The organism is Enterobacter sp. QK-SA4 (assembly GCF_056856775.1).
Genome location: NZ_JBXFXH010000007.1, coordinates 2,679,111 through 2,902,055, shown reverse-complemented (window position 1 = coordinate 2,902,055; position 222,945 = coordinate 2,679,111). Strand labels below are relative to the sequence as shown.

Here is a 222,945-nt window from a genome sequence, read left to right as displayed (position 1 = left end):
AGGCGCGCAAGAGCAAGATGATGGAGATCGCGAAGAAGGTCGGTAAAGGATTACACCCAGATTGCTATATTGAGCTGATCATTGAAGACAGCTATTACAACATGCGCGAGAAGGTGATGGCGCATCCGCATATTCTCGATATTGCCCAGCAGGCGATGCGCGACTGCGATATTGAACCGCAGCTGAAGCCGATTCGCGGCGGCACCGACGGTTCTCAGCTGTCGTTTATGGGGCTGCCGTGCCCGAACCTGTTTACCGGTGGCTACAACTACCATGGCAAGCATGAGTTTGTGACGCTGGAAGGGATGGAAAAAGCGGTGAAGGTGATAGTGCGGATAGCGGAGTTAACCGCGAAGCGGTAAGAAAAAGCCCGGTGGCGCTACGCTTACCGAGCCTACGATCGGAATGTAGGCCGGGTAAGGCGAAGCCGCCACCCGGCAAATATCACGACTCAGTCCTCAAAGAACCAGTACCCGCTGTTGACCAGCGCGGCCAGCATCGCGAGGAAGGAAGGATCTTCCAGCGCATCGCCAAAGGTGTCGGCAGTGAGCACCAGATGGCTGGCAATGGCTTCCAGCGCCGGGCGGTGCGGAGAGTCCAGCTTCTCGCCGTTGACGAACACCTCTTCACCAATGCGCAGCACGCGCAACCCGCCCAGACGCGTCAGCTTATCGCCCTGCTGAAGCGCATCATAAATCTCGTCAGCCTGATACGGCGGCTCCGGCGGCGCAACGTCCAGCTCATGACGAGACTGGCTGATAAACTCACCAAACCACTGTTTGAAGTGCTCCGGCTCGTTGATCAAATCCAGCATCATGCCGCGCAGCTTATCGAGTTCTTCTGGCAGAATATCCGCCGGATGCTCGCGCGCAGGCACATCAGGGTCGCTGTAACGATAGCTGCCCAGCTCGCGCTGCAGAACATAGTCGGCAAATCCGCTGATCATCTCGCGGCCGCTCGGCGCGCGGAACCCCACGGAATAGTTGAGTGAGTTTTCCAGGGAGTAGCCTTCGTGAGGGAATCCCGGCGGGATGTAGAGAATATCACCCGGCTCCAGCTCTTCGTCGATAATCCCTTCAAACGGGTCAACCTGAAGCAGGTCAGGATGCGGGCAGTGCTGCTTCATCGGCACTTTTTCGCCCACGCGCCAGCGGCGGCGGCCCGTACCCTGAATGATGAACACGTCGTACTGGTCAAGATGTGGACCTACGCCGCCGCCCGGCACGGAGAAAGAGATCATCAGATCGTCCATGCGCCAGTCGGGCAGGGCGCGGAACGGACGCATTAGCGCGGCAGTCGGCTCGTGCCAGTGGTTGACCGCCTGCACCAGCAGCGACCAGTTGTTTTCACCGAGGTGATCGTAGCTTTCGAAAGGACCGTGGCTAACCTGCCATTTCCCGTCCTGGTGGCTGACCAGACGGCTGTCGACTTCGTTTTCCATGGCCAGACCTGCCAGCTCGTCAGGCGAGATAGGGTCGACAAAATTGCTGAATCCGCGTTTCAGAACCACCGGGCGTTTTTGCCAGTAACGTTCAATAAACTCGGGCCAGTTAAGCGTTAAGTGATAATCCATAATTTTTTTATTCCGCAGGCTCTTACTGACTCGGATTATAACGGAAGCTCAGTCCCCCGGCTGCGAGATCCTCGCATTTTTCACATAACGGGTTAACTATCGTTCAATGTGGGCTGCTGGCGACCAAAAATAACCTCCATTCTGGCGCCGCCCAGCAGGCTTTCACTGGTTTCTATTTTCCCGTCGTACTGGTCGACAATCTCACGGGCGACGGCCAATCCTACGCCTTGGCCAGGACGTAGCGTATCGGCGCGCTGACCGCGATCGAACACCACGTCACGCTTATTGCGCGGGATGCCCGGACCATCATCCTCAACGATAATATGCAGTTCGGTTTCCGTCTGACGCGCAGACACTTCCACGAACTCCAGGCAGTATTTGCAGGCGTTATCCAGCAGGTTACCCATCACTTCCATGAAATCATTTTTTTCACCCACAAAGCTTATCTCTGGCGAGATATCGAGGCTGATGTTCACCCCTTTACGCTGATACACCTTGTTGAGGGCGGACGTGAGGTTATCCAGAAGCGGGGCTACCGGGTGCAGCTCGCGGCTCAGAAGCGCGCTGCCGGAACGCATGCTGGCGCGGTGCAGGTAATAGCCAATTTGCTGGGAAATACGGCTGATCTGCTCCAGCATCACCGGCTCGGCATCATCGACGCTCAGCTTCGAACTGCGCATTGAACGCAGGGTACTTTGCATGACGGCCAGCGGAGTTTTCAGGCTGTGGGTCAGGTCGGTAAGGGTGGTACGGTATTTATCGTAGCGTTCGCGTTCACTTTTCAGCAAGCGGTTGAGGTTACGCACCAGGCTGGTGAGCTCACGGGTGGTTTCCGGGTTCAGCTTCTCGCGATGATGTTCTTCCAGCTCACGAACCTCTTTCGCCAGTGATTCAATGGGGCGCAAGCTCCACCACGCCGCCACCCACAGCAGCGGGATCACCAGCAGGAGATTCGCAGCCAGAACGTAGATGAACCAGCTCCAGACCATATAAGAACGCTTCAGCTCGACCGGAATGGTGTCGATCACCACGATGGTCAGCTGCGGCATGTTCAGCGTCGCTGGATAGAGGTTGATCGCGACGGAGTGCGTCATCTCCGTCTCGGCGTTGTCGGCGCGGATCTCGTTCAGCTTTTGCTGCAGGGAGCGATCTTCATGGATCAGCGAGCTGGTGGTGTTGAGATCGGCTTCAATTTCGTGAAATCCGTTGGTTTTGAGCCATTCCGGACGAATGCTTTTGACCAGCCAGGGAATATCACGCTGCGCCCACAGTAATTTCCCCTTTTCGTTATAAATCAGGGCCAGCGTTGGACTCTGCTGGTTGAGGTTTTCCGGCATTTCGACGGTGATTTGGTTGTTTTCCCACTTCGCCAGGGTATAAAACAGATTGCTTTCGCCACGCAACAGCCGAAAGGTGGTTTTATCAAAGCTGACGCTGTAGCCCACCAGGGCGACCATGCCGTAGGAGAGCGACAGCACCAGCACGACGGCAGCCGTGGCCAGTAAGAAACGAACCCGCAGCGAGAGGGGCAGTATGTGGCGTAAAATCCCTCTCATTTAGCGTAATTCGAACAGGTAGCCCTGGCCACGGACGGTGGTAATCACATCCTGCGGATACTGCGCCTGAATTTTCTTACGCAAACGCCCCATCAGCACGTCAATGGTATGGCTCTCGCGCAGTTCAGCATCAGGGTAAAGCTGGAGCATTAAGGAATCTTTGCTCACCACTTTGCCATTGTTACGGATCAGCGTTTCCATGATGGTGTATTCGAAGGCGGTGAGCTTAATCACTTCATCATTGATCGCTAATTCCCGGCGGGAGAGATCGACCTGGAATGGCGGGATGGAAATAACCTGTGAAGCCAGCCCGCTGTTGCGGCGTAACAGCGCCTGCATGCGCGCCGCCACCTCTTCAATATGAAACGGCTTGGTGACGTAATCGTCTGCACCCGCGCTGAGCACTTCAACCTTATCCTGCCAGCCTTCACGGGCGGTCAGAACCAGAACCGGCAGGGAGACATCGTGGCTGCGCCAGCGGCGAATTAGCGACAGACCGTCTTCGTCAGGCAACCCTAAATCGACAATGGCGATATCCGGCAGGTGTTCATTGAGATAATAATCGGCTTCTTTTGCATCTTCAGCATCGTCCACCTGATGTCCCATCTCCTGAAGCTGAACCTTCAGGTGATGGCGTAGTAATGCGTTATCCTCAACAACCAGTACGCGCATCATCTCTTCTCCCTAAAAAATTGGTATGAATAGTTTAACGCTGATTATGTTGTTGTGGGGATAAACATTGAGTAAACCGGGGAAAAGCATCCCCCTTTTCGGGCGAAAAGGGGGAGAGGGGCGTTACTTCAGCTCGTCGACCATAGTGATGGCGCGGCCAATGTAGTTCGCCGGTGTCATCGCCTTCAGGCGCGTTTTCTCTTCTTCCGGCAGCGCCAGACCGTCGATAAACTGCTTCATGCCTTCGGCGTCAACGCGTTTTCCGCGGGTTAGCTCTTTCAGCTTCTCGTACGGTTTTTCGATACCGTAACGGCGCATCACGGTCTGGATTGGCTCCGCCAGCACTTCCCAGTTGTGGTCCAGCTCGTCCAGCAGACGGTCACGGTTCACTTCCAGTTTGCTCACGCCTTTCAGGGTGGACTGGTACGCGATCAGCGCGTAGCCAATGCCCACGCCCAGGTTACGCAGTACGGTGGAGTCGGTCAGGTCGCGCTGCCAGCGGGATACCGGCAGTTTGCTCGCCATATGCTGCAGCACGGCGTTCGCCAGTCCCAGGTTGCCTTCGGAGTTTTCGAAGTCGATTGGGTTTACCTTGTGCGGCATGGTGGAAGAGCCGATTTCACCGGCGATAGTTTTCTGCTTGAAGTGGTTCAGGGCGATGTAGCCCCACACGTCACGATCGAAGTCGATCAGGATGGTGTTGAAGCGGGCGATGCAGTCAAACAGTTCCGCGATGTAGTCATGCGGCTCGATCTGGGTGGTGTATGGGTTCCACTGAATGCCCAGAGATGTCACGAACTCTTCGCTGAACTGGTGCCAGTCCACTTCCGGATAGGCGGCGATGTGGGCGTTATAGTTGCCAACGGCACCGTTGATTTTGCCGAGGATCTCAACCTGCTCCAGCTGACGGTACTGGCGCTCCATGCGGTACGCGACGTTCGCCATCTCTTTACCCATCGTGGATGGGGTGGCTGGCTGGCCGTGGGTACGGGAGAGCAGCGGAATGTCGCGGTATTCCACGGACAGCGCTTTTACCGCGTCGATGATTTTACGCCAGTAAGGCAGCACCACCTCTTTACGCGCGGTGGAGAGCATCAGCGCGTGAGAGAGGTTGTTGATGTCTTCAGAGGTACAGGCGAAGTGAATGAACTCAGACACGGCGTGCAGCGCAGGGACGCTTTCCACTTTCTCTTTCAGGAAGTACTCAACCGCTTTCACGTCGTGGTTGGTGGTGCGTTCGATGGTTTTAATGCGCGCGGCGTCTTGTTCGCTAAACTCGGCAACGATTTTATCAAGGTAATCGTTTGCCTTTTCGTCAAAAGCAGGAACTTCCTTGATTGCTGCCTGGGCGGCCAGCTTTTGCAGCCAGCGTACTTCAACCTGAACACGGAACTTCAGCAAACCATATTCGCTGAAGATCCCGCGCAGCGCGCTGACTTTATCGCCGTAGCGTCCATCGACAGGGGATACGGCGGTCAGTGAGGATAATTCCATAATTCGCAACTCCGGGAGGTTAACAATGAGCAAGAATTTGTTTTGCCTGAGTGGTCAGGCGATTACGAGAAAACATTAACTGCAGGCGGCCACCGCCCACCTGGTGCCACAGCACGGCGGCGCGGATACCTGCCAGCAGGGACGCGCGCACTTTCGCCTGTACCTGCGGACTTTGCAGCACGGCAGGGGATCCGGTGACCTGAATACGCGGGCCCAGCGGGCTGATGACGTCAACATAAATGCCGGCCATAGCGCTCAGCAGCGTTTCCGACTGCAGGTCAAAATGGTCGAGCTGACGCTGCAGCCCGGCAATGCGATCGCCCAGCGTATTCATTGCGCCTTTTGCGGCGTTCAGCTTACGTTCCAGCACCATCAGGCTTAACGTGTAGCGGGTCAGCTCCGCGTTTAATCCCTGACGGCTGCTGGCGTTAAGCACGCCCAGCAGAGTTTCAAGACCGAGACGAAGATTGGTTTCACTGCCGCCGAACACGCCCAGGGTCGAGCCGGGGTTGAGATCGATAACGCTGTTCAGCGAAACGTGCAGGGCGTCAGCGTCGCAATGACCCTGATGCGCCAGCTGTTGCACCAGACGGGCTGACTGGCAAATTCCCGCCAGCGCCAGGGTGATGTCATAGTAGTTCTTCGCCACACGGTCTCCTTTATGTGTGAATCGTATTAAACAGCAGGCAGCGGCAGGCGCTGTTCAATGATCCCGCCGCCCAGACAGATTTCGCCGCTGTAGAAGACAGCAGACTGACCCGGGGTAACGGCGGCGACCGGCTCGTCGAAACGCACGTCAATACGATCGTCATCGAGCGCGGTAATGGTGCATGGAATATCGGTCTGACGGTAGCGTGTTTTCACCGTGCAGCGCAGCGTGCCTTTCAGCGGCTCACGATCGACCCAGTGCAGCTGCTGCGCAATAAGTCCAACGGACATCAGACGCGGATGATCGTGTCCCTGGGCAACAACCAGAATATTGTTTTCGACGTCTTTGTCGACAACATACCATGGATCTTCGCTACCTTCTTTGGTCCCGCCAATACCCAGGCCTTTACGCTGGCCGAGCGTGTGGTACATCAGCCCCTGATGCTGGCCAATCTCTTCCCCGTCGACGGTGACAATTTTACCCGGCTGAGCAGGCAGGTAACGTCCCAGGAAATCGCGGAATTTGCGCTCGCCGATGAAGCAGATGCCGGTAGAGTCTTTTTTCTTCGCGGTGATCAGATCCAGCTCTTCGGCGATTTTACGTACCTGCGGCTTTTCCAGCTCGCCGACCGGGAACAGGCTCTGGGCGATTTGCTCGTGGCTCAGCGTATAGAGGAAATAGCTTTGATCTTTGTTGCCGTCCAGACCGCGCAGCAGCTGGCTTTTGCCATTCACGTCTGCACGGCGCACGTAGTGACCGGTCGCAATATAGTCTGCACCCAAATCTTCTGCGGCGAATTCCAGGAAGGCCTTAAATTTGATCTCTTTGTTGCACAGAATATCCGGGTTCGGCGTGCGGCCCGCTTTGTACTCTTCGAGGAAGAGTTCAAAAACGTTATCCCAGTATTCTGCGGCAAAGTTAACGGTGTGCAGCTCAATGCCGAGCTTATCGCATACGGCCTGCGCGTCGGCGAGATCCGCTGCGGCGGTGCAGTATTCCTCGCCATCATCTTCCTCCCAGTTCTTCATGAACAGGCCCTCCACCTTATAGCCCTGTTGCTGTAACAGGTAGGCGGAAACGGAGGAATCGACACCGCCGGACATGCCGACGATCACTTTTTTCTGGCTGTTATCTGACATGGAATACTCACGACATTGAACTTCAAGGCGGCGTATTCTATCACGCCCCCCCACCATTGGCACCCTCTGTAAACGGCCAGTTAAATGCGCCGATAACATCCAGCGGCAGGCGTGCGCCTGACTGCCAGCAGCGAATGCTTTCCGCAACCAGCGGCGAGCGCAGGTTTGGCGCGTTCAGGATCTCGTCGGCAGTGACCCACAGACAGCGGTCGATATCGTCGTCCTGCGGCTCTGTGGCGCACGTTTCGCTAAGCTCAACGGCGAATAAAAAGCGCAGGAAGGGCGTGTGGTCAGGTGCGATCCACTGATGCATGCGGATGAGGTGCTGAGGCTCAGCGTGAATGCCGGTCTCTTCCCACAGCTCGCGTTTCGCTGCCTGCAGCAGGGTCTCATTGGCTTCAAGGTGTCCGGCAGGCTGGTTCCACAGCGCTTTGCCGTTAATGCTCTCTTCGACAACAAGGAATTTACCCCGGGCGTGGACCACGCAGGCAACCGTGACATGAGGTTTAAACATAGTGACTCCTTAAGGGGTAACGTCGCGCCATTCGCCGTTTGCCAGCGTTTCCAGGGTGTAGCTGCCCATGGCGTAGCGAATCAGACGCAGGGTAGGGAAGCCGACGTGTGCGGTCATGCGCCGAACCTGGCGGTTGCGGCCTTCATAAAGGGTTATTTTGAGCCAGCTTGTTGGAATGGATTTGCGTTCGCGAATCGGCGGGTTGCGCGGCCAAAGCCACTCCGGTTCATTCACGCGTTCAATACCCGCCGGCAGGGTTGGGCCGTCGTTCAACGTCACGCCGCTGCGTAGCGCTGCCAGCGTCGCGTCATCCGGCTCGCCTTCCACCTGGACGAAGTAAATTTTGCCGGTGCGTTTGCCCGGCTGCGTGAGCTTCGCCTGCAATGCGCCGTCGTTGGTTAAGACCAGAAGGCCTTCGCTGTCGCGGTCCAGGCGCCCGGCCGCGTAGACGCCCTGAACAGGGATATAATCCTTCAGCGTGCTGCGTCCGGCTTCATCGGTAAACTGAGGCAAAACATCGTAGGGTTTATTGAACAAAATAACCCGCTTCGGCTGGGTTTCCTGCGGTCTTCTGGCGGCTTGTCGCGAGCTGAATCGCTCAACCCGGTGTTTTGTAAAAGAAGTTTTCTTCATGGTATTTTCAGGCGTTATCAATTGCCGCATTATAGCCTAATAACGAAGACCTTTCATGGCGCAGGACAATCAGGTACTATCGAAGGGCTCATTACAATTTATTAACATAAGATCAGTAACAACCAGAAGCGCTCGAAGGAGAGGTTAATGGAAAGCAAAGTAGTTGTTCCGGCGGAAGGTAAAAAGATCACCCTGCAAAACGGCAAGATTAACGTTCCTCACAATCCGATTATCCCGTTCATCGAAGGTGACGGTATCGGTGTAGACGTTACCCCGGCGATGCTGAAAGTGGTTGATGCCGCTGTTGAGAAAGCCTACAAAGGCGAGCGTAAAATTTCCTGGATGGAAATTTACACCGGTGAGAAATCTACTCAAGTTTATGGCCAGGACGTCTGGCTGCCAGCAGAAACGCTGGATCTGATCCGCGACTACCGCGTTGCTATTAAAGGCCCACTGACGACGCCAGTTGGCGGCGGTATCCGTTCCCTGAACGTGGCACTGCGTCAGGAGCTGGACCTGTACGTGTGTCTGCGTCCGGTTCGTTACTATCAGGGCACCCCAAGCCCGGTTAAGCACCCTGAACTGACCGATATGGTTATCTTCCGCGAAAACTCAGAAGACATCTACGCGGGTATCGAATGGAAAGCGGACTCTGCTGACGCAGAAAAAGTGATTAAATTCCTGCGCGAAGAGATGGGCGTGAAGAAAATTCGCTTCCCTGAGCATTGCGGTATCGGCATCAAGCCATGCTCTGAAGAGGGTACTAAACGTCTGGTGCGTGCGGCTATCGAATACGCGATCACCAACGACCGTGACTCTGTGACCCTGGTTCACAAAGGCAACATCATGAAGTTCACCGAAGGCGCGTTCAAAGACTGGGGCTACCAGTTGGCGAAAGAAGAGTTCGGTGGTGAGCTGATCGACGGTGGCCCATGGCAGAAAATTAAGAACCCGAACACTGGCAAAGAGATCATCATTAAAGATGTGATCGCCGATGCGTTCCTGCAGCAGATCCTGCTGCGTCCTGCAGAATACGACGTAATTGCCTGTATGAACCTGAACGGTGACTACATCTCTGACGCCCTGGCTGCTCAGGTTGGCGGTATCGGTATCGCCCCTGGCGCGAACATCGGTGACGAGTGCGCTCTGTTCGAAGCGACCCACGGCACTGCACCAAAATACGCGGGTCAGGACAAAGTGAACCCAGGCTCTATCATCCTGTCCGCAGAGATGATGCTGCGTCATATGGAATGGTTCGAAGCCGCAGACCTGATCGTTAAAGGTATGGAAGGCGCGATCAACGCGAAAACCGTAACCTATGACTTCGAACGTCTGATGGAAGGCGCTAAGCTGCTGAAATGCTCAGAGTTTGGCGACGCGATTATCGCGAACATGTAATCCAGATTCTGGGTTAAACAAGAGCGGGGGCCTGAGGGTTCCCGTTTTTTTTGCCTCTGCCTGAGGGAGACAATACGATGTTAGCCACCGTCCTTATCGCTGTCGTTGCATTCATCCATCTCTACATTCTTGTGCTGGAAATGTTCCTGTGGAATACCAAAACAGGGCACAAGGCCTTTAATCTGCGTCCTGATTTTGCGCGCGAGACCCGCGTGCTGGCCGCAAACCAAGGGTTGTATAACGGTTTTCTGGCGGCCGGTCTGCTCTGGAGCCTCTGGCTCGGCGAAAAGGGTATTCAGGTGGCCATCTTCTTCCTGACCTGCGTATTAATCGCCGGGCTCTTTGGCGCAGCCACCGCCAGCCGAAAAATTTTGTATGTCCAGGCCGCGCCCGCTCTCGCAGCGCTGCTTGCGTTACTCATCTGAAGCAATGCTTTGGTTGAGATTAGGCGTCCGATATACTGATGGCTTTACCCGTAAAGATTAGCGACGAGACAGTTATGAACAACGATATCCCACTGAAATATTATGACATTGCCGATGAGTACGCGACGGAAGCCGCAGAGCCCGTCGCTGACTCAGAGCGCGACGCGCTGGCACATTATTTCCAGCTGCTGCTCACCCGTTTATCGAATAATGAGGAGATTAGCGAGGAAGCCCAGCAGGAGATGGCCGCTGAGGCCGGGATCCGTGCGGGTCGCATCGATGATATTGCGAACTTCCTCAATCAGTGGGGAAATGAATAGTCTGCTTCAAAAGCCGTTATGCTGATGCTTTGCGATACAGCTTAGCATCACGCTATCGGACCACATGCATTTTTTCCGCAGAATATGCGACGCGGGGGCGTCTATAAACAGCGCGAAAATAACGGTCAGACAAAAGAGTACCACTGGGAATAGTAAGGATAATTTCACGTTTTTAACCAAAATATGAGTGTGCTTCAGGGTAATCTACCGTCTGAATGTGACGACTATATGTTTTTGCGTAAAAAATAGAAATGCCCGACTGGAAAAAAACGGACGCGCAAGGCTTCGGATTACGGTGCGACCCCGGTGAGTCGCTTCGCCAGCTCGCTTCGGGTGAGCGCTTTTGAAAAATACCATCCCTGAATCAGCGCATCGGGATATCTGCTTGCTATAAAGCGATATTGAATTTCATTTTCCACGCCCTCGAAAACAAGCGTTTTATTCAATCTTGCAAGGGCATCGCTGAAGATTACAAAGATGTTTTGCTTATAATGCTCGCTGATGCCGTCCACCAGCGACTTATCGATTTTGATTTCATCATATTCAAGCAGCGAAAGGCGGGCGAGGTTCGAGTTCTGCACGCCAAAATCATCTATTGATATTTTAACGCCGAGTGATTTCAGCTCCTGACAGAATCCCTCGAGGATATCTGCCGTGGAAACGGCTTTCTCAGAGAGTTCGACCTTCATCAGGGAAAGGGGAAGGTGATTGGCAAAACACGCACGGCGCAAAATGGTAATGAACTGTCCATCTTCAATTTCCTTGTGCCCAACGTTTATTGAGACTATCAGCTGGTGTTTTATCGCCAGAGGGGCAATTTCGGAAAGGGATTTTTCGATAATATTACTGTAATATTTTTTATACAGGCCGATCTTCTTAATTAATGGGATAAACAGCTCCGGAGAGACGTCCCCGTGCTTTTGATCGCGCCATCTCGACAGAACTTCGACGCCCACGATTTTTTGATCGTGAATGCGAATAATGGGCTGATAGTTAACGCTGATGGTATTCGTGATGACGGCTTTTATCAGCGTACGTTCCAGAGAAAAACGGTCTTCATAGATACGGAAGATAAATAACGTTATCGCAATCCAGATAAAACAGAGAATGACTGCGAGATGCGCAAAGATAAACGGAGGCAACGAGGCCAGCCCGGCGTCGTGATGCTTCACGATGACGCACAGGTCCCAGAAGGTGCTGCACTGTGTCAGAGTCAGGGTAAACAACGTCGAATGCAGCCAGCTCTGCTGATTTAGCTCCGTGGCGGCCGAAAAAAAGACTCTGCCGAAGTCTTTGGTGGTAGCACTGAGCGAATAGCTTGCGGTAACCGGGGTGAATTTATCGTAAGCATAGCGGGAGGTGAAGATAATAATATTATTATAAATTGCCGCATTGCCCGTGAAAAAGTCTTTTCTCGAAAACTGGGCCAGGAGAAAGCCCCTCGGCGTTTTATGCAGTTCTGCAGGAAGTGCAACGGGCGTCGCGAGTTTTCCCCAAAAAGCGGTACAGACAATTTTTCCCTTCTCAATATAGCCGATATCGGCAAAATAAAGATTATTAAGCTTAATTTGTCTGTAGCGATCGAGGCTGGTTTTATCACATCCCTGCGTCGTGATGCTTTTGAGACCCAGCGCCACGCTTTGGGACACGTCTTCTGAATAATGTAAAAGGGTACGGGATATTTCACGCTGTTTGCTCTTCTGCTGACCGATGATTACAACATTGACCGCATAAAGAGACAGGAAGACCAGAAGCGTTGAAGCAATAGCAACGGCAATGAGCTTTTTCATTTTCCAGTTATCCAGTCCGCTCCCTGATTTCACAAATCTTAACACAGCCAGGGCAAGGAACAAGCCTGATAGTCACGTCATGTGAGTAAATGCCGGCAGGTGAACTCATACGAAAGTATCAGTTTTTTAAGACAATTCTCATCTAAGCTATTTTCATTGTTATAAGCAATACCGGGTTAGCACAGGCTCTTCAACCAGAACATCCATGCTTGATTTTTCTATTAAGGAAAACATCGTGCGCAACGTGATGATCCCTATTCTTAGCGCTCTGTTTCTTTTTCTGAGCGGCATTTTGATTATTAACTGGCAGCTATGGCAGATGGCGAAGCTGAGTAATAGTCATACCGCCACGGCCAGCACCCAAAAAATAGAAAACATTCTGGCTGAAGCAGTCAGTGCGGCCAGCACGGCGAAGCGCGTTGCGGCCCAAGGGTGTACCAGTAGCGGACAGCTGGCGCTGGGGACAGAGGCAGCGCTAAAACCGCATCTGCGCGCCATCATGATCGAGCAGCAGGGTAAGATCATCTGTACTTCCCTTCCCGGGAATGGCGTGTTGATTATTCATCCTGAGACGTTACCTGCCGAAAAATTGGTGCTGTTACCGGGCAGTCGACTGGTGAACGGCATTCCGGTGCTAGTCTTTCAGATGCCCATCGTGGGAGGGCGCGTCATCGTCAGCATCAGTGACGCGCATTTACAGGACGTCATTGCAAACGCATCGAACAGCATGGATCTGGGGCTGGTTGTCGGCGAAAGCATGCTTGTTCGCAACGGTGCAGTGAGGGGCTGGAAAGCGGCCTCCTGGGCGGGGGCGCTTACGGCATCAACGCAATTTCCCTTCAGCCTCGCCTGGCAACCTCCTGCCTTTTTCAGCCTGACGCGGCTTTTGCAACAGGGATGGAGCCTGATACTGCTTATTCTTGCGCTATCGGTGGCGGTGGGTATTTTGATCCGCCGATACAAGGGGAAAAGTACCTCATTTGAAGACGACTTACGTAAGGCCATTTTGCAGGGGGAGATCGTGCCTTATTACCAGCCGATCGTGAACGGCGATACCGGCGGGTTATACGGCGTTGAGGTCCTGGCAAGATGGAAGCATCCAAAGTCAGGCTTTATCCCGCCGGATGTCTTTATTCCGATTGCCGAACGTAGCGGGTTGATTATACCGCTGACCAAAGGGTTAATGGCAAAAGTGGTGACCCAGCTTAAGCCGCTTTTGCCTAAGCTACCGGACGGGTTTCATATCGGGGTAAACATCAGCGCCAGACATATTAATGCGCCTTCATTTATCGGTGACTGCCGCGTCTTCGGGAAGGGGTTTCAGGGTAAAGAGGTCAAACTGGTTCTCGAGGTGACCGAGCGTGAACCGCTAATCGATAATCCCCACCTCGTGGAAAACCTCAACATGCTGCATAACGCCGGCTTTGTTATTGCCCTGGATGATTTTGGTACGGGTTATTCCGGGCTGTCATGCCTTAATGCGCTGGCCATTGATTATATTAAAATTGATAAAAGCTTTGTGAACCGGGTTTCAGAGGAAAAGGACTCAACGATCCTGCTGGACTGCGTCATTGACCTGGCGAAAAAACTCTCTTTACGCATTGTTGCTGAAGGCGTAGAAACAAAAGAGCAACTGGAGTATCTCAACCGTAATGAGATAACCCTGTTACAGGGATATTATTTTGGTAAGCCCGTCTCCTATATCGATTTTATTAAAGTCATTTTATCTAAACCCAGGGAGACAGTTAGTTTGTAACACGAAATAAAGACGAGCTTCAGTTGCATGCTTAAGTGCAATTCATTTTCCTCTTATCCCGAGCTTTGTTACAGTGACAAGAGTTGTCAGCCAGGGATGTCAGGCGTGATAAGGTGGAAAAGCTCGTGCATGTGAAAAATACTTTTTACACAACAACCATTACCGTCATCATTGTCTCATTGATCATCTCGCTGTCGCTTGCCGTCCAAATTGCCACGTCCAGACAGCAGTCAATTCAGCAAATTAATACCAGCGTTGCTAACCTGAGCCATACCCTTGATGTCTACACCGAGGGGATCATGCGCCAAAGCGAAATGTTAATTACTACCGTTTCCGACATAATCGAAATTTATGGCATGACGCCGCAACAGGCGACCAATATTCAGCGGATGATAAATGATCAGGATAATCTTCTTACCCAGATTAATAATGTGGTTGTTTACGACGCTCAGGGCGATATCTTTACCGCCTTGCACGAAACTTTTACAGGCCCACGCAAAGGATCGGACAGGTCATTTTTTATCTATCACAAGGAAAATAAAAATCAGCAGATTTTTATTGGTGAGCCCGTGGTAAGCAGAACCAATGGCAAATGGGTCATTACCATTAGTCGTCGCCTTGAAACCCACACCGGGGCATTTAACGGTGTTGTGGTGGTGACGCTGGGTATCGAGAATTTCCTCGCGCTTTACGGGCAGATTAATATTGGTCACCTGGGCGTCATCGGCTTAACGACGCAATCCGGCGTGCTGCTGGTCCGTCACCCCTTTAAAAATACCTACGTCGGCACGATTTTTTCTGATTCACCCCTCTTCAGGAAATACCTAAAGGTACAAAATACCGGGATAGCCAGTTCCGTTTCCCGGTTTGATAAAATCGAACGCATTTACGCCTATGAAAAAAACCGACGCTACGGGCTGGTGACCACCGTGGCCGTCAGCATTGATGAAGCCCTCGCTCCGTGGCGCAAGCAGGCTATTCAGCTGGCGCTGCTCATTTTCGTTTTCACTGCGATACTTATCGTCGCGTCGTACTTCCTGTATTCCGACTTATCCAGAAAAACCAGAGATAATAAGGCGCTGAAGATTATCGCTTCCGAGGATGCGTTGACCGGGCTGTATAACCGTCGCATTTTTGATGAAAGAATCCTCTCGGAAATCGCGACGTGTGCCGCACATGACGCAGCGATTTCGATACTGATTGTGGACGTGGACTACTTCAAAAAATACAACGATAACTACGGCCATCCGGAAGGGGACCGTTGTCTGGCGCTGCTGGGAAACAGTCTCAGGGAGAGCCTTACCCGTGATAATCAGATTGTGGCGCGCTACGGCGGAGAGGAGTTTGCGCTGATATTACCTGATACGGATATCCAGGAGGCGCTTCGACTGGCGCAGACGATCATTCGCAACGTGTTTTCCCTGCAAATCGCGCATGCTTTTAGCCCCTTCCGACGGGTGACGGTAAGCGTCGGGATTTCCACCGCGCGTGCAGTCGACATCGCGGGCAGCCAGCAGAATATCATTATTGCCGCTGACCAGGCGCTCTATCAGGCGAAACGCGCGGGACGTAACCGGTACGCGTTTGTTGGGGTTTGAACAGAAAAAAAAAGCCCACTCAGGAGTGGGCAAAAAATACTGGAAGCAATGTGAGCAATGTCGTACTGAATACCTGAGTGTTACGCTCAACTATTCAGTGTTGAGAAAGATAATCTTTCTCAACAAAAGATGCAACCCCACAGTTTATGCGGCAGGTTCTTTTTGTTGGTGAATAATTGCGCACTCTCTCATTGTGATGCCTATCACAAATTTCCTTTCTGAAATCCTGTGCTATTCTTTTTTGTGTCGTTGATTTAATGACAAAAACCATACAGAGAGGAAAGTTATGGGAATTTTATCCTGGATTATCTTTGGGCTTATTGCGGGTATTCTGGCGAAGTGGATTATGCCGGGCAAAGATGGCGGTGGTTTTATCGTCACCGTAATACTGGGTATTATCGGCGCGGTAGTCGGCGGCTGGATCAGTACGCTGTTCGGTTTTGGCAAAGTCGATGGCTTTAACTTCGGCAGCTTTGCCGTCGCGGTCATCGGTGCGCTGGTTGTTCTGTTTATCTACAGAAAAATCAAAAGCTAAGGCTTAAAAGCGTTAAAAAAGGCTGCCAGATGGCGGCCTTTTTTACGTGGCGGGTTTACCACCAGCCAAGCTGCGTGCCGGCAAACGCCGCGATGGCTACGATCAGCATAATGAGAGTCGTTTTTCTCATTTATGCCCCAGGCGCCGCGTAACCACCGACAAAAAACCATGCTAAAAAAATCACCGCCGTTATAAAAATAACGACCGGGAAGAGGATCCCTATTCTCATATCATCACCTGTTTCGGTTCTTGTAACGCCGTAGAGTGTACGGGGTTAATCCATAGTGAGAAAGCGTGTTTTGCTTTTTCCTTTCTTATCCTGATACATCGCGACATCCGCGTCGCGTAATGCGCTGTCCGGATCGGTTACCCGAGGGTCCACTTCGATAACGCCGACGCTGGCTCCGGGGTATATGAGGTTGACGCTACCCAGCCAGTATTCACCGGCAATACAGGCGCTGAGGCGCGTTTTGAGCAGCGTGACCTGCGCGTTATCTCCTTCACTGTGGGATGTGCTCAACGACGCCACCAGAAACTCATCGCCGCCCAGCCGGCCAATGATATCGTCCTGCTGTTTTTCTTCCGTCAGACGCTTGCCCACTTCAATCAGGAACTGGTCGCCAGCCTCGTGGCCGTAGCGATCGTTAATCAGCTTGAAATCATCCAGATCGATGAACGCGATGACGGTGTTACGCTTAAGGTGCCGCGCCAGGGAAAACAGCGTGGTCAGATCTTCAAAAATGGCGCGACGGTTGGGTAAACCGGTAAGGGCATCCGTGTAAGAGTGCGCGATGAGGGCCGCATTGGCTTCGCGAAGCTGGGTTACCAGCGACTCTTTCTGAATGGACTGGGCAATCAGCCCGGCGAATAACTTCAGAACCTGTTCACCGCGCTCGCTAAGGGGCTTTCTGGCCGTACTGGTGGCACAAAGCGTTCCGTAGAGTGAACCATCCGCAAGATGGACAGGAATACTCATGTAGGTCGTAATGCCGAGCGCTTTCGCCGCCTCGCACTCCGGCCAGCGTTCGGGAACGTCGTTGCTGAATACGGTGTCGCTATCCAGCGCGCGCTTACACAGCGTTTCATCCCACGGGACGCTCAGCCCCTCAGGGATTGTCATCTGCTTGCTGTTGCGGGCGTAGAGGATATGCTGCAGTCGGGCTTCGATATCTACCTTGGTGAGGTAAGTCGACTCCATGTCAGTCACGATCTCCAGCATCTCCAGCAGCTGACGAACGAGACCTTCAAGGGATTGTTCAGTGGCGAGGGTTTCTGAAACACGGGCAAGGATAATATCCGACATGACGTAGAATGACTCCCAGGCAGAAGACGTCTGCATCTGCATGTTATGCTGAGTTTTTAGACTTCAGGCATAGTAAAACATGAATATAAAAAATTTAATATATGCAGGGAGTGGGCCGCAGGATAGAAAAAAGGCCCCGTTGTTGAGACCGGGGCAAAGACATCTTGATTACGGAATGATGTTCTCTGGTCATATCGAGAACATGCAACACTATAGTGTTGAAAAGTGCAGTTAAAATGGAGAAATCATGGAGAAAGCGGCGATGACCCGTTACCCTTAGACTGTCATGATGTCACAAGGATCAATGAGATGAGATTTCTGCTTCTGGCGCTGGCGCTTCCCCTGGCTGCCTGCACCGCGAAAACAACCCCACCCGATGCGCCGAAACCGCCTCACGCTATCGGTATGGCGAACCCGGCCTCCGTGTACTGCCTGGAGAAAGGCGGGGAACAGATCCCGGTTCAAAGCCCGCAGGGCGTACGCACGGAGTGCAAACTACCGGGCGGCGAAGTGATTGATGAATGGACGCTCTACCGTCGCGATCGTCCGCAACCCACCAGGTGACAGACGTATATTGCCTGCGATACACTTCTCTTTAGGATTATTCTTAGCCAGCTCCTGGCTACCGTTACCGTGAGAGAAGTATGTTTCAGCTTAAACCGGGCAGCATGGCGATGATCATCGGTGCCCGCACGGCGTCAGGCCGTCGCAATATTGGTAAATCTGTTGAGCTGTTTGGCCTGTGTCAGCCCGGCCTGCGTTTCGTTAACCCGGTCAACGGCGTGATGACGCAATTACCCGCTACCGCCGATCGCGCGCTTTGGCTGGTGACTGGCGATGTTTATGCCTTTGACAATCAGCACGGCTTTGCCTTTGTCCGCGCCGAACATCTGATGCCGCTCACCCCCGATGAAGCGCCGCAAATGCTTGACGAGCTGGCGATCGGCTGATCAGAGATGGCGCAGCCAGTCGGCTAATACCAGGGCGTGATTTTGCTTCGTGTCTTTGGCAGCGTAGAGCAGGGTGACGGTTTGCCTGTTCGCCAGCGTCGCAAGACGCATTCCCTCGTCAGCATGCTGCGCCAGCTCTTCCCTATAGGCCTTACTGAAGGCGGCGAAATCAATGGTTTCGCTATGAAAGGCCTTGCGTAATTCATTCGAGGGCGTGAGCGCTTTACACCATTCATCATACGCGAGGTCCGTCTTTTTAACCCCGCGCGGCCACAGTTTGTCCACCAGCACCCGATAGCCGTCGTCCGGGCCAGCCTGCTCGTATACGCGTTTGCATTGAATCATAATTCCACCCTCCCAATTTAAGGTATTGTGATAATTGCAGAAGATCGGTAGTCTGAGGTTCCTTATGTTATCTGATAATACTCTGGCATAAGGAACCTTTCATGGAACACCTCCCGGTTAAAACGACGCTGCGCATTGCGCTGGTTGGCGATTACAATCCCAGTGTTATTGCGCATCAGGCGATCCCGCTAGCCATTGACGACGCCGCCGCAGTCCTTGACCTCACCGCCGATTACGACTGGCTTGCCACCACGGAGCTGACAAGCCCTGAAGATCTGGTGGGCTACGATGCCATCTGGCTGGTGCCTGCCAGCCCCTATAAAAACACCGAGGCGGCTTTTATCGCCGCGCGCTATGCGCGTGAATACGGCATTCCATTCCTTGGCACCTGCGGCGGATTCCAGCACGCGCTGATTGAGTATGCCCGCAATGTGTTGGGCTGGGCCGATGCGGCACATGCCGAGACGGATACCGAAGGCACCATGGTGATTGCGCCGCTGGCCTGTTCGCTGGTGGAAAAAACCGATGCCATTGAGCTGCGCAAAAATACGCTGATCGCGAAAGCGTACGGCAAGCCGGAAATTGAAGAGGGCTATCACTGTAACTATGGCGTGTCGCCGGCGTTTTCCCAGGCGCTGGAAAGCGGTGATATGCACGTTACGGGCTGGGACGAACAGGGGGAAATTCGCGCCGCAGAGCTGGTTACGCATCCGTTCTTCGTGATTACCTTATTCCAGCACGAGCGTGCCGCGCTGGAAGGCCGTCCGGTCGTGCTGGTGCAGGCGATGCTGCGCGCCGCTCGTGGGTAAAAAAGGCAGACCCGAGGGTCTGCCGCACTGTTTAACGGGGGGCGATCTCCCGGTCTCGCCCGGCCAGAACGCCGCAAATAGCCATTATCACGGCGGCCAGGGCGCAGCCCAGAAGCGGGATCCGCCAGTCTCCCGCGCTATCGTGAATTTTCCCCATCAGCGGAGGGCCGCAGGCGGCGAGCAGATAGCCAATCGACTGCGCCATGCCGGAGAGCGCCGCAGACTGGTGCGCAGAGCTGGCGCGCAGGCCGATGAACGTCAGGCCGAGGATCATCGTTGCTCCGGAGCCAAAGCCAAACACCAGCGTCCACATCACCGCCATGTCAGGCATAAACCATAGCCCCGCCGCGCTTACCGCGCACATCAGCGCCACCGCACCTGCGATCCCCCGCTGATCTTTCAGACGGTGGAGTACCAGAGGAACGGCAAGCCCCGGCACGGCCGTGGCCAGCTGCAACAGCCCGTGCACCGAGCCGGCCTGCGCTTCGCTGTAGCCGTGGCTGAGCAATATCGCCGGCAGCCAGCCGATGATGACGTAGTAAATCAGCGAGTTAATCCCCAAAAAGAGCGTCACCTGCCAGGCGAGGGCCGAGCGCCAGATGGCGTGATTATGCAGCGCGCCAGCGCCCGTTACCGTCGCAACGTGTTTCTGACGCCACTGCGGCAGCCAGAGCAGCAGCGCGACCAGCGGAAACGCCATCAGCATCAGCAGCGCGCCATGCCAGCCCGCGCTACCCTGCGCCAGGGGAACTATCATCGCTGAGCCAAAGGCCGCCGAGACGCCCATCGTCAGGGAATAGGCCCCGGTGAGCCGGGCTACCTGGCCCGGGAAGTCACGCTTAATTAATCCGGGTAACAGCACGTTACCGAGCGCAATCCCGCAGCCGATGACCGCCGTTCCGATGAAAAGCAGCGCGGCGGAAGGCAGCGAGCGAAGTGCAATTCCGGCGCAAATCAGCAGCAGGGCGACAAACAGGCTGCGCTCCATGCCGATACGTCGGGCAACGCCTGCGGCAAGCGGTGAGACAAGGGCGAAAGCCAGCAGGGGCAGGGTGGTCAGCAGACCGGTTTGCGCCGTGCTTAAGCCATAATCAAGACGAATAGTGTCGAGCAGCGGAGCTGCGCCGGTAAAGGTGACGCGAAGCGTAGTGGCAATCATCAGGATGCCTGCAATTAACAGCGCGCCGTGTTTTCCTGAGGTGCGAATAGCAGTAGTCATTATGTTCTCATACGTTCAAGCGAGCGCACACAATACCGATTTTCCCGGCGGTTGAAATCAGGCTAAAATGACAGTTTATCGCTAAAATCGGACAAACTGATGATTGGTCTGGGACTGGACGGCTATGATCCCGATAGCCAGCACGATGCGGCCGTCGCATTTCGCATCCGCGTGGTGGCGGAGGAGCAGTATATTCCCCGGCATCATCACCGTAAGGGGCAGTTGATTCTGGCCCTCGGCGGCGCGATCACCTGCGAAGTGGAAAATGCCATGCTGATGGTTCCGCCCCAGTACGCCGTCTGGATCCCCGGCCAAATGCCGCACAGCAACAGGGCTACCCCGGGGGCGCAGCTCTGCTTTTTGTTCATTGAACCGGGGGCGGCAAGCTTGCCCGACCGCTGCTGCACCCTGAAAATCTCCCCTCTGGTGCGGGAACTGATTTTATCCCTGGCGGAAAAATCGCGTGAACAGCTCTCTCTTGCGGCCACGTCGCGCCTAGTGGACGTTCTGTTTGACGAGCTGCCGCTCCAGCGTCAGGAGCATCTGCAGCTGCCCGTCTCGCCCCATCCTAAAATTCGGCTGATGAGCGAGAAAATGGCGGAAGAGCCCGCCGCCTGGCAGACGCTGACGCAGTGGGCGAGCCACTTTGCCATGAGCGAACGCAGCCTGGCGCGGCTGGTGGTGAAAGAGACCGGTTTAAGCTTTCGCCGCTGGCGCCACCAGCTGCAGCTGATTGTGGCCTTACAGCATTTGATTGGTGGGAAATCGGTACAGCAGGTGGCACAGTCACTCGGCTATGACTCTACCACAGCGTTTATCACCATGTTCAGGAAGGGACTCGGCCAGACGCCGGCGCGTTATATGGCCAGCCTGACTACGACTTCCCAATAAACAGAGAGACCAGGCCCGCCGCAATCAGCGGGCCGACCGGCACGCCGCGAAAGAGCGCCACGCCCAGCACGGTGCCCACCAGCAGACCCGCCACCAGCGAGGGCTGGCTGCTCATCAGCGTAACGCCGCGCCCGCCCAGCCACGAAACAAAAACCCCCACCGCGATCGCCACCAGCGATTTCCAGTTTACAAACGAATGCAGCAGCGTTGAGGCGGGAAGCGTGCCGCTGGCGATGGGCGCCATTACCCCGATGGTTAAGATGATGATCCCGATGGTGAGGCCTTGTTTTTCTATCCACGGGAAAAAGCTATTTAACGGGGTCACGCGAACAATAATCAGCACCAGAATCGAGATGGCGACGGTGGTGTTATGGCTGACAAAGCCGAGCGCGGCGAGTGCCAGAAGAATGAGAAGAGTAGGGTCAAACATAGGGAATCCTTGCCAAAATAATTAACCTGCTTACTGTACGCGCAAACGCGGCGGAGGACAGTTTTAAAAAGATTTTATTGCTGTCATAACCTTGTCATTTACGCGGATTAAAACGAAGGCAGATATCGCAAAAGGGGTCGCCATCATGAACGATCACATGTTTGTGGAAACGCTGATTATCTCCTCATCGTTTTTCGCTATTGCCGTTATTCTCATCGCCTCCGTGCTGTTTCTGGAAAGAAAAGGCTGACAGGTCGTCAGCCATCACGGTTACGCTTTGTGGAAGGTCACCAGCTCAGGACGGGCGATGCGCAGGTAATCCTGGGTATCCATAATCACGGATTTCTCCAGCAGGCCGGCGTTAAAGGCGATTTCATCAAAACGCTCGAACAGCAGCGGGTCGGCAACCAGCGCCAAATCAGGATGGAAGCTAAAGGGCGGGATCGCGCCGAAAACGCAGGCGGTCAGGGTATCGACCTCAGCCGGGCTGGCGAGGGAGGCCTTCAGCCCGCCAAAATGGCGGGCAAGCTGGCTCAGGTCGGCCTGCAGATCGGCGGCGAGGATAGCCAGAACGTGTTTTTTTACGCCGTTTCCCTTCACCTTGCAGACGAGGGCCTTTGCGCCTTGTCGCAGATCGGTCCCGCGAATTTCACTTACCGCTTCACATTTCCCGACCGCCTCGTGCTCCATGACGCGAAACCGCGCGCCCTGCTCGGTGAGTAAGGTAATCAGCTGCTGGTGGGTTCCTGCCCCAATAACGTCGTCAGTCATAACGATTTCCCGGTGATAATCCTGTATGCAGGGTTCTACATTAGCACGGGATGGGCGGGGTCGAAAGAAAACAGCCAGCGCGTTCGCTGGCTGTTGGGTTATGCGTTGCTGGTAGCAGATTGCTTGTGGAACAGCTCCCTGAACACCGGATAAATATCATCCTGGTCACGGATATGCTGCATGGCAAAATTATCGAACATTGCTTGCAGATGTTCATACTCCCGCCACAGGGTCTGGTGCGCGCGACGGGTAATTTCGATATAGCTGTAGTAACGCACCACCGGCAGAATTTTCTTCGCCAGAATCTCGTGACACAGCGGTGAGTCATCGGCCCAGTTGTCGCCATCGGACGCCTGCGCGGCATAAATGTTCCACTGCGCCGGGTCGTAACGCTCTTTGACCACTTCATCCATCAGCTTCAGAGCGCTTGATACGATGGTCCCGCCGGTCTCCTGCGAGTAGAAAAACTCATGTTCATCTACTTCTTTCGCCTGAGTATGGTGACGAATATAAACCACCTCCACGTTCTTATAGGTTCTGCTCAGGAACAGATAGAGCAGAATATAAAAACGCTTCGCCATATCCTTCGTGGCCTGGTCCATCGAGCCGGACACGTCCATCAGGCAGAACATTACCGCCTGGCTGGAGGGCTCGGGGCGTTTTTCGTAATTCTTGTAGCGCAGGTCGAAGGTGTCGATAAACGGTACCCGTTCGATCTTCGCTCTTAGTTCCGCAATCTCTTTACGCAGACGCTCCTCTTCCAGCAGTTGCGCCGGTTCCGTGTTCTCCACGACCTTCAGGCTGCTCTCCAGCTCGCGCAGCTCGCGCCGTTTGCCCGCCGTCATGGCCGTTCGTCGCGCCAGCGAATTCTGCAACGAACGCACAACGCTGATATTGGCGGGCACGCCGTTGGCGGTATAGCCCGCACGATGGGTTTTATATTCATTAAGCTGACGATGCTGATTCTTTTTTAGATTCGGCAGCGCCAGGTCTTCAAACAGCAGGTCGAGATATTCGTCTTTCGAAATCTGGAAGACAAATTCGTCCTGACCTTCACCGTCCTGGCTGGCCTGTCCCTGACCGCTTCCTGAACCACCGCCGCCGCCCTGAGGACGCTCAATTCTGTCGTTCTGAACGAAGTGGTCATTACCTGGGTGTACGCGATGGCGCAGGCCGCCTCGCCCCTGATGAAACATCGGTTCGCTGATGTCATCGGTGGGGATGGAGACAGACTCGCCGCTGTCGACGTCGGTCACCGAGCGTTTATTGATGGCCTCGGAGATAGACTGTTTAATTTGCGCTTTATAACGACGCAAGAAGCGCTGGCGGTTCACCGTGCTCTTGTTTTTGCCGTTAAGACGCCGGTCAATAAACCAGGTCATATACCCCCCGTACTGCATTTGCCAACTTGCATTTTGTAGGCCCGGTCAGCGCTAACCGCCACCGGGCACTTGTTTTTTAAGACGATTTACGCACGCGCAGATACCATTCGCAGAGCAGGCGGACCTGCTTGCGGGTGTAGCCTTTTTCCATCATACGGTCGACAAAGTCGTCGTGCTTTTTCTGCTCATCGGTTGAGGTTTTGGCGTTAAACGAGATCACCGGCAGCAGCTCTTCGGTATTGGAGAACATTTTCTTCTCAATGACCGTGCGCAGCTTCTCGTAGCTGGTCCAGTTCGGATTGCGCCCGTTGTTATGCGCTCTGGCGCGCAGGACGAAGTTCACAATCTCGTTACGGAAGTCTTTCGGGTTGCTGATCCCGGCAGGCTTCTCGATTTTTTCCAGCTCCGCGTTCAGGGATTCACGGTCAAACAACTGGCCGGTATCCGGGTCGCGGTACTCCTGATCCTGGATCCAGAAGTCAGCATAGGTGACGTAACGGTCGAAAATGTTCTGCCCGTATTCTGAATAGGATTCCAGGTAGGCCGTCTGGATCTCTTTGCCAATGAACTCGGCGTATTTCGGGATCAGGTAACCTTTGAGGAACTCAAGGTAGCGTTCAGCCTGCTCCTGCGGGAACTGCTCGCGTTCGATTTGCTGCTCCAGCACGTAGAACAGATGAACCGGGTTGGCCGCCACTTCCGCATGGTCGAAGTTAAAGACGCGGGAGAGGATCTTAAACGCGAAACGCGTGGACAGACCGTTCATCCCCTCGTCGACGCCAGCGTAATCGCGGTACTCCTGATACGACTTCGCTTTCGGGTCGGTATCTTTCAGGCTTTCACCGTCATAGACGCGCATTTTCGAATAGATGCTGGAGTTTTCCGGCTCTTTCAGACGCGAAAGGATGGAGAAGCGCGACAGCGTTTCCAGCGTTCCCGGTGCGCAAGGAGCGTGCACCAGCTCGCTGTGGTTAAGCAGTTTCTCGTAAATTTTGATCTCTTCGGAGATCCGCAGGCAATAAGGCACCTTGACGATGTACACGCGGTCAAGGAAGGCCTCATTGTTTTTGTTATTACGGAAGGTCACCCATTCAGATTCGTTCGAGTGGGCGAGAATAATCCCGTTAAACGGCAGGGCGGAGATACCTTCCGTCCCGTTGTAGTTGCCTTCCTGGGTAGCCGTCAGCAGGGGATGCAGCACTTTAATCGGTGCTTTAAACATCTCGACGAATTCCATAATCCCCTGGTTCGCACGGCACAGCGCGCCTGAGTAACCGTAGGCGTCCGGATCGTTTTGCGCGAAGTTTTCCAGCTTACGGATATCGACTTTACCTACCAGAGCCGAGATATCCTGGTTGTTCTCATCACCCGGTTCTGTTTTGGCGATGGCGATCTGCTCAAGGATAGACGGCCAGACCTTCACCACGCGGAATTTGGTGATGTCGCCACCAAACTCATGCAGGCGTTTTGCCGCCCACGGCGACATGATGGTCCCGAGATAGCGACGCGGGATGCCATACTCTTTATCCAGAATCTGCGCGTCTTCCTGCGGGTTGAACAGGCACAGCGGATGGTCGTTCACCGGGCTGCGTTCACCGTTGGCGCTCAGCACATAGATAGGGACGCGCTGCATCAGCGACTTCAGGCGTTCAGCCAGCGAGGATTTACCGCCACCCACCGGGCCGAGTAAATAGAGGATCTGTTTCTTCTCTTCCAGACCCTGAGCGGCATGCTTCAGATAGGAGACAATCTGTTCGATGGCATCTTCCATACCATAGAACTCTTCAAACGCCGGGTATCGGGCGACCACCCGATTCGAAAAGAGACGGGAAAGCCGAGGCTCCAGGGCAGTGTCAACCATGTTTGGCTCACCAATAGCCATCAATAGCCGTTCTGCCGCATTGGCATAGGCACTGCGATCTTGCCGACAGATGGTAAGAAACTCCTGCAGTGTGAACTCTTCGTCCTTGGCAGCTTCATAGCGCTGGCGATAGTGATCGAATATATTCATGGCATGCCGTCCTTTCGTTTTTTAGCACAGGATAAGAGCCGTTCGTATGAGTAGTGGAGGCTCCCGGAAGAGAATCTCTCGCACCTCACTGCCAGAGCAGCAACCTGTGTGCCAGGTCAGACGCTAAGAACCGCAGGGTGTTCAGGAAAACTCTTCTTAAATTAAAGCGTAGATGGCATTTGCAAAACTTGCATGCCCAGAAAATCTACTTTCAATGACATATCAATAACTCATCCAAAAATTTCCACTGTCGTTATAAGACAAATGCACGTTTTTCATTCAGTGGTCATATAAATGAAAGCGGGTTGTCATCTGAAAAGTTAAAAATAACGGGTTAATCAGACTGATTAGCAGGCAAAAAATTTTGGGATGTACGGGAATGGCGGTTACACTTCATCCGCTGATTATTTGACTACAGGAAAGAATGGATTGTGACCAAACTCAAACTTCTGGCATTAGGCATCTTTGCCGCGACCGCAGTGAACACCGCACAGGCGGAAAGTCAGTGGACGGTTGGCGCGGGTGTTGGCGTCATTAACAGCCCGTATAAACAGTATGACCGTGATGTTTATCCTGTTCCCGTTATCACCTATGAAGGCGACAACGTCTGGTTCCGCGGGCTCGGCGGCGGCTACTATCTCTGGAACGATAAGGCCGATAAGCTCTCCATCATGGCCTACTACGACCCAACGCACTTCAAGCCGGGTGACAGCGACAGCCATGCGCTTCGCCAGCTCGACAAGCGTAAAAGCACCATGATGGCCGGGCTCTCTTATGTACATAACACCGAGTATGGCTTCCTGCGTACGGCCCTGGCGGGTGATACGCTGGATAACAGCAACGGCTTTATCTGGGATCTGGCGTGGTTGTACCGCTACACCAACGGCGGGCTCACCCTGACGCCGGGTATCGGTGTGCAGTACAACAGCGAGAACTACAACGACTACTATTACGGCGTCTCTAAAAACGAGTCACGCCGAAGTGGTCTGAAAAGCTACAGTGCAGATGACGGCTGGGATCCTTACCTGGAGCTGACCGCGAGCTACAACTTCCTTGGCGACTGGAGCGTGTACGGTACCGGCCGCTATGAGCGTCTGAGCGACGAAGTGAAGGATAGCCCGATGGTCGATAAGTCCTGGGCAGGCATCTTCTCTGTGGGTGTGAGCTACAAGTTCTGATTGCGCACTAATATCGTGCAATTGATGCATTAAAACGGGGCGCTTGCGCCCCGTTTGCTTTAGCGTGGTGCAGAGAATTTATCGCTTAACAATGCGAATCGTCTGCCCTAAACGAGACGGTTTTTCTTCACTCGCTTTCTGCGGGTTGGTCACGCGAGCCGTTTCCACGCAGACAAACGTTTTATACCCATCATCCGTCATGTCGGCCATGCTGACGGACAGCGCCGGACCCGGGTTCCAGCCCACCACGTCGCTGTGATGATGATGGACCACTTCAATGCCGCGGTTCAGGGCGCCGTCGTGGATCACGCTGCACGCTTCCGGGTGCAGGTAAACGCGGTCGGTACGGTCAGGGAATGCCTGAACGCCGTCGCTCAGTTTGCCTTCTTTCGCGTTATCGACTTTATCAATATAGGTATCACCCAGGCCGCTCACCTTCACGACGCTGATATCACCCACGTTGAAATAGGTGTGCAGGGCAGAGGTGGTTTCGAACTCGCCGTGAGCTTCCAGTTCGATTTCACAGGTTTTACCCAGTTTGAAGCGGGCATACAGGGTGAAATCGTGCGGCCAGAGGGCGCGGGTTTCATCATTAGCCTGCAGCTCAAAGGTCAGCGCTGCGCCGTTGTCATCTTCGTTATGCGCTTTCAGCGTCCACTGCTGGTTGCGGGCAAAACCGTGAGACGGCAAACCCGGCTGTGCGGACGGGCCGAACCACGGCCAGCAGATCGGCACGCCGCCGCGAATAGCCGCCCCTTTTTTGAAGGAGGTCGCATCGCTCAGCCACAAACCTTCGGCTTCACCTTCCGGTTTCCAGGAGAGCAGGTGCGCGCCGTTCAGCGCCACGGAAGCTTTAACGCGTGGGTGGTCAACGACGATAACGTCGGCACCGTCAATCAGACGGCGGGAGAGCACAGGGGTAAGTTGTTCGACTACCGGAAGTGCAAAAATTTTATTAATCATTAAGCAATCCTCTGTCTTATAAATAAAAAAAGGCGACCGAAGTCGCCTTTTTGGATCAAGCACTCATCTCAACTTATTTAGAGATGTGAGCGATCAGGTCCAGTACTTTGTTAGAGTAGCCAGTTTCGTTGTCGTACCAGGAAACCAGTTTAACGAAGTTGTCGTTCAGTGCGATACCTGCTTTAGCATCGAACACGGAAGTGCAGATTTCGCCGTTGAAGTCGGTAGAAACAACGTCGTCTTCGGTGTAGCCCAGAACGCCTTTCATTGCGCCTTCGGAAGCAGCTTTGATTGCTTTCTTAATTTCTTCATAAGAAGCAGCTTTTTCCAGACGAACGGTCAGGTCAACAACGGATACGTTAGGAGTTGGAACGCGGAACGCCATACCAGTCAGTTTGCCATTCAGTTCTGGCAGTACTTTACCTACAGCTTTAGCAGCACCGGTAGAGGATGGGATGATGTTCTGAGCCGCGCCACGGCCGCCGCGCCAGTCTTTGTGAGACGGGCCATCAACGGTTTTCTGAGTAGCGGTGGTTGCGTGAACGGTAGTCATCAGACCTTCGATGATGCCGAAGTTGTCGTTGATAACTTTAGCCAGCGGTGCCAGGCAGTTGGTGGTGCAGGATGCGTTAGACACGATATCCTGGCCAGCGTAAGTTTCGAAGTTTGCACCACGAACGAACATTGGGGTGTTGTCTTTGGAAGGACCAGTCAGAACAACTTTCTTCGCACCCGCAGTGATGTGTTTACGTGCAGTTTCGTCGGTCAGGAAGATACCGGTTGCTTCAGCAACAACGTCAACACCGATTTCGTTCCATTTCAGGTTAGCTGGGTCTTTTTCAGCAGTAACGCGGATGGTTTTGCCATTAACAACCAGGTGGCCGTCTTTCACTTCAACGGTGCCGTCGAAACGACCGTGAGTTGAGTCGTACTTCAGCATGTACGCCATGTATTCAGCGTCCAGGAGATCGTTGATACCAACGATTTCGATGTCAGAACGTTTCTGAGCAGCACGGAAAACAATACGGCCGATACGGCCAAAACCGTTGATACCTACTTTGATAGTCATATATTCCACCAGCTATTTGTTAGTGAATAAAAGGTTGCCTGTAAAATTACAAAAACCTTACGCAGCGTCAAGCGGAATCGTGTCAATCATTGCGACAAATCAATCCTGTGACTAACGTTTGTGCGACTGACTCGCCTCACTTTCCCTTTGAGCTTGCACCCATATGGGGGCTGAGCCGGGATTTTAAAGTCCTCGCAGGATAAAAATGTGAACATGATCACAATTGCCTGACCGCTTATTCGCGACACATAAGTTTAGATCAAAAGTGCACGCAAGGGTGTTAATGTTTTGTTAGAATCCGGGTTGAAAGATGTCTGTTTCTACAGCGAGATGTAAGCATATGTCGAACCAACGTAACCCTGACGATTTGAAAAAAAACCTCACAGAAATGCAGTTTTATGTGACGCAGAATCACGGAACGGAACCGCCGTTCACCGGGCGTTTACTGCACAACAAGCGAGACGGCGTCTACCACTGTCTGGTCTGTGATGCCCCGTTGTTCAATTCACAAACGAAATTTGATTCTGGCTGCGGCTGGCCGAGTTTTTACGAGCCGGTGAGCGATGAGGCCATCCGCTACCTGACCGACTCGTCGCACGGCATGGTGCGCACGGAAATTCGCTGCGGCAACTGCGATGCGCACCTTGGGCACGTCTTCCCGGATGGCCCACAGCCTACGGGCGAGCGTTTCTGCGTAAACTCGGCCTCAATGAGCTTCACCGATGATGAGAACGGTGACCAGATTAAGGGTTGAAAAAACGATTCAGCAAATTATTCCTTTGAAAGGGCGCGAGTGTGAATATTGATGACATGATTAGCGGCATGACGCCGGAAATTTATCAGCGTCTGGTGACCGCCGTAGAACTGGGAAAATGGCCCGACGGCGTCGCGCTGACGCCGGAGCAAAAAGAGAACAGTTTACAGCTGGTGATGCTGTGGCAGGCGCGCAATAACACCGACGCGCAGCACATGACGATCGACACCAAAGGCCAGATGGTGATGAAGAGCAAGCGCGAGCTGAAAGAAGACTTCGGCATCACGCCGAAGCCGATTGCGACGATGAAAATGCAATAACGGTGCGGGTTGATACCCTCTCCCACAGGGAGAGGGCGTAAAAGACTACGCCTGCGTTTCCAGCCAGTCTTCGAGCGTATACAGCGTTGCGCCTTCCGCAGCCATATCCATAAACGCCTGAGCGCTGTCCTGCGGATGAATGTTTACCCCGCGGCAGCCGTCGGTGATGACGCTGATGGTATAACCTAACTGGAGCGCGTCCAGCACGGTAAACTTCACGCAGTAATCCGTCGCCAGGCCCAGCACGATCAGCTCCGTGATTTCGTGATGACGTAACCACGCGTCCAGCGCCGTTTTCTGGCGATGCCCGTTATCAAAAAACGCGCTATAGCTGTCGATAGCCGGGTTTTCACCTTTATGGAACACCGCATCGACGGCTTTCTGATTCAGGAGCGGATGCAGCTCCGCGCCTTCCGTCTGCTGTACGCAGTGATCCGGCCAGAAGGTTTGCGCCAGCCCGTCGAGTTCACCCTGAGTGAAAGGCTCGACGTTGTGCTGGCTGGCAAAGCTGCCGTGGTTCGCCGGATGCCAGTCCTGGCTTGCGACAACCGCTTCACCGCGGGCTTTGCACCAGTCAATCAGCGTGTTTGCCACGTCAACGGTGCTGTCACCTTCGGCGACGGCCAGCGCACCACCCGCGCAGAAATCATTTTGCAAATCGACCAGTAGCAGGGCGCGTTGCTTCATGAGCACTCCTTATTCGTCCGGGGTCAGCTCGCCGCGCAGGTTTTGCATCATCGCGCTGCGAATGGACTGAATGTCCAGATCCTGACTCAGTAAATAGTGAAGTTTAGTCAGCGTTGCCTCAACGGTCATATCGAAGCCGCTGATGACTCCCGCATGCGCCAGCGCGTTGCCGGTGGCATAGCCGCCCATATTGACCTTTCCGGACATGCACTGGGTCAGGTTCACGACCACAATTCCGCGCTCGCTGGCTTCCTGGAGCTCTTTCAGGAATTCGCCGTTCTGCGGGGCATTACCTACGCCATAGGAGCGCAGAATCAGCGCTTTCACCGGCTGGCGAAGGAAGTTACGCACCACGTCGGCAGAGATACCCGGGTAGATAGTGACCACGCCAATCGGTTGCGGAGTGATCGGATGCACGATCAGCTCGCCGGCGGTGTTCGGCGCAGGCGGCGTGCCCAGACGACGGATATGAATTCCGGCCTCCAGCAGCGGCTGCAGGTTAGGGGAGGCGAAGGCGTCAAAACCGTCAGCATGGGCTTTGGTGGTGCGGTTGCCGCGATACAGACGGTTATTAAAGAATAGCGACACTTCGTTGATCGGGTAATTCGCCGCCACGTACAGAGAGTTCAGCAGGTTGATCTGCCCGTCCGAGCGCAGCTCCGCCAGGGGGATTTGCGACCCGGTGACGATAACCGGCTTGCTCAGGTTCTCCAGCATGAAGGAGAGCGCCGAGGCGGTAAACGCCATGGTGTCGGTGCCGTGCAGGATCACGAAGCCGTCGTACTGGTCGTAATGGGCTTTAATGTCATCCGCGATGTGCTGCCAGTCTTCCGGCGTCATGTCGGAGGAGTCCATCAGCGGCTCGTATTCGTGGATGGTGAAGTCAGGCATTTCCGGACGGTGGAATTCCGGCATCAGCGCAAGCTGACGCTGAAGGTGGCCGGAGACAGGGATATAGCCGTTTTCAGAGCGCTGCATACCGATGGTACCGCCAGTGTAGGCTACATAAATCGATTTCTTCTGCATGGTAGTGAGTTCTTGTTCTTCAAAAGAAAAAAATCCCCTCTTCGCGGGAAGAGGGGACGGTTTTTAACGGACGTTAGCGCAGGTCAGGCAAAACGCGTAACGACTCTGTGGATCGTTAAAGGCCGCGAGCTTATCGCTTTCCGCCTTCATCGCTTTCGCCGCTGTGGCGACTGGCGCAGGCAGGTAAGCCTGCATCGCCTCCGGCAGCATGGCGCGTACCGAGCCGGACATGCTGTCCATGACCATATCGAAGAACGAAGGCTCGTCCTGGTAATACTCGATATGCCATTGCTTGAGCTTCGCCAGCTCGGCGGCTTTTTTCACCGCGTCATCGAAGTCGCCCAGGCTGTCCACCAGACCGTTGCTCTTCGCATCCTGGCCGGTCCAGACGTGTCCCTGTGCGATCTGGTCGATCTGCTCAGGCGTCTTTTTACGCGAGTCCGCCACCAGGGTGATAAAGCGCTTATAGCCGTTCTCAATGCTGAGCTGCATCATCTCAGAGACTTCTGGCGGCAGGGATTTGGTCACCGACACATCCGCCAGCGGAGAGGTGGCCACGCCATCGGTATGCACGCCCAGAGAATCCAGGCTGTTTTCCACGGTGTTGATCACCCCGAAGATGCCAATCGAACCGGTCAGCGTGCTTGGGTTGGCCACGATGTAGTTGGCTGGCGTTGAGATCCAGTAACCCCCGGAGGCGGCCATTCCGCCCATGGATACGACGACCGGCTTGCCGGCGGCACGCGCCGCAGCCAGTTCAGCGCGGATCACCTCGGAGGCGCTGACGCTGCCGCCAGGGCTGTTCACCCGCAGGACGATCGCTTTCACTTTTGGATCCAGACGAGCATCGCGGATTTGTGACGCGGTAGTATCGCCGCCCACGTTCCCCGGAGTCTCCTGGCCGTCCATGATGGCGCCGTTGGCAAACACCACCGCGACGCTGTTACCGCTGTCATCAGGCTTTTTCGCCGAGTAATCATACATGCTGATGGCGCTGTAATTTTTATCCTCTTTGCTCCAGCCAAACTGCTTGCTCAGGGATTTTTCAATCTCGGCGCTGGTGCCCAGGGCATCAACCAGTTTGTTATCCAGCGCATATTTTGCGGTATCACCGTCAACCTTACGCAGGCCATCCAGCACGCCCTGTGCGCCCGGGAACGCCTGCTCAGGCGTAATCTGGCGGTTGGCGGCAACGGTGCCGAGATAGTTCTGCCACAGCTCGCCAATCCAGCGGCTGTCCGCTTCACGGGCGGCTGGAGACATGTCGTCGCGGATAAACGGCTCGACGGCTGATTTATACGTGCCGACGCGGAAGACGTGGGTGGTAACCTTAAGCTTGTCGAGCAGGGATTTATAGTACAGGCCGTTGGTGGCAAACCCGTGCAGATCCACCGTACCCTGCGGGGAGAGCCAGATTTTATTGGCGAAGCTCGCCAGATAATATTGCCCCTGGCCGTAGCTGTCGCCCACGGCAATCACCGGCTTGCCGCTGTCGCGGAATTCGCGCAGCGCTTTACCGATGTACTGCATTGAAGGCTGATCGCCGCCGGCAAAATCTTTCAGATCCAGCACGATCCCAGTGATGTTCCGGTCGTCTTTGGCCTGGCGGATGGTATCGACGATATCGAACAGGGAGTTTTCCTGCAGACGGTCTGACGTCGCGCCAAACAGCTGGCGGCTGATTGCCCCCAGACGGTTGCTGGCGGACGGTTTATCAACGATAACGCCGGTGATATCGAGTAACAGGGCCCCGCGAGTCGAATGCTGCGCCTGATTCGCGTTGCTGATATGCATCCAGATGCCCGCGCAAACCAGAACCAGCAGGATGAAGAAGATGTTCATCACCAGGTTGCGGACGAAGTTGAGCAGTCTCCACGTCCATTTAAAGAAACCGGCAATGATTCGCCAAAGGGTTCGCATGTATTCTCCCTAACCAGAAAATGACTGTTTCCGTCGCCACTGGACGGTAATGTTGGGTTATCGTAATGACCCAACCGCCACTTGTCAGCAGGAATCGCCTGCCAGGCTGTAACAAAATCTGCGGTCGTGTTAATTTTGTGAGTAAATTTCAAGAAAGGAGTTAACCAATGGACGCACTCGAACTGCTTGTTAACCGCCGTAGCGCTTCCCGTCTGGCCGAACCTGCCCCGGCAGGCGAGCAGCTGGAGAATATTCTGCGTGCCGGCATGCGTGCCCCCGATCACGGCACGCTGCAGCCGTGGCACTTCTTTGTGATTGAAGGCGAAGGCCGCGATCGTTTCAGCCAACTGCTGGAGCAGGGCGCGATTGCCGCCGGGCAGGATGAGAAAGGTATCGACAAGGCGCGCAATGCCCCGTTCCGCGCCCCGATGATTATCGCCGTCGTGGCGAAATGCCAGGCTGACCATAAGGTGCCGGTCTGGGAACAAGAAATGTCCGCAGGCTGTGCGGTGATGGCGATGCAAATGGCCGCCGTCGCGCAGGGCTTTAACGGCATCTGGCGTACCGGTGCGCTGACCGAAAGCCCGGCGGTCCGTGACGGTTTTGGCTGCGGTGAGCATGACAAAATTGTCGGTTTCCTCTATCTCGGCACCCCGCAGCTTAAAGCCTCCAGCACCATCAGCATTCCGGACACCACGCCTTTCGTCAGCCATTTCTGATAACGCACCTAAACTGTCTGGATTCTGAGCATCTGCCGCAGAATTCAGACAGTCATACTTACCTCTTGATGGAATGAGCGCTACCATAGCGCGATTGAGATGACAGGAGACGTCCATGAGCGAGCAAACCATTCGTTTAACGCAGTACAGCCACGGAGCCGGTTGCGGTTGTAAAATTTCCCCGAAAGTGCTGGAGACCATCCTGCACAGCGAACAGGCGAAGTTTGTCGACCCGAACCTGCTTGTCGGCAATGAAACGCGTGACGATGCTGCAGTTTATGACTTAGGTAACGGCACCAGCATTATCAGTACTACCGACTTCTTTATGCCGATTGTCGACAACCCGTTCGACTTCGGGCGCATTGCGGCCACCAACGCCATCAGCGATATCTTCGCGATGGGCGGTAAGCCGATCATGGCGATTGCCATTCTGGGCTGGCCGATCAACACCCTCCCGCCGGAAGTGGCCCGTGAAGTGATTGATGGCGGTCGTTTTGCCTGCCAGCAGGCGGGGATTGCCCTGGCCGGCGGTCACTCTATTGATGCGCCCGAACCGATCTTCGGCCTGGCCGTCACCGGCGTAGTGCTGACCGAACGCGTAAAGCGCAACAGCACCGCGCAGGCGGGCTGTAAATTGTTCCTTACCAAGCCGCTGGGTATTGGCGTGCTGACCACCGCCGAGAAAAAATCCCTGCTGAAACCGGAGCACAAAGGTCTGGCAACCGAAGTCATGTGCCAGATGAACCTCGCCGGTGCGGCGTTTGCCAATATCGACGGCGTGAAGGCGATGACCGACGTCACCGGTTTTGGCCTGCTGGGACACCTCTCCGAAGTGTGTCAGGGCGCGGGCGTGCAGGCGCAGGTCTGGTATCAGGACGTGCCGAAGCTGCCGGGCGTGGAGGAGTATATTGCTCAGGGCGCGGTCCCGGGCGGTACCCAGCGCAACTTCGCCAGCTACGGTCACCTGATGGGCGAAATGCCCGAGGAGTGGCGCAACCTGCTGTGCGATCCGCAAACTTCCGGCGGCCTGCTTCTGGCGGTCACTCCGGAATCCGAAGCCGAGGTTCAGGCCACTGCCGCCGAGTTCGGCATCACCCTGACGGCCATCGGCGAGCTGGTGACCGCGCGCGGCGGTCGTCCGATGATTGAGATCCGTTAATTCGATGCGGTTGTTTATTGCCGAAAAGCCGAGCCTGGCCCGTGCCATTGCCGATGTGCTGCCTAAGCCGCATCGCAAAGGTGACGGCTTTATCGAATGCGGTAACGGGCAGGTGGTCACCTGGTGTATCGGTCACCTGCTTGAGCAGGCGCAGCCGGATGTCTATGACAGCCGCTACGCCCGCTGGAATTTAAACGATCTGCCCATCGTGCCGGAAAAATGGCGCCTGCAGCCCCGACCTTCGGTCACCAAACAGCTCAACGTGATCAAGCGCTTCCTGCATGAAGCCGATGAAATCGTGCACGCGGGTGACCCGGACAGGGAAGGACAGCTGCTGGTGGATGAGGTGCTGGACTATCTTGAACTGGCGCCGGAAAAGCGTCAGCAGGTGCAGCGCTGCCTGATCAACGACCTCAACCCGCAGGCGGTGGAGCGTGCGATCTCGCGCCTGCGCGCCAACAGCGAGTTTATTCCGCTGTGCGTCTCGGCGCTCGCCCGCGCGCGCGCCGACTGGCTGTACGGCATCAACATGACCCGCGCCTACACCATACTTGGGCGCAACGCGGGCTATCAGGGCGTGCTCTCCGTGGGGCGCGTGCAGACGCCGGTGCTGGGGCTGGTCGTGCGTCGTGATGAAGAGATTGAGAACTTCGTCGCCAAAGATTTCTTTGAAGTGAAAGCGCATATCGTCACGCCTAAAGACGAACGCTTTACCGCCGCCTGGCAGCCGAGCGATGCCTGCGAGTCATATCAGGATGAAGAGGGGCGTTTGCTGCACCGTCCGCTGGCGGATCATGTGGTTAACCGCATTACCGGCCAGCCGGCTATTGTTACCAGCTATAACGATAAACGGGAATCAGAACCCGCGCCGCTGCCGTTCTCGCTGTCGGCCCTGCAGATTGAGGCCGCGAAGCGCTTTGGCCTCAGCGCGCAGAACGTGCTGGATATCTGCCAGAAGCTCTATGAAACCCATAAGCTCATCACCTACCCGCGTTCGGACAGCCGCTATCTGCCGGAAGAGCACTTTGCCGGTCGCCACTCGGTGATGAACGCCATTAGCGCGCACGCGCCGGATCTGCTCCCGCAGCCGGCGGTAAACCCGGACACCCATAACCGCTGCTGGGACGACAAAAAGGTCGATGCCCACCACGCGATTATCCCGACGGCCCGCGCCAGCAGCGTCAACCTGACCGAGAACGAAGCGAAGGTCTATAACCTGATCGCCCGTCAGTATCTGATGCAGTTCTGCCCGGACGCGGTATTCCGCAAGTGCGTGATTGAGCTTGAGATTGCCAAAGGCAAGTTTATCGCCAAAGCGCGTTTCCTCGCGGAAGCCGGCTGGCGCACGCTGCTCGGCAACAAAGAGCGTGACGAAGAGAACGACGGCACGCCGCTGCCGGTGGTCGCCAAAGATGACGAACTGCTGTGCGAGAAGGGCGAAGTGGTTGAACGTCAGACCCAGCCTCCGCGCCATTTCACCGATGCAACGCTGCTGTCGGCGATGACCGGGATCGCCCGGTTCGTTCAGGATAAAGATCTGAAGAAGATCCTGCGCGCCACCGACGGTCTGGGAACGGAAGCGACGCGAGCGGGGATCATCGAGCTGCTCTTTAAGCGCGGCTTCCTGGAGAAAAAGGGACGCTATATCCACTCAACGGAGCCGGGCCGGGCGCTAATCCACTCTCTGCCGGAGCTGGCCGCCAGGCCGGACATGACCGCACACTGGGAATCTGTGCTGACGCAGATCAGCGAGAAGCAGTGCCGCTATCAGGACTTTATGCAGCCGCTGGTCGGGACGCTTTATCAGCTGATCGATCAGGCGCGCAGCACGCCGGTGAAAACGTTCAGAGGGATGGTTGCGCCCGGTGGCGGCGCGAAGAAACCGTTCAAGAAGAAAAAGAGCGCGGCCTGACACAAGTTTTTCTCCCTCTCCCAGTGGGAGAGGGCCGGGGTGAGGGCACCCGGCCGCACGCGATAAACCTTAAATCACGCCCTGACCAATCATCGCATCCGCCACCTTCACGAACCCGGCGATATTCGCCCCGCGCACGTAGTTGGTTTGCGACGCCTCGCCGCCGTACTCCACGCAGGCATGGTGAATATCCAGCATGATGTGGTGCAGGCGCGCATCCACTTTCTCCGCCTTCCAGCCGAGACGCGCGGCGTTTTGCGCCATCTCGAGGCCGGAGGTCGCCACGCCGCCCGCGTTAGCGGCCTTGCCCGGCGCAAACAGCACGCCCGCCTCAAGGAACAGATCTGTCGCATCGATGGTGGTAGGCATATTCGCCCCTTCGGCCACCGCTTTTACGCCGTTGCTAATCAGGGTACGCGCGGCGTCTGCATCCAGCTCGTTCTGCGTGGCGCACGGCAGGGCGATATCCACCGGCACGCCCCACGGCTGTTTCCCTTCCAGGTAGGTCAGGCCAAGCTCCCGGGCATAATCCGCCACGCGGCCGTCGCGGCTGGCTTTGATTTCACACAGGCGCGCCAGCTTCTCTGCCGTGAAGCCGGCTTCATCCACCACCGTGCCGCTGGAGTCAGAGGCGGTGACCACGCGGGCGCCAAGCTGCATTGCTTTCTCAATCGCGTACTGCGCCACGTTACCGGAGCCGGAGACCGCCACGCGCATACCTTCGAAGCCCAAACCGTGACGCTTGAGCATGGCTTCGGTGAAGTAAACCAGGCCGTATCCTGTCGCTTCCGGGCGGATCAGGCTCCCGCCAAACGACAGCCCCTTGCCGGTAAAGACGCAGGCGCTGTTGTTGGAGAGCTTTTTCATCATCCCGGCCATAAAGCCCACTTCACGTCCGCCCACGCCGATATCACCGGCAGGAACGTCGGTATCCGGGCCGAGGTGACGGTAGAGTTCGGTCATCAGCGCCTGGCAGAAGCGCATCACTTCGCCTTCGCTTTTGCCTTTCGGGTCGAAATCGCTGCCGCCTTTCCCGCCGCCCATCGGTAGCGTGGTGAGGGCGTTTTTAAAGGTCTGCTCGAAGCCGAGGAATTTCAGAATCGACAGGTTCACGGACGGATGAAAACGCATGCCGCCCTTAAACGGGCCAATGGCCGAGTTAAACTGAACGCGCCACGCGCGGTTAACCTGTACCTGGTTGCGATCGTCAACCCACGTCACGCGGAACTGGATCACGCGCTCTGGCTCGATCAGGCGTTCAAGCAGAGACATCTGGCGATAACGCGGGTTTTGTTCAAGGAAGGGCCACAGGGTGGTCATAACTTCACGCACGGCCTGAGCGAACTCGCTTTGGTGCGGGTCGCGCTGCTGAACATGGGCAAGGAAACTTTCCAGAGAGCGTGTCTGATCCATAGATATAAGAACCTCTTATCGTATTTTATGTTTATTACTTATGCGATTTGTGTTGTTTTTTTGACTATACCACCCGTACCGCTTTGTGAGGCAAGCAGAAATTTATAACGAAAGGGAAATTAATGAGAGGGCGGGCGTCATAACGAAAAGCGATGAAGAGATAAATTAAAGGTTCCGCTCTGGTTTACCGTTATAGTCAATATCAGGACACAACAGGAAGACAAGTCGATGAACCGTTATGTGATGACCGCGTTATGTTTGATGTTTACCGCTGGCGCTCAGGCTGACCGCATTCGTCCGGATGTGGAAGTGAATGTGCCGCCGGAAGTGTTTAGCTCCAGCGGCCAGAATCAAACGGTGCAGCCCTGCAATCAGTGCTGTATCTATCAGAATCAGAACTACTCGGAAGGGGCCGTTGTGAAAGCGGACGGCATTCTGCTGCAGTGCCAGCGCGACGAGCGCGCCATCAGCACGAACCCGCTGGTCTGGCGTCGCGTAAAACAATAAACGCTTCCAGCAGCGGAATATCCGCGGGGGCTAAGGGGTAGCCAAACGCCTCTTCCGGCTTACACCACGCCAGCGCGCTGTGGTAGTGCGCCGTGATATCGCCGCGGAAAGCAGGAACGTGCCAGGCATGCAGGTTAATCAACCGCTGGGAGACTTCCCGCTGGTGGCTTGCCACGTATTGTCCCGGCAGGGCGTCAATGCCCAACTCTTCACGCAGCTCGCGGATAAGCGCTTCTGGCTGGGTTTCTCCGGCCTCGACTTTACCGCCTGCAAATTCCCACATTCCCGGCTGGTCGGCGTGGGCAGGGCGCTGCGCCAGTAAAATGTTGCCGTCTTTTTCGATGATGGCAGCAACGACATCGAGTGTTTTCAGCATGGTCGTCAATAATTAATAGCGAAAAAAGACATATTATCGTGCCCTTTCTCAGAGTCCAGTAAACAGGAGAATCAGGTGAAAGAGTCCCCCGCCTGGGTTGCCCCCCTCGAATCCCTTCCCGCCAGCCTAAAACCGATAGCCGCCATGCAGAAAAAGCATTTTGGCGCGGTGCTGAATCCCACCCGCTGGTGGGGGCGAATGCCGCGTCTGTTCTGGCTGGTGGCGCTGTTTGTCGGCTTTCTGGAGCGTCGTCACGCGCGCCTGACGCCCGCGCTGCGTTCGCTGCTCATGACGCGGGTATCCCAGCTCTGTCACTGCGCTTTCTGCATTGATGCCAACAGCCTGCGTCTGGCCGAGCGCTGCGGCGCGCTGGATAAGGTTCAGGCCGTGAGCGACTGGCAGGATTCCTCCTTGTTCACCGAGCAGGAGCGCGCGGCGCTGGCCTACGCCGAGGCGATGACCGCCACGCCGCCCCGGGCGGATGAGGCAGTCAGAACGGCGCTGAAACGCCACTTCACGGACGATGCCATTACCGAGATGACGGCGCTGATTGCGTTTCAGAATCTCTCCGCCCGTTTTAATGCCGCGCTGGATATTCCGGCGCAGGGGCTGTGCGCCACGTTTAGCGAGACTCCCCATGCTTGACCGTCACCTGCACCCGCGGGTTAAGCCCGCTCTGAATCGTCTGGTTTCCGTGCTGGATAAGCCGGGCATCACGCCCGACGGATTGACCCTGACCGGGTTTGCCATCGGCGTGCTGGCGCTGCCGTTTCTGGCCCTCGGCTGGTATCCGGCTGCGCTGGCTGCCATCGTGCTTAACCGCCTGCTGGATGGTCTGGACGGCGCGCTGGCGCGCCGGAGAGGGCTGACCGATGCGGGGGGATTTCTCGACATCGCGCTCGATTTTCTGTTCTACGCCCTGGTGCCGTTTGGCTTTGCGCTCGCGGCACCCGCTGAGAATGCGCTGGCGGCCGCCTGGCTGCTGTTTGCGTTTATCGGGACCGGCAGCAGCTTTCTGGCGTTTGCGGCGCTGGCGGCGAAGCACGACATCGACAACCCCGGCTATGCGCACAAGTCGTTTTATTACATCGGTGGGTTAACGGAAGGGACGGAGACCATCGCCCTGTTCGTGCTGTGCTGCCTGTTCCCGGCGCACTTTACGCTGTTCGCGTGGGTATTCGGCGCGCTGTGCTGGCTGACCACCACAACGCGCGTCTGGAGCGGCTATGTGACGCTGAAGTCACTCAGCCCTTAGAGAGCGCTTTCTGGCCCACGCTCTCCGGTGGTGACCGGGTTCTGCGGGTGACTGCTCCATTCGTACCAGCCGCCGTCATAGACGGCGACATTCTTCCAGCCCATCGCCCGGGCGTACATAAAGGTTTCTGACGCCCGCCACCCGGTGCCGCAGTAAAACGCGACGTGCTGTTCCGGCAGAATATTCCAGCGCTTCCACTGGGCGGCGATATCGTCCGCGCTGCGCATGGTGCCATCCGGGTTATGGAAATCTTCCATATGGGTCGCGTCGCTGCCCGCATGACCCCAGCGGGCACCGGCAATTTCACCTTTTGGCTTGATGTAGCTGTAGCCGCTGGTTTCGCCGATGAACTCCGGCCAGGAACGAATGCTGACCAGGGAGGCATCCTGACGGTGCAGCATCCCGCGCGCCTGTTCCATATCAACCATCAGCTGCGGCTGGCCGGGGATCGGCGCGCCAAAATCGAGGGCTGGCTTCACTTTCGCGGGCGTGCCGCGTTCAACCGGCAGGCCTGCATCGGACCACGCCTTCCAGCCGCCGTCGAGAATACGCACATCCTTCACGCCTGCATACAGCATGATCTGCGCCACGCGCGCGGCGGCGTAAACGTCACGGCCATACAGAATGACGGTGGTGTCGTGACGGATCCCGTGCTTCGCCAGCATCGCTTTCAGCGTGTCGTCGGAGACTTTATTCCACAGCGGCTCGCTTTCCACCTCGTTGGTGTCGATGTAGCCCGCGCCGGGAATGTGGTTTAGCAGGTAAAACTTCGGTGCGCCCCAGGCGGCTTCAATCACTTTCCAGTCCCCCGCCGGCGCGGCGGTCACGGGTTTACCCTGCTGGAGACGGTGGATCCACTGCGGATAAACCAGCTGTTCAAAGTGAGGCAGGCGCTGAAGGCGGTCGGGCGTCTGCAGAGCGTCGCTGAGCAGCGAGACGTTGCGGTATCCGGCTTTCTCCAGGCGGGATTTCACCGCCAGGTTATCGTTCTCGTCGCCGTAGAGGGCGATGGCCGTCGCGGGCGTAAGCTGATGCTGTTTTGCCCAGCTCGCAATCTGCTCGTCGCTCATTGCGCCCAGCCAGGCGGCAGCCAGGTTGAGTGCGGCGGGTTCATGCCCGGAGGGGCCGCTGAGGGTCTGCGGCCAGCCGTTATAGAACGCGCTGGGGCGGGTGTCGACAGGCGTGCCGTGCTGTGCCTGAAGCTGGGAGAGCGTCATCGCGTTGGCCAAATCAGCCGCCAGAGAGGAAAAGGATGCGAGGCCGCAGAGCAGGGCCAGCGCGGTCAGTTGAGAAACACGTTTCATCGAATAACCTGACGTCAGTAAAAGAGGGGGGCATTGTCGTCTCTCCCGAAACGGAAAACATTGCGTTAGCACATTATTGCCAGCGAGAAATCTCAATCAGCTCGCCGCCGGGCGGAATATCGTCCTCATCGTGCGTGACCAGCACCACCGGGATATTGCGCGCGCGGGCGGCGTCAAAAACCCATGTCCGAAACGTCTTGCGCAGCGTTTTATCGAGGCGGCTGAACGGTTCGTCCAGCAGCAGCGCCTGCGGCTCTGCGAGCAGGGCCCGCAGCAGGCTGACCCGGGCACGCTCCCCGCCGGAGAGGGTGGCCGGATCGCTGGCGTAATGACCGCTCAGCCCGGCGGAATCCAGCGCCTGCTCGACCGCTTCCCGACGCGCTCTCCCGACGATCCGCTCAGGCAAGGCCAGCAGCAAATTTTGCCCGACGCTGAACTGTTCAAACAGCAGCGCATCCTGAAAGAGAATGCCCAGCCCGCGGGCTTCAACAGGGAGGCTATCGCAGCGACGCGCGTCGAGCCACAGTTCGCCCCGCGCCTGGAAATCGTCTGACAGCGCGCCGACCATCCACGCAAAAAGGGTCGATTTGCCGCTGCCGGACGGCCCCATCAGGGTAACGATCTCCCCGCGAGGAACGCAAAAATTGACCTCGCGGAAAAGCGGTTCGATGGTGAGACCTTTAACCTTCAGCATTAACGTAATCCTTGACGGTAGCGGCCCGCGAGCCGGGATATCAGGGCAGCAAGACCGAACACCGTGCCCGTGACCAGCAGTAATCCCAGCGCCCTGCTGGCGAGAACAGGGATGCTGCCCCCGCTGCTGAGCGCGACGGTTTCGGTGGTCAGCGTGGCGAAGCGCCCCGCGCCCAGCCAGAGCGTCGGCATGTATTGCGCCATGCTGACGGAAAAACCAATAGCAAAGGCCAGCAGCGCCGGGCGCACCAGCAGGGTGCATTTCAGCAGTAAGAATATTTTTGCCCGTCGCCAGCCGAGCGTTCTGGCGGTAAGGATAAGCCGGGGGTCGATCCGCCGCCAGGCGGGCTGCAGAACCAGCAGCATCCACGGCAACACCCACAGCAGATGGCTCCAGAGCACGGCGGCATAGCGCCCGTCGAGCCCCAGACGCAAAGCAATAAAATATTGCCCGGTGACGAGCGGCAGCGCCGGAAGGGCGAGCGGTGACCACACCCACGCTGCGCCGCGCTGCGGTCCCCATTCCAGCCAGAGAAAAATGACGATGAGGGCGATCAGGCTCGACAGCAGGCCGAAGGAGAGGCTGGTCCCCACGGAACCCACGTCACCCCCTTGCGCCAGCATCAGCAGTACCGCAGCGCACAGGATGCCGCACGCGGGCAGTAACCCGCTGAGTGCCCGCTCAGGCAGGACGCGCTGAGACCTTCGGCGCGTCCCCGCGAGGTCCGGAATTGTGCGACGCCATACCCTCCAGAGGCCGTATCCGAGGGCGGCAAGCGCGGCCAGCAGCATGAGGAGAAGCAGGCACAACAGCATTCCTTTTGCCTGCTGCTGCGCGTCGCCCTGGCTTAGCCACTGCCAGGCCAGCACGGCCAGGGTGGGCGGGTTGCCGGGCCCGAGAACGATCGCTACGTCCACGACCGAGAGCGACCATGCCAGCACCGCCAGCATCACCGCGCCGAGGACAGGCGCGATCGCCGGGAGAATCAGCCAGCTGAGCGTCTGATAACGCCCGTAGCCAAAGGTCTGCAGGACGATCTTCTGCTGCGCGAGCCGTTGTTCCGGCAGTAGGGCGTAAATAGCCCACAGCACGAACGCGCTCTCTTTGACCGCGAGCGTCAGGCCCAGCCCGACGCCGTAGCGGTCAAACGGAGCCGTACAGACGGTACAGAGCTGATAAAACAGACCGCCCTCGGCAAACAGCAGTAACGCGCTGGTGGCGAACGCCACATGGGGGATCGCCAATAGCCAGGGCAGCCGGGTCGTGAGGCGTCGCCAGCGTTGACCTGGCCACAAAAGGCAGACGAAGAAAAGGGCAATCAGCAACGCCCCCAGCGTGGCGATAAGCGTTGAGATCAGCGTGGCGACGGTCGCCTGCGGCAGCTGCGTATCGTTCAGCAGCCGCTGCCAGTTTGTCGCAGAAAGCGCCGGTGCGAAAAGCATCACGCCGGCGGGCAGGATCGGCAGATAAATCACCGCCATCGCCAGCCAGACAAGCCCGCTCAGCGGGTGCCGTAACGACGCAGCCATTCCTGCTCCAGCGCGTTCACCCAGGCGGACTGCGGCTCTGCAAGCACCTGCGGCAGCCCCTGAGGCGTATGGGTCAGCAGCTGTTTCGCTTCCTCTTCGGGCAGCGTTTTCGCATCCAGGACGCTCGGGTCTCCCCAGATGGCCGGGTCGGCCTTGCGGATTTGCGCCTGCGGTGACAGCAGGAAATTAGCGACTACCTTTGCGCCCGCGCTCGCGCTGGCATTGGCCGGGATAGCCACAAAATGGACGTTGCCGAGCATCCCGCTCTGGAAACCAAAGCTGTAGCTGTCGGCAGGCAGTTCGCCGCTCGCCACTTTCTGCTGCGCATGCGCCGGGTTAAAGGTCAGCGACAGGTTCAGACTGCCGCTGGCAAGCAGGGCATCCATTCGTGCTGGCGAGGGAGGGAAATCTTTTCCTTCGCGCCACAGCAGCGGGTGCAGCTTATCGAGGTAGGCCCAGAGCGGCGCCGTAACCTCAGCAAACGTTGCATCGGGCGCTTTTTGTAAAGCCTCAGGGCGATCGGTGAGCGTCAGCAGCAGCTGCTCAAGAAATGCCGTGCCGGTAAAATCGGGTGGGCGGGGATAGCTGATCTTACCCGGGTGCTGCTGCGCGTAGGCCTGCAGCGCCTGCGGATCCACCGGCGGCGTCGGCATGCTGGCTTTGCGGGCGATAAAGGTTAGCTGCGCGCCGCCCCACGGGGATTCCGCCCCGTCGGTTGGAATCGCAAAATCTTCCGTGACGGGTTTACGGGTATCGACATAGCGCCAGTTTGGCAGCGTCTGCGCCCATCCGGTTTGCAGCAGGTTCGCCTCTTTTAACGTGCGGAAGTTTTCGCCGTTGACCCACAGCAGGTCAACCGAGCCGTTGGCCTTACGCCCCGCGGCGGCTTCCGTCTGGATCCGTTTTACCGCATCGGCGGCGTCCGCCAGCGGGACAATTTTTAGGGTAATGGCGTAGTGCGTTTGCATCTCACCGCTGACCCACTCAAGGTAGCGGTTGACCGCCGGATCGCCTCCCCAGGCGTTAAACCAGACGGTCTGGCCTTTGGCCTGCTGTTGGATAGCGTGCCAGCTTTCGGCGGCACAGAGGGGGGCTGCCAGCAGCAGACCGGTCAGGAACGCGCAAAAACGCACACGGCGCATAATGCCTCACTTTTTAACAGACGGAAGATAACGGGAAAACAGCCGGCGTGTCGCCAGCGGCAATAACCCCAGTAGTGTAAAGGCGATTAGCATGCCCGGCGACAAAATATCGCGCAGCGACGCCACTTTCCCCAGCTCGCGTCCGGCGTTCAGAAAGACCACCGTCGCGGGCAGCATGGCGACCTGGCTGACCCACCAGTAGCGATATACGCCAATGCGGGTCAGCCCCATCAGCAAATTCACCAGGAAAAACGGGAACAGCGGCATCAGGCGCAGGGCAAAAAGATAGCCCGCGCCGTCATGCGCCATACCGGCGTTCACCGTTTTCATCTGCTGAGCAAACCGCCGCTGGACCCATTCGCGCAGCAGATAACGGCTGGCGATCATCGCAAGCGTCGCCCCGAGCGTGGAGGCAAACGAGACCAGAAGGGTGCCTTCCCACAGGGGAAATAACGCTCCGCCCAGCAGGGTGAGGATAGCCGCACCGGGGATCGACAGGGCGGAGACCGCCACGTAGAGGGCAAAAAAGATCAGCGCGCTTCGCAGCGGCGCGTGGTCACCATGGGAGATGAGTGCCTGCTGGTGGGTTTTAATCCCGTCCAGGGAGAGTGTGCCTGGGGGAAGTATGACAAACGTCAGAATAAATGCGCCCAGAAGGGCGCACAGGAAAGCGAGTTTTCGAATGTTCACGCGTCATTACAGCTTGAATTTAGCCCATACCGGCGCGTGGTCAGACGGTTTTTCCATGCTGCGGATCTCGTAGTCGATCCCGGTTTCGATGCAGCGCTCTGCCAGCGGCGAACTGGCGAGCAGCAGGTCGATACGCAGGCCGCGGTTGTCGTCAAAGCCTTTTGAGCGGTAGTCAAACCACGAGAAGCGATCCTGCGTGTCCGGGTTGGCGGTACGGAAGGTATCCACCAGCCCCCAGTCCAGCAGGCGCTGCATCCACTCGCGCTCTTCCGGCAGGAAGGAGCATTTGCCGGTACGCAGCCAGCGTTTGCGGCTGTCTTCACCGATGCCAATATCCAGATCGGTCGGGCTGATATTCACATCACCCATGATCAGCACCGGATTATCTTTGTTCAGTTCGGTGGTCAGGTAGTTCTGCAGATCCTGATAAAACTTGGCTTTGGCCGGGAATTTGGTCGGATGGTCGCGGCTCTCGCCCTGGGGAAAGTAACCATTAATCACTGTGATGTTACCCAGCGGGGAAGGCAGTTCCGCCATGATGATGCGGCGCTGTGCTTCTTCGTCATCGCCGGGAAACCCGCGGCGGACTGAAACTGGCGTCTCTTTGGTCAACAGCGCAACGCCGTAATGGCCTTTCTGCCCATGATAGAAGACGTTGTAGCCGAGCTTAGCCACCTCTTCGAGGGGGAACATGTCGTCGTGAACCTTGGTCTCCTGCAGACCGATCACATCTGGCTGATGTTGTTCAACGATAGCTTCAAGCTGATGAGGGCGGGCGCGCAGGCCGTTGATATTAAAAGAGACAAATTTCATAGTCGCTGCCAGTGCAAGGTGAATAGTGCATGGATGGTAGCAGAATTTGCGTCAACTGTTACCGGGTTCGGCCAATAACTGCGACAGATAATGCCGGTGGTGCAATATTTGCACCATTCTGACGCGCATCGCCCTCAAACAGGGCGTAAATGACCGATAAATTTCGCGAGCGATCACAATTCCAGAATTATATTTGGCCTGTGCATACTCTTTCTGATTTTCATGCGGCAAAGCGCCGCTTGTCGTAAAAATATTCACTTTTTATGCACTAACAGTGAATAACTCCATATTGTAACTTATTGATATTGTGTTACCTCAACCCTTTTATGCAATTTTATCGCTGGCTGGCACGAAGGCTGCAATCTACATTCACAGTGCAAACACTCAATTATTTAACATTCAAATAACTTTTTATTTACCGGATGAGGTCGCTATGTCTCTGTCAATTACGCGTGAAAATTTCGATGAATGGATGATGCCGGTTTACGCTCCGGCGGCTTTTATTCCGGTTCGTGGGGAAGGCTCGCGCCTGTGGGATCAGCAGGGTAAAGAGTATATCGACTTTGCAGGTGGGATTGCGGTCAACGCGCTGGGGCATGCGCACCCTGCGCTGCGTCAGGCGCTGAATGACCAGGCGGCGAAGTTCTGGCATACCGGCAACGGCTTTACTAACGAGCCCGCGCTGCGCCTGGCCAAAAAACTGATCGACGCGACGTTTGCCGAAAAGGTCTTTTTCTGTAACTCGGGGGCGGAAGCCAACGAAGCGGCGCTGAAGCTGGCGCGCAAATATGCGCACGATAAATTTGGTACCCACAAGAGCGGCATCGTGGCGTTTAAAAATGCCTTCCACGGGCGCACGCTGTTTACCGTCAGCGCGGGCGGCCAGCCTTCCTACTCGCAGGATTTTGCCCCGCTGCCGCCGGATATTCGCCACGGTATCTATAACGATCTGCAGTCCGCCAGCGAGCTGATTAACGACACCACCTGCGCGGTGATCGTCGAGCCGATGCAGGGCGAGGGCGGTGTGCTTCCGGCGCAAAAAGCCTTCCTGCAGGGGCTGCGCGAGCTGTGCGATCGCCACAACGCGGTCCTGATTTTCGACGAAGTCCAGACCGGCGTGGGCCGCACCGGCGAGCTGTATGCCTATATGCACTACGGCGTGACGCCGGACGTGCTTTCGACCGCCAAAGCGCTGGGCGGCGGCTTCCCGATTGGCGCGACGCTGACCACCGATAAATTCGCCAGCGTAATGACCGTCGGCACCCACGGCACCACCTACGGCGGCAACCCGCTGGCCACCGCCGTCGCCGGGCAGGTTCTCGACATCATTAACACGCCTGAGGTGCTGAAAGGCGTTAAGCAGCGTCATGACTGGTTTGTTGAACGTCTGAACGCCATCAACAGCAAAACGGGGCTGTTTAAAGAAATTCGCGGTCTGGGGCTGTTAATCGGCTGCGAGCTCACCGCCGAGTTTGCCGGAAAAGCTAAACTTATTTCACAGGAAGCGGCAAAAGTGGGCGTGATGGTGCTGATTGCCGGTGCCAACGTGGTGCGTTTTGCGCCCGCGCTGATCGTCAGCGAGGAAGAGGTGCAAACCGGTCTGGACCGTTTTGCGCTGGCGTGTGAAAAAGTGAAATCCGGGGTGTCATCATGATGGTCATCCGTCCCGTTGAGCGAGGCGATCTCGCCGGGCTCATGCAGCTTGCCGGTAAGACGGGAGGCGGGCTGACCTCGCTTCCTGCCGATGAAAAAACGCTGTCGGCGCGCATTGAGCGCGCCCTGCAAACCTGGCAGGGGACGTTGCCAAAAAGCGAACAGGGGTATGTGTTCGTGCTGGAAGACACCGACACGGGGACCGTGGCCGGGATCTGCGCCATTGAAGTGGCCGTCGGGCTTAACGACCCGTGGTACAACTATCGCGTCGGCACCATGGTTCACGCCTCGAAAGAGCTGAACGTTTATAACGCGCTGCCCACGCTGTTTCTCTGCAATGACCACACGGGCGCCAGCGAGCTATGCACGCTGTTCCTCGACCCGGCGTGGCGCAAAGAGGGCAACGGCTATCTGCTCTCCAAATCGCGCTTTATGTTTATGGCCGCCTTCCGCGATCGCTTTAACGAAAAAGTGGTCGCGGAGATGCGCGGCGTGATCGACGACACCGGCTACTCGCCGTTCTGGGAGAGCCTGGGCGAGCGCTTCTTCTCGATGGAGTTCAGCCGGGCGGACTATCTCTGCGGCACCGGCCAGAAAGCCTTTATCGCCGAACTGATGCCGAAGCATCCTATCTATACCCATTTCCTCAGCCCGGAAGCGCAGGCGGTGATTGGCGAAGTCCATCCGCAGACCGCGCCTGCCCGCGCGGTGCTGGAGAAAGAGGGGTTCCGCTACCGGAACTATGTCGACATCTTTGACGGCGGCCCAACGCTTGAGTGCGATATCGATCGCGTGCGCGCGATCCGTAAAAGCCGTCTGGTTGAGGTCTCTGAAGGTCAGCCCGCGCCGGGTGACTGGCCCGCCTGTCTGGTATCGAACGAAAATTACGCCAATTTCCGCGCCATGCTGGTGCGTACCAACCCGAAATGTGAACGTCTGGTGCTGACGGCTGCAGAACTGGATGCCCTGAAATGTAACGCCGGCGATACGGTTCGCCTGGTGCGTCTCTGCCCTGAGGAGAAAACAGCATGACATTATGGATTAACGGTGACTGGGTCACGGGCGAAGGCGAAGAGCGCGTAAAGACCAATCCGGTTGGAAAAGAGGTGCTCTGGAAGGGGCATGACGCCAGCGCCGCGCAGGTAGAACAAGCCTGCCAGGCCGCGCGCCGCGCCTTTCCGGCGTGGGCAAAACAGCCTTTCGCCGTGCGCCAGGAAATTGTTGAAAAGTTTGCCGGGCTGCTGGAGGCAAACAAGGCCGAACTGACGCGCATCATCGCGTCTGAAACCAGTAAACCTCGCTGGGAAGCGACAACCGAAGTGACGGCGATGATCAACAAAATCGCCATTTCGGTGAAGGCGTACCACACCCGCACCGGCGAACAGCATACCGAGATGCCGGACGGCGCGGCCACGCTGCGCCACCGTCCGCACGGCGTGCTGGCGGTGTTTGGCCCGTATAACTTCCCGGGACACCTGCCGAATGGCCATATTGTGCCTGCGCTGCTGGCGGGCAATACCGTCATCTTCAAACCGAGCGAGCTCACGCCACTCACCGGCGAGGCGGTGGTCAAACTCTGGGAACAGGCCGGCCTGCCGCCGGGCGTGCTGAACCTGGTGCAGGGCGGGCGGGAAACCGGTCAGGCGCTGAGCGCGCTGAGCGATATCGACGGTCTGCTGTTTACCGGCAGCGCCGGTACGGGCTATCAGCTGCACCGCCAGCTGGCAGGGCAGCCGGAGAAAATCCTGGCGCTGGAGATGGGCGGCAACAACCCGCTGATTGTGGAAGACCCTGATGATATCGACGCCGCGGTGCACCTGACGATTCAGTCCGCCTTTATTACCGCCGGACAGCGCTGTACCTGCTCCCGCCGCCTGCTTGTGAAACGGGGCGCACAGGGGGATGCCTTCCTGAAGCGTCTGGTTGAAGTGAGCGCGCGTCTGGTGCCTGCCGCATGGGATGCCGACCCGCAGCCGTTTATCGGCGGGCTGATTTCCGAACAGGCCGCGCTGAACGTGCTTAAGGCCTGGCAGGACCACGTCGCGCGCGGCGCGAAAACGCTGCTGGAGCCGAAGCAGGTTCAGCAGGGTGCTTCGCTGCTGACGCCGGGCATTGTAGAGATGAGCGGCGCGAGCAACGTGCCGGATGAAGAGGTCTTTGGCCCGCTGCTGTGCGTCTGGCGTTACGACGATTTCGATGCGGCCATTGCGATGGCGAACAACACCCGCTATGGCCTGTCGAGCGGGCTGATTTCGCCGCATCGCGAGAAGTTTGAACAACTGCTGCTGGAAGCGCGCGCCGGGATTGTGAACTGGAATAAACCGCTGACCGGGGCCGCGAGCACCGCGCCGTTCGGTGGTGTGGGCGCGTCGGGCAACCATCGCGCCAGCGCGTGGTATGCCGCCGATTACTGCGCGTGGCCGATGGCGAGCCTGGAAACCCCGGCGCTGACGCTGCCGGAGACGCTTAATCCGGGGCTGGATTTTACCGGAGGGGATCGTCATGAAAGCGCGTGAGGTTAACTTTGACGGGCTGGTGGGGCTGACGCACCACTATGCCGGTCTCTCTTTTGGTAATGAAGCCTCGACGAAGCACCGCTTTCAGGTGTCGAACCCGAAGCTGGCGGCGAAGCAGGGGCTGCTGAAGATGAAGGCGCTGGCGGATGCCGGTTTCCCGCAGGCGGTGATCCCGCCGCAGGAACGCCCGAACGTGGCTGTCCTACGTCAGCTCGGCTTTAGCGGTACCGATGAGCAGGTCGTCGAAAAAGCGGGTACGCAGACGCCGCACCTGCTCTCCGCGGCAAGCTCCGCCTCCTCTATGTGGGTGGCAAACGCCGCGACCGTCGCGCCGTCAGCCGACACGCTGGATGGCAAAGTTCATCTGACGGTGGCGAACCTGAACAATAAATTCCACCGCGCCACAGAAGCGGAAACCACCGAGCGCGTGCTGCGCGCCATTTTCAACCATGACGCCCATTTTGAGGTGCATCAGGCTCTGCCGCAGGTGGCGATGTTTGGCGACGAAGGCGCGGCCAACCATAACCGCCTGGGAGGCGACTATGGCGACCCGGGCCTGCAGCTGTTTATCTACGGGCGAGAAGAGGGGGGCCACGCCGCGCCAACCCGTTATCCTGCTCGTCAGACGCTGGCAGCCAGCCAGGCGGTTGCTCGCCTGAACCAGGTCAATCCTTCCCAGGTGGTTATTGCCCAGCAAAACCCGCATGTGATTGACCAGGGCGTGTTCCATAACGACGTGATTGCCGTTTCTAACCGCCAGGTGCTGTTCTGCCACGAGCAGGCGTTTGCCCATCAGGAGAAGCTGCTCGCCACGCTGCATGAGCGCGTGCGCGGCTTCACGCCAATCCAGGTGCCAACGGAGGCGGTGAGCGTGCAGGACGCGGTAGAAACCTATCTGTTCAACAGCCAGCTGCTGAGCCGTGACGATGGCAGCATGATGCTGGTCCTGCCGCAGGAATCACGGGATCACAAAGGCGTGTGGCGCTACCTGACGGAGCTGGTGAAGGCCGATAACCCGATTGACGAACTGCGCGTGTTTGACCTGCGCGAAAGCATGGCCAACGGCGGTGGGCCAGCCTGTTTACGTCTGCGCGTGGTCTTGACTCAGGACGAAATGCAGGCGGTGAACCCCGCGGTCATGATGAACGATACGCTCTTTACGCGGCTGAATGACTGGGTCGATCGCTACTATCGCGATCGTCTGACGCAGGCGGATCTGGTTGACCCGCAGCTTCTGCGTGAAGGACGCGAGGCGCTGGACGCGTTATCGACAATCCTGCAGCTGGGATCGGTTTACCCGTTCCAGCGCTAAAGGAGTGGATATGGAAAATTTACTGGCGCTGACCCTGGCCGATGAGACGCCGGAACAGAAAGAGGGGGACGGCCCCTCATTTCGCTGGCGGTGGCTGGGGCGCGGGGTGCTTGAGCTGACGCCGACCGTAAAAAGCGATCTCTCGCTGCTGCTTTCAACGGGTATCCACGGGAATGAAACCGCGCCCGTTGAGATTGTTGATCTGCTGCTGCGTGCGCTGTATCGCAATGAGATCGAACTAAAGTGCCGCGTGCTGGTGGTGCTCGGCAATCCCCCTGCGCTGGCGCAAAACAAACGGTATCTGGTGAGCGACATTAACCGCATGTTCGGCGGCCGCTGGTCGCAGTTTCCGCAGAGCGATGAAACGGCGCGGGCAGAGTGGCTGGAGAACGTCGTGACCGCGTTTTTTGCCGTCGCGGGGCCGGGGCGCTGGCATCTGGATCTGCATACGGCAATCCGCGCGTCTTACCACGTTCGCTTCGGCGTTCTGCCGCAGCGCAGTCAGCCGTGGGATGAAGCGTTCCTGAGCTGGCTAGGTGACGCCGGGCTGGAGGCGCTGGTATTTCATCAGTCGCCGGGCGGAACCTTTACCCATTTCACCTGTGAACGTTTCGCTGCGCTGGCCTGCACGCTGGAGCTGGGAAAAGCGCTACCGTTCGGCCAGAACGATCTGACCCGCTTTGCGCCTACGCATCTCGCCCTTCGGGCGCTGCTGGGAGGAACGGCTCCCGAGCACGCGCATCAGCCCGTTGAGCGGTATCGGGTCGTGCAGCAGATCACGCGCCGCAGCGATGCTTTCCAGCTCCACATGGCCGCGCACACCCTGAACTTCACCCCGTTCCGCAAAGGGGCGCTGCTGGCTGAGGATGGCGAGGAACGTTACGAGGTGCAGAACACCACCGAGTATGTCTTGTTCCCTAACCCCACCGTCGCGTTTGGCCTGCGGGCCGGGCTGATGCTGGAAAAAATATCCTGAACCTTTCCCCTCTCATCATCCGGGAGGGGGGTAAAAAACTTTTCTTAACGATTAAAGCGCTTGCGATTATTTTGCAGAATATTCCTGGTGAATTGCTTTATTATTGATCTGCACTTCGCTATACTTTTGCTAAATCTCTTTAAAATCATTGAATTGAATATTTTTTGTTGCAACTCTCCACGCTTTATCCTTATTTCCTCCACATTTGGCGAAAATTTGTTTTTTACATTTTCATTGTTTTACCGTTGCTCTGACTAATTGACGATAAACCCCGTAAAGTTAATCTCGTCAACACGGCATAGCGCCGAAGAATAACTGAAAGAAAGGAAATAAATTATGCGTAAGTTTACTGCACTGTTTGTTGCTTCTACCCTGGCTCTGGGCGCTACCAGCATGGCGTTCGCCGCAGATACTGCGACCACTACGACTGCCGCGCCTGCTGAAGGCAAAATGATGATGCATCATAAAGGTCCGGGTATGCACAACGAGATGATGATGTTTAAGGATCTCAACCTGACGGATGCGCAGAAGCAGCAGATCCGCGACATCAGAAAAGGTGAACGCGACCAGATGAAACGTCCTCCGCTTGAAGAGCGCCGTGCGATGCATGACATCATCGCCAGCGACAGCTTCGATAAGGCGAAAGCCGAAGCGCAGATCGACAAAATGGCCGAGCAGCACAAAGCCCGCATGCTGGCTCACATGGAAACCCAGAACAAGATCTACAACATTCTGACCCCGGAACAGAAAAAACAATTTAATGCGAATTTTGAGAAGCGTCTGACAGAACGTCCGGCGATGGAAGGTAAAATGCCAGCACCAACCGAATAATCGGTTCACACTCTTAAGACCGCCGGGATCCTGTCCACAAAAGCGCAACCGCTGTGGACAGGACCGGCGGTTTTTCTTTCCTGCCCTCTTGCCTGCCGCCGCCAGCGCGGTATCCTCCTGTAGTCGCTTCAGAGAATGTTTGCAGAGTCATGGCGTTAGAATTTTTATTAACGTTCCGCTAAGGCCTGCCCGCTCTGCTGCCGATACTGTTTCTGTGAATACCCAACGATAACAAACAAGACAGCAACGATAGCGATATCCTTGCCCTGGCACGGGTTGTGCCATTCAGGAGTGGTGATGGAGTTCTTTGATATCCGTAAGATGCCGGTCAGCCTCTGGCGCAATGGTGCTGGCGAAACGCGTGAGATTTGCTGCTTCCCTCCCGCGACGCGCGATTTTCAGTGGCGCGCCAGTATCGCGACGATTGCCAGCAACGGCGAATTCTCCTCGTTTCCCGGTGTTGACCGGGTGATTACCTTGCTGGAAGGGGGAGAGGTGACGCTGGACGCGGGTCAGGCGTTCTCCCATACCCTCAAGCATCATCAGCCCTACAGTTTTGCCGGCGATTTGCCGGTGAAAGCGCTGCTTTCAGATGGGCGGATGGCGATGGACTTTAATATCATGACCCGGCGCGACTGCTGCCGGGCGAAGGTGCGCGTTGCTGACCGAACCTTTACCACCTTTGGCTCACGCGGGGGCGTGGTGTTCGTGCTAAGCGGGGCGTGGCAGCTGGGCGATAAATTGCTGACGGCCGATCAGGGTGCCAGCTGGGAGGAGGGTACCCATACGCTGCGTCTGCTGGAGGCTCAGGGTACCTTATTGTTCAGCGAAATCACGTGGCTGCCGGGTCATTGAGCACAATGATCTCAAACTTTCCTGCCAGGACCGGTTTACAGAGAATTTTGTAGCCATCGTGGTCAAATCCGGCGGGCGTGCGCAGCAGGGTTGCCGCGTCGTTGAGGTCGTCGACAGCGCCCAGCCAGAGCCAGTTATTGACGATGTGATACTGGGTCATGGCCTCGCCCACTTCTTTTAGCGCAACGGCGCTTTCCCAGGGCCAGCAGTTTACGCTGATGGCCGCCAGACCGGTGAGAAGCCGGGCGTGATGCGCCTCAACGCTCTCTTTCCCGCAGCAGGCACCGGCGCAGCGCTTCAGCGCGGATCGAAAACAGGCGCGTCCGCGGGTAGTTGCCTCCAGACCTAAAAGGCTGTAGCAAAGCTGTAAATCGTCCGCCAGCGTCTGCAGCGCCTGGAGCGCGGCGCGTTTATTGGCAAAAAGCCCATAGAGATTCGGGGCATGAGAAAAATCGACGTCGCGCGCGTAGACGACCTGCGGCTTGCCATCGTTTATCTGCAGCGAGCAGAGCTGACGGTTGCGGCGCAGGCGCTTATTGAACAGCGGCTGTTGTTCTTTGATCAACCGCGCCTCCAGCAGCAGCGCGCCCATTTCTCCCGCCGTCTGGAACCAGGTAATGCGTCGCGACTGGCGCAGCATGGCGGCCTCGTCCGGCGTACGCAGATGGGATAACACCCGGCTGCGAATGTTAACGCTCTTGCCGATATAGAGCGGCAGGGTGTCGCTTTCACCGTGAAAGATGTACACGCCCGGCTGTTTAGGCAGCGCCTCAAGCCAGGGGCGAAGGTGTTCGGGATATTCGTAGATAGCCGCCGCTTCAAACTCAAGACGCGGGGCGGATTGACGCCTGCTCACATACTGCTCCATATACTGTTCAGGCATACAGTGTAGCAGGAGTGTGGTGGTTAAAAAAGAGCCGGGTGGCGGCTACGCCTTACTCGGCCAGGACGTGCGGCCTGATGCCCTCACCCCAACCCTCTCCCACGGGAGAGGGCGCAAACATTAAAAGCGGTAACCTGGTTACCGCTTTGCTTTATTTTTTCCAGAAGTCGTCAAACACCGTAATTGGCGTATGGCGCTTGTGCTCGGTTTTCAGATACCAGCCTTCGATGATTTTCGCGGTACCTTCATCCAGCTTTTTGCCTTCCAGATAATCATCAATGTTGTCATAGGTGACGCCAAGGGCCGCTTCATCCGGCAGGGAAGGGCGATCGTCTTCAAGGTCCGCTGTCGGCGCTTTCTTATACAGATGCTCAGGACAGCCCAGCGCGGCCAGCAGCTGCTTACCCTGACGCTTGTTAAGACGGAAGATAGGGTTAATATCGGTGCCGCCGTCGCCGTATTTGGTGAAGAAACCGGTGATCGCTTCTGCCGCGTGGTCGGTGCCGACGACAACGCCTTTGGTCATCCCGGCGATGCTGTACTGCGCTTTCATGCGCTCGCGGGCTTTCTCGTTGCCGCGAACAAAATCGCTCAGCTCAATGCCCGCTTCGCGAAGCGCCTGCTCGCTTGCCAGCACCGAGCCCTTAATATTAACGGTCAGCACGCGGTCAGGCTGAATGAAGGCAATGGCATCCTGGCAATCCTGCTCGTCCGCCTGTACGCCATAAGGAAGACGCACCGCGATAAACTGCAGTTTCTCATCGCCCGTCTCTTCGCGAAGCTCTGAAATCGCCATCTGGCAGAGTTTACCGGTCAGGGTAGAGTCCTGGCCGCCGCTGATGCCCAGCACCAGGGATTTCAGGAACGCGTTCTTTTTTAAGTACGATTTTAAAAAATCCACGCTGCGGCGGATCTCTTCATGTGCATCTACCGTAGGCTTCGCGCCCAGTGCCTGAATAATCTCTTGTTGCAGAGCCATCACGCCCTCCATATGCAGTACATAAACAGAATGTGTTAGCTGTTAAAACTAACCCTTTGGGCGAGAAACGACAAGGATCACAGTTTCGAGTGCGCTAATTTGCGCCGATTTAGCAGGTTATCGTTGTTTTATTAGAATTTTCCGAAATTCGTCTGGCGTAATCCACAAAGTTGAACAATAGTACTTTTTATCCCATGCTTAGATAACACGCTGATAAACAAGAGGACGGAATATGAACAAGAACGTAGCAGGAATTCTTAGCGCAGCGGCGGTACTGACTATGCTGGCAGGGTGTACGGCTTACGATCGCACCAAGGATCAGTTTACGCAGCCCGTAGTAAAAGACGTTAAAAAAGGCATGACCCGTTCGCAGGTAGCTGCGATTGCCGGTAAACCTTCTTCTGAAGTGACCATGATTCATGCGAAAGGGACCTGCCAGACCTATATCCTGGGTCAACGTGATGGTAAGGCAGAAACCTACTTCGTCGCCCTGGATGATACCGGTCATGTGATCAACTCCGGCTATCAGACCTGTGCTGAATACGACACCGATCCGCAGGCGCCTAAGGCGCAGTAACCCTCCTTGCCTGAGGATGTTAACAAACCGGCCCATGGGCCGGTTTTTTTATGCATCAGAAAATCTTATTTCTTTGCGCGAATTATTTGCCCGAAATGTGAAGGGAGTCAACAAGCCAGGTCAATGAGAGACAATTTGAGTCTATCCAGAATTATCCCCTGTCTGTACCATTGCGTATACTCACTCCAACGATAAACAACAGTACGCAAGCTACCTGTCTGCCGGGACAGCGAGTCGAGTGATAGCGCGATGGCAGGTAGTTATATAAGAGGGAAATCACGATGGAAAAGAAACATATCTACCTGTTCTGCTCAGCGGGCATGTCAACGTCGCTTCTGGTGTCAAAGATGCGTGCGCAGGCTGAAAAGTACGAAGTCCCTGTGGTGATTGAAGCGTTTCCAGAGACGCTGGCGGGCGAAAAAGGCCAGACAGCCGATGTTGTTTTACTGGGGCCGCAAATTGCCTATATGTTGCCCGAAATTCAACGACTGTTACCCAATAAACCGGTCGAAGTGATCGATTCGGGGCTGTACGGCAAAATTGATGGTTTAGGTGTTCTTAAAGCTGCTGTGGCAGCCATTAAAAAAGCTGCTAATTAATTTTTATTTTTCCCGTCAAAGAGTTATTTCACACACAATACGCCGTAACATGTGTTACGGCATTTAAGGGTATTTTCCTATGAGTAAAGTCATCGCTTCACTTGAAAAGGTACTCCTTCCTTTTGCTGTTAAAATAGGAAAGCAGCCTCACGTTAATGCCATCAAAAACGGCTTTATTAAATTAATGCCGTTAACGTTGGCTGGGGCCATGTTCGTTTTAATTAACAACGTTTTTCTGAGCTTTGGTGAAGGTTCCTTCTTTTATTCATTAGGAATTCGGTTAGACGCATCCACTATTGAAACCCTTAATGGTTTTAAAGCCATTGGCGGCAACGTCTATAACGGTACGTTAGGGATTATGTCGCTGATGGCGCCTTTCTTTATTGGGATGGCACTGGCAGAAGAGCGTAAAGTGGATCCGCTGGCTGCCGGGTTATTATCCGTCGCCGCCTTTATGACCGTAACGCCTTACAGCGTGGGTGAAGCCTATGCCGTTGGCGCCAACTGGCTGGGCGGGGCCAACATCATCTCCAGTATTGTTATCGGCCTGGTGGTGGCAGAAATGTTCACCTTTATTATCCGTCGCAACTGGGTTATCCGCCTGCCGGATAGCGTACCGGCTTCCGTTTCTCGTTCATTTTCCGCGTTGATTCCAGGCTTCATTATTCTCTCCATCATGGGGATTATCGCCTGGGCGCTCTCCCACTGGGGCACTAACTTCCACCAGATCATCATGGACTCTATCTCTACGCCGCTGGCGTCGATGGGTGGCGTGGTCGGTTGGGCGTATGTGATTTTCACTTCTCTGCTGTGGTTCTTTGGCGTGCATGGTTCACTGGCACTGGCCGCGCTGGACAGCGGGATTATGACCCCCTGGGCACTGGAAAACGTTGCGCTTTACCAGCAGTACGGCTCCGTTGACGCGGCGCTGGCAGCGGGTAAAACCTTCCATGTGTGGGCAAAGCCGATGCTTGACTCCTATATCTTCCTGGGCGGTACCGGGGCGACCTTGGGTCTGATCATCGCGGTCTTTATTGTCTCTCGTCGTGCTGACTACCGTCAGGTCGCGAAGCTGGCGCTGCCATCAGGCATTTTCCAGATTAACGAACCGATTCTGTTCGGTCTGCCAATCATCATGAACCCGGTAATGTTCATTCCGTTCATTCTGATTCAGCCGCTGCTGGCCGCGATCACCCTGACGGCGTATTACATGGGCATCATTCCACCGGTCACCAACATTGCACCGTGGACCATGCCGGCGGGCCTGGGCGCCTTCTTCAACACCAACGGCAGCGTCGCAGCCTTCCTGCTGGCGATATTCAACCTCGGGATTGCCACCCTGCTGTACATGCCGTTCGTGGCGATTGCCAACAAAGCCGCCACCATTATTGATGAAGAAGAGAGCGAAGAGGATATTGCCCTCTCACTGAAATTCTAAGATTGACCGGCGCGGGGAAGCCCGCGCCAGCCACAAGGAGCTTAAACATGTTAGATTTGGATAGTATTGTCGCAGACGAAGCCGTCGAGAACGATCTCGAAGAAGTGGTGATGGGGCTTATCATCAACTCCGGACAGGCCCGCAGCCTGGCCTATGCCGCACTGAAGCAGGCCAAGCAGGGGGATTTCGCCGCGGCGAAAACCATGATGGACCAGTCCCGCACGGCGCTGAACGAAGCGCACCTGGTGCAGACAAAGCTGATTGAAGGCGATCAGGGCGAAGGGAAGATGAAGGTCAGCCTGGTGCTGGTCCACGCGCAGGATCACCTGATGACCTCGATGCTGGCGCGTGAGCTGGTGGCGGAGCTCATCGAGCTTCACGAGAAAATGCACTGAGTCGGATTTCGCAGCAGGAGGTCAGCACGATGGAAATTAAAACCGCACTTGAACAGCAGCTGTTTAATGGCAAAAATTTTCACGTGGTTATCTACAACAAGACGGAGAGCGCCAGCGGTCTGCACCAGCATGACTACTACGAGTTCACGATTGTTCTGACCGGCCGCTACTACCAGGAGATCAACGGTAAGCGCGTCCTGCTTGAGCGAGGGGATTTTGTCTTCCTGCCGATGGGGTCTTATCACCAGAGCTTTTACGAATTTGGTGCCACCCGTATTCTGAACGTGGGCGTCAGCAGACGCTTCTTTGAGAAGCACTATCTGCCGCTGGTGCCGTTCTGCTTTGTGGCATCCCAGGTCTATCGGGTCAAAAACGAGTTCATGACCTGGATTGAAACGGTTATCGCCTCGCTTAACTTCCGCGACAATGAATTTGATGAGTTTATTGAAACGGTGACCTTCTACGTGATGAACAGGCTGCGCCATCATCGTGAGGAGCAGCAGGTGACGGATGATATTCCACAGTGGCTGCGCAGCACCGTTGAGCTGATGCACGATAAAGGCCAGTTCAGCGAAAATGCGCTGGAAAATATGGTGTCACTGTCGGGGAAATCCCAGGAATATCTGACCCGCGCGACGCAGCGCTATTATCGTAAAACACCCGTGCAAATTATTAATGAAATCCGCATTAATTTTGCAAAGAAACAGCTGGAAATTACCAACTACTCTGTCACCGATATTGCTTACGAGTCAGGATACAGTAGTCCAAGCCTGTTTATTAAGACCTTTAAAAAATTGACTTCATTCACACCGAACAGTTACCGGAAGAATTTAACGGTAATTAATTAACTTTCGGCGGATTACCCGCCACAAATATTGCTTTAATGGCTTGCCCAAATAGCGGGAAGAGTACGCTATACCTTGCAGGCGATTAACCTGATACGCTAAGGGAGATATTATGCAGAAGAAATTAAAAGTCGTAACCATTGGTGGCGGCAGCAGCTATACCCCGGAATTACTTGAAGGTTTTCTGAAACGTTATCATGAATTACCGGTCAGCGAATTATGGCTGGTTGACGTTGAGGAAGGTCAGGAAAAGCTGAATATTATTTTCGACCTGTGCCAGCGCATGGTGGAGAAAGCGGGCGTGCCTCTGACCGTGCATAAAACCCTCGATCGCCGTCTGGCGCTGAAAGATGCGGATTTCGTCACCACCCAGCTGCGCGTGGGCCAGCTGAAGGCGCGCGAGCTGGACGAACGTATCCCGCTGAGCCACGGCTATCTCGGGCAGGAGACCAACGGCGCGGGCGGTCTGTTCAAAGGCCTGCGTACCATCCCGGTGATTTTCGACATCGTCAAAGACGTGCAGGAGATCTGCCCGAACGCGTGGGTGATTAACTTCACCAACCCGGCCGGGATGGTGACCGAGGCGGTCTATCGTCATACCGGTTTCAAACGCTTTATCGGCGTCTGTAACATTCCGATCGGCATGAAGATGTTTATCCGCGACGTGCTGGCGCTGACCGACAGCGACGATCTCTCCATCGACCTGTTCGGCCTGAACCACATGGTATTCATTAAAGACGTGATCGTGAACGGTAAATCACGGTTTGCCGAACTGCTCGACGGCGTGGCTTCCGGTCGCCTGACGGCGGCATCGGTGAAAAACATCTTTGACCTGCCGTTCAGCGAAGGGTTGATCCGCTCGCTGAACCTGCTGCCGTGCTCGTACCTGCTTTACTACTTCAAGCAGAAAGAGATGCTGGCCATCGAAATGGGAGAGTACTATAAGGGCGGCGCGCGTGCGCAGATCGTTCAGAAAGTCGAGAAGCAGCTGTTCGATTTGTATAAAGATCCGAACCTGAACGTCAAACCGAAAGAGCTGGAGCAGCGCGGCGGGGCCTACTACTCCGATGCGGCGTGCGAGGTGATTAACGCCATCTACAACGACAAGCAGGCGGAGCACTATGTTAACGTGCCGCACCACGGCCATATCGACAATATCCCGGCGGACTGGGCGGTTGAGATGACCTGCATCCTGGGACGCGATGGCGCTAAACCGCATCCACGCATCACCCACTTCGATGATAAGGTCATGGGCCTGATCCACACCATCAAAGGCTTTGAAGTGGCGGCAAGCAACGCGGCGCTGAGCGGCGAGCTCAATGACGTGCTGCTGGCACTGAACCTCAGCCCGCTGGTACATTCCGACCGCGATGCGGAGCAGCTGGCCGGCGAGATGATCCTGGCGCATGAAAAATGGTTGCCGAACTTTGCCGCCACGATCGAGAAGCTGAAGTTCAAACACCACTGAGAGGACGCACAATGGAAAACCTGCTGATCGTTAATGCTGATGATTTTGGCCTCTCTAAAGGCCAGAACTACGGCATTATTGAAGCCTGTCGCCGGGGGGTTGTGACCTCTACCACGGCACTGGTGAATGGTGAGGCGGTTGAACACGCGGCGCAGCTGAGCCGCGAGGTGCCGGATCTGGGCGTCGGCATGCATTTTGTGCTGACGCTCGGGATGCCGCTTTCGCCAATGCCGGGCCTGACGCGCGACGGCCAGCTGGGCAAATGGATTTGGGAACTGGCGGAGCAGGGCGCTCTGCCGCTCGAAGAGATTGCCCGCGAGCTGGAGCGTCAGTTCAACCGCTTTATTGACGCGTTTGGTAAGGCGCCGACGCACATCGACAGCCATCACCACGTGCATATGATCCCGGCGATTTTCCCGATTGTCGCGGAGTTTGCGCAGCGTAAAGGCGTGGCGATGCGCGTGGACAGGGAGGCGCACGGCGTGCCCGACTGCGCCGTGACCACCACTGAGGGATTCAGCAGCGCATTTTACGGCGACGAGATCGACGAAGCGCTGTTCCTGAAGGTGCTGGATGATTCCGCCGCGCGGGGGGAGCGATCGCTGGAGGTCATGGCGCATCCTGCTTTTGTCGATAACACCGTACGTAAGAGCGCCTACTGCTGGCCGCGCCTGGCGGAGCTGGACGTGCTGACGTCGGCGTCGCTGAAGTATGCTATTGCCGAGCGTGGGTATCGGTTGGGGACGTTCGGGGATCTTTAAGACAAAGCCCGGTGGCGAGGTAAAAGCAAAACGGTAACCAGGGTTACCGTTTTTATTGTTTTCTCCCTCTCCCGTGGGAGAGGGGCGGAGTGAGGGCATCAGGCCGCACGACCGGGAATGATTTTTACGCCGGAATCTGATCGATCTTACTGCTGCGCGACCAGACGCGGTGCGCGGCGAGCAAATCAAACAGCTTCGTCATAAAGGCATCGTCAACGTTGTCTCCCTCGACAATGCCGTCCTCACCCTGATCGGCCACCTTCAGCTGCGCCTTAAACCGTCGCGCGTCGCGGGACAGCGCGATCGGTTTCAGGTGCTTATAGGCTTCGAGCAGATAATACACCGCGTCACCGTTGGTCAGCAGGCTGTCAATATCCCCGCCCGGCACAATCACCGCATCAACGGTCAGCGATGGCGCCCCGGCAAAGGTTGCCGCCACCGGCAGCACGGAGCCGTCATCGGCGGTCACTTCCCCCATGCGGGAATAAAGCAGTTTCGCATGCACGCCCTGGGTCTTCAGCGCCTGCATAATCCCCAGCACGTCGCTGGCGCGGGTTTTGTCGTTCAGCAGGATGGCGACCACGCGGCCTTTAATTGACCCACCCGGCACGGCATACAGGCTCAGCGACGGATCTTTCTTCACGCCGTTAACCTCTTTCGGCGGGGCAATGTTGCGCTGCTCATCGGTCAGCGTAATGCCCAGGTTATCCGCAACGCTCTGGGCGAGCTGAATATCAATGCGCGCCAGCTGATCGACCACGCGCTCGCGGATGTAGGTACGCACCACTTTGCTCAGCTCAAAGCTGAAGCCGCCGATAATGTGCTGCTGCTCAATCGGCGTCTGGCTGTTCCAGAACAGGCGAGGGTGGGCGTAATACTCGCCGAACGACGGGCTGCGCTCGCGAATTTTATTGCCATCGATACGCTCCTGGTACGATTCGAATCCACCGCGTTTCGGCCCCGGCGGCGTTTCGCGCGGCCAGTTATCGTTGATAGAGTTCGGCTCATAGTTCGCCGGGTTGGTATCAATATCCTGACGGTGCATCCCGTCGCGCTGGAAGTTGTGGTACGGGCAGGTTGGGCGGTTAATCGGGATTTCGTGGAAGTTCGGCCCGCCAAGACGGCTGATCTGCGTATCGGTGTATGAGAACAGGCGTCCCTGCAGGAGCGGATCGTTGGTGAAGTCCAGCCCCGGCACGATATGGCCCGGGTGAAACGCGGCCTGCTCGTTTTCGGCGAAGAAGTTATCCGGGTTGCGGTTGAGCACCATTTTGCCCACCAGCTGTACCGGCACCAGCTCTTCCGGAATCAGCTTCGTCGGGTCAAGCAGGTCGAAATCGAACTTAAATTCGTCCTCTTCCGGTATGAGCTGCAGGCCCAGTTCGTATTCCGGGAAATCGCCCGCTTCAATGGACTCCCACAGCTCGCGGCGATGGAAGTCCGGGTCGCGCCCGGTCAGCTTCTGCGCCTCGTCCCACACCAGCGAGGCTTTGCCCGCCACCGGCTTCCAGTGGAAGCGCACAAACGTGGCTTTGCCCTCGGCATTGATCAGACGGAAGGTATGGATACCAAACCCTTCCATCGTGCGATAGCTGCGCGGAATGCCGCGGTCTGACATCGCCCACATCACGTTGTGTAAGGTTTCAGGCTGCAGTGAGACGTAGTCCCAGAAGGTGTCGTGCGCACTTTGTCCCTGCGGTATGGCCCAGTGGGGCTCCGGTTTTACCGCATGGACAAAGTCAGGAAATTTATGCGCATCCTGAATGAAGAACACCGGGGTGTTATTGCCCACCAGATCGAAAATACCCTCTTCGGTATAAAACTTGGTGGCAAAGCCGCGGATATCCCGAACCGTATCTGCCGAACCGGCGCCGCCCTGCACGGTGGAGAAGCGCACAAACACCGGGGTAATTTTATCCGGGTCAGAGAGGAAGTCCGCTTTGGTGATGTCTTTCAGACTCTTGTAGGGCTGGAAGTAGCCGTGCGCAGCGGAACCTCGCGCGTGGACGATGCGTTCCGGAATTCGCTCATGGTCGAAATGGGTGATTTTTTCCCGCAGGATAAAGTCTTCCAGTAGGGTTGGCCCGCGCGCGCCTGCGCGAAGGGAGTTCTGATCGTCAGCAATGCGCACGCCCTGATTGGTGGTGAGCGCAAAACCTTCGCCGCCTTTACGGTGCGGCTCAAGCGATTTCAGCTTCTCGTTTCCCGTGTCCGGCAATTTCATGCTTCCCGGTGCGGTAGGCTGTTCGCCCGGTGCGGAGGGGCCAGGGGAGGGGCGATGAGAGCCGTCAGCAGGGGCGAGAGAGTCCATACCCGGTTGAGATTCTTCAGTGCCATGAATCGGTGATTGATGTGTTTTATCTTTGTTCGACATTGCACGCTGCTCCTTTATCCATTGCTAAAAACCCTATTAAGGATAGAACAATGTCGCGAGATGGCTCGCGAACTAAGAGTTTTCACATGCCGTCATTGACGAAAGGAGCCTTTAGGCCCACTTGGGGCGCGACGGAAGGCAGCAGGATCGGCTATCATAGAATTTTCCTGCTTCAAGAATTTGCTTTAGTGAACCAGTCGCTTATGAAACCTCTTCGTCAACAAAACCGCCAGGTTATTAGCTATGTGCCCCGCGTTGAGCCCGCGCCGCCAGACCATGCCCTGAAAGTGGAGGGTTTTCGCGATGTCTGGCAGCTTCGGGGGAAATACGTGGCCTTCGTGCTAATCGGCGAACATTTCCGCCGCTCGCCCACGTTTACGGTGCCGGAGTCAGCGCAGCGGTGGGCGATGCAGATCCGCCAGGATGAAGAGGTCGAAGAATAACAGCCATAAAAAAACCGCCATCAGGCGGTTTTTTTATTTCTACCGAGATTAACGATGCGCCAGCTCGGCGTCGTCTTCACTTTCCAGAATCGCTTTGTCGGTCTGCTTCAGCCACTGGCTGGTCAGCGTACCGGCGGTCATGGAGCCGCTTACGTTCAGCGCGGTACGGCCCATGTCGATCAGCGGCTCAACGGAGATCAGCAGCGCGACCAGCGTCACGGGCAGACCCAGCGCGGGCAGCACAATCAGCGCGGCGAAGGTTGCGCCACCGCCAACGCCCGCAACGCCTGCGGAGCTTACGGTAACAATCCCGACCAGCGTGGCGATCCAGACCGGATCCAGCGGGTTAATCCCAACGGTAGGGGCAACCATCACCGCCAGCATCGCCGGGTACAGACCCGCACAGCCGTTCTGACCAATGGTGGCACCAAAGGAGGCAGAGAAGCTGGCGATGGATTCAGGCACGCCCAGACGACGGGTTTGCGCTTCAACGTTCAGCGGAATAGACGCGGCGCTGGAACGGCTGGTGAAGGCAAAGGTCAGTACCGGCCAGACTTTACGGAAGTATTTAAGCGGGCTGACGCCGTTTACGCCCAGCAGGATGCCGTGCACCACGAACATAATGCCCAGGCCCAGATAAGAGGCGACAACGAAGCTGCCCAGCTTGATGATGTCCTGCAGGTTAGAGCCGGCAACCACTTTGGTCATCAGCGCCAGCACGCCGTAAGGCGTCAGCTGCATAACCAGACGCACCAGCTTCATCACCCAGCTTTGCAGGGTGTCGATCGCGGTCAGCACGCGTTCGCCTTTAGGCGCGTCGTCCTTCAGCAGCTTCAGCGCCGCTACGCCCAGGAACGCGGCGAAAATAACCACGCTGATGATCGAGGTTGGGCTCGCACCGGTCAGGTCAGCAAACGGGTTCTTCGGAATGAAGGAGAGCACCATCTGCGGCACGGTCAGGTCAGCCACTTTACCAACGTAGTTGGTTTGAATCGCGGTAAGACGCGCCGTTTCAGCGGTACCCTGAACCAGGCCTTCTGCGGTCAGGCCAAACAGGTTGGTGACCAGCACACCCACCAGCGCGGCAATCAGCGTGGTGAACAGCAGCGTACCAATGGTCAGGAAGCTGATTTTTCCCAGCTGAGTCGCGTTATGCAGGCGAGCAACGGCGCTCAGAATAGAGGCGAACACCAGCGGCATAACGATCATCTGCAGCAGCTGAACATAGCCGTTACCGACGATGTTGAACCACTGAATGGAATCTTTCAGAACTGGATTATCGGAGCCATAAATTGCCTGTAATGCCAGACCAAATACGACACCCATGGCCAGACCAACCAGCACTTTTTTCGCCAGGCTCCACTGTTTGTGGCGCGCCTGCGCAAGAAGCAATAGCAATACAGCGAACACAACGACGTTCGCGATGAGTGGAAAATTCATCCCCGTTCTCCTGATTTATTATTGGGTCGGTTTTTACCGATCCTGTTGGCGGAAGGTTAGCAGAAGTGTGATGTAGCGCTTATATCCAAATGGAATGGGTTATGACAAATGGGATAATTTTGTCGGTTTACTGTTCAATCTGGTGATGAATAAAGCGATTGAACTGAAATTGCAGCGAATTAATCATCTGGGATGACCAGCGAACTGCACTGTTTTCGGGCAATGTTTGCGGCATCCAGACGGCGTAAGCAAACAGCGCCATGCACAATACGCGCTCAAGCTGGTTGCCTTTCTGCGGTGCGAGGATCGGAAAACGGAAACGCCAGCGGCAGGGCCAAAGCAGCGGTACGCCCGCAGGCGTCAGCATATCGGCGAGAATATGGCTTAAATAGCCCAGCACCATCCCCTGGATGGCATCGGCGGGGACTATCCAGCTTTCGGGCACCTTCAAATAGAAAAGCGTCAGCAGGCCAAACACGGCCAGCAGGCTGTGCGTGAAACCCCGGTGGCCGAACGCGCGGGCGATGGGTTTCGATACCCACTTCAGGCGTTGTCCGAGGAAAGATTTGGGATGGTCAATGTCGGGCAGCAGGCAGGTCAATACGGCGGAAGGGACAATATGCCACCAGTCCCCCTGTGCCAGCACGGGGGTGAGTTCAGCGTTTTTGGCAAATACCGCGCACGCAATAGAAAAAAGCAGGTGGCCTTCCGCCGTCATGATAAAACCCACAAAACTGTCAATTCATACAGTATAGGGTTTTTATACAGTAGGCGGAAGAGGTGACGGTGTAACTGTTTGTCACAAACCAGAGAAGGGCGTTAACCGCCCTGCAGGTGATGCGCCGTGAGTTCTGCCAGTGAGTTAAGCTTCACGTCGGCAAGGGCAAACCGGGGGTCGTGACGGCCTTCTTCTGCGGGCACCACAATGGAGCGCATCCGTGCAGCCTTCGACGCCACCATACCGTTAACGGAATCTTCCAGCGCAACGCAGTTGAGGGGATCCAGGCCGAGCCTAGCGGCGCAGTCCAGATAGACCTGCGGGTGCGGCTTGCTGTAAGGCAATTTTTCAGCGGACGCCAGCGCGTCGAAACTGTCGCGCAGTTCAAACATCGTCAGCACTTTTTCCAGCATGTGCAGCGGTGAAGCCGAGGCCAGGCCAACCTTCAGCCCCTGGGCTTTACACAGCGCGACGGCCTCACGTACGCCGGGCAGCAGCGGCCGGTTCTCTTCCACCAGAGAAATGGCGCGGCTGATAATGCGTGCGGTCACCTCATCGCGACTGGGACCTACCCACGGCTGTTGGGCAAACCACAGATCCACCACCATATCGATGCGCAGGCCCAGGGTATCGGGAAGTTCATTACGGCGGCTGATATCCACGCCGAGGCTGGCCATAACGTCCAGTTCGGCGCGATCCCACAGCGGTTCTGAATCGATCAGTAATCCATCCATGTCAAAAATTGCGGCAAGAATTTGGCGCGGTGTCGACATCACAACGTCTCCTTATCCAGGGTGTTCGACAGACGATACGTGCTAAGCACAATCTGCAATTTAGCATATTGCTTTTAAAGAGCGGGCGAAATTGATGACCAGCAGGTAGACTTAGGCACAAATAACGCGTCTTTATGAAGAGGAACTGATGACGTATCAACAAGCTGGACGCATTGCGGTCTTAAAACGTATTGCTGGCTGGGTGATTTTTATTCCTGCCGTCATTTCTACGCTGATTTCTGTACTCAAATTTATGTACGATCACAGCGAAAAACAGCCGGGTATCAATGCGGTAATGCTTGATTTCGCTCATGTCATGATTGAGATGATGCGTTTTAATACGCCATTTTTGAATGTCTTCTGGTTTAACTCACCCACTCCGGATTTTCATCAACAGCTGAATATCGGCTTTTGGGTGATATATGCTCTGATCTTTGTCGCGCTGGCACTGCAGGCCTCTGGTGCGAGAATGAGTCGCCAGACGCGCTTTTTACGCGAAGGCGTTGAGGATCAGTTGATTCTGGAGCAGGCCAAAGGCCCGGAAGGAATGAGTCGGGAGCAGATTGAATCCCGCATCGTTGTGCCGCGTCACACCATTTTCCTGCAAATTTTCCCGCTCTATATCCTTCCCGTCATCATCATTGTGGCGGGATACTTCTTCTTCTCACTGCTCGGTTTTCTGTAAGCGATAAGGGTGGCGGCAAGGCCACCCGTTCTCTACTCAGGCGGCAAGCATACGCTCAAGCGCCCGCTGCGCGTTAACCAGATGTTCCCCGCCAAAAAGAATGGCACGGTTCATCAGCGTATAAAGCTGATACACCGGCTGGCGGTCGAGGAAACCGGGCGGCAGGGGGGAAACAGACTGGTATCCGTCGTATATTTGCGGCGGCTGCTCAGGATGAAGCGGCAACATGGCAAGATCGCACTCTCTGTCACCCCAGTAGCAGGCCGGGTCAAAGATGTACGGGCCGTTGGGACCCAGCGCGCAGTTATTGGACCACAAATCGCCGTGAAGCAGCGACGCCTGAGGCTGGTGGGATGCCAGACGCTGTTGAACGTGCTCGACGATGGCGTCGATATTGCCAAATTCCAGTCCTTTTTCGGCGGCCAGCTCAAGCTGCCAGCCAATGCGCTGCTCGGCAAAAAATGTCGACCAGCGACGCTGCCAGGCATTGGGCTGTGGCGTGGTGGAGAGATCGTTGTCAAAATCGAGACCAAACTGCGGCTGGTCGCTCCATTGATGCAGGCGCGCTAGCTGTTGGCCGAGGATGAACGCATTATGGGCATCCAGCGGCCGGGCGGGGAGATACTCCATCACCAGGAAGCTGTAATCGCGGTCGCTCCCCACGGCCAGAACCTGCGGGACCGTCACCGTTTTACTGCGCGACAACAGCTCCAGCTGGTCGGCTTCGGCGGTAAATATCGGAAGCAGCTCTCGCTCATCGCACTTAACGAAAAGATCGCGCCCTGCGTAGCGTAAATGCCACGCGGCGTGGATTTCACCGCCTGGCAGTTCGTTACGCAGTTCAATTTCACCTTCACCCAGCTGCTCACGTAAAAGATGACTGATAGCCTGCCACATGTTGTCTCTCCCATGTTGTCTGCCAGATCATAAAGTTAGCGCATAATGGCGGTAAAAAAAAACGAACTAACGCACACCTGAGCGGTTTAAATTCATACAGCGCACTTATTGTTCTTTTTTCCGCCAGCTTTCCCAGGTATCCACGTCAATCTCGGCAGGCTTATCGGTCACGCTCTCCACCAGACTGGCGGCCAGCGCATGAACCTCTTCCTGGCTCAGGGCGCCGATCTGACCAAATGTCAGGGTGCCTAAATCATGAATATTACCCTCGTCATCCGTCAGGGTGAGGAGAAAATTAGCCCGGGTGAAAGCATTGTTGAGCTCATTTAGCTCGGTCAGCGATGCTTCATGAAGGTTGATGGTCACGACGTAGCGTGTGATGTCACCACTGCTCATAATTCACCTCATTGTTATCATGGAAGTTTTCTTAGCATAGTCGATAGTTTGCGTTTGGCGACTCAGCGAGGACATTCCCCTCCGTAAAGACGAAGGGGAAAAGGCGTTAATTTCGGGACAGGTAATCGACGATTTTTTGCGTATCGGCAAGCGAACAGAGACGCGTGCCCTGGTTGATGGTGGCGGCGCTACCCGCCGCCACGCCGTAGCGTGTCATTTCGAGCAGAGACGCACCCTGCGCCAGTTTTAGCGTCATCGCGCCCACCATGCTATCGCCCGCGCCAACCGTGCTCTGGCTCTTCATCGGCGGTGGGACAACCTGAACGGACGACGATTCATCGACTGCCAGCGCCCCCTGAGGGCCAAGGGAGACGACTACGCGCCGCGCTTTGCCGCTTCGCACCAGCTCCTGCGCGGCGGTGCGCACATCATCAGGCTGCGTCAGTTCACGGTTGACCAGCGCGCTTAACTCTTTCTGGTTGGGTTTGACCAGCTCCAGATTGCCCGGCACCAGCGCCGCCTGCAGAGCCTCGCCACTGCTGTCAACAATGCAGCGGATGCCGCGTTGCTGTGCCGCCTGAATCAGCGCCGTTAATTTTTCCGTGCTTACGCCGGGCGGCAGGCTGCCGCTTATCACCAGCAGCGCGCCGCTCTCTATTGTCAGCACTTTCTCTTCAAGCTGACGAAACTCGTCATCGCTGAGTTTCGCGCCCGGCATGACAAAACGGTACTGCTCGCCGCTGGATCCCACGTGGACATGCAGGTTTTGCCGCGTCCAGTCTTTGGCCTCAACGGTTTCAACGGCCACCTGTTCATCGGCCAGCAGAGAGACCAGGTGTTCACCGGTGGCACCGCCTGCGGGAAAAATTGCCGTGGCTTTGCCGCCGAGATGTGTAATGGCGCGCGCCACGTTGATCCCGCCGCCGCCGGGCTCAAAGACCGGGGCGCTACAGCGCAATTTACCTTCCGGGTAAATCTGCGGCGTCAGGGTGGCGGAATCCAGGGAAGGGGAGAGCGTCAGAGTATAAATAGAAACCATCATTACCTCCTTTTAGCATGGGCTCTTATTAGCCTGGCACCTTTTGTCAGGAAGGCAATGTAAATAACAGTATGATTTTAAATATGAATACTGACAAAAAGTGAGGCGGGGGATATATAAACTAAAACGCTTTTTGAGATCGTTCTTATTCAAAAAATGAAATAAGAAAACATTGCTATGTTATTTGCGGCTTTTTATAATTTGTTACCTTTCTCTGGACGCCTTGTCATTGATCCTCAAGAAAGATTCCGGGACCGTGTGGTCTCTTTTTTTGTTGTACGGACTCCTTAATAAAATGAAGCTTTTAAAGACAGTGCCCGCTGCACTGATGCTGGCGGGTGGCGTGTTTGCGGCTATGAACGCGACCGCTGATGATACCGTTTTTACTGTCATGGACGATCCTTCCACCGCGAAAAAACCGTTTGAAGGTAACCTGAACGCCGGGTACCTGGCACAATCCGGTAACACGAAAAGCTCTTCTCTGACGGCGGACAGTACGCTTACCTGGTACGGCAACACCACCGCCTGGTCTCTGTGGGGTAATGCCAGCAACACTTCCGCTAATGACGAACGTTCTTCCGAGAAATATGCGGTAGGCGGACGTAGCCGTTACAACATGACCGACTATGACTACCTGTTTGGACAGGCAAGCTGGTTAACTGACCGTTACAACGGTTATCGCCAGCGCGATGTGTTCACCGCCGGTTATGGTCGCCAGTTCCTGAACGGTCCGGTACACAGCCTCCGTTTTGAATTCGGTCCTGGTGTGCGTTATGACGAGTACACCAATGGCGATACCAAAACCCAACCGCTCGGTTACGCTTCCGGTACCTATGCCTGGCAGATGACTGACAACACCAAATTTACCCAGGGTGTTTCTGTATTTGGTGCCGACGACACGACGCTGAACTCTGAGACGGCGCTGAACGTGGCTATCAACGAACACTTTGGCCTGAAAGTCGCCTACAACGTGACCTGGAACTCTTCACCACCAGAATCTGCGCCGGATCATACCGACCGCAGAACCACGGTTTCACTGGGTTATAGAATGTAATAAAAGCGGGCCGATGATAATGTCGGCCCGTTTATTGTCTGCGGTTTTTTGACGTCCCTTCTGATGACCTGTCTTCGCCCCTAGCCCCAAATCATTGCCGCCCAACGGAGTAGCAGCATTGCGCCGCAGATGGCAATCAGCACCAGCACCATTTTCCAGTGTTTTACGGCAAATCGTTTAGTTGGCATAACCTAATCCTTATTGGTTGATACCCACAGTCTACCAAACAGGGCCGAAATATGCCCCTTATCAGGTTCGATTGGGTTATGCCAGCGCAGGGTTCGGCTCAGAACCAGTGGAATCGTTCGGCGAGAATCAACAATAAACCTGTGGCGGAAAGGATGTTCAATATCACAACCGTTCTACTGGATACGTTCATGGTATGCACCTTTGGGTTTAAAGACCTGTTCAAGAGTAGCCCAGCATCTTCGAAATGCGAGCGCAGGGGAGAAGCAACCTGCAAATTCGTGCGAAAGCGCCAGCCCATCAATCTGGCCGCAGAGGGTGCAATCTCCTTTCCGTTAGTGCTAACATTACGTCGCTTGCCGTAAATCCACATTAATCTGAATTCGGCTGGTGAATGATGACGAACCAATTTGACGATTGTTGGTCAGATGGTGTCGTAATCTATTGTCAAATCACGATTATTTTCTTTGTATATGCTCTTATGTGTGGGGCATCACTGCAAATAAGGATATAAAATGCCTGTAATTACTCTTCCTGATGGCAGCCAACGCCATTTCGACCGTGCTGTTAGCCCAATGGATGTAGCCCTGGACATTGGTCCTGGTCTCGCGAAAGCGACTATCGCTGGCCGCGTTAACGGTGAGCTGGTGGATGCTTCCGATCTGATCGAAAACGATGCGACGCTTGCAATCATCACTGCGAAAGACGAAGAAGGTCTGGAGATCATTCGTCACTCCTGCGCGCACCTGTTAGGCCATGCCATCAAACAGCTGTGGCCAAACACCAAAATGGCGATCGGTCCGGTTATCGACAACGGTTTCTACTATGACGTTGACCTTGACCACACCCTGACTCAGGAAGATATCGACGCGCTCGAAAAACGCATGCACGAGCTCGCCGAAACGAACTATGACGTCATCAAGAAGAAAGTCAGCTGGCACGAAGCGCGTGAAACCTTCGTGAAGCGCGGCGAGAGCTATAAAGTCTCTATTCTTGACGAAAACATTTCGCATGATGACAAGCCTGGCTTGTACCATCACGAAGAATACGTCGACATGTGCCGTGGACCGCACGTGCCGAACATGCGCTTCTGTCATCACTTTAAGCTGATGAAGATCGCGGGCGCCTACTGGCGTGGCGACAGCAACAACAAGATGTTGCAGCGTATTTATGGTACCGCGTGGGCTGATAAAAAAGCCCTGAACGCATACCTGCTGCGCCTGGAAGAGGCGGCGAAGCGTGACCACCGTAAAATCGGTAAGCAGCTTGACCTGTACCACATGCAGGAAGAAGCGCCGGGTATGGTGTTCTGGCATAACGACGGCTGGACTATCTTCCGTGAACTGGAAACTTTCGTACGCTCCAAGCTGAAAGAGTACCAGTATCAGGAAGTGAAAGGCCCGTTCATGATGGACCGTGTGCTGTGGGAAAAAACCGGCCACTGGGACAACTACAAAGATGCGATGTTCACCACCTCGTCTGAGAACCGTGAATACTGCATCAAGCCAATGAACTGCCCGGGCCACGTTCAGATCTTCAACCAGGGTCTGAAATCCTACCGTGACCTGCCGCTGCGTATGGCGGAGTTCGGTAGCTGCCACCGTAACGAGCCATCAGGTGCGCTGCACGGTCTGATGCGTGTTCGTGGCTTTACTCAGGATGATGCGCATATCTTCTGTACTGAAGATCAGGTTCGTGACGAAGTTAACGCCTGTATTCGTATGGTCTACGATATGTACAGCACCTTTGGCTTCGAGAAGATCGTCGTCAAACTCTCAACGCGTCCGGAAAAACGTATCGGTAGCGATGAGACATGGGATCGCGCAGAAGCGGATCTCGCCGTGGCGCTGGAAGAGAACGGCATTCCGTTCGAATACCAGCTGGGCGAGGGCGCATTCTACGGTCCGAAAATTGAATTTACCCTGTATGACTGCCTCGATCGCGCATGGCAGTGCGGTACTGTACAGCTGGACTTCTCCCTGCCGCAGCGTTTAAGCGCCTCTTATGTTGGCGAAGACAACGAGCGTCAGGTACCGGTAATGATTCACCGTGCAATTCTCGGTTCTCTGGAGCGCTTCATCGGCATCCTGACCGAAGAGTTTGCTGGCTTCTTCCCAACCTGGCTTGCGCCAGTGCAGGTCGTGGTGATGAACATTACCGATTCTCAGGCGGATTACGTTAAAGAATTGACGCAGAAACTACAAAATGCGGGCATTCGCGTAAAAGCAGACTTGAGAAATGAGAAGATTGGCTTTAAAATCCGCGAGCACACTTTACGTCGTGTCCCGTATATGTTGGTCTGTGGTGATAAAGAGGTGGAAGCAGGCAAAGTTGCCGTTCGCACCCGCCGTGGTAAAGACCTGGGCAGCCTGGACGTAAGTGAAGTGATTGAGAAGCTGCAACAAGAGATTCGCAGCCGCAGTCTTCAACAACTGGAGGAATAAGGTATTAAAGGCGGAAAACGAGTTCAAACGGCACGTCCGAATCGTATCAATGGCGAGATTCGCGCCCAGGAAGTTCGCTTAACAGATCTTGAAGGTGAACCACTGGGGATTGTGAGTCTGAGAGAAGCGATCGAAAAAGCTGAAGAAGCTGGAGTAGATTTAGTTGAAATCAGCCCTAACGCCGAACCGCCAGTTTGTCGTATCATGGACTACGGCAAGTTCCTTTATGAAAAGAGTAAGTCTTCTAAGGAACAGAAGAAGAAGCAAAAAGTTATCCAGGTTAAGGAAATCAAATTCCGTCCTGGTACCGACGATGGCGATTATCAGGTAAAACTCCGCAGCCTGATTCGCTTTCTGGAAGATGGCGATAAGGCCAAGATCACACTGCGTTTCCGCGGTCGTGAGATGGCCCACCAACAGATTGGTATGGAAGTGCTTAACCGCGTCCGTGACGATCTGAGTGAACTGGCAGTAGTCGAATCCTTCCCTACGAAGATCGAAGGCCGCCAGATGATCATGGTGCTCGCTCCTAAGAAGAAACAGTAAGGCCTTCAAGCAGCAAAATCTGTGGAGCCTTCGGGTTTCATAGGTTTTGTTCGCCTATGTTTCGTTTATTTAACAATGCGAAGTGGAAGTTATTAAGATGCCAAAAATTAAGACCGTACGCGGTGCTGCTAAGCGCTTCAAAAAAACCGGTGGTGGTGGATTTAAGCGTAAGCACGCAAACCTGCGTCATATTCTGACCAAAAAATCTACTAAGCGTAAACGTCACCTGCGTCCAAAAGGCCTCGTTTCTAAAGGCGATCTGGGTCTGGTTATCGCGTGCCTGCCGTACGCATAAGCCGTTAACGTTTAATTTTTTTACTAAGAATATAGATACAGGAGAGCACATATGGCTCGCGTAAAACGTGGTGTAATTGCACGTGCACGTCACAAGAAAATTTTGAAACAAGCTAAAGGCTACTACGGTGCGCGTTCACGCGTTTACCGCGTTGCCTTCCAGGCTGTTATCAAAGCAGGTCAGTACGCTTACCGTGACCGTCGTCAGCGTAAGCGTCAGTTCCGTCAACTGTGGATTGCGCGTATCAACGCAGCAGCACGTCAGAACGGTATTTCTTACAGCAAATTCATCAACGGCCTGAAAAAAGCTTCTGTTGAAATCGACCGTAAGATCCTGGCTGACATCGCAGTATTCGACAAAGTAGCGTTCACCGCTCTGGTCGAAAAAGCGAAAGCAGCACTGGCATAAGCCAGTTGAAAGAGGGGGCTTTGCTCCCTCTTTTCATTTAACACCATCAGAAGATTGACATTTATCCGTCCAGGCTTTTCAATAAGGTCTTAACGGTTTTTACCAGACAAGGTAACGCAAGCATGAAAGCTGCTATTTTCCGCTTCTTCTTTTACTTTAGCACCTGATTTCAGGAGGCTAGCGCGTGAAAGATGAAACGAAAAACAGCGCCAGATAAGCCTCCCGATGGAGGCTTTTTTTGTGCCTGAATTTGAGAGAATAACTCCACCAAATCGGTGTCTGCACCGACATAATGAGGAAAATCATGTCACATCTCGCAGAGCTGGTTGCCAGTGCAACAGCCGCCATTAATCAGGCCTCAGATGTTGCCGCGTTAGACAATGTCCGCGTCGAATATCTTGGGAAGAAAGGGCACCTGACCCTTCAGATGACAACCCTGCGTGAGCTGCCGGCAGAAGAACGCCCGGCAGCGGGTGCGGTGATTAACGAAGCCAAAGAGCAGGTACAGCAGGCGCTGAACGCGCGCAAGGCCGAGCTGGAAAGCGCGGTGCTGAATGCGCGTCTGGCCGCAGAGACGATCGACGTTTCTCTGCCGGGTCGCCGTATCGAAAACGGTGGTCTGCATCCGGTTACCCGCACCATCGATCGCATTGAAAGTTTCTTCGGTGAGCTCGGCTTTACCGTGGCGACTGGCCCGGAAATCGAAGATGATTACCATAACTTCGACGCCCTGAACATTCCTGGCCATCATCCGGCACGCGCTGACCACGACACTTTCTGGTTCGACGCTACGCGTCTGCTGCGTACTCAGACCTCCGGCGTTCAGATCCGTACCATGAAGGATCAGGAGCCGCCAATCCGCATTATCGCGCCGGGCCGCGTCTATCGTAATGACTACGATCAGACCCACACCCCAATGTTCCACCAGATGGAAGGTCTGATTGTTGATAAAAATATCAGCTTCACCAACCTGAAGGGCACGCTGCACGATTTCCTGAACAACTTCTTTGAGGAAGATCTGCAGGTTCGTTTCCGCCCGTCCTACTTCCCGTTTACCGAACCGTCTGCGGAAGTTGACGTGATGGGTAAAAACGGCAAATGGCTGGAAGTGCTGGGCTGCGGCATGGTGCATCCAAACGTGCTGCGCAACGTGGGTATCGATCCGGAAGTTTACTCCGGCTTTGCCTTCGGCATGGGCATGGAGCGCCTGACTATGCTGCGCTACGGCGTGACCGACTTACGTGCATTCTTCGAAAACGATCTGCGTTTCCTCAAACAGTTTAAATAAGGGCAGGACAGAACAATGAAATTCAGTGAACTGTGGTTACGCGAGTGGGTGAACACCACGCTGGACAGCGACGCGCTTTCTAACCAGATCACCATGGCGGGTCTGGAAGTGGACGGTGTTGAGCCGGTTTCCGGAGCCTTCAACGGCGTGGTCGTCGGCGAAGTAGTCGAGTGCGGTCAGCACCCTAACGCTGACAAACTGCGCGTAACAAAAGTAAACGTGGGCGGTGACCGTCTGCTGGATATCGTCTGCGGTGCGCCAAACTGCCGTCAGGGCCTGAAGGTGGCCGTGGCGACCGTCGGCGCAGTGCTGCCGGGCGATTTCAAAATTAAAGCGGCTAAGCTGCGCGGCGAGCCGTCTGAAGGCATGCTGTGCTCCTTCTCCGAGCTGGGTATTTCCGACGATCATAACGGCATCATTGAGCTGCCGCTGGATGCGCCAATCGGCACCGATATCCGTGAATACCTGAAGCTTGATGACAACACCATTGAAATCAGCGTCACGCCAAACCGTGCCGACTGCTTAGGTATCATCGGCGTGGCGCGCGACGTGGCCGTGTTGAACCAGACCGAACTGAACGCGCCGGAAATCGCGCCGGTTGAAGCGACCATCAGTGACGTGCTGCCTATTCAGGTTGACGCTGCGGATGCTTGCCCGCGCTACCTCGGTCGCGTGGTGAAAGGCATCAACGTGAAAGCGCCAACCCCGCTGTGGATGAAAGAGAAGCTGCGCCGCTGCGGTATTCGCTCTATCGACGCAGTGGTCGACGTGACCAACTACGTTCTGCTGGAGCTGGGCCAGCCAATGCACGCGTTCGATAAAGACCGTATCGACGGCGGCATCGTTGTGCGCATGGCGAAAGAGGGCGAAACCCTGGTTCTGCTGGACGGCAGCGAAGCCAAACTGAACGCCGACACCCTGGTGATTGCGGACCACAGCAAAGCGCTGGCAATGGGCGGTATCTTCGGTGGCGAGCACTCAGGCGTCAACGACGAGACGCAAAACGTCCTGCTGGAATGCGCGTTCTTCAGCCCGCTCTCCATCACCGGTCGCGCACGCCGTCACGGCCTGCATACCGATGCCTCTCACCGCTACGAGCGCGGCGTTGACCCGGCTCTGCAGTATAAAGCGATGGAACGCGCGACCCGCCTGCTGATCGACATCTGCGGCGGCGAAGCGGGCCCGGTTATTGACGTCACCAACGAAGCAACGCTGCCGAAGCGTGCGACCATCACCCTGCGCCGCAGCAAGCTGGATCGCCTGATTGGCCATCACGTTGCCGATGCGCAGGTAACCGACATCCTGAAACGTCTGGGCTGTGAAGTAACCGAAGGGCAGGACGAGTGGAAAGCAGTTGCGCCATCATGGCGTTTCGACATGGAAATTGAAGAAGATCTGGTGGAAGAAGTGGCCCGCGTTTACGGCTACAACAACATCCCTGACGAGCCTGTCCAGGCGGGTCTGGTAATGGGCACCCACCGTGAAGCCGACCTGTCTCTGAAGCGTGTGAAAACCATGCTGAACGACAAAGGCTACCAGGAAGTGATCACCTACAGCTTCGTTGATCCAAAGCTGCAGCAGCTGATCCACCTGGGTCAGGAGGCGCTGATCCTGCCAAGCCCAATCTCCAGCGAAATGTCCGCGATGCGTCTGTCTCTGTGGACGGGCCTGCTGGGCACTGTCGTTTATAACCAGAATCGCCAGCAAAACCGCGTGCGAATTTTCGAAAGCGGTTTGCGCTTTGTACCGGATAATCAGGCAAATTTAGGCATCCGTCAGGATCTCATGCTGGCTGGTGCCATCAGCGGCAACCGCTATGAAGAGCACTGGGACCTGGCAAAAGGCACGGTTGATTTCTACGATATGAAGGGCGATCTGGAAGCGATTCTGGATCTGACCGGTAAATTATCTGAAATTGAATTCCGCGCAGAAGCCATTCCGGCCCTGCATCCGGGCCAGAGCGCAGCTATCTATTTAGACGGTAAACGCGTTGGTTTTATTGGGGTTGTTCACCCCGAGCTGGAGCGTAAGCTTGACCTGAACGGCCGTACCATCGTGTTCGAGCTGGAATGGAACCCGGTGGCTGACCGCGTTATTCCTCAGGCTCAGGACGTCTCCCGCTTCCCGGCAAACCGCCGTGATATCGCGGTTGTGGTCGCGGAAAATGTGCCTGCAGCAGATATTTTGGCCGAATGTAAGAAAGTTGGCGTAAATCAGGTAGTTGGCGTAAACTTATTTGACGTGTACCGCGGCAAGGGCGTAGCAGAAGGTTTCAAGAGCCTCGCTATTAGCCTTATCCTTCAGGATACCAGCCGTACACTCGAAGAAGAGGAGATTGCCGCTACCGTCGCCAAATGTGTAGAGGCATTAAAAGAGCGATTCCAGGCATCATTGAGGGATTGAACCTATGGCGCTTACAAAAGCTGAAATGTCAGAATATCTGTTTGATAAGCTTGGGCTTAGCAAACGGGATGCCAAAGAGCTGGTAGAGCTGTTTTTCGAAGAGATCCGTCGTGCTCTGGAAAATGGTGAGCAGGTAAAACTCTCCGGTTTTGGCAATTTTGATTTGCGAGACAAAAACCAACGTCCGGGCCGCAACCCGAAGACGGGGGAAGATATTCCCATTACAGCCCGCCGCGTGGTGACCTTCAGACCCGGCCAGAAGTTAAAAAGCCGTGTCGAAAACGCAACGCCCAAAGCAGAGTAATATGAACTAACTAAAAAGGCCGCCCACGCGGCCTTTTTTCTTTGCGCTCTCCGGCAAACCCGCCGTAAAATCAATTACATCTCACGCTACTAAAACCGTACACATGCTTGATTATGCCCATCGCCAGCACCGTTCCGATAAGCGTCGCCTGTTTTTGCTGGTGCTGTTGCTCATTGTCGCCGCAGGTGTGAGCCTCTGCGCGGGCGACAGATGGATCGGGCCTGAAAGCTGGTGGGGGCCGGACGGGCAGCTCTTCGTCTGGCAAATTCGCCTGCCGCGCACCGTCGCGGTGGTTCTGGTCGGCGCCGCGCTGGCGCTGTGCGGTACCATAATGCAGGCGTTGTTTGATAACCCTCTGGCGGAGCCCGGGCTGCTCGGCGTGTCAAACGGCGCAGGCGTAGGCCTGATTGCGGCGGTAATGCTCGGCGGAGGAGAACTCTCCGGATGGAGTATTAGCCTGAGCGCTATCCTCGGCGCGCTGCTAATCACCGCGATCCTTCTTCGTTTCGCCAGACGGCACTTATCGACCAGCCGTCTGCTGCTTGCCGGCGTGGCGCTGGGGATAATCTGCAGCGCGCTGATGACCTGGGCGGTCTACTTCTCAACATCCTTTGACTTGCGTCAGCTGATGTACTGGATGATGGGCGGCTTTGGAGGCGTTGACTGGCACCAGGGCTGGCTGATGGTGCTGCTGGTACCGGTAATCGTGTGGGCTGCCCTGCAGGCGCAGCCGCTGAATATGCTCGCGCTGGGTGAAACCTCTGCCCGTCAGCTCGGCATGCCGATTGGGTTATGGCGTAATGTGCTGGTAATAGCCATTGGCTGGCTGGTCGGCGTCAGCGTGGCTCTGGCGGGCGCGATCGGCTTCATCGGGCTGGTTATTCCGCATATGCTGCGCCTGTGTGGCCTCACGGACCATCGGACCCTGCTTCCGGGCGCGGCGATTGCCGGTGCCGTCACGCTGCTGGTGGCCGATATCATCGCCCGGCTTGCCCTGACGGCCGCAGAGCTGCCGATTGGCGTGGTGACCGCTACGCTGGGCGCGCCGGTATTTATCTGGCTACTATTAAAAGCTGGACGTTAAATCAACAAGCCGTAAGACAACCTGAGGGAATGCTATGCAGTCAGACATCCTGAATACTGAAGTGACCACCATTGATGGCGATAACACCACGCTGGAAGGCTACAAAGGCAACGTGCTGCTCATCGTCAACGTGGCATCGAAATGTGGCCTGACGCCGCAGTATGAGCAGCTGGAAAACATTCAGAAGGCCTGGGAGAAAGACGGTTTCACCGTGCTGGGCTTCCCGTGCAATCAGTTCCTGGGGCAGGAGCCGGGCAGCGAAGAGGAGATTAAAACCTTCTGCAGCACCACCTACGGCGTGACGTTCCCGATGTTCAGCAAAATCGATGTCAACGGCGAAGACCGCCATCCGCTGTATGCGAAGCTGATCGCTGCCGCGCCGAAGGCCGTTGCGCCTGAAGGAAGCGGTTTTTATGAACGCATGGCCAGCAAAGGCCGCGCGCCGCTTTACCCGGACGATATCCTGTGGAATTTTGAAAAATTCCTGATTGGCCGCGACGGCCGGGTCGTTCAGCGTTTTTCGCCGGATATGACCCCTGAGGATCCGATCGTTATGGAATCGATCAAGCTGGCGCTGGCGAAATAATGTCGTTGCTGATGCAGCTCACGGACGTTGCCGAGAGGGGACGTCTGGAGCCGATAACCGGTACCATCAATGTGGGAGAAATTCTGCATCTTGTCGGGCCAAACGGAGCAGGGAAGAGCACGCTGCTGGCACGGATGGCAGGCATGACCGACGGAGAAGGGCAGATAACGCTGCTGGAGCATACGCTCGCCGACTGGTCACCGGTCTCGCTGGCGCATCGGCGCAGTTACCTCGTGCAGCAGCAGGTGCCACCCTTTGCGATGCCGGTCTGGCACTATCTGATGCTGCATTTGCACGACAAACAACAGACGGCACTGCTGACGGACGTTGCCGCGGCCCTGGGGCTGGAAGATAAACTGTCCCGGCATGCCAGCCAGCTTTCCGGCGGAGAGTGGCAGCGGGTACGTCTGGCGGCGGTCATTCTTCAGATCCACCCGGCAGGTAATCCTCACGGGCGAATGCTGCTTCTCGATGAACCCATGAGCGGTCTGGACGTGGCGCAGCAGGCGGCACTGGATACGCTGTTAAGCACCCTGAGCCGAAAAGGTATCGCCGTGGTGATGAGCAGTCATGACCTCAACCACACCCTGCGTCATGCCCACCGGGTGTGGCTGCTGTCGCAGGGAAAGATGATCGCCAGCGGCGCGCGGGATCGGGTGCTTACGCCGCCCCATCTTGCCCGCGCGTACAACATGTCGTTCCGCAGGCTGGATATTGAGGGACATAAGATGCTGATTTTTACCGGGCAGACGTAACCGTTTCTTGCCTCTTCGCACAATTGCACGCTAAATTACGAAAAGAACAAAAAAAGCAGAGGATTCGTCTGAAAATGCGATTCTGGTTTCTCCTGATGGCCGCACTTTTTCTTGCGGGATGCAGTAGCCATCGTGCGCCGCCGCCTAACCCACGGCTTTCAGATTCGATCACCGTCATTGCCAGCCTCAACGATCAGCTGAGCAACTGGCGCGGCACGCCTTATCGCTACGGCGGAATGAGCCGCGGCGGCGTGGATTGCTCCGGCTTCGTGCTGATGACGTTTCGCGATAAGTTTGATTTACAGCTTCCGCGCGAAACGCGCAAACAGGCAGAAATAGGCACTGAAATTGATAAAGACGATCTTCTGCCCGGGGACCTGGTTTTCTTCAAAACCGGATCGGGTGAAAGCGGTCTTCATGTGGGGATATATGATACAGACAATCAGTTCATTCACGCCTCGACAAGCCGCGGCGTGATGCGCTCTTCTCTTGATAATGTTTACTGGCGTAAAAATTTCTGGCAGGCTCGACGTATATAGTCTTTGTCAGACACTTCTCTTATGACGGCATGGTATCTAATAAATCATGCCGTTTTTTCTCAAATAAGATGCTTAAAGTTAAATTTATCTAAAATTAGCGAATCCTGCATGTGTCTGTTTTATCTAAAACTGGCTATTATTCGACAACCAGGATAAAATTAATTTAGATTCAGGGATAAATCTGAAAATAAATACGGAACTAATGAAATTAATCTTATTAAAATCAAGACAGTGGAATTGTGTCGGCAATTGCTCCAGGATGTCCTCTCTCATCTTTAATGTGGAGCGAGTGCAATGATTATTACGCTAGATAATGCTTACCAGTCTGAACTGCTGCTTCTGCCTGCTCGTAATAGCGCAGGGGAGCTTAAAGGTTTAGAGGTTCTGGTTAACTTTACTGGCGTCGGCAGCGATGTGCGGATCCCCACTGAGCTTGTTATCCCTCGGCTTTCAGCAGCTGAAGAGTTAGTGCTGTTTAACGAAAAATTGCAATTGCTTGATACCTGTAAACTGTTTTTTATTCAGCATCAGTTAATTGCATGGATCAATATTACACCTGCAATAGTTGAATTTTTATTAAGTAATGGAAACGCTGTTTCAATCCTTGAGCGTTACCCGTTTCTTGAGTTTACTGTTAATGAGAATTATCCAGGTTTAAATAACGGAAAGGACGATCTGCAGCTGGCGAGAATGGCAATCCATTTCCCGTTGGTCCTGGCAAACTTTGGCGCAGGCGCCGCATCGCTCAAAGCGGTCTATGATGGATTATTTAAACGGGTTATTCTCGACAAAGGCTTCATTCAGCAGCGTGCCCCGGAGCTCTCTTTTGAGCCTTTTATGCGCGCCATCCTCTGGCAAATCACACCGCACTGCCAGTCAGTGATTGTCTCAGGCATTGACGACCACGGCCTGTTGCAACGCGTTTTGTCCTTCAATGTTGGCGCCATGCAGGGCGCACTCTGGCCAGCCGTCTCTGCGGAGCACGTTACATCTCTGGTTCAGCAGCGATAACCCTTGCTTTCGCCCGTGTTTAAGTCCGGGTAAACCCTCTACACTAAAAGCAGGAGGACTTATGACCCTGTCTTTTACTGCTCACTGGCATGACGAGTTGCCTGGCTTTTACACCGCACTCAAACCAACACCGTTACAACATTCACGCCTTATCTGGCATAACGATTTGCTGGCAGAAGAGCTGGCCATTCCGCCTGAGCTGTTTCAGCGTTCAGAAGGCGCAGGCGTCTGGGGCGGGGAAACGCTTCTCGCCGGTATGCAACCTCTGGCTCAGGTCTATAGCGGCCACCAGTTTGGCGTCTGGGCGGGACAGCTGGGCGACGGCAGGGGGATCCTGCTCGGCGAACAACGGCTTCCTAACGGGGGAACGGTTGACTGGCACCTGAAAGGCGCAGGCCTTACTCCCTATTCGCGAATGGGCGACGGGCGCGCGGTACTGCGTTCAACGATTCGCGAGTGCCTGGCGTCCGAAGCGATGCATGCCCTGGGGATTCCCACTACGCGCGCGCTGTCGATTATCACCAGCGATACGCCGGTAGCGCGCGAAACGGTGGAAAAAGGGGCAATGCTGATGCGTATTGCGCAAAGTCATTTGCGCTTCGGCCATTTTGAGCACTTTTACTATCGCCGCGAGCCGGACAAGGTTCGCCAGCTGGCTGACTTTGCCATTCGTCACCACTGGACGCATTTGCAGGACGAAGCGGACAAATACGTTCTCTGGTTCAGGGATGTGGTTGCCCGTACCGCAAGCCTGATTGCCCGCTGGCAAACGGTGGGCTTTGCGCATGGCGTCATGAATACGGACAACATGTCGATCCTCGGTCTGACCTTTGATTACGGTCCGTTTGGTTTCCTGGACGATTATCAGCCTGGCTATATCTGCAACCACTCCGACTATCAGGGACGTTACAGCTTTGATAATCAGCCAGCGGTTGGCCTGTGGAACCTGCAGCGGCTTGCGCAAACCCTGTCGCCGTTCATCGACGTAGATGCCCTCAATGATGCGCTCGACAGCTATCAGGACATATTGCTGCGAGAATATGGCACGCTGATGCGCAACAAGCTGGGGCTGATGACGCAGGAGAGGGGCGATAACGATATCCTCAACGGTCTGTTTGCCCTCATGGCGCGCGAGGGCAGCGATTATACCCGTACCTTCCGGATGCTGAGCCAGACGGAGCAGCACAGTGCGGCCTCGCCGCTGCGCGACGAGTTTATTGACAGACAGGCGTTTGACGACTGGTTTGCCACTTACCGCGCGCGGCTGCAGCAGGAGCAGGTGGATGACGCCACTCGCCAGACGCAGATGAATGCGACAAATCCCGCAATGGTGTTGCGCAACTGGCTGGCGCAGCGGGCGATTGAACAGGCAGAGCAGGGTGAATACGACGAGCTACACCGCCTGCATGTGGCGCTGCGCACGCCGTTTGCCGACCGGGATGATGACTACGTCAGCCGCCCGCCTGACTGGGGCAAGCGGCTGGAGGTCAGCTGCTCAAGTTAGAGATTTTGCCGGGTGGCGGCGTCGCCTTACCCGGCAAAAATTACTGCGCAACCCAGCCGCCATCCATATTCCACGCGGCGCCACGAACGTTCACGGCGCCCTCGCTGCACAAAAACAGCGCCAGTTCACCCAGCTGCTCCGGGGTGACAAACTCGCCCGAAGGCTGTTTCTCTGCCAGAAGCCTATCGCGAGCCTGCTCCGGCGGGACGCCCTCAGCGATACGTTTGTCGATTTGCTGCTGCACCAGCGGGGTCAGCACCCAGCCGGGACAAATCGTATTGGCGGTAATGCCGGTGCGCGCGGTTTCCAGCGCCAGCGATTTCGTAAAGCCCACTACGCCATGCTTGGCGGCCACGTAGGCTGACTTCTCTTTTGACGCGACCAGCCCGTGAACGGAGGCGATATTAATGATGCGCCCCCAGTTTTTCTCGCGCATGGAAGGCAGCGCCAGCCGGCTGGTGTGAAACACCGACGAGAGATTAATGGCGATAATGTCGTTCCATTTCTCCACCGGAAACGCATCAACCGGGGCGACATGCTGTATCCCGGCGTTGTTGACAAGAATGTCCACGCCGCCAAACTGCGATTCGGCGTAGCGCATCATGGCTTCAATTTGCAGCACGTCACGCAGGTCCGCATCGTGATAGCCCGGCTTTTTGCCCAGCTGCGCAATCTCTTCTCTTGCTGATTCGCTGTCGCCGAAACCGTTGAGGATCAGCTGCGCCCCGGCCTTCGCCAGCACGCGGGCGATCCCAAGTCCAATGCCGCTGGTCGAGCCCGTCACCAGCGCGGTCTTACCGTTCAGATTCATCTTTCTCTCCTTACACAATGCCGGTCAGATAGAACACGGCAATGACAAAAAGCACTGCCAGACTTTTAATGAGGGTGATAGCGAAAATGCCGCCGTAGGCCTGACGATGGCTCAGGCCGGTAATCGCCAGCAGAGTAATCACCGCGCCGTTATGGGGCAGCGTATCCATCCCGCCGCTCGCCATCGAGGCCACGCGGTGCAGCACCTCAAGAGGGATATTGGCGGCGTGGGCGGCGGCGACAAACGAGTCGGACATGGCGGCGAGGGCAATACTCATCCCGCCGGACGCAGAGCCGGTGATCCCCGCAAGCACCGTCACGCTGATGGCCTCATTCAGCAGCGGATTGGGGATGGCCGCCAGCGCTTTGGATAACACCAGGAACCCGGGCAGGGCGGCGATCACCGCGCCGAAACCGTATTCCGAGGCGGTATTCATCGCCGCCAGAATGGCACCGCTCACCGCGGTCCGGCTGCCTTCAGCCAGACGCCCCCGGATATTGCGAAAGCCAAAAATCAGCACCAGCACGATACCGGAGATCAGCGCCGCCTCGACGGCCCAGATGGCGGTGATCTTGCCCACCTCGGTCACAATAGGTTTCGCCAGGCCTGGCAGAGTCAGCTCGTGGGTCGTGCCGTACCAGCCGGGGATCCAGCGGGTAAACAGCAGGTTCAGTATGCCCACGACAAGCAGCGGGGAGATAGCAATCAGCGGATGCGGGAGGTTAATGTTATCCGGCGTCTCGGGTTCATTTTTCAGATCCGTGCCGTAGCCTTCGTTGTTATTGAACGCCTTACGACGCTGGCGTTCCAGCCAGAGCAGGCCAAAGATGATAATAAACAGAGAGCCGATAAGCCCCAGCCACGGCGCTGCCCAGGCGTTCGTGCCAAAGAAGCTGGTGGGGATGATATTCTGGATCTGCGGCGTGCCGGGCAGGGCGTCCATGGTAAACGAAAACGCCCCCAGCGCCACGGTGGCCGGGATCAGCCGCTTAGGGATGCCGCTCTGGCGGAACAGCTCCGCGGCAAAAGGGTAAACCGCAAACGCCACCACGAACAGCGACACGCCGCCGTAGGTTAACAGCGCGCACACCAGGACGATCACCGGAATAGCGTGGCGACGACCGAGGATCTGAATCGCGGCGGCGACGATGGAGCGTGAGAAACCGGAAAGCTCAATCAGCTTGCCGAAAACGGCTCCCAGCAGGAACACCGGGAAGTAGAGCTTAACAAAGCCGACCATCTTTTCCATAAACAGACCGGTAAACGTCGGGCCGACGGCACCCGGATCGGTCAGCAGCACGGCGCCGAGCGCCGCAATCGGCGCAAACAAAATAACGCTGTATCCGCGATAGGCCGCCAGCATCAGCAGCGCCAGCGCCGCCAGGGCAATTAACACACTCATTACGACTCCTCACTTTAATTATTATTCGGGTATCAACGAGATGCTTAACGCTCGACGGTCAGAGCAATGCCTTGCCCGCCGCCCACGCACAGGGTGACGAGCCCTTTTTTGACGTCACGGCGCTGCATTTCGTACAGCAGCGTCACGAGGATGCGGCAGCCGGAGGCGCCAATCGGATGACCCAGGGCGATAGCGCCGCCGTTAACGTTCACCCTACGCTCATCCCAGCCGAGCTGCTTGCCCACCGCCAGCGCCTGGGCGGCAAAGGCTTCATTGGCTTCAATGAGGTCCACGTCATCGAGCGTCCAGCCCGCCCGCGCCAGCGCCGTCCGGCAGGCGCTGACCGGTCCGATGCCCATCACCGACGGGTCAACGCCCGTCACGGCGTAGCTCACGATGCGACCGAGGATCGGCAAACCGCTCTCCCGCGCCTTTTCGCCGCTCATCAGCAGCACCGCGGCGGCACCGTCGTTGAGCGTTGACGCATTTCCGGCCGTAACCGTGCCTTCCGCCTGCAGAAAGGCGGGGCGCAGCTGCGCCAGCTGCTCAGCGGTGGTGCCAGGCCGGGGCTGTTCGTCACGGCTGACGATAAGCGGCGGTTTTTTGCCCTGTTTTACCGTCACCGGCGCTATCTCGGCGTCAAACCGACCCGCTTCGATGGCAAAGGCCGCTTTGTGCTGCGACCGGGCGGCGAAGGCGTCCTGCTGCTCGCGGGAAATGGCATTCTCCCGGGCGACGTTTTCAGCGGTGATCCCCATGTGGTAATCGTTGAACGCGTCCCACAGGCCGTCAGTAATCATGCTGTCCTGCAGGCCCGTATGGCCAAAACGCAGCCCTGAACGCGCGCCGTCCAGCAGATAGGGGGCGTTGCTCATGCTCTCCTGACCGCCAGCGATAGCCACGTCCGCGTCGCCGCAGCGGATCGCCTGCGCGGCGAGCTGCACCGCTTTTAGGCCCGCGCCGCACACCAGGTTGACCGTTGTCGCCGGCGTGCTGACGGGTAATCCGGCGGCGATGGCCGTCTGACGCGCCGGGTTTTGCCCGCATCCCGCCGTCAGCACCTGTCCGAAAATCAGTTCATCTACCTGTTCTTCGCGAAGATCGCTGTTCTCCAGCAGGTGCCGCACCGCTACGGCCCCCAGCTCAACCGCTGAAAGGGACGATAGCGATCCGCGAAAACTGCCAATGGGGGTTCGCGTTGCCCCGACAATCATGACCTCTTTCATCGTGAGTCCTCAGTTGAAGCGCATCTCGCGAACGTCGTCCGCCACAATCATTTTCCCGGCCGTCTTAGCCGCAATTTCGTCGATACTGACGCCGGGGGCGTATTCCCGCAGGATGAACGCGCCGTCCTCGATCTCCAGCAGTGCGAGGTCGGTTAAGACCCGACGGATACAGCCCGCGCCCGTGAGCGGCAGCGTGCAGCGCGGCAGCAGCTTTGATTCACCGCTTTTAGACGCGTGGGTCATCACCACAATGATGTTCCGCGCCCCGGCCACGAGATCCATCGCGCCGCCCATGCCCTTCACCATCTTTCCGGGGATCATCCACGAGGCGATATTGCCCTCGACGTCCACTTCAAACGCGCCCAGCACGGTCAGATCCACATGACCGCCGCGGATCATGGCAAACGACTGGGCCGAGTCGAAAATGGCCGCGCCGGTGCGCGCGGTCACGGTCTGTTTACCGGCGTTGATCATGTCGGCGTCAAGGCTCCGCTCGTCAGGAAAAGCCCCCATCCCCAGCAGCCCGTTTTCCGACTGAAGCATCACGTCCATCCCGTCCGGAATGTAGTTCGCCACCAGGGTGGGGATGCCGATCCCCAGGTTGACGTAATACCCGTCGCGCAGCTCGCGGGCGACGCGCATGGCCATCTGTTCACGGGTTAACATCGTCAGACTCCTTCCGCGCGCAGGGTGCGCTGTTCAATGCGTTTTTCAAACTGGCCGACAATCAGCCTGTCGACGTAAATTCCCGGGGTATGAATGGCTGACGGGGGCAGCTCGCCCGGGGGAACTATCTCTTCCACCTCGACGACCGTTATCCGGCCCGCCGTTGCCATCAGCGGATTGAAATTTTGCGCGGTATGGCGATAGACAACGTTGCCGTACCAGTCCGCTTTCCAGCCCTTAATGAGCGCGAAATCTCCCACAATCGCCTCCTCAAGGATGTAGTGCTTACCGGCAAACAGGCGTACGTCTTTGCCGGTAGCCACGGGCGTGCCGTAGCCGGTGGCCGTGTAAAATGCCGGAATGCCCGCGCCGCCCGCGCGCACTTTTTCCGCCAGCGTGCCCTGAGGCGTGAGTTCAATCTCCAGTTCGCCGCTCAGCACCTGCCGCTCGAACAGGGCGTTCTCGCCGACGTAAGAGGCCACCACTTTGCGAACCTGCCGCGTTTCGAGCAGTATCCCGAGACCGAAACCGTCCACGCCGCAGTTGTTTGATACCACCGTCAGATCTTTCACTCGACGGCGTCTGACCTCTGCAATCAGGTTCTCTGGAATCCCGCACAGGCCGAAGCCGCCCGCCAGCAAGGTCATTCCATCCGTCAGCCCTTCCAGCGCCTGCGCATAGCTGCCGACGCGCTTATCCAGTCCCGCCATCCTCATTCCTCCTCTTAACCGTGGCGGTATCATTAGGGGCGGCGACTCATTTGTTAATTTTGAATTTGTGACCCACTCATTTGGTTTTTTTATTAATTTCCTGTTAACTAAATTTTTTCAACTAGTTAACAGGATGAAAAATGAGAATGAGTGTCAAACAGTTACGCGCGTTTTTAGCGGTAGCTCACACTCTCAATTTCGCGCACGCCAGCGAACGGCTGAATCTTTCCCAGCCGGCCCTGAGCCTGACGATTAAAGCGCTGGAGGATGCGCTCGGCGGGCCGCTGCTGCAGCGGAGCACGCGTAAGGTCGCGCTGACGCAGGAGGGCGAGACGTTTTTGCCGATGGCGCGTCAGCTGCTTGCCGACTGGGATAACGTCGAAGAGGCGATGCACCAGTGCTTTACCCTGCAGCGCGGTAAAATCTCGGTCGCGGCCATGCCGTCGTTTGCCGCGAATGTCCTGCCCGAGGTGCTAAAAGCGTTTCGCGATCGCCACGCCGGGATCAACGTCACCGTGCATGATGTCATTAACGAGCAGGTGATAGAGATGGTGCGGGAAGGGCGGGTCGAGATGGGCATCGCCTTTGAGCCCGCGCCAACGCACAAGCTGCTGTTTACCCCGCTGGGCCTCGACAGGTTTGTTGCTATTGTGCCGAAAGATTCCTCGCTGGCAGGCAAGAAGCGCCTGTCATGGGAAGATCTGCTGACGCTGGATTTCATCACCCTGCAGCGCCCGTCGGCGGTACGTCTGATGATGGAGGAGGAGCTGGCGCGAAGCGGCAGAAAGCTGGACGTGGCGCTGGAGAGTCATCAGCTGGTGACGGTCGGGCGAATGGTCGCGAGCGGGCTGGGCGGTAGTGCCGTCCCGGCGCTCTGCGAGGCGCAGATGACGGCGCTGGGCGCGGTCTGTATCCCGCTTGATAACCCGCCGATTGAAAAGTGCATCGGGGCGATCCATCCAGGGCACACGCAGCTCTCAAAAGCGGCGCATGCCCTGCTGGAGACGCTGAAGGATTTTTACCAGCCCAATCAGGGGGCAAGAAACACCTGCGGCGCGGCGTGAGCCGGATGCCTGCCGACGATAACCTGCGCGCCGTACCAGCGCGCCAGCGTATCGGCCTGCAAAACGGTTTCCGGTTCCCCCTGGGAGACGATTTTACCGCCGTGCAGCAGCAGGATGCGATCCGCCCACAGCGCCGCTAAATTGAGGTCGTGCAGCACCGCGCACACGTGCAGATGTCCCCGGCTGGTCAGGGATTTCAGCAGGCGCAGAAGATGCTGCTGGTGATAGAGATCGAGCGCAGACGTCGGTTCATCAAGGAACAGCCAGCCGCGCGGCGCGCCGTCGCACCAGAGCTGAGCCAGCGCGCGGGCGAGCTGAACGCGCTGCTGCTCGCCGCCGGAGAGCGCGGCAAACCGCCTGCCCGCCAGCGGTAAACAGCCGGTGACGTCCATGACCTCCTCAATAACCGACGCCTCGGGCGTGCGGGTCCAGGGCGCTCGCCCCATACCGACGACCGCCTCAACCGGCCAGTCAAATCCGAGCTGCGTGTTCTGGCGCATTACCGCCCGGTAGCGGGAGAGCCTGTGCGGCTGCCAGACCGCAAGCGGTGTGCCCGCCAGGCTGCACCGTCCGCCCGTAGGTTTAAGGTAGCCGGTCAGCAGCCGCAACAGCGTTGATTTCCCGGCGCCGTTGGGGCCAATCAGCGCCACCAGCTCGCCCTGAGATAAGGTCAGCGACACGTCGTTAATCAGCGTGCGTTGCCCGGCGCGAAAAACAAGGTTTTCAGCACAATAGCGTTCAGCCATGCGCACCTCCGCGACGAAAGATAAGCCACAGAAACCACGGCGCGCCGAGAAGGCTGGTCAGTAAGCCGACCGGCATTTCCGCCGGGGCGACCAGGCTGCGCGCCAGCGTATCGGCAACCAGCAGAAGCAACGCGCCGGCCAGCACCGAGCCGGGGAGCACGGCCCGGTGGTCGGCTCCCAGCCACATGCGCACCAGGTGCGGCACCACCAGGCCGACAAAGCCGATCACGCCGCTGACCGCAACGGCGGCGGCCACCAGCAGGGCGCTGCACAACAGCAGGATCCGCTGCACGGCGGCAACCTCCACGCCGAGGTAATGTGCCTCTTCGTCGCCCAGCTGCAGCAGGTTGAGGGCGCCTGCCAGACGCCAGATCGCGAGCGCGGTGGGAACCATCAGCGACGCGACGGCCAGCAGCGTTGACCACTGCGCCTGGCCGAGGCTGCCCATTCCCCAGAGCGAAAGCTGGCGAAGCTGGGCATCATTGCTGAGCCATGACAGCACCCCGACGGCCGCGCCGCACAGGGCGTTGATGGCAATTCCCACCAGCAGCAGGCGCGACAGGGAAGCGTCACGCTGTCGGCTGAGCAGGAAAATCACGAAGGTGGCGGCCAGCGCGCCGAGAAACGCCGCCAGCATCGGGGCATACAGCATCACCAGTGCAGGCAGCGAGAGCGGAAGAACCACCCACAGCGCAACGCCGAGCGCCGCGCCGCTGCTGATGCCGAGCAGTCCCGGGTCCGCCAGCGGATTTCGAAACAGCCCCTGCATCACGCAGCCCGCCAGCGCCAGTGAACCGCCGATAGCCAGCGCCAGCAGCACGCGGGGCAGGCGGATCGTCAGCCAGATTTGACGCAGCGCCTCGTCGGTGCCGTTCCACAGCAGGCTGATTGGCAGGCGTAATGCCCCAACCCCGGTCGCCGCGAGGGTCATGACGGTCAGGATCGCGGTCAGCATCCATAACGATAAGGCGATCCGCCGGGACATCAGGGCAGTTGCTCCGCTTTGGCACGCAGCTGCTGGATGGCTTCCGGCGTTCGCACGCTGAAGCCCAGCAGCGCCATATCGTCAATCGCCAGCACCTGCTTGTTCCGTCCCGCCGGGGTTTGCGCCAGGCCGGGCAGCGTCCACAGATTTGCTTCACCGCCCAGGGCGTTGAGACCGTCCTGAGAAATCACCACCAGATCGGGTCGGCTGGCGATCGTGCCTTCCTGAGACAGCGGCTGATAGCGGGTAAACCCCTGCATCGCGTTCTGCAGTCCCGCCGCACGAATGGCAGCATCCGCGCCGGTCTGTTGTCCGGCGGCCATGGCGGTCATCCCGCCGTGGTTGAGAATAAACAGCACCCGCTTATTGAGCGGCGACGCGGGAAGCGCCGACAGCGCCTGGCGCAGGGTGCTGCGCAGGACCTCCCCCTCGGCCTCGCGGTGCGTCGCTTCAGCGACGATCCGCACCTTTTCGTCAATGACGTTCAGGTCGTTACTGGCAGGAACAGCGATCACCCTGACGTGGCTTTGCTCAACCTGCTTTAGCGCCAGAGACGGCTGCGCCTGAGCGCTGGCCAGCACCAGCGTGGGGCGCATGGACAAGATCCCTTCCGCATTGAGCTGGCGCAGATAGCCCACGTCAGGCAGTGAATTCGCCGCCAGCGGCCACTGGCTGGTGCTGTCGCGGGCCACCAGCGAGGACGCCGCGCCGAGAGCGTAGACAATCTCGGTGACGTCGCCGCCGAGGGTAACGATTTTCTCCTGCGGCGCAGCAAACGCCAGCAGGGGCAGGGCGCTGAGCAGGGCAAGCCACCGTTTCATGCGGCCAGCCCTTTCGCCGTTAAGGCGTCAATCTGGCTGCGCCACTGGCTCTGCTCCGGTTCGCCTTCCGTACGCTGGCCGTACAGCTGGGCGATTTGCGTTCCATCGGCGGCAAACAGCTCCAGGCTGGTGACATGCCCGTCAGCCGTCGGCTTGCGCGTGACCCACGTTTCCGCAATGGATCCTTCAAGCAGATGCAGGGTAAAGGTTGGGTTAAAGACGTTCAGCCAGCCTTTCATTGGCACCAGCTTTTCCACCGCGCCGGTGAAGATCTGCACGCAGCCGCGGTTGCCGACGAAGACCATGATTTCGTTACCGTCCCGACGCGCCGTCTCCAGGAGCTGCGCCAGCGCGGTGTTTTCTACCAGGCAGGCCAGATCGTCACCCACCAGGCGAAACGCCTGCTGGCGGCTGAGGTTATGGCGCTTGAGCAGGCTGAAGAACTGATGAACGTCGGTCATGGCGCGCCACTCGTTATCCACGAGAGCAGCATTTGCGTTTTCTGCATGAGCCGGGGCATCGGCCATGTTCAACGCCAGCGGAGGATTCTCGGCAAAGATAAAGCGGGTCAGCACGTCGCCCCAGGCTGAAACGTCGGTGTTATCCGTGGCATAGACCTTCAGCAGGGCATCGCCCTGGTGGTCGAAGAACTGAATGCTCTGCCGCTCGCCGCGGGCGGTGGCTTCACTGATGTGAAACGCGCTCGCCCACTGGTTGAGGAACAGGCGCAGATCCAGCGCGCGCGGGTTCAGCACCAGCCCGGCGTGGCCGTTCAGGTGCTGGTTGGTGAATCTCCCGACCTGCTCGTGTACGGCGTATTCGTTGCGGCAGATACATTTGGTTTCGCCCACCGCCTCCAGCGCGCCCAGGATCTCGCGGATTTCACCGCGCAGTCGCCAGGCGTCGTGACCTACGCGGGCAAAGGTCAGCTCTGCTTCACTGATGTTCATTAACCCCGCGACGTCGCGCGCGTACTTACCCGGATTGGCTTCTTTTAGCTCAAGCCAGCGCGTATAGTGATTCATTGTCTCTTCCTTCTGAATAGTTGCCCCGAAGGGAATTACCACTGATAGCTTACGAAAATCTTGCCGTTACGACCGTCCTGCGGAATGCCCTGAGGTGACCAGTACGCTTTGTCAAAGGCGTTGCCCAGCACCAGCGTGGTGGTCACGCCCTTGAGCTGCTCCTGGCCTTTATAGCTGACGTAGAAATCGTTGACCGCATAGCCCGGCTGCTTGCTGTAGCTGCTGCTGACGTGGGTTGAGCGATCGGCAAAGGTGCCGATCCAGCCGACGGAGAACCCGCTTTGCGCCACCGGGATATCCAGCTTGCTGGTGACGGTGTCCGGGTTAATGCTGGAGATGTACTCGCCCGTATCGGTGTCTTTCCCGCGCGTGCGGTTATAGGCCAGATCGAGGCTGAAGAGATCGGCCGAATATTTTGCCATCATATCCCAACCCCAGATTTTGGCATTCTGGACGTTGTACGACATGGTGGTCGCGGCGGCAAAATCGACGGTGGTGGGGATATAGTCTTTGGCTTTGGTATCGAAATAGCTGGCTTTAAACTCCAGCGCATCGTTGGCAAGCATCAGATCGTCAAAGCGCAGGCCAAAACCAAACTCCTGCGTTTCGTTGGTTTCCGGGCGCAGGTTCGGGTTTGGCACCCAGTAGTTGGTATAAAAGCGGCCAATGGAGAAGTGTTTGGCGTCGTTATACATTTCGCCCATGGTCGGCGCGCGGAAGGCCTGCGCGTAAGAGCCAAACAGCATTAGCCAGTCGGTTGGGCTGACGGTTAACCCGGCGCGGGATGACCACTTGTCGGCATCCACATCCTTGTAGCCGTCGCTGCTGCCGCGGTAGTTGTCATAGCGCGTGCCGCCCAGCAGGGTAACAGGCAGATCGCGCAGGGTGATCTCATCCTGCAGCCAGCCGGAGCTGAAGTCGATTTTCGCGTCCGGGAAGCCGGTGGTTGCCCCGCCCGGATGCTGCTCCTGACGATAGTATTCCCCGCCGTAGGTCAGAAGGTGTGCTGCAAAGGTGTCGCTGAACAGACGGGTGCGGTTTTCCACCTTGCCGCCTTTGGTCGTCTGCTTGCGAAACTCACCGCTGCCGTCGACGTTCTGGGCATTAATGCGCGCTTCGGACCAGTAGACCTTCGCGTCGGCGTCCAGCCAGTCGTACCCTTCCGGTGCAATGTGGTAGCCAACCTGCGCATCGCGCTGGATGGTGGAGCGGTCGGTCATCGGGTTACTGCTGTCCGCCCCGGTGGTTTGCGGATTTTTTGGCTCCTGGGCGGCGTTGTTGTAGTAGCGCAGGGAGCCGCTCAGGGTCTGGGCCGGGTCGATTTTCCAGCTGCCTTTCGCCAGCATGTTGTTGATGGATTCGTCGTTAGGCGCGGTAGCACCGTCGCTCTGGCGGATGTCACCGCGATCCCGGCTGGACCAGGAGACCAGACCGTCCAGCGTATCGGTGCGGCCATAGGCGCTGGCACCCATCCCGAGGCTACGATCGCCCGTCGCGCCCGTTCCAAACACGCGGTAGCCGCTGTTTTTACCCGGTTCGAGCAGATCGTTGGCATCGGCGGTGTCATAAGAGATCACGCCGCCCAGCGCGCCGCTGCCGTACAGCAGGGCCGACGGGCCGCGGACCACCTCGATACGTTTGATTAGCGCGGGATCGAGGAAGGTGCTGTTCAGGTGGCCGGTATCGGTACCCTGGCGCACGCCGTCAACCAGCACCAGCACGCCGCGGCGGTCATAGCCGCGCAGGTTTACGTCCTGCCCGTTGGTGCGCCCAGTGCCGTCCAGCGTCAGACCGGGGACGTTACGCAGCAGATCGGCCGCCGAGCTGGCGGTTTGTTTCTCCGGCGCGCTGGCGTCAATCACGCTTACCATCATGGGCGCTTCAAAGGCGCTGCGGGCGTTGCCCGTGGCGGTGACGGTAATGTCGTCTGTGGCGGCGAACGCGATGCCCGGCAGGGCGCTAACAATCGCCAGCGCCAGAAATGACGGACGTAAAGATGCGGAAGGCAGGTGTGGCATAGCAACTCTCCATAAGAAGTGAAAAGCGCTGGCTGCCTGGGTATCACCTGGGTGGCTGGCGTATTTTTAGGTGTTGTTTATTTTGTGAGGATCAGTTTTCCGGCATGGGTCTGGCGCAGAAGATAGCGCTGTCCGTCATGCTCGATAATGACCCGTCCCTCATCGCCGAGGAGGGTTTTGCTGTCAATGCGACGCTCGGTAAGGGCTGGTGCTGTGTCTGTTTTTGCTGGCGTTGCCGCGCTGTTATCCGTACGTGACATAATGTATATAAATAACAATCAATGTAACAATGATAATCATTATCAATAAACTGCAAATTGACGGCAAGCGTTTTTGTGAAAAAAGGGTGAGGGGATCAAATTTGGGGGTGAGGTGCGGTCTGATGCCCTCACCCCGACCCTCTCCCACAGGGAGAGGGAGAAGGGCAGGATTCTAAAAGCGTGTGTCCACGGCTGAAGCCAGCTTCTCCAGCAGCAGTTCGCTGTCTTCCCAGCTCAGGCACGGGTCGGTGATCGACTGGCCGTAAACCATCTGCTGTCCGGCAACGATTTTCTGCGTGCCTTCTTTGATAAAGCTCTCAGCCATAATCCCTGCAACGGCGGTCGAGCCGCTGCGGATCTGCTGGCAGATCTCATCGCAGACGTCCAGCTGGCGGCGATGCTGCTTCTGGCAGTTGCCGTGGCTGAAATCCACCACCAGATGTTCCGGCAGGTCGAACTCGGCCAGCGTTTCGCAGGCCGCCGCAATATCTTGGGCATGGTAATTGGGCTTCTTTCCGCCGCGCATAATGATATGCCCGTAAGGGTTACCGCTGGTCTGGTAGATGGTCATATGACCGCTCTTATCCGGCGACAGGAACATGTGGCTGGCACGGGCAGCGCGGATGGCATCAACCGCGATACGGGTGTTGCCATCGGTCCCGTTTTTGAAGCCGACCGGGCATGAGAGGGCGGAGGCCATCTCACGGTGGATCTGGCTTTCGGTGGTGCGCGCGCCAATCGCGCCCCAGCTGATCAGATCGGCGATAAACTGCCCGGTCACCATATCGAGAAACTCGGTCGCCGTCGGAACGCCCAGCTCGTTGACCTGTAAAAGCAGCTTCCGCGCCAGCTCGATACCGTGATTCACGCGATAGCTGCCGTTCAGGTCAGGATCCGAAATCAGCCCCTTCCAGCCGACTACGGTACGCGGTTTTTCAAAGTAGGTGCGCATCACGATCTCAAGGCGATGCTGGTACTTATCCCGCAGTTCCTGAAGTCGTTTTGCATAATCCATCGCGGCATCCAGATCGTGGATGGAGCAAGGCCCAATCACTACCAGAAGACGTTTGTCTTCACCGTTCAGGATTTTTTCAATGCGGCGGCGGGAGGCCGTCACATGTTCCGCGACGGCGGCGGAAACGGGATGCCGCTGTGCCAGTTCAGCCGGCGTGACCAGGCTGTCAATGCGCGCAGTGCGGAGTTCATCGGTTTTATTCATGGAATGTCTCAGAAAATTTTTGCTTCATCGGCAGACTACCGGGAAGTGATGGGCATCACCTTAAACCAATCCCTGCTGATTTCAAGTTCGGGGCGACACCGCCCCGTGGTTGCAGATGATGATACCTGAATCTGAGCTAATGTACTAGCATATTAGTACATGCGGCGATTAAGCCCCATGATGTCGAGAATTTTGGTGGCAATTTCTTCAACCGAATAGTTGGTGCTGTTCAGCCACGGGATCTGGTTTTTGCGGTACAGCGCTTCCACTTCCGAGACCTCCATCCGGCACTGGCGCATGGAGGCGTAGCGGCTGTTCTCGCGACGCTCCTCGCGGATGGCCGCAAGGCGTTCCGGGTTGATCGTCAGGCCGAACAGCTTGTGCTGCAGCGGCTTAAGGGCGGCGGGCAGCACCAGGTTATCCATGTCGTCGGCGATAAACGGGTAGTTTGCGGCGCGAATGCCAAACTGCATCGCCAGATAGAGGCTGGTCGGGGTTTTGCCGCAGCGCGACACGCCAAGCAGGATCACCTGCGCCTGGTCGAGATTTCGCAGCGAGATACCGTCGTCGTGGGCGAGGGTGTAGTCGATAGCGGCGATACGCGCGTCGTACTTGGTCAGGTTGCCGGGGTTCAGCCCGTGGGTACGGTGGGCAATCGGGGTCGGGTCGAGCTTCAGCTCGCTTTGCAGCGGAGCCACCAGCGCCTGCACGATATCCTGGCAGAAGCCTTCACTTTGCAGAATGATGGAGCGAATCTCCGGGATCACGATAGAGTAGAACACCAGCGGGCGGACGCCGGTCTGCTGGTAGATGGCGTCAATCTGGTCCTTCACCGCTTTGGCGCGGCTCTCGTTTTCAACAAACGGCAGCGTGATGCTGTTAATCGAGACGGGAAACTGCGACATCACCGCGTGGCCCAGCACCTCGGCGGTGATCGCCGTACCATCAGAAATATAAAAAACGTGGCGATCGACAGCACTATCCATTTTACTCACCCTGAATATCAGACCTAATTGTCTGAAAGCATAAATTAAAAAAGTAAATTACACAGCAAAGAACTTATCCTAATTATGAATGAAACGCTGTTTTTGATTTTCCTGAAAAGTGGATTTCATTTTTCAAATAGCGACTTTATTTTTGGGGTTTCTGGCTAAATATAGAGGAATCATCGGGTTAATCGTTGATGGGAAAGTATCCGAAAAGTTGAAATTTTAAATTGCTTACACGATTCACCGTTTTTTTAGCGGAAATAAATATGCCAGTATAAATACGTAGTCAGGTGTTACTTACTCCGATCAAATATCACAAAAGGATTGTTTCGATGTCCAACAATGGCTCGTCACCGCTGGTGCTTTGGTATAACCAACTCGGCATGAATGATGTAGACAGAGTTGGGGGCAAAAATGCCTCCCTGGGTGAAATGATTACAAATCTGTCAGGTATGGGTGTCTCCGTACCGAACGGGTTTGCCACCACCGCCGATGCCTTTAACCTGTTTTTAGACCAGAGCGGTGTTAACCAGCGCATTTACGACCTGCTGGATAAAACGGATATTGATGACGTCACCGAGCTTGCCAAAGCCGGGGCGCAGATCCGCCAGTGGATCATCGACACACCTTTCCAGCCGCAACTGGAAAAAGCCATTCACGACGCGTACAACCAGCTCTCTGCTGACGATGCGCAGGCCTCCTTTGCCGTACGTTCCTCTGCGACCGCAGAAGATATGCCGGACGCCTCGTTTGCCGGACAGCAGGAAACCTTCCTGAACGTCCAGGGTTACGATGCGGTGCTGGTGGCGGTGAAGCACGTGTTTGCTTCCCTGTTCAACGACCGCGCCATCTCCTATCGCGTGCACCAGGGCTACGACCATCGCGGCGTGGCGCTCTCCGCTGGCGTGCAGCGCATGGTGCGCTCGGACGTGGGCTCATCCGGCGTGATGTTCTCCATTGATACCGAATCCGGCTTCGACCAGGTGGTGTTTATCACCTCCGCGTGGGGTCTGGGTGAGATGGTGGTGCAGGGTGCGGTAAACCCTGACGAATTCTATGTCCACAAGCCAACGCTGGCCGCTGGCCGTCCGGCGGTGGTGCGCCGCACCATGGGCTCGAAAAAAATCCGCATGATCTATGCCCCGACCCAGGAGCATGGCAAGCAGGTTAAAATTGAAGATGTACCGCAGGAGCAGCGCGACCGCTTCTCCCTGACCGACGCCGAAGTACAGGAACTGGCGAAGCAGGCGGTGCAGATCGAAAAACACTACGGTCGTCCGATGGACATCGAATGGGCGAAAGACGGTAACACCGGCAAGCTGTTTATCGTGCAGGCGCGTCCGGAAACTGTCCGCTCGCGCGGTCAGGTGATGGAGCGTTATACGCTGCACGCGCAGGGTAAAATCGTGGCGGAAGGCCGCGCCATCGGTCACCGCATCGGTGCCGGTCCGGTCAAAGTGATCCACGACATCAGCGAGATGAACCGTATTGAGCCCGGCGACGTGCTGGTAACCGACATGACCGACCCGGACTGGGAACCGATCATGAAGAAAGCGGCGGCTATCGTCACCAACCGCGGCGGTCGTACCTGCCACGCGGCGATCATTGCCCGCGAGCTGGGTATTCCTGCGGTTGTCGGCTGCGGTGACGCCACCGAGCGCATGAAGGACGGGCAGAACGTGACCGTCTCCTGTGCCGAAGGTGATACCGGCTACGTCTACGCCGATATCCTCGACTTCAGCGTGAAGAGCTCAAGCGTGGATACCATGCCGGACCTGCCGCTGAAGATCATGATGAACGTCGGCAACCCGGACCGCGCGTTTGACTTCGCCTGCCTGCCGAACGAAGGCGTTGGCCTGGCGCGTCTGGAATTTATCATCAACCGTATGATCGGCGTTCACCCGCGTGCGCTGCTGGAGTTTGACGACCAGGATCCGAAGCTGCAGAACGAAATCCGCGAGATGATGAAAGGCTACGACTCGCCGAAAGAGTTCTACGTCGGCCGTCTGACCGAAGGGATCGCGACGCTGGGCGCTGCCTTCTATCCGAAACGCGTGATCGTGCGTCTGTCTGACTTTAAGTCTAACGAGTACGCCAACCTGGTCGGCGGCGAGCGCTACGAGCCGGAAGAAGAGAACCCGATGCTGGGCTTCCGCGGGGCCGGACGCTACGTGTCCGACAGCTTCCGCGACTGCTTCGCGCTGGAGTGTGAAGCGGTGAAACGCGTGCGCAACGACATGGGACTGACCAACGTCGAAATCATGATCCCGTTCGTGCGTACCGTGGATCAGGCGAAAGCCGTTGTGGACGAGCTGGCGCGTCAGGGTCTGAAGCGCGGCGAGAACGGGCTGAAGATCATCATGATGTGCGAAATCCCGTCCAACGCCCTGCTTGCCGAGCAGTTCCTCGAGCACTTCGACGGCTTCTCTATCGGCTCGAACGACATGACGCAGCTGACGCTGGGTCTGGACCGCGACTCCGGCGTGGTCTCCGAGCTGTTCGACGAGCGCAACGAGGCGGTGAAAGCGCTGCTCTCCATGTCCATCCGCGCGGCGAAGAAGCAGGGTAAATACGTCGGGATCTGCGGTCAAGGTCCATCCGACCATGAAGACTTTGCCGCATGGCTGATGGAAGAGGGGATCGATAGCCTGTCCCTGAACCCGGACACCGTGGTGCAAACCTGGCTGAGCCTGGCGGAACTGAACAAGTAACGCCACGCTGACCCGAAAAGGCGAGGATATTATTCCTCGCCTTTTTTATTTCATTTCTTATTTGCTCCCCATCACAAATAAAGTAAAAAACCAAATATCATAATTTGTCTGTCAATTTAGACAATTGTTAGCGCGCAAACCGTTGCTAATACTTGAGCCTTACTGCGCATTTCCCTTAAGAAGATGCGCAACTGGTTGAAATACGTTTTAACCTGATAAAAAGGCAAATAACAATGACACTCTCCTCTGTATTACGTACCAAAGATAAAATAGGTTATGGCTTAGGCGATATGGCCAGCGCGCTGGTCTGGCAAACGGCAACCTTATTTCTCGCTTATTTTTATACAGACGTATTTGGGCTACCCGCCGCGATTATGGGCACCATGTTTTTAGTGGTGCGCGTGGTCGATGCGTTTGTCGATCCGTGCATTGGCGCCCTGGTTGACCGCACCCGGACGCGTCACGGACGTTTCCGTCCATGGCTGCTGTGGTTTGCTATCCCGTTTGGCGTGAGCTGCCTCATTACCTTCTATGTGCCGGACGTTGGGCCGACGGCAAAAATCATTTACGCCTGCATAACCTACGCCATCTTAAGCCTGATTTACTCCGCGATTAACGTGCCTTACTGTGCCATGCCCGGCGCGCTGACGCTGGATCCGCGCGAGCGCCACTCTCTGCAGTCGTGGCGCTTTGGCCTGTCGTTTATCGGCGGATTGATCGTGACGGTGATTGCCCTGCCGCTGGTCTCACTGTTAGGCCAGGGCAACGTGCAGAAAGGCTATTTCTATGCCATGAGCCTGATGGGGCTGCTGGGAATCGTTCTGTTTTTCTGCTGTTTCCTGATGACCCGAGAGCGTTATTCTCCGCGCAATGATACTTCCGGCTCCATGCTCACCGATTTAAAACTGCTGGCCGGGAACAGCCAGTGGCGTATTGTGTTCCTGTTTAATATTTTGCTGTTAACGGCGGTGGTGACGCGCGGTTCCGCTACCATGTATTACGTGAACTATGTGCTGCTGCGTCCGGATCTGGTTTTTGCCTTTATTGTTTCCGGCATGGTGGCCTCCTTAAGCGGCGCATTATTATCTGAACGACTGCTGGGGAAATTTGACCGCGTGCGCGCCTACCAGTGGACGATTATCTCCTTCGTTATCTTCGGCGCGCTGATTTTCTTCCTGCCTCCTTCACAGGTGTGGCTAATCTTTGGCCTTAACATCGTCTTTAGCTTTATTCAAAACCTTACCACGCCGCTGCAGTGGACCATGTTCTCCGATGTGGTCGACTACGAAGAGCACCGCAGCGGCCGTCGTCTGGACGGGCTGGTTTTCTCCACCGCGCTGTTTGCCATCAAGTTTGGCCTGGCGCTGGGCGGGGCGGTCGTCGGCTGGGTGCTTGGCATGGTGGATTACGCCCCGGGCCAGGCAACCCAGGCGCCAGGCGTTCTCTCGACCATCAACGCGCTTTTCACCCTTATCCCGTGCGCGCTGTTCCTCTGCATGGTCGCGCTGCTTGCCATCTACAAGCTAAACAGCCGTCTGGTGGATTCCATCGCCCGGGAGCTGGCCAGCAAGCGTGAAGTCAGACCCGAAGCGGGGCAGCTCAGCCCGGCAACCCCTTCCGCACTACAGGAGTAAAACATGACGACTATCTATAAGGACGCGGGACGTCCCTTGCACGAGCGCGTCGCCGATTTACTGGCGCGCATGACCCCGGAAGAGAAGTTCGCCCAGATGCACGCGTACTGGCTGATCCTCGATGAAAACGGTAACCACCGCGAGCGCAGCGATCTGAGTGACGAATTCGCCGGCGTGAGCGAGCAGGCTGCGCTCAGCGAACGGCTTAAGCTGGGCGTCGGGCAGATCACGCGGCCGCTGGGCACCCACATCGTTGACGCGAAAACCGGCGTGCGCGCCGCGAATCGCCTGCAGCGCATGATGATGGAAGAGACGCGGCTCGGCATTCCGGCGCTGTTCCATGAAGAGTGTCTGGTGGGGCTGCTGTGCAAAGACGCCACCCTGTTCCCGTCGTCATTGAACTACGGTTCGACCTGGGATCCGGAGCTGGTGCAGCGGGCGGCAGAGCAGATCGGCAAAGAGGCGCGCTCCGTCGGCTGCCAGCAGGGGCTTGCGCCGGTGCTGGACGTGTCCCGAGACGTGCGCTGGGGGCGAACCGAAGAGACCTTCGGGGAAGATCCCTGGCTGGTGGGCGTGATGGCGACCGCCTACGTGAAGGGTTTACAGGGCGATAAGCGCGACCTGCTGGCAACCCTGAAACATTACGTGGGTCATTCGTTCAGCGAAGGAGCGCGCAACCATGCGCCGGTCCATCTGGGGTTCAGCGAGCTGAACGACACCTTCCTGCTGCCGTTTGAAATGGCGGTCAAGCTGGCAAACGCCGGTTCGGTTATGCCCGCGTACCACGATATTGATAACCAGCCGGGGCACAGCGACAGCTTCCTGCTGACCACCGTCCTGCGCGAGCAGTGGGGATTCGACGGTATTATTGTGGCGGATTACGGCGGCGTCAGCCTGCTGCACCAGCACCACGGGATTTCCCACGACGCGGCCGAATCTGCCGCGCTGGCGTTCAACGCCGGGCTGGACGTTGAGCTGCCGAAAGATGACTGCGCGCGGCATCTGGCGGAAGCGGTAGAGCGCGGGCTGATCTCTATGGCGAAGGTCGATGAGATCGTGGCGCGTACGCTGACGGAAAAATTCCGCCTTGGCCTGTTTGAAAACCCGTACGCGGATGAAAACGGTATCGACCTGCAAAACGATATGACCCGCCGGGCCGCGCGGGAGGTGGCGACGAAATCGCTCACGCTGCTGGAAAATAACGGCATTTTACCGCTAGGCGGCAAACCTCGGGTCGCGGTAGTGGGGCCGACGGCAGACGATCCGCTGGCGTTACTCAGCGGCTACAGCTTCCCGGTGCATTTGATCATCAGCGATATGGTGGAAGAGACCTCGCAGGTCACGACCCCGCGCGCGGCGCTGGAGCAGTATCTCGGTGCTTCGAACGTTCGCTATGCCAAAGGGTGCCACATCATCGAAAAACGGATGGCGGGCGCGCCGGTCTTCCCGGGCGACAGCGGCGGCAAACCGATACAGCAGTCACCGGTATCGCAAAGTACCGCCCTGATCCCCGAGGCCGTGAACGCCGCGCAGGAGAGTGACGTGGTGGTGGCCTGCGTGGGCGATCTCGCCGGGCTGTTCCAGAGCGGTACCGTGGGGGAAGGTTCCGATACCGACTCCCTGAACCTGCCGGGCGTGCAGCAACAGCTGCTGGAAGCGCTGGTCGCCACCGGTAAACCGGTGATTGTGGTGATGACCGGGGGGCGTCCATACAACCTGCAGGGTCTGGAAGACAAGGTCGCGGCGCTGATGATGGCCTGGGCGCCGGGGCAGGAAGGGGGCTGGGCGATTGCGGACGTGTTAACCGGACGTGCGGAGCCGCAGGGGCGTCTGGTAGTGAGCGTGCCGAAAAGCGCCGGCGCGATGCCGTATTACTACAATCACAAGCTCAAAAGCGGCGGTACGCCGTTTGCGTTCCATTTCGGTTCGCGTTACCCGTTTGGCTTCGGCCTCGGCTGGACGCAGTTTAGCTGGGGTGCAGCCCACGTCGCCGAAAGCAGCGTGCCGGTCGACGGAGAGGTGATACTCAGTGTCGATATCACCAATACCGGGGAGCGCAGCGGCAGCGAGGTGGTGCAGGTTTACGTCAGGGATAAGGTCGCCACCCAGGTGCGGCCGCTTCAGGAGCTGAAGGCCTTCCAGCGCGTCACGCTCTCACCGGGCGAAACCGCCACGCTCACCTTTACGCTGCCGGTTGAGATGTTCAACTTCACCCGTCGCGACGGAAAACGCATCGTTGAGCCGGGCGAGTTTGAGCTTCAGGTTGGCGCATCGTCGGCGGATATCCGCGAGGCGGTGACGGTCAATGCGACAGGAGAAACGCGGGTACTGCCTGCTGAGTGGCGGATGCTCAGTACCTGTGAGGTCAGACGCGCGTAGTCAGGATAAAAAAAAGCCCATCGTGGGAGATGGGCAAAGACTACACACAGCAATTCGTTGTTTCACTCAGGGGATTTCCATGCTTATAAATCAAGGTGTTGATTTATAACCGTGTGCTAATAGTAGGCATTGTGTTATTTAGCGTCGATCGGATTCGTCTCAATAGTTAAAGAGACGTAAAGAATTCTTGAGGTTATTAGTAGACTTACTGCTGAAAAGGCGGGTCTGACCAGTGAGCAACGAATAAATACTTTAGCAGTGTTTAAGTATCATGCGGGAGAGTGTAGGCCGGGTGGGCGTTAACGCCACCCGGCAGCATACCTTAATGCGTGTTCTTCTCTTCCAGCTCTTCCAGTTCGCTCAAAATCACGTCAGGGTCAGTTCCCGGCGGCGGAATTTCATGCACCCAGGCAGAGAACAGACGCCAGGTGACGGCGAGCAGCACCGGGCCAATAAACAGGCCAATCATGCCAAAGGCAATCAATCCGCCAATGACCCCGGAGAGGATCAGGATCAGCGGCAGGTCTGCGCCCATGCGGATGAGGATCGGACGAATCACGTTATCCATGGTGCCGACCACGCAGCTCCAGACCAGCAGCACCGTTCCCCACGTGGTATCGCCCGTCCAGTAGAGCCAGATAATGCTGGGGACCAGCACCAGCAACGGTCCCAGTTGCGCAAGACAGGTCATCAGCATGACAACGGTGAACACGGTGGCGTACGGTACGCCGGAAATTGCCAGACCGATCCCGCCCAGCACCGCCTGCACCAGCGCGGTGACCACCACCCCCAGCGCAACCGCGCGCACGGCCTGTGCGGCCAGCAGTACCGCGGCGTCACCGCGTTTGCCCGCCAGGCGGGTGGCAAAGTGACGAACGCCTAAAGCCACCTGCTCGCCGCGCCAGTAGAGCAGGGCGCTGAAGAGCAGCATCAGGGTACAGTGCATCATAAAGCGGCCGATATGCGCCGCCTGACCGACAAACCAGGTGGTAGTGGTGCCAATATACGGGCGGACTTTTGCCATCAGCGCGCTGCCGCCCATCTCCAGCAGGCTATGCCAGCCGCTGTAGAGTTTTGAGCCCACAACCGGAATGCTGTTTAGCCAGGCGAGATCCGGCAGCGTCAGGTCACCGCTGCTAATGGCGCGAATAACCGGGCCACTGGAATCCACCAGACTATTCACCAGCAGGGCAATCGGAATAATAAACAGCAAGAACAGCAGGAGCGTCATGACCAGTACGGCGAGCCCGCGGCGGCCAAACAGCAGCTTCTGCAAGCGCAGCAGCAAAGGCCACGTGGCAACGACTACGGTCGCAGCCCACGCAAAGCCGAGAATAAAGGGTTGAACAATCCACAGACACGCAATAATCATGAGGGCCAGAAACAGCACCGACAGCAAAATTTGCGCAACATCCCTGGGCTGGCGAAGATTGACCATAAATGAAACTTTCCTTAAAAGAACGCCAGTACGACTGGCGGGAACGGAAAACCGCGTCTCTTTAATCATTAATGATCTCAGCGGTTTTTAACAGGCGAATTCTGCCTGTAATTCAGCAGAGATTATAAGAAAAAAATGTGATAAAACTTTTAAGATACACGCAAACGATTTCATACAACTCTAATTAGGGTCGACAGTCATGATCCCACAGATTTCTCAGGCACCTGGCGTCGTTCAGCTGGTGCTTAATTTTTTGCAGGCACTGGAGCAACAGGGTTTTACAGGTGATACCGCCACGAACTATGCCGACAGGCTGACGATGGCGACCGATAACAGTATCTACCAGCTTCTTCCCGATGCCGTGGTTTTCCCTCGTTCAACGGCCGACGTCGCGCTTATCGCCCGGCTCGCCACGCAGGAGCGGTTTGCCTCGCTGGTCTTTACGCCGCGCGGCGGCGGCACCGGGACCAACGGTCAGGCGCTAAACCAGGGCATCATTGTTGATATGTCGCGCTATATGAACCGCATCATTGAGATCAACCCTGAGGAGGGGTGGGTGCGGGTCGAAGCGGGCGTCATCAAAGATCAGCTTAATCAGTATCTCAAGCCGTACGGCTACTTTTTTGCCCCTGAGCTCTCCACCAGCAACCGCGCGACCCTTGGCGGGATGATTAACACGGATGCCTCCGGGCAGGGCTCGCTGGTCTACGGTAAAACCTCCGATCACGTGCTGGGCGTGCGTGCGGTGCTGCTGGGCGGCGATATTCTCGATACCCAGCCGATGCCGGTTGAACTGGCGGAAACGCTGGGCAAAGACAACACCGCCAGCGGTCGTATCTATCGTACCGTGCTGGAGCGCTGCCGCGACAACCGCCAGCTTATTCTCGATAAATTCCCCAAGCTGAACCGCTTTCTGACCGGTTACGATCTGCGTCACGTCTTTAACGACGACCTGACCCAGTTTGATTTAACCCGCGTGCTGACCGGCTCCGAAGGGACGCTGGCGTTTATTACCGAAGCGCGGCTGGATATCACCCGGTTGCCGAAAGTGCGCCGTCTGGTGAACGTCAAATATGACTCCTTCGACTCCGCGCTGCGCAATGCGCCGTTTATGGTGCAAGCGCAGGCGCTGTCGGTGGAGACCGTCGACTCTAAGGTGCTCAATCTGGCCCGGGAAGATATTGTCTGGCACTCCGTGAGTGACCTCATTACCGACGTGCCGGACAAAGAGATGCTCGGTCTCAACATCGTGGAATTTGCCGGCGATGATGCGGAGCTGATTGAGCGGCAGGTCACCACGCTCTGCCAGCGGCTGGATGAGCTGATTGCGCAGGGTGAAGGCGGCGTGATCGGCTGGCAGCTCTGTAACGATCTGGCCGGGATTGAGCGTATCTATGCGATGCGTAAAAAAGCCGTGGGCCTGCTCGGCAATGCGAAAGGGGCGGCGAAGCCCATTCCCTTTGCCGAAGATACCTGCGTGCCGCCCGAGCATCTGGCGGATTACATCGTGGAATTTCGCGCCCTGCTGGACAGCCACGGCCTGAGCTATGGCATGTTCGGCCACGTCGACGCCGGGGTACTGCACGTGCGTCCGGCGCTGGACATGTGCGACCCGCAGCAGGAGATCCTGATGAAGCAGATCTCCGACGACGTGGTGGCCTTAACCGCCAAATACGGCGGCCTGCTGTGGGGAGAGCACGGGAAAGGGTTCCGCGCGGAATACAGTCCGGCATTCTTTGGCGAACAGCTCTACGCGGAGTTGCGTAAGGTGAAAGCGGCGTTCGACCCGCACAACCGCCTCAACCCGGGTAAAATCTGCCCGCCTGAAGGCGTAGACGCGCCAATGCTGCAGGTGGATGCCGTCAAGCGCGGCACCTACGACAGGCAGATCCCGATTGCGGTGCGCTCGTCCTGGCGCGGCGCGATGGAGTGCAACGGCAACGGCCTGTGCTTTAACTTTGATGTGAAAAGCCCGATGTGCCCGTCGATGAAAATTACCAGCAACCGTATCCACTCGCCGAAAGGGCGGGCGACGCTGGTGCGCGAGTGGCTGCGTCTGCTGGCCGATCGCGGGGTTGATCCGCTCAGGCTGGAGCAGCAGCTCCCGGAAAAACGGGCCAGCCTGCGCTCGCTGATTGAGCGCACCCGCAACAGCTGGCATGCCAACAAGGGCGAGTATGATTTCTCCCATGAGGTGAAAGAGGCGATGTCCGGCTGTCTGGCCTGCAAAGCCTGCTCCACCCAGTGCCCGATTAAAATCGACGTGCCGGAATTCCGCTCGCGTTTCCTGCAGCTTTACCACACCCGATACCTCCGCCCGGTGCGCGACCATCTGGTGGCGACGGTGGAAAGCTACGCGCCGCTGATGGCGCGGGCGCCAAAGACCTTTAACTTCTTTATCAACCAGCCGCTGGTGCGCAAGCTCTCCGAAAAACACATCGGCATGGTCGATCTTCCGCTGCTGTCGGTCCCGTCTCTGCAGCGCCAGCTCGTCGGTCACCGTTCGGCGAACATGACCCTCGAACAGCTGGAGGCGCTCGCTCCAGAGCAAAAAGCGAATGTGGTGCTGGTGGTGCAGGATCCGTTCACCAGCTACTACGATGCGCAGGTTGTGGCCGATTTCGTCCGTCTGGCGGAGAAGGTGGGTTACCAGCCGGTGGTTCTGCCGTTCTCTCCCAACGGCAAGGCGCAGCACATTAAGGGTTTCCTGAAGCGATTTGCGAAGACCGCGCAGAAAACGTCTGACTTCTTAAACCGCGTGGCGCAACTCGGGATACCGATGGTCGGCGTCGATCCGGCGCTGGTGCTTTGCTATCGCGATGAATATAAGCAGACGCTGGGCGATAAGCGCGGCGATTTTAACGTCATGCTGGTGCACGAGTGGCTTCCGGTGGCGCTGGCAGATAAGGCCGTTCAGGACGTCAGCGGTGAACCGTGGTATCTGTTCGGCCACTGCACGGAAGTGACCGCTCTGCCGGGTGCCCCCGCGCAGTGGGCATCCGTTTTTGCCCGCTTCGGTGCGAAGCTGGAGAGCGTCAACGTAGGCTGCTGCGGGATGGCCGGAACCTACGGACACGAAGTGAAAAACCACGCCAACTCGCTCGGCATCTATGAGCTGTCCTGGCATCAGGCGATGCAGCGTTTGCCGCGAAACCGCTGTCTGGCTACGGGCTACTCCTGCCGCAGCCAGGTAAAACGGGTAGAAGGTAACGGTGTGCGTCACCCATTGCAGGCTTTACTGGAGATAATTGGATGATCTGGAAACGTGCCGTCACGCTGCAGGCGCTGAACGCCATGGGCGAGGGGAATATGGTGGGGCTGCTGGATATCCAGTTCATCCGCATTGGCGACGATGAGATTGAGGCCACCATGCCGGTCGATAGTCGCACCCACCAACCGTTTGGCTTATTGCACGGCGGGGCCTCCGTCGTGCTGGCCGAAACGCTGGGCTCGGTGGCGGGGTATCTCTGTACCGAAGGGGAGCAGAAGGTTGTCGGACTCGAGGTGAATGCTAACCACATTCGCTCGGTGCGCAGCGGGCGCGTGCGCGGTGTTTGCCGCGCGCTGCACGCCGGAAGCCGCCATCAGGTGTGGCAGATAGATATTCTCGATGAGCAGGATCGCCTGTGCTGCTCGTCGCGGCTGACCACGGCGGTTGTGTAAAGTTTTTAGATGTTTTGCCTTTGGTCAAAAACTAGCCAGTCCGTTGTGATATACTGGTCAGGTTTTGTACATAAGCGAGGACATCATGGATACTGAAATAACCCCAACACAGCTGGCAATTGAATATTTACGTCGCGATAAGAGCAACCTGTCTCCGGCGCAGTATCTGAAAAAGCTGAAACAGCTTGAGCTGGAATTTACAGATTTGCTGGCGCTCTCTTCGAATGAACTGAAAGAAGAGATCTACTTTGCCTGGCGGTTGGGCGTTCACGTCCATTGAGTACATGAGAGTAAAAGGGCCGCGAGTGCGGCCTTTTTTGTGTCTGAAATTCAGTATCGGGCGGCGGTGACGCCACCCGATATTTTCCTCAGACATTGACGGCGTTGATCAGCCGCGACTTCATGGACTGATACGCAGACGCCGCAAAATCCTCCGCCCAGCGCTGGTCCTCAATCGCCTCAAGCTGCACCGCGCAGTACTTCGTTTCCGGCGTTTTGGAGATGGGATCGAGATTATCCTGGGTCAGCTCGTTGCAGGCGCCAATCCACCATTGATAGGTCATGTAGACCGCCCCGGCGTTGATACGCTCGCTAATGCTGGCGCGGGTAATCACTTTGCCGCGACGCGAACGCACCCAGACCAGCTGGCCCTCCGAGATGCCCAGCTTTTCCGCATCGGCTGGGTTCATTTGCACCCGGCCCGGCTCATCGGCCAGGCTTTGCAGCGCGGCGCAGTTCCCGGTCATCGAGCGGCAGGAGTAGTGCCCCACTTCACGCACCGTACACAGCACCAGCGGGAAATCCGCGTCCGGAGTTTCCGCCGGCGCGCGCCACGGGGCGGCAAAGAGCTGCCCTTTACCGGTTGGGGTGTCGAACTGATTGTCTTTATACAGGTAAGGCGTTCCCGGATGATCCAGCGTCGGGCACGGCCACTGCACGTGGCCCATCTCGCCCATTTTTTCATACGTCACGCCGTAGAAGAGCGGGCACAGCTCGCGCATCTCATCCCAGATCTGCTGGTTATCGTCATAATGCATCGGGTAGCCCATCTCAGTGGCGAGCAGGCTGATGATTTCCCAGTCGCGCTTCACGTTGCCGCTGGCCTCAATGGCTTTGCCAAAACGCTGGAACCCGCGATCGGCACAGGTAAAGACGCCGCCGTGTTCACCCCAGGAGGTGGCAGGAAGCAGGACGTCCGCCACTTCTGCCGTTTTGGTCATAAAGATGTCCTGAACCACCACAAAGTCGAGCGCCTCAAAACCGCTGCGAACGAGACCGAGATCGGCTTCTGTCTGAAGCGGATCTTCCCCCATGATGTAGTAGGCCTTGACCTTGCCTTCCAGCGCCAGATGGGGCACCTCGGTAATGCGCGTTCCGACCCGATCGTCCATTTTATTGACGTCAATTCCCCAGGCATCGGCAAACTTCTGCCTGACCGCCGGATCGGTCACATCCTGATAGCCCGGGAACATATTCGGCAGAACGCCCATATCGCAGGCGCCCTGAACGTTGTTTTGTCCGCGCACCGGCCCGACGCCGACGGCAGGGCGGCCGAGGTTGCCGGTCAGCAGCGCCAGGCTGGAAAGCCCTTTGACCACATCCACGGCCTGACCAAACTGGGTCACGCCCATCCCCCACATCACGGTGGCGGAAGGGGCCGCCGCGAAGGTGCGCATTGCCTGACGAACGTCGCGGGCGGGAATGCCGGTAAGATGCTCAACCGTCTCTGGCGCATAGTCTTTCACCGTCTGGCGATAGGCCTCAAGCCCCTCGGTAAAGCGCGCCACGTAGCTTTTGTCGTAGAGCTCCTCTTCCAGCAGCACGTAGCCAAAGGCGTTTACCAGCGCCATGTTGCTGCCGTTTTTCAGCTGCAGATGCTGGTCGGCAATGCGTGCCGTTTCAATGCGCCGCGGATCGCAGACGATAATTTTTGCGCCGTTTTCACGCGCTTTCAGCACGCGCCGGGCGACGATGGGGTGGGAGTCCGCGCAGTTATAGCCAAACACCAGCAGGCATTTTGAGTTTTCAATATCGTTGATTGAGTTGCTCATCGCGCCGTTGCCGAGCGTCTCCTGTAAACCGGCCACGGAAGGGCCGTGACAGACGCGCGCGCAGCAGTCCACGTTGTTGGTGTTCAGCACCGCGCGGGCAAATTTTTGCATCACATAGTTTGTTTCATTGCCGGTTCCGCGAGAGGATCCGGTGGTCATGATCGACCGCGGCCCGTGCTGCGCTTTAATGCTGCTGAGTTTGTGCGCGGTGTAGCGGATAGCCTCTTGCCAGGTAACGGGAGTGAATGCCTCGCCTTTATGGTAGCGGATCATCGGCTGGGTCAGACGCGGGGTGAGCAGACGGGTATCGTTGAGGAAGTCCCAGCCGTAAAAGCCTTTCAGACACAGGGTACCCTGGTTTGTGACGCCTTCTGCGGCTTCGGCACGGATGATACGGTTATTTTCAACGACAAGGTTTAATTTACAGCCTGCACCGCAGTAGGGGCAGACGCTGGCGATCTTTTTCATCAATAACAGACCTGTTAAGAAATGAAGCAAAGTTGACTGGAAAACCCAGTCCCGTAAGCAGAGGTAAGCAGGAACCGTGCCAGGTTGGCTTTGCTGGTTTAACAGGGTGTTAAGCGGGGAAGGCGCGTGTCATCGTCAGAACATTCGTCAGTTTTGACGATGACACGAAAGCAGGATGAATGGCCGTGAATTTACAGGTCGTCCATGGTGTAGCCCACGACAATTTCCAGCGTCTTGCGAATCACATCCGCCTGAACCACGTCGTGAGTGGCTTCCAGCGTCTGAATGAGCCAGAGGATAATCGCTTTATTGGACAGATGACCTTCGGAGGCCAGAACACAGCGTACTGCAGTAGAAAAAACAGCGGACTCTTCAGCAAAACGATCGCCTGCGTGACGGAAGTATTCCGACAGCGCACTGTCTAAAAACGCAGAATGATATTCGGGTTGAAGCTGAATATTTTGTCTCATTTGTTCTCACCGTAGCTGTTAATTGCAGTCAATGTATTTTCTTTGGATCGGACGGTTTTCCACTTCCAAACAACGGCACAATATTGTCCCGGTTATCGTTGAGAGGTCCCTCTCTTTTCGTTCGTCCTTGCGCGGTTCTGCGACGTGTAAAGGCGATGCTGTTTGAGCCGATCTCGGCAATCACCACCGCAAGTGTCTCCCGCCGCCGGGGATCCTTTTCATGTTCTTTCATGATCCGCAGACGCTGAAGCAATCCTTCGGTTGTAACCGGTCCCCGCTCTTTCAAAAGAGAGAGAACGGCTTCACCGATAAGCGTGTCGATCAGTTTGTCTGCGTTACTGCTCTTCATATCCTTACCGTTCGAAGAGCAGACCAAGCAGCTTGTGGTAATGCTCTTCCTCTTCCGGGCCATCGGCCTTTTCGAGGCGGCTGAGCAATTTTGTACAAAGCGATTTGCGATTCAGATTTCGCCCGTCGCTGAGAATTTCAACAACCACCTGTCCCAGCGTCTCCTGCTGGGTAGGAAGCACGGCTTTTTCGAAGTACTGTGCGATTGCTGCTGCGGAATCTGCGACGTAACCTTTCTGCTGCATGTTTCGCTCCTGTAAAATTTTGTAATCAGTAACGTTACATTTAAGGTATACATAATTTCCAAATCTGTACATTAAAAATGTACAGATTTTTAATATTTCTTCGATATATTTTATAAAGTTCTTTATATTCAGTTAGTTGTGTTTGTGTGGTAGAGAGATAATATTACAGGATATATTGTACAAAATGGTCGAGGGCTGTTAAGTTGTACAGCCAGGAAAAACGTTTCTTAAATTGCCGTAAACGGTTGAGATGTAAATTATTTGTCAGGCAATTAATGTGCTATAAATGAACCTTATCCACCTCTTTTGTGGCCAAACCCCTAACCCCAGGAATCGCATGCTCACCACCATCATTTACCGCAGTCATATCTGCGAGGACGTTCCAGTGAAAGCGCTGGAAGTCATGGTTGCTGCTGCAAATAGTAAAAACCAGCAATCCAATATCACGGGGATCCTGCTGTTTAATGGCACACATTTTTTTCAGCTGCTTGAAGGGCCAGTGGAACACGTTTCTGCCATCTATGAGCAGATTTGCAACGACCCTCGCCACCACAACGTAGTGGAGCTGATGCGCGATCACGGACCTGTCCGTCGTTTTGGCAACCTGGGCATGGAGCTTTTTGATTTACGCCACTTCGACAGGGACGAGGTGCTGCAAGAGGTGCTCAACAGGGGGACGACGCGCTATCAGCTGACGTACAACGACCGCCCGCTGCAGTTTTTCCGCACCTTTGTCGAGGCCACGGAAAAAGCGAACTATTTTGAACTGCCTCCTGCGGATTCCTGGGAATTCGTGCGCGAAGAGACGCGCTTGTCCGCGCAGCCCGAGGTGGTCGCGAAAGGGGCGGATTGCAGCTTCGCGTTCCAGCCGATAGTCGATCCGTTTATGCAGCAGGTCGTCTCCTGGGAGGCGCTTCTCCGCACGCCTGACGGCGGCGCGCCGGGAGTTTACTTCGCCAGTCTGCCGCGTGACGACGTGTATGCCTCGGATTTACAAAGCAAGCAGGTTGCGCTCTCCATGGCCAGCGCGCTGGGGCTACAGGACCAGACGTTATCCCTTAACCTGCTGCCGATGACGCTGGTCAACATTCCCAACGCCGTTGATTTCCTGCTCACCGCCATTGAAGCAAATGGGTTTGTACCCGAGCAAATTGTGGTGGAGTTTACCGAGAGCGAAGCCATTTCCCGATTCGATGAATTCACGGATTCGGTCAGGCAGTTAAAAAGCGCGGGCATCAGCTTGACGATCGATCACTTTGGTGCCGGATTTGCCGGGTTGCAGCTGCTGGCTCAGTTTCAGCCGGACAGAATTAAGATTAATCGCGATCTGGTCGCAAACGTGCACAAAAGTGGTCCCCGACAGGCCATTATCCAGGCGATTATCAAATGCTGTGCCTCGCTTGAGATCCAGTTCTGCGCGGTGGGGGTAGAGAAGGCTGAAGAGTGGATGTGGCTGGAGTCAGCGGGAATATCCCAGTTCCAGGGGCATCTTTTTGCCAGCCCGCGACACGGCGGTATTCCCGCGATTGCGTGGCCTGAGAAAAAGTTCGAATTCTGATAAAGCTGTACACAATCCGGCAGAGTTAACTGTACGAACGGCAAATTTTATACAACAATGTATTAACAGGTGGATGGAAAAGAACCCCGTTCACCGGTTCAAAATGCGGTCTTAGTTATACAAATAGTGTGTACAATCTGATAAGGTTGGTGCAGTTAGGTATGGAAGTTCTGAGCGTGAGGGAGTTAATGGCCTATTACAGTATCGGCGAAGTGGCCGAACGATGCGGTATCAACCCCGTTACGCTGCGTGCCTGGCAGCGCCGTTATGGATTGTTGAAGCCGCAGCGCAGCGAAGGGGGCCATCGTCAGTTTGACGATGAAGATATCCTGCGTATCGAAGAGATCAAACGCCTGATGAAAAGCGGCGTCTCGGTCGGAAAAGTCAAAGCCTTGCTGGAAAACAAAGAAGTTTTGACGCAGGGCAACTGGGTTTCATTCCAGGAAGAGATGATGACCGTTCTGCGTTACGCCAGCCCGGCAAAGCTGCGTGCCAAAATTGGCGAGTTCCGCCGCGATCACGCGATAGACGCGCTGATTGACAATATTATTTCTCCCGTCCGTCAGCGCATGAACCAGGACCAAAATACCGTGCGTCACATGGCAAGCCTGTTAGACGGAGTTCTGATTGAATTCGCGATTGCAAGCCTGGCGGAGTCCCGCAAGAAAGCCGGTAAAGACGCACTGTTGATTGGCTGGGAATGCGATGACCGCACCCACCTGTGGCTGGAAGCCGCGCGCCTGGCGCAGAAGGGCTGGCACATTGACGTCCTGGCGGAACCCATCGATTCGCCGCGTCCTGAACTGTTCCCCGGGCAAAAAATCTTCGTCTGGACGGGGAAATCCCCAACGCCTCGCCAGCAGGAACAGCTCGACCACTGGCGTGAACAGGGATTTGCTGTCGCATTTCATCATTGAGTATTAAGAGGCCTTAAGGGCCTTTTTTGTTTTTGTCATTTTCTGTGCAAAATCTATCTCAAAAATAGGCATTTCCGATGCATATTTTACTTTTCTTCTCTTCGTTATGAATGTCGCGACGAAATGCATTATTAATCAATGCATTGAACAAATACATCCATCCTGACTGCATCCTCTCACAGGGTCTATGCTTAATAAAACCAGGCAAAAAGGGCGCTTTAGCCGAATGCCCCTGCTGACAGAGGGTTGAAGTGATAATCGTTATCACTAACATGGTGTTATGCCCTGATGGCTTATCAGATGAGGTGGACCTATGGAACTGCATTCAGAAACCTTTAATCCTGCCGATTTCGCCTGGCGCGGCTTAACGCTCACGCCAGCGGCGGCAGCACATATTCACGAGCTGGTGGCGAAAAAGCCCGAGATCCTCGGCGTGCGTTTAGGCGTCAAACAGACCGGCTGTGCAGGTTTCGGCTACGTGCTCGACACCGTCACCGAACCCGAGAAAGATGACCTGGTGTTCGAGACTGACGGCGCGAAGCTGTACGTCGCGCTGCAGGCCATGCCGTTTATTGACGGCACCGAAGTGGACTACGTCCGCGAAGGCTTAAACCAGTTATTCAAATTTCATAACCCGAAAGCCCAGAACGAATGCGGCTGTGGCGAAAGCTTTGGGGTATAGGCGGTACTATGTCTCGTAATACTGAAGCAACGAGTGATGTAAATACCTGGAGCGGTGGGCACCTCAACTATAAAGAGGGGTTCTTCACCCAGCTCCAGACAGATGAGCTGGCGAAAGGCATTAACGAAGATGTCGTGCGGGCGATCTCGGCGAAACGCAACGAGCCCGAGTGGATGCTGGAGTTCCGCCTGAGCGCCTTCCGTGCCTGGCTGGAGATGGAAGAGCCGCACTGGCTAAAAGCGCACTACGACAAGCTGAACTATCAGGATTACAGCTACTATTCTGCGCCCTCCTGCGGCAGCTGTGACGATACCTGCGCCTCGCAGCCCGGCGCGGTGCAGCAAACTGGCGCTGAAAACAGCTTCCTCAGCAAAGAGGTGGAAGAGGCCTTTAACCAGCTTGGCGTGCCCGTTCGCGAAGGGAAAGAGGTGGCGGTGGACGCCATTTTCGACTCCGTCTCGGTGGCCACCACCTACCGCGAGAAGCTGGCAGAGCAGGGGATCATTTTCTGCTCCTTCGGCGAAGCGATTCACGATCATCCGGAACTGGTGAAAAAGTACATCGGGACCGTAGTGCCTTCAAACGATAACTTCTTTGCGGCGCTCAACGCGGCGGTAGCCTCTGACGGCACCTTTATCTATGTACCGAAAGGCGTGCGCTGTCCGATGGAGCTTTCCACCTATTTCCGCATCAATGCCGAAAAAACCGGCCAGTTCGAACGCACGATTCTGGTCGCGGATGAAGGCAGCTACGTCAGCTATATCGAAGGGTGCTCCGCCCCGGTTCGCGACAGCTACCAGCTGCACGCGGCGGTGGTGGAGGTCATTATTCATAAAGACGCCGAGGTGAAATACTCCACGGTGCAAAACTGGTTCCCGGGCGACGGCAATACCGGCGGTATCCTGAACTTCGTCACCAAGCGCGCGCTGTGCGAAGGCGAAAACAGCAAGATGTCGTGGACCCAGTCTGAAACCGGCTCGGCCATCACCTGGAAATACCCGAGCTGCATTCTGCGCGGGGATAACTCCATCGGTGAGTTTTACTCCGTGGCGCTCACCAGCGGCCATCAGCAGGCGGACACCGGCACCAAGATGATCCACATAGGTAAAAACACCAGGTCGACCATTATCTCGAAAGGCATTTCCGCCGGGCACAGTCAGAACAGCTATCGCGGGCTGGTGAAAATCATGCCGACGGCCACCAATGCGCGAAACTTTACCCAGTGTGATTCGATGCTGATCGGCGCAGACTGCGGGGCGCACACCTTCCCGTACGTTGAGTGCCGTAACAATACGGCCCAGCTTGAGCACGAGGCGACGACGTCACGCATTGGGGAAGATCAGCTCTTCTACTGCCTGCAGCGGGGGATCAGCGAAGAAGACGCCATCTCGATGATCGTTAACGGCTTCTGTAAGGACGTGTTCTCTGAACTGCCGCTGGAATTTGCCGTTGAAGCCCAGAAACTCCTCGCCATTAGTCTTGAACACAGCGTCGGTTAAGGAAAGCACATGTTAAGCATTAAAGATTTACAGGTCAGCGTAGAAGACAAAGCCATCCTGCGTGGCCTCAATTTTGACGTCAAGCCGGGGGAAGTCCACGCTATCATGGGGCCGAACGGTTCCGGGAAAAGTACGCTTTCCGCGACGCTGGCGGGGCGCGAAGATTATGAGGTGACCCACGGCTCGGTCGAGTTCAACGGTAAAGATCTGCTGGAAATGTCGCCGGAAGATCGCGCGGGAGAGGGCATCTTTATGGCCTTCCAGTACCCGGTTGAAATTCCGGGCGTCAGCAACCAGTTCTTCCTGCAAACCGCGCTCAACGCGGTGCGAAAATACCGGGGGCTGGAGGCGCTCGACCGCTTCGACTTCCAGGATTTAATGGAAGAGAAAATCAAGCTGCTGAAAATGCCGGAAGATTTGCTCACCCGCTCGGTGAACGTCGGTTTTTCCGGCGGCGAGAAAAAGCGTAACGACATTCTGCAGATGGCCGTTCTGGAGCCCGAGCTGTGCATTCTGGATGAGACCGACTCCGGTCTGGATATCGACGCCCTGAAGATTGTCGCTGACGGGGTTAACTCCCTGCGCGACGGCAAGCGCTCGTTTATTATCGTCACCCACTACCAGCGCATTCTGGACTACATCAAGCCGGATTACGTCCATGTGCTTTACCAGGGGCGTATTGTGAAATCCGGAGATTTCACGCTGGTTAAACAACTGGAGGAGCAGGGTTATGGCTGGCTTACCGAACAGCAGTAATGCGCTCCAGCAGTGGCACCGGCTGTTTGAAGCCCAGGGCGGCACGCGCTCCGAGCAGGCGCAGCAGCATCTTCAGCAGATGCTGCGTCTCGGCCTGCCGACGCGTAAGCACGAGAACTGGAAATACACCCCGCTTGATGGCCTGCTGAACGCCGAGTTCGTGACCCGCCTGGCGGATCTCACTCCGGCGCAGCGCGACGCGCTGGCATTGCATGTTGATGCCGTGCGCCTGGTGTTTGTCGACGGTGAGTTCCGTCCGGAGCTGAGCGACGCCCTTCAGGGGAGCGGATTTGATATTGTGATAAACGACGATCGCCAGCCCCTGAGCGCCCCGGTTCAGCCTGAGGTTTTCCTGCACCTGACCGAGAGCCTGGCCCGCAGCGTGACGCATATCGGCGTGAAGCGTAACCAGCGTCCGGCAAAGCCGCTGCTGCTGATGCACATCACCCAGGGGCTGGACGGCGACGAAATCAACACCGCGCACTATCGCCATCATCTTGAGCTGGCGGAGGGGGCTGAGGCCACGGTAATCGAACATTACGTCAGCCTTAACGATGTCCGGCACTTTACCGGATCGCGTCTGACGATGAACGTTGCCGCCAATGCCCAGCTTCACCACGTCAAGCTGGCGTTTGAGAATGCGCAGAGCCACCACTTTGCCCATAACGACATTGTGCTGGGTCAGGATGCCGCAGCGTACAGCCATAGCTTCCTGCTCGGCGGGTCTGTGCTGCGTCACAATACCAGCACGCAGCTTAACGGCGAAAATACCACGCTGCGCATCAACAGTCTGGCGATGCCGGTTAAATCAGAGGTGTGCGACACGCGCACCTGGCTGGAGCACAACAAGGGCTACTGCAATAGCCGCCAGCTGCACAAAACTATCGTGAGTGACAGAGGTCGCGCGGTGTTTAACGGCCTGATTAACGTGGCGCAGCACGCCATTAAAACCGACGGGCAGATGACCAACAACAATCTGCTGTTAGGGCGCCTGGCGGAGGTGGACACCAAACCGCAGCTGGAGATCTACGCCGACGACGTGAAGTGCAGCCACGGTGCAACGGTCGGGCGCATCGACGACGAGCAGATGTTCTACCTGCGTTCCCGCGGTATCGACCAGCAGGCGGCGCAGAAAATGATTATCTATGCGTTTGCCGCCGAACTGACGGAAGCGCTGAACGATGGTCAGTTGAAACAGCAGGTGCTGGCACGTATCGGTCAGCGTCTGCCTGGAGGCGAAGCATGAGTTTTCCCGTCGAGAAAGTACGGGCAGATTTTCCGGTTCTGACCCGTGAAGTGAACGGTCTTCCTCTGGCCTATCTGGACAGCGCGGCCAGCGCGCAGAAGCCGAACCCGGTCGTGGATGCGGAAGCCGAGTTTTATCGCCACGGCTACGCCGCCGTGCATCGCGGTATTCATACCCTGAGCGCCGAGGCGACCCAGCGTATGGAAAACGTGCGCACGCAAATTGCCGCCTTCCTCAATGCAAAATCGCCCGAGGAGCTGGTCTTCGTGCGCGGAACCACCGAAGGAATCAACCTTGTCGCTAACAGCTGGGGCAACGCGCAGGTCCACGCGGGGGATAACATCATCATCACCCAGATGGAGCACCACGCCAATATCGTGCCGTGGCAGATGCTCTGCGAGCGCGTTGGCGCGCAATTGCGGGTCATTCCGCTGAACGTTGACGGGACGCTGCAGCTCGAGCAGCTCGACGCATTGCTGGATGACCGCACGCGGCTGGTGGCGGTCACCCAGGTCTCTAACGTGCTCGGGACTGAAAACCCGGTGGCAGAGATTGTCGAAAAAGCCCATCAGGCCGGCGCGAAGGTGCTGATTGACGGCGCCCAGGCGGTAATGCACCACGCGGTTGACGTTCAGGCGCTGGACTGCGATTTCTACGTCTTCTCAGGCCACAAGCTCTATGGGCCGACCGGGATCGGCGTGCTCTACGTGAAGGAAGACATTCTGCAGGCGATGCCGCCGTGGGAAGGGGGCGGCTCGATGATCGCCACAGTCAGCCTGACGGAAGGCACCACCTACGCGCGCGCGCCGTGGCGTTTTGAGGCGGGTACGCCCAACACCGGCGGGATTATCGGGCTGGGGGCGGCGGTTTCCTACGTCTCCGCAATCGGCCTTGATAGCATTCAGGAGTACGAACAGCTGCTGATGCACTATGCGCTTGCCGAGCTTGCCAGCGTGCCGGATCTGACCCTCTACGGGCCTGCCGACCGGCAAGGGGTGATCGCGTTCAATCTCGGGAAACATCACGCCTATGACGTGGGCAGTTTCCTCGATAACTACGGCGTGGCGGTCCGTACCGGGCACCACTGCGCCATGCCGCTGATGGCGTTTTACCAGGTGCCGGCAATGTGCCGCGCGTCGCTGGTGATGTACAACACAACGGAAGAGGTCGACAGGCTGGTGGCGGGGCTTAAGCGTATTCACCAGCTGCTGGGCTAACGGAGAGGCAAAAGATGGCAGAACTGCCGGACAGAGACAAATTGCTGCGCAACTTTGGGCGTTGCGCAAACTGGGAAGAGAAGTACCTTTATATCATCGAGCTGGGGCAGCGTCTGCCGCCGCTCGGTGAAGAGTCGCATAACCCGGAAAACAGTATTCAGGGCTGTCAGAGCCAGGTGTGGATTGTGATGGAGCAGTCTGACGACGGCACGATAGCACTGCACGGCGACAGCGATGCGTCCATTGTAAAAGGGCTTATTGCGGTCGTCTTTATTCTTTACCACCGGATGTCGGCGCAGGATATTGTCGCGTTTGATGTCCGCCCGTGGTTTGAAAAAATGGCCCTGACCCAACACCTCACCCCGTCTCGTTCCCAGGGACTGGAAGCGATGATTCGCGCGATCCGCGCCAAAGCTGCAATCCTTAGCTAGACTTACAGAACAGCATTCATTCTGTTTCGCGAGGTGGTTCCCGCCTCGCTGGTTTTTCAGCTTTCTGGCGTCCTGCCAGTGAATAAGGAATCTCAGCATGAAGCGCGCGTCTCTAATAACTCTATTACTCCTCAGTTCGCTCGGCGCACTTAATTCGGCCCGCGCGATGGACTATCCGTTGCCGCCCGCAGGCAGTCGCCTGATTGGGCAAAATCAAACCTACACGATACAGGAAGGGGATAATAAGCTGCAGACCATCGCCCGCCGGTTTAATACCGCGGCGCAGGTGATCCTGGAAACAAACAATACCATTGCGCCGGTAAACCCTGCGCCGGGAACCGTCATTACCATTCCGTCGCAGATGCTGCTGCCGGACACGCCGCGCGAGGGGATTGTGGTGAACCTCGCAGAGCTGCGGCTCTACTACTTCCCGCCGGGAGAAAATATCGTTCAGGTCTTCCCGCTCGGCATCGGACAGCTGGGGCTGGAAACGCCGGTGACGACCACGCGGGTGAGCCAGAAGATCCCGAATCCCACCTGGACACCCACGCCGGGCATCAGAGCACGCTCTCTGGAGCAGGGCATTAAATTGCCTCCGGTGGTACCTGCCGGGCCAAATAACCCGCTGGGACGCTTTGCACTGCGTTTAGGCGTGGGCAACGGGGAATATCTCATCCACGGCACCAGCGCGCCGGACAGCGTGGGCCTGCGGGTCAGCTCCGGCTGTATGCGGATGAACGCCCCGGATATCAAAGCGCTGTTCGAACAGGTGCGGGTTGGCACGCGGGTACAGATTATCAATGAACCCGTGAAGTTCTCCGTGGAGCCGGATGGTAAACGCTATATTGAAGTCCATCGCCCGCTGGCGCAGGCTGAGGGAGAAAACCCGCAGGTCTCGCCCATTACCCACTCCGCCGACTTTGCGAACTTTGTTTCTCAGGCTGGAAGCGATAAGGCGCTGATTGAGAAAGCCCTGGCACGTCGTGCGGGCATCCCGGTTATCGTGTCGTCAGGGAGCGGTCCTTCAGCCAGCAATAGCGTATTGTCGGTGCAGAACAGCCGGGTGTCTGCTGCGGTAGCGGAAGATGAAGGGGAGAAGGTGACGCAGTAGCCGTTTGACTCAGGCAAAAAAAATGGCGCACAATGTGCGCCATTTTATTAACAGGTACTATTACTTACGGTATTTAGTAGCCTGGTTGTCCAGACGCTGGTTAGCGCGAGCTGCGTCGTCTTTAGCAGCCTGAACGTCGGAACGGATTGCGTTCACGTCGTTGCTCAGCTGGTCAACTTTAGCGTTCAGAGTCTGAACGTCAGAAGACAGCTGATCGATTTTAGCGTTGCTGGAGCAACCAGCCAGCAGAGTAGAACCCAGGATTACCGCGCCCAGTACCAGTTTAGTACGATTCATTATTAATACCCTCTAGATTGAGTTAATCTCCATGTAGCGTTACAAGTATTACACAAAGTTTTTTGGGTTGAGAATATTTTTTTGATGGGAATACACCTATTTTTGATCGTTCGCTCAAAGAAGCATCGAATCAGCCCTTTTCGGGCAAAAATCTAAGGAAAAAAAGGCATTTATCATCGGATTCATCTTAGATAAATCGCAATTAAATAGAAAAACCCGATTTGCATTTTGAATGACTTTGGCTAATGCCAGGAATAAAAAAAGCGCCCGGAGGGCGCTTTTTATCAAAATTAATTCGTTCGGGAATTATTACAGCACGTGAACAGATGCGGTATTGGTTGTGCCGCTTGGTACCAGTGCGCCAGAAACCATGACCACAACGTCACCTTTCTGTGCCAGACCGCGATCCACCAGCTCCAGAGCTACTTCTTTACCCAGACGGTAGAAATCATCCGTAGAGGCGATCTCTTTCACCAGGTGTGGGATCACGCCTTTGCTCAGCACCAGCTGACGAGCCGTGGTTTCGTTGGTGGTCAGCGCCAGGATAGTCGCATCCGGGAAGTATTTACGCACCGCGCGAGCAGATTTACCGCCCTGAGTGGCAACCACAATCAGTGGGGCTTCCAGTTTCTCAGCGGTTTCTACCGCACCGCGGCATACCGCTTCGGTGATGCGCAGCTTGCGGCTGTCGTTGTTGTAGTCCAGACGGCTTTTCATTACGCGGTCGGTACGTTCGCAGATGGTAGCCATGATGGTCACCGCTTCCAGCGGGTATTTACCCTTCGCGGATTCGCCGGACAGCATAACCGCATCAGTACCGTCGAGGATGGCGTTTGCCACGTCGCCTGCTTCAGCGCGGGTTGGGCGCGGGTTTTTGATCATGGAGTCCAGCATCTGCGTTGCGGTGATAACCACTTTACGCGCGCGTACACATTTCTCGATCATCATCTTCTGTGCGAAGATCACTTCTTCAACCGGGATTTCAACGCCCAGGTCGCCACGAGCAACCATAATGCCGTCAGACGCTTCGAGGATTTCGTCGAAGTTGTTCAGGCCTTCCTGGTTTTCAATTTTGGAGATGATCTGGATCTTCTCGCCGCCGTGCGCTTTCAGGTGCTCGCGGATTTCAACCACGTCTGAGCGCTTACGAATGAAGGAGGCCGCAACAAAGTCAACGCCTTGTTCGCAACCGAAGATCAGGTCCTGTTTGTCTTTTTCAGCCAGTGCTGGCAGTGCGATAGAAACGCCCGGCAGGTTAACGCCTTTGTTTTCGCCCAGGTCGCCGTTATTCAGCACCTTACAGATAACCTTGTTGCCTTCGATCGCGGTGACTTCCATACCGATCAGACCATCGTCTACCAGCACGGTGTTACCGACGGACAGGTCGTTGGTGAAGCCTTCATAGGTCACTGCAACGATTTCGCTGTTGCCGACAACGGATTTGTCGGTGGTGAAGGTGAAGGTCTGGCCCGCTTTCAGAGAGACGTCGTTACCGCCTTCCAGTTTGATGGTACGGATTTCTGGACCTTTGGTGTCCAGCAGGATGGCAGCTTTTTTACCGGTCTTGCTCATCACGTTGCGCAAGTTCTGGATACGCTGACCGTGTTCTGCGTAATCACCGTGGGAGAAGTTCAGACGCATCACGTTCATGCCGGCGTCCAGCATTTTGGTCAGCATCTCTTCAGATTCGGTTTTCGGGCCGATAGTACAAACAATTTTCGTCTTTTTCATGACAGTCTTAGTCTTTAAGTTGGGAAGGATATGGAAATCTCGCTCCGGGGGCGCACCGCCGCGGAGTCAAACCTGTGTTGCAAAAGAGTATATGACACGCACTAAGGATAGGAGACATCAAATGAGCGTGCAGAAGAAAGTGTGCCTGAGTGACAGCCCAACGAAGGAGGGGAGAAGTTGTACGTTGTTTTTTGTATTCCAAGCGCTGAAACCATTCACCAGGGATTAGGCGCGCATTATACGCTGATTTTAAGATAAAAGGAAAATGGAAACGGTGTTTCAGAAATAATCTGTGCAGTTTCACATAATATTGTTATCAAGGCGTTAAGCCATGATGACAACTTATGACGGCAGGTGGTTGACCTGCCGCGTTTTGCTTATTTTTGCAGCGCCTGACTGAGATCGGCAATCAGGTCTTTCGGATCTTCAATCCCGACTGACAGACGGATAAGCTGCGGCACAATGCCGTTTGCCAGGCGTTGCTCCAGCGGAATCGAGGCGTGCGTCATGCTATAAGGCTGGCTCACCAGACTTTCCACACCGCCGAGGCTTTCCGCGAGGGTGAACAGCTTCAGGTTGCGAATCACCTCGGTGACTCGTTGCGCATCGCCTTTTACCACGACGGAAATCATCCCACCGGGCAGGGCCATCTGCGTGCGGGCAAGCTGATACTGCGGATGCGATTCCAGGCCGGGATAGAACACTTTTTCGACCAGAGGGTGCTGATCCAGCCATTGCGCAATCGCCAGCGCGTTGGTGCTGTGCTTTTCTACCCTCAACGCAAGCGTGCGAATACCGCGCAGCGTCAGGAAGCTGCTGAACGGATCCAGTACGCCGCCTACCGCGTTTTGCAGATAACTCAGCTTATCCGCCAGTTCACTGTTATCCCCGACAATCGCCAGCCCGGCCACCACGTCAGAGTGGCCGTTCAGGTATTTGGTGGCGGAGTGCACCACGATATCGAAACCCGACTCCAGCGGACGGTGGATCACCGGCGACGCGAAGGTGTTATCCGCCACGCTGATGACGTTATGACGGCGGGCGATCGCCGCAATGGCCGCCAGATCCGCCAGCTTCAGCAGCGGATTGGTTGGCGTTTCGACCCACACCATGCGGGTATCCGGGCGGATGGCGTCCTCAAGACCGGCTAAGTCGTCCGGTTTAACCCAGCTGACCTGCAGGCCGGTGCTGCGCTTGCGCACGTTTTCAATCAGGCGGTACGTCCCGCCGTAAACGTCATCAATGGCGACGATATGGCTGTCTTTGTCCAGCAGTTCGAGCACCGTGGAGATGGCCGCCAGACCGGAGGCGAAGGCGTAGCCGCGCGTGCCACCTTCCAGTTCGGCGATGGCGGTTTCCAGCGCATGGCGTGTAGGGTTGCCGCTGCGGGAATATTCATAGCCGGTATGCTCGCCGGGTGACGGTTGCGCAAACGTCGAGGTGGCGTAAATCGGCGGCATGACGGCGCCGTGCTGGTCGTTGAACTCGCCGCTGTGTACGCTCAGGGTAGCCAGGTTTTTCATCATCGATTCCTTTATTGCTGAAGACGGTTGCGCCAGGCGGTCAGAACGTCGCTGCGCGTAATCAGACCGAGAAAACGGTCGTTGTCATTAATCACGGCCACCAGACCGCGGTCGAAGATGGCGTTCAGGGCGCTTTCCGGGGCGTGTTTATCAAGAAACTCCACCTGGCGCGTCATGGCTGCCGTCACCGGAAGCGCGAAGCGATCGCCGTCGCCGCCGATATGCCGCAGAAGATCCCACTCGTCGATAATACCCACCACCTTGCCGTTCTCCAGCACCGGCAGCTGGGAGATGTCATACAGGCGCATGCGTGCCAGTACGGTGGAAAGCGTGTCGTCCGGGGCGGCGGTAACGGTGGCGCCTTCATCGTGGCGCAGGGCGATGTAGTCAGAGAGGTCGCCGGCCTGAGGGCGCGTGATGAGCCCCTGCTGTCGCATCCAGTCGTCGTTGAACATCTTCGAGAGATACTTATTGCCGCTGTCGCAGGCGAAGGTCACCACGCGTTTCGGTGTGGTCTGCGCCTGGCAATATTTCAGCGCGGCCGCCAGCAGCGTGCCGCTGGAAGAGCCCGCCAGAATGCCTTCCGTTTTCAGCAGGTCGCGCGCGGTGGTGAAGGCCTCTCGGTCGGTGATGCGCCAGGCGCGATTCACCGCTTCAATGTGGGCCAGCGGCGGAATAAAGTCTTCGCCAATACCCTCAACCAGCCAGGAGCCCGCATCGTGATAGCGTCCGGTTTCCACCTGGTCGGCCAGAACCGATCCGGCCGGGTCAGCCAGGACAAACTCCGTGTGCGGAGAGTGCTCGGCGAACCACGCCTGCAGGCCGCCCAGCGTACCGCCTGAGCCGACGCCCACCACGATGGCGTCGATCTTGCCGTCAAGCTGCTCGTACAGTTCCGGTGCCGTGGTGGTGCGGTGCGCCAGCGGGTTGGCCTCGTTATTGAACTGGTCGATGTAAAACGCGCCGGGCAGCTCGTTGGCCAGGCGCTGGGCGTAATCCTGGTAATAGGCGGGGTGGCCCTTGTTGACGTCGGAGCGGGTCAGCACCACCTGGGCACCCAGCGCGCGCAGGTGGAAAATCTTCTCGCGGCTCATTTTGTCCGGCACCACCAGGATCAGCGAGTAGCCTTTCTGGGCGGCAATCAGGGCCAGGCCGAGACCGGTATTCCCCGCCGTCGCCTCAATAATCGTGCCGCCCGGCTGCAGCTGGCCGGTACGCTCCGCTTCGTTAATCATCGACAGCGCAACGCGATCCTTAATAGAGCCGCCCGGATTCTGGTTTTCCAGCTTCAGGAACAGCGAGCAGGGGCCGGTATCAAGCTTGTGCAGCTGGATAAGCGGGGTACGGCCAATCAGTTCAGTGACGGAGTGGTAAATCGTCATGATGTTTTCCTTTCTGGATGTCATGACGGGATGATAGAGCGGCGAAATTTTCGCAATAAAGAACCATTCACTGCTCTTTAGAACAGAAAAGAATATAAATGCCATTTTTGGATGTCAGGACAGCAAGACGTAAAGTTGTCTGGATGTGAGGATGGCTATACCGGCATGAAATGCTGAAAAAATGACCGTTTTTAGCGGGTGTCTACCAGCAGATATGCATCCGGCAGATAATCATTGCTGAAATTGATCTAAATGCTTCCCACCCTGTAAATCCGCTGTTTATTTCCCAAAGTTATAACAAATTCTTTTTTGTTCATTTGAAAGCTGATAACGCCTGTTTACTATCGTTTGGACATCCATACTGCTAAACAGCCATGCGCGAAACGGATAAAGAATAAGAATGATCGTACTCAGGAATATTTCGAAGGTTTTTGACAACGGAAAGGTCGCGCTGACTGCCGTTGATAACGTCAATTTGACGATAGAGCAGGGACAGATTTACGGAATTATCGGCTACAGCGGAGCCGGGAAAAGCACGCTGATTCGTCTGCTGAACGGTCTGGAAAAACCCAGCGCCGGAAGCGTGACTATTAACGGGCAGGATATCTCTGCGGCAAAGGGTGAAGCGCTGCGCCAGGCGCGCCTGAAAATCAGCATGGTGTTCCAGCACTTCAATCTGCTGTGGTCGCGCACGGTGAGCGAGAATATCGCTTTCTCGATGCAAATCGCCGGTGTGCCAAAAGCCAGCATCAAGGCGCGCGTCGCCGAGCTGGTGGATCTGGTCGGCCTGAAGGGGCGCGAGAATGCGTACCCGTCCCAGCTGAGCGGCGGGCAAAAGCAGCGCGTGGGTATTGCGCGCGCTTTGGCGAACAGCCCTGACGTGCTGCTCTGCGATGAAGCCACGTCCGCGCTCGACCCGCAGACCACCGATCAGATCCTCGATCTGCTGCTGGATATTAACCGCCGCTTCAGGCTGACCATCGTGCTGATCACCCACGAGATGCACGTGGTGCGTAAAATCTGCGACCGCGTGGCGGTGATGGAGAACGGTAAAGTGGTTGAAGAAGGCGACGTGCTGAGCGTCTTTACCCATCCGCAGCAGCCGATTACGCAGCAGTTTGTCCGCCAGGTGAGCCAATACGCTGAGGAGGAAACCTTCAATACCGAACTGGCAAAGGATCTGGAAGGCACGGTCATCAGGCTGACCTTTACCGGGCACAGCACCCATAAGCCGATTGTGGGTGAACTGACCCTGCGCTACGGCCTGCCGTTTAACATCCTGCACGGGAAAATGACGCAAACCGCCCACGGTGTGTTTGGTCAGCTCTGGGTACATGTCGTGGCATCCGATGAACAACTGAACAATATCCTCGCCGACCTGCAGCACAGCGATATTGAAGGCGAGGTGATTAAACATGGCTGAGAATCTCTTTCCGCATCTCAAATGGGATCAGCTCTGGGCGGCCACGCTTGAGACGCTGTACATGACCGCGCTGTCCGGCGTGGCGACCTTTGTGCTGGGCATCGTGCTGGGGCTGGCGCTGTTTTTAACCGCACGCGGCGGGCTGTTCCACAACCGCACGGTTTACAGCGTGATTTCGATTGTGGTGAACGTGTTCCGCTCTATTCCGTTCATCATTTTGATTGTCCTGCTGATCCCGTTCACCAAGACCGTCGTCGGCACCATTCTTGGCGCCAACGCGGCGCTGCCGGCGCTGATTGTGGGCGCGGCACCGTTCTACGCACGCCTGGTGGAGATCGCCCTGCGTGAAGTGGATAAAGGCGTCATCGAAGCAACGCGCTCGATGGGCGCACGACTGAGCACGTTAGTGTTTCGGGTTTTACTGCCGGAATCATCACCCGCACTGGTATCGGGTATTACGGTGACGCTCATTGCGCTGGTGAGCTACAGCGCAATGGCGGGGGTGATTGGCGCCGGCGGTTTGGGAAATCTGGCTTATCTGGAAGGATTCCAGCGCAACCATGGTGACGTCACGCTGGTGGCAACGGTGACCATTCTGATCATCGTTTTCATTATCCAGTTCTGCGGCGATGTCATTACTTCACTGTTAGATAAACGCTAATAAATACACACAGGAACCACATCATGAAAAAAACACTGACACTGATCGCCGCCGCAACCCTGAGCGCCCTGAGCTTCGCTTCCTGGGCTGACACCCTGACCGTGGGCGCATCCAACACGCCGCACGCCGAAATTCTGGAGCAGGCAAAGCCAATTCTGGCGAAGCAGGGTATCGACCTGGAGATCAAACCGTTCCAGGACTACATTCTGCCGAACACCGCGCTGGCGGGTCATGACATCGACGCGAACTATTTCCAGCACATTCCTTACCTGAACAGCGTGCTGAAGGATCATGCGGGCGATAAAGACTACGATTTCGTCAGTGCGGGCGCGATCCACATTGAGCCAATCGGCATCTACTCCAAAAAATACAAGTCGCTGAAAGACCTGCCTGAAGGTGGCAAGATCATCATGCGTGACGCGGTTTCTGAAGAGGGGCGTATTCTCTCCATCTTCGAGAAAGAGGGCGTGATCAAGCTGAAGCCGGGCATCGATAAAGTGACCGCGCGCATCAGCGACATCGTCGAGAACCCGAAAAAGCTGAAGTTCACGCCTAACGTGGAAGCGTCTCTGCTGCCGCAGATGTACAACAACAACGAAGGCGACGCGGTGGTGATTAACGCCAACTACGCGATTGACGCCGGTCTGGATCCGGTTCACGACCCGATTGCGGTAGAGAGCGGTGAAAATAACCCGTACGCCAACATCATTACCGTGCATCGCGGTGACGAGAAGAAGAAAGATATCGTTGCGCTGGTGAACGTGCTGCACTCGAAAGAGATTCAGGACTGGATCCGCACCAAGTACAAAGGCGCGGTCATCCCAGTAAACAACTAATTTACTGATTTTACAGATGAAGCCCGGCGAGTCTCTCGCCGGGCTTCTTTTTTGTATCCGGCAGGAGAATCATTTAAGCTCAACGTTTAAAAGGCAATGGAGTGATGACGATGGGTAACGTGACCAAAGATGAAGCGCTGTACCAGGAGATGTGCCGGGTGGTCGGAAAGGTGGTGCTTGAGATGCGTGATTTAGGGCAGGAGCCAAAGCATATTGTCATTGCCGGAGTACTGCGTACCGCGCTGGCGAACCAGCGCGTGAAACGCAGTGCATTGACAACCGAGGCAATGGAAACGGTGGTTAAAGCGCTGGCCGGGTAAGGCGCCAGCGTTTCGCAAGCTGCTCGAGCGAGCAGCAGAGCAGGTAGTAGACCACGCCCGTAAAGATAAAAATGGCCGCCGGATAGATTTGCACCCGGTTGTTGACCTGTCCCGCCACCGTGGTCAGCTCCGGTACGTTCACGATAAACGCCAGCGACGTATCCTTCAGCAGGCTGATAAAAATCCCCACCAGCGAGGGCAGAATATTCCTCAGCGCCTGCGGCAGCAGCACGCGCAGGAGGGTTTGCTGCGTGCTGAATCCCTGTGACAGTGCGGCCTCATATTGTCCGGACGGTAGCGCGTTAAGCCCGGCCAGCACCGAGTGCATCACGGTTGCCGCGGTAAACCAGGCCAGAGCCAGCGTGACGGTCAGCGCTCCCGGCAGATCGCCCCCGGTCATAAGCGGCAGCAGATACCACATCCAGAAAATTACGAAGATGAGCGGGATACCGCGAATCAGCTCTGCCCATAAAAAGAGGGCCTTTCGCACGAGCCCGGTAAAGCGCCAGGCCAGACATGCGAGCACTATCCCTCCGGGCAGAGCGATAACGGCGGCCCCGGCAGCCATCATCAACGACAGCAATACTCCCCCCGGTTCACCCGTTGCCGCGCGTCCCCACAGCAGATAGTCGAGGTTATCGGTGATGACGTTAAGTCCGGCAATCATGTTTTTCACTCCGAGTGGCGGCGCCTGGGCGTTTACGTTTCGCGTCAGGCCCGATGCGAACCAGCACCATCCCCATGACCAGGCCGGTCAGCAGATAGAGCGCGGTACCGAGGGTAAACGCCTCCAGCGCGTGCGCGTTATAGCTCTCGATCTGTCTGACCTGATAGGTCAGCTCGGCAAAGCCAATCCCGCTGGCGAGCGAGGAGAGCTTCATCAGATTAAGATACTGGCCCACAACGGGCTGCCAGGCGTTGGCCAGGCCCTGCGGCAGAAGGATGTAACGAAACAGACGCCACGCGGAGAATCCCTGCGCGAGCGCCGCCTCCCGCTGTCCGGCAGGCACGGAACGTAAGCCCGATTCCACCTCTTCGATTAAAAACGCCGAGGTAAAGACGCCCAACCCCCAGGCAGAACATAAAAATTCGGGCGTAAACCACCAGACGTTACCGGGCAGAATTGACCAGCTGTGATCCGCGTTCACCGCGTCGCGGAACGCCTGCGGTAGCCCGTTCCAGGCGGCAAAATACCAGAACAGCAGCTGCACCAGCAGCGGCGTATTGCGAAACAGCGACACCCAGCTGCTGACGACCGCGTTCCCGGGGCGTCCGCCGGAAAGGCGCAGGAGCATAAAAAGCAGTGCGAGCAGGCTGGCCAGCAGCATCCCGGCAAGCGTGACCCACAGGGTGGTGAGGAATCCGGAGAGTATCCACTGCAGAGGCTGTCCGGTCAGAACCCCCTGCCAGTCGAGCGCGGGCATTACAGATGCTCCTGATGCAGCGGGTTGAGCACCTTCTGCAGGAACCGCTGCGCGCGCGGATGCGACGGCTGGCTGAAAAACTGCGCCGGCGGCGCGGTTTCCAGAATTTGCCCGCCGTCGATAAAGACAATCCGGTCGGCAATTTCCCGGGCAAACTGCATCTCGTGGGTCACCACGATCATCGTGATCCCGCTGTGGGCGAGGGCTTTCATCACGTACAGCACTTCACCAATCATCTCCGGATCCAGCGCGGAGGTGGGTTCATCGAACAGAATGATTTGCGGTGAGGAGGCCAGGGCGCGGGCAATCGCGACGCGCTGCTGCTGTCCACCGGAAAGTTCTGCCGGGAAATGGTGGGCTTTTTCCAGCATCCCGACCTTCTCCAGCAGGGCCAGCGCGCGCTCCTGGGCAGGCTGCGGCTTCCAGCCGTGAACCTGCTCCAGCGCCAGGGTGATGTTCTGGCTGGCGGTGAGGTGGGCGTAAAGATTGAACTGCTGGAACACAAACCCCACGCGGCTGCGCAGCTGGCGCAGCCCGGTACCGGAGAGCTTTGCGGTAGGCTTGTTGTCGACCAGAATCTCTCCGCCGCTCAGGGTTTCAAGCTGGTTGATGAGACGGATCAGGGTGGATTTACCGGAACCTGAAGGGCCGAGGATGGCGACCACTTCACCGGGCGTGATGGTGAGGTTAATGTCGTTTAAAACCTGATGGTCACCGTAGCGTTTGTCCACGTGACGAAACTCGACGCTGGCCTGTTCCAGATGTGAAAAATCCGCGGCACCGGCCGCGGAGTGTGAAAATAAACCTGAGAGCATAATTATCTGGCTTCTATTTTAAAGGCGCGAGGCTGTGGGGAAGGCGTGTTTGGGCCAAACCAGACATCGTAGATTTTTGCTGCCTGACCGTTCTTCTCGAGGTTAACCAGCTCGTCGTTAACGGCCTTCAGCAGCGCCGTTTCGCCTTTTTTCACCCCAACGCCAATCTCTTCTTTGCTGAGCAGGTCGGGCAGGATTTTAAAGTTCGCTTTATCCGGCGCCTGCGCCAGCAGACCGGCCAGAATGGTGCTGTCCTGGGTGATGGCCTGTACGTTACCGTTGCGCAGCGCCGTCAGCGCCAGCGGAATATCGTCATAAGAGAGCACGCGTGACTGCGGGAAACGCTGGTGCAGCGCCTGCTCGCCCGTCGTTCCTTTGACCGCGCCAATACGCGCCCGGCTGTAGTCATCAAGCTTGTCCGGTGATTTCGCCGGCACGAGGAACTGCTGGCCGGTGACAAAGTAAGGCGTCGAGAAATCAATCACCTGCGCGCGTTCCGGGGTGATGGTGATATCCGCCACGATCAGGTCGGCTTTTCCGGACTGCAGCAGCGGAATACGGTTAGCCGGATTGGTGGCAACCAGTTCAAGCTTCACGCCGAGCGATTTTGCCAGCGCTTTGGCGAAGTCCACGTCATAACCGACGATCTCGTGCGTTTTGGCATCAATAGAGCCAAACGGCGGGTTGGCGTCAAACGTGGCCACTTTCACCACCCCTGCGGCCTTAATATCCGCCAGCTGATCGGCCTGTGCCTGCGCTGAAAGCAGGCTGCCCGCCGCCAGTAATCCCAGAACCAGTGTCCGTTTTGTAAACCCTTTCATGTTTGCTGCCATAGTCATTCGCCATCCCGTTGTTTTTGTTTTACCCCGCTACGCTCCCATAAGCGAAAGCTATCGCCAAATAAGAAATCGTTCTTTGTTATGAGCAAAAAAGCATTAGTGAACAAGGTGTTAATGAAGAGTGAAAAGAACGGGAGGCTATTTGCAAATCCTGCACATCGACAGTGGATTTTGGTATTTCCCCCGCGCGGCATTTGAGTGCTTAACTGAGATCAGACACGGCGAGAGAGGGTAAGACGATGAAAAAATGGATCAGCACGTTACGGCGGTTTTTTGCGACCCGACCAGTGAATGCGGAGAACAGCGCGCAACGTGTTCTTGAGTCAATCCTGCCTGTCGCCAGCCTGTATGGCGTCGACGTCGCCAACATTGACCCGGAGTGGTTCCATGATAAAACGTCACGCTGAACTGCGTCGCACGCGCGAAACGTACTGGAACGAGGTGTGCGTGACGTTTAACGAGTGAAATAAAAAAGCACCGGTTTCCCGGTGCTTTTTTATTAGATCTTGCAGGCGTCGCCGCAGTCGTCGTCGGCGACAATCGCCTGCGCTTTTTTGTCTGCATCGTCCAGACGTTCGGCATTACGCTCTTCGGCTTCATCCAGACCGTTAAAGACTAAGTTATCGAGATCAATTTCCATGTGGCACCTGCTCTGTTCAGTTTTTGATACTGGCACAGTATAGGGCAAAAAAAGCCAGCAATGTACCTCGCAGCACATAAGGATAATCCCTGCCATACTCAGTGCTTTATCGCTGAGGAGAGCACATGATTACACTCTGTAAAACCTGCGGAACCGCCTACGATGCCCGCCCGGACAGATGCCCAATTTGTGAGGATGAACGCCAGTACGTGCCCGCCACGGGCCAGGCATGGACCGATCTCGACACCGTCACCGCCACGCATAGCAATAAATGGCAGCAGCTGGAGCCGCGGCTGTTTGGGATCAAAACGGTGCCCGCGTTTGCGATAAACCAGCGGGCGCTGTTCCTGCAAACGCCCCACGGCAATATCCTCTGGGACTGCATCGCCAACCTCGACCCCGCAACCAAAGCGCTCGTTACCGCCCTCGGCGGCATCAGCGCGATTGCTATTTCACATCCGCACTATTACACCACCATGCAGGAGTGGGCTGCGGCGTTTGATGCGCCGGTGTATCTGCACGCCAGCGACAAAGAGTGGGTCATGCGCGACAGCCCGGCCATTCATTTCTGGGAGGGGGATGCGCTGGATATTTTCCCGTCGGTCACCCTGCTGCGTCTGGGCGGGCATTTTGCCGGTGGAACGGTGCTGCACTGGCAGGAGGGGGGTGGGGTATTGCTGGTGGGCGATATTCTGCAGGTCACGCCGGGTAAAGACGCCGTCTCGTTTATGTGGAGCTATCCGAATTATCTTCCGCTGCCGGCCCGCACCGTGGCGTCGGTGGTGAGTCATCTCGAAGGCAAAACCTTTGAACGTCTTTACGGCGCGTTTGAAGGGCAGAACATCCAGGCCAGTGCGGACGAGATTGTGCAGCGGTCGGGCCAGAAATATATTGCTTGTCTGAAGTAAACCACGATGGGTAAACTTTACGAGTGAGATCTCGATCATGCCTAAACTAAAACAGATAAAAGAGACATTGCTATGCAACATATCATTGAAGGTTTTCTCAGCTTTCAAAAAGAGATTTTCCCGCAACGTAAAGAACTCTTCCGCAGTTTAGCGTCCAGCCAGAATCCCAAAGCGCTGTTCATCTCATGCTCCGACAGCCGTCTGGTCCCGGAACTGGTCACCCAGCAAGAGCCAGGACAACTCTTTGTCATTCGTAATGCTGGCAACATCGTACCGCCTTTCGGGCCGGAGCCTGGCGGCGTGTCCGCCACTATCGAATACGCCGTGGTGGCGCTGGGCGTCACGGATATCGTGATTTGCGGTCACTCCAACTGTGGCGCGATGAAGGCGATTGCCGATAACGCGAACCTGGAGCCAATGCCTGCTGTGTCACACTGGCTGCGCTATTCAGACGCGGCGAAAGCCGTGGTTGAGAAGAAAACCTGGGATAAGCCGATCGATAAGGTCAATGCGATGGTGCAGGAGAACGTGTTTGCGCAGCTGAGCAACATTAAGACCCACCCGTCCGTCGCGGTGGGCCTGCGTAATAACTCCATCCGACTGCACGGCTGGGTGTACGACATTGAAAGCGGCAAAATTCTTGCCCTGGATAAAGCGACGAAAACCTTCGTTTCGCTGTCAGAAAATCCGGAAGTCTTCTTCGAGTAATCCTCGACAGCAGGGCATGGAAGCCCTGTCAGTTCTCGATATACGGTAATCTGCGCCGCGATCGAGACGCGGGTTTTTCCGCCGCCTTCGCCATTGCTTCCGCAATCTCTGCACACTCCGCCAGCCCCTGAACGAAGGGACGATCGTGCATCAGCCACGGTATCGCGCCGAAGGCAATGCGCCCGCGAACGGCGTCAGGCGCATTTAAGGTGTAATCCTCACCGACGTCCGGTATCTCTTCGCCCGTGGCTTCCAGCTGTTTGCGCAGCGTCGGAAAGGGCAGATCCTTCGTTTTGAGCGGCTTCTGCCCGCGCGCATCAATAAACACGTCGAAACGGTAAACGGTCTCTTGTGTAGTGATTACCGTTCGATCGCTGCCAATATCCAGCGCGTAATCGTCGCCGAGCGTCGCCACGCTGATGATGCCGGCTTCGCGAAGCGCGAGCAGCCTGCGGATAGACTGCGGAGGGATGGCCGCATAGTTGTCGATGAATACGCGGGCGAGGCCTTGCTTAAAGCGCTTTCTGTCCCGTTCGTTGAGGTGGGGAACAATCTCCTGAACCACCTCATGCAGCCGAAGCACGGTATAGCGCCAGGCTACAGTGCGCCGCTCGCGTTTGTTCCGCTCAACCTCGTTGAGATTTTCTTCCGCCCAGGTAAAGGGGCCGTGCCGTTTACGATCCTCAAACCAGGCCTCACGAATGCTGTCCGCATTCTGCTTATGCAGCGATATTTTCTCGCACCACGTCGGGTCAGCGAGCTGAAGCTCTTTGACCATCAGGGTAAATATACGGTCGAGCAGGCCATCCGATCCTTGGGCAATCTCGCTTTCAGCCGCGCCTTCGGTCAATACCGACAGCGGTTCGTAAGGAATAGGGCAGTAAAAATCGGCTTCCGGCAGAATACCCGTTCGGGACATCAGGACAATCTTCAACGCGTCGCTGCCTTTATCCAGCACGAATTTATCATCACGAAATTCACCGTGCTGCATCACCACCGCCATGGCCGCGTCGAGACCGCTTAACGAAGTCCCCATGATACCGACGCGGCAGGGAGGGATACTGGCGTCCATCAGACCGGACCACGGGCTTGGGAAGAACGTGCGCGTGGATTCGTCCTCGTCTGGCCAGACGTGGCCGGTGGCGATAACCGCAAGGTCGAATTGTTCAGGCAAGACGCTGCCGTTGACGGAAAGCGTAACGCCGGTTGTCGCGGGAATGATGTCTGTGACCTTCGCAGATTCATGGACATCAACGTTGAATCCCAGCCTTTTTGCCTCTGTTACGATGGAAAGAAAGCTGTCGCGGAAATATTGACCCAGCAGAAGCCGCGGCAGGAACTGCCGGTCATGCAGGCGGGTTTTATCAACCTTAAAGCGCGCAAGATGGGCGTCACTCTGTTCCTTGAGCCAGTCGAGGTAGGTGATAAAAATGGGCGGGATTTCAATGCTCGCAATGTTCGCCAGCATCAGCCGGGAATTATCGTCGTCGTTATAGGGCATACCCACGCCAGCGTCTTCGGATTGTTCGAAAACGGAAACGGAGAGCGGCGTGCTGTTCTTGAGGAGGTGATAAAAGGTGTAAATCCCTGTGGGGCCGGAGCCGATAATCGCGATCTTCTTCATCAACACGTTTCCTGTGTTTTTTTCCATAAGAAAAGCGTAGCAGGAGAATAATGATGAAAATAAGGGATTAGGATAATTCAGGATATCAGAAGAGGATTTGCACCATTTCAGGACTGAAATGGTGCGTCCGAGTGGACTCGAACCACCGACCCCCACCATGTCAAGGTGGTGCTCTAACCAACTGAGCTACGGACGCAGAATGGTGCGTTCAATTGGACTCGAACCAACGACCCCCACCATGTCAAGGTGGTGCTCTAACCAACTGAGCTATGAACGCAACGTGTTGTCGGTGACAACGGGGACGAATATTAGCGGCACAGCACCGAGGTGGCAAGAGGGAAAATGCATTTTTCTCTCTGATTTCACGCGATTGCTTCATTACCGCGCAAAGTGAAGAGAAAGTAGCCGCCGGGCGGCGGCTACCGCATCGTTAACGTGCCGCGCGCTGCAAAATGACCGTTGATGGCTGGCGCTGCAGGAAGCGCATTCGCATCATCATCATAATCGCCGCCGACGTCAGGCCGATGATAAAGCCCATCCAGAACCCTGCCGGCCCCATGCGCTCAACCACTAAGTCCGTCAGGGCCAGAATATAGCCACACGGCAGACCCAGCACCCAGTAGGCGATGAAGGTGATAAAGAAGATGGAGCGCGTGTCTTTATATCCACGCAGCACGCCGCTGCCAATCACCTGGATGGAGTCAGAGATCTGGTAAATCGCGGCCAGCAGCATCAGGTGCGATGCCAGCGTGACCACTTCCGGGTTGTCGTTATAGAGCAGGGCAATCTGCTCGCGTAATGCAACGGTAAAGAGCGCCGTACAGACAGCCATGCAGACGCCGACGCCCAGCCCGGTCCGGGCGGCCGTTTGCGCATCCAGCGTTGAGCCCTGGCCCAGGCGGAAGCCGACGCGAATCGTCACCGCCGCCGCCAGCGACATCGGCAGGACGAACATCAGGGAGCTGAAGTTCAGCGCAATCTGGTGCCCGGCCACGTTCACAATGCCCAGCGGGGAGACCAGCAGGGCAACCACGGCAAACAGGGTCACCTCAAAGAACAGGGCGAGGGCGATCGGTAACCCTAACTGCACCAGACGCGTCATGATGTTCCAGTCCGGCGTGCTAAATCTTTTCTCGTTGCGAATATCGCGCATGGAACGGGCGCGTTTTACAAAGGCGATCATGGAGAAGAACATCACCCAGTAAACGGCAGCCGTCGCCACGCCGCAGCCGACGCCGCCGAGCTCCGGCATCCCGAAATGACCGTAAATAAAGACATAGTTCACCGGAATGTTGACCAGCAGGCCGATAAAGCCCATCACCATCCCGGGCTTGGTTTTCGCCAGGCCCTCACACTGGTTACGCGCCACCTGGAAAAAGAGGTAGCCGGGCGCACCCCAGAGCAGGGCGCGCAGATAGCCCACGGCTTTATCAGCCAGTGCCGGGTCAATGTTATGCATAGCGCGAATGATGTGGCCCGCGTTCCAGAGCACAACCATGATCAGCAGGGAAACAAACCCTGCCAGCCAGAAACCCTGACGAACCTGATGGGCAATGCGCTCGCGACGACCCGAGCCATTGAGCTGAGCGATAACCGGCGTGAGCGCGAGCAGCAGACCGTGGCCGAACAGGATGGCCGGAAGCCAGATTGACGTGCCGATAGCCACGGCCGCCATATCGGTGGCGCTGTAGCCACCTGCCATTACCGTATCCACAAATCCCATTGCGGTCTGGGCCACTTGCGCGACGATCACTGGTATAGCCAGTGCCAATAGCTGGCGCGCTTCATTCATGTACTTCTGCACGTGAACACCTTTATTTTGTAGTTATTTGAGAGACTAAAAAAGCCGCCGAAACGGGCAGCAAGAAGAAAATGCAGGGGGGTGCCAGCTATTGTAGCGGGCTTTAGCTATTTATCTAGTGAAAAAATCGCCAGAAAATGCGCTCCGCTGGCAACCTCTTTTTCCAACTGTTATTGTGGTGGGATTAAACGGTGTCGCCACCGTCCGGAAAAAACAGGAGTTGTAAGCATGTTTACTGGTATTGTGCAGGGCACCGCCAAAGTGGTGTCCATTGATGAAAAACCTAATTTCCGTACTCATGTTGTTGAGCTGCCGGAATATATGCTTGAGGGTATTGAAACCGGCGCGTCGATTGCTCACAACGGCTGCTGCCTGACCGTTACCGAAATTAACGGCAACCAGATTAGCTTTGATTTAATGAAAGAGACGCTGCGCATCACCAACCTGGGCGAGCTGGCGGTAGGAGATACTGTCAACGTTGAGCGGGCGGCGAAGTTTAGCGATGAGATTGGCGGCCACCTGATGTCCGGGCACATCATGACCACCGCTGAAGTGGCAAAAATCGTGACCTCGGAAAATAACCGTCAAATCTGGTTTAAAATGCAGGATCCTTCATTAATGAAATACATCCTCTATAAAGGATTTATTGGCATCGATGGGATTAGCCTGACGGTAGGTGAAGTAACGCCAACGCGTTTTTGCGTGCATTTAATTCCTGAAACTCTGCAGCGCACGACGCTGGGTGCCAAAAAACTGGGGCACCGCGTGAATATTGAAATCGATCCGCAAACCCAGGCGGTGGTGGATACGGTTGAGCGCGTGCTGGCAGCAAAAGAAGCGGCAATAATAAAGACCGCCGCAGAAGAAGAATAAAAAATAACCCCGGGCATCCGGGGTTATTTTTTTAGCGTGCGACACGTAGTCCGTGTTCAATCCCACGGCTGAAAACCACCTGCCAGAGCTGAATATCCCGTGCGCGAAACGCCCCCGCGCAGGCATTCAGATAATAGCTAAACATCCGCCTGAATCGTTCAGAATAGTTGTCCGCAATCTCAGGCCAGGTCTCCTGAAAACGCGCATGCCATGCCATCAACGTGGTGTCGTAATCCGCGCCAAAGTTATGCCAGTCTTCCATCACGAAATGGGGTTCACTGGCGTTGGCAATCTGGCGGACGGAAGGCAAACAGCCATTCGGAAAGATGTATTTGTTGATCCACGGGTCGACGTTATTGTCGGTTCGCTTAGAGCCGATGGTGTGCAGCAGGAAGATGCCGTCCGGTTTCAGATTCCGATCCACCACCTCAAAATAGGTAGCGTAGTTTTTCGGCCCCACGTGCTCGAACATGCCGACGGAGACGATCCGGTCAAACTGCTCGTTCAGGTCACGGTAATCCTGCAGCCGGATATCCACGTCAAGACCCTCACAGCGCTCCCGCGCCATTTTTTGCTGTTCCGCTGAGATCGTCACGCCGACCACGCTGACGCCATAGTGTTTCGCCATAAAATACGCCAGCCCGCCCCAGCCGCAGCCGATATCCAGCACGCGCATGCCGGGCTGTAGCTGCAGCTTTTCGCTGATCAGACGCAGCTTGGCCTGCTGGGCCTCTTCAAGCGTCGACGCGTCTTTCCAGTAGGCGCAGGAGTATTGCATGAAAGGGTCCAGCATACGGCTGAACAGGTCGTTGCCAAGATCGTAGTGTTCTTTGCCAACGATCCACGCGCGCTTTTTACTTTGCAGATTAAACAGTCGGGCAGAGGCGACACGCAAAGTGTCTTTCAGATTGCGAGGGAGTTGATTTTCAAGACCGGCACGCAGCGCGCTGGCGAAAAAGGTATCCAGACGTTCGCACTCCCACCAGCCGTCCATATAGCTTTCTCCCAGGCCTAACGATCCCTCTCGCAGCACGCGTTTAAAAAAGTCGGGATGTTTAACCTGAGGATCGGATGGCGATGATCCATTGATAGTGATGCCTGCTCGACCTAACAGTTCACTGACGATCCGGGACCAGTTGTCGTCCGGAACGCTGACTTCTTCTATACACGATGAACTCATAGCTTCTCCATCACCCTACTGTGATCAGAACCTTAAAACAGCGTAGACGCTTTTTTTGGTTTGTGAGAAATCTCACGGTAAATACCGCGAGGCTAATATCCGACGTAGAACAGAGGAAGGGAGATAACCCTTGCCGAAATGCCTTCCATGGTAAAACGGGAGCACTCCGGCTCCCGTTAACACTTAATATTTATCGTATTTAATCGAACCAAATTTAGTATAGGCCTCAAAATTTGGTGATTCAACAGAAAATTCTTAGCAACCTAATCACTGAAAATTAACATGATTTCTGGCGCAATCAGGCATGTGACGTTTCAACCTGTGCGCGGTTAGCCTGCACACGCTGCGCGGCTGCCTGCATGCGATAGCCCAACACCGCCAGCGCAACGGTCACCAGCATCACGCTGGTGGTGGTCAGGAGCGGCGTGGCAATCAGCGCCGAGACCACCAGGCTTGCCAGGAAGCACAGCCCCAGCTGCAGGGTGTTCTGCAGCGCGGCGGCGCGGCCTGTCGCCTGCGGGAAGGGACGCAGCGCCTGGGCTACAACGATAGGGTAAATCGCCCCGTTCGCGACGGCCATCACGCAGAATGGGATCAAAATTTCAGCCAGACCGGCACCGGGAATAAAGCCAACGGCCCAGGTCCCGATAACGCTCAGCGCATACAACACCAGCAGCCACGGCAGCATCTGCTGACCTTCCCATTTTTGCAGCGCCGCGCGACAGCCGTACCCGCCTACCAGGAACGCGATGGTCTGCGGAACATAGCTCAGGCCGATGGCTGCCGGGCTGTAGCCCATATCGTGCAGAATGAACGGCGAGCCGGTGAGCCACGCGAAGAAGCTTGCCGAGCAGGCGGCATAGATCAGGACATTCCCGCGATACGCTTTGGCGCTGAGCAGGGAAGTAAAGGTAATCGGCTTCGCCTCTTCATGCGCTTCTTTTTTATGCGCGGGCTTGAGGGCGAACGCTGGCAGCATCAGTACCAGAGTAATGGTAAACAGCGTGGCGAAAATGGCTTGCCAGTCGAAATGCGCGAGGATCCAGCTGCCCAGCAGGGGAGCGAGGGCAGGTGAGAGACCCACCAGCGGCATAATGGTGGCGAAAATACGGTTTGTGCGGTTAGCCGGGTAATAGTCGGTGACCAGCGCCTGCCAGGTCACGGCCGCGGCACAGACGCCCACGGCCTGAATAAACCGCAGCACCAGCAGCCAGGTGGCATCGCGTACCCATAACATTCCCAGGCAGCCCACCGCAAAAATGGCCAGGCCCAGCAACAGTACCGGTTTACGACCAAAGCGATCCGAGAGCGGTCCCCAGAGCAGCTGAGCGAAGGCAAAGCCGGCGAGGAATAAACTCAGGCTGGCGCTGATGGCGGCGGCAGGCGTTTGTAAATCTTCCTGCATGGCGGCAAACGCCGGCAGGTACATATCGGTGGCCAAAAAGCCCAGCACGCTCAAGCCGCCGAGCCAGACTAAAAAACCGTTCCTGGGTTGCATTATTTTATTCTCCTGAGGAGGCAGGTATACATTGGCGCTGAGTGTAGGGAGTGCAAAGCCGCTTGTGAAACGCTAATATTTGGCGGGTGCATTCAAAAATTTTGCAGGCAGAAAATGTGGTCAGATTATTCTCTTGAAGTGGTCGATGCTGTTGCGCGTAACGGCAGCTTTAGCGGTGCGGCGCAGGAGCTGCACCGCGTCCCTTCGGCCATCAGCTACACGGTGCGCCAGCTGGAGGAGTGGCTGGCGGTTCCGCTGTTTGAACGGCGGCATCGCGATGTGGAATTAACGCCCGCAGGCGCGTGGTTTTTGAAAGAAGGGCGTTCTGTTATCAAAAAAATGCAGATCACCCGCGAACAGTGTCAGCAGATCGCTAACGGCTGGCGGGGACATCTTTCCATCGCGGTGGATAACATTGTTAAACCCGAGCGCACCCGGCAGATGATCGTCGATTTCTACCGTCATTTTTCTGACGTCGAGCTGCGGGTCTCGCAGGAGGTGTTTAACGGCGTCTGGGATGCGCTGGCGGACGGCAGGGCAGAGATGGCGATTGGGGCCACGCAGGCGATCCCGGTCGGGGGACGTTACGCTTTTCGCGATATGGGAATGCTGAGCTGGAAATGCGTGGTGGCAAGCGATCATCCGCTGGCGGCGATGGAAGGGCCGCTGAGCGATGACACGCTGCGCAACTGGCCGTCGCTGGTGCTGGAGGATACGTCCCGTTCATTGCCCAAGCGTATCACCTGGCTTCTCGACAACCAGCGGCGGGTGGTGGCCCCTGACTGGGAATCGTCGGCGACGTGCCTCAGCGCCGGGCTGTGCGTCGCGATGGTGCCCGTTCATTTCGCGCGTCCGCGCATCGATACCGGAGAGTGGGTTGAGCTGACGCTGGAGAATCCGTTCCCGGATGCGGCCTGCTGCCTCACATGGCAGCAAAATGATGTCTCGCCTGCTATGGCCTGGCTGCTGGATTATCTGGGAGACAGCGAAACGCTGAACCGGGAATGGTTACGGGAGCCAGCGTAGCTGGCCCCCGTAAAGCGATTAACGACGGTAGTCGCGGAACGGACCATCCGCAACGGAACGGCGTTCGATAAGACGCGGGTGAACTTCAATGGACTGCGACTCTTCACGCTTGTTGACGATTCTGTCCATCAGCATGTTAAAGGCCGTTTCGCCCAGCGAGTCTTTTGGCTGGTGAATGGTGGTCAGCGCCGGGGTGAAGAAGCGCGCGTTACGCACGTTGTCATACCCGATCACGGAAATATCCTGCGGTACGCGCAGGCCTAGCTCGTCGGCAGCGCAGAGCGCGCCCATGGCCATGATGTCGCCCCCGCAGAAGACGGCGGTTGGACGGTGAGGCTGGGAGACGATCTGCTGCATCGCGCGGTAGCCGGATTCCGGCTCAAAGTCGCCCTGCACAATCCAGTTTTCCGGCACGTTGATCAACGCTTCTTCCATCGCTTTCATAAAACCGGCCAGACGGCCCGCGCCGGTGTTGCGCTCCAGCGGACCGGGGATCACGCCAATCTCGCGGTGACCGCGTTCGATCAAATAACGACCGGCCATATAGCCGCCTTCAAAGGCGTTATCGATAACGGAATCGGTGAAGTCTGCGCGCGCTTCGCCCCAGTCCATCACCACCATCGGAATATGGCGATACTCTTCCAGCATCGACAGCACGGACTCCGGATACTCGGAACACATCACCAGCAGGCCATCAACGCGCTTTTGCGCCATCATCGACAGGTAGGCACGCTGTTTTTCAATGCTGTTCCACGCGTTGCCCAGAATCAGGGTATAGCCTTTCTGGAAGCAGTTCTTTTCGACCGCTTCAATGATCTCGGCAAAATAGGCCGCTTCACTGCTGGTTGCCAGTAATCCAATGGACTTGGTGTGATTAACCTTGAGGCTGCGCGCAACCGCACTTGGCGAATAGTGCAGCTCTTTGATCGCTGCCCAGACGGCGTTGCGCGTCTCTTCCGCCACAAAGCGGGTTTTGTTAATTACATGTGATACGGTTGTAGTGGAAACGTTTGCGCGTTTTGCTACGTCTTTAATTGTTGCCATTAAATGTCACTCCAGACCATATCCTAAGCTCCTGAAAAACTTGAAGGTAAACGTTTGCCTTCTCTCACCCTTATCTCGCAATCTTGAATTGCGGCACGCCGGGAAAACGACACGGGACGTCAGGAGGGGGTCAATGGCCGGTACGCTAATAAATTTAGCGTGGAATTTTGTCCTATCTTGATGAAAAGGGGAAGAGGTAAAGTGGTTATCAGTATAAATCCAGGAAGATTTTTGACGTAATCTGTGCAAAAATGAGCAAGCTCACTTTTCGTGTGGGGATTAAAAGGAGAAAAATTGATGAGTTCCGATCTTAAGTTTTCGCTGTTCACCACCGTTGTTGTGCTGGCTCTGATTGTTGCGGCCGGTCTGACGGCTGCGCTGCACTGATTTACGCGGAGGGAGAGCCTTCTCCCTCCCGACTCCCCGGATTGTTACTTCTCTGGCAAAAATCTTTTGCCATTTTGTTAACTTCTCATTTTTTGTGATTGATGTCATGCTTTCCGCTTCTTTGTTCTGTGTCACCAAATGACACGGCATCCGGAGTTGACGCATGAAAATCAATTTTCCCCTGCTGGCCCTGGCGATTGGCGCTTTTGGGATTGGCACCACTGAATTCTCCCCGATGGGGTTACTGCCTGTTATTGCCCGGGGCGTAGATGTCTCTATCCCTGCGGCAGGGATGTTAATTAGCGCCTACGCTATCGGCGTGATGGTCGGTGCGCCGCTGACGACGCTTCTGCTTTCGCACCGCGCGCGCCGCAATGCGCTGATTTTCCTGATGGCGATTTTCACCCTGGGCAACGTGCTTTCGGCCATTTCGCCAGACTACACCACCCTGATGCTATCGCGTATTCTGACCAGCCTTAATCACGGCGCATTCTTCGGGCTGGGATCGGTCGTGGCAGCCAGCGTGGTGCCAAAACACAAGCAGGCGAGCGCCGTGGCGACCATGTTTATGGGGCTAACGATTGCCAACATCGGCGGGGTGCCTGCGGCAACCTGGCTGGGGGAAGCGATCGGCTGGCGTATGTCCTTCCTGGCGACGGCCGGGCTGGGCGTGATTGCGATGGTGGCGCTGTTCTTCTCCCTGCCGAAAGGCAGCGCCGGAGAACGTCCGGAAGTGCGTAAAGAGCTGGCTGTGCTGATGCGCCCGCAGGTGCTCTCCGCGCTGCTGACCACCGTGCTGGGGGCAGGGGCGATGTTTACCCTCTACACCTATATTTCACCTGTATTGCATGACATCACCCACGCAACGCCTCTCTTTGTGACCGCGATGCTGGTGCTGATTGGCGTGGGCTTCTCGATCGGCAACTATCTCGGCGGGAAATTTGCCGACCGTTCCGTGAGCGGGACGCTTAAGGGCTTCTTAACCCTGCTGATTGTCATCATGGTTGCCATTCCGTGGCTGGCGCGTAATGAGTTTGGGGCCGCGATTGCGATGGTCGTCTGGGGAGCCGCCACTTTCGCCGTGGTGCCGCCGCTGCAGATGCGCGTGATGCGTGTCGCGCACGAGGCGCCGGGACTTTCATCTTCCGTGAATATCGGTGCGTTTAACCTGGGTAATGCCCTGGGCGCCGCGGCCGGTGGGGCCGTGATTTCAGGTGGTCTGGGATACAGCTTTGTGCCTGTGATGGGGGCGATTATTGCCGCGCTCGGCCTGCTGCTGGTGATGATGTCGGGTCGTAAACAGCCTGAAGCAGCCTGCGCTGCGGAATAAACCAAAAACGCAGAAGGGCGAACCCTTCTGCGTGTCTCTTACGCGGCGAAGTTCTTCGCAACAAAGTCCCAGTTAACCAGTGCCCAGAAGTGCTCCAGGTAGTTCGGACGCGCGTTGCGGTAGTCAATGTAGTAAGCGTGTTCCCATACGTCCACTGTCATCAGCGGCTTAGCGCTGGTGGTCAGCGGGGTACCCGCGTTTGAAGTGGACACGATAGCCAGTTTGCCATCCGCCTCTTTAACCAGCCACGTCCAGCCAGAACCGAAGTTCTTGATGGCTGCATCGGTAAATTTCGCTTTGAAATCCGCGAAGCTGCCAAATGCGGCGTTGATAGCGATAGCCAGTTCACCGGCAGGTTCACCGCCGGCATTCGGCGCCAGGCAGTGCCAGTAGAAGGTGTGGTTCCACACCTGAGCCGCGTTGTTAAACACGCCACCCTCTGAGCTGCGGACGATCTCTTCCAGCGTTTTGCCTTCAAAATCGGTACCCTTGATCAGATTGTTCAGGTTGGTGACGTACGTCTGGTGATGCTTGCCGTAATGATATTCCAGGGTTTCCGCAGAAATGTGCGGTGCCAGGGCGTCTTTTGCATACGGTAGTGCAGGTAATTCGAACGACATTGCTTCTCTCCTTATTGTATTTTGTGTTGCCAATAACCACACAGACAACATGGACAGGATAGCAAATTGAAAGGGTATGCAAAAGAGGAACTTACCCTGCCACGGATGTGGCAGGGCAGGGGTTAGCGAATGGTTTTCGGCGTCATCACGCGACGCGCGCCGACGTAGTGGCGTACCCAGTAGTCTTCACTGAGAGAGGTGATCTGAATATCCTGGCCGCTACGTGGAGACTGGATGAACTTCCCGTTGCCGACATACACGCCAACGTGGTCAGCCGTGCCGCGACCCTGAGTGCGGAAGAACACCAGATCGCCGTTTTCCAGCTCACCGCGGTCAACCGGTGAGGCATCGCGCAGGTGGTACATCTCATTGGCGGTACGAGGAATGCGGAATTTGACAAGATCTTTATAGGCGTAATAGACGAGGCCGCTGCAGTCAAACCCGGTACGCGGCGAACTGCCACCCCAGTGATAAGGTTTGCCAATCTGCCCCATCAGTTTGTTCATCGCGGTTTTTTGCGCTTTCTGTACACGCACTTTATGCACTTCAGCTATTTTCGTGACCTTCGTGCATTTCGCCTTGTGGCCTTTACGCGTGATGCATTTTTCAGTAACGAGGTTAGCGGCGGTTTGCGAAGCTTTACTTTTAGCGGAGTGGGCAGTGCGGGAAGGTTTTGTTTTCGTCTTGCTGGAAGCGGTCTGTTTCGTCTGAGCCGGTGTTTTTTTCTTGTCGTTCTTAGCGGTGGTTTTTTTCTTACGATCTGTGGCTTTCACCAGATGGTTTTTTTGTACAGCAGAATGCCGCGCCTGCTGAGAGGCGTTTGCCACTGGCGTGAAAGTGAGTGAAGTAAACAGTAAAGCACAGAGCGTGATCGAGATTTTATTTATCCGCGCCACTGGGCAGTCCCCTGATAAATGCAGGTCATCAATAATACCCGCGTGTGATTTACAAAGCCCGTCGATTCTAATCTATAAAAACCCAGAAAGTTAATAGCATTTTTCAATCTACAATCGTGTTTCGTTAGCAAGTGCAAAAAAATTCATCGTTCTGTCGCACATTTACCCACTCCCTAAGCAAAACCCTGACCGCAGCAGGGGTAAACACCATTTGCAATGCAACTTTTCGTGACTCGGGGTAGAATGTATAAACGTGACAAAAATGTTATTTTCCGATGCCAGTCTGAACCGCTACAATGTCAGACGAATGCCGTAACAGAAGTTAAAGGAAGCAAGACATGAGCACCACTATTGAAAAAATCCAGCGCCAGATCGCTGAAAACCCGATTCTGCTGTATATGAAAGGTTCTCCGAAGCTGCCAAGCTGCGGCTTCTCCGCACAAGCGGTTCAGGCGCTGTCAGCCTGTGGTGAGCGTTTTGCTTACGTTGATATCCTGCAGAATCCGGACATCCGCGCTGAGCTGCCTAAGTACGCTAACTGGCCGACTTTCCCACAGCTGTGGGTTGACGGTGAGCTGGTTGGCGGCTGCGATATCCTGATTGAAATGTATCAGCGCGGCGAACTGCAGCAGCTGATCAAAGAGACGGCGGCGAAGTACAAAACCGAAGAGCCGGACGCAGAGTAATTTTCTGCGCAAATAAAAAAGCGACCTGATAAGGTCGCTTTTTTTTATTCTTCTCTGTCGCCCATCGGCAGCGGCCAGCCGCCCAGACGCTTCCAGCGGTTGACGATCTCACAGAACAGCTCTGCGGTGCGCTCCGTGTCGTATAAAGCGGAATGCGCCTGCGTACCGTCAAAAGGTATACCCGCCGTGATGCAGGCTTTTGATAACACCGTTTGTCCCAGGGCCAGGCCGCTCAGTGCGGCGGTGTCGAAGGTCACAAAAGGGTGGAAGGGGTTGCGTTTAAGCGCGGCGCGCTCGGCGGCGGCCATGGTAAAGCTGTGATCGAAGGTGGCGTTATGGGCCACCATAATGGCGCGGCTGCAGTTACTCTCTTTCATGCCTTTACGCACCATTTTGAAAATGGCGTGCAGCGCATCATATTCACTGACTGCACCACGCAGCGGGTTATGCGGATCGATACCGTTAAACGCCAGCGCTTCCGGCTGTAAGTTTGCCCCTTCGAAAGGTTCAACGTGGAAATGCAGCGTGGTGTCCGGTGTAAGCCAGCCCTGTTCATCCATCTTCAGCGTGATGGCGGCAATTTCGAGCAGCGCATCGGTTTTAGCGTTAAATCCGGCTGTTTCTACATCAATGACAACGGGATAAAAACCACGAAAACGGTCGCACAGACCGCTAAATTGAGCGTTATCGGACATCAGGGTCTCTTACAAGGGGAAAAAGCAGAGCGCATTATGGCAAATTTTGCAGGGTGATGCAGTAAAACTACGGGCGCATGTTGCGCCCTGAGGGATCAGTTGCCCAGACCGCGACCCGCGTCTTTGGCTTCAATCAGCTCGATTTTGTAACCGTCCGGGTCTTCCACGAACGCAATCACGGTGGTGCCACCTTTTACCGGGCCCGCTTCGCGCGTAACGTTACCGCCGTTGCTGCGAATGCGCTCACACGCTTCGGCCGCGTTGTCCACTTCCAGCGCGATGTGGCCGTAGGCGGTGCCCAGCTCATAGCTGTCTACGCCCCAGTTGTAGGTCAGCTCGATCACCGCTTCATCCGTTTCCGGGCCGTAACCCACAAACGCCAGCGAGTATTTGTATTCCGGGTTTTCGCTGGTGCGCAGCAGCTTCATGCCCAGGACGTTAGTGTAGAAATCAATGGAACGTTGCAGGTCGCCAACGCGCAGCATGGTGTGAAGTAGGCGCATAATTTCCTCATTAACCAATGGAATAGACTGTCTTTTTGAACAGAAACGATGTTTTAGTATAGCGGCGAAGTATCGCCGCTATCAATGAACAACGGCGAGATTACAGAGAAGGGTAGTCGGTGTAGCCTTCCGCGCCGCCGCCGTAGAAGCTTTCCGGGCGCTGCGGGTTCAGGGCCGCTTTTTTCTGCAGACGGGCAACCAGATCCGGGTTGGCGATATAGTCGCGGCCAAACGCGACGGCATCGATCAGCCCTTTGCCGATCAGATCTTCGGCTTTCTCCGGGGTATAAGCCCCCGCACCGATGATCACCCCGTGGAAACGCTCGCGCACTTTCTGACGGAAAGCGTCCGTGTAAGGCTTACCGCCAGCCCAGTCCGGCTCGGACATGTGCAGATAGGCGATGCCGCGTTTAGCCAGTTCTTCGATCAGGTACAGGGCATCGGCTTCTTCGTTCGGACCGTTGTCGACGTTCTGGAAAGAACCGATTGGAGAGACGCGGATCCCGATACGATCCGGGCTCCACTCCTGGCATACGGCGTCAACCACTTCCAGCACCAGTCGAGCGCGGTTTTCAACGCTGCCGCCGTACTGGTCGGTGCGGTGGTTAGACGACGGTGACAGGAACTGGTGCAGCAGGTAGCCATGCGCGGAGTGCAGCTCAATCAGGTTAAAACCGGCTTCACGGGCGTTGGCCACGGCCTGGCGGAAGTCGTTCACGATACCCGGAATTTCATCCAGCTCAAGCGCGCGCGGCATAGAGGTATCCACGCGGATCGCATTGCCGTTTTCATCACGCAGGGACGTACGGGTATTTGCGCTCAGGGCCGAAGCGGAGACCGGAGCCTGGCCGCCAGGCTGAATGCTGCTATGGGAGATACGACCGGTATGCCACAGCTGGACCGCAATGCGGCCCTCTTCAGCGTGAACGCCCGCGGTGATTTTCTGCCATGCGGCGATCTGTTCCGGGCTGTGAAGACCCGGCGCACCCGCATAACCTTTAGCCTGAGCGGAAATCTGCGTGGCTTCCGTGATGATCAGGCCAGAGCTTGCGCGCTGACGATAGTATTCACCCATCAGTGGAGTTGGGATGTCGCCCGGCTCAATACTGCGCAGACGGGTAAGCGGAGCCATAAACACGCGGTTTGGCGCAGTGACGGCACCCACTTTTAAGGGGATAAATAATTTTTCAGCTGACATAAAGACTCCTGAGTAGACCAGTCGACTAGTAGTTGGGTAAATAAAAACGCCTGCTAAATGCCAGGCGCAGTAATGCTGTTTTTCACATGTGCCAGCGCGCTTTCCAGCGGCACGGCACTGCGCGAAATTTTTGCCTGCAGGTTAGCGCCTAGCCAGAGCGCATATAACACCTGCGCCTGGGTTAACGGTTCGCCGGAAAAGGCCAGCGTTTTTTCATCGCGGCCTTTCTCCAGCGCCTGGGCCAGCAGGGCGATAACGCCGCGGGCACCTTTATCCATCGCCGTGCGCATATCTTCAGAAAGATCGCACACTTCTGCAGACAGTTTAACGGTCAGGCATCCGCTAATAATGCCCTGCTGACAGAACTGGTTCAGCGTTTCCTGATAGTAGTTCAGAACACGATCCCGGTAGTTACCTTCACCCGACGCAAAGTGGATCGCCAGACGCTGGTGGTAGCCAGCATAATGACGCTCCAGCATCGCTACGCCAAAAGCCTCCTTGGACCGGAAGTAGTGATAAAACGACCCCTTCGGAACCTCAGCGGTTTTTAACAGCTCGCTCAACCCCATACCGGTAAACCCGCGATGCATGCAAAGTCGCTCGCCGGTTGCCAGTAAATGTTCGCGGGTATCGTGTTCAGTATTTCTGCTCATGGCCGCACTCTAATAGACCGTTCGGTCTAATGCAAGCGAGTTTACTGGCGACATGCGCTCAGTATATCCAGCTGCGGTTGATAAACCGTTGATTTCACGTCCATCATACCCAATACGGTTGAGAATAAATTGTCCTGGGAAACCGCATTTTTTGCTGCATGGTCACGCAAACACTGTTCGTTGATGCCAAAGTTTTTCGCGTAATCCGGTGACAGCCAGAACATAAACGGAATATGCGTTTGCTGCTCCGGCGCCAGCATATAAGGCGTACCGTGCAGATAAATACCGCTTTCGCCCAGCGATTCACCGTGATCTGAGAGATAAATCAGCGCGGTGTTCATGCTCGACTGGCGCGCTTTCAGCGCATCAATGGTTTTGCTGACCATGCTGTCGGTATAGAGGATGGTGTTGTCATAGGTATTGATCAGCGCCTGATGATCGCAATCCTGAATTTCATTGGTGTCGCAGGTTGGGGTGAATTTACGGAAGTTGTCCGGGTAACGGCGATAGTATGCCGGACCGTGGCTCCCCATCAGGTGGATAACCAGCACCGTATCTTGCTTCACGCCATCCAGCACGTTGTCCAGACGGTAGAAGTTCACATCGTCAATACAGGATTTGTCTTTGCAGAACTGATCCAGCTGCCACTGCGTCATATCGGTATGCGGCACGCGATCGCAGGCGCCTTTACAGCCGCCGTCGTTGTCGCGCCATAGCAGGTTGATACCCGCATGCTTAAGCACGTCGAGCAGTCCCTCGCGATGGTGAGCCAGGTCGGCATCGTATTTGCTGCGCGTCATACCGGAGAACATGCAGGGAACGGAAACTGCGGTTTCGGTACCACACGAGGAGGCCTGCGGGAAGTTAATCACGTCCTGCTTTTTCAGCTCCGGGTTGGTTTCGCGTTCGTAACCGTTCAGGGAGTAGTTTGCCGCGCGAGAGGCTTCGCCGACGACAAGCACCAGAACGGTTTTCTTTTGTTGACCGGTAATCAGTGACCCTTTATGGGCATCTTCACCAATGTGCACCAGCGTTTGGTCGCCGGCAAACCAGCGCATTTTACTGTACTTCACCACGGCGCTGACGTAGTTCGCCGGAGTGACCATTTTGACGATGCTTTTGTTATTGCGGAACAGCGACGCGTAATCTTTATAAAACAGCGCGGCAATCAGGATAATCACCAGCAGAGCGCCGAGCATCGCGGCAACGCGCGTCAGCAGCGCGTACCACCATTTTCCGGTACGAATCCGGGTCAACGCCAGCACCACGGAGGGAACGATGCCGGCTATAACAATCCACAGAATCATCTGCGGGGTCACCAGGGCGGTCGCTTCCTGAGAGTTGGTTTCGAACACGTTCACAATCATGTTCTGATCGATCACCGCGCCGTAGGTGTACATAAAGTAGGTTGCCGCGGCGCATCCGATCGTCAGTACAATCAGCAGCGGCTTGCGGAGATACGGGATGTTAAGCAGGCTAAAGACAATCACCCAGCCGCAAAACAGCACCAGCGGTACGGAGGCGGCAAAGAGGAAGTCGTGCAGATGGACTGGGCCGATAATGGCCCAGCTGCGCTGGATAAACAGTCCGTTCAGCAGAGTAAAAAAGAGTGCACAGCCCAGAGTAAATTTAATGTCGTTACATTGTAACTTTTTGATTAACCACATCGATCGGTAAACCCGTTATTGTCATGATGGGCCGAGTATAGAGAGGGAAGATTAGTGAAACCTTAATGCCACAAATCTGTGATATAGGCCTTGCACGTGATGCGATTAACGTCTTCACTGTAGGTGAGAGGAGCTTTCGGGAGGTGAGTGTGGCAGAGCAGCTGGAGTTTTTTCCCATCCAGAGCCCGTGCCGGGGTATTTGTCAGGTCGATGAACGCGGATATTGCCGCGGGTGCATGCGTACCCGCGATGAGCGTTTTAACTGGCAAAACTTTAGCGACACGCAAAAGCAGGAGGTGTTACGCCTCTGCCGACAGCGTCTTCTGCGCAAAATACGCGCAAACAAAGCGGGTGAAACCGAAGAACCCCAGCAACCTTCACTTTTTTAACACGGTAATTGCGTATACTCATGACATTACGTCCTTGAGGAAAATGTTATGGTTCAGCGAATTACCCTTGCCCCCCAGGGGCCAGAATTCTCCCGTTTTGTCATGGGCTACTGGCGCCTGATGGACTGGAATATGTCTCCCCTCCAGCTGGCGAGCTTTATTGAAGAGCACCTTGATTTAGGTATCACCACGGTCGATCATGCGGATATTTACGGTGGATACCAGTGCGAGGCCGCGTTCGGCGAGGCGCTTAAGCTGGTTCCTGCGCTGCGCGATCGCATGGAGATCGTCACGAAGTGTGGGATTGCCACCACGGCAAAACCTGAACACGCCCTCGGTCATTACATCACCGACAGCGCGCATATCATCAAGAGCGCCGAGCAGTCGCTGGTCAATCTGGCGACCGATCGTATCGACCTGCTGTTAATCCACCGCCCCGACCCGCTGATGGATGCCGATGAGGTGGCGGAAGCCTTCCTGAACCTACACCAGAGTGGGAAAGTGCGTCACTTCGGCGTCTCTAACTTTACCCCGGCACAGTTTGCGCTGCTTCAGTCTCGTCTGCCGTTTACTCTGGCCACCAACCAGGTTGAGATCTCCCCGGTACACCAGCCGCTGCTGCTGGATGGCACGCTCGATCAGCTGCAGCAGCTGCGCATTCGCCCGATGGCGTGGTCCTGCCTGGGGGGCGGACGCTTGTTTAATGATGATGAATTCCAGCCGCTGCGCAACGAGCTTGAAACCATCGCCCGCGAACTGAACGCGGAGAGCATCGAACAGGTTGTTTACGCATGGATCCTGCGCCTGCCGTCAAAACCTCTGCCTATTATCGGCTCCGGCAAAATAGAACGCGTGCGTTCTGCGCTGGCCGCTGAAGAGCTGGAGATGACCCGTCAGCAGTGGTTCCGCATCCGTAAGGCCGCGCTGGGTTACGACGTACCATAAACCGCCTGAAGGTGACTTTCCGGTGAAATCTTTGCCCCTGGTATACACTTAAGGGGCAAAAAATAACCCGCGGAGGTCATATGAAGCGTTTTGCTCTTGCACTGGTCACGCTGGTTGTTTGCGCAGGGGCGCAGGCAGCCAGTGACGAAGTGGAAATGAATCTCGTCACCCCACAGGGTGTGGGTCAGTCCATCGGAACGGTGAAAATCACTGAAACCGATAAAGGACTGGAGTTTGCCCCCAACCTCAAAGCTCTCCCTCCCGGTGAACATGGTTTCCATGTTCATGCCAAAGGCAGCTGTCAGCCAGCTTTAAAAGAAGGTAAACCGTCTGCTGCGGAAGCGGCAGGAGGCCACCTCGATCCGCAGCATTCCGGCAAACATGAAGGCCCGGATGGAATGGGGCATTTAGGCGATCTGCCAGTGCTGGTGGTGAATAACGACGGTAAAGCCACCGATCCTGTCGTCGCGCCGCGACTGAAAAAGCTGGATGAGGTGAAAGGCAAAGCGCTGATGATCCACGTCGGCGGCGACAATATGTCCGATAGCCCTAAACCGCTCGGCGGCGGCGGGGCACGCTATGCGTGCGGCGTGATCTGATCCCCAATCGTTCCCGGTGGCGGTGCCTGTTCCAGCTGCGAGAGCGAGCAGTGCAGGCGCCAGATTATCGAGGCCAAATCACGGGCTGCGGGCAGATGATGCTGTGCCAGCGTATCGCAGATCCGCTGCAGCTCATTCAGCGTGGTTTCCAGCGGCCGCTGCTGGACACCGCGCTCGCTCATCACATTGCGCAGCAGGGAGATGCAAACATCCCGAACCTGCGACAGCGGATCGGAACGCGTTTCCCACGCGCGAAGCTGCCAGACCACGTGCGAGCAGTTCAACAGCACCACGCCCCAGCGCAGCAGCCAGCGCCGGGACAGCCCGTCCTGGCTGTTATTCAGCTGACTGACGTGATGATAGACCAGAGATTCATACTCGTTTTCACCCAGATGCGGTTTACGGCTGAGCTGGTCGACAAACCCTCTGCGTAACTCCCGGATATGCCTGCGGCTCTTGCGTGCATCGGAGCCGGGACGTAACACCGCGAAAGCCAGCCACGCCAGCCCCACGCCGAGGATCTTCGCCAGGTTATCATTGAGAAAATCGGCGTAATCATAAACTGGTGGATTCGTCACGGAGATAAACGAGCCCATAAAGACAATCAGCTGTCCCCAGAGGCCCGCCAGCTTAGGCATTTGCAGCTTCAGAAGCTGCATGGTGGTTAACAGGGGAAACAGGAAAAGCAGGAACTGCCACAGATCGCTTATCTGCACCATCAGGCCAAACTTCACCACGAAGCTGAACAGCGACAGCAGCAACAGCGTGCGCAGCAGGAGCGTAAGCGAGTTGAACGGCGAGGCCGCTACGGAATAAAGCACGCAGCTGATGGCGGCAAGCGTCAGGGCTGCCGTACCGGACTCCCACTGCGTGGTAATGCTCCATGCACCCACCAGCATCAGCGCGCAGAAGGTGCGAAAACCGCTCCACAGCGCTTCCAGATAGTCGGTATGGCGCGCGAGTGCCGGGCTGCCGGGGACGTTAAACTCCGTCAATGGGGTCGCGTTTTCGACGGCCGTAATCCAGCGGCTGCTGCGCAGGTACAGCCGACAAAAGTAGTTCAGGCGCTGCCAGAAGGCGCGATGGCGGTAGTCGTACTCATCAACCGGAGCAAGCGGGGCGATAATCCGCGCTACGGTGTAAATGTCCGCATCCGGGCGCGCAAGGGCCGCGAGCAGCGTTTCAATCACGGCACGGGTGTTTTCAGGCGGCGTCGGCCAGTTGAGCAGCATCCGGCGAAGGCTGGAGATGGCGCTGGTCATGCGCAGCTGCTGGTGCAGCAGATAGTTAAGAAGTGTGTTCTGGCGGCGAAAGCGGTAGTGGCTCCAGAACGCCTGAATGCGCAACAGATTCATCGTCAGGATCTGCCCGATAACCTTTTCATGCGCGAGGCGGATGTCATCGCTGGTATCCGGTTGCCACAGCAGACTCGCGTGTTCCAGTAACCGGGTATGCATGGTTTTGAGCGCGGTGATAAGTGCGGTGCCGTCGGATGTGCTGGGGAGGATCATCATCATGAAGCCGCCGCTGAGGATCCCGACAATCACTTCACAAACGCGCGCCTGGGCAATATCCCACAGCTCGGTGGTGTCGAGCACGTTAACCACCGGAAAGGCGATGATGGCGGCGGTATAGCCCGCCAGCTGGAATGCGTAGGCGACGTTATTGGTAAAATGGGCGCAGGCCCAGGTACAGCACCCCAGCCATGCGGCCATGCTCAGCAGGAACAGCCACGGATCGTTCAGCGTATGGCCGGCGATAATTAGCGCCGCGGTGGCGCCCAGCAGGCTGCCTGCGATGCGGCCAAGACTTTTACTGATCACTCCGCCGACCGTCGGAAAACTGACCACCGCCGCAGACGTCATCGCCCAGTAGGGTTCATCCAGGTTCAGGTAATAAGCCACAGTCAGCGCAAGACACATGGCAATGCCGTTACGCAGCGCGTAGCGCCACTGGGGACGCGTCGCTTTCATCCACGGTGTATTTTGCCAGGAGAGACTCTGCAGCTTCATCACCGGTTGCCGATGGAGACAGTGCAGGTGGTGCCGGACACAAGGGTAATGTCCTGCGGTAAACGGTCAAACTCCACGCGAACCGGAACGCGCTGGGCCAGACGCACCCAGGGGACGTTCGGCTTTATGTCCGGCACCAGACCGGAATCCGTTTCGACGCTTTGATCGTAAATGGCGCGGCCAATGCTGGATACGTGACCCTGTAACTTCTGCGAGCCGCTGTAAAGCGTAATGGCGGCAGGCGATCCCTCGCGAATATGGCGAAGCTTGGTCTCTTCAAAATAGCCCACCACGTAGAAGGAGTGGCTGTCGACGAGGGCAAAAACGGGTTGTCCCGTGGTGGCATAATTCCCCACGCGAGCGGAAAGGTTGGTTACCCACCCGTCAACCGGCGCGGTAATCACCGTTTGGGTCAACTCCCACTGGGCCTGCTTCAGCGTGGCTTCGGCTACGTTGACGCTCGCCTGCATGGCCTTTACGGTGATGTTGGCGGTGTCTAAATCTTCCGCTGAGATGTAGTTTTGCGACAGGTGGCGGCGGCGGTTGGCCTCGTTGTTAGCCTTTGCCAGATCCGACTGGGCTTTCGCCAGCTGCGCCTGGGCGTTCAGGATCGCAATGTGGTACGGGGTGTCGTCGATGCGGAATAAAATGTCTCCCTTTTTGACGAACTGGTTATCCTTAACCAACAGCGCCGTAATACTTCCCGACACCTGAGGGGTAATGCTGACCTGCTCAGCGCGAACTTTGCCGTCACGCGTCCAGGGCGATTGCATATAAAAATTCCACATCCACCAGCCCGCCACCAGCGCAAGGGCAAGGACAAGCAGGGTGGAAAAGTACTTTAGCGTTTTAAGGGACATATTCACCACACAGTCAAAACGGCAAGGCCCAGGCATACGGAAAGGGCAAACAGGGAAAGATCCATCAGCATGGGATGCCAGATTTCGCCGGAATACATCCAGTCGCGGAGCAGGCGATGCGCGATGAGCCAGAGCATAAAGCCGACCAGAACGGCCTTAAACAGGGGAGGAAAATAGACTGACGCACCGAAGATCAGGTCCTGAAGGGGTAAACCCTCTGAGCGATGAAAAAACGTCACGGGCAGAAATCCTTTGCAGTGAACAGAATGCCGCGTCGGCTTGTCTTAGTATGATGAAGCATCACAATTCAGTGTAAGTCATACTTTTAAGTTGGATGAATGCAGTATTGCATTTGTTTTGGCAATACAAATGCTGCACACTATTCTAAAATCAGTATAATAACTTAGCAAGCTAATTATAAGGAGATGAAATTGGAATCGCCATTAGGTTCTGATCTGGCAAGGTTGGTACGCGTCTGGCGTGCTCTGATTGACCATCGCCTGAAACCTCTGGAACTCACACAGACGCATTGGGTCACGCTGCACAACATTCACCAGCTGCCGCCCGATCAGTCGCAAATTCAACTGGCAAAAGCGATAGGCATTGAGCAGCCGTCGCTGGTGCGCACGCTTGACCAGCTGGAAGAGAAGGGGTTGATCTCGCGGCAAACCTGCGCCAGCGATCGTCGCGCCAAGCGGATTAAACTCACCGAGAAAGCGGCGCCTATCATCACGGAAATGGAAGCCGTGATTACGAAGACGCGCGGTGAGATCCTGTCAGGCGTTTCACCGGCGGAGCTGGAAATGCTCATCAGCCTCATTGGGCGCCTCGAGCAAAACATCCATGAGCTGCAGTCGCGCGACTGACAAACAACCAGGCCTTGCAGCAGCAAGGCCTTTTTTTATTTAAAGACCACCACGCGGTTACGGCCGGTCTCCTTCGCTTCATACATCGCTTTGTCGGCATTTTCCACGCACGTTTCTGCGGCTACTGCGGCTGACGTCGCCGTAAACACCCCCATGCTGATGGTGATTGGCTCAGGTAGTTGACCGCCGCTGCTGGCGTTATCGAAGCTGCTCAGATTTAACCGAATGCGTTCCGCCACCTGGTACGCCGCGTCTGATGAGGTGTTGGCCAGCATCAGAACAAACTCCTCACCACCGATACGGGCCGCGATGTCCTGGGGGCGCACGGAATCCATCAGCAGATTAGCAACAAACTGCAGGACCTTGTCGCCCTGAAGATGTCCGTACGTGTCGTTGATACGCTTGAAGCGATCGAGATCGCTGACGATGACGGAAACCGGACGGCTGGGTCTGGCGATATCCAGCGCCTGCTTTAATGATTCATAAAAATAACTGCGGTTATACAGGCGCGTGAGCGGGTCGCGAATTGAGTTCTGATAGGACTGCTCATACTTTATGTGCGAGTCGCGATACAGCCTGAAAACATCGTAGAGCAGAACAAAAATGATCAGCAGCGTGGCGACAGTTTCAAATAATCGCGCGCGGTACCAGGATATCCCTTCGACATGTCCACCCGCTACCAGCATTGAGAGCGTGACGATATAGCAGACGCACAGAAAATTACCGCCCACCCAGAATAAATTGCGTATACGCGTAATAAACATCAGCGTGGCTAATGTGACCACCCAGACTGCAATCAATGCAATATTAATAAAGTGGCTCCAGAGAACCATAAACTCACGAGTTTCATTATCCACAAGATCGATGGATAAAAAGGAAGAATGACTGGAATACATCCAGGCCACCCCGACGACAAAGGCGGTAAAGAGAAACTCGGCGCTGACAATAGCGATATGCGCCAGCCGTGAAAGGGGACAATTGCGCGTGGTAAAGAGTATTGCCGAAACGATAAAAAGCACCGCGATTAGGAGATGGCGGAACATATAGAAGATCATCGCATCGTTGTAGTTCACCACATTGAACTGATAGAGATCCAGCCAGGCGGGAAAGCTGGACAGCGTTCCGACCATCAGCGATGCCGACCCGGCAAAGGCAAAGGCGATTGCAAGCAGATACAACCGTCTTTTGTCACACCAGTATTTCATTGCCATAAAACAGGCAATAAACAGGTGAAACACCAGAAGAAAAATAGTGAGCGTAGGGAATAAAAGCGGTGAAAAGGACGGAACCCATTCAACGAGTTTTAAAAACAGCGCGTGTAATATCCCGATTACAAAAAGGCAACCGAGACAGAACGCGATATAACGGCTCTTTTGGGAGAGACAATTCGCAAGCATAGATTTTTACAAATTTATAATGAATAAAGAGATGCGAAGAGTTTAATCAATTAGCGCGCTAAATACTTTGCGCAGAAACAATATATGCCGTGGTAAATAATAGGCGTGGTGAATATATTTTGTAAATATATTTGTGGGAGTGATATATATTGTAAATGGATGTGGCACGATGGCCACATCCATTTTTAATTAACGTGGAGAAACGGTCACCTGACTACCGTTGCTTGCCAGCACAACGCGCTGGCCTGCAGAGAAGCGAGTGCTGCCTTGTTTCTGTACAACCATGATCGTGCTGCCGTCGTCTTTACGAATTTCCAGCTCTACGCCCTGGGTTTTGTTCATCGCACCCTGAACGCCCTGGCCGGCTACGCCACCCGCAACGGCGCCTGCGGCTGTTGCCAGCGAGCGACCTGTACCGCCACCGACGGTATTACCGAGGAAACCACCCAGAACGGCACCGCCGATTGCACCCATTACGTTGCTTTCATCACCACCCTGGATCTGTACAGGACGTGCGTTAACAACGGTACCGTAAGTCACGTTCTGAACCTGTTTCGCTTCAGAAGCGCTGTAAACGTCGCCAGAAAGTGAACTGTCATTCACACAGCCAGCCAGAGTTAAACCAATCAGCGAAACGCCCAGTACACGTAAAATCATTTGAATCTCCTGTTCACCAAAAACGCCCGATTGGGGGCATCCGTTATGGCTAAATTATATGGCATAAGGGGCCATAGTTCATATCTTTGCACTAACAATAAGAGAATTGTACTTGAATTTGACTTAACGAGACATAAACAGGATCCGCCCGCGTTACCCGTCTGACATTGTTAAAAAATATTATCGCCGGATGGCAAAGCTGCGCCGTTTATGGTTGAGTGGATATCCTTAGCCCACGCAACGTAAGGAAAGCGCATGAAATCGGGTCGCTACATTGGTGTGATGTCAGGCACCAGTCTGGATGGGGTAGATGTCGTTCTGGCCGCCATTGACGAAAACATGGTGGCGCAGCAGGCGAGCCTGACCTGGCCAATCCCCATTTCACTGAAAGAGGATATCCTGAATATCTGTCAGGGGCAGCAGCTTACCCTCTCCCAGCTTGGACAGCTTGATGTTCGCCTGGGGGCGCTGTTTGCGGATGCGGTGCAGGCTTTGATGCAAAAAGAACATCTTCGCCCGCAGGACGTGGTGGCCATCGGGTGTCACGGACAAACGGTCTGGCATGAGCCCGGCGGCGATGCCCCGCATACACTGCAAATCGGCGATAACAACCAGATTGTGGCGAAGACGGGCGTGACGGTGGTTGGCGATTTCCGTCGTCGCGATATCGCCCTTGGCGGGCAGGGCGCGCCGCTGGTACCCGCGTTCCATCAGGCGTTACTGGCGCACCCTTCAGAACGGCGTATGGTGCTCAACATTGGTGGGATTGCCAACCTGTCGATGCTCATCCCGGGGCAGCCCGTACGCGGCTATGATACCGGCCCGGGCAATATGTTAATGGATGCCTGGATCTGGCGGCAGTGCGGACAACCGTATGATAAAAACGCCGAGTGGGCGAGCGGGGGGAAAGTGATTATTCCGCTGCTGCAGTCGATGCTGAGCGATCCATATTTTGCCCTGCCGGCACCTAAGAGCACGGGGCGTGAATACTTCAACCTGGGATGGCTTGAGCGTCAGCTGGCGCCATTCCCGGCGCTCGCGCCGCAGGATGTCCAGGCGACGCTTGCCGAGCTGACGGCCGTGTCGATCTCCGAACAGGTTCTGCTCAGCGGCGGATGTGAACGCCTGCTGGTGTGCGGCGGAGGAAGCCGCAACCCGCTGGTGATGGCGCGTCTTGCGGGGCTACTGCCGGGTACCGAAGTGACCACGACCGATGAGGCCGGCATCAGCGGGGATGATATGGAGGCGCTGGCCTTCGCCTGGCTTGCCTGGCGCACCATTGCGGGACTGCCGGGCAACTTGCCGTCGGTAACCGGCGCGCGTGAGGCGAGCGTCCTCGGGGCGATTTTCCCGGCAAATCCTCGTCATAATCAGAGTTAACTGAAATTCAGCGCGTCGCGTCGTCGTTAGAATGGAACGAAACAGGAGGGCAGCCATGCCCTCCAGGACCAGGAAAGTCTTCGGAATACGCCCATGAAAAAACTTCTTCTTATTGCCGCTCCTTTGTTGCTGTCAGGATGCAGCGTCTACAACCAGCTCCTTGAGCGCATGCAGACCGATACGCTGGAGTATCGCTGTGACGAAAAACCGCTGACCGTAAAGCTGAACAATCCACGCCAGGAAGCCAGTTTTGTTTATGACAATAAATTGCTGACGCTGAAGCAGGGGATGTCAGCCTCCGGCGCGCGTTATTCCGACGGTATCTACGTCTTCTGGTCGAAAGGCGACAGCGCCACGGTCTACAAACGCGACCGCATTGTGCTGAACAATTGCCAGCTCGAAAATCCGAAGCGTTGAGATTTTTACAGGGGCGGCGCACAATAGCGCCACCCACTCTCAATGTCAGCTAACGCCATGTCAGATAACGACGAACTGCAGCAAATTGCGCATCTGCGCCGTGAATACACTAAAGGCGGCCTGCGTCGCCAGGATCTTCCCGCTGAACCCCTCGTGCTTTTTGAACGCTGGCTGAAACAGGCCTGCGAAGCGAAACTCGCTGACCCCACGGCCATGGTCGTCGCAACGGTGGATGAAAACGGTCAACCGTATCAGCGGATCGTATTGCTCAAGCATTATGACGAGAAAGGGCTGGTGTTCTATACCAACCTCGGCAGCCGCAAGGCGCACCATTTAGAAAACAATCCGCGTATTAGCCTGCTGTTCCCCTGGCACATGCTGGAACGTCAGGTAATGGTCACCGGCAAAGCGGAACGTCTCTCGACGCTGGAAGTGGTGAAGTATTTCCACAGCCGCCCGCGCGACAGCCAGATTGGCGCCTGGGTATCAAAACAGTCCAGCCGAATTTCTGCCCGCGGCGTGCTGGAAAGTAAATTCCTGGAGCTGAAACAGAAGTTCCAGCAGGGTGAAATTCCTCTGCCAAGTTTCTGGGGCGGGTTCCGCATCCCGATTGAGCAAATAGAGTTCTGGCAGGGGGGCGAACATCGCCTGCACGACCGCTTTTTATACCAGCGCGAGAATGGCGGCTGGAAAATCGACAGACTGGCACCATAATCCCCGAAATTTGTTGATTTAAGCGCTAGCGCACACCGCGCTTGCGCTTTATTCTATGTTCCTTTCGCATCAGGCGAAAAGTCGTGTACCGGCAAAGGTGCAGTCGTTTATACATGGAGAATTTGATGGCAAGCAGTAACTTGATTAAACAATTGCAAGAGCGGGGCCTCGTGGCCCAGGTGACGGACGAGGAAGCGTTAGCAGAGCGACTGGCGCAAGGCCCGATCGCGCTCTATTGCGGCTTCGATCCCACCGCTGACAGCTTGCATTTGGGGCATCTTGTTCCATTGTTATGCCTGAAACGCTTCCAGATGGCGGGCCACAAGCCTGTTGCGCTGGTGGGCGGCGCGACCGGCCTGATTGGTGACCCAAGCTTTAAAGCCGCTGAGCGTAAACTGAACACCGAAGATACCGTGCAGGAGTGGGTGGATAAGATCCGCAAACAGGTTGCACCGTTCCTCGACTTCAACTGTGGTGATAACTCTGCCATTGCCGCGAACAACTACGACTGGTTTGGCAGCATGAACGTGCTGACCTTCCTGCGCGACATCGGCAAGCACTTCTCTGTTAACCAGATGATTAACAAAGAGGCCGTGAAGCAGCGTCTGAACCGTGACGACCAGGGTATCTCCTTTACCGAGTTCTCCTACAACCTGCTGCAGGGTTATGACTTTGCCTGCCTGAACAAGCTGCACGGCGTTTCCCTGCAGATTGGCGGTTCCGATCAGTGGGGTAACATCACCTCCGGTATCGACCTGACCCGTCGTCTGCACCAGAACCAGGTCTTCGGTCTGACCGTTCCGCTGATCACCAAAGCCGACGGCACCAAATTCGGTAAGACTGAGGGCGGCGCAGTATGGCTCGATCCGAAGAAAACCAGCCCGTACAAGTTCTACCAGTTCTGGATCAACACGGCGGATGCCGATGTTTATCGCTTCCTGAAGTTCTTTACCTTCATGGATATCGCAGAGATCAATGCTCTGGAAGAAGAAGACAAGAACAGCGGTAAAGCGCCGCGCGCGCAGTACGTGCTGGCGGACGAAGTGACCAAACTGGTTCACGGTGAAGAAGGTCTGGCCGCGGCAAAACGCATTACCGCTAGCCTGTTCAACGGTACCCTGAGCGATCTGAGCGAAGCGGACTTCGAACAGCTGGCGCAGGACGGCGTGCCGATGGTTGAGATGGAAAAAGGGGCTGACCTGATGCAGGCGCTGGTGGACTCTGAGCTCCAGCCTTCGCGCGGTCAGGCGCGTAAAACCATCGCGTCTAACGCTATCACCATCAACGGTGAGAAACAGGCCGACCCGGAATACACCTTCGTTGACGGTGACCGTCTGTATGGCCGCTACACGCTGCTGCGTCGCGGTAAGAAAAACTACTGCCTTGTCTGCTGGAAATAATTAACAGTCTCCAGGGGCGTGGGAAACCACGCCCCTTTTGTTTTTTCAGGGTTTGGTAAGAAAAAAATGAAGAACATCCTCGCCATTCAGTCCCACGTTGTTTTTGGACACGCTGGCAATAGCGCTGCGGAATTCCCGATGCGTCGCCTCGGCGTCAACGTCTGGCCCCTTAATACCGTACAGTTCTCTAACCACACGCAATACGGCAAATGGACCGGCTGCGTAATGCCGCCTTCGCACCTCAGCGAGGTTGTGCAGGGGATTGCCGATATCGACCAGCTTAAACGCTGTGACGCCGTGCTGAGCGGCTACCTCGGCTCAGCGGAGCAGGGGGAGCATATCCTCGGCATCGTACGACAGGTGAAAGCCGCAAACCCGGCGGCAAAATACTTCTGCGACCCCGTTATGGGCCACCCGGAGAAAGGCTGCATCGTGGCGCCTGGCGTTGCAGAGTTTCACGTCCGCCACGCGCTTCCCGCCAGCGATATCATTGCGCCAAACCTGGTCGAACTCGAAATTCTCTGCGAGCATCCGGTTAACAGCGTTGAAGAGGCAGTAAGCGCGTCTCGTGAGCTGATCGCTCAGGGGCCGGAAGTTGTACTGGTAAAACACCTCGCGCGCGCAGGGCTGAGTCAGGACCGTTTTGAGATGCTTCTGGTGACGAAAGAGGACGCCTGGCATATCAGCCGTCCGCTGGTGGATTTCGGCCTGCGCCAGCCGGTTGGGGTCGGGGATGTCACCAGCGGTCTGCTGCTGGTGAAATTGCTGCAGGGGGCGACGATGCGCGACGCGCTGGAGCACGTTACCGCGGCGGTGTACGAAATCATGATTGCGACGAAAGAGATGCAGGAATATGAACTGCAGGTGGTTGCGGCACAGGATCGTATCGCGAAGCCGGAGCACTATTTCAGCGCAACCCGGTTATAACCGGCCAAAAATTGTAGGCCGGGTGAGCGTCAGCGCCACCCGGCAACACAGGCCGCTCGGTTAGTTCAAACCTTCCGCTTTCAGCGCCGCAGCCACCGCAGGACGCTCTGCCACGCGTTTCATATACGATGCGATATGGTCTAACCCATCCAGGTTCAGCTTAACCGCGCGCGCCCAGCGCAGCACGGTAAACAGATACGCATCGGCAATCGTGAAGCGCGAACCACAAATCCACTGTTCGTCTTTCAGCGATTCGTTAACGTACTGCAGCTTTTTCTCAAGAAGCGCACGCAGGGTCGGTTTGAACTCCTCTGGCGTATCCGGGCGGAACAACGGCGTAAAACCTTTGTGCAGTTCGGTCGCAATGTAGTTCAGCCATTCCAGCGTCTTATAGCGAGAAATGGTACTGACCGGTGCCAGCAGCTGACGATCGGGTACGCTATCGGCCAGGAACTGCATAATCGCGACGCCTTCGGTCAGCAGAGTACCGTCATCCAGCAAGAGAGCCGGAACTTGTCCCTTGGGGTTAATGGCAAGAAAATCATCGCCATTTTCCAGACGCTTTTTCATCAGATCAACGCCGTCCAGCGTGAAATCTTTGCCGCTCTCGCGCAGGGTGATGTGGGAAGCAAGAGAGCACGCGCCCGGTTTGTAGAACAGTTTCATCGGTAACTCCTTTTTGCTGAGGTTTCAGCTATGTTAGTGCGCCAACGGACAAAAAAAAAGCCGCTAATATGCATTAGCGGCTCGTCGTTTCTCAATAATCTTACGCGGTAGCGGTTTTGGTCGCTTCAGCCGTCTTGTCGTCGTCCTGAGTCATACGATTCAGTTTCGGCGCGGTCAGCAGCATCAGAACTGCAATAACCGCAGTAGCGATACCAATCTGCATGAACACGGTGCCGTAGACGTTCAGGGAGACCAGTGGGTCAGTGACGTTTTCAGGCACAGCCATCAGGTTCGCAATTTTACCCGCAATGATTGCCGCACCGGCAGTGGTCAGGAACCAGCTACCCATAATGAAGCCCATCAGACGCTGCGGCACCAGCTGTGCAACCATCGCCAGACCCAGACCGGAGATCATCAGCTCACCGATAGACTGCAGCGCGTAGCTCAGGATCAGCCAGTTAACGGACACGATACCCGCGTCGGTGGCAAATTTGGTACCCAGCGGCAGCACCAGGAACGCGCCGGAGCACAGCACCATACCGATCGCAAACTTGTGCGGCATTGGCAGACGGTCGCCCATCTTGTTATAGATAGCGGCCAGAATCGGGCTACCAATCATGATCCAGAACGGGTTCAGCGCCTGATACTGTTCCGGTTCGAACGCGATGCCCAGAATTGAGTGCTCAACGTTACGAATGGCGAAGAAGTTCAGTGAGGTTGGCATCTGGCTGTACAGCACGAAGAAGATAATCGCTTCCAGCATCAGAATGAACGCTACAATCATCTTGCGACGGGCAGCACCCTGCATGGCGAACGCTTCTTTCGCAAAGATAACCACGATACCCAGCGCAACCACGCCCAGAACGGCACGGGCGATACCCTGGTTGTGCAGCAGCCAGGTGGCAATTGCCGCGAGGACAACAACGCCCACGATGGTGGCCAGCAGTTTGCCCATATGAACAGGCTCGAAGTCAGGTTTTGAACCGTAGTCTTTAACCCAGCTGCGGCAGAACAGGAAGTTCACCACGGTGATCAGCATACCGACGAAGCTCAGCGCGAACGCCACGCTCCAGCCGAATTTCGCCGCGAGCCATGGGGTTGCCAGCATAGAGAAGAACGAACCGATGTTGATGGACATGTAGTACATGGTAAATGCACCGTCCAGACGCGGATCGTCTTTGCTGTAGCAGGTAGAGAGCAGGGAAGACGGGTTTGCTTTGAACAGACCGTTACCGACGGCAATCGTCGCCATACCCATATACACGACAGCGGCATCGTGCCCTGACCATGCAACCAGACCATAGCCAATCGCCAGGACAATGGCGCCCAGCATGATGACACGTTTAGTCCCGAGGACTTTATCACCCAGCCAGCCGCCAATTGCGACCAGACCGTACACCAGAGCACTAAAGGAAGAGAACAGCGTGATGGAATCGGCTTCGGACATACCCAGCTGTTTTACCAGGTAAACCGCCATGATCCCTTGCAGGCCGTAATAACCAAAACGCTCCCATAACTCGATAGAGAAGATGAGATAGAACGCTTTAGGCTGTTTAAAAGCGTTAAGACTTACGCTTTCATCTGTTGGTTTATTGTTTGCAGTAGACACATATACCTCTTTTTTTACATCCCATATTAACGGGGGTGTTCATAGCGTGATGGCCGTCGTCCATACGCCTTATAGTTATATTGGGAGGAGAAACGGCGGGTAATGTTCACTATCCTGCCCCATCTGGCAATACATTTGTAATAATCTGTTACATATATCTGAAGTGGTATAATCGTCGGTTCATATAAATGTTATTCAGCGTTAAATTTCATACGATGATTAAAGGTAGTTTTTTCGACTGGCAATAACCCACTTCAACCGGCCTTTGGCGATATGTTCTGCTATTTGCCGCTTATCGCAGTGATATAGCCCATATTCTGAAAAATAGCTGGTCTTATCTTCGGCAATGGAAGGAGAGTATCTTGTCAGACAAAGGGTTTAGGCGGGTTTTGACAACAAAAATTCAACATGAAGTTATCAGGGTGATCGCGATCACAGATGTATAGAAATTTTTGGCTATGAAAAAAGTATTAACCTGTTTGAGCGTTAAACAACCGAACAAGTGACAGGTCAGGGGGAACGAAAGACGGACAAATAACGGCCAAAAGAAGGGTGCCTGGTAGCCCTTCTTTTGGTAAGGGTTGTGACGATCAGGGATACACTTTTTCTTTGTATTCGCAGAGATCTTCAATAATGCAGGAGCCGCAGCGAGGCTTACGGGCAATACAGGTATAGCGACCGTGCAGAATCAGCCAGTGATGGCAATCAACCTTAAATTCGGCCGGAACCACCTTTAACAGCTTCTCTTCGACCTGCTCAACATTTTTCCCCGGCGCGAAGTTAGTCCGGTTAGACACGCGGAAAATATGCGTATCCACGGCGATGGTCGGCCAGCCAAACGCGGTGTTGAGCACCACGTTCGCAGTCTTACGCCCCACGCCCGGTAAGGCTTCCAGCGCGGCGCGATCTTCCGGTACTTCGCCCCCGTGCTGTTCCAGCAGGATCCGGCAGGTCTTAATGACGTTCTCGGCTTTGCTGTTAAACAGGCCGATGGTTTTGATATAGGACTTCACGCCTTCCACGCCCAGCTCCAGCATGGCTTTTGGCGTATTGGCGACCGGATAGAGCAGGGCAGTGGCTTTATTGACGCTCACATCGGTCGCCTGCGCAGAGAGCAACACCGCGATCAGCAGCTCAAACGGGGAGGTAAAGTTCAGCTCCGTCGTCGGATGCGGGTTCTCGTCCCGCAGACGGGTCAGGATCGCAATGCGCTTTTCTTTATTCATGAAGCCTTCTCGGGTGTCCCTTCCAGAACGCTACGCTCAGCCGCGCGGCGCTTACGTTTCTCATCAATCAGGTATTTTATCGCCAGCATCATGCCAAGGCCAATAAACGCGCCAGGGGGCAGCATTGCCAGCAGGAATGGCGTATCGGTGTGGAACACTTCAACGCGCAGCGCTTTGGCCCAGCCGCCCAGCAGCGCATCTGCGCCGTCAAACAGCGTACCGTTACCGAGGATCTCGCGCAGCGAGCCCAGCACGAACATGGCGCAGGTGGCGCCCATTCCAATGGAAAAACCATCCAGCGCCGACATGGCGGGACTGTTTTTCACCGCGAACGCTTCCGCACGGCCAACGACGATACAGTTGGTGACGATAAGGGGAATAAAGATCCCAAGCGACTGGTACAGGCCGAATGCGTAAGCGTTGATGAGCATTTGTACGACGCTAACAACAGACGCAATGATCATGACGTAAATCGGAATACGAATTTCCGACGGCGTCCAGCGGCGCAGGGCGGAGATGGAGAGGTTGGTCAGGGTCAGCACCAGCGTGGTTGCCAGACCCAGACCGAGCGCGTTGGTGGCGGTGGACGTTACCGCCAGCAGTGGGCACATCCCCAGAAGCTGCACCAGAGCGGAGTTGTTCTTCCACAACCCCTGGACAATAACCTCTTTAACCTGGCTCATGATTACTCCCCACAGGCCGGAAGATTGTTGATTTGCGCGGGCAGCGTTTCGGCATACAGCCCGGCTCGTTTTACGGCGTTCACCACGGCGCGCGGCGTGATGGTCGCGCCGGTGAACTGGTCGAACTCGCCGCCATCTTTCTTCACCGCAAACGCGGTATCCCCTTCGCCATGGATAACTTTACCGGCGAAGTGCAAAATCCAGTCGCTCAGACGGGTTTCAATTTTATCGCCCAGGCCCGGCGTTTCATGATGCTGCGTCACGCGGGTACCCAGTATTGTGCCGGAGAAATCGCTGCCGACGAGCAGTTGAATGGCGCCGGAATAGCCGTCGGGCGCCGTCGCTTCCATCACCGCGCCTACCGGTTTATCCCCTTTGCGGGCAATAAAGAGGCGGTGAGAGCCTTTCCCAAGCTGCGGCGCGTCTACCACAAAGCAGCTCTTTTGCAGGTCATTATCGTAGAAATCTGATGGGATCACCTGATCGAACAGCGCCTTTTGCTGCTTTGAAGCCTGCTCTTCGATGGTCGTTTTGGTTAACGAGTTAACCAGGGCCGTCAGCCCGGTCAGAACCGCGGCGAAGACAGCCAGCGTGACGCCGTGTTTTTGCATCGTTTTTAACATGGCGAAACCCTTAGCGATGGCCGTACACGCGCGGACGCGTGTAATAGTCGATGAGCGGAACGGTAATGTTGGCGAGCAGGACGGCAAACGCGACGCCGTCCGGGTAACCGCCAAAGCTGCGGATCAGCCATACCAGCAGGCCTGCCAGCGCGCCGAAGATCAGGCGGCCGCGGTTAGTCGTTGACGCCGTAACCGGGTCCGTCAGGATAAAGAAGGCACCCAGCATGGTCGCACCGGAGAGCAAATGCATCTGCGGGCTGGCGAGTGATTCAGGAGAGAATACCCATCCCAGCGTGGCGCAAACCGCCAGCGTCACGAGGAAGCTGACCGGAATATGCCAGCGAATGGCTTTCTGCTGCAGCAGGAACAGGCCGCCCAGCAGATACGCCAGGTTGACCCACTGCCAGCCCGCACCCGCCAGCATGCCGCTGTAAATCGCGGATTTCATAATCTGCTCAACGCTGTGCCCGGCATGCAGGGACGTTTTAAAGGTATCGAGAGGCGTCGCCTGGCTGATGCCGTCCACGCCCATACGCAGCGCGTTCATGTCAGCGCCGAGCGCCGTATGGCCGGTAAAGATAACGTGCAGGGCATCCATAAAGCCCGGAACCGTGGCCGCAATCTCGTGCGGCGGCAGCCAGCTGGTCATCTGCACCGGGAAGGAGATCAGCAGCACCACGTAGCCAATCATCGCCGGGTTAAACGGGTTATGGCCGAGCCCGCCGTACAGCTGTTTGGCAATGATCACGGCAAACACGGTACCGAGCACGACCATCCACCACGGGGCAAACGGCGGAATACTGATGGCGAGCAGCAGGCCGGTCAGCAGCGCGGAGTTGTCAGCCAGAATGCGTGACACCGCCATCTTACGCAGCTTCAGGACGAGTGCTTCCGCCGCGACGGCGCTGGCGCAGCCCAGGGCTATCTGGAACAGGGTTCCCCAGCCGAAAAACCAGCACTGAACGGCAATGCCCGGCAGCGCGGCCAGGCAGACCAGCATCATAATGCGTGATGTCTGACGCTGGTTGTGGGTGTAGGGGGAACTTGCGATTCTGAAAACCATTTAATCCTCGTTTACGGCTTGCTGTGCGGCTTTCTTCGCCTGAACGCGCGCAATGGCGGCGGCGACGGCGGCCTTGCGCGGGTCATCGTTGGCGGCCTGCGGCTGCTCTTCCTGCTGCGCTGCCTTACGGGCTTTGGCGCGGGCAATCGCTGCTTCTACGGCGGCTTTACGCGGGTCGACCGGTGGTGCTTCTGCTTCTGATACTGCCTCTGGCGCCTGCTGCGCAGCCTTACGGGCTTTAGCCCGGGCTATCGCCGCTTCAACCGCGGCTTTGCGCGGATCGACCGCATCCTGCTCGATGACCACGCTTTGCTCACCCGATTTGCGGGCTTTGGCGCGCGCAATCGCCGCTTCAACGGCCGCTTTACGCGGGTCGATCTCAGTATCTGCCTGAACCGTTTGCGCTTTTTCCGCCTGACGCGCGCGAGCCGCAGCCTTTCGCGCTTCGCGAGCGGCAATAGCTTCGCTGTTATCCGGTTTTTCCCCGGCCTGGATCACTACCGTCTGGGCGGCATCGGCTTTTTTCTCACGAACGCGCGCCAGTGCGGCGTTAATCGCATCCTGATCTTTCCCGGCAGGCTGAACGGCGGCCTGCTTATGGCGTTCCTGACGGGCGATTTTTTCGCGCTCCAGTCGCGCCTGACGCGCTTCGAAACGTGCCTTGGCTTCCGCGGCCCGTTTTTCTTCCATGGAAATGGCATAAATCTCGGCCTTCTCCTGACGGAAGTATTGCACCAGCGGAATGTTGCTTGGGCAGACCCAGGCGCAGGCGCCGCATTCAATGCAGTCGGCCAGGTTATGGGATTTTGCCTTGTCGTGCAGCTGGCCTTTGCTGTACCAGTACAGCTGCTGCGGGAGCAGATCCGCCGGGCAGGCATCGGCACAGGCGCTGCAGCGGATGCAACCTTTCTCTTCCTGTTCTTCACCCATTTCGGTTGGGGAAGGGGCGAGCAGACAGTTCGTGATTTTCACTACCGGAACGTCCAGCCACGGCAGCGTAAAGCCCATCAGCGGGCCGCCCATGATCACCATCTGGTCGCTGGTCGGGCAAAATTCAGCCTGTTCCAGCAGATGGCGCACCGGCGTACCCAGACGCGCCCAGACGTTGCCCGGACGGGAAACCGACTCGCCGGTCAGCGTCACCACGCGTTCGGTCAACGGCTCGCCGTCAATCACCGCGCGTTTCACCGCATAGGCGGTGCCGACGTTTTGCATCAGCACGCCGATATCCGAAGAGCGTCCGCCGTGCGGCACCTGCTTACCGGTGAGAATTTGCGTCAGCTGTTTTGCGCCGCCAGAAGGGTACTTGGTCGGGATAACGCGCAGGCTAATATCGTGACTGCCCGCCAGCACGGCGCGCAGCATCGAGATGGCCTGCGGTTTATTGTCTTCGATACCAATCAGCACTTCCCGCGGCTTAAGAATGTGCGCCAGGATGCGGATGCCTTCCACCACCTGAGCGGCGCAATCCTGCATCAGACGATCGTCGGCGGTGATATACGGCTCGCACTCGGCGGCGTTGATAATCAACGTCTGGATATTATCGCCACCGCCGCGCAGCTTGACGCCGGTCGGGAAGCCCGCACCGCCCAGCCCGGCGACGCCGAACTGATGAATACGCTCAATAAGCGCTTCGCGGCTCTGGCTGCGGTAATCGCTCCAGCCGTCACGTTCAATCCAGCGGTCTTCGCCGTCGGCTTCAATGATCACGCTCAGCTCCGATAGAGCGGACGGATGGGGCACCGTATGAGGGGCAATCGCTACCACTTTACCGGAGGTGGGGGCGTGCACCGGCAGCATGCGTCCACGGCCAAAGGTTAGCGGCTGACCGCGAAGAACCGTATCGCCTTCTTTCACGCACAGCTCGCCCTCAGCGCCAATATGCTGCTTGAGCGGCATGACGTAACGCGTCGCCAGCGGAATTTGACGCAGCGGCGTGCCGTTGGACTGGGTTTTCATCTCCGGCGGATGAATACCGCCGTCAAAGTCCCAAATCTTCTCTTTTCTGAAAGCAGAAAATAACTTAAGCATGTTGTTCCACAGGAATGGTGCGAACCGGAATGGTTTGAAGATCCCACTTCCAGCTTTCGGTAGTCGTTTCAACCGGGCGCAGCTCGATACATTGCGTCGGGCAGGGGGCCACGCAGAGGTTACAGCCGGTGCACAGATCCGCCACGACGGTGTGCATGGCGCGGGTGGCGCCAACAATGGCGTCAACCGGGCAGGCCTGAATACATTTGGTACAGCCGATGCAGTTTGCCTCGTCGATCACGGCGAGGGCGCGAACCGGCTCCTGCACCTCCGCATCGCCATCAACGGGCTGCGGATCGACGTTAAGCAGGGCCGCGATTTTCAGCATCACCGCTTCGCCGCCGGGGGCGCAGCGGTTAATTTTTTCACCCTGAATCCCTACCGCTTCGGCATAGGGACGGCAGCCCGGGTAGCCGCACTGCCCGCACTGGCTTTGCGGCAGCAACTCATCAATTTTTTCAACAACAGGATCGTCCTCTACCGCGAAACGGCGGGAGGCGTAACCCAGGATAAGGCCAAACACCAACCCCAGGACGCTGATAGAGGCGATGGCAATCCAGATAGCATTCATTACAACTTCACCAGACCACTAAAGCCCATAAAGGCCAGAGACATTAAACCCGCGGTCACCAGCGCAATCGCGTTACCGCGGAAGGGAGCAGGGATATCCGCTGCCGCCAGACGCTCGCGAATCGACGCGAAGAGGACCATAACAAATGAGAAACCGACGGCGGCGGAAAAACCGTACAGCGCCGACTGCATGAAGTTATGTCCAAGGTTGATGTTCAGCAGCGCAACGCCGAGAACGGCACAGTTGGTGGTGATCAGCGGCAGGAAGATACCCAGCAGGCGATAGAGGGCCGGGCTGGTTTTACGCACCACCATTTCAGTAAATTGCACAACAACCGCAATGACCAGAATAAAAGCCAGCGTACGAAGATAGATTAACCCCAGCGGGATGAGGATCCAGGTATCAATCAACCACGCGCAGATGGACGCCATCGTCATGACGAAGGTTGTCGCCAGCCCCATGCCCATCGCCGTTTCCAGCTTTTTGGACACGCCCATAAACGGGCACAGGCCAAGGAACTTCACCAGAACGAAGTTGTTAACCAGCACGGTGCCGACAAAGAGCAGTAAGTAATCGGTCATTATTTAGCCTGAAATAAAAAAGCCGCCTATTATCGGACAAACTCACGCAGGCGACAACAGGTTATCTGTAAGGTTATTACGGGTTCACGAAGGTGTTTTTTACCCGCGTCGAACGCTTGAAATAGGGGACCAGCAGCGCGGCGGCCAGTAACGGGAAAAGCAGCTGACGAACGGCCAGAGCGTCTGATACGGGCGAAAAAGCAAAGGCTTTCACCGCCAGCAGAACCGAAATCAGCAGCCAGATAATGTAGTGTTTAGGTACACTTTTGCGGCGCTTAAAGAAAGCGATGGTCAACCACAGGGTGTAGTACCACATTCCAATTGCGAAAACGAACGACACAAACCACATCGCAATATTCAGCACGCTTTGCGACATCAGTGTCTGGATGGCGTGAGGGGTAATCAGTGCGGTGGTATACAGCAGCAGCGCAAGCGATGCGCTTAATAAGGCAACCAGCAGCCATGCCAGTGGGGCGATTAACCAGCCTCCAATGCGTTCTCCAGGCGTTGCGGTCATGAACTCTCCCATAATCTGCGCGAAATGTTGTACAGCCAGTTTGCAGGGCGGAGAGTATATAACATTTCGCGCGGATGGCTACTTTCTTATAAAACGTAACGCCATACGGACTTAGGCACTTCACCCACGTTGAACAAACGACCTCCGGAAACCAGCTCCGCACGGCGATGGTCAGCGGCGCGATACATATTAATGATGTCCTGATTATCCGACAGGGTGTAGTTCAGATGGTCAAACAGTTTTTCCAGGCTCTCAAGCGAATTGATCTTGCGAAATTTTAATAAATAGTCCTGAACTGTCATATTAATAAGTTTCCATATAAAAGTGAGTAATACCAGTTAAGGTAATTCGTTCGAATAATAAACGGATTAATAAAGACGTAAACAGCCCACTCAGGTAACGCGACGAAATTAGGAGTTTTCTTTGCTGAAATTCAGGCATCAGACGATGCCTGGAAGAGAAGGTTAACCGTGTTCACCAGGGCTGGCAATAAGTAACTGACATATTATGTCACTCTTTATTGCAGTAACCGGTTACTTAGGTTGGGCGACTGTGACAGGCTCCGGCGGCTGGTAGTTATCGATATGGCTGGCAACACCCAGCAAAATGACCGAAACCCCAAGAACAATCCATCCCGCTAATTCAATGATTCGATTAATAATTGACGTCATGATTCGTAGTTGTACTTTATCCATAAATACAGGTCGCAAATGTTACAGCGACGTTTCCCCGACGGCAAGCGCTTTGGGAACGGTTCCCTTAAACAAAATCAGTGAGTTAATACTATGTAACAAAAACAACCCGTACAACCTGCTATTTTAAGTCATATGGCACATTATTAATCTGTGGTAATGCCAGGCTAGCCAGTGTGAAATAAGAACGTCATAAAAGAGGACGGCACTATGAGTGATAATATACGCGTTGGGCTTATCGGCTACGGGTATGCAAGCAAAACGTTTCATGCGCCTCTGATAGCCGGAACGCCGGGGATGACCCTGGCTGCGGTATCCAGCAGCGATGCCGCTAAAGTCCATGCCGACTGGCCTTCCGTGCCGGTTGTCTCTGAGCCAAAACACCTTTTCAACGATCCGAATATCGATTTAATCGTTATCCCCACCCCGAACGACACCCACTTTCCGCTGGCAAAGGCCGCGCTGGAGGCCGGTAAACACGTGGTGGTCGATAAGCCCTTTACCGTCACGCTGTCTCAGGCTCGCGAGCTGAATGCGCTGGCAAAGAGTCTCGGCAGGCTGCTGTCGGTGTTTCATAACCGCCGCTGGGACAGCGACTTTCTGACGGTAAAAAGGCTTCTCAGTGAAGGCACGCTAGGGGAAATCCTCTTCTTTGAATCGCACTTTGACCGCTTCCGTCCGCAGGTACGAAACCGCTGGCGCGAGCAGGCTGGTCCAGGCAGCGGCATCTGGTACGATTTAGCCCCGCATCTGCTGGATCAGGCGGTCAATCTTTTTGGTCTGCCGGTGAGCATGACGGTCGATCTGGCCCAGCTCCGGCCCGGAGCGCAGACGACCGATTACTTCCACGCGGTGCTCAGCTACCCGCAGCGGCGGATTGTGCTGCACGGCACGATGGTCGCGGCCGCGGAATCGGCCCGCTACATTATTCACGGCACGCGCGGGAGCTACGTGAAGTTTGGCCTCGATCCGCAGGAGGACCGGCTGAAAAGCGGTGAACGTTTGCCGCAGGAAGACTGGGGCTATGATATGCGCGACGGCGTGGTAACGCGGGTGGAAGGTGAGGAACTGGTAGAGGAGACCTTGCTGACGATCCCGGGCAACTATCCGGCCTATTACGCGGGCATCCGCGATGCGCTGAACGGCACGGGCGAAAATCCGGTTCCGGCCAGCCAGGCGATTCAGATTATGGAGCTGATTGAGCTGGGTATTGAATCTGCTAAACATCGCGCCACGCTCTGTCTGGCATAATTTTAAATATTTTTGTAGGCCGGGTAAGGCGTAGCCGTCACCCGGCAAATGCTCAACCGCGAGCCACTTTATCTTTAAGCGCCTGCTTCTCTTCAGGCGTCAGGAAAGCGATCTCCAGCCCGTTGATCTGCGCCTGACGGATCTGCTCGCGGCTCAGCCCCGCCTGCGGTGCGGCGATGTTGTACTCGTGGATGATATCCACGCCCTGTACTGCCGGATCGTCCGTGTTCAGCGAGGCCAGCACGCCGTGTTCAAGGAACGTTTTCAGCGGATGATGCGCCAGCGTTGCGACGGTGCTGGTCTGAATGTTAGACGTCAGGCACGACTCAATCCCGATACGCTGCTCCGCCAGGAAATCCATCAGGGCGCGATCTTCTACCGCCTTCACGCCGTGACCAATACGCTCGGCGCCCAGCTCGCGGATGGCCTGCCAGATGCTTTCCGGGCCAGCCGCTTCACCCGCATGCACGGTAATGTGCCAGCCGGCATCGCGCGCGCGGTTGAAGTGGGAGAGGAACAGACTGCCCGGGAAGCCCAGCTCGTCACCGGCGAGATCGACGGCGGTGATGGCATCGCGATGGGCCAGCAGCGCTTCCAGCTCCTGCAGGCAGGCGGCTTCGCCGAACGTACGGCTCATAATGCCAATCAGACGGGCCTGAACGTCGAAGGTTTTACATCCTTCGCGGACGCCTTCAATCACGGCTTCCACCACGCCTGCAACGGGCAGGTTGTGGGTCATCGCCATATAGCCCGGCGAGAAGCGCAGCTCGACGTAATGCAGGCCGTTACGGGCCGCATCTTCAATGTTTTCAAACGCCACGCGGCGGCAGGCATCCAGCGAGGCCAGCATCTTCACGCCCCAGTCGAGTTTGCTCAGGAAGCTGACCAGGTCCGGTTCATTGGAGGTCACCTGTACGTGAGGGATCAGCGACTCAAGCGTCTGCGCAGGAAGCGTTAAATTGAACTGGCGGCCAAGATCGAGGATGGTTTGGGCACGAATGTTACCGTCAAGGTGACGATGAATATCAGTTAAAGGCAGGCGTGTATCAATCATGGTCGCACTCTTTTCTGGTTAAAGTGCGCCATATTATAAAAACAAAACGGGGTAAAAAGCTATTTGCGCAAGGGAATATTCCGTTGCGCAAATTGATTACAGGAGCGTGTTAATCCCGGTAATGAGGCGTTGCACCCCTTGTTCCAGCTTGCTGCGTGGACAGCCGGCGTTCAGGCGAACAAAGCCGTTTCCCTCTTTGCCGTAGGTATATCCCGGCATGATGGCGACTTTTTGCTGCTCGATCAGCACTTTTTGTAGCGCCCGATCGTCAATGTTCAGCGGGCGCAGGTCAATCCAGGCCAGGTAGGTCGCTTCGGGCGGCTGCCAGTTCAGTTTCGGAAAGGCGCGGTTTACCTCCTGCGCGATATACAACAGATTCTCTTCCAGATATCCCCGCAGGGCATCCAGCCACGGCGCTCCCTGCTGATAGGCGGCGATATGTGCCGTCACTGCCAGCACGGAAGGGGAAGAGAGTCCGTCCCGGCCTTTTAGCGCGCTGAGATAACCGTTACGGCTCTCCTCATCACCAATAAGGCCGTAAGCGCCCGTCAGCGCCGGAATATTAAAGCTTTTCGAGCCGGAGGTGAGAAGCGCCCATTTGCCGCGCGCCACAGCGCTCCACGGCGTGTGACGATGCTCTCCCCACACCATGTCCATATGAATTTCATCGCTGATAACCGCCACGTCATTGCGTGCGCACAGTTCAGCCATCTGCGTCAGCTCGTCCCGCGTCCAGACCTTGCCGGTTGGGTTTTGCGGGCTGCACAGCAGCAAAATTTTGTTTTCAGGTTTTGCCAGGGCCGCTTCCAGCGCAGCCATATTTCCCTGCCAGCCTGCGGCGTGCTTTTCCATCTCCACGGGCACCACATGACGCGCATTCCCTTCAATAGCTTTGTAAAACGCGTCGTATGCCGGGGTGTGAACCACTACGCCGTCGCCGGGGTGTGACCAGAGACGAATCAGCTCTGACACCATGTAGATTACGGAAGGACCATAAACGACGGTTTCCGTATCAATCGTGCTGTTAAAGCGCTGCTGGAACCAGTGCGCGACGGCGGCGAGAAACTCATCGTTCTTCCAGCGGCTGTAGCCCAGCACGCCGTGATTAATGCGCTGATGCAGCGCGTCGGTAATGCAGGGCGCGGTGGCGAAATCCATATCCGAGATGGTGAAGGGCAGCAGATCGGCCGCGCCAAAGCGGTCGGCGACGTAGTCCCACTGCGTACACCAGGTGCCGTGTCGATCCACGACGGTAGAAAAATCAAACATGACGTGAGTCCTTAAAGTAAAACCCCCTCATGAGAGGGGGCTGAGGCATCAGGCTTCAACTGTTCGCATCAGGGTTGCCAGCTCATCCTTCACCGACTGGACCTGCGGGCCGATAACCACCTGCAAATTGTGCTGATTTAACTGTACCACGCCGATGGCCCGGTTGGCTTTCAGGGCGTTGGTATCCACTTTTGACATATTCGCCACCGACAGACGCAGGCGGGTGATGCAGTTATCGAGCGAGGTGATGTTATCCGCGCCGCCCAGCGCCGCCAGAATGGCCGGTGTGTTGTAGCCGGATTTGCCCACGGTCCCGGCAACCGCCTGTTCAACGCTGCTCGCCGTATCGGTATCGCGGCCAGGCGTTTTCAGGTTAAAGCGGGTGATGGCGAAGCGGAAGATGCCGTAGTAAACCGCAAACCAGATAGCCGCCACGACCGGCACCAGGTACCACTTGGTGGACAGGCCGTGCAGGATCCCGAACACCACGAAGTCGATCACGTTGCCGTCGGTGTTGCCGATGGTCACTCCCAGCACCGCCATCACGGTAAAGCCCAGACCGGTCAGCACCGCGTGGATGAGGTACAGCACCGGTGCGACGAACAGGAACAGGAATTCGATTGGCTCGGTGGTTCCGCCCACGACGCAGGCGATCACGCCGGAAATGAGCAGGCCTTTAATTTTATGACGGTTTTCCGGGCGCGCGCAGTGGTACATCGCCAGCGCGGCACCCGGCAGGCCGCCGAGGAAGGCAGGCATTTTACCCTGAGACAGGAAGCGGGTGGCGCTTTCCGAGAAGCCGTGGGTGGTCGGACAGCTCAGCTGCGCCTGGAAGATGGTCAGCGCGCCGCTCACGTCGTGACCGCATACCTCCATCGTACCGCCCGCTTCGGTGAAGCGAATCAGGGCCACCAGGATATGCTGCAGGCCAAACGGCAGGAGCAGACGCTCGCCGGTGCCGAAGATCATCGGACCGAAATCTCCCGCGCCGTTGATGATGCGGCCAATGCCGTTGATGCCCATCGCAAAGACCGGCCAGATCAGCGGAATGATCAGACCAAACAGGCCCATCACCACCAGGGTAACAATCGGCACGAAGCGGGTACCGCCGAAGAAGGCCAGGGCATCCGGCAGCCGGATATTGTGGAAGCGCTCGTGCAGCATCCAGATAATCACACCCGCGATCACTGCCCCGAGGATCCCGGTATCAATAGACTGGATGCCGATCACGCTCTGAATGTTGTTGGCTTTCAGCACGGCGGCGTCGGTGGTCGGCAGAATGCCTTTCGCGGTCAGCCAGAAGTTAACCGCCAGGTTCATCACGGCGTAACCCACAAACCCGGCAAACGCCGCGACGCCTTTATTTTCGCGCGCCAGGCCCAGCGGGATAGCAATACAGAACATCACGGGCAGGAAGCTAAACGCAAAGGAGCCGACTTTACTCATCCAGATGAAGATCGCCTGCAGCACTGGGGTACCGAGGAACGGGATCAGCGTGTTGACGTCTTTACTGCTCAGCGAGCTGCCGATCCCGAGCATGATCCCGCAGAACGAGAGGAGTGCCACGGGCAGCATAAAGGTTTTACCCAGTTGCTGGAAAAATTCCCACAGCGATATTTTTTGTGCTGCTTTCGCCGTCATAAAACGACTCCTTTATTGTTAAAATCAGTTTGCCTGCTTCAATGCTGCGAGAAGATAAAACGTTTTATCAAAGTTTAGTGCGCGCTAAATCACATTCTCAGGCTTTGACTGGTAGTATAAAGATAACGTATTGATAAAACGTTTTACCGATCTCATTTCAGGGAGTCACGCCAACACATGGCTGTAGCGAAAAAAATCACCATCAACGATGTCGCGCTGGCGGCGGGCGTTTCCGTCAGCACCGTTTCTCTGGTGCTAAGCGGAAAAGGGCGCATCTCTCCTGCGACCGGTCAGCGGGTTAACGAGGCGGTTGAGCAGCTGGGTTTTGTGCGTAACCGTCAGGCGTCGGCGCTGCGCGGCGGGCAAAGCGGAGTGATTGGCCTGATTGTTCGCGACCTGACGTCACCTTTCTATGCGGAGCTGACCGCCGGGTTAACCGAAGCGCTTGAAGCGCAGGGGCGGATGGTCTTTCTTCTGCACGGCGGTCGCGAGGCCGATCAGCTTCTTTCCCGGCTCGATATGCTGCTGAATCAGGGTGTTGACGGGGTAATCGTCGCCGGAGCGTCGGGCGTGGGCAGCGAGCTGTGCGAGCGCGCCGCCGAAAAAGGCGTGCCGCTGGTGTTTGCTTCGCGCGCCAGCTACCTCGACGAGGCCGATACGCTGCGCCCGGATAACATGCAGGCCGCGCAAATGCTGACCGAGCATCTTATTCGTCGCGGACACCAGCGCATTGCGTGGCTCGGCGGGAAAAGCTCGTCCCTGACCCGCGCCGAGCGGGTCGGCGGCTACTGCGCGACGCTGATTAAATACGGCCTGCCGTTCCACAGCGAATGGGTCGTGGAGTGTGAATCCAGCCAGAAGAAAGCGGCGGAAGCGATAGGCGCGCTGCTGCGCAGCAGTCCGACGATCAGCGCCGTGATTTGCTACAACGATGTGATTGCCATGGGCGCCTGGTTTGGCCTGATCCGCGCCGGGCGTCAGAGCGGCGAGGGCGGGGTGGAAACCTTCTTCGGCCATCAGGTGGCGCTGGGGGCGTTCGCCGACGTCGGTGAAAACGCGCTAGACGATCTGCCGATCGTCTGGGCTACCACCCCTGCGCGGGAGATGGGCTACACGCTGGCGGACAGGATCATGCAGCGCATCGACAACACGGACGTTCAGGCCGGACACCAGATTGTGGCGGCGCGGCTGGTGACGGTAAAATAATATCAGGCGGGTTGCGTTAGCGGATTGAGCAACAGTTCGGCTTCCAGCGCTTCCACAAACTTTCGTACTTTAGCCGGGATCAGCCGGGAGGTCGGGTAAACCGCCCAAACGGCCAGCGATTCCGGGTGGGCATCCTCCAGGACGATCCGCACGAGTTTATCCTCTCTGAACGCCGGCTCTACGTACCAGCGGGATAAATTGGCGATCCCCAACCCTCCCAGGCAGGCTTCGAAAATGGCCTCAATAGAGTTCGCGGAGAATCGGCCCGACACCTTTTGTTTGTAGCGCTGTTCACCCTGTTCGAATGACCAGTGGACGGTATCTGACGTGGTCAGACAGCTGTGTGCCGCCAGATCGTTAAACGATTTTGGATAGCCATTCGCGGCAAGATACGCCGCGCTGGCGCAGAGATCGCGAGGGTTGTGACACAGGCGATGGGCAGCCAGCCGGTTATCGCGCAGCGGCGCAATGCGTAACGCCACGTCTATGCCTTTTCCGACAATATCAACCTGTTCGTCGGTTGCGAGTAAATCGACCTGCAGGGCGGGATGTTGCTGCATGAACCGGGTCAGCATGGGAGCAACGATCTTACGGCCAAACCCCGCTGAGGCGGTAATGCGCAGTCGTCCGGAAAGGTGCGTCCCCTCGGGAAACAGATCGGCCAGCGCGTTATTTTTATCTTCCAGCAACGCCTGCGCATGGGGCAAAAAAACGGCCCCATCGCTGGTGGGTGAGAGGGAACGCGTGGTGCGGTGCACCAGCCTGACCCCAAGTTCAGCCTCAAGATTATTAAGAGACCGTGATGCCGCCATGGCGCTCACAGAGAGCCGACGCGCGGCGCCCGCCAGGCTACCCGCCTTGATGGCTTCGACAAACACTTCAACGTCTTCCAGTTTCATTGTATCGATTTTCGTTATGCTGACTTATCAAAGTATATATCTACATTATTTATCGTTACGCTGCCATAGTCTCTTCACAACCTGAAAAATATCAATCTGGAGTGAAGATGAAAAAGTTGAAAACGGTTCTGGCGCTCAGCGGCCTGCTCCTGGCAAGCACATCGTGGGCAGATGCCCCGGCGCAGGTTAAACAGCAGGTTCCGGGCTATTATCGTCTGGCGGTCGGGGAATATGAGGTGACGGCGCTGTTCGACGGCTATAACGATCTTTCGCCAGCCTTGCTACACGGGCTCTCAGGCGACAAGGTTCGCGAACTGCTGGCTCAACACAAAATTGATGCCGAACGCATGCCTACCGCCTTTAACGCCTTTCTGGTGAATACCGGTAAACACCTGGTCATGATTGACAGCGGGGGTGGCCACTGCATGGCGGAAACGGCCGGTCAGCTGGTCAGCAATATGAACGCATCAGGGTACCGTCCCGAGCAGGTTGATACCATTTTCCTGACCCACCTGCATCTTGACCACGTGTGCGGCCTGAGCGATGCAGAGGGTAAGGCGTTGTTCCCCAATGCCACCGTCTACGTACCGCAGGGGGAGGCCGACTACTGGCTTGATCCCGCAAAAGAAGCGAGCGCGCCGGCTAATGCGAGGGAGTATTTCGCTATCGCCAGGCATGCGCTGTCTGCGTATAAAGCCGCCGGGCACCTTAAAACCTTCGTCCCGCCAGCTTCGCCTGTCCCGGAAGTCCAGACGGCATATGCCATTGGGCATACGCCTGGCAGTACCGTTTATCGCTTCGCGTCGCAGGGGACGGCTATCAACTTCATTGGGGATTTGATTCATGCTCCTGCCGTCCAGTTCCCGCACCCTGAAGTGTCTATTCGCTTTGATGTCGATCCGAAAAAAGCCATCTCATCCAGGGCGCAGGAGTTTAACGCGCTGGCAAAAGACGGTGAGTGGATGGCCGCAGCGCATCTGCCTTTCCCCGGTATCGGTCATATCACCGCCTGGCAGCAGGGCTATAGCTGGAATCCTGTCAATTACGGTCCTTATCAACGTGCGGCCAACGTGCCTCTGCTGAAATAAAGTGAGGTGACGAGCATGAAAAGTTACACCGTAACGGCAAACGGTATCCGTCAGTTTATGGTCGAAGAGGGTGAAGGTGCACCGGTTATTCTCCTGCATGGTTTTCCTGAAACAAACTATGCCTGGCGCTACCAGATACCCGTACTTTCCCGGCACTACCGCGTGATTGCACCGGATTTACGCGGGTATGGCGAAACGGATAAACCTGCTTCTGGCTATGATAAGCGCAACATGGCGCGGGACATCCGGGAGCTGATGCGTGTCCTGGGTTTACAGAAAGTGGTGCTGGTGGGGCACGATCGCGGCGCGCGCGTCGCGACGCGGTTTGCAAAAGATTACCCTGAGCTGGTGGATCGACTGGTGGTGATGGATAACGTGCCAACGCGTATTGTGGCGCGCGATCTGAATGCGTCGATTGCGCGTGCGTACTGGTTCTTCCTGTTTCATCTTGTGCCAGACCTGCCGGAAGCGCTGATTGCGGGTCGGGAGCATATCTGGCTGCGCCACTTTTTCTCGGACTGGACCTACAATCCCTCGACCATTAGCGGCGAGGCGTTTGACACCTATGTTCGGGCGTATCAGGCGCCGGGTGCGGTGCGTGGCGCAATGGCTGACTATCGTGCCAACGCAGAGGATGTGGCGCAGGATATGGCTGACGTTGAGGTGAAAATCACCTGCCCGGTAATGTCGCTGTGGGGTAATGATTTTCATGCGGTCGGCAAGCTTTTCGATATGGAAAGCGTCTGGGCCGAAATGGCGGATAACCTGCGGGCGCAGGGGATTGATGAGTGCGGCCATCTGCCGCAGGAGGAGCAGCCAGAGAAAGTGAACGCACTTCTGCTGGATTTCCTGGCGGGATGGAAAAGTTAGCGGGCATAAAAAAACCCCTCATGTGAGGGGTTTTTCTGTTTACTGCTGCGGTGCCGCCGGTTCGGCTGGCGCTGCCGGTTCAGCCGGTTCTGGTATCCCCAGAGTCGGCATACCAAACATGCCGACGAACTCTTCCAGCGGCATCTTGTCGCCGTTGAGCGTTACCTGGCCGTTGGCGTACTGCAGGCTGGTGGAGATCGTGTTGTTTTCCACTTTGGTGATGCGGAACATCTGGCCCATGGCCGCCAGACCTTTCACCTGCTGGTTCGCCAGCTTGCCGGCGTCTTCATCGCCGTAGCCTTCCAGCTTCGCAATCTGGGTCATAAACTCGGTCGCCATATCCATCGGGATGGTCAGCTTGCTGTCGAGCGACTTCACGCTGCGATCCACTTCCTGCGCCAGCGTCTGCGGTGCACCCGTTGCGGTTGCCGGATCTTTCAGGAACAGCGACAGGTTAAAGCTGGTTTCGCCTTTGCTGTTTTTCCAGCTCAGCGGCGCAACGGTGATCACCGGCTCGCCTTTCAGCAGGACAGGCAGGTTGTTGAACAGTACCGCCATCGCCTGCTGCTGATACACCTCAGGGTTCTGCTGGAGTGCGGCATCGGTCAGCAGCGCCTGGCTCTCTTTGCTGTATTTCTGGCTAAACTCGTGCCACGCCTGGCCGTCGATATTGCCGATCTTCAGCGACAGCTTGCCGGTGCCCAGATCCTGATTCTGCACCTTCAGGCTCTTCAGCGTGTAATCCAACTGCGTGTTGATGCTTTTACCGTCTTTGGAAACGTCGGATTTGCCGTTGACGTCCATGCCTTCCAGCACGGCCATCTCTTTTCCTTCAACCGCAATGGCTACCTTGTCGAGAGAGAGTTTCTGATCGCCGATACGCTCCTGGAAATCGGTCATTCGGCTGTTGCCGTCGGCTTTCAGGTTGTTGAAGGTGAGCTGAACCTTTTGGTTATATTCGTTCACGGCATTGACCAGGCCGCTTTCCGCTTCACCCGTCAGGGAGAACACGTTTCCGTCGCGGTCGGCATCGAGTTTGAAGTGGCCGCCGCTAAAGGCGACTTTCTCATTCTCTTTCTCGTAGTTCAGCGCTTTCAGGGCAATATTGGAACTCGTGTCACCGGCATAGCTAATTCGGGTATTAATGTCGAAAGGCGATTCATTCTTCGCCAGGTCAAACAGCGGTTTGGTGACGTCGTTATTCACCAGCACGGTATGAACGGACGCCATCGACGGGATCAGGTTAAAGGACTTCAGCTGCGCCAGCGGCAGCGGACCGTGGCTCACCACCTCATCCAGCACCACGCTCTGGCCCGGTTTCAGCCAGCCGTTTTCAGCACCGGCAACCGGCTTCACCACCAGCTGCATACGGCTGGTAAACACGCCGCGATGATAATTCTGGTAGCTCAGCTCAAGGCCCGCCTCCGGCGCGCTGCGCTTAATCTCTCCGTTAGCCTGCGCCACCATCTCAGCCAGACGGCCTTCCAGCTGTTTCCCGGTAAACCAGGAGGCACCCGTCCAGACCACGCCTAACGCTACAATCACTCCAACCGCTACGACCGATTTTTTCATTGCGACTATCCCTAAAATGAAACCAGGCGGTAAAAACCGCCTGGAGATATTAAGCCTGCAACTAGCTTAGCAAGAGTTGTTAAAAAATTCAGTAAGTGCTTAAAGCTTATTGAAAACGCGCGCCAGACGACCGGTGCCGCTTACGCTGACCGGAGACTCATTGGCTGGAACAAATGCTGACTCACCGGGCTTAAGCACCAGACGCTGTTCGCCTTTGCGCAGCGTTGCTTCGCCCTCGGCGCAGAACAGAATCGCCGCGCTTTCCTGCGCGATGGCAGTTTCGGCCTGGCTCAGGTCGTGCAGGGAGAAAGCAAAATCTTCAACCGGAATCGGGAAGTCCAGCTCTGCGCCGTTTTTCACCGGCTGAGTCAGCAGTTCCGCGGCAGGTTTCGCCACAAACTTCACGTTGGCAACCAGCTCAGGAATATCGATGTATTTCGGCGTCAGGCCCGCGCGCAGCACGTTATCTGAGTTGGCCATTACCTCCAGCGCCACGCCCTGTAGGTAGGCGTGCGGGGTTTCGGCAAACAGGAACATCGCTTCGCCCGGGTTCAGCTTCACCACGTTCAGCAGCAGAGGGGAGAACAGGCCGCTGTCGTCCGGGTAGAATTCGGAGATCAGAAGGATAGTCTCCCACGGTTCACCCTGCTGGCTGCCCAGAGCCGCTTTCAGTACCGCCAGCGCGTGAGATTTCTCTTCACCCTGCATATTCAGCAGGCTGGCAAACAGCTGGCTCAGCGCGTCCGCGTTCGGGTTTTCAAGGAAGTGGGCGATAGCCTTGTGGGCACCCGCGACCGGTTGCAGCAGGGAGACGATCTCTGAAAACTCGCGGAACGCGTTCATCGCCAGGAACGGCGTCAGCGCGAACACCAGCTCCGGCTTGTGGTTAGGATCTTTGTAGTTACGCTCGGCGGCGTCCAACGGAATACCCGCCGCGTTCTCTTTCGCAAAACCGATTTCAGAGGCTTTCTTGTTCGGGTGAACCTGGATGGAGAGCGGCTGGTCGGCGCACAGCACCTTGAACAGGAACGGCAGTTCCCCAAAGCGCTGAGCCACCTTGTCGCCCAGCAGCGCGGCTTTATCGGCATCAATCACGTCACGCAGGCTGCGTACCTGGCCGCTGGCGTCTTCAATTTTTGAGCTGCTCTTCGGGTGCGCCCCCATCCACAGTTCTGCCATCGGCAGGTTGTTCGGGTTCGCGATACCGTAGAGATCCGTTAACGCAGTTTTACTTCCCCAGGCGTAGTTTTGCACTGAGTTAATGAGTTTTTGCATTATCAAGCCCTGATTCAATTGTGGAATTAACTCCGGGTATTAAAGCAATAAACCTCATGGAAGTAACCTGTGGATGTAAAAAGTCGTACTAGTCTCAGTTTTTGTTAAAAAATTGTGTAGGATAAGCTGACTCGCTTTTAAGCCGGGCAGCGGAACATCTGCCCTGAATAAACAGACCGAAGCAGTAAGTGAGAGACCAATGTCGAATAAACCCTTCCATTATCAGGATCCTTTCCCCCTCAGTAAGGATCGGACCGAGTATTACCTGTTAACCCGCGATCACGTCTCCGTCTCTGAGTTTGAAGGACAAGAGATCCTCAAGGTCGATCCTCAGGCGCTAACGCTGCTGGCGCAGCACGCTTTCCACGACGCCTCGTTTATGCTGCGTCCTGCGCACCAGCAGCAGGTTGCCGATATCCTGAGCGACCCGCAGGCCAGCGAAAACGATAAATACGTTGCCCTGCAGTTCCTGCGTAACTCAGACATCGCCGCGAAAGGTATTCTGCCTACCTGTCAGGACACCGGCACGGCGATCATCGTCGGTAAAAAAGGCCAGCGCGTCTGGACCGGCGGCGGTGACGAAGCGGCCCTGGCGCACGGCGTCTACAACACGTACACCGAAGATAACCTGCGCTATTCGCAAAACGCGGCGCTGGATATGTATAAAGAGGTCAACACCGGCACCAACCTGCCAGCACAGATCGATCTCTACAGCGTCGATGGTGACGAGTACAAATTCCTCTGCATCGCCAAAGGCGGCGGTTCAGCCAACAAAACCTATCTCTACCAGGAAACCAAGGCGCTGCTCACCCCGGGCAAGCTGAAGAACTACCTGGTTGAAAAGATGCGCACCCTCGGCACCGCGGCGTGCCCGCCGTACCATATCGCGTTTGTGATTGGCGGTACGTCGGCGGAAAGCACGCTGAAAACCGTCAAGCTGGCCTCAACTAAATACTACGACGGCCTGCCTACCGAAGGTAACGAGCACGGCCAGGCGTTCCGCGACGTGCAGCTTGAGCAGGAACTGCTGGAAGAGGCGCGAAATCTGGGCCTCGGCGCGCAGTTTGGCGGTAAATACTTTGCCCACGACGTGCGCGTGATCCGTCTGCCGCGTCACGGTGCCTCCTGTCCGGTCGGGATGGGCGTGTCCTGCTCTGCGGATCGCAACATCAAGGCGAAGATCAACCGCGAAGGCGTGTGGATCGAAAAACTGGAAAACAACCCGGGCAAATACATCCCGGAAGAGCTGCGCAAAGCGGGTGAGGGTGAAGCGGTTCGCGTTGACCTGAACCGTCCGATGAAAGAGATTCTGGCGCAGCTTTCGCAGTATCCGGTCTCGACCCGTCTCTCGCTGAACGGCACGATCATCGTGGGTCGCGACATCGCGCACGCGAAGCTGAAAGAGCGTCTGGACAACGGCGAAGGGCTGCCGCAGTACATTAAAGATCACCCGATCTACTACGCCGGCCCGGCGAAAACGCCTGAAGGCTACGCGTCCGGCTCGTTAGGCCCAACCACGGCAGGGCGTATGGACTCGTACGTTGACCAGCTGCAGGCCAACGGCGGCAGCATGATCATGCTGGCGAAAGGCAACCGCAGCCAGCAGGTGACGGACGCCTGCCACAAGCACGGCGGCTTCTACCTCGGCAGCATCGGCGGCCCGGCTGCGGTTCTGGCGCAGGGCAGCATTAAGAGCCTGGAGTGCGTGGAGTACCCGGAACTGGGTATGGAAGCGATCTGGAAAATTGAAGTGGAAGACTTCCCGGCGTTTATCCTGGTGGATGACAAAGGCAACGACTTCTTCAAGCAGATCCAGTCGTCCCAGTGCTCGGCGTGCGTGAAGTAATTCTGTAAATTGTCGGGTGGCGGCTGCGCCTTACCCGGCCTACGAGTCTGGTAGGTCGGGTAAGCGTCAGCGCCACCCGACATCAAAAAGAGCGCACAAAGCGCCATATCGTTTCTCAGAAGTCATCAATACTTATCCCTTAAGCATGTGAGCAATCCCTCTTTTGTTATCAAGGAGAAAGTAATGACCACGGTACGCCATGAGAAAGATTCGATGGGCGCCATCGACGTCCCGGCCGACAAGCTATGGGGCGCGCAAACCCAGCGTTCGCTGGAGCACTTCCGTATTTCGACCGAAAAAATGCCCGTCTCGCTGATTCAGGCGCTGGCGCTCACCAAACGCGCCGCCGCTAAAGTGAACCAGGATTTAGGCCTGCTGCCGGCAGAAAAAGCGACCGCCATCATCAACGCCGCCGACGAAGTGCTGGCGGGTAAGCATCCCGACGAATTCCCCCTCGCCATCTGGCAGACCGGTTCCGGCACCCAGAGCAACATGAACATGAACGAAGTGCTGGCGAACCGGGCCAGCGAACTGCTGGGCGGCGTGCGCGGCATGGAGCGTAAGGTCCATCCGAACGATGACGTCAACAAAAGCCAGAGTTCTAACGACGTCTTTCCGACGGCGATGCACGTGGCGGCGGTGATTGCTATCCGCGAGCAGCTAATCCCGCAGCTCAACGTCCTGAAATCCACGCTCAACGAGAAAGCGCAGGCCTTCCGCGACATCGTCAAAATTGGCCGTACGCACCTGCAGGACGCCACGCCGCTGACGCTCGGCCAGGAGATTTCCGGCTGGGTGGCGATGCTGGAACATAACCTGAAGCATATTGAGTACAGCCTGCCGCACCTGGCGGAGCTGGCGCTCGGCGGAACGGCGGTCGGGACCGGGTTAAACACCCATCCTGAATACGCGGTGCGCGTGGCGGAGGAGCTGGCAAACATCACCGGGCAGCCGTTCGTCACGGCGCCCAATAAGTTCGAAGCGCTGGCGACCTGCGATGCGCTGGTCCACACCCACGGCGCGCTGAAAGGGCTGGCGGCCTCGCTGATGAAAATCGCCAACGACGTGCGCTGGCTGGCCTCGGGTCCGCGCTGCGGCATCGGTGAAATCAGTATTCCGGAAAACGAGCCGGGCAGCTCCATCATGCCGGGTAAAGTGAACCCGACCCAGTGCGAAGCCATGACCATGCTCTGCTGTCAGGTGTTGGGCAACGACGTGGCCGTCAACCTGGGCGGTGCGTCCGGCAACTTCGAGCTGAACGTCTATCGTCCGATGGTGATCCATAACGTTCTGCAATCAATTCGTCTGCTGGCGGACGGGATGGAGAGCTTTAACGAGCACTGTGCGGTAGGGATTGAGCCGAATCGCGAGCGTATCAGCCAGTTGCTCAATGAATCACTGATGCTGGTGACGGCGCTGAATACCCATATCGGCTACGACAAGGCCGCCGAGATCGCTAAAAAAGCGCACAAAGAGGGGCTGACGCTGAAAGCCTCCGCCCTGGCGCTGGGCTATCTCACGGAGGAGGATTTCGATGCCTGGGTGCGCCCTGAGGCGATGGTCGGCAGCCTGAAATAGTCATCCCGCCACGTACAGGTGCAGCCGCGGAATAATCAGCTGCAGCGGCTGCGCCTGAGGTCGGTAACGGTGCTGGACATTTTCAGCATCGTAATTCAGCAACTCACCAATATCCGGCACGATGGCCCCCTGATCGGCATCATAAAGCGCAATCAGCGGCGTAGGGCAGGCATGCTGAACCTGTTTTTGCTGGCCGGAATACCAGACGCGGGCGATAGGCTGCACCTTCACCGGGCGCTTTATCTTGAGGCGCGCGTCCGCCGGAAGCGAGGCGATGCTGTGGTACTCCTGCTCCAGGCGCTCAATCCACTGCTCGCGCAACCACGGTGCGACGGTGCGCGGCGTCTTCAGGCTTTTTTCCAGCTGCGCCAGAATCTCATCCCGGGTGAAGTTTTTAATGATGTGCTTATTCGCCCAGCCGAAGCGCAGCGTGGCGGGGTGACGCAGTACCGTCAGCGTGCGATAGGCGTTCAGGGTAATCAGCCCCGGAAGCTGACGGTGCACCCATTCAAACCGGGCGGCAGGGGCGAGGCCGGACTCTTCGGTAACGATCTTTTCAAAGGCCGCTTTCAGGGTGTTGATATGGGTAATCTGGCTTTCCAGCGCGTCACGCGTTGTCGCATCGGTTTGCAGGCAGATCACACCGGGCAGACGCACGGCGGCCTTACTGCTGCGGTTTTCTGACTGCTGCTGGATAAACAGTCGGCGATAGTGCTTCAGCGCCAGCTCAAGGGCGGCGCTGCCGATGTGCTGTTCAACCTCGATGGTGTCCAGCGGGTCGTGCTCGGCCCCTTTAGCCACCTCGGGCAGGGTAAAGACGCGCGCGGCCAGCAGGCGGCAGCTCTGCAGACGTTCGGTCAGGGTCAGGAGCTCGTGTTCTATTTCCCGAAACGTGCTGTTCAGCCGTTCGAGGAGATCGTAAGTCGCCATAAGCACTCTCGTTAGTTACAACATACTTATCATATAGCACAGCACGCCGGGTCAGGCCAGCGTGCGGTTAAGGTCAGGCAGGGACGGGAAGGGCGATGTTATGATACACCGGCCAGCTAAAGCAGAAGCGCGCGCCGCCGAGCTCGCTCTCTTCGCAATGCACCGTCCCGCCCATCGCCTGCGCGATAGAGTAAACAATCGCCAGCCCCAGGCCGCATCCGCCAGTGGCGCGATCGCGGCTGGGGTCGAGGCGGACAAACGGTTCAAACACGGTTTCTCGCGCTTCCGGGGCAATCCCCGGACCGTCATCCTCCACCGTCAGGCTGGCCTGATTGCCCTGCAAATCCAGTCCGATCTGTAGCGTACTTTCGCTGTAGCGCATGGCGTTGTTCATCAGATTGTCCAGCACGCGCTCCATCAGGCGCATATCGAGCGCGCCGTAATCACCCGGCGTGACGCGCGTTAACAGCGTGCGCTGCGGGTTCACGCTCTGAACGTCATCGATGTGGGTTTGCAGCCACGCGGGCAGATCCGGCGTGCTGAGGTTCAGCTCGTTTTGCGGACGATCGAGGCGCGCGTAGGTCAGCAGCTCCTCAATCAGCGCCTCAAGCTGGCCGATGTCGCGGTTAAGCGCCTGAGACTCCGCGTCAGTCAGATTCTCGCTCATCTCCAGACGGTAGCGCAGGCGAACCAGCGGCGTGCGCAGCTCGTGCGCAATGCCGTCGATCAGCTGCTTCTTACTGGCGATCAGGGCATTGATGTTATCGGCCATCTGGTTAAAAGCCACGCCCAGACGTTCAAAGCTGGAACCGCTGTCGAAGTGAATGCGTTCGGTAAAATGCCCCTCGCCAAAACGCTGCGCGGCGGATTCCAGCTTCAGCATGTCCTGCCAGTGCGGGCGCATCCAGATAAAAACCGGAAACGCGAGCGAAATGGCGATAAAAGCCATCAGCGCCATGTCCAGCAGACGCATCTGGTGGAGATAGTAGAGATAGGGCACCGGCCCGACGGCCAGCACGTAATGGCTGCGCGGTATGCGCTGGATAAAGGTGTATTTCTCATCCAGCGCGACGATGTCCCCGTCGCGCAGACGCTGCATAGCGGGCGGATCCAGATCGAAATCTTTCAACGGCTCGATGCGTAAATCGAACGACAGATTCAGGTCCAGCTCTTTGAGGGTTTTCGCCCAGTCGTGTGGGGGGATCTCTCTGAGCTCGCTGCGCATCAGGTAGAGCGAGCTTTTCATCAGATCGTCCAGCGACTGCCTGCCCGCACGTTCGGCGGTGAATTTATAGACCAGCCCGACCAGCATGGTCATGACCAGGAAGCAGACAAACAGTAAAAGATAAAACTGCACAAACAGCTTTTTCATTGGGTCTCACCGAAAAAACGCTATGTGCAGAATATACATGAAAACCCTTCCCGTTTTTCACGTCTGTCGCGCGTGTTACATGGCTTTCGCGCTGTTTTTTACCTTGGCGATGAGTTTTTCCGTCACGGCCAGGCCTTCTGCAATGTGCGTATCAATCACATCGGTACCGAATTCGTTAATTAAATCCAGGAGTATTTCGAAAGACTGGATAAGTTCCAGCAGGTCAAAAAGCGCTTTTTGATCGGAGCGCGAGGGAGAGGCGCGCCTTAGGGCTGCCTGATTAACAATCCACTCGAGATTGGTTTTGATGGCTTCTACCTGATTGTAGCTATACATATGCCATAGGCTTAAATCCTCATTTCAAGATTGTATGGGAGAGATATCGTAACGCTTCGCGGTGAAAGCGAGTCTACATGCAGTCGGGGCGAGCTGAAGAAAGGAGAGTGGGAGACTTAATTATGGAATAGTTCGCGTGCTTAGCAAGTCAATTGTTGCGCAAACGGATAAATAAACGCGCGAAAGAGAGGGCATCGGTGTTTAATCCCTTCATTTCGCGCAAGTTATGCTAACCGGATAACGGAGTCAGGTTTCCCAGGCGTGCGGGGCAAACAGATAACCCTTGTTACGCACGGTTTTAATGCGGTAGGGCTCGGTAGCGTTATCCTGCAGCTTTTTGCGCAGACGCGAAATCGCCACGTCAACGCTGCGGTCCATTCCGTCATAGCTCACGCCACGCAGGTTTTTCAGCAGCGCGTCGCGGTCCATAATTTGCCCTGCGTGCGTTGCCAGCTCCCACAGCAGGTCAAAGTCTGCGGTGGAGAGGGCGATAAGCTCGCCGGAGAGCAGCACCTGGCGGTTAATAGGGTCGATAGACAGCGTACCGAAGCGCATCGCTTTGTGCGGCGTCAGAGACGGCGCGGGCGCTTCGCGTTCGATGCTGGCGTGCTGGCGCAAATGCAGGCGCAGGCGGGCAAGCAGGACGGCAGGCGGTGTGGTTTTCAGAATGTAGTCATTTGCGCCCATCTCCAGCGACAAAATGTGGTTCATATCGCTGTCCAGTGAAGTGAGCAGAACGATAGGGCCCTCCCACCGGGCGCGCAGGTCACGGCAGAGCGTCATGCCGTCTTTGCCTGGCAGCATGATATCCAGCAGCACCAGATCCGGGTTTTCACGGACGACCACCTCTTCGGCACGATCGCCGCGAGGTTCAACAATGACGTCCATATCATGTTTACCCAGATAGGCGGCGATCAGTTGCCCGACCTCGGGTTCGTCTTCAACATAAACAATCTTATTCATACAGCGTCTGTTTTCGTGAAAAAAGCCAACATACACCGCGGAACCTTAACCTTCCATTAATCTTTCAAAATTAACGCCGGTTCCGTTATTCTGGCTCTTAATGTTATTTGATTGTTATAGGAAAAAGTATGGGGCTGGCGATCAAAGCCGCGCTGGGCGCGCTGGTGGTGTTACTGATTGGCATTCTGGCAAAAACGAAAAACTACTACATTGCCGGGCTAATCCCGCTGTTCCCGACCTTTGCGCTGATTGCCCACTATATCGTGGCTTCTGAGCGGGGCACGGAAGCGTTACGCACAACCATCGTGTTTGGCATGTGGTCTATCATTCCGTATTTTCTCTACCTGCTTTCGCTGTGGTATTTCACCGGTTTTCTGCGTCTTCCCCTGGCGCTGAGCGGGGCGGTGGTCTGCTGGGGACTCAGCGCCTGGGTGTTAATTTTCTTCTGGAGCCGCTTTCACTAGCGCAGCGGTCGGCCGCCGTCCACGGCAAAGGTTCTGCCGGTGACGTAGCAGCTGGTGAGCAGATAATCCACAAGATCGATGACCTCTTTCTCGCCCGGGGCGATTTTCATGAGCGACTTATTCAGCGCCTGCTGACGATACTCTGCATCATCGTTTTCGTTAAACAAAATCATCGCCGGGGCGATGGCGTTCACCTTCACCTCGGGCGCGAGCTTGCGGGCAAACGAGCGTGTCATATTATCCAGCGCGGCTTTGCTGGCCGCGTAGGCGATGTGCTTGTCGCTGCCTCGCTCAACCACATAATCGGTAAAGTGAATAATGTCGCCCGCCGCGTGCCCATGGCCGCGGAGCAGATCCTGCAGAGCGTGGTTAAGCAGATAAGGGGCATTGACGTGGACCTGCAGCATGGAGGAGAGCGTTTCGCTGAGTGACGTACCGGGTTTTTCGGCTCGCCATGCGCTGGCGTTATGGATCACGGCGCGCAGTCCCGTCGTGGCGGCTTTTACCTTTTCCGCGAAAGCCAGAATGCCTTCATCAGTCGAAAAATCAGCCTGAATGCAGACCGCCCCGGCTTTGCGTAACCCTTCAATCGACGGGTATTCCGTACGGTAGCTGACAATGACCGGATGGCGAAGGTTGAGAAAGTGATGGGCGAGGGCGAGGCCGATACGGCGGCCTCCACCGGTAATCAGTATTGGGCGAAGCGGTGCATTTCCCATCGTATTCTCCTTTACAGTTCAACAATGGGAAAGGCGATGCTAACCCATTAACATCCAGGTTGCCGGCAGGGCAGCAACCAGTAACAGTCCAATTAATGCCATTTCACGGCGTTTCAGCGCGTTCTCCAGCTGATGCGTGCGGCGGGCGTAGATAAACACCAGCAGACCCGGTGCGTACAGCACCACCGACAGCAGCAGATGCATAGGCCCGGAAGCATACAACAACCACAGGCCGTAAATACAGGCTCCGACACCCACGACATAATGCGCCGGGCGTGTGGCAATTTTTAACAGATACGCACCCACTAAGAAATAGGGTACCAGAATCATCTCCGAGGCGATGGTCAGCAGGGTGTTATAGTCAGAACCTGTGAGCCAGATCAGCACCAGACAGACCTGAACGCTGATGTTGGTCAGCCAGAGCGATGCCGACGGCGCGCTGTTTTGGTTTTGACGGGCGAACAGGCGTGGAAACGCCTTGTGCGTCGCGGCCAGGAACGGCACTTCAGCCGCCATGATGGTCCAGCTCAGGTAAGCGCCGCAGACGGAGACGATCAGCCCTGCGGCAATCACCACGTCGCCCCAGGGACCGAGCATTTTCACCATCAGGCCTGCCATTGACGGGTTACGCATTTCAGCCAGTTCAGGACGCGCCACCACGCCCAGCGACAGCAGCGTCACCAGCAAATAGACCCCCAGCGCGGCCAGTACAGCCAGCAGCGTGGCGCGGCCCACATCGCGTTTATTTCTGGCCCGGGCAGAAACCACGACCGCGCCTTCTACGCCGATGAACACCCACAGGGTAATCAGCATCGTGTTTTTCACCTGCTCCCAGACGGGAACGCCCAGCGCAACGCCGCTAAAATCAAGCTTGAAAACGTCCATACGGAACGCAATAAAGGCCAGAACGATAAACAGGCCGAGCGGAACCAGTTTCGCCAGCGTCGCCACCAGGTTGATGCTGGCGGCCGTTTGTACGCCACGCAACACCAGCCAGTGGACGAACCACAGCAACACCGAGGCGCCCACAATAGACTGCCAGGTATTCCCGTCGCCAAAGAGGCGCAGCTCAGGCGTATCGGTAAAGAAACTGAGCGCCGAGAAGACGATTACAAGATAAGAGACGTTGGCGATAACGGCACACAGCCAGTATCCCCATGCGGAACAGAAGCCAATCAGCTCGCCGAAACCTTCACGCGCATAGGTGAAAATGCCGCCGTCCAGATCGGGGCGAATGCGGGTGAGCAGCAGCATCGCGAAGGCCAGCAGCAGTATGCCGACACCCGTAATGCCCCAGCCAATGATGAGCGCGGAAGGGCTGGCGACGGCGGCCATATTTTGCGGCAAACTGAATACGCCTGCACCCAGCATTGAGCTTAAAACGAGTGCAGTCAGAGCACTCAGGCCAAGTTTCTTTTCCATTGGCTTCCTGTTATGAAAGGTCAAAATCCAGAATAATTATTTCGCTCAGGCGCATAAAAATGGTGGATCACACTAAGGCGCGGGATTTTACGGAGTGTAACGAATGCATGCAATGACGTGAGGCAGAAATTCAAAAAAAGTAACAAAAAAAGGCGGCATTGCGCCGCCTTTCGTAAACGATGTTGTTACTTGTACAGATCGGCGCTGATGGTCACGTTGTTACCACGTTCCTGCCACTGGCGGGTGATGTGGTAGTACTTCGCCCCTTTCTTCGCCGCACGCTTCGCGACCTGGTAAGAGACTTCCGTCATGTTGCCGTAGTTGCCGGTAAACTTGATGCTGTCGAACGGCACCATCTGCGCTGCAGTGGCGTTGTTCAACTCTTCAATTTTGGTACCGTCCGGCAGCGTAACGGAATAACGGCCACCTTTCGTGGACTGCGTTTCGAAGAAACGGCCCACTTCAGCGCTTGGAGCAGCCGTCGTTGCTACGCCTGGAATTTCAACTTTCTTCGCTTCTTCGCCGCCTTTAGCTAGCGCCGCGCGACCTGCTTCTGAATTCGCCGGGATGGCATCCGGGCTCTGCAGAACACGTTTTTTCGCATCTTTTTTATAGATGAACGCGGTAATACGCTGGTTGCCACCCTGGTTAGCATCGACCTGACGCACGATGAAGAAAGAGTAGGCCCCTTTCTCTTTCGCGGCTTTGGTAATGGCATCGTTCACTTCAGGCTGGCTGCGATAGAAGCCCTGAACGGTGACGGTGTCGTAAGGTTCCAACTCAATCGCCTGATCTTTCGGCAGTTCAACAACACCGTTGATCACGCGGTTTTTTGGTGCGTCAGCTTTCGGCGCATTGTCTTTGAACAGCGCAATGGTCACGCGCTGGTTACCGCTGTTGCCGTAATCGGACTGGTCAACCACATAAAACGAGGCCGCTCCGTTTTTATCTGCGGCTTTTGATGCAGCGGCGACGGCGTCGCCAATAGAATTATAACGACCCACAATGACCGTATGGTCAAAAGGTTTTAACGCTGCCGCTTGCTCCGGCGTTAACTCTGTTGCGGCATTCGCAGACAGGGCGGTCGCGGAAAGAAGTGCGGACGCCAGGAGTGTGTTCTTAAGCTTCATAAAAATGATCCTTCGCCTTGCGCAAACCATGTACTGGTATTGTTGTTAATTTGAGACGGTCCCGATTATTGCATTTAAAACCCGTCGCTGTCTGCGCCATTTTTCACTGCCTGTGCTTACTGAATCACCGAATTCGATAACATTTAGTGATGTGTTGAAAAAACACGCGTTTGACAAGTAAAACTGATAAAGCATATGACTTTTACAAGTTAATTTAATGTTAACAAGTTGTTCTCTTATGGCGCTATATCATGTTTTTACCGCTTCGCTTGCGCGTTTTATCGGTTCTGGCAGTAAATTTAAGGTAAATATCACTGTCAGTGACGCCGATCGCTTATTTTTCACAGATAAAGTAAGAAATAGTGTTTTCTGGCGGTAGATCACGGGCGCTATTTTCAGTAGGTTATAGACAGTTTGTTACTGCTTTATTTTCCGGGGTTAATCATCTCTCGTCGCTTGCGCGTATGGCGAAAATTGATACAAACCGCGGGCATTTATCGATAAACCATCATCAAAAACCGATGGAAGGGAAAACTATGCGTATTGGGGTACCAAAAGAACGGTTAGCCAATGAAACCCGCGTAGCGGCAACACCGAAAACGGTGGAGCAACTGCTTAAACTGGGTTTTACGGTCGCGGTTGAAAGCGGCGCGGGCAAACTGGCGAGTTTCGATGACGAGGCCTTTATCCAGGCCGGCGCGGAAGTGGTCGACGGTGCTGACGTCTGGCAGTCGCCGGTGATTCTGAAGGTCAACGCACCGGAAGAGAGTGAGATTGCGCTGCTCAATCCGGGAACGACCCTGGTGAGCTTCATCTGGCCTGCGCAAAACCCGGAGCTGATGGAGAAACTGGCGGCCCGCGGCGTGACCGTGATGGCGATGGACTCCGTACCGCGCATTTCGCGCGCGCAGTCGCTGGATGCCTTAAGCTCCATGGCAAACATTGCCGGCTACCGCGCTATTGTTGAAGCGGCCCACGAGTTTGGTCGCTTCTTTACCGGTCAAATCACCGCCGCGGGTAAAGTCCCTCCGGCGAAAGTGATGGTGATTGGCGCAGGCGTGGCGGGCCTTGCCGCAATCGGTGCGGCAAACAGCCTGGGCGCTATCGTACGCGCCTTTGACACCCGTCCTGAAGTAAAGGAACAGGTCCAGAGTATGGGCGCCGAATTCCTTGAGCTGGATTTCAAGGAAGAAGCAGGCAGCGGCGACGGTTACGCGAAGGTGATGTCCGAAGCCTTTATCAAAGCCGAAATGGAACTCTTCGCCGCCCAGGCGAAAGATGTCGACATTATTGTCACCACCGCGCTTATCCCGGGTAAACCGGCGCCGAAGCTGATTACCCGTGAGATGGTTGACTCCATGAAGCCGGGCAGCGTGATTGTCGACCTGGCCGCTCAAAACGGCGGTAACTGTGAATATACCGTTCCAAATCAGGTAACCACGACCGCTAACGGCGTGAAGGTGATCGGCTATACCGATCTGCCGGGCCGCCTGCCTACGCAGTCTTCTCAATTGTACGGCACCAACCTCGTCAACCTGCTGAAGCTGCTCTGCAAAGAGAAAGACGGCAACGTCACCGTTGATTTCGACGATGTGGTTGTGCGCGGCGTCACGGTGGTTCGTGAAGGTGAAATTACCTGGCCTGCGCCGCCTATTCAGGTTTCTGCTCAGCCTCAGGCGGCAACGAAAGCGGCACCTGAGCCAAAAGAACCCGCCAAACCGGCTTCTCCGTGGCGCAAATACGCGATCATGGCGCTGGTGATTATTCTGTTCGGCTGGCTGGCTGACGTCGCACCAAAAGAGTTCCTCGGCCACTTTACCGTCTTCGCGCTCTCCTGCGTCGTGGGCTACTACGTGGTGTGGAACGTCTCCCATGCGCTGCATACGCCGCTGATGTCGGTAACCAACGCCATCTCGGGGATCATCGTGGTGGGGGCGTTACTGCAGATTGGCCACGGCGGCTGGATCAGCTTCCTGAGCTTTATCGCGGTGCTGATCGCCAGTATCAATATTTTCGGTGGTTTCACCGTGACTCAGCGCATGCTGAAAATGTTTCGTAAAGGCTAAGGGGTAGCATATGTCTGGAGGATTAGTGACAGCCGCATACATTGTTGCTGCAATCCTGTTTATTTTCAGTCTGGCGGGGCTTTCCAAACACGAAACGTCTCAGCAGGGTAATAACTTTGGTATCGCCGGGATGGCGATTGCGCTGATTGCCACCATCTTCGGGCCGGATACCGGCAACGTGGCGTGGATCCTGGTGGCGATGATCATCGGCGGCGCGATTGGTATTCGCCTGGCAAAACGCGTTGAAATGACCGAGATGCCGGAGCTGGTTGCCATTCTGCACAGCTTCGTGGGTCTGGCGGCGGTGCTGGTGGGCTTCAACAGCTACCTGTATCACGAACCGGGCCTGGAACCGATTCTGGTGAATATCCACCTGACGGAAGTGTTCCTCGGTATCTTCATCGGTGCGGTGACCTTCACCGGTTCCATTGTCGCGTTCGGCAAGCTGCGCGGGAAGATCTCCTCTAAACCGCTGATGCTGCCAAACCGTCATAAGCTGAACCTCGCGGCGCTGGTGGTGTCGTTTGTTCTGCTGGTGGTCTTCGTGCGTACCGAAAGCGTGGGCCTGCAGGTACTGGCGTTGCTGGTGATGACCATCATCGCGCTGGCGTTTGGCTGGCACCTGGTGGCGTCCATCGGCGGTGCGGATATGCCGGTGGTTGTCTCGATGCTGAACTCCTACTCCGGTTGGGCGGCAGCGGCGGCAGGCTTTATGCTGAGCAACGACCTGCTGATCGTCACCGGTGCGCTGGTGGGCTCTTCCGGTGCGATCCTGTCTTACATCATGTGTAAGGCGATGAACCGCTCGTTCATCAGCGTTATCGCCGGTGGTTTCGGGACCGATGGGTCTTCTTCCAGTGCGGATGAAGAAGTGGGTGAGCACCGTGAAATTTCTGCGGAAGATACCGCAGACATGCTGAAAAATTCGCACTCCGTGATCATCACTCCGGGCTACGGCATGGCGGTGGCGCAGGCGCAATATCCGGTTGCGGAAATCACCGAGAAGCTGCGCGCGCGCGGCATCAAGGTTCGCTTTGGTATTCACCCGGTGGCAGGGCGTCTGCCGGGCCATATGAACGTGCTGCTGGCGGAAGCGAAAGTGCCTTACGACATCGTGCTGGAAATGGATGAGATCAACGATGATTTCGCCGACACCGACACCGTGCTGGTCATTGGCGCCAACGATACCGTTAACCCTGCGGCACAGGACGACCCGGGTAGCCCAATCGCTGGTATGCCTGTTCTGGAAGTATGGAAGGCGCAGAACGTGATTGTGTTTAAACGCTCCATGAATACCGGCTATGCCGGGGTTCAGAACCCGCTGTTCTTCAAAGAGAACACCCACATGCTGTTCGGCGATGCTAAAGCCAGCGTGGATGCGATTCTGAAAGCGCTGTAAGTTGCGTTAAAACGAAAAAACCGCCTGGTCTTAAAGTGAACCTTCGTGTTCATTAGCTGGCGGCTGACACGCCCTGAGTTCGGTACTGTACCGGAATCAGGGCGAAGCACAGAAAAAGTAGTCTTATATGGGTAATGGCAATAGTAGTCTTTAATCTGGAGCGTCAATACTTCTGCGGTAGGCGAGTTATCGATATAAGGCGTCCATTATTAAATTATATGTATCCTCTCAGCTTTGAGGCCAGAAAGAGCTTTCATGCCGCCACTACGTGATTTATGGGGCTTCTCACGAATATACCCTCTATGAGGGCAGGACGTGCGAATTCCGGTTCACTTACCCATTCACATCATAGATTACAGATAACCCTATAAGGACTTTGTTGAATAAATCGAACTTTTGCTGAGTTGAAGGATCAGATCACGCATCTTCCCGACAACGCAGACCGTTCCGTGGCAAAGCAAAAGTTCAAAATCACCAACTGGCCCACCTACAATAAAGCCCTCATCAACCGTGGCTCCATAACTTTCTGGCTGGATGAGGAAGCTATTCAGGCCTGGTATGAGTCGGCAACGCCTTCATCACGGGGAAGACCTCAGCGCTATTCTGATCTCGCCATCACCACCGTTCTGGTCATTAAACGCGTGTTCAGGTTGACCCTGCGGGCTGCACAGGGTTTTATTGATTCCATTTTTACACTGATGAATGTTCCGTTGCGCTGCCCGGATTACACCAGTGTCAGCAAGCGCGCAAAGTCGGTTAATGTCAGTTTCAAAACGTTCACCCGGGGTGAAATCGCGCATCTGGTGATTGATTCCACCGGGCTGAAGGTCTTTGGTGAAGGCGAATGGAAAGTCAAAAAACACGGCAAAGAACGCCGTCGTATATGGCGAAAGTTGCATCTGGCAGTTGACAGCAAAACACATGAAATCATCTGTGCAGACCTGTCGCTGAACAATGTGACGGACTCAGAAGCCTTCCCGGGTCTTATCCGGCAGACTCACAGAAAAATCAGGGCAGCATCGGCAGACGGCGCTTACGACACCCGGCTCTGTCACGATGAACTGCGGCGTAAGAAAATCAGCGCCCTTATCCCTCCCCGAAAAGGTGCGGGTTACTGGCCCGGTGAATATGCAGACCGTAACCGTGCAGTGGCTAATCAGCGAATGACCGGGAGTAATGCGCGGTGGAAATGGACAACAGATTACAACCGTCGCTCGATAGCGGAAACGGCGATGTACCGGGTAAAACAGCTGTTCGGGGGTTCACTGACGCTGCGTGACTACGATGGTCAGGTTGCGGAGGCTATGGCCCTGGTACGAGCGCTGAACAAAATGACGAAAGCAGGTATGCCTGAAAGCGTGCGTATTGCCTGAAAACACAACCCGCTACGGGGGAGACTTACCCGAAATCTGATTTATTCAACAAAGCCCCCTATAAGCTGTTAGGGTGCTAAGTTTTCTACTCCAGTTACAGGTTTTTTGTAAAAATCATCATATTGATTAGCTAAAATCTACCCTAACCATGCTATGCAACCAACCGATGTGCTTCTTTTCGAGGCGTGCTGGCTATCTGGCATGTTTCTTACGTTATGATCCAGACGTCCTTAACAGCTAAGTCATTTATGGCAGGGCCAGGTATTGTGACAATCCTAAGATTATCAGTTTTGCGATAAATTCCAGTTGTACCGGTAGTTATCAGGTAACAGACCTGTTCACCACTCATTAATAGTACAGATCGTCTTATTTTCGAAATGGGCCAGGATGCTTCGAAAGATGAGAGATTTTCCGACAAAGGCTTAGCATAAAGGAATGTTTGATTTAAACACATTTCAGCAATTATTTTGTTATCTATTAGATATGTGTCCGATTATTTTTTACAGTATGATTTATTTATCCAATGTGGCTGATGGGGGGCATTAAATTTTCACCGCTAATTTATTTATAAAGTTTTTTCCTCTCGTTATGAAGAAAAGTGCCCTTTCCGAAGCGCTGCCAATATGTGCACAATTATTCTTCTGGATATAATGCAGCGGTCATCGATATAGCGCATAACGGATGTCTGTTGAGATCCGCGTAAGCAATGTCGATATAAACAGGCTGAAAGAGACATCAGAACGAATGTAAGAGCTTTCTGTGATCCGTTTATCTTTCTGATACTACTGGTTTTTTTAGAGTCAGTTTCCTTGTGAAAGCCCCTGTTGAGGGGATAATCATCAGCCATGAATTAGTATTTCCCAAACAACTAAAGCCGAAAATAAAGGAAGCCTTATCAACATCAAAAGTAAGTCTATCTTTGGACTTTTAAGAAGTTGATGCCATTTTTTACCCTGTATAGAATTATTTCACCCGTGAAAGGGCTATTTAATATTTTAAAATGAATGACTTCGTCAAGTTTTTGATGGGGCTGTTCTCACTTATATGAAAAGGATTGATTCTATAATGAAAGTAAAATTAACGGCCGCAGCGATTATTTCTGCTTTTAGTCTGGCGGCTATTTCAGCTCACGCTGATGATGGGAAAATTAACTTCATCGGAAAAATTACTGATGACGCTTGTACTGTCACTAATACAGTATCTAACCCACTGTCAGTGACTTTGGGAACCGTATCCAGTAAAGCCTTTGATGGAAGCGATACTGCGGCTCCGACTGATTTTAAAATCGAACTGACCAGTTGCCCTGACAGCGCCAAAACAGCTGCCGTAAAATTTGACGGTACCGCTGCTAATAATGACAGCACTGCGCTGCAGTTGACTCAGGAAGACGGCGTCGCTACCGGCGTGGGCATTCAGATCACCGATGCGAAGAACACAGTGGTTCCGCTTCATGCGGCGTCTTCCTCCTATGACCTGAAAACCGGTGCCAACAGCCTGGCATTTACCGCGCGCTATCTGAAGGTCGGTTCCGCAGTGACCTCCGGTCCGGCGAACAGCACTACTAACTTTACTATCGTTTACAACTAAGTTCTTCCTGCCTTTCACGAATTTCGTGATGGGTTGGGGTAATACAGGCCGGTGAAACCGGCCTGATTTTTCCCGGAGTTAACCCGCAAATGAAAACCTGGATCAAAATACTTTCCCTTCCACTGTTCCTTTCTTGCAGCCTTGCCCAGGCGGTCGAGGCTGGTGGCGTGACTATTGGCGGTACGCGACTCATTTATGAGGGAAGTAAGAAGGAGGCTTCACTGAACGTCACCAACTCGGATGTCAGCCCCTATCTCATACAGTCCTGGGCCGAAACCCAAAATGGTGGCGCTGATAAAGCCCCTTTTATCGTGACGCCGCCACTATTCCGTCTTGAAGCTAACCAGCAGAACACGCTTCGCGTCGTTCGTACAGGTGGCAATTTGCCTGAAGACCGCGAGTCGCTTTACTGGCTGAACGTTAAATCTATTCCCGCCGGAGTGAAAAAAGAGAGCGGCAACACGCTGCAAATCGCTGTAAAAAGCCGCATTAAGCTGATTTATCGTCCGCAATCGTTGCTTAAAGGGTCGCCGGAAAAAGAGAACGGCAAGATCAGTTGGACGCTAAATGGGAATCGTCTGACCGTGAACAATGCCTCTGCTTACTACATGAATTTCCAGGAAGTAAAAGTTGGCGGGCGTGAAGTAAAAGAAGCCACTTATGTCGCTCCTATGAGCAGCACCAGTTTCCCTGTTCCGGCAGGTGCAGCAGGTAATATCACCTGGAAGCTGATTACCGATTACGGCGGTACGGGCCCGGAACATGGCCAGGGTCATTAAGGATAGTGCAATGCATTTTACAGGAAGTCGGGCAGCGCTAGCTTCCCGTAGTAACGGAGCCATAAATGAATAATGAAAACAGTCGCCGTATGCGTTTAAGACCGGTCGCTTATTTTATTGCCACTCAACTCGCGATGACCGGAATTATTACGACTACTGCCCACGCCAGAGACTACTTTAACCCGGAACTGCTCGAACTGGGCGCGCCGGGCCAAAAACCGGTTGATCTGTCTGCCTTTGAAAATAAAGGCGGACAACTTCCGGGCACCTACCGCGTGGATATTTATCTGAATAACAATCAGATGGAAACCCGCAACGTTGAATTTCGTATGGTTAAAAGCGCTGACGGTCAGGAAACGTTGCAACCGTGCCTCGCTGTTAACGATCTGGAAACCTGGGGCGTGCTGGTTAAAAAATTCCCGTTGCTTGGCAAAGCAGGAAGTGATTGCGCCAATATCTCCGCAGTGCCCCAGGCCAACACTGAATTTCGCTTTGACAAACAGCAATTGCTGCTTACATTCCCGCAATCGGCGGTCACCAACTCCGCTCGCGGCTGGGTGGACCCTAAACAGTGGGATGAAGGGATCACTGCGCTATTACTAAATTACAGCGCGAGCGGCTCCAGTAATTATGCGAAGAGCGGGCAGGGCTATGACGGCAACAATCAATATGTCAATTTGCGCCCGGGGCTAAATATGGGTTCATGGCGTCTGCGCAATTATACCACCTGGAATCGTAGCTCGACCGGAGGTCCGGGAGGTGAGACGGATAGCCACTGGGATACGGTTTATACCTATTTGCAACGTGACATCATTCCTTTAAAGGCCCAGCTTACCGCGGGTGACAGCAGTACTGGGGCTGATGTTTTTGATAGCATTTCGTACCGTGGTATAGAGTTGGCTTCTGACGACGAGATGTTACCGGACAGTTTACGTGGCTACGCGCCAGTTGTTCGAGGCATTGCGCGAACCAACGCGCAGGTCACCATTCGTCAGAACGGCTACATCATTTATCAGACCTCTGTTTCACCGGGGGCTTTTGAAATAAACGACATGTACCCTACTGGCGGGTCAGGCGATCTGTACGTCACGATCAAAGAGTCCGATGGAAGCGAACAGCAAATGGTGGTGCCGTTCGCATCGCTGCCAGTCCTTCAACGTGAAGGTCGGTTCAAATTTAGCCTGATGAGCGGGGTTTATCGCTCTTATGACAACAGCGTGGATGAAACTCCTCTGAGTGAAGGCACGGCCATATACGGTCTTCCTGCCGGTTTTACAGCCTATGGCGGTGGTCAGTTCGCCAGTCCTTACCAGTCGGTGGCGCTGGGGCTGGGTAAAAACATGGGGGATATCGGCGCGCTTTCTGTTGATGTGACCCAGGCCTGGTCGACCATGAAGGATCAACCGAAAGAAAGCGGTCAGTCCTGGCGCGTGCGTTACAGCAAAAACATTGTTGATACCGGCACCAACTTCACTATCGCCGGCTACCGCTACGCGACAGCTGGCTACTGGGGCATGCAGGAGGTACTGGATACCTATACCAGCGGCAACAGCTATCCACTGATTGAACGCCGTCGCAACCGCGCGGAGCTAAGCGTGTCACAGGATTTGTGGGAAGATGCGGGCAACATGGGGCTGACGGCGGTACGCGAGGATTACTGGAATACTGACCGGCGCATGGAATCGTATGGTGTTAGCTATAACAACTCCTGGAACAGCATTAGCTATAACCTGAGCTACACCTACAACCGTAACTCTACGGCGAATTACGGATCGGAGGACGGTGGACGTATTTACGATAATGACCAGCTCTTCTCCATGAGCATTAGCGTACCGATGAGCCTGCTGCTTGGTCAGTCTCGCAATGAGTACGTTAACTATATGGTCAATACCAGCAAAAAAGGCAACACCAACCACAGCGTCAGCGTGGGCGGGACGACGCTTGAGCAAAACAACCTGAGCTGGAGCGTGCAGGAAGGTTACGGCACCAAAGGCCAGGGCAACAGCGGCAGTGCCAACGCTGACTGGCGCTCAACCTATGGCGAGCTGACGGCGGGTTATGGCTACGACCAGTACAGTGAACGTATGAACTACGGCGTGCAGGGCGGCGTATTGGTGCATGAAAATGGCGTTACATTGGGCCAGCCGATGAGCGAAACCGTAGCGCTGGTGGCGGCGCCAGGCGCGAAGGGGGTAAATGTCTCCTCGCAAACCGGCGTGCGCACGGACTTCCGTGGTTACGCGTTGGTACCTTACGTCAGCCCGTACCGTAAAAACGACATTACACTGGATACCCAGTCCTTTGGCGATGATACCGAAGTGGCTATTACCAACCAGACGGTGATCCCGACTCGTGGTGCGGTAGTACGAGCCAATTATAAGGCCAGCGTGGGTTATCGCGCATTAATGAGCTTAAAACTAGCCAACGGGGAAAATGTGCCGTTTGGGGCAATGGCTACTGTCAAAGATTCGAAAGATTCGCCAGGTTATATCGTTGGGGATAACGGACAGGTTTATCTGACGGGGTTAGATGCACAAGGTTCGTTACTTATCAAATGGGGTAATGGTTCAAATGAACAGTGCCAAGCCTCATATTCAATTCCTGATAGCCATGCAGCTGTGACTATTTTAACTGAATTATGCCGTTAGATAAATGAAAGTACAAGGTAATAGCATGCACAGTAAAATTATTATTAATCGAATCGGTGGGTTCGCTAAGTTTATACGTACCATTTTAGTCTTTATGATTTTTATTATGGGGTATAGTAAGTTTTCATGGGGTTGTTCTGCTGCTCAGGCAATAGTAACACCTCCGGCTATGATTAGTATTGATACTGCACTTCCTGTTGGAACAGTATTAGCTAGTGCAACACTTTCATGGCCATCTGTACCTATTCCTTACGATGGTTGTACTAAAAGTTTAGGCGGTACTTACACGTGGAAAATGTTTGGTGAAGGTGAGGCAAATGGCAACTATTATGCTACAAGCATACCGGGAGTATCTTACAGGATAAAAATCAACGGTTGGCCAAGTAATTTTAATGGTTATTTTCCAGTAACAACTACTTATCCTTATAATTCTGGCAGTACGTATGTTGCAGGCGGAAGTGTATATTTTGAACTGATAAAAACAGGGGCGACAGTAATTCCGACAGATCTATTGCCGCAACCATTAGGGCATGTCACTGTTGATGGAAAGGCATTTTATGATATCGTCTTGCTTCAGGCTATACCTATAAAACCGACTAATCCTGCATGTACGGTAACTAAATCGGTTATACCTGTAACGCTTGCATCAGTGACATCTGGTAAGCTTAAGGGTACAGGAACAACGTACGGTGATACGACGTTCAATATTTCGCTTAATTGTAAAAGCGCCTCAAATATTTCGTTGTCATTTACCGGTTCTGCTATGGTGGATAATGCCAATGGCGTATTTTTAAATAATGATAGCATAACGGGTTCAAGCGTCGGCGTTCAGATTTTGGATCGAGAGGGTAACCCAGTATCTGCTTCAGTGGGAGAATTAACGACGATCGGCGAATTAAATGGTGATCTGAGTTATCCCATGACTGCGCGCTATTATTCTCTTGTTGATACTGTTCCTGCGGGGGATGTCGTATCTACTGTATATGCAACAATTGTTTATAATTGATTGTCGTTAATTTCAAGTTAAAAGATTTTTTTAATCTTCTTTTAAAGAGTCGAGAGTATGAATATTAATGTTTTTAGATTAACTGTTGCAATAATTACAGCTTCACTGTTGTTAACTGCCAACGCTTCCGACACAACCATCAATATCACTGGTAAAGTCACAGCCGCTGCCTGCACCACTGGCGTAGGTTCAACTTATAACATCGACCTCGGTCAGGAGATTTCTGCAGCGACGCTAAATGCCGCCGGTGCTGCTTCCACGTATGTTACTAAAGACATAGTATTAAGCGATTGTCCCGCGGGAACGACATCGGTGACGGCGACATTTGACGGCACCAAAGATAGTGGCAGCGACACCATGTACGCTAACGCGACCGGAGAAGGTTACGCGACTAACGTCGCCGTAGAGCTGCAGAACAAAACGGCGGGCACGGACGTCGGTAAAGGCGCCACCATGACGGTAGATGTAGACGCGAGTAAAAATGCGACCTTTCCGCTGCAGGCGCGCGCTTACAGCAAAAGCGGGGGGACTACTCCAGGAAATATCAGCACCACGGTGTTGATGAACTTTACCTATAACTGATAAGGCAAGGATAAAAGGCAGGGGAGCCATTATGCAAAAACACCACCTTCGTCAGGCCTTATTTTTGGTTATGATCGCTTTGTCGACAGGCGAAGCGCTGGCGGCTGATGTGAATATTACCGGCAAAGTTATTGCTGCGGCGTGTTCTGTCAGCACTAGCCTGAGCAGCGGCCAGCAGGTTGATCTGGGTACATTAGGCAGAACGAAGTTTCAGTTCGCTAACGATGCAGGCGAGTGGCAGAGTTTCTCGCTGCTGCTCAATAACTGCCCGGAAGGAACGAAACGCAGCACGGTAACCTTCACCGGCACTGCGGATGAGAACGACGCGACGCTCTTTGCCAACACGGAGCCTGAGACCAGTGCCGCCAAAAATATTGCTATTGAAATGGCGAAAGATGCCGATCACAGCGTGGTGTTGTCAAACAACAGCACTATGACGGTGGATGTTGATACCACTGGCAAAAGCGCCACGTTTCCGCTTGCGGCGCGGATGTACACGTCCGTGGGTGGTGTACAGCCTGGCACAGTTACCAGTACTGTGTTGGTTAACTTTACCTACCAATAAACGACCAGAATATCATTCTGTATGCGTTGTTGCGTGAGATGAAAGTTCACAACCAACAGTGATATTGTTTGTGCGTTGTACATAGTTAAACGGCAGGGGAAACACTGCCGTTTTTTCACGTTAATCGTCTTCCGGATCGTCCAGCTCAACCGGCGTCTGGTAATCATCCGGCTTAATGACCAGCAGGTCGCAGCGCAGATGGTCGATCACCTGTTCGGCGGTGTTGCCGAGGAAGGCGGCAGAAATACCGGTCCGGCCAATGGTGCCCAGCACCACAATCCCCGCCTGCAGGTGTTCCGCCAGATCCGGGATGACCTCTTCAGGCAGCCCTTTTTCCACGTGAGTCATTTTCTCATCAATGCTGAATTTCTGGCGCAGCGTTTTCATGGCCAGCAGATGCTGACCGCGGATCGCGTCGTTGTACACGCTCGGGTCAAATTCAGGCAGCTCAATGGCGATATTGATCGGCGTGACCGGATAGGCGCCAACCAGATGCACTTCGGTATGATTCACCTGGTCGGCAAGCTGGATGGTCTCCTTCACCAGCTTCTCGTTCAGCGAGTTGTGGTAATCCTCTTCGCTCGCGAGGTTTACCGCCACAACGGCTTTCCCGCCTTCAGGCCACGGCTGGTCTTTCACCATCCAGACCGGGCAAGGACATTTGCGCAGCAGGTGCCAGTCGGTCGGGGTGAAGATCACGGACTCCAGCTTGTCGTGCTGGTGCGCCATCTTCAGCAGCAGGTCGTGCCCACCGGCGACAATTTCCTGGATGATGGCTTCGAAAGGTCGGTTATGCCAGACCACTTTAATATCAATGGGCACACCCGCTTCCAGGTAATACTTCGCCTGTTCACGGATCCACGCGGTACGCTGGCTGATGACGCCCTGACGCATAGCGGTGCGCTCGTCAGGCGACAGAAGGGTGGTCATCTCATACGAGAAGTCATAGATCGGCAAAAACGCTTTGATTTTGCCACCAATCCGTTGATGTAAATACACAGCACGTCGTAATGCCGGCTGATCGTCCTGATTCGGATCGATAGCTACCAGCATGTTTTGATACTTGGCCATACAGGTCTCCTTACTACTGTCACCACAGTCTGTAATTAAAAGAGTAACCTATATATCCTGAATGAAACAGAGGGGAGGTTTTGCCAGATCAATAATTCATGAAAATTTATCAGAGGAAAAGCACCGTCGTCGTCACCGCGATAAACGCAATAAACAGCAGCACCATCACCGCTATTGCAAAGGTCGTGGAGTCCTGAACGTAGGTTTTTTCCTCCCCCTTCATTGGGCCGACAAGCATGATCCAGATGAAGAGAAAGGTCACAGAGGCAATCACGACTGAAACGAAAAACAAACTTTCTCTCAATTCATAACCTCAACGAGAACCTTTTGGGTGCTGTGTGGGGACGTGCTACGGTGAAAATATCTTGAAACGGGAGTGATTATACCAGACCAATAAATCACAAGAATTTATCAGTCTGGTCATCAACATGCGGAGAGTTACGCTACGTTGCGGGCGTGCCCGGCAAGAACGGCCAGCGCCTCACCGTTTTCGATAGTGATGTATTTACCTTTAACGGCCAGCATCCCGCTTTTCTGGAAACGGCCCAGCAGACGGCTGATGGTTTCCACGGTCAGGCCCAGGTAGTTACCGATATCGCCACGCGTCATCGTCAGACGGAACTCACGCGGCGAGAAGCCACGCTCGGCGAAGCGGCGGGAGAGGTTGTAGATAAACGCGGCCAGGCGCTCTTCTGCGTTCTTTTTAGAAAGCAGCAGAATCATGTCCTGATCGCCTTTGATCTCACCGCTCATCAGACGCATCATCTGCTGACGCAGGTTAGGCATCTTACCGGACAGATCGTCCAGAGTTTCAAACGGGATTTCGCAAACCATTGAGGTTTCGAGTGCCTGAGCAAAGCTCGGGTGATGGCCCGTGCCGATGGCATCAAAGCCCACCAGGTCGCCCGCCAGATGGAAGCCGGTGATCTGCTCATCACCCTGTTCGGTGATGGTGTAGCTCTTGATGGTGCCAGAACGGATAGCATAGAGCGATTTCAGTTCGTCTCCCGCTTTAAACAGCGTCTGCCCTTTCTGAATAGGCTTTTTGCGCTCGATGATATTATCAAGCTGATCGAGTTCATGCTCATTCAGGGTAAACGGGATACAGAGCTGGCTGATGCTGCAATCCTGGCAATGGATAGCACAACCGCCAGACTGAATGCGTCGTATAATTCGCTTTTCCGGGATCATAGGTTTGCTCAAGCCTTAATTGATATTGGTCAATTTTAACATCTTTTTGGTAAGTACGTAAGCCTGACAAACCCTCAATAAGGACAAGAGACGGCAACGTGTCGCCATCTTCTTGAAATTCCACAGCTTGATTATGGATTTTTAGCCTAACCGGTAGAAAATTAAGCACAAAAAGCCTGGAAGCTAGAGCAGGAGATACCCTTCGTGACGCAGCAGCCACTCTTTGCGCTGCACGCCGCCGGCATAGCCTGTCATGGTACCGTTGCGGCCAATGACGCGATGGCAGGGCACCACGATGCTGACCGGGTTAGAGCCGTTAGCGGCACCCACCGCGCGTGCGGCGCCTGCGCGGCCTAGCTGTTCCGCGAGCTGGCCGTAATGCATGACCTGCCCGCAGGGAATGGACCGCAGCGCCTGCCACACTTCGCGCTGAAAAGGCGTGCCTGCCGTGGCGGTCGGCAGAGTATCGATGATGCTGAGATCGCCTTCGAAGTAGGCCGCAAGCTTGTCGCTCAGCCCGCCCGGGTTGGTGGCGCGGATACGTTCATACCCCTGTGAGCGGTAGTGAACATGGAGCAGTTCTTCCATGCGGTCGCTGTGCTCTTCCCATTCGACGGCGCGCAGGCAGAACTGCTCGTCCGCGATCACCCACAGCGGCCCGAGCGGCGTCGCAATCTTATCTTCGAGTAATCTCAGCATCCTCATTCCTTTAGTTCAGCCTCGGGTAAATCCCCGGCCCAATCGGCAGGCCGACAAGATACCATGCCACCAGCATCACCAGCCATACCCCTAAAAAGATAAGCGGGTAGGGTAAAACCAGCGAATAGTAGGTACCCAGTTTGGCCTCGGGTTTATAGCGCTGCAGGAAGCCTAAAAACAGCGGAACAAACGGCGAAACCGGCGCCAGCGGAATCACCGAGGAGTCCGCGATGCGGAACAGGATCTGGGCAAATGCAGGATGAAAACCCAGCATCATAAACATCGGCACGAAGATGGGGGCCAGAATCGACCAGATGGCGGAGCCGCTGGCGATAAACATGCACAGCAGGGATGACAGCAGCGCCAGGCCGACAAACGCCGGTACGCCGCTTAGCCCGGCCGCCTCCAGCGCGTCGGTCAGGCCCACTGCCATAAACTTGCCCATGTTGCTCCAGTTAAACATCGCCACAAACTGCGCCAGCGGGAACACCATCACGATAAAGCCCGCCATCTCCTTCATCGGCTCGATCATCAGCTGCGGCAGATCGCCCTGGTGGCGGATTTTGCCGGTCGCGATACCGTAGGCGAGCGAGACGACAAAGAAAAACAGAATAATCAGCGGCACGATGCCCTGAATAAACGGCGAGGGCAGGACGGTATGTTTAACCGGATCGCGCAATATGCCGTTTTCCGGCACCACCATCAGCGCCACCAGCGCGATAAAGGCCAGCGAGACCACGCCCGCCACGCGCAGGCCGAAGCGCTGCTCTTTGCTCAGGGTCTCCAGCTTTTCATCGCTACGGCCTTCCCATTTACCCAGCCGCGGCTCGATGATTTTATCGGTAATCAGCCCGCCGACAATCGTCAGGACAATCACCGAGCTGGCCATAAAGTACCAGTTGTCGATCACGCTGACGTGCATTGCCGCATCGATGGTCTTTGCCGCCTCCGTGCTGATGCCAGAGAGCAGCACGTCGGTGGTGACGATTAGCAGGTTGGCGGTAAATCCACAGCCCACGCCCGCAATCGCCGACAGCAGGCCCGCCACGGGGTGACGCCCGACGGCGAGGAAAATCAGCGCCCCCATCGGCGGCATGATCACCAGCGCGGCGTCGGAGGAGATATGGCTGAAGAAGGCGATAAACAGCACCATATAGCTGGCGTAACGCGCGCTGACGTGGGAAGCCATCTTCACCATTAATGCAGGCAACAAGCCCACGCGTTCAGCCAGCCCGGCGCCCAGCACCAGCGCCAGAATGGCGCCCAGCGGGGCGAAGCCGCTGAAGTTTTTGATGACGTTGGGTAAAAACCAGTGCAGCCCGTCAACGCTGAGCAGGTTTTTTACCGCCACCAGGCTGCCGTCGGCCGGGCTGCGCACGCTCACGTCAAAGGCGGAGAGCACGGCGGTGGCGACCATTAAAATCACAATCAGATAGATAAACAGCAGGAAAGGGTGCGGCACTTTATTGCCGATCCTTTCAACCCAGCCATAGAGCTTACCGGATGGGGAATGCGAAGGTATGGAAGACATACTCATGGGCGTTCCTCGGGAGTGTTGTTGTGTTGTGTTTTTTTATTTTAAAGGTGACGGTGTCACGCCCTGTGGGATCGGACACACGTACGGTTTTTCTTGTATTTGTTGTTCGAACTCTTCACGGCATTTTTTCAGCAGCGCCGCGTCCTGCAGCAGGTTAAGCGCGGTTGCGCCCATCACTTTTCCGGCCAGCAGCATGCCTTTGTGGGCAATGGAGGTACGTCCCTGCGCCACCAGCTGCCAGGTGTGCAGCGGCGTGCCGACGGTAAAGCAGGGGCTGAAGCACTGGGCGACCGGCATTTTCCAGCTGACGTCGCCCACGTCGGTTGAACCCGCCAGCACGTTGTCGGTGATGGCGTAAGGCGCGACTTCATCCACCAGCAGCGTCTCCTGATGACGCCGGGCAAAGGCTTTACCCGCATCACCGCCCGTCGCGGCAATATTTTTCAGACTGTTTTGCAGATCGTTGGGCGTCAGGGTGGCGCGGATCTCGCGGGCGAAGGCGCGTTCTTCCTCCGTCCAGAGCGGCGTGCCGTAGTGCTGCAGGGCGCGATACATCGCCGCCTCGAGCGTGCGGTTTGGCAGGTAGCTGGAGCAGGCTTTATCAAAGCGACACTCAACGGTGGTTTCGGTCATCATCGCCGCGCCCTGGGCGATTTTATCGATGCGTTCGTAGATCTGCTGCGCATCGGCCATCTCCGGGGCGCGGATCAGGTACAGCACCTCAGCCTGCGCCTGCACCACGTTGGGTGAAATCCCGCCGGTATCGGTAATGGCGTAATGGACGCGCGCTTTCTCAATGATGTGTTCGTTGAGGAAGTTGGTGCCGGTAGTCATCAGCGTCACGGCGTCCAGCGCGCTGCGCCCCAGATGAGGGGAGTTGGCCGCATGCGCCGCCACGCCGTGAAAACGCCAGGCTGCCTGAATATTCGCCAGCGTGCTGACGTTAAACATCCCGGCGAAGGCTTCCGGGTGCCAGGTGACGGCGGCATCGACGTCATCAAACAGACCTTCGCGCACCATAAAGGTTTTCCCGGAGCCACCTTCCTCGCCGGGACAGCCATAAAAACGCACCGTTCCGCTGCCGCCGTGCTGCTCCAGCCAGCTTTTCACCGCCACCGCGCCCGCAAGCGCCGCGGTGCCTAAGAGGTTATGCCCGCAGCCGTGGCCGTTGGCCCCCGGCGTGGCGGATTGCGCCGTCGCGCAGTGCGCCTGCTGGCTTAGCCCGGCCAGCGCGTCGTATTCGCCCAGCAGGGCAATGACCGGTTTCCCGCTGCCGAAGCTGGCGATAAAGGCATTTGGAATACCGCCGGCCTCGCGCGTCAGCGTGAAGCCCTCGGCCTCCAGCTCGCTGGCCAGCCGTTCGGCGGACCAGAACTCTTCGAAGCGGGTTTCAGGACGATCCCAGATCGCGTCGGCAATATCGGTTAACGTCCGACATCGCGTGTCGATCGCATCGGCAATAAAAGCGTAGTTCTCCTGCATTACACACCTCGCGTCCACGGGAAATTGAGCGCAGTTCGCGCCAGCGTTTCAATGGCAATCGCCATGACCTGCTCATCGAAGTCGAATTTTTCGTTGTGATGTCCGGCGCTCAAATCCGTGCCGAACACCATATAGGACGCCATGCCGCCGTTCTCCTGCACGCGGGCCATCATCAGCGTGGCGTCTTCGGAACCCGCTGGCGCCTTCACCTTATCGATGGCGTGAATAATCCCGGAAACCCGGCTCGCCTGTTCGCGCAGATAATCCACCCACGCCGGTGTCGGCGCGCTGGAGGTTGCGGCGCCCATCAGGCGCATCTCGGCGCTCACGCCGTAGAGCGCCGCTGCGCCGGTAATAACCGCCTGCGCGCGTTCAAAGACATACTGATTAATCGCTTCGCTTTCGCCGCGCGTTTCAACCTTTATCAGGGCATTCGCGGGCACCACGTTGCGTCCGCTGCCCGCCTGCATCACTCCGACGTTCACCCGAGAGGCGCCGTCGCTGTGCGGGGCGATGCTGTGCAGGGCGAGGGCGGCCTGCGCGGCGGCGAGCAGGGCGTTACGTCCGTCCTCCGGTTTACCGCCCGCGTGTGCGGCAACGCCGGTAAAGTTCACGTCAAACTTGGTGGTGGCCATAAAGTTATCGCTGCCACAAATCACCGTTCCGGCAGGGACGCCGGTACCAATATGGATGGCCGTGAAATAGTCCACGTCGTCCAGCGCCCCGGCGGCAACCATGGCGCGCGCGCCGCGGGTGCCTTCTTCGGCAGGCTGGAAGATCAGCTTGATGGTGCCGTTGAGCTGCGCGTCATTCTGCTTAAGCACCTGCGCCAGCCCCAGACCAATAGCGGTGTGGCCGTCGTGCGCGCAGGCGTGCATCATGCCCGCGTTGCAGGAGGCAAACCCGTCGCGGAACGGGCGATGGCTTTCATCCAGCGCTTCGCTTAAATCAAGGGCATCCATGTCGACGCGAAACGCCAGGGTCGGTCCAGGACGTCCGGTATTGAGGGTCGCCACAATGCCGGTAAACCCGCCCTCAAACGGCGCCAGCCATTTCTCTGGCGCGCCCTGCGCCTGCGCGCGGGCAAACTCTTGCGCCAGGGTAGCGGCATCGGGCAGCCCCATCCGGCTTTCGGCATCGACGACGTCGCGGCCCATCGCCAGTTCGTAACCCAGCGAATCGAGGATTTCCGCGACTTTCGCGGCCGTTCGAAACTCTACCCAGCCGGATTCCGCGAAATAGTGAAAATCGCGACGCCATGCGCTCAGCTGCGGGGATAATGTCTGGATGTACTGCGCCAGTGTGTCCATATCTGTTCCTGTCATCATTAAAATATGTGAACTGCTTCACGCTGTGATAGTTTTTACTTATCACTAACCGATTTTTCACAGTTTTAACCGTTCAGGAATTACCCTCGCACATCCCTTTCCATTAAAGTAGATGACAGTTTCTTTACTCTGATAAACAACGGTTATCGGTCGGGTTATGACATTCCAGATTAAATTTCATCAAATCCGGGCGTTTGTTGAGGTTGCGCGTCAGGGCAGCATTCGCGGTGCCAGCAGGACGCTGAATCTTTCCCAGCCGGCGCTGACCAAATCCATCAAAGAGCTGGAGGAGGGCATGGCGGCGCAGCTTTTCGTGCGCAGGAGTAAAGGCGTCGCGTTGACCGAATGCGGTGAGGGCTTTTACCAGCGCGCCAGGTTGATTCTGGAAGAGCTGCGCGCGGCGCAGGATGATATCCGTCAGCGGCAGGGGGAGCTGGCCGGGCAGATCAACATCGGGATGGGGGCCAGCGTTTCACGCACGCTGATGCCCGCCGTTATCACCCGCTTTCATGCGCAGCATCCGCAGGTCAAGGTGCGGATTATGGAAGGGCAGCTGGTGTCGATGATCAATGAATTACGCCAGGGCGAGCTGGACTTCACCATCAATACCTATTATCAGGGACCTTACGACCAGGAATTTACGTTTGAAAAGCTCTTCGAAAAACCGTTTGCGGTATTTTGTCGGGAAGGTCACCCGGCAATGGGGGCAACTTCAATTAATGAACTTCTGCATTATAACTGGACAATGCCGACGCCGCGGGGAAGTTATTATAAGCAATTAGAGGAGGTATTTAGCGATCGTTCGCAAATACCGCGAATTGGTGTGGTTTGCGAAACATTTTCTTCCTGTATTAGCCTGGTCGCGCAAAGTGATTTTTTAAGCATATTGCCGCAGGAGCTAGGCTGTGACCCGCTGCTGGCACACCGTCTGGTCATGCTGCCGGTTGTCGAATCGCTTCCTAAAGCAACCTATTATTTAATTCAGCGTCGTGATTCACGTCAGACTCCCCTTGCTGAGTCATTAATTACGCAGTTCAGAAGGGAGGTGAGGAAAATAGTCGTCGCGTGAAATACAGATTAAAAAAACAGGATCTGCCCGACATCAGACAGACCCT

General features: G+C 56.0%; 225 protein-coding genes, 2 tRNA genes, 1 other RNA gene and 1 other annotated feature (1 of these 229 cut by a window edge). Of the genes, 106 read left to right on the top strand and 122 right to left on the bottom strand.

Going from position 1 to position 222,945, the window contains the following annotated elements; translation table 11 throughout:
- Window positions 1-362, top strand: the final stretch of a protein-coding gene (pepT, locus tag AC1VYI_RS15535) for a peptidase T (protein ID WP_134866520.1). 862 nt of this gene lie to the left of the window's left edge; the window shows 362 of its 1,224 coding nt (coding positions 863-1,224); its start codon lies off the left edge, out of view; its stop codon occupies window positions 360-362.
- An 89-nt stretch (window positions 363-451) separates the two neighbouring features.
- On the opposite strand, the gene AC1VYI_RS15530 is transcribed toward pepT, so the two are convergent.
- The 8 genes from AC1VYI_RS15530 to rluE all read right to left on the bottom strand — a co-directional run bounded on the left by AC1VYI_RS15530 (window position 452) and on the right by rluE (window position 8,260).
- On the bottom strand, window positions 452-1,573 hold the full coding sequence (locus AC1VYI_RS15530; protein ID WP_023311180.1) for a ribosomal protein uL16 3-hydroxylase: 1,122 nt from the start codon (window positions 1,571-1,573) through the stop codon (window positions 452-454).
- Window positions 1,574-1,665: 92 nt separating this feature from the next.
- Window positions 1,666-3,129 carry a two-component system sensor histidine kinase PhoQ gene (gene phoQ, locus AC1VYI_RS15525; RefSeq protein WP_023311181.1) on the bottom strand — a complete coding sequence of 488 codons (1,464 nt, stop codon included), beginning with the start codon at window positions 3,127-3,129 and terminating at the stop codon, window positions 1,666-1,668.
- Entirely contained in the window at window positions 3,130-3,801 is a 672-nt protein-coding gene (gene phoP / locus AC1VYI_RS15520) for a two-component system response regulator PhoP (protein WP_028019015.1), read from the bottom strand.
- 123 nt (window positions 3,802-3,924) lie between these two features.
- A complete protein-coding gene (purB, locus tag AC1VYI_RS15515) occupies window positions 3,925-5,295 on the bottom strand; it encodes an adenylosuccinate lyase (RefSeq protein ID WP_008500757.1) in 1,371 nt (456 codons plus the stop codon).
- 19 nt (window positions 5,296-5,314) lie between these two features.
- Window positions 5,315-5,944: a high frequency lysogenization protein HflD gene (gene hflD / locus AC1VYI_RS15510; protein ID WP_023311236.1), complete on the bottom strand. Its 630-nt coding sequence runs from the start codon at window positions 5,942-5,944 to the stop codon at window positions 5,315-5,317.
- Window positions 5,945-5,970: 26 nt separating this feature from the next.
- Window positions 5,971-7,083, bottom strand: coding sequence for a tRNA 2-thiouridine(34) synthase MnmA (gene mnmA, locus AC1VYI_RS15505; protein WP_032657963.1), 1,113 nt, complete (start codon window positions 7,081-7,083; stop codon window positions 5,971-5,973).
- A 40-nt stretch (window positions 7,084-7,123) separates the two neighbouring features.
- Window positions 7,124-7,597 carry an NUDIX hydrolase gene (locus tag AC1VYI_RS15500; protein WP_045358066.1) on the bottom strand — a complete coding sequence of 158 codons (474 nt, stop codon included), beginning with the start codon at window positions 7,595-7,597 and terminating at the stop codon, window positions 7,124-7,126.
- 9 nt (window positions 7,598-7,606) lie between these two features.
- Window positions 7,607-8,260, bottom strand: coding sequence for a 23S rRNA pseudouridine(2457) synthase RluE (rluE, locus tag AC1VYI_RS15495; protein WP_023311239.1), 654 nt, complete (start codon window positions 8,258-8,260; stop codon window positions 7,607-7,609).
- Between the two features lie 117 nt (window positions 8,261-8,377).
- Here rluE and icd point away from each other — a divergent pair, with 117 nt between their 5' ends.
- From icd to AC1VYI_RS15480, 3 genes are all read left to right on the top strand, one after another.
- Window positions 8,378-9,628 carry an NADP-dependent isocitrate dehydrogenase gene (gene icd, locus AC1VYI_RS15490; RefSeq protein ID WP_008500752.1) on the top strand — a complete coding sequence of 417 codons (1,251 nt, stop codon included), beginning with the start codon at window positions 8,378-8,380 and terminating at the stop codon, window positions 9,626-9,628.
- A 77-nt stretch (window positions 9,629-9,705) separates the two neighbouring features.
- Entirely contained in the window at window positions 9,706-10,053 is a 348-nt protein-coding gene (locus tag AC1VYI_RS15485) for a DUF1304 domain-containing protein (protein WP_023311240.1), read from the top strand.
- A 74-nt stretch (window positions 10,054-10,127) separates the two neighbouring features.
- Complete coding sequence (locus tag AC1VYI_RS15480; protein WP_045401572.1) at window positions 10,128-10,373, top strand: YmjA family protein; 246 nt, start codon at window positions 10,128-10,130, stop codon at window positions 10,371-10,373.
- A 290-nt stretch (window positions 10,374-10,663) separates the two neighbouring features.
- Here AC1VYI_RS15480 and AC1VYI_RS15475 read toward each other — a convergent pair whose 3' ends face one another.
- Window positions 10,664-12,163, bottom strand: coding sequence for an EAL domain-containing protein (locus AC1VYI_RS15475; RefSeq protein ID WP_134866519.1), 1,500 nt, complete (start codon window positions 12,161-12,163; stop codon window positions 10,664-10,666).
- A 205-nt stretch (window positions 12,164-12,368) separates the two neighbouring features.
- Between AC1VYI_RS15475 and AC1VYI_RS15470 the strand changes: the two genes are divergently transcribed.
- From AC1VYI_RS15470 to AC1VYI_RS15460, 3 genes are all read left to right on the top strand, one after another.
- Complete coding sequence (locus AC1VYI_RS15470) at window positions 12,369-13,919, top strand: EAL domain-containing protein (RefSeq protein WP_226483710.1); 1,551 nt, start codon at window positions 12,369-12,371, stop codon at window positions 13,917-13,919.
- 113 nt (window positions 13,920-14,032) lie between these two features.
- Window positions 14,033-15,517: a sensor domain-containing diguanylate cyclase gene (locus tag AC1VYI_RS15465; protein WP_406807667.1), complete on the top strand. Its 1,485-nt coding sequence runs from the start codon at window positions 14,033-14,035 to the stop codon at window positions 15,515-15,517.
- Between the two features lie 286 nt (window positions 15,518-15,803).
- Complete coding sequence (locus AC1VYI_RS15460; RefSeq protein WP_006174788.1) at window positions 15,804-16,052, top strand: GlsB/YeaQ/YmgE family stress response membrane protein; 249 nt, start codon at window positions 15,804-15,806, stop codon at window positions 16,050-16,052.
- 130 nt (window positions 16,053-16,182) lie between these two features.
- On the opposite strand, the gene AC1VYI_RS15455 is transcribed toward AC1VYI_RS15460, so the two are convergent.
- Window positions 16,183-16,281 carry a YoaK family small membrane protein gene (locus tag AC1VYI_RS15455; RefSeq protein ID WP_029739841.1) on the bottom strand — a complete coding sequence of 33 codons (99 nt, stop codon included), beginning with the start codon at window positions 16,279-16,281 and terminating at the stop codon, window positions 16,183-16,185.
- 45 nt (window positions 16,282-16,326) lie between these two features.
- Entirely contained in the window at window positions 16,327-17,355 is a 1,029-nt protein-coding gene (locus tag AC1VYI_RS15450) for a sensor domain-containing diguanylate cyclase (RefSeq protein ID WP_032658325.1), read from the bottom strand.
- 309 nt (window positions 17,356-17,664) lie between these two features.
- Here AC1VYI_RS15450 and AC1VYI_RS15445 point away from each other — a divergent pair, with 309 nt between their 5' ends.
- Window positions 17,665-17,919 (top strand): putative hemolysin, encoded by a 255-nt coding sequence (locus tag AC1VYI_RS15445; protein ID WP_023311246.1) that lies wholly within the window; start codon window positions 17,665-17,667, stop codon window positions 17,917-17,919.
- Between the two features lie 80 nt (window positions 17,920-17,999).
- On the top strand, window positions 18,000-18,305 hold the full coding sequence (locus tag AC1VYI_RS15440) for a nuclear transport factor 2 family protein (RefSeq protein WP_023311247.1): 306 nt from the start codon (window positions 18,000-18,002) through the stop codon (window positions 18,303-18,305).
- Here AC1VYI_RS15440 and AC1VYI_RS15435 read toward each other — a convergent pair whose 3' ends face one another.
- Window positions 18,306-18,650: a DUF488 domain-containing protein gene (locus AC1VYI_RS15435; RefSeq protein ID WP_023311248.1), complete on the bottom strand. Its 345-nt coding sequence runs from the start codon at window positions 18,648-18,650 to the stop codon at window positions 18,306-18,308.
- Window positions 18,651-18,751: 101 nt separating this feature from the next.
- Here AC1VYI_RS15435 and AC1VYI_RS15430 point away from each other — a divergent pair, with 101 nt between their 5' ends.
- Window positions 18,752-19,459: a CTP synthase C-terminal region-related (seleno)protein gene (locus AC1VYI_RS15430; RefSeq protein WP_047742173.1), complete on the top strand. Its 708-nt coding sequence runs from the start codon at window positions 18,752-18,754 to the stop codon at window positions 19,457-19,459.
- A gap of 31 nt (window positions 19,460-19,490) precedes the next feature.
- On the opposite strand, the gene AC1VYI_RS15425 is transcribed toward AC1VYI_RS15430, so the two are convergent.
- Window positions 19,491-20,678 (bottom strand): CynX/NimT family MFS transporter, encoded by a 1,188-nt coding sequence (locus tag AC1VYI_RS15425; protein ID WP_134866517.1) that lies wholly within the window; start codon window positions 20,676-20,678, stop codon window positions 19,491-19,493.
- A gap of 99 nt (window positions 20,679-20,777) precedes the next feature.
- On the opposite strand from AC1VYI_RS15425, the gene AC1VYI_RS15420 reads away from it, so the two are divergent.
- Complete coding sequence (locus tag AC1VYI_RS15420; RefSeq protein WP_023311251.1) at window positions 20,778-21,569, top strand: AraC family transcriptional regulator; 792 nt, start codon at window positions 20,778-20,780, stop codon at window positions 21,567-21,569.
- Here AC1VYI_RS15420 and AC1VYI_RS15415 read toward each other — a convergent pair.
- Entirely contained in the window at window positions 21,553-21,999 is a 447-nt protein-coding gene (locus AC1VYI_RS15415) for a DUF441 domain-containing protein (protein WP_226483712.1), read from the bottom strand. The two genes, AC1VYI_RS15420 and AC1VYI_RS15415, sit on opposite strands and share 17 nt — an antisense overlap.
- 145 nt (window positions 22,000-22,144) lie before the next feature.
- On the opposite strand from AC1VYI_RS15415, the gene yoaI reads away from it, so the two are divergent.
- Entirely contained in the window at window positions 22,145-22,249 is a 105-nt protein-coding gene (gene yoaI, locus AC1VYI_RS15410) for a small membrane protein YoaI (protein ID WP_088544756.1), read from the top strand.
- Window positions 22,250-22,269: 20 nt separating this feature from the next.
- On the opposite strand, the gene AC1VYI_RS15405 is transcribed toward yoaI, so the two are convergent.
- From AC1VYI_RS15405 to yeaG, 3 genes are all read right to left on the bottom strand, one after another.
- Window positions 22,270-22,770: a YbaK/prolyl-tRNA synthetase associated domain-containing protein gene (locus tag AC1VYI_RS15405; RefSeq protein WP_134866516.1), complete on the bottom strand. Its 501-nt coding sequence runs from the start codon at window positions 22,768-22,770 to the stop codon at window positions 22,270-22,272.
- A gap of 98 nt (window positions 22,771-22,868) precedes the next feature.
- Window positions 22,869-24,152 carry a YeaH/YhbH family protein gene (locus tag AC1VYI_RS15400; protein WP_032651499.1) on the bottom strand — a complete coding sequence of 428 codons (1,284 nt, stop codon included), beginning with the start codon at window positions 24,150-24,152 and terminating at the stop codon, window positions 22,869-22,871.
- 76 nt (window positions 24,153-24,228) lie between these two features.
- Window positions 24,229-26,163 (bottom strand): protein kinase YeaG, encoded by a 1,935-nt coding sequence (gene yeaG, locus AC1VYI_RS15395; protein WP_008500713.1) that lies wholly within the window; start codon window positions 26,161-26,163, stop codon window positions 24,229-24,231.
- A 431-nt stretch (window positions 26,164-26,594) separates the two neighbouring features.
- On the opposite strand from yeaG, the gene AC1VYI_RS15390 reads away from it, so the two are divergent.
- Window positions 26,595-27,341, top strand: a complete 747-nt coding sequence (locus AC1VYI_RS15390) for a MipA/OmpV family protein (protein WP_023311255.1) — start codon at window positions 26,595-26,597, stop codon at window positions 27,339-27,341.
- Between the two features lie 78 nt (window positions 27,342-27,419).
- Here AC1VYI_RS15390 and AC1VYI_RS15385 read toward each other — a convergent pair whose 3' ends face one another.
- Window positions 27,420-28,304 carry a D-hexose-6-phosphate mutarotase gene (locus AC1VYI_RS15385; RefSeq protein ID WP_045353654.1) on the bottom strand — a complete coding sequence of 295 codons (885 nt, stop codon included), beginning with the start codon at window positions 28,302-28,304 and terminating at the stop codon, window positions 27,420-27,422.
- A 73-nt stretch (window positions 28,305-28,377) separates the two neighbouring features.
- A complete protein-coding gene (gapA, locus tag AC1VYI_RS15380) occupies window positions 28,378-29,373 on the bottom strand; it encodes a glyceraldehyde-3-phosphate dehydrogenase (protein ID WP_023311257.1) in 996 nt (331 codons plus the stop codon).
- 340 nt (window positions 29,374-29,713) lie between these two features.
- Between gapA and msrB the strand changes: the two genes are divergently transcribed.
- Together msrB and AC1VYI_RS15370 are read left to right on the top strand one after the other, a co-directional pair.
- Window positions 29,714-30,127, top strand: a complete 414-nt coding sequence (gene msrB, locus AC1VYI_RS15375; protein ID WP_008500710.1) for a peptide-methionine (R)-S-oxide reductase MsrB — start codon at window positions 29,714-29,716, stop codon at window positions 30,125-30,127.
- 56 nt (window positions 30,128-30,183) lie between these two features.
- A complete protein-coding gene (locus AC1VYI_RS15370; RefSeq protein ID WP_196238666.1) occupies window positions 30,184-30,447 on the top strand; it encodes a YeaC family protein in 264 nt (87 codons plus the stop codon).
- A gap of 45 nt (window positions 30,448-30,492) precedes the next feature.
- Here the strand turns inward: AC1VYI_RS15370 and pncA are convergent, their stop codons facing one another.
- From pncA to sppA, 3 genes are all read right to left on the bottom strand, one after another.
- Window positions 30,493-31,134, bottom strand: a complete 642-nt coding sequence (pncA, locus tag AC1VYI_RS15365; RefSeq protein ID WP_134866515.1) for a bifunctional nicotinamidase/pyrazinamidase — start codon at window positions 31,132-31,134, stop codon at window positions 30,493-30,495.
- 9 nt (window positions 31,135-31,143) lie between these two features.
- On the bottom strand, window positions 31,144-32,160 hold the full coding sequence (ansA, locus tag AC1VYI_RS15360) for an asparaginase (RefSeq protein ID WP_008500705.1): 1,017 nt from the start codon (window positions 32,158-32,160) through the stop codon (window positions 31,144-31,146).
- Between the two features lie 63 nt (window positions 32,161-32,223).
- Window positions 32,224-34,080 (bottom strand): signal peptide peptidase SppA, encoded by a 1,857-nt coding sequence (gene sppA / locus AC1VYI_RS15355; RefSeq protein WP_134866514.1) that lies wholly within the window; start codon window positions 34,078-34,080, stop codon window positions 32,224-32,226.
- 167 nt (window positions 34,081-34,247) lie between these two features.
- Here sppA and AC1VYI_RS15350 point away from each other — a divergent pair, with 167 nt between their 5' ends.
- From AC1VYI_RS15350 to AC1VYI_RS15340, 3 genes are all read left to right on the top strand, one after another.
- Entirely contained in the window at window positions 34,248-34,799 is a 552-nt protein-coding gene (locus AC1VYI_RS15350; protein ID WP_045401546.1) for an NAD(P)H nitroreductase, read from the top strand.
- A 115-nt stretch (window positions 34,800-34,914) separates the two neighbouring features.
- Window positions 34,915-35,958 (top strand): selenide, water dikinase SelD, encoded by a 1,044-nt coding sequence (gene selD / locus AC1VYI_RS15345; protein ID WP_134866512.1) that lies wholly within the window; start codon window positions 34,915-34,917, stop codon window positions 35,956-35,958.
- Window positions 35,959-35,962: 4 nt separating this feature from the next.
- Window positions 35,963-37,870 carry a DNA topoisomerase III gene (locus tag AC1VYI_RS15340; protein WP_134866511.1) on the top strand — a complete coding sequence of 636 codons (1,908 nt, stop codon included), beginning with the start codon at window positions 35,963-35,965 and terminating at the stop codon, window positions 37,868-37,870.
- 69 nt (window positions 37,871-37,939) lie between these two features.
- Here AC1VYI_RS15340 and gdhA read toward each other — a convergent pair whose 3' ends face one another.
- On the bottom strand, window positions 37,940-39,283 hold the full coding sequence (gdhA, locus tag AC1VYI_RS15335) for an NADP-specific glutamate dehydrogenase (protein WP_134866509.1): 1,344 nt from the start codon (window positions 39,281-39,283) through the stop codon (window positions 37,940-37,942).
- 228 nt (window positions 39,284-39,511) lie between these two features.
- Here gdhA and AC1VYI_RS15330 point away from each other — a divergent pair, with 228 nt between their 5' ends.
- A complete protein-coding gene (locus AC1VYI_RS15330; RefSeq protein ID WP_047651934.1) occupies window positions 39,512-39,790 on the top strand; it encodes a DUF1496 domain-containing protein in 279 nt (92 codons plus the stop codon).
- On the opposite strand, the gene AC1VYI_RS15325 is transcribed toward AC1VYI_RS15330, so the two are convergent.
- A complete protein-coding gene (locus AC1VYI_RS15325) occupies window positions 39,750-40,166 on the bottom strand; it encodes a pyrimidine (deoxy)nucleoside triphosphate diphosphatase (protein WP_134866508.1) in 417 nt (138 codons plus the stop codon). The two genes, AC1VYI_RS15330 and AC1VYI_RS15325, sit on opposite strands and share 41 nt — an antisense overlap.
- A gap of 75 nt (window positions 40,167-40,241) precedes the next feature.
- On the opposite strand from AC1VYI_RS15325, the gene AC1VYI_RS15320 reads away from it, so the two are divergent.
- Together AC1VYI_RS15320 and AC1VYI_RS15315 are read left to right on the top strand one after the other, a co-directional pair.
- Window positions 40,242-40,811, top strand: coding sequence for a carboxymuconolactone decarboxylase family protein (locus AC1VYI_RS15320; protein WP_134866507.1), 570 nt, complete (start codon window positions 40,242-40,244; stop codon window positions 40,809-40,811).
- On the top strand, window positions 40,804-41,421 hold the full coding sequence (locus AC1VYI_RS15315; protein ID WP_045353669.1) for a CDP-alcohol phosphatidyltransferase family protein: 618 nt from the start codon (window positions 40,804-40,806) through the stop codon (window positions 41,419-41,421). Before AC1VYI_RS15320 ends, AC1VYI_RS15315 begins: the two co-directional genes overlap by 8 nt.
- On the opposite strand, the gene AC1VYI_RS15310 is transcribed toward AC1VYI_RS15315, so the two are convergent.
- The 6 genes from AC1VYI_RS15310 to xthA form a co-directional block, all read right to left on the bottom strand.
- Window positions 41,418-42,725, bottom strand: a complete 1,308-nt coding sequence (locus AC1VYI_RS15310) for a sulfurtransferase (RefSeq protein ID WP_134866506.1) — start codon at window positions 42,723-42,725, stop codon at window positions 41,418-41,420. The genes AC1VYI_RS15315 and AC1VYI_RS15310 overlap by 4 nt on opposite strands.
- A 73-nt stretch (window positions 42,726-42,798) precedes the next feature.
- Entirely contained in the window at window positions 42,799-43,419 is a 621-nt protein-coding gene (locus tag AC1VYI_RS15305; RefSeq protein WP_045353671.1) for an ATP-binding cassette domain-containing protein, read from the bottom strand.
- Window positions 43,419-44,948, bottom strand: a complete 1,530-nt coding sequence (locus AC1VYI_RS15300; RefSeq protein WP_226483714.1) for an ABC transporter permease family protein — start codon at window positions 44,946-44,948, stop codon at window positions 43,419-43,421. Before AC1VYI_RS15300 ends, AC1VYI_RS15305 begins: the two co-directional genes overlap by 1 nt.
- Window positions 44,921-46,081 carry an ABC transporter substrate-binding protein gene (locus tag AC1VYI_RS15295; protein ID WP_406807670.1) on the bottom strand — a complete coding sequence of 387 codons (1,161 nt, stop codon included), beginning with the start codon at window positions 46,079-46,081 and terminating at the stop codon, window positions 44,921-44,923. Before AC1VYI_RS15295 ends, AC1VYI_RS15300 begins: the two co-directional genes overlap by 28 nt.
- Window positions 46,082-46,096: 15 nt before the next feature.
- Window positions 46,097-46,780 carry a TVP38/TMEM64 family protein gene (locus AC1VYI_RS15290; protein ID WP_226483716.1) on the bottom strand — a complete coding sequence of 228 codons (684 nt, stop codon included), beginning with the start codon at window positions 46,778-46,780 and terminating at the stop codon, window positions 46,097-46,099.
- Between the two features lie 6 nt (window positions 46,781-46,786).
- The gene (gene xthA, locus AC1VYI_RS15285; protein ID WP_023311273.1) at window positions 46,787-47,593 is read right to left on the bottom strand and encodes an exodeoxyribonuclease III; all 807 of its coding nucleotides are present in this window, start codon (window positions 47,591-47,593) and stop codon (window positions 46,787-46,789) included.
- A gap of 433 nt (window positions 47,594-48,026) precedes the next feature.
- Between xthA and astC the strand changes: the two genes are divergently transcribed.
- From astC to ves, 7 genes are all read left to right on the top strand, one after another.
- The gene (astC, locus tag AC1VYI_RS15280; protein WP_047742134.1) at window positions 48,027-49,247 is read left to right on the top strand and encodes a succinylornithine/acetylornithine transaminase; all 1,221 of its coding nucleotides are present in this window, start codon (window positions 48,027-48,029) and stop codon (window positions 49,245-49,247) included.
- Window positions 49,244-50,278 carry an arginine N-succinyltransferase gene (gene astA, locus AC1VYI_RS15275; protein ID WP_023311275.1) on the top strand — a complete coding sequence of 345 codons (1,035 nt, stop codon included), beginning with the start codon at window positions 49,244-49,246 and terminating at the stop codon, window positions 50,276-50,278. The genes astC and astA overlap by 4 nt, the downstream gene beginning before the upstream one ends.
- A complete protein-coding gene (gene astD, locus AC1VYI_RS15270) occupies window positions 50,275-51,762 on the top strand; it encodes a succinylglutamate-semialdehyde dehydrogenase (protein WP_047742133.1) in 1,488 nt (495 codons plus the stop codon). Before astA ends, astD begins: the two co-directional genes overlap by 4 nt.
- Complete coding sequence (gene astB / locus AC1VYI_RS15265) at window positions 51,749-53,074, top strand: N-succinylarginine dihydrolase (protein ID WP_134866504.1); 1,326 nt, start codon at window positions 51,749-51,751, stop codon at window positions 53,072-53,074. Before astD ends, astB begins: the two co-directional genes overlap by 14 nt.
- Window positions 53,075-53,084: 10 nt before the next feature.
- The gene (gene astE / locus AC1VYI_RS15260) at window positions 53,085-54,050 is read left to right on the top strand and encodes a succinylglutamate desuccinylase (RefSeq protein WP_134866503.1); all 966 of its coding nucleotides are present in this window, start codon (window positions 53,085-53,087) and stop codon (window positions 54,048-54,050) included.
- A 336-nt stretch (window positions 54,051-54,386) separates the two neighbouring features.
- Window positions 54,387-54,881, top strand: a complete 495-nt coding sequence (gene spy, locus AC1VYI_RS15255) for an ATP-independent periplasmic protein-refolding chaperone Spy (protein WP_023311279.1) — start codon at window positions 54,387-54,389, stop codon at window positions 54,879-54,881.
- A 297-nt stretch (window positions 54,882-55,178) separates the two neighbouring features.
- Window positions 55,179-55,736: an environmental stress-induced protein Ves gene (gene ves, locus AC1VYI_RS15250; RefSeq protein ID WP_045401506.1), complete on the top strand. Its 558-nt coding sequence runs from the start codon at window positions 55,179-55,181 to the stop codon at window positions 55,734-55,736.
- Here ves and cho read toward each other — a convergent pair.
- Complete coding sequence (gene cho / locus AC1VYI_RS15245; RefSeq protein WP_171843727.1) at window positions 55,714-56,604, bottom strand: excinuclease Cho; 891 nt, start codon at window positions 56,602-56,604, stop codon at window positions 55,714-55,716. The genes ves and cho overlap by 23 nt on opposite strands.
- A gap of 166 nt (window positions 56,605-56,770) precedes the next feature.
- Entirely contained in the window at window positions 56,771-57,598 is an 828-nt protein-coding gene (nadE, locus tag AC1VYI_RS15240; protein WP_023311282.1) for an ammonia-dependent NAD(+) synthetase, read from the bottom strand.
- Window positions 57,599-57,830: 232 nt separating this feature from the next.
- Here nadE and osmE point away from each other — a divergent pair, with 232 nt between their 5' ends.
- The 7 genes from osmE to chbG all read left to right on the top strand — a co-directional run bounded on the left by osmE (window position 57,831) and on the right by chbG (window position 63,681).
- A complete protein-coding gene (gene osmE / locus AC1VYI_RS15235) occupies window positions 57,831-58,175 on the top strand; it encodes an osmotically-inducible lipoprotein OsmE (protein WP_010430142.1) in 345 nt (114 codons plus the stop codon).
- Between the two features lie 281 nt (window positions 58,176-58,456).
- On the top strand, window positions 58,457-58,774 hold the full coding sequence (gene chbB, locus AC1VYI_RS15230) for a PTS N,N'-diacetylchitobiose transporter subunit IIB (RefSeq protein ID WP_008500676.1): 318 nt from the start codon (window positions 58,457-58,459) through the stop codon (window positions 58,772-58,774).
- 79 nt (window positions 58,775-58,853) lie between these two features.
- Complete coding sequence (chbC, locus tag AC1VYI_RS15225) at window positions 58,854-60,212, top strand: PTS N,N'-diacetylchitobiose transporter subunit IIC (protein WP_134866502.1); 1,359 nt, start codon at window positions 58,854-58,856, stop codon at window positions 60,210-60,212.
- 47 nt (window positions 60,213-60,259) lie between these two features.
- Window positions 60,260-60,607 carry a PTS N,N'-diacetylchitobiose transporter subunit IIA gene (gene chbA, locus AC1VYI_RS15220; RefSeq protein ID WP_023311284.1) on the top strand — a complete coding sequence of 116 codons (348 nt, stop codon included), beginning with the start codon at window positions 60,260-60,262 and terminating at the stop codon, window positions 60,605-60,607.
- Window positions 60,608-60,612: 5 nt separating this feature from the next.
- Entirely contained in the window at window positions 60,613-61,455 is an 843-nt protein-coding gene (gene chbR, locus AC1VYI_RS15215) for a transcriptional regulator ChbR (protein WP_071789366.1), read from the top strand.
- A 109-nt stretch (window positions 61,456-61,564) separates the two neighbouring features.
- Complete coding sequence (locus AC1VYI_RS15210) at window positions 61,565-62,920, top strand: 6-phospho-beta-glucosidase (RefSeq protein WP_047174052.1); 1,356 nt, start codon at window positions 61,565-61,567, stop codon at window positions 62,918-62,920.
- A gap of 11 nt (window positions 62,921-62,931) precedes the next feature.
- Complete coding sequence (gene chbG, locus AC1VYI_RS15205) at window positions 62,932-63,681, top strand: chitin disaccharide deacetylase (RefSeq protein WP_226483719.1); 750 nt, start codon at window positions 62,932-62,934, stop codon at window positions 63,679-63,681.
- A gap of 124 nt (window positions 63,682-63,805) precedes the next feature.
- On the opposite strand, the gene katE is transcribed toward chbG, so the two are convergent.
- The gene (gene katE / locus AC1VYI_RS15200; protein WP_134866501.1) at window positions 63,806-66,055 is read right to left on the bottom strand and encodes a catalase HPII; all 2,250 of its coding nucleotides are present in this window, start codon (window positions 66,053-66,055) and stop codon (window positions 63,806-63,808) included.
- Window positions 66,056-66,105: 50 nt separating this feature from the next.
- Between katE and cedA the strand changes: the two genes are divergently transcribed.
- The gene (cedA, locus tag AC1VYI_RS15195; RefSeq protein ID WP_023311289.1) at window positions 66,106-66,498 is read left to right on the top strand and encodes a cell division activator CedA; all 393 of its coding nucleotides are present in this window, start codon (window positions 66,106-66,108) and stop codon (window positions 66,496-66,498) included.
- Between the two features lie 48 nt (window positions 66,499-66,546).
- Here cedA and AC1VYI_RS15190 read toward each other — a convergent pair whose 3' ends face one another.
- The 3 genes from AC1VYI_RS15190 to hxpB all read right to left on the bottom strand — a co-directional run bounded on the left by AC1VYI_RS15190 (window position 66,547) and on the right by hxpB (window position 69,429).
- Complete coding sequence (locus AC1VYI_RS15190; RefSeq protein ID WP_045336125.1) at window positions 66,547-67,938, bottom strand: L-cystine transporter; 1,392 nt, start codon at window positions 67,936-67,938, stop codon at window positions 66,547-66,549.
- Between the two features lie 127 nt (window positions 67,939-68,065).
- Complete coding sequence (locus AC1VYI_RS15185; RefSeq protein WP_014883483.1) at window positions 68,066-68,656, bottom strand: metal-dependent hydrolase; 591 nt, start codon at window positions 68,654-68,656, stop codon at window positions 68,066-68,068.
- 101 nt (window positions 68,657-68,757) lie between these two features.
- A complete protein-coding gene (hxpB, locus tag AC1VYI_RS15180; protein ID WP_023311290.1) occupies window positions 68,758-69,429 on the bottom strand; it encodes a hexitol phosphatase HxpB in 672 nt (223 codons plus the stop codon).
- A gap of 148 nt (window positions 69,430-69,577) precedes the next feature.
- Between hxpB and AC1VYI_RS15175 the strand changes: the two genes are divergently transcribed.
- On the top strand, window positions 69,578-70,114 hold the full coding sequence (locus tag AC1VYI_RS15175; protein ID WP_023311291.1) for a YniB family protein: 537 nt from the start codon (window positions 69,578-69,580) through the stop codon (window positions 70,112-70,114).
- 36 nt (window positions 70,115-70,150) lie between these two features.
- Here the strand turns inward: AC1VYI_RS15175 and AC1VYI_RS15170 are convergent, their stop codons facing one another.
- The 3 genes from AC1VYI_RS15170 to pfkB all read right to left on the bottom strand — a co-directional run bounded on the left by AC1VYI_RS15170 (window position 70,151) and on the right by pfkB (window position 72,446).
- Window positions 70,151-71,011 carry a fructosamine kinase family protein gene (locus AC1VYI_RS15170; protein ID WP_029740438.1) on the bottom strand — a complete coding sequence of 287 codons (861 nt, stop codon included), beginning with the start codon at window positions 71,009-71,011 and terminating at the stop codon, window positions 70,151-70,153.
- A 105-nt stretch (window positions 71,012-71,116) separates the two neighbouring features.
- Window positions 71,117-71,407, bottom strand: a complete 291-nt coding sequence (gene ghoS, locus AC1VYI_RS15165; RefSeq protein WP_047742128.1) for a type V toxin-antitoxin system endoribonuclease antitoxin GhoS — start codon at window positions 71,405-71,407, stop codon at window positions 71,117-71,119.
- A 106-nt stretch (window positions 71,408-71,513) separates the two neighbouring features.
- Window positions 71,514-72,446, bottom strand: coding sequence for a 6-phosphofructokinase II (pfkB, locus tag AC1VYI_RS15160; protein WP_047648043.1), 933 nt, complete (start codon window positions 72,444-72,446; stop codon window positions 71,514-71,516).
- A gap of 295 nt (window positions 72,447-72,741) precedes the next feature.
- On the opposite strand from pfkB, the gene AC1VYI_RS15155 reads away from it, so the two are divergent.
- A complete protein-coding gene (locus AC1VYI_RS15155) occupies window positions 72,742-73,500 on the top strand; it encodes a DUF481 domain-containing protein (protein WP_029740435.1) in 759 nt (252 codons plus the stop codon).
- Window positions 73,501-73,580: 80 nt separating this feature from the next.
- On the opposite strand, the gene yniD is transcribed toward AC1VYI_RS15155, so the two are convergent.
- Together yniD and yncL are read right to left on the bottom strand one after the other, a co-directional pair.
- Window positions 73,581-73,688, bottom strand: a complete 108-nt coding sequence (yniD, locus tag AC1VYI_RS15150) for a small membrane protein YniD (protein ID WP_008500658.1) — start codon at window positions 73,686-73,688, stop codon at window positions 73,581-73,583.
- Window positions 73,689-73,786: 98 nt separating this feature from the next.
- Window positions 73,787-73,879 (bottom strand): stress response membrane protein YncL, encoded by a 93-nt coding sequence (gene yncL / locus AC1VYI_RS15145; RefSeq protein WP_021241082.1) that lies wholly within the window; start codon window positions 73,877-73,879, stop codon window positions 73,787-73,789.
- A gap of 322 nt (window positions 73,880-74,201) precedes the next feature.
- Between yncL and thrS the strand changes: the two genes are divergently transcribed.
- The 14 genes from thrS (at window position 74,202) to selO (ending at window position 86,853) form a co-directional block, all read left to right on the top strand.
- On the top strand, window positions 74,202-76,130 hold the full coding sequence (gene thrS / locus AC1VYI_RS15140) for a threonine--tRNA ligase (protein WP_008500657.1): 1,929 nt from the start codon (window positions 74,202-74,204) through the stop codon (window positions 76,128-76,130).
- 3 nt (window positions 76,131-76,133) lie between these two features.
- Window positions 76,134-76,676, top strand: coding sequence for a translation initiation factor IF-3 (infC, locus tag AC1VYI_RS15135; RefSeq protein WP_014069901.1), 543 nt, complete (start codon window positions 76,134-76,136; stop codon window positions 76,674-76,676).
- Window positions 76,677-76,773: 97 nt separating this feature from the next.
- Window positions 76,774-76,971: a 50S ribosomal protein L35 gene (gene rpmI, locus AC1VYI_RS15130; protein ID WP_003030583.1), complete on the top strand. Its 198-nt coding sequence runs from the start codon at window positions 76,774-76,776 to the stop codon at window positions 76,969-76,971.
- Window positions 76,972-77,022: 51 nt separating this feature from the next.
- Complete coding sequence (gene rplT, locus AC1VYI_RS15125; protein ID WP_000124850.1) at window positions 77,023-77,379, top strand: 50S ribosomal protein L20; 357 nt, start codon at window positions 77,023-77,025, stop codon at window positions 77,377-77,379.
- 117 nt (window positions 77,380-77,496) lie between these two features.
- Window positions 77,497-77,621: a sequence feature (Phe leader region), on the top strand.
- Entirely contained in the window at window positions 77,502-77,546 is a 45-nt protein-coding gene (pheM, locus tag AC1VYI_RS15120) for a pheST operon leader peptide PheM (RefSeq protein WP_158513742.1), read from the top strand. It overlaps the preceding feature by 45 nt.
- Before the next feature lie 62 nt (window positions 77,622-77,683).
- Window positions 77,684-78,667, top strand: a complete 984-nt coding sequence (gene pheS / locus AC1VYI_RS15115; RefSeq protein WP_033145275.1) for a phenylalanine--tRNA ligase subunit alpha — start codon at window positions 77,684-77,686, stop codon at window positions 78,665-78,667.
- A gap of 15 nt (window positions 78,668-78,682) precedes the next feature.
- On the top strand, window positions 78,683-81,070 hold the full coding sequence (pheT, locus tag AC1VYI_RS15110; RefSeq protein WP_134866499.1) for a phenylalanine--tRNA ligase subunit beta: 2,388 nt from the start codon (window positions 78,683-78,685) through the stop codon (window positions 81,068-81,070).
- A gap of 4 nt (window positions 81,071-81,074) precedes the next feature.
- Window positions 81,075-81,374, top strand: coding sequence for an integration host factor subunit alpha (gene ihfA / locus AC1VYI_RS15105; RefSeq protein WP_003857805.1), 300 nt, complete (start codon window positions 81,075-81,077; stop codon window positions 81,372-81,374).
- Window positions 81,375-81,477: 103 nt separating this feature from the next.
- Window positions 81,478-82,458, top strand: coding sequence for a vitamin B12 ABC transporter permease BtuC (btuC, locus tag AC1VYI_RS15100; protein ID WP_134866498.1), 981 nt, complete (start codon window positions 81,478-81,480; stop codon window positions 82,456-82,458).
- Window positions 82,459-82,492: 34 nt separating this feature from the next.
- The gene (locus AC1VYI_RS15095) at window positions 82,493-83,044 is read left to right on the top strand and encodes a glutathione peroxidase (RefSeq protein WP_134866497.1); all 552 of its coding nucleotides are present in this window, start codon (window positions 82,493-82,495) and stop codon (window positions 83,042-83,044) included.
- Complete coding sequence (gene btuD, locus AC1VYI_RS15090) at window positions 83,044-83,799, top strand: vitamin B12 ABC transporter ATP-binding protein BtuD (RefSeq protein WP_134866496.1); 756 nt, start codon at window positions 83,044-83,046, stop codon at window positions 83,797-83,799. Before AC1VYI_RS15095 ends, btuD begins: the two co-directional genes overlap by 1 nt.
- A gap of 74 nt (window positions 83,800-83,873) precedes the next feature.
- Entirely contained in the window at window positions 83,874-84,338 is a 465-nt protein-coding gene (locus tag AC1VYI_RS15085; RefSeq protein WP_008500650.1) for an NlpC/P60 family protein, read from the top strand.
- Window positions 84,339-84,632: 294 nt separating this feature from the next.
- Entirely contained in the window at window positions 84,633-85,349 is a 717-nt protein-coding gene (locus AC1VYI_RS15080; protein ID WP_045353736.1) for an EAL domain-containing protein, read from the top strand.
- A gap of 61 nt (window positions 85,350-85,410) precedes the next feature.
- Window positions 85,411-86,853, top strand: coding sequence for a protein adenylyltransferase SelO (gene selO / locus AC1VYI_RS15075; protein ID WP_134866495.1), 1,443 nt, complete (start codon window positions 85,411-85,413; stop codon window positions 86,851-86,853).
- 40 nt (window positions 86,854-86,893) lie between these two features.
- On the opposite strand, the gene AC1VYI_RS15070 is transcribed toward selO, so the two are convergent.
- From AC1VYI_RS15070 to AC1VYI_RS15050, 5 genes are read right to left on the bottom strand one after another with little or no spacing between them, the layout of a single operon-like run.
- On the bottom strand, window positions 86,894-87,664 hold the full coding sequence (locus tag AC1VYI_RS15070) for a 3-hydroxybutyrate dehydrogenase (RefSeq protein WP_045353741.1): 771 nt from the start codon (window positions 87,662-87,664) through the stop codon (window positions 86,894-86,896).
- A gap of 10 nt (window positions 87,665-87,674) precedes the next feature.
- Complete coding sequence (locus AC1VYI_RS15065; RefSeq protein ID WP_023311304.1) at window positions 87,675-89,066, bottom strand: GntP family permease; 1,392 nt, start codon at window positions 89,064-89,066, stop codon at window positions 87,675-87,677.
- Between the two features lie 44 nt (window positions 89,067-89,110).
- Entirely contained in the window at window positions 89,111-90,292 is a 1,182-nt protein-coding gene (locus tag AC1VYI_RS15060; RefSeq protein WP_134866494.1) for an acetyl-CoA C-acetyltransferase, read from the bottom strand.
- Window positions 90,293-90,301: 9 nt separating this feature from the next.
- Entirely contained in the window at window positions 90,302-90,958 is a 657-nt protein-coding gene (locus AC1VYI_RS15055) for a CoA transferase subunit B (RefSeq protein ID WP_045353744.1), read from the bottom strand.
- A gap of 2 nt (window positions 90,959-90,960) precedes the next feature.
- Entirely contained in the window at window positions 90,961-91,668 is a 708-nt protein-coding gene (locus tag AC1VYI_RS15050; protein WP_134866493.1) for a CoA transferase subunit A, read from the bottom strand.
- Window positions 91,669-91,808: 140 nt separating this feature from the next.
- Here AC1VYI_RS15050 and AC1VYI_RS15045 point away from each other — a divergent pair, with 140 nt between their 5' ends.
- Window positions 91,809-92,732: a LysR family transcriptional regulator gene (locus AC1VYI_RS15045; protein WP_226483724.1), complete on the top strand. Its 924-nt coding sequence runs from the start codon at window positions 91,809-91,811 to the stop codon at window positions 92,730-92,732.
- On the opposite strand, the gene AC1VYI_RS15040 is transcribed toward AC1VYI_RS15045, so the two are convergent.
- The 8 genes from AC1VYI_RS15040 to ppsR form a co-directional block, all read right to left on the bottom strand.
- Complete coding sequence (locus tag AC1VYI_RS15040) at window positions 92,699-93,478, bottom strand: heme ABC transporter ATP-binding protein (RefSeq protein ID WP_134866491.1); 780 nt, start codon at window positions 93,476-93,478, stop codon at window positions 92,699-92,701. The genes AC1VYI_RS15045 and AC1VYI_RS15040 overlap by 34 nt on opposite strands.
- Window positions 93,471-94,463, bottom strand: a complete 993-nt coding sequence (locus tag AC1VYI_RS15035; protein WP_226483726.1) for a FecCD family ABC transporter permease — start codon at window positions 94,461-94,463, stop codon at window positions 93,471-93,473. Before AC1VYI_RS15035 ends, AC1VYI_RS15040 begins: the two co-directional genes overlap by 8 nt.
- Window positions 94,463-95,284, bottom strand: coding sequence for a heme/hemin ABC transporter substrate-binding protein (locus AC1VYI_RS15030; protein WP_134866490.1), 822 nt, complete (start codon window positions 95,282-95,284; stop codon window positions 94,463-94,465). Before AC1VYI_RS15030 ends, AC1VYI_RS15035 begins: the two co-directional genes overlap by 1 nt.
- Window positions 95,281-96,309, bottom strand: coding sequence for a hematinate-forming heme oxygenase ChuS (gene chuS / locus AC1VYI_RS15025; protein WP_134866489.1), 1,029 nt, complete (start codon window positions 96,307-96,309; stop codon window positions 95,281-95,283). Before chuS ends, AC1VYI_RS15030 begins: the two co-directional genes overlap by 4 nt.
- 35 nt (window positions 96,310-96,344) lie before the next feature.
- The gene (locus AC1VYI_RS15020; protein WP_134866488.1) at window positions 96,345-98,327 is read right to left on the bottom strand and encodes a TonB-dependent hemoglobin/transferrin/lactoferrin family receptor; all 1,983 of its coding nucleotides are present in this window, start codon (window positions 98,325-98,327) and stop codon (window positions 96,345-96,347) included.
- A gap of 77 nt (window positions 98,328-98,404) precedes the next feature.
- Entirely contained in the window at window positions 98,405-98,587 is a 183-nt protein-coding gene (hemP, locus tag AC1VYI_RS15015) for a hemin uptake protein HemP (protein WP_032668210.1), read from the bottom strand.
- A gap of 172 nt (window positions 98,588-98,759) precedes the next feature.
- Window positions 98,760-99,806, bottom strand: coding sequence for a 3-deoxy-7-phosphoheptulonate synthase AroH (aroH, locus tag AC1VYI_RS15010; protein ID WP_134866487.1), 1,047 nt, complete (start codon window positions 99,804-99,806; stop codon window positions 98,760-98,762).
- Between the two features lie 152 nt (window positions 99,807-99,958).
- A complete protein-coding gene (ppsR, locus tag AC1VYI_RS15005) occupies window positions 99,959-100,792 on the bottom strand; it encodes a posphoenolpyruvate synthetase regulatory kinase/phosphorylase PpsR (RefSeq protein ID WP_023311315.1) in 834 nt (277 codons plus the stop codon).
- A 335-nt stretch (window positions 100,793-101,127) separates the two neighbouring features.
- Between ppsR and ppsA the strand changes: the two genes are divergently transcribed.
- The 3 genes from ppsA (at window position 101,128) to AC1VYI_RS14990 (ending at window position 107,519) form a co-directional block, all read left to right on the top strand.
- A complete protein-coding gene (gene ppsA / locus AC1VYI_RS15000; RefSeq protein ID WP_134866486.1) occupies window positions 101,128-103,506 on the top strand; it encodes a phosphoenolpyruvate synthase in 2,379 nt (792 codons plus the stop codon).
- A 233-nt stretch (window positions 103,507-103,739) separates the two neighbouring features.
- Entirely contained in the window at window positions 103,740-105,140 is a 1,401-nt protein-coding gene (locus tag AC1VYI_RS14995) for an MFS transporter (RefSeq protein WP_023311317.1), read from the top strand.
- A 3-nt stretch (window positions 105,141-105,143) separates the two neighbouring features.
- Window positions 105,144-107,519, top strand: coding sequence for a glycoside hydrolase family 3 N-terminal domain-containing protein (locus AC1VYI_RS14990; protein ID WP_482881865.1), 2,376 nt, complete (start codon window positions 105,144-105,146; stop codon window positions 107,517-107,519).
- A 5-nt stretch (window positions 107,520-107,524) separates the two neighbouring features.
- Here AC1VYI_RS14990 and rprA read toward each other — a convergent pair.
- An RNA gene (gene rprA, locus AC1VYI_RS14985) (antisense sRNA RprA) lies at window positions 107,525-107,632 on the bottom strand.
- A 209-nt stretch (window positions 107,633-107,841) separates the two neighbouring features.
- The gene (gene ydiK, locus AC1VYI_RS14980) at window positions 107,842-108,957 is read right to left on the bottom strand and encodes an AI-2E family transporter YdiK (RefSeq protein WP_023311319.1); all 1,116 of its coding nucleotides are present in this window, start codon (window positions 108,955-108,957) and stop codon (window positions 107,842-107,844) included.
- A gap of 199 nt (window positions 108,958-109,156) precedes the next feature.
- Between ydiK and ydiJ the strand changes: the two genes are divergently transcribed.
- From ydiJ to AC1VYI_RS14965, 3 genes are all read left to right on the top strand, one after another.
- On the top strand, window positions 109,157-112,213 hold the full coding sequence (gene ydiJ / locus AC1VYI_RS14975; protein WP_047742114.1) for a D-2-hydroxyglutarate dehydrogenase YdiJ: 3,057 nt from the start codon (window positions 109,157-109,159) through the stop codon (window positions 112,211-112,213).
- Entirely contained in the window at window positions 112,210-112,620 is a 411-nt protein-coding gene (gene menI / locus AC1VYI_RS14970) for a 1,4-dihydroxy-2-naphthoyl-CoA hydrolase (protein ID WP_023311321.1), read from the top strand. The genes ydiJ and menI overlap by 4 nt, the downstream gene beginning before the upstream one ends.
- An 85-nt stretch (window positions 112,621-112,705) precedes the next feature.
- Complete coding sequence (locus AC1VYI_RS14965; protein WP_003857766.1) at window positions 112,706-112,900, top strand: YdiH family protein; 195 nt, start codon at window positions 112,706-112,708, stop codon at window positions 112,898-112,900.
- A gap of 88 nt (window positions 112,901-112,988) precedes the next feature.
- On the opposite strand, the gene fdhF is transcribed toward AC1VYI_RS14965, so the two are convergent.
- The 4 genes from fdhF to ycgZ all read right to left on the bottom strand — a co-directional run bounded on the left by fdhF (window position 112,989) and on the right by ycgZ (window position 116,202).
- Window positions 112,989-115,139 carry a formate dehydrogenase subunit alpha gene (gene fdhF, locus AC1VYI_RS14960; protein WP_047742113.1) on the bottom strand — a complete coding sequence of 717 codons (2,151 nt, stop codon included), beginning with the start codon at window positions 115,137-115,139 and terminating at the stop codon, window positions 112,989-112,991.
- Window positions 115,140-115,330: 191 nt separating this feature from the next.
- On the bottom strand, window positions 115,331-115,609 hold the full coding sequence (locus tag AC1VYI_RS14955; protein ID WP_023311323.1) for a biofilm/acid-resistance regulator YmgB/AriR: 279 nt from the start codon (window positions 115,607-115,609) through the stop codon (window positions 115,331-115,333).
- Between the two features lie 28 nt (window positions 115,610-115,637).
- Complete coding sequence (locus AC1VYI_RS14950) at window positions 115,638-115,958, bottom strand: hypothetical protein (protein ID WP_045353775.1); 321 nt, start codon at window positions 115,956-115,958, stop codon at window positions 115,638-115,640.
- Window positions 115,959-115,962: 4 nt separating this feature from the next.
- On the bottom strand, window positions 115,963-116,202 hold the full coding sequence (gene ycgZ / locus AC1VYI_RS14945) for a regulatory protein YcgZ (protein WP_023311324.1): 240 nt from the start codon (window positions 116,200-116,202) through the stop codon (window positions 115,963-115,965).
- Between the two features lie 337 nt (window positions 116,203-116,539).
- Here ycgZ and AC1VYI_RS14940 point away from each other — a divergent pair, with 337 nt between their 5' ends.
- From AC1VYI_RS14940 to ldtE, 9 genes are all read left to right on the top strand, one after another.
- Entirely contained in the window at window positions 116,540-117,760 is a 1,221-nt protein-coding gene (locus AC1VYI_RS14940; RefSeq protein WP_134866484.1) for a diguanylate phosphodiesterase, read from the top strand.
- Between the two features lie 188 nt (window positions 117,761-117,948).
- Complete coding sequence (locus AC1VYI_RS14935) at window positions 117,949-118,677, top strand: MerR family transcriptional regulator (RefSeq protein ID WP_023311326.1); 729 nt, start codon at window positions 117,949-117,951, stop codon at window positions 118,675-118,677.
- A gap of 313 nt (window positions 118,678-118,990) precedes the next feature.
- Window positions 118,991-119,359 carry a Fe-S cluster assembly scaffold SufA gene (sufA, locus tag AC1VYI_RS14930; RefSeq protein ID WP_008500631.1) on the top strand — a complete coding sequence of 123 codons (369 nt, stop codon included), beginning with the start codon at window positions 118,991-118,993 and terminating at the stop codon, window positions 119,357-119,359.
- Between the two features lie 8 nt (window positions 119,360-119,367).
- Complete coding sequence (gene sufB / locus AC1VYI_RS14925) at window positions 119,368-120,858, top strand: Fe-S cluster assembly protein SufB (protein WP_023311328.1); 1,491 nt, start codon at window positions 119,368-119,370, stop codon at window positions 120,856-120,858.
- A gap of 9 nt (window positions 120,859-120,867) precedes the next feature.
- A complete protein-coding gene (sufC, locus tag AC1VYI_RS14920) occupies window positions 120,868-121,614 on the top strand; it encodes a Fe-S cluster assembly ATPase SufC (RefSeq protein ID WP_014831592.1) in 747 nt (248 codons plus the stop codon).
- Entirely contained in the window at window positions 121,589-122,860 is a 1,272-nt protein-coding gene (sufD, locus tag AC1VYI_RS14915) for a Fe-S cluster assembly protein SufD (protein WP_134866482.1), read from the top strand. Before sufC ends, sufD begins: the two co-directional genes overlap by 26 nt.
- The gene (sufS, locus tag AC1VYI_RS14910) at window positions 122,857-124,077 is read left to right on the top strand and encodes a cysteine desulfurase SufS (RefSeq protein WP_023311330.1); all 1,221 of its coding nucleotides are present in this window, start codon (window positions 122,857-122,859) and stop codon (window positions 124,075-124,077) included. The genes sufD and sufS overlap by 4 nt, the downstream gene beginning before the upstream one ends.
- A 14-nt stretch (window positions 124,078-124,091) precedes the next feature.
- Complete coding sequence (sufE, locus tag AC1VYI_RS14905; RefSeq protein ID WP_134866481.1) at window positions 124,092-124,508, top strand: cysteine desulfuration protein SufE; 417 nt, start codon at window positions 124,092-124,094, stop codon at window positions 124,506-124,508.
- A gap of 97 nt (window positions 124,509-124,605) precedes the next feature.
- Window positions 124,606-125,619: a L,D-transpeptidase LdtE gene (ldtE, locus tag AC1VYI_RS14900; protein ID WP_045401430.1), complete on the top strand. Its 1,014-nt coding sequence runs from the start codon at window positions 124,606-124,608 to the stop codon at window positions 125,617-125,619.
- 60 nt (window positions 125,620-125,679) lie between these two features.
- Here the strand turns inward: ldtE and lpp are convergent, their stop codons facing one another.
- The 5 genes from lpp to AC1VYI_RS14875 form a co-directional block, all read right to left on the bottom strand.
- The gene (gene lpp / locus AC1VYI_RS14895) at window positions 125,680-125,916 is read right to left on the bottom strand and encodes a murein lipoprotein Lpp (protein ID WP_010430241.1); all 237 of its coding nucleotides are present in this window, start codon (window positions 125,914-125,916) and stop codon (window positions 125,680-125,682) included.
- Between the two features lie 309 nt (window positions 125,917-126,225).
- Window positions 126,226-127,647 (bottom strand): pyruvate kinase PykF, encoded by a 1,422-nt coding sequence (gene pykF, locus AC1VYI_RS14890; protein ID WP_023311333.1) that lies wholly within the window; start codon window positions 127,645-127,647, stop codon window positions 126,226-126,228.
- 7 nt (window positions 127,648-127,654) lie between these two features.
- Window positions 127,655-127,951 (bottom strand): protein YnhH, encoded by a 297-nt coding sequence (gene ynhH / locus AC1VYI_RS14885; protein ID WP_418921897.1) that lies wholly within the window; start codon window positions 127,949-127,951, stop codon window positions 127,655-127,657.
- A gap of 73 nt (window positions 127,952-128,024) precedes the next feature.
- The gene (locus AC1VYI_RS14880) at window positions 128,025-129,170 is read right to left on the bottom strand and encodes a trans-sulfuration enzyme family protein (RefSeq protein WP_023311335.1); all 1,146 of its coding nucleotides are present in this window, start codon (window positions 129,168-129,170) and stop codon (window positions 128,025-128,027) included.
- A gap of 11 nt (window positions 129,171-129,181) precedes the next feature.
- Entirely contained in the window at window positions 129,182-130,552 is a 1,371-nt protein-coding gene (locus tag AC1VYI_RS14875) for a pyridoxal-phosphate dependent enzyme (RefSeq protein WP_134866480.1), read from the bottom strand.
- A 400-nt stretch (window positions 130,553-130,952) separates the two neighbouring features.
- Here AC1VYI_RS14875 and AC1VYI_RS14870 point away from each other — a divergent pair, with 400 nt between their 5' ends.
- The 4 genes from AC1VYI_RS14870 to fumD all read left to right on the top strand — a co-directional run bounded on the left by AC1VYI_RS14870 (window position 130,953) and on the right by fumD (window position 133,792).
- Complete coding sequence (locus AC1VYI_RS14870; RefSeq protein WP_058840761.1) at window positions 130,953-131,975, top strand: methionine ABC transporter ATP-binding protein; 1,023 nt, start codon at window positions 130,953-130,955, stop codon at window positions 131,973-131,975.
- Window positions 131,968-132,636, top strand: coding sequence for a methionine ABC transporter permease (locus AC1VYI_RS14865; RefSeq protein WP_008500617.1), 669 nt, complete (start codon window positions 131,968-131,970; stop codon window positions 132,634-132,636). The genes AC1VYI_RS14870 and AC1VYI_RS14865 overlap by 8 nt, the downstream gene beginning before the upstream one ends.
- A gap of 23 nt (window positions 132,637-132,659) precedes the next feature.
- A complete protein-coding gene (locus AC1VYI_RS14860; RefSeq protein ID WP_008500616.1) occupies window positions 132,660-133,472 on the top strand; it encodes a MetQ/NlpA family ABC transporter substrate-binding protein in 813 nt (270 codons plus the stop codon).
- A 110-nt stretch (window positions 133,473-133,582) separates the two neighbouring features.
- Complete coding sequence (gene fumD, locus AC1VYI_RS14855; RefSeq protein WP_023343959.1) at window positions 133,583-133,792, top strand: fumarate hydratase FumD; 210 nt, start codon at window positions 133,583-133,585, stop codon at window positions 133,790-133,792.
- On the opposite strand, the gene AC1VYI_RS14850 is transcribed toward fumD, so the two are convergent.
- From AC1VYI_RS14850 to AC1VYI_RS14835, 4 genes are read right to left on the bottom strand one after another with little or no spacing between them, the layout of a single operon-like run.
- Entirely contained in the window at window positions 133,773-134,459 is a 687-nt protein-coding gene (locus AC1VYI_RS14850; protein ID WP_134866479.1) for an amino acid ABC transporter permease, read from the bottom strand. The genes fumD and AC1VYI_RS14850 overlap by 20 nt on opposite strands.
- Entirely contained in the window at window positions 134,443-135,216 is a 774-nt protein-coding gene (locus AC1VYI_RS14845; protein WP_134866478.1) for an amino acid ABC transporter permease, read from the bottom strand. Before AC1VYI_RS14845 ends, AC1VYI_RS14850 begins: the two co-directional genes overlap by 17 nt.
- A complete protein-coding gene (locus AC1VYI_RS14840; protein WP_023311341.1) occupies window positions 135,216-136,031 on the bottom strand; it encodes an amino acid ABC transporter ATP-binding protein in 816 nt (271 codons plus the stop codon). Before AC1VYI_RS14840 ends, AC1VYI_RS14845 begins: the two co-directional genes overlap by 1 nt.
- 2 nt (window positions 136,032-136,033) lie before the next feature.
- Window positions 136,034-136,864 (bottom strand): ABC transporter substrate-binding protein, encoded by an 831-nt coding sequence (locus AC1VYI_RS14835; protein ID WP_161798672.1) that lies wholly within the window; start codon window positions 136,862-136,864, stop codon window positions 136,034-136,036.
- Window positions 136,865-137,109: 245 nt separating this feature from the next.
- Here AC1VYI_RS14835 and AC1VYI_RS14830 point away from each other — a divergent pair, with 245 nt between their 5' ends.
- Window positions 137,110-137,277, top strand: a complete 168-nt coding sequence (locus tag AC1VYI_RS14830) for a hypothetical protein (RefSeq protein WP_014831607.1) — start codon at window positions 137,110-137,112, stop codon at window positions 137,275-137,277.
- Between the two features lie 92 nt (window positions 137,278-137,369).
- Here AC1VYI_RS14830 and AC1VYI_RS14825 read toward each other — a convergent pair whose 3' ends face one another.
- A complete protein-coding gene (locus AC1VYI_RS14825) occupies window positions 137,370-137,510 on the bottom strand; it encodes a hypothetical protein (protein WP_003857665.1) in 141 nt (46 codons plus the stop codon).
- A gap of 125 nt (window positions 137,511-137,635) precedes the next feature.
- On the opposite strand from AC1VYI_RS14825, the gene AC1VYI_RS14820 reads away from it, so the two are divergent.
- Window positions 137,636-138,418, top strand: coding sequence for an MBL fold metallo-hydrolase (locus AC1VYI_RS14820; protein ID WP_045353807.1), 783 nt, complete (start codon window positions 137,636-137,638; stop codon window positions 138,416-138,418).
- A 72-nt stretch (window positions 138,419-138,490) separates the two neighbouring features.
- Window positions 138,491-139,126 carry a carbonic anhydrase gene (locus AC1VYI_RS14815; RefSeq protein ID WP_023311344.1) on the top strand — a complete coding sequence of 212 codons (636 nt, stop codon included), beginning with the start codon at window positions 138,491-138,493 and terminating at the stop codon, window positions 139,124-139,126.
- A 28-nt stretch (window positions 139,127-139,154) separates the two neighbouring features.
- Here the strand turns inward: AC1VYI_RS14815 and AC1VYI_RS14810 are convergent, their stop codons facing one another.
- From AC1VYI_RS14810 to mdtK, 4 genes are all read right to left on the bottom strand, one after another.
- Window positions 139,155-140,750: an FAD-NAD(P)-binding protein gene (locus AC1VYI_RS14810; protein ID WP_134866477.1), complete on the bottom strand. Its 1,596-nt coding sequence runs from the start codon at window positions 140,748-140,750 to the stop codon at window positions 139,155-139,157.
- Between the two features lie 119 nt (window positions 140,751-140,869).
- Window positions 140,870-140,946, bottom strand: a tRNA-Val gene (locus tag AC1VYI_RS14805).
- A 4-nt stretch (window positions 140,947-140,950) separates the two neighbouring features.
- Window positions 140,951-141,027, bottom strand: a tRNA-Val gene (locus AC1VYI_RS14800).
- 153 nt (window positions 141,028-141,180) lie between these two features.
- Window positions 141,181-142,554 (bottom strand): MdtK family multidrug efflux MATE transporter, encoded by a 1,374-nt coding sequence (gene mdtK / locus AC1VYI_RS14795; RefSeq protein ID WP_023311346.1) that lies wholly within the window; start codon window positions 142,552-142,554, stop codon window positions 141,181-141,183.
- A 225-nt stretch (window positions 142,555-142,779) separates the two neighbouring features.
- Here mdtK and AC1VYI_RS14790 point away from each other — a divergent pair, with 225 nt between their 5' ends.
- Window positions 142,780-143,424, top strand: a complete 645-nt coding sequence (locus AC1VYI_RS14790) for a riboflavin synthase (RefSeq protein WP_023311347.1) — start codon at window positions 142,780-142,782, stop codon at window positions 143,422-143,424.
- A gap of 31 nt (window positions 143,425-143,455) precedes the next feature.
- On the opposite strand, the gene cfa is transcribed toward AC1VYI_RS14790, so the two are convergent.
- On the bottom strand, window positions 143,456-144,604 hold the full coding sequence (gene cfa, locus AC1VYI_RS14785) for a cyclopropane fatty acyl phospholipid synthase (RefSeq protein WP_134866476.1): 1,149 nt from the start codon (window positions 144,602-144,604) through the stop codon (window positions 143,456-143,458).
- A gap of 298 nt (window positions 144,605-144,902) precedes the next feature.
- Entirely contained in the window at window positions 144,903-146,102 is a 1,200-nt protein-coding gene (punC, locus tag AC1VYI_RS14780) for a purine nucleoside transporter PunC (RefSeq protein ID WP_134866475.1), read from the bottom strand.
- 114 nt (window positions 146,103-146,216) lie between these two features.
- Between punC and punR the strand changes: the two genes are divergently transcribed.
- Window positions 146,217-147,128: a DNA-binding transcriptional activator PunR gene (punR, locus tag AC1VYI_RS14775; RefSeq protein ID WP_023311350.1), complete on the top strand. Its 912-nt coding sequence runs from the start codon at window positions 146,217-146,219 to the stop codon at window positions 147,126-147,128.
- Window positions 147,129-147,146: 18 nt separating this feature from the next.
- On the opposite strand, the gene purR is transcribed toward punR, so the two are convergent.
- Window positions 147,147-148,172: an HTH-type transcriptional repressor PurR gene (purR, locus tag AC1VYI_RS14770; protein WP_023335431.1), complete on the bottom strand. Its 1,026-nt coding sequence runs from the start codon at window positions 148,170-148,172 to the stop codon at window positions 147,147-147,149.
- 297 nt (window positions 148,173-148,469) lie between these two features.
- Between purR and cydH the strand changes: the two genes are divergently transcribed.
- Both cydH and AC1VYI_RS14760 read left to right on the top strand, forming a co-directional pair.
- Window positions 148,470-148,559, top strand: a complete 90-nt coding sequence (gene cydH, locus AC1VYI_RS14765) for a cytochrome bd-I oxidase subunit CydH (protein WP_008500596.1) — start codon at window positions 148,470-148,472, stop codon at window positions 148,557-148,559.
- Between the two features lie 163 nt (window positions 148,560-148,722).
- Complete coding sequence (locus AC1VYI_RS14760) at window positions 148,723-149,889, top strand: MFS transporter (protein ID WP_482881864.1); 1,167 nt, start codon at window positions 148,723-148,725, stop codon at window positions 149,887-149,889.
- Between the two features lie 38 nt (window positions 149,890-149,927).
- Here the strand turns inward: AC1VYI_RS14760 and sodB are convergent, their stop codons facing one another.
- Together sodB and AC1VYI_RS14750 are read right to left on the bottom strand one after the other, a co-directional pair.
- Complete coding sequence (gene sodB / locus AC1VYI_RS14755) at window positions 149,928-150,509, bottom strand: superoxide dismutase [Fe] (RefSeq protein ID WP_134866474.1); 582 nt, start codon at window positions 150,507-150,509, stop codon at window positions 149,928-149,930.
- 122 nt (window positions 150,510-150,631) lie between these two features.
- Window positions 150,632-151,405, bottom strand: coding sequence for a C40 family peptidase (locus AC1VYI_RS14750; protein WP_126328347.1), 774 nt, complete (start codon window positions 151,403-151,405; stop codon window positions 150,632-150,634).
- Between the two features lie 338 nt (window positions 151,406-151,743).
- Between AC1VYI_RS14750 and grxD the strand changes: the two genes are divergently transcribed.
- Entirely contained in the window at window positions 151,744-152,091 is a 348-nt protein-coding gene (gene grxD / locus AC1VYI_RS14745; protein ID WP_003832760.1) for a monothiol glutaredoxin 4, read from the top strand.
- A gap of 44 nt (window positions 152,092-152,135) precedes the next feature.
- Here the strand turns inward: grxD and rnt are convergent, their stop codons facing one another.
- From rnt to eptA, 5 genes are all read right to left on the bottom strand, one after another.
- A complete protein-coding gene (gene rnt / locus AC1VYI_RS14740; RefSeq protein ID WP_134866473.1) occupies window positions 152,136-152,786 on the bottom strand; it encodes a ribonuclease T in 651 nt (216 codons plus the stop codon).
- Window positions 152,787-152,881: 95 nt separating this feature from the next.
- Window positions 152,882-153,289: a lactoylglutathione lyase gene (gloA, locus tag AC1VYI_RS14735; protein WP_013096923.1), complete on the bottom strand. Its 408-nt coding sequence runs from the start codon at window positions 153,287-153,289 to the stop codon at window positions 152,882-152,884.
- Window positions 153,290-153,389: 100 nt separating this feature from the next.
- On the bottom strand, window positions 153,390-154,487 hold the full coding sequence (gene nemA / locus AC1VYI_RS14730) for an alkene reductase (protein WP_134866472.1): 1,098 nt from the start codon (window positions 154,485-154,487) through the stop codon (window positions 153,390-153,392).
- 53 nt (window positions 154,488-154,540) lie between these two features.
- Window positions 154,541-155,140 carry a TetR/AcrR family transcriptional regulator gene (locus tag AC1VYI_RS14725; protein ID WP_134866471.1) on the bottom strand — a complete coding sequence of 200 codons (600 nt, stop codon included), beginning with the start codon at window positions 155,138-155,140 and terminating at the stop codon, window positions 154,541-154,543.
- Window positions 155,141-155,181: 41 nt separating this feature from the next.
- Window positions 155,182-156,807 (bottom strand): phosphoethanolamine transferase EptA, encoded by a 1,626-nt coding sequence (gene eptA / locus AC1VYI_RS14720; RefSeq protein WP_134866470.1) that lies wholly within the window; start codon window positions 156,805-156,807, stop codon window positions 155,182-155,184.
- A 149-nt stretch (window positions 156,808-156,956) separates the two neighbouring features.
- On the opposite strand from eptA, the gene AC1VYI_RS14715 reads away from it, so the two are divergent.
- The 3 genes from AC1VYI_RS14715 to sodC all read left to right on the top strand — a co-directional run bounded on the left by AC1VYI_RS14715 (window position 156,957) and on the right by sodC (window position 158,740).
- A complete protein-coding gene (locus tag AC1VYI_RS14715; RefSeq protein WP_008500587.1) occupies window positions 156,957-157,196 on the top strand; it encodes a DUF1289 domain-containing protein in 240 nt (79 codons plus the stop codon).
- Between the two features lie 48 nt (window positions 157,197-157,244).
- Entirely contained in the window at window positions 157,245-158,141 is an 897-nt protein-coding gene (locus AC1VYI_RS14710; RefSeq protein ID WP_045401379.1) for an aldo/keto reductase, read from the top strand.
- 80 nt (window positions 158,142-158,221) lie between these two features.
- Window positions 158,222-158,740, top strand: coding sequence for a superoxide dismutase [Cu-Zn] SodC (sodC, locus tag AC1VYI_RS14705; RefSeq protein WP_023311361.1), 519 nt, complete (start codon window positions 158,222-158,224; stop codon window positions 158,738-158,740).
- Here sodC and AC1VYI_RS14700 read toward each other — a convergent pair.
- Genes AC1VYI_RS14700 through AC1VYI_RS14690 form a run of 3 tightly spaced genes read right to left on the bottom strand, consistent with a single transcriptional unit; the run spans window position 158,719 to window position 161,851 of the window.
- Window positions 158,719-160,752 (bottom strand): FUSC family protein, encoded by a 2,034-nt coding sequence (locus tag AC1VYI_RS14700; protein WP_047742097.1) that lies wholly within the window; start codon window positions 160,750-160,752, stop codon window positions 158,719-158,721. The genes sodC and AC1VYI_RS14700 overlap by 22 nt on opposite strands.
- Complete coding sequence (locus AC1VYI_RS14695) at window positions 160,752-161,612, bottom strand: efflux RND transporter periplasmic adaptor subunit (RefSeq protein WP_023311363.1); 861 nt, start codon at window positions 161,610-161,612, stop codon at window positions 160,752-160,754. Before AC1VYI_RS14695 ends, AC1VYI_RS14700 begins: the two co-directional genes overlap by 1 nt.
- 2 nt (window positions 161,613-161,614) lie before the next feature.
- Window positions 161,615-161,851, bottom strand: a complete 237-nt coding sequence (locus AC1VYI_RS14690) for a DUF1656 domain-containing protein (protein WP_023311364.1) — start codon at window positions 161,849-161,851, stop codon at window positions 161,615-161,617.
- Window positions 161,852-162,037: 186 nt separating this feature from the next.
- Here AC1VYI_RS14690 and slyA point away from each other — a divergent pair, with 186 nt between their 5' ends.
- A complete protein-coding gene (slyA, locus tag AC1VYI_RS14685) occupies window positions 162,038-162,478 on the top strand; it encodes a transcriptional regulator SlyA (protein ID WP_024909359.1) in 441 nt (146 codons plus the stop codon).
- A 35-nt stretch (window positions 162,479-162,513) separates the two neighbouring features.
- On the opposite strand, the gene AC1VYI_RS14680 is transcribed toward slyA, so the two are convergent.
- Complete coding sequence (locus tag AC1VYI_RS14680; protein ID WP_134866469.1) at window positions 162,514-163,875, bottom strand: sensor domain-containing diguanylate cyclase; 1,362 nt, start codon at window positions 163,873-163,875, stop codon at window positions 162,514-162,516.
- A 189-nt stretch (window positions 163,876-164,064) separates the two neighbouring features.
- On the bottom strand, window positions 164,065-164,532 hold the full coding sequence (gene slyB, locus AC1VYI_RS14675; RefSeq protein ID WP_023311367.1) for an outer membrane lipoprotein SlyB: 468 nt from the start codon (window positions 164,530-164,532) through the stop codon (window positions 164,065-164,067).
- Between the two features lie 255 nt (window positions 164,533-164,787).
- Between slyB and anmK the strand changes: the two genes are divergently transcribed.
- From anmK to pdxY, 5 genes are all read left to right on the top strand, one after another.
- Entirely contained in the window at window positions 164,788-165,912 is a 1,125-nt protein-coding gene (anmK, locus tag AC1VYI_RS14670; protein WP_134866468.1) for an anhydro-N-acetylmuramic acid kinase, read from the top strand.
- Between the two features lie 93 nt (window positions 165,913-166,005).
- Entirely contained in the window at window positions 166,006-166,329 is a 324-nt protein-coding gene (mliC, locus tag AC1VYI_RS14665; RefSeq protein ID WP_023311369.1) for a C-type lysozyme inhibitor, read from the top strand.
- Between the two features lie 57 nt (window positions 166,330-166,386).
- A complete protein-coding gene (pdxH, locus tag AC1VYI_RS14660) occupies window positions 166,387-167,043 on the top strand; it encodes a pyridoxamine 5'-phosphate oxidase (protein WP_008500575.1) in 657 nt (218 codons plus the stop codon).
- Window positions 167,044-167,168: 125 nt separating this feature from the next.
- The gene (gene tyrS, locus AC1VYI_RS14655; RefSeq protein WP_023311370.1) at window positions 167,169-168,443 is read left to right on the top strand and encodes a tyrosine--tRNA ligase; all 1,275 of its coding nucleotides are present in this window, start codon (window positions 167,169-167,171) and stop codon (window positions 168,441-168,443) included.
- A gap of 66 nt (window positions 168,444-168,509) precedes the next feature.
- Entirely contained in the window at window positions 168,510-169,370 is an 861-nt protein-coding gene (pdxY, locus tag AC1VYI_RS14650) for a pyridoxal kinase PdxY (protein ID WP_134866467.1), read from the top strand.
- A 60-nt stretch (window positions 169,371-169,430) separates the two neighbouring features.
- Here the strand turns inward: pdxY and gstA are convergent, their stop codons facing one another.
- The 12 genes from gstA to blr all read right to left on the bottom strand — a co-directional run bounded on the left by gstA (window position 169,431) and on the right by blr (window position 179,599).
- Window positions 169,431-170,036: a glutathione transferase GstA gene (gstA, locus tag AC1VYI_RS14645; protein ID WP_134866466.1), complete on the bottom strand. Its 606-nt coding sequence runs from the start codon at window positions 170,034-170,036 to the stop codon at window positions 169,431-169,433.
- 100 nt (window positions 170,037-170,136) lie between these two features.
- On the bottom strand, window positions 170,137-171,645 hold the full coding sequence (gene dtpA, locus AC1VYI_RS14640; RefSeq protein ID WP_023311373.1) for a dipeptide/tripeptide permease DtpA: 1,509 nt from the start codon (window positions 171,643-171,645) through the stop codon (window positions 170,137-170,139).
- A gap of 590 nt (window positions 171,646-172,235) precedes the next feature.
- Window positions 172,236-172,871: an endonuclease III gene (gene nth, locus AC1VYI_RS14635; protein ID WP_008500570.1), complete on the bottom strand. Its 636-nt coding sequence runs from the start codon at window positions 172,869-172,871 to the stop codon at window positions 172,236-172,238.
- Complete coding sequence (locus tag AC1VYI_RS14630) at window positions 172,868-173,554, bottom strand: electron transport complex subunit E (RefSeq protein WP_023311374.1); 687 nt, start codon at window positions 173,552-173,554, stop codon at window positions 172,868-172,870. The genes nth and AC1VYI_RS14630 overlap by 4 nt, the downstream gene beginning before the upstream one ends.
- 2 nt (window positions 173,555-173,556) lie before the next feature.
- Window positions 173,557-174,177: an electron transport complex subunit RsxG gene (rsxG, locus tag AC1VYI_RS14625; protein WP_023311375.1), complete on the bottom strand. Its 621-nt coding sequence runs from the start codon at window positions 174,175-174,177 to the stop codon at window positions 173,557-173,559.
- Window positions 174,178-174,187: 10 nt separating this feature from the next.
- The gene (gene rsxD, locus AC1VYI_RS14620; protein ID WP_045353851.1) at window positions 174,188-175,240 is read right to left on the bottom strand and encodes an electron transport complex subunit RsxD; all 1,053 of its coding nucleotides are present in this window, start codon (window positions 175,238-175,240) and stop codon (window positions 174,188-174,190) included.
- On the bottom strand, window positions 175,241-177,271 hold the full coding sequence (gene rsxC / locus AC1VYI_RS14615) for an electron transport complex subunit RsxC (protein ID WP_134866465.1): 2,031 nt from the start codon (window positions 177,269-177,271) through the stop codon (window positions 175,241-175,243).
- Window positions 177,264-177,842 (bottom strand): electron transport complex subunit RsxB, encoded by a 579-nt coding sequence (rsxB, locus tag AC1VYI_RS14610; RefSeq protein WP_134866464.1) that lies wholly within the window; start codon window positions 177,840-177,842, stop codon window positions 177,264-177,266. The genes rsxC and rsxB overlap by 8 nt, the downstream gene beginning before the upstream one ends.
- Window positions 177,842-178,423: an electron transport complex subunit RsxA gene (gene rsxA, locus AC1VYI_RS14605; protein WP_014883581.1), complete on the bottom strand. Its 582-nt coding sequence runs from the start codon at window positions 178,421-178,423 to the stop codon at window positions 177,842-177,844. Before rsxA ends, rsxB begins: the two co-directional genes overlap by 1 nt.
- A 76-nt stretch (window positions 178,424-178,499) precedes the next feature.
- Window positions 178,500-178,940, bottom strand: a complete 441-nt coding sequence (locus AC1VYI_RS14600; RefSeq protein WP_023311379.1) for a DUF2569 domain-containing protein — start codon at window positions 178,938-178,940, stop codon at window positions 178,500-178,502.
- Between the two features lie 86 nt (window positions 178,941-179,026).
- Window positions 179,027-179,242: a transcription modulator YdgT gene (ydgT, locus tag AC1VYI_RS14595; RefSeq protein ID WP_013096896.1), complete on the bottom strand. Its 216-nt coding sequence runs from the start codon at window positions 179,240-179,242 to the stop codon at window positions 179,027-179,029.
- 231 nt (window positions 179,243-179,473) lie between these two features.
- Complete coding sequence (gene blr, locus AC1VYI_RS14590) at window positions 179,474-179,599, bottom strand: division septum protein Blr (protein ID WP_168112406.1); 126 nt, start codon at window positions 179,597-179,599, stop codon at window positions 179,474-179,476.
- Between the two features lie 243 nt (window positions 179,600-179,842).
- On the opposite strand from blr, the gene AC1VYI_RS14585 reads away from it, so the two are divergent.
- Window positions 179,843-180,883 carry an oxidoreductase gene (locus AC1VYI_RS14585; protein ID WP_134866463.1) on the top strand — a complete coding sequence of 347 codons (1,041 nt, stop codon included), beginning with the start codon at window positions 179,843-179,845 and terminating at the stop codon, window positions 180,881-180,883.
- A gap of 52 nt (window positions 180,884-180,935) precedes the next feature.
- Here the strand turns inward: AC1VYI_RS14585 and add are convergent, their stop codons facing one another.
- The 3 genes from add to malX form a co-directional block, all read right to left on the bottom strand.
- Entirely contained in the window at window positions 180,936-181,937 is a 1,002-nt protein-coding gene (add, locus tag AC1VYI_RS14580; RefSeq protein ID WP_045353860.1) for an adenosine deaminase, read from the bottom strand.
- A 96-nt stretch (window positions 181,938-182,033) separates the two neighbouring features.
- Entirely contained in the window at window positions 182,034-183,206 is a 1,173-nt protein-coding gene (locus AC1VYI_RS14575) for a MalY/PatB family protein (RefSeq protein WP_226483728.1), read from the bottom strand.
- A 48-nt stretch (window positions 183,207-183,254) separates the two neighbouring features.
- Window positions 183,255-184,847, bottom strand: coding sequence for a maltose/glucose-specific PTS transporter subunit IIBC (malX, locus tag AC1VYI_RS14570; protein ID WP_134866461.1), 1,593 nt, complete (start codon window positions 184,845-184,847; stop codon window positions 183,255-183,257).
- A gap of 177 nt (window positions 184,848-185,024) precedes the next feature.
- On the opposite strand from malX, the gene AC1VYI_RS14565 reads away from it, so the two are divergent.
- The gene (locus tag AC1VYI_RS14565) at window positions 185,025-186,053 is read left to right on the top strand and encodes a Mal regulon transcriptional regulator MalI (protein WP_023311457.1); all 1,029 of its coding nucleotides are present in this window, start codon (window positions 185,025-185,027) and stop codon (window positions 186,051-186,053) included.
- A 2-nt stretch (window positions 186,054-186,055) separates the two neighbouring features.
- Here the strand turns inward: AC1VYI_RS14565 and AC1VYI_RS14560 are convergent, their stop codons facing one another.
- The gene (locus AC1VYI_RS14560; protein WP_134866458.1) at window positions 186,056-186,952 is read right to left on the bottom strand and encodes a LysR family transcriptional regulator; all 897 of its coding nucleotides are present in this window, start codon (window positions 186,950-186,952) and stop codon (window positions 186,056-186,058) included.
- 107 nt (window positions 186,953-187,059) lie between these two features.
- On the opposite strand from AC1VYI_RS14560, the gene AC1VYI_RS14555 reads away from it, so the two are divergent.
- Window positions 187,060-188,040, top strand: coding sequence for an MBL fold metallo-hydrolase (locus tag AC1VYI_RS14555; protein WP_134866456.1), 981 nt, complete (start codon window positions 187,060-187,062; stop codon window positions 188,038-188,040).
- A 15-nt stretch (window positions 188,041-188,055) separates the two neighbouring features.
- On the top strand, window positions 188,056-188,910 hold the full coding sequence (locus AC1VYI_RS14550; RefSeq protein WP_134866454.1) for an alpha/beta fold hydrolase: 855 nt from the start codon (window positions 188,056-188,058) through the stop codon (window positions 188,908-188,910).
- 39 nt (window positions 188,911-188,949) lie between these two features.
- Here the strand turns inward: AC1VYI_RS14550 and AC1VYI_RS14545 are convergent, their stop codons facing one another.
- Both AC1VYI_RS14545 and manA read right to left on the bottom strand, forming a co-directional pair.
- Complete coding sequence (locus AC1VYI_RS14545) at window positions 188,950-190,482, bottom strand: YdgA family protein (RefSeq protein ID WP_134866452.1); 1,533 nt, start codon at window positions 190,480-190,482, stop codon at window positions 188,950-188,952.
- Window positions 190,483-190,581: 99 nt separating this feature from the next.
- Complete coding sequence (gene manA, locus AC1VYI_RS14540; RefSeq protein WP_134866451.1) at window positions 190,582-191,757, bottom strand: mannose-6-phosphate isomerase; 1,176 nt, start codon at window positions 191,755-191,757, stop codon at window positions 190,582-190,584.
- 199 nt (window positions 191,758-191,956) lie between these two features.
- On the opposite strand from manA, the gene fumA reads away from it, so the two are divergent.
- Together fumA and fumC are read left to right on the top strand one after the other, a co-directional pair.
- Window positions 191,957-193,603 (top strand): class I fumarate hydratase FumA, encoded by a 1,647-nt coding sequence (gene fumA / locus AC1VYI_RS14535; RefSeq protein WP_023311463.1) that lies wholly within the window; start codon window positions 191,957-191,959, stop codon window positions 193,601-193,603.
- A gap of 183 nt (window positions 193,604-193,786) precedes the next feature.
- Window positions 193,787-195,181 (top strand): class II fumarate hydratase, encoded by a 1,395-nt coding sequence (fumC, locus tag AC1VYI_RS14530; RefSeq protein WP_134866449.1) that lies wholly within the window; start codon window positions 193,787-193,789, stop codon window positions 195,179-195,181.
- Here the strand turns inward: fumC and tus are convergent, their stop codons facing one another.
- The 4 genes from tus to rstA form a co-directional block, all read right to left on the bottom strand.
- Window positions 195,182-196,111 (bottom strand): DNA replication terminus site-binding protein, encoded by a 930-nt coding sequence (gene tus / locus AC1VYI_RS14525; protein ID WP_134866447.1) that lies wholly within the window; start codon window positions 196,109-196,111, stop codon window positions 195,182-195,184.
- A gap of 73 nt (window positions 196,112-196,184) precedes the next feature.
- The gene (rstB, locus tag AC1VYI_RS14520; protein WP_045401324.1) at window positions 196,185-197,483 is read right to left on the bottom strand and encodes a two-component system sensor histidine kinase RstB; all 1,299 of its coding nucleotides are present in this window, start codon (window positions 197,481-197,483) and stop codon (window positions 196,185-196,187) included.
- Between the two features lie 75 nt (window positions 197,484-197,558).
- Window positions 197,559-197,819, bottom strand: coding sequence for a hypothetical protein (locus tag AC1VYI_RS14515; RefSeq protein ID WP_045356969.1), 261 nt, complete (start codon window positions 197,817-197,819; stop codon window positions 197,559-197,561).
- Window positions 197,820-198,065: 246 nt separating this feature from the next.
- A complete protein-coding gene (rstA, locus tag AC1VYI_RS14510) occupies window positions 198,066-198,782 on the bottom strand; it encodes a two-component system response regulator RstA (RefSeq protein ID WP_021241154.1) in 717 nt (238 codons plus the stop codon).
- A gap of 128 nt (window positions 198,783-198,910) precedes the next feature.
- Between rstA and AC1VYI_RS14505 the strand changes: the two genes are divergently transcribed.
- Complete coding sequence (locus AC1VYI_RS14505; RefSeq protein ID WP_023311470.1) at window positions 198,911-199,246, top strand: GlpM family protein; 336 nt, start codon at window positions 198,911-198,913, stop codon at window positions 199,244-199,246.
- On the opposite strand, the gene folM is transcribed toward AC1VYI_RS14505, so the two are convergent.
- The 3 genes from folM to ydgH all read right to left on the bottom strand — a co-directional run bounded on the left by folM (window position 199,243) and on the right by ydgH (window position 202,517).
- Window positions 199,243-199,965, bottom strand: coding sequence for a dihydromonapterin reductase (gene folM / locus AC1VYI_RS14500; RefSeq protein WP_134866445.1), 723 nt, complete (start codon window positions 199,963-199,965; stop codon window positions 199,243-199,245). The two genes, AC1VYI_RS14505 and folM, sit on opposite strands and share 4 nt — an antisense overlap.
- Window positions 199,966-200,004: 39 nt before the next feature.
- Window positions 200,005-201,387 (bottom strand): amino acid permease, encoded by a 1,383-nt coding sequence (locus AC1VYI_RS14495; RefSeq protein ID WP_029740292.1) that lies wholly within the window; start codon window positions 201,385-201,387, stop codon window positions 200,005-200,007.
- Window positions 201,388-201,572: 185 nt separating this feature from the next.
- Window positions 201,573-202,517, bottom strand: a complete 945-nt coding sequence (ydgH, locus tag AC1VYI_RS14490; RefSeq protein WP_045356963.1) for a DUF1471 family protein YdgH — start codon at window positions 202,515-202,517, stop codon at window positions 201,573-201,575.
- 536 nt (window positions 202,518-203,053) lie between these two features.
- On the opposite strand from ydgH, the gene pntA reads away from it, so the two are divergent.
- From pntA to AC1VYI_RS14475, 3 genes are all read left to right on the top strand, one after another.
- A complete protein-coding gene (gene pntA, locus AC1VYI_RS14485) occupies window positions 203,054-204,583 on the top strand; it encodes a Re/Si-specific NAD(P)(+) transhydrogenase subunit alpha (protein WP_023311474.1) in 1,530 nt (509 codons plus the stop codon).
- A gap of 10 nt (window positions 204,584-204,593) precedes the next feature.
- On the top strand, window positions 204,594-205,982 hold the full coding sequence (gene pntB / locus AC1VYI_RS14480; protein WP_032668239.1) for a Re/Si-specific NAD(P)(+) transhydrogenase subunit beta: 1,389 nt from the start codon (window positions 204,594-204,596) through the stop codon (window positions 205,980-205,982).
- 404 nt (window positions 205,983-206,386) lie between these two features.
- Window positions 206,387-207,355 (top strand): IS5 family transposase, encoded by a 969-nt coding sequence (locus AC1VYI_RS14475; RefSeq protein WP_165789347.1) that lies wholly within the window; start codon window positions 206,387-206,389, stop codon window positions 207,353-207,355.
- Window positions 207,356-207,941: 586 nt separating this feature from the next.
- On the opposite strand, the gene AC1VYI_RS14470 is transcribed toward AC1VYI_RS14475, so the two are convergent.
- Window positions 207,942-208,091, bottom strand: coding sequence for a helix-turn-helix domain-containing protein (locus AC1VYI_RS14470; protein WP_226484485.1), 150 nt, complete (start codon window positions 208,089-208,091; stop codon window positions 207,942-207,944).
- Between the two features lie 329 nt (window positions 208,092-208,420).
- Here AC1VYI_RS14470 and AC1VYI_RS14465 point away from each other — a divergent pair, with 329 nt between their 5' ends.
- The 6 genes from AC1VYI_RS14465 to AC1VYI_RS14440 all read left to right on the top strand — a co-directional run bounded on the left by AC1VYI_RS14465 (window position 208,421) and on the right by AC1VYI_RS14440 (window position 214,522).
- Entirely contained in the window at window positions 208,421-208,942 is a 522-nt protein-coding gene (locus AC1VYI_RS14465; protein ID WP_134866441.1) for a fimbrial protein, read from the top strand.
- A gap of 89 nt (window positions 208,943-209,031) precedes the next feature.
- On the top strand, window positions 209,032-209,721 hold the full coding sequence (locus AC1VYI_RS14460) for a fimbrial biogenesis chaperone (protein WP_134866439.1): 690 nt from the start codon (window positions 209,032-209,034) through the stop codon (window positions 209,719-209,721).
- A 65-nt stretch (window positions 209,722-209,786) separates the two neighbouring features.
- Window positions 209,787-212,369 (top strand): fimbria/pilus outer membrane usher protein, encoded by a 2,583-nt coding sequence (locus AC1VYI_RS14455; protein WP_134866437.1) that lies wholly within the window; start codon window positions 209,787-209,789, stop codon window positions 212,367-212,369.
- A gap of 25 nt (window positions 212,370-212,394) precedes the next feature.
- Complete coding sequence (locus AC1VYI_RS14450) at window positions 212,395-213,375, top strand: fimbrial protein (RefSeq protein ID WP_482881846.1); 981 nt, start codon at window positions 212,395-212,397, stop codon at window positions 213,373-213,375.
- Between the two features lie 57 nt (window positions 213,376-213,432).
- Entirely contained in the window at window positions 213,433-213,957 is a 525-nt protein-coding gene (locus tag AC1VYI_RS14445; RefSeq protein WP_226483730.1) for a fimbrial protein, read from the top strand.
- A 31-nt stretch (window positions 213,958-213,988) separates the two neighbouring features.
- Entirely contained in the window at window positions 213,989-214,522 is a 534-nt protein-coding gene (locus tag AC1VYI_RS14440) for a fimbrial protein (RefSeq protein WP_134866431.1), read from the top strand.
- Between the two features lie 120 nt (window positions 214,523-214,642).
- Here the strand turns inward: AC1VYI_RS14440 and uspE are convergent, their stop codons facing one another.
- The 7 genes from uspE to AC1VYI_RS14405 form a co-directional block, all read right to left on the bottom strand.
- Complete coding sequence (uspE, locus tag AC1VYI_RS14435; protein ID WP_023311476.1) at window positions 214,643-215,593, bottom strand: universal stress protein UspE; 951 nt, start codon at window positions 215,591-215,593, stop codon at window positions 214,643-214,645.
- Window positions 215,594-215,702: 109 nt separating this feature from the next.
- Window positions 215,703-215,897 carry a hypothetical protein gene (locus AC1VYI_RS14430; protein WP_045356957.1) on the bottom strand — a complete coding sequence of 65 codons (195 nt, stop codon included), beginning with the start codon at window positions 215,895-215,897 and terminating at the stop codon, window positions 215,703-215,705.
- Window positions 215,898-216,031: 134 nt separating this feature from the next.
- On the bottom strand, window positions 216,032-216,784 hold the full coding sequence (fnr, locus tag AC1VYI_RS14425) for a fumarate/nitrate reduction transcriptional regulator Fnr (protein WP_006174991.1): 753 nt from the start codon (window positions 216,782-216,784) through the stop codon (window positions 216,032-216,034).
- Between the two features lie 183 nt (window positions 216,785-216,967).
- Entirely contained in the window at window positions 216,968-217,483 is a 516-nt protein-coding gene (gene ogt, locus AC1VYI_RS14420) for a methylated-DNA--[protein]-cysteine S-methyltransferase (protein ID WP_023311477.1), read from the bottom strand.
- A gap of 10 nt (window positions 217,484-217,493) precedes the next feature.
- On the bottom strand, window positions 217,494-219,020 hold the full coding sequence (abgT, locus tag AC1VYI_RS14415; protein WP_134866429.1) for a p-aminobenzoyl-glutamate transporter: 1,527 nt from the start codon (window positions 219,018-219,020) through the stop codon (window positions 217,494-217,496).
- Window positions 219,021-219,056: 36 nt separating this feature from the next.
- Entirely contained in the window at window positions 219,057-220,502 is a 1,446-nt protein-coding gene (locus tag AC1VYI_RS14410) for a M20 family metallopeptidase (protein ID WP_226483732.1), read from the bottom strand.
- On the bottom strand, window positions 220,502-221,812 hold the full coding sequence (locus tag AC1VYI_RS14405) for a M20 family metallo-hydrolase (RefSeq protein WP_134866427.1): 1,311 nt from the start codon (window positions 221,810-221,812) through the stop codon (window positions 220,502-220,504). The genes AC1VYI_RS14410 and AC1VYI_RS14405 overlap by 1 nt, the downstream gene beginning before the upstream one ends.
- Window positions 221,813-221,987: 175 nt before the next feature.
- Between AC1VYI_RS14405 and AC1VYI_RS14400 the strand changes: the two genes are divergently transcribed.
- The gene (locus AC1VYI_RS14400; RefSeq protein WP_023311481.1) at window positions 221,988-222,899 is read left to right on the top strand and encodes a LysR family transcriptional regulator; all 912 of its coding nucleotides are present in this window, start codon (window positions 221,988-221,990) and stop codon (window positions 222,897-222,899) included.
- Window positions 222,900-222,945: the final 46 nt, after the last annotated feature.

What these genes read in the sequence shown, in the direction of transcription:
- AC1VYI_RS15530 (WP_023311180.1), bottom strand. Translation starts at nt 1,573, where the DNA reads ATGGATTATCACTTAACGCTTAACTGGCCCGAGTTTATTGAACGTTAC.
- phoQ (WP_023311181.1), bottom strand. Translation starts at nt 3,129, where the DNA reads ATGAGAGGGATTTTACGCCACATACTGCCCCTCTCGCTGCGGGTTCGT.
- phoP (WP_028019015.1), bottom strand. Translation starts at nt 3,801, where the DNA reads ATGCGCGTACTGGTTGTTGAGGATAACGCATTACTACGCCATCACCTG.
- purB (WP_008500757.1), bottom strand. Translation starts at nt 5,295, where the DNA reads ATGGAATTATCCTCACTGACCGCCGTATCCCCTGTCGATGGACGCTAC.
- mnmA (WP_032657963.1), bottom strand. Translation starts at nt 7,083, where the DNA reads ATGTCAGATAACAGCCAGAAAAAAGTGATCGTCGGCATGTCCGGCGGT.
- AC1VYI_RS15500 (WP_045358066.1), bottom strand. Translation starts at nt 7,597, where the DNA reads ATGTTTAAACCTCATGTCACGGTTGCCTGCGTGGTCCACGCCCGGGGT.
- rluE (WP_023311239.1), bottom strand. Translation starts at nt 8,260, where the DNA reads ATGCGGCAATTGATAACGCCTGAAAATACCATGAAGAAAACTTCTTTT.
- icd (WP_008500752.1), top strand. Translation starts at nt 8,378, where the DNA reads ATGGAAAGCAAAGTAGTTGTTCCGGCGGAAGGTAAAAAGATCACCCTG.
- AC1VYI_RS15485 (WP_023311240.1), top strand. Translation starts at nt 9,706, where the DNA reads ATGTTAGCCACCGTCCTTATCGCTGTCGTTGCATTCATCCATCTCTAC.
- AC1VYI_RS15480 (WP_045401572.1), top strand. Translation starts at nt 10,128, where the DNA reads ATGAACAACGATATCCCACTGAAATATTATGACATTGCCGATGAGTAC.
- AC1VYI_RS15475 (WP_134866519.1), bottom strand. Translation starts at nt 12,163, where the DNA reads ATGAAAAAGCTCATTGCCGTTGCTATTGCTTCAACGCTTCTGGTCTTC.
- AC1VYI_RS15470 (WP_226483710.1), top strand. Translation starts at nt 12,369, where the DNA reads ATGCTTGATTTTTCTATTAAGGAAAACATCGTGCGCAACGTGATGATC.
- AC1VYI_RS15460 (WP_006174788.1), top strand. Translation starts at nt 15,804, where the DNA reads ATGGGAATTTTATCCTGGATTATCTTTGGGCTTATTGCGGGTATTCTG.
- AC1VYI_RS15455 (WP_029739841.1), bottom strand. Translation starts at nt 16,281, where the DNA reads ATGAGAATAGGGATCCTCTTCCCGGTCGTTATTTTTATAACGGCGGTG.
- AC1VYI_RS15450 (WP_032658325.1), bottom strand. Translation starts at nt 17,355, where the DNA reads ATGTCGGATATTATCCTTGCCCGTGTTTCAGAAACCCTCGCCACTGAA.
- AC1VYI_RS15445 (WP_023311246.1), top strand. Translation starts at nt 17,665, where the DNA reads ATGAGATTTCTGCTTCTGGCGCTGGCGCTTCCCCTGGCTGCCTGCACC.
- AC1VYI_RS15440 (WP_023311247.1), top strand. Translation starts at nt 18,000, where the DNA reads ATGTTTCAGCTTAAACCGGGCAGCATGGCGATGATCATCGGTGCCCGC.
- AC1VYI_RS15435 (WP_023311248.1), bottom strand. Translation starts at nt 18,650, where the DNA reads ATGATTCAATGCAAACGCGTATACGAGCAGGCTGGCCCGGACGACGGC.
- AC1VYI_RS15430 (WP_047742173.1), top strand. Translation starts at nt 18,752, where the DNA reads ATGGAACACCTCCCGGTTAAAACGACGCTGCGCATTGCGCTGGTTGGC.
- AC1VYI_RS15425 (WP_134866517.1), bottom strand. Translation starts at nt 20,678, where the DNA reads ATGACTACTGCTATTCGCACCTCAGGAAAACACGGCGCGCTGTTAATT.
- AC1VYI_RS15420 (WP_023311251.1), top strand. Translation starts at nt 20,778, where the DNA reads ATGATTGGTCTGGGACTGGACGGCTATGATCCCGATAGCCAGCACGAT.
- AC1VYI_RS15415 (WP_226483712.1), bottom strand. Translation starts at nt 21,999, where the DNA reads ATGTTTGACCCTACTCTTCTCATTCTTCTGGCACTCGCCGCGCTCGGC.
- yoaI (WP_088544756.1), top strand. Translation starts at nt 22,145, where the DNA reads ATGAACGATCACATGTTTGTGGAAACGCTGATTATCTCCTCATCGTTT.
- AC1VYI_RS15405 (WP_134866516.1), bottom strand. Translation starts at nt 22,770, where the DNA reads ATGACTGACGACGTTATTGGGGCAGGAACCCACCAGCAGCTGATTACC.
- AC1VYI_RS15400 (WP_032651499.1), bottom strand. Translation starts at nt 24,152, where the DNA reads ATGACCTGGTTTATTGACCGGCGTCTTAACGGCAAAAACAAGAGCACG.
- yeaG (WP_008500713.1), bottom strand. Translation starts at nt 26,163, where the DNA reads ATGAATATATTCGATCACTATCGCCAGCGCTATGAAGCTGCCAAGGAC.
- AC1VYI_RS15385 (WP_045353654.1), bottom strand. Translation starts at nt 28,304, where the DNA reads ATGATTAATAAAATTTTTGCACTTCCGGTAGTCGAACAACTTACCCCT.
- gapA (WP_023311257.1), bottom strand. Translation starts at nt 29,373, where the DNA reads ATGACTATCAAAGTAGGTATCAACGGTTTTGGCCGTATCGGCCGTATT.
- msrB (WP_008500710.1), top strand. Translation starts at nt 29,714, where the DNA reads ATGTCGAACCAACGTAACCCTGACGATTTGAAAAAAAACCTCACAGAA.
- AC1VYI_RS15370 (WP_196238666.1), top strand. Translation starts at nt 30,184, where the DNA reads ATGATTAGCGGCATGACGCCGGAAATTTATCAGCGTCTGGTGACCGCC.
- pncA (WP_134866515.1), bottom strand. Translation starts at nt 31,134, where the DNA reads ATGAAGCAACGCGCCCTGCTACTGGTCGATTTGCAAAATGATTTCTGC.
- ansA (WP_008500705.1), bottom strand. Translation starts at nt 32,160, where the DNA reads ATGCAGAAGAAATCGATTTATGTAGCCTACACTGGCGGTACCATCGGT.
- sppA (WP_134866514.1), bottom strand. Translation starts at nt 34,080, where the DNA reads ATGCGAACCCTTTGGCGAATCATTGCCGGTTTCTTTAAATGGACGTGG.
- AC1VYI_RS15350 (WP_045401546.1), top strand. Translation starts at nt 34,248, where the DNA reads ATGGACGCACTCGAACTGCTTGTTAACCGCCGTAGCGCTTCCCGTCTG.
- selD (WP_134866512.1), top strand. Translation starts at nt 34,915, where the DNA reads ATGAGCGAGCAAACCATTCGTTTAACGCAGTACAGCCACGGAGCCGGT.
- AC1VYI_RS15340 (WP_134866511.1), top strand. Translation starts at nt 35,963, where the DNA reads ATGCGGTTGTTTATTGCCGAAAAGCCGAGCCTGGCCCGTGCCATTGCC.
- gdhA (WP_134866509.1), bottom strand. Translation starts at nt 39,283, where the DNA reads ATGGATCAGACACGCTCTCTGGAAAGTTTCCTTGCCCATGTTCAGCAG.
- AC1VYI_RS15330 (WP_047651934.1), top strand. Translation starts at nt 39,512, where the DNA reads ATGAACCGTTATGTGATGACCGCGTTATGTTTGATGTTTACCGCTGGC.
- AC1VYI_RS15325 (WP_134866508.1), bottom strand. Translation starts at nt 40,166, where the DNA reads ATGCTGAAAACACTCGATGTCGTTGCTGCCATCATCGAAAAAGACGGC.
- AC1VYI_RS15315 (WP_045353669.1), top strand. Translation starts at nt 40,804, where the DNA reads ATGCTTGACCGTCACCTGCACCCGCGGGTTAAGCCCGCTCTGAATCGT.
- AC1VYI_RS15310 (WP_134866506.1), bottom strand. Translation starts at nt 42,725, where the DNA reads ATGAAACGTGTTTCTCAACTGACCGCGCTGGCCCTGCTCTGCGGCCTC.
- AC1VYI_RS15305 (WP_045353671.1), bottom strand. Translation starts at nt 43,419, where the DNA reads ATGCTGAAGGTTAAAGGTCTCACCATCGAACCGCTTTTCCGCGAGGTC.
- AC1VYI_RS15300 (WP_226483714.1), bottom strand. Translation starts at nt 44,948, where the DNA reads ATGGCTGCGTCGTTACGGCACCCGCTGAGCGGGCTTGTCTGGCTGGCG.
- xthA (WP_023311273.1), bottom strand. Translation starts at nt 47,593, where the DNA reads ATGAAATTTGTCTCTTTTAATATCAACGGCCTGCGCGCCCGCCCTCAT.
- astC (WP_047742134.1), top strand. Translation starts at nt 48,027, where the DNA reads ATGTCTCTGTCAATTACGCGTGAAAATTTCGATGAATGGATGATGCCG.
- astA (WP_023311275.1), top strand. Translation starts at nt 49,244, where the DNA reads ATGATGGTCATCCGTCCCGTTGAGCGAGGCGATCTCGCCGGGCTCATG.
- astD (WP_047742133.1), top strand. Translation starts at nt 50,275, where the DNA reads ATGACATTATGGATTAACGGTGACTGGGTCACGGGCGAAGGCGAAGAG.
- astB (WP_134866504.1), top strand. Translation starts at nt 51,749, where the DNA reads ATGAAAGCGCGTGAGGTTAACTTTGACGGGCTGGTGGGGCTGACGCAC.
- astE (WP_134866503.1), top strand. Translation starts at nt 53,085, where the DNA reads ATGGAAAATTTACTGGCGCTGACCCTGGCCGATGAGACGCCGGAACAG.
- spy (WP_023311279.1), top strand. Translation starts at nt 54,387, where the DNA reads ATGCGTAAGTTTACTGCACTGTTTGTTGCTTCTACCCTGGCTCTGGGC.
- ves (WP_045401506.1), top strand. Translation starts at nt 55,179, where the DNA reads ATGGAGTTCTTTGATATCCGTAAGATGCCGGTCAGCCTCTGGCGCAAT.
- cho (WP_171843727.1), bottom strand. Translation starts at nt 56,604, where the DNA reads ATGGAGCAGTATGTGAGCAGGCGTCAATCCGCCCCGCGTCTTGAGTTT.
- nadE (WP_023311282.1), bottom strand. Translation starts at nt 57,598, where the DNA reads ATGGCTCTGCAACAAGAGATTATTCAGGCACTGGGCGCGAAGCCTACG.
- osmE (WP_010430142.1), top strand. Translation starts at nt 57,831, where the DNA reads ATGAACAAGAACGTAGCAGGAATTCTTAGCGCAGCGGCGGTACTGACT.
- chbB (WP_008500676.1), top strand. Translation starts at nt 58,457, where the DNA reads ATGGAAAAGAAACATATCTACCTGTTCTGCTCAGCGGGCATGTCAACG.
- chbC (WP_134866502.1), top strand. Translation starts at nt 58,854, where the DNA reads ATGAGTAAAGTCATCGCTTCACTTGAAAAGGTACTCCTTCCTTTTGCT.
- chbA (WP_023311284.1), top strand. Translation starts at nt 60,260, where the DNA reads ATGTTAGATTTGGATAGTATTGTCGCAGACGAAGCCGTCGAGAACGAT.
- AC1VYI_RS15210 (WP_047174052.1), top strand. Translation starts at nt 61,565, where the DNA reads ATGCAGAAGAAATTAAAAGTCGTAACCATTGGTGGCGGCAGCAGCTAT.
- chbG (WP_226483719.1), top strand. Translation starts at nt 62,932, where the DNA reads ATGGAAAACCTGCTGATCGTTAATGCTGATGATTTTGGCCTCTCTAAA.
- katE (WP_134866501.1), bottom strand. Translation starts at nt 66,055, where the DNA reads ATGTCGAACAAAGATAAAACACATCAATCACCGATTCATGGCACTGAA.
- cedA (WP_023311289.1), top strand. Translation starts at nt 66,106, where the DNA reads ATGTCGCGAGATGGCTCGCGAACTAAGAGTTTTCACATGCCGTCATTG.
- AC1VYI_RS15190 (WP_045336125.1), bottom strand. Translation starts at nt 67,938, where the DNA reads ATGAATTTTCCACTCATCGCGAACGTCGTTGTGTTCGCTGTATTGCTA.
- AC1VYI_RS15185 (WP_014883483.1), bottom strand. Translation starts at nt 68,656, where the DNA reads ATGACGGCGGAAGGCCACCTGCTTTTTTCTATTGCGTGCGCGGTATTT.
- hxpB (WP_023311290.1), bottom strand. Translation starts at nt 69,429, where the DNA reads ATGTCGACACCGCGCCAAATTCTTGCCGCAATTTTTGACATGGATGGA.
- AC1VYI_RS15175 (WP_023311291.1), top strand. Translation starts at nt 69,578, where the DNA reads ATGACGTATCAACAAGCTGGACGCATTGCGGTCTTAAAACGTATTGCT.
- AC1VYI_RS15170 (WP_029740438.1), bottom strand. Translation starts at nt 71,011, where the DNA reads ATGTGGCAGGCTATCAGTCATCTTTTACGTGAGCAGCTGGGTGAAGGT.
- ghoS (WP_047742128.1), bottom strand. Translation starts at nt 71,407, where the DNA reads ATGAGCAGTGGTGACATCACACGCTACGTCGTGACCATCAACCTTCAT.
- pfkB (WP_047648043.1), bottom strand. Translation starts at nt 72,446, where the DNA reads ATGGTTTCTATTTATACTCTGACGCTCTCCCCTTCCCTGGATTCCGCC.
- AC1VYI_RS15155 (WP_029740435.1), top strand. Translation starts at nt 72,742, where the DNA reads ATGAAGCTTTTAAAGACAGTGCCCGCTGCACTGATGCTGGCGGGTGGC.
- yniD (WP_008500658.1), bottom strand. Translation starts at nt 73,688, where the DNA reads ATGCCAACTAAACGATTTGCCGTAAAACACTGGAAAATGGTGCTGGTG.
- yncL (WP_021241082.1), bottom strand. Translation starts at nt 73,879, where the DNA reads ATGAACGTATCCAGTAGAACGGTTGTGATATTGAACATCCTTTCCGCC.
- thrS (WP_008500657.1), top strand. Translation starts at nt 74,202, where the DNA reads ATGCCTGTAATTACTCTTCCTGATGGCAGCCAACGCCATTTCGACCGT.
- rpmI (WP_003030583.1), top strand. Translation starts at nt 76,774, where the DNA reads ATGCCAAAAATTAAGACCGTACGCGGTGCTGCTAAGCGCTTCAAAAAA.
- rplT (WP_000124850.1), top strand. Translation starts at nt 77,023, where the DNA reads ATGGCTCGCGTAAAACGTGGTGTAATTGCACGTGCACGTCACAAGAAA.
- pheS (WP_033145275.1), top strand. Translation starts at nt 77,684, where the DNA reads ATGTCACATCTCGCAGAGCTGGTTGCCAGTGCAACAGCCGCCATTAAT.
- pheT (WP_134866499.1), top strand. Translation starts at nt 78,683, where the DNA reads ATGAAATTCAGTGAACTGTGGTTACGCGAGTGGGTGAACACCACGCTG.
- ihfA (WP_003857805.1), top strand. Translation starts at nt 81,075, where the DNA reads ATGGCGCTTACAAAAGCTGAAATGTCAGAATATCTGTTTGATAAGCTT.
- btuC (WP_134866498.1), top strand. Translation starts at nt 81,478, where the DNA reads ATGCTTGATTATGCCCATCGCCAGCACCGTTCCGATAAGCGTCGCCTG.
- AC1VYI_RS15095 (WP_134866497.1), top strand. Translation starts at nt 82,493, where the DNA reads ATGCAGTCAGACATCCTGAATACTGAAGTGACCACCATTGATGGCGAT.
- btuD (WP_134866496.1), top strand. Translation starts at nt 83,044, where the DNA reads ATGTCGTTGCTGATGCAGCTCACGGACGTTGCCGAGAGGGGACGTCTG.
- AC1VYI_RS15085 (WP_008500650.1), top strand. Translation starts at nt 83,874, where the DNA reads ATGCGATTCTGGTTTCTCCTGATGGCCGCACTTTTTCTTGCGGGATGC.
- AC1VYI_RS15080 (WP_045353736.1), top strand. Translation starts at nt 84,633, where the DNA reads ATGATTATTACGCTAGATAATGCTTACCAGTCTGAACTGCTGCTTCTG.
- selO (WP_134866495.1), top strand. Translation starts at nt 85,411, where the DNA reads ATGACCCTGTCTTTTACTGCTCACTGGCATGACGAGTTGCCTGGCTTT.
- AC1VYI_RS15070 (WP_045353741.1), bottom strand. Translation starts at nt 87,664, where the DNA reads ATGAATCTGAACGGTAAGACCGCGCTGGTGACGGGCTCGACCAGCGGC.
- AC1VYI_RS15065 (WP_023311304.1), bottom strand. Translation starts at nt 89,066, where the DNA reads ATGAGTGTGTTAATTGCCCTGGCGGCGCTGGCGCTGCTGATGCTGGCG.
- AC1VYI_RS15060 (WP_134866494.1), bottom strand. Translation starts at nt 90,292, where the DNA reads ATGAAAGAGGTCATGATTGTCGGGGCAACGCGAACCCCCATTGGCAGT.
- AC1VYI_RS15055 (WP_045353744.1), bottom strand. Translation starts at nt 90,958, where the DNA reads ATGTTAACCCGTGAACAGATGGCCATGCGCGTCGCCCGCGAGCTGCGC.
- AC1VYI_RS15050 (WP_134866493.1), bottom strand. Translation starts at nt 91,668, where the DNA reads ATGGCGGGACTGGATAAGCGCGTCGGCAGCTATGCGCAGGCGCTGGAA.
- AC1VYI_RS15045 (WP_226483724.1), top strand. Translation starts at nt 91,809, where the DNA reads ATGAGAATGAGTGTCAAACAGTTACGCGCGTTTTTAGCGGTAGCTCAC.
- AC1VYI_RS15040 (WP_134866491.1), bottom strand. Translation starts at nt 93,478, where the DNA reads ATGGCTGAACGCTATTGTGCTGAAAACCTTGTTTTTCGCGCCGGGCAA.
- AC1VYI_RS15035 (WP_226483726.1), bottom strand. Translation starts at nt 94,463, where the DNA reads ATGTCCCGGCGGATCGCCTTATCGTTATGGATGCTGACCGCGATCCTG.
- AC1VYI_RS15030 (WP_134866490.1), bottom strand. Translation starts at nt 95,284, where the DNA reads ATGAAACGGTGGCTTGCCCTGCTCAGCGCCCTGCCCCTGCTGGCGTTT.
- chuS (WP_134866489.1), bottom strand. Translation starts at nt 96,309, where the DNA reads ATGAATCACTATACGCGCTGGCTTGAGCTAAAAGAAGCCAATCCGGGT.
- AC1VYI_RS15020 (WP_134866488.1), bottom strand. Translation starts at nt 98,327, where the DNA reads ATGCCACACCTGCCTTCCGCATCTTTACGTCCGTCATTTCTGGCGCTG.
- hemP (WP_032668210.1), bottom strand. Translation starts at nt 98,587, where the DNA reads ATGTCACGTACGGATAACAGCGCGGCAACGCCAGCAAAAACAGACACA.
- aroH (WP_134866487.1), bottom strand. Translation starts at nt 99,806, where the DNA reads ATGAATAAAACCGATGAACTCCGCACTGCGCGCATTGACAGCCTGGTC.
- ppsR (WP_023311315.1), bottom strand. Translation starts at nt 100,792, where the DNA reads ATGGATAGTGCTGTCGATCGCCACGTTTTTTATATTTCTGATGGTACG.
- ppsA (WP_134866486.1), top strand. Translation starts at nt 101,128, where the DNA reads ATGTCCAACAATGGCTCGTCACCGCTGGTGCTTTGGTATAACCAACTC.
- AC1VYI_RS14995 (WP_023311317.1), top strand. Translation starts at nt 103,740, where the DNA reads ATGACACTCTCCTCTGTATTACGTACCAAAGATAAAATAGGTTATGGC.
- AC1VYI_RS14990 (WP_482881865.1), top strand. Translation starts at nt 105,144, where the DNA reads ATGACGACTATCTATAAGGACGCGGGACGTCCCTTGCACGAGCGCGTC.
- ydiK (WP_023311319.1), bottom strand. Translation starts at nt 108,957, where the DNA reads ATGGTCAATCTTCGCCAGCCCAGGGATGTTGCGCAAATTTTGCTGTCG.
- ydiJ (WP_047742114.1), top strand. Translation starts at nt 109,157, where the DNA reads ATGATCCCACAGATTTCTCAGGCACCTGGCGTCGTTCAGCTGGTGCTT.
- menI (WP_023311321.1), top strand. Translation starts at nt 112,210, where the DNA reads ATGATCTGGAAACGTGCCGTCACGCTGCAGGCGCTGAACGCCATGGGC.
- AC1VYI_RS14965 (WP_003857766.1), top strand. Translation starts at nt 112,706, where the DNA reads ATGGATACTGAAATAACCCCAACACAGCTGGCAATTGAATATTTACGT.
- fdhF (WP_047742113.1), bottom strand. Translation starts at nt 115,139, where the DNA reads ATGAAAAAGATCGCCAGCGTCTGCCCCTACTGCGGTGCAGGCTGTAAA.
- AC1VYI_RS14955 (WP_023311323.1), bottom strand. Translation starts at nt 115,609, where the DNA reads ATGAGACAAAATATTCAGCTTCAACCCGAATATCATTCTGCGTTTTTA.
- AC1VYI_RS14950 (WP_045353775.1), bottom strand. Translation starts at nt 115,958, where the DNA reads ATGAAGAGCAGTAACGCAGACAAACTGATCGACACGCTTATCGGTGAA.
- ycgZ (WP_023311324.1), bottom strand. Translation starts at nt 116,202, where the DNA reads ATGCAGCAGAAAGGTTACGTCGCAGATTCCGCAGCAGCAATCGCACAG.
- AC1VYI_RS14940 (WP_134866484.1), top strand. Translation starts at nt 116,540, where the DNA reads ATGCTCACCACCATCATTTACCGCAGTCATATCTGCGAGGACGTTCCA.
- AC1VYI_RS14935 (WP_023311326.1), top strand. Translation starts at nt 117,949, where the DNA reads ATGGCCTATTACAGTATCGGCGAAGTGGCCGAACGATGCGGTATCAAC.
- sufA (WP_008500631.1), top strand. Translation starts at nt 118,991, where the DNA reads ATGGAACTGCATTCAGAAACCTTTAATCCTGCCGATTTCGCCTGGCGC.
- sufB (WP_023311328.1), top strand. Translation starts at nt 119,368, where the DNA reads ATGTCTCGTAATACTGAAGCAACGAGTGATGTAAATACCTGGAGCGGT.
- sufC (WP_014831592.1), top strand. Translation starts at nt 120,868, where the DNA reads ATGTTAAGCATTAAAGATTTACAGGTCAGCGTAGAAGACAAAGCCATC.
- sufD (WP_134866482.1), top strand. Translation starts at nt 121,589, where the DNA reads ATGGCTGGCTTACCGAACAGCAGTAATGCGCTCCAGCAGTGGCACCGG.
- sufS (WP_023311330.1), top strand. Translation starts at nt 122,857, where the DNA reads ATGAGTTTTCCCGTCGAGAAAGTACGGGCAGATTTTCCGGTTCTGACC.
- sufE (WP_134866481.1), top strand. Translation starts at nt 124,092, where the DNA reads ATGGCAGAACTGCCGGACAGAGACAAATTGCTGCGCAACTTTGGGCGT.
- ldtE (WP_045401430.1), top strand. Translation starts at nt 124,606, where the DNA reads ATGAAGCGCGCGTCTCTAATAACTCTATTACTCCTCAGTTCGCTCGGC.
- lpp (WP_010430241.1), bottom strand. Translation starts at nt 125,916, where the DNA reads ATGAATCGTACTAAACTGGTACTGGGCGCGGTAATCCTGGGTTCTACT.
- pykF (WP_023311333.1), bottom strand. Translation starts at nt 127,647, where the DNA reads ATGAAAAAGACGAAAATTGTTTGTACTATCGGCCCGAAAACCGAATCT.
- AC1VYI_RS14880 (WP_023311335.1), bottom strand. Translation starts at nt 129,170, where the DNA reads ATGAAAAACCTGGCTACCCTGAGCGTACACAGCGGCGAGTTCAACGAC.
- AC1VYI_RS14875 (WP_134866480.1), bottom strand. Translation starts at nt 130,552, where the DNA reads ATGACGATTTACCACTCCGTCACTGAACTGATTGGCCGTACCCCGCTT.
- AC1VYI_RS14870 (WP_058840761.1), top strand. Translation starts at nt 130,953, where the DNA reads ATGATCGTACTCAGGAATATTTCGAAGGTTTTTGACAACGGAAAGGTC.
- AC1VYI_RS14865 (WP_008500617.1), top strand. Translation starts at nt 131,968, where the DNA reads ATGGCTGAGAATCTCTTTCCGCATCTCAAATGGGATCAGCTCTGGGCG.
- AC1VYI_RS14860 (WP_008500616.1), top strand. Translation starts at nt 132,660, where the DNA reads ATGAAAAAAACACTGACACTGATCGCCGCCGCAACCCTGAGCGCCCTG.
- fumD (WP_023343959.1), top strand. Translation starts at nt 133,583, where the DNA reads ATGGGTAACGTGACCAAAGATGAAGCGCTGTACCAGGAGATGTGCCGG.
- AC1VYI_RS14850 (WP_134866479.1), bottom strand. Translation starts at nt 134,459, where the DNA reads ATGATTGCCGGACTTAACGTCATCACCGATAACCTCGACTATCTGCTG.
- AC1VYI_RS14845 (WP_134866478.1), bottom strand. Translation starts at nt 135,216, where the DNA reads ATGCCCGCGCTCGACTGGCAGGGGGTTCTGACCGGACAGCCTCTGCAG.
- AC1VYI_RS14840 (WP_023311341.1), bottom strand. Translation starts at nt 136,031, where the DNA reads ATGCTCTCAGGTTTATTTTCACACTCCGCGGCCGGTGCCGCGGATTTT.
- AC1VYI_RS14835 (WP_161798672.1), bottom strand. Translation starts at nt 136,864, where the DNA reads ATGGCAGCAAACATGAAAGGGTTTACAAAACGGACACTGGTTCTGGGA.
- AC1VYI_RS14830 (WP_014831607.1), top strand. Translation starts at nt 137,110, where the DNA reads ATGAAAAAATGGATCAGCACGTTACGGCGGTTTTTTGCGACCCGACCA.
- AC1VYI_RS14825 (WP_003857665.1), bottom strand. Translation starts at nt 137,510, where the DNA reads ATGGAAATTGATCTCGATAACTTAGTCTTTAACGGTCTGGATGAAGCC.
- AC1VYI_RS14820 (WP_045353807.1), top strand. Translation starts at nt 137,636, where the DNA reads ATGATTACACTCTGTAAAACCTGCGGAACCGCCTACGATGCCCGCCCG.
- AC1VYI_RS14815 (WP_023311344.1), top strand. Translation starts at nt 138,491, where the DNA reads ATGCAACATATCATTGAAGGTTTTCTCAGCTTTCAAAAAGAGATTTTC.
- AC1VYI_RS14810 (WP_134866477.1), bottom strand. Translation starts at nt 140,750, where the DNA reads ATGAAGAAGATCGCGATTATCGGCTCCGGCCCCACAGGGATTTACACC.
- AC1VYI_RS14790 (WP_023311347.1), top strand. Translation starts at nt 142,780, where the DNA reads ATGTTTACTGGTATTGTGCAGGGCACCGCCAAAGTGGTGTCCATTGAT.
- cfa (WP_134866476.1), bottom strand. Translation starts at nt 144,604, where the DNA reads ATGAGTTCATCGTGTATAGAAGAAGTCAGCGTTCCGGACGACAACTGG.
- punC (WP_134866475.1), bottom strand. Translation starts at nt 146,102, where the DNA reads ATGCAACCCAGGAACGGTTTTTTAGTCTGGCTCGGCGGCTTGAGCGTG.
- punR (WP_023311350.1), top strand. Translation starts at nt 146,217, where the DNA reads ATGTGGTCAGATTATTCTCTTGAAGTGGTCGATGCTGTTGCGCGTAAC.
- purR (WP_023335431.1), bottom strand. Translation starts at nt 148,172, where the DNA reads ATGGCAACAATTAAAGACGTAGCAAAACGCGCAAACGTTTCCACTACA.
- cydH (WP_008500596.1), top strand. Translation starts at nt 148,470, where the DNA reads ATGAGTTCCGATCTTAAGTTTTCGCTGTTCACCACCGTTGTTGTGCTG.
- AC1VYI_RS14760 (WP_482881864.1), top strand. Translation starts at nt 148,723, where the DNA reads ATGAAAATCAATTTTCCCCTGCTGGCCCTGGCGATTGGCGCTTTTGGG.
- sodB (WP_134866474.1), bottom strand. Translation starts at nt 150,509, where the DNA reads ATGTCGTTCGAATTACCTGCACTACCGTATGCAAAAGACGCCCTGGCA.
- grxD (WP_003832760.1), top strand. Translation starts at nt 151,744, where the DNA reads ATGAGCACCACTATTGAAAAAATCCAGCGCCAGATCGCTGAAAACCCG.
- rnt (WP_134866473.1), bottom strand. Translation starts at nt 152,786, where the DNA reads ATGTCCGATAACGCTCAATTTAGCGGTCTGTGCGACCGTTTTCGTGGT.
- gloA (WP_013096923.1), bottom strand. Translation starts at nt 153,289, where the DNA reads ATGCGCCTACTTCACACCATGCTGCGCGTTGGCGACCTGCAACGTTCC.
- nemA (WP_134866472.1), bottom strand. Translation starts at nt 154,487, where the DNA reads ATGTCAGCTGAAAAATTATTTATCCCCTTAAAAGTGGGTGCCGTCACT.
- AC1VYI_RS14725 (WP_134866471.1), bottom strand. Translation starts at nt 155,140, where the DNA reads ATGAGCAGAAATACTGAACACGATACCCGCGAACATTTACTGGCAACC.
- eptA (WP_134866470.1), bottom strand. Translation starts at nt 156,807, where the DNA reads ATGTGGTTAATCAAAAAGTTACAATGTAACGACATTAAATTTACTCTG.
- AC1VYI_RS14710 (WP_045401379.1), top strand. Translation starts at nt 157,245, where the DNA reads ATGGTTCAGCGAATTACCCTTGCCCCCCAGGGGCCAGAATTCTCCCGT.
- sodC (WP_023311361.1), top strand. Translation starts at nt 158,222, where the DNA reads ATGAAGCGTTTTGCTCTTGCACTGGTCACGCTGGTTGTTTGCGCAGGG.
- AC1VYI_RS14700 (WP_047742097.1), bottom strand. Translation starts at nt 160,752, where the DNA reads ATGAAGCTGCAGAGTCTCTCCTGGCAAAATACACCGTGGATGAAAGCG.
- AC1VYI_RS14695 (WP_023311363.1), bottom strand. Translation starts at nt 161,612, where the DNA reads ATGTCCCTTAAAACGCTAAAGTACTTTTCCACCCTGCTTGTCCTTGCC.
- slyA (WP_024909359.1), top strand. Translation starts at nt 162,038, where the DNA reads ATGAAATTGGAATCGCCATTAGGTTCTGATCTGGCAAGGTTGGTACGC.
- AC1VYI_RS14680 (WP_134866469.1), bottom strand. Translation starts at nt 163,875, where the DNA reads ATGCTTGCGAATTGTCTCTCCCAAAAGAGCCGTTATATCGCGTTCTGT.
- slyB (WP_023311367.1), bottom strand. Translation starts at nt 164,532, where the DNA reads ATGATTTTACGTGTACTGGGCGTTTCGCTGATTGGTTTAACTCTGGCT.
- anmK (WP_134866468.1), top strand. Translation starts at nt 164,788, where the DNA reads ATGAAATCGGGTCGCTACATTGGTGTGATGTCAGGCACCAGTCTGGAT.
- mliC (WP_023311369.1), top strand. Translation starts at nt 166,006, where the DNA reads ATGAAAAAACTTCTTCTTATTGCCGCTCCTTTGTTGCTGTCAGGATGC.
- pdxH (WP_008500575.1), top strand. Translation starts at nt 166,387, where the DNA reads ATGTCAGATAACGACGAACTGCAGCAAATTGCGCATCTGCGCCGTGAA.
- tyrS (WP_023311370.1), top strand. Translation starts at nt 167,169, where the DNA reads ATGGCAAGCAGTAACTTGATTAAACAATTGCAAGAGCGGGGCCTCGTG.
- pdxY (WP_134866467.1), top strand. Translation starts at nt 168,510, where the DNA reads ATGAAGAACATCCTCGCCATTCAGTCCCACGTTGTTTTTGGACACGCT.
- gstA (WP_134866466.1), bottom strand. Translation starts at nt 170,036, where the DNA reads ATGAAACTGTTCTACAAACCGGGCGCGTGCTCTCTTGCTTCCCACATC.
- nth (WP_008500570.1), bottom strand. Translation starts at nt 172,871, where the DNA reads ATGAATAAAGAAAAGCGCATTGCGATCCTGACCCGTCTGCGGGACGAG.
- AC1VYI_RS14630 (WP_023311374.1), bottom strand. Translation starts at nt 173,554, where the DNA reads ATGAGCCAGGTTAAAGAGGTTATTGTCCAGGGGTTGTGGAAGAACAAC.
- rsxG (WP_023311375.1), bottom strand. Translation starts at nt 174,177, where the DNA reads ATGTTAAAAACGATGCAAAAACACGGCGTCACGCTGGCTGTCTTCGCC.
- rsxD (WP_045353851.1), bottom strand. Translation starts at nt 175,240, where the DNA reads ATGGTTTTCAGAATCGCAAGTTCCCCCTACACCCACAACCAGCGTCAG.
- rsxC (WP_134866465.1), bottom strand. Translation starts at nt 177,271, where the DNA reads ATGCTTAAGTTATTTTCTGCTTTCAGAAAAGAGAAGATTTGGGACTTT.
- rsxB (WP_134866464.1), bottom strand. Translation starts at nt 177,842, where the DNA reads ATGAATGCTATCTGGATTGCCATCGCCTCTATCAGCGTCCTGGGGTTG.
- rsxA (WP_014883581.1), bottom strand. Translation starts at nt 178,423, where the DNA reads ATGACCGATTACTTACTGCTCTTTGTCGGCACCGTGCTGGTTAACAAC.
- AC1VYI_RS14600 (WP_023311379.1), bottom strand. Translation starts at nt 178,940, where the DNA reads ATGACCGCAACGCCTGGAGAACGCATTGGAGGCTGGTTAATCGCCCCA.
- ydgT (WP_013096896.1), bottom strand. Translation starts at nt 179,242, where the DNA reads ATGACAGTTCAGGACTATTTATTAAAATTTCGCAAGATCAATTCGCTT.
- AC1VYI_RS14585 (WP_134866463.1), top strand. Translation starts at nt 179,843, where the DNA reads ATGAGTGATAATATACGCGTTGGGCTTATCGGCTACGGGTATGCAAGC.
- add (WP_045353860.1), bottom strand. Translation starts at nt 181,937, where the DNA reads ATGATTGATACACGCCTGCCTTTAACTGATATTCATCGTCACCTTGAC.
- AC1VYI_RS14575 (WP_226483728.1), bottom strand. Translation starts at nt 183,206, where the DNA reads ATGTTTGATTTTTCTACCGTCGTGGATCGACACGGCACCTGGTGTACG.
- malX (WP_134866461.1), bottom strand. Translation starts at nt 184,847, where the DNA reads ATGACGGCGAAAGCAGCACAAAAAATATCGCTGTGGGAATTTTTCCAG.
- AC1VYI_RS14565 (WP_023311457.1), top strand. Translation starts at nt 185,025, where the DNA reads ATGGCTGTAGCGAAAAAAATCACCATCAACGATGTCGCGCTGGCGGCG.
- AC1VYI_RS14560 (WP_134866458.1), bottom strand. Translation starts at nt 186,952, where the DNA reads ATGAAACTGGAAGACGTTGAAGTGTTTGTCGAAGCCATCAAGGCGGGT.
- AC1VYI_RS14555 (WP_134866456.1), top strand. Translation starts at nt 187,060, where the DNA reads ATGAAAAAGTTGAAAACGGTTCTGGCGCTCAGCGGCCTGCTCCTGGCA.
- AC1VYI_RS14550 (WP_134866454.1), top strand. Translation starts at nt 188,056, where the DNA reads ATGAAAAGTTACACCGTAACGGCAAACGGTATCCGTCAGTTTATGGTC.
- AC1VYI_RS14545 (WP_134866452.1), bottom strand. Translation starts at nt 190,482, where the DNA reads ATGAAAAAATCGGTCGTAGCGGTTGGAGTGATTGTAGCGTTAGGCGTG.
- manA (WP_134866451.1), bottom strand. Translation starts at nt 191,757, where the DNA reads ATGCAAAAACTCATTAACTCAGTGCAAAACTACGCCTGGGGAAGTAAA.
- fumA (WP_023311463.1), top strand. Translation starts at nt 191,957, where the DNA reads ATGTCGAATAAACCCTTCCATTATCAGGATCCTTTCCCCCTCAGTAAG.
- fumC (WP_134866449.1), top strand. Translation starts at nt 193,787, where the DNA reads ATGACCACGGTACGCCATGAGAAAGATTCGATGGGCGCCATCGACGTC.
- tus (WP_134866447.1), bottom strand. Translation starts at nt 196,111, where the DNA reads ATGGCGACTTACGATCTCCTCGAACGGCTGAACAGCACGTTTCGGGAA.
- rstB (WP_045401324.1), bottom strand. Translation starts at nt 197,483, where the DNA reads ATGAAAAAGCTGTTTGTGCAGTTTTATCTTTTACTGTTTGTCTGCTTC.
- AC1VYI_RS14515 (WP_045356969.1), bottom strand. Translation starts at nt 197,819, where the DNA reads ATGTATAGCTACAATCAGGTAGAAGCCATCAAAACCAATCTCGAGTGG.
- rstA (WP_021241154.1), bottom strand. Translation starts at nt 198,782, where the DNA reads ATGAATAAGATTGTTTATGTTGAAGACGAACCCGAGGTCGGGCAACTG.
- AC1VYI_RS14505 (WP_023311470.1), top strand. Translation starts at nt 198,911, where the DNA reads ATGGGGCTGGCGATCAAAGCCGCGCTGGGCGCGCTGGTGGTGTTACTG.
- folM (WP_134866445.1), bottom strand. Translation starts at nt 199,965, where the DNA reads ATGGGAAATGCACCGCTTCGCCCAATACTGATTACCGGTGGAGGCCGC.
- AC1VYI_RS14495 (WP_029740292.1), bottom strand. Translation starts at nt 201,387, where the DNA reads ATGGAAAAGAAACTTGGCCTGAGTGCTCTGACTGCACTCGTTTTAAGC.
- ydgH (WP_045356963.1), bottom strand. Translation starts at nt 202,517, where the DNA reads ATGAAGCTTAAGAACACACTCCTGGCGTCCGCACTTCTTTCCGCGACC.
- pntA (WP_023311474.1), top strand. Translation starts at nt 203,054, where the DNA reads ATGCGTATTGGGGTACCAAAAGAACGGTTAGCCAATGAAACCCGCGTA.
- pntB (WP_032668239.1), top strand. Translation starts at nt 204,594, where the DNA reads ATGTCTGGAGGATTAGTGACAGCCGCATACATTGTTGCTGCAATCCTG.
- AC1VYI_RS14470 (WP_226484485.1), bottom strand. Translation starts at nt 208,091, where the DNA reads ATGTCTCTTTCAGCCTGTTTATATCGACATTGCTTACGCGGATCTCAA.
- AC1VYI_RS14465 (WP_134866441.1), top strand. Translation starts at nt 208,421, where the DNA reads ATGAAAGTAAAATTAACGGCCGCAGCGATTATTTCTGCTTTTAGTCTG.
- AC1VYI_RS14460 (WP_134866439.1), top strand. Translation starts at nt 209,032, where the DNA reads ATGAAAACCTGGATCAAAATACTTTCCCTTCCACTGTTCCTTTCTTGC.
- AC1VYI_RS14455 (WP_134866437.1), top strand. Translation starts at nt 209,787, where the DNA reads ATGAATAATGAAAACAGTCGCCGTATGCGTTTAAGACCGGTCGCTTAT.
- AC1VYI_RS14450 (WP_482881846.1), top strand. Translation starts at nt 212,395, where the DNA reads ATGCACAGTAAAATTATTATTAATCGAATCGGTGGGTTCGCTAAGTTT.
- AC1VYI_RS14445 (WP_226483730.1), top strand. Translation starts at nt 213,433, where the DNA reads ATGAATATTAATGTTTTTAGATTAACTGTTGCAATAATTACAGCTTCA.
- AC1VYI_RS14440 (WP_134866431.1), top strand. Translation starts at nt 213,989, where the DNA reads ATGCAAAAACACCACCTTCGTCAGGCCTTATTTTTGGTTATGATCGCT.
- uspE (WP_023311476.1), bottom strand. Translation starts at nt 215,593, where the DNA reads ATGGCCAAGTATCAAAACATGCTGGTAGCTATCGATCCGAATCAGGAC.
- fnr (WP_006174991.1), bottom strand. Translation starts at nt 216,784, where the DNA reads ATGATCCCGGAAAAGCGAATTATACGACGCATTCAGTCTGGCGGTTGT.
- ogt (WP_023311477.1), bottom strand. Translation starts at nt 217,483, where the DNA reads ATGCTGAGATTACTCGAAGATAAGATTGCGACGCCGCTCGGGCCGCTG.
- abgT (WP_134866429.1), bottom strand. Translation starts at nt 219,020, where the DNA reads ATGAGTATGTCTTCCATACCTTCGCATTCCCCATCCGGTAAGCTCTAT.
- AC1VYI_RS14410 (WP_226483732.1), bottom strand. Translation starts at nt 220,502, where the DNA reads ATGCAGGAGAACTACGCTTTTATTGCCGATGCGATCGACACGCGATGT.
- AC1VYI_RS14405 (WP_134866427.1), bottom strand. Translation starts at nt 221,812, where the DNA reads ATGGACACACTGGCGCAGTACATCCAGACATTATCCCCGCAGCTGAGC.
- AC1VYI_RS14400 (WP_023311481.1), top strand. Translation starts at nt 221,988, where the DNA reads ATGACATTCCAGATTAAATTTCATCAAATCCGGGCGTTTGTTGAGGTT.